191 protein-coding genes, 3 pseudogenes and 3 riboswitches (2 of these 197 running past the window's edge) are annotated in these 230,686 nt (G+C 65.2%); of the genes and pseudogenes, 70 read left to right on the top strand and 124 right to left on the bottom strand.

Features of this window, described 5'->3' with window-relative positions:
- From XH81_RS26185 to XH81_RS26150, 8 genes are all read right to left on the bottom strand, one after another.
- Positions 1–865 carry the 5' portion of an acetamidase/formamidase family protein gene (locus XH81_RS26185; RefSeq protein WP_028142508.1) on the bottom strand. Its footprint begins 125 nt before the window's first position, so the window shows 865 of its 990 coding nt (coding positions 1–865); its start codon is at positions 863–865; its stop codon lies beyond the left edge, outside the window.
- 31 nt (positions 866–896) lie between these two features.
- The gene (locus tag XH81_RS26180) at positions 897–1,625 is read right to left on the bottom strand and encodes an ABC transporter ATP-binding protein (RefSeq protein WP_038947972.1); all 729 of its coding nucleotides are present in this window, start codon (positions 1,623–1,625) and stop codon (positions 897–899) included.
- A complete protein-coding gene (locus tag XH81_RS26175; protein ID WP_028142506.1) occupies positions 1,618–2,334 on the bottom strand; it encodes an ABC transporter ATP-binding protein in 717 nt (238 codons plus the stop codon). Before XH81_RS26175 ends, XH81_RS26180 begins: the two co-directional genes overlap by 8 nt.
- On the bottom strand, positions 2,334–3,398 hold the full coding sequence (locus XH81_RS26170) for a branched-chain amino acid ABC transporter permease (protein WP_028142505.1): 1,065 nt from the start codon (positions 3,396–3,398) through the stop codon (positions 2,334–2,336). Before XH81_RS26170 ends, XH81_RS26175 begins: the two co-directional genes overlap by 1 nt.
- 14 nt (positions 3,399–3,412) lie before the next feature.
- Positions 3,413–4,285, bottom strand: coding sequence for an ABC transporter permease subunit (locus XH81_RS26165; protein ID WP_028142504.1), 873 nt, complete (start codon positions 4,283–4,285; stop codon positions 3,413–3,415).
- Positions 4,286–4,378: 93 nt separating this feature from the next.
- Positions 4,379–5,632 carry an urea ABC transporter substrate-binding protein gene (locus XH81_RS26160; RefSeq protein ID WP_028142503.1) on the bottom strand — a complete coding sequence of 418 codons (1,254 nt, stop codon included), beginning with the start codon at positions 5,630–5,632 and terminating at the stop codon, positions 4,379–4,381.
- An 11-nt stretch (positions 5,633–5,643) separates the two neighbouring features.
- The gene (locus tag XH81_RS26155; RefSeq protein WP_028142502.1) at positions 5,644–6,309 is read right to left on the bottom strand and encodes an ANTAR domain-containing response regulator; all 666 of its coding nucleotides are present in this window, start codon (positions 6,307–6,309) and stop codon (positions 5,644–5,646) included.
- The gene (locus XH81_RS26150) at positions 6,306–7,466 is read right to left on the bottom strand and encodes a transporter substrate-binding domain-containing protein (RefSeq protein ID WP_028142501.1); all 1,161 of its coding nucleotides are present in this window, start codon (positions 7,464–7,466) and stop codon (positions 6,306–6,308) included. Before XH81_RS26150 ends, XH81_RS26155 begins: the two co-directional genes overlap by 4 nt.
- A gap of 648 nt (positions 7,467–8,114) precedes the next feature.
- Here XH81_RS26150 and XH81_RS26145 point away from each other — a divergent pair.
- A complete protein-coding gene (locus XH81_RS26145; RefSeq protein ID WP_028142500.1) occupies positions 8,115–9,251 on the top strand; it encodes a GNAT family N-acetyltransferase in 1,137 nt (378 codons plus the stop codon).
- A gap of 27 nt (positions 9,252–9,278) precedes the next feature.
- Here the strand turns inward: XH81_RS26145 and XH81_RS26140 are convergent, their stop codons facing one another.
- Entirely contained in the window at positions 9,279–10,502 is a 1,224-nt protein-coding gene (locus tag XH81_RS26140; protein WP_028142499.1) for an FAD-dependent oxidoreductase, read from the bottom strand.
- Positions 10,503–10,969: 467 nt separating this feature from the next.
- Between XH81_RS26140 and XH81_RS26135 the strand changes: the two genes are divergently transcribed.
- From XH81_RS26135 to XH81_RS26125, 3 genes are all read left to right on the top strand, one after another.
- Positions 10,970–12,316, top strand: a complete 1,347-nt coding sequence (locus tag XH81_RS26135) for a lipopolysaccharide biosynthesis protein (protein WP_028142498.1) — start codon at positions 10,970–10,972, stop codon at positions 12,314–12,316.
- A 238-nt stretch (positions 12,317–12,554) separates the two neighbouring features.
- Complete coding sequence (locus XH81_RS26130; protein ID WP_028142497.1) at positions 12,555–13,730, top strand: glycosyltransferase family 4 protein; 1,176 nt, start codon at positions 12,555–12,557, stop codon at positions 13,728–13,730.
- A gap of 29 nt (positions 13,731–13,759) precedes the next feature.
- On the top strand, positions 13,760–15,295 hold the full coding sequence (locus XH81_RS26125; protein WP_028142496.1) for a glucosamine inositolphosphorylceramide transferase family protein: 1,536 nt from the start codon (positions 13,760–13,762) through the stop codon (positions 15,293–15,295).
- Here XH81_RS26125 and XH81_RS26120 read toward each other — a convergent pair.
- The 7 genes from XH81_RS26120 to XH81_RS26090 all read right to left on the bottom strand — a co-directional run bounded on the left by XH81_RS26120 (position 15,278) and on the right by XH81_RS26090 (position 23,806).
- Positions 15,278–16,999: an FAD-dependent oxidoreductase gene (locus XH81_RS26120; RefSeq protein WP_028142495.1), complete on the bottom strand. Its 1,722-nt coding sequence runs from the start codon at positions 16,997–16,999 to the stop codon at positions 15,278–15,280. The genes XH81_RS26125 and XH81_RS26120 overlap by 18 nt on opposite strands.
- A 46-nt stretch (positions 17,000–17,045) precedes the next feature.
- On the bottom strand, positions 17,046–17,513 hold the full coding sequence (locus XH81_RS26115) for a MarR family winged helix-turn-helix transcriptional regulator (RefSeq protein ID WP_370093376.1): 468 nt from the start codon (positions 17,511–17,513) through the stop codon (positions 17,046–17,048).
- A gap of 189 nt (positions 17,514–17,702) precedes the next feature.
- Complete coding sequence (locus XH81_RS26110; protein ID WP_028142493.1) at positions 17,703–18,650, bottom strand: ABC transporter substrate-binding protein; 948 nt, start codon at positions 18,648–18,650, stop codon at positions 17,703–17,705.
- A gap of 87 nt (positions 18,651–18,737) precedes the next feature.
- On the bottom strand, positions 18,738–19,778 hold the full coding sequence (locus tag XH81_RS26105; protein WP_028142492.1) for an ABC transporter permease subunit: 1,041 nt from the start codon (positions 19,776–19,778) through the stop codon (positions 18,738–18,740).
- Positions 19,771–21,294 (bottom strand): sugar ABC transporter ATP-binding protein, encoded by a 1,524-nt coding sequence (locus tag XH81_RS26100; protein WP_028142491.1) that lies wholly within the window; start codon positions 21,292–21,294, stop codon positions 19,771–19,773. Before XH81_RS26100 ends, XH81_RS26105 begins: the two co-directional genes overlap by 8 nt.
- A gap of 130 nt (positions 21,295–21,424) precedes the next feature.
- The gene (gene xylB / locus XH81_RS26095) at positions 21,425–22,870 is read right to left on the bottom strand and encodes a xylulokinase (protein ID WP_028142490.1); all 1,446 of its coding nucleotides are present in this window, start codon (positions 22,868–22,870) and stop codon (positions 21,425–21,427) included.
- Between the two features lie 12 nt (positions 22,871–22,882).
- Complete coding sequence (locus tag XH81_RS26090; protein WP_038947957.1) at positions 22,883–23,806, bottom strand: LysR family transcriptional regulator; 924 nt, start codon at positions 23,804–23,806, stop codon at positions 22,883–22,885.
- 108 nt (positions 23,807–23,914) lie between these two features.
- On the opposite strand from XH81_RS26090, the gene XH81_RS26085 reads away from it, so the two are divergent.
- The 11 genes from XH81_RS26085 to XH81_RS26035 all read left to right on the top strand — a co-directional run bounded on the left by XH81_RS26085 (position 23,915) and on the right by XH81_RS26035 (position 34,792).
- Positions 23,915–24,238, top strand: a complete 324-nt coding sequence (locus tag XH81_RS26085) for a Dabb family protein (protein ID WP_018316008.1) — start codon at positions 23,915–23,917, stop codon at positions 24,236–24,238.
- Positions 24,235–25,314, top strand: coding sequence for a maleylacetate reductase (locus XH81_RS26080; protein WP_028142488.1), 1,080 nt, complete (start codon positions 24,235–24,237; stop codon positions 25,312–25,314). Before XH81_RS26085 ends, XH81_RS26080 begins: the two co-directional genes overlap by 4 nt.
- Positions 25,315–25,318: 4 nt before the next feature.
- Positions 25,319–26,683 carry an amidohydrolase family protein gene (locus tag XH81_RS26075; protein WP_028142487.1) on the top strand — a complete coding sequence of 455 codons (1,365 nt, stop codon included), beginning with the start codon at positions 25,319–25,321 and terminating at the stop codon, positions 26,681–26,683.
- 20 nt (positions 26,684–26,703) lie between these two features.
- A complete protein-coding gene (locus XH81_RS26070) occupies positions 26,704–27,606 on the top strand; it encodes an NAD(P)-dependent oxidoreductase (RefSeq protein WP_028142486.1) in 903 nt (300 codons plus the stop codon).
- Between the two features lie 16 nt (positions 27,607–27,622).
- Entirely contained in the window at positions 27,623–28,507 is an 885-nt protein-coding gene (locus tag XH81_RS26065; RefSeq protein WP_028142485.1) for an intradiol ring-cleavage dioxygenase, read from the top strand.
- Positions 28,508–28,565: 58 nt separating this feature from the next.
- Positions 28,566–29,960, top strand: a complete 1,395-nt coding sequence (locus XH81_RS26060) for an FAD-linked oxidase C-terminal domain-containing protein (protein ID WP_271596415.1) — start codon at positions 28,566–28,568, stop codon at positions 29,958–29,960.
- Positions 29,961–29,970: 10 nt separating this feature from the next.
- Positions 29,971–31,494, top strand: coding sequence for a sugar ABC transporter ATP-binding protein (locus XH81_RS26055; RefSeq protein WP_028142483.1), 1,524 nt, complete (start codon positions 29,971–29,973; stop codon positions 31,492–31,494).
- On the top strand, positions 31,487–32,437 hold the full coding sequence (locus XH81_RS26050; protein ID WP_028142482.1) for an ABC transporter permease: 951 nt from the start codon (positions 31,487–31,489) through the stop codon (positions 32,435–32,437). The genes XH81_RS26055 and XH81_RS26050 overlap by 8 nt, the downstream gene beginning before the upstream one ends.
- Complete coding sequence (locus XH81_RS26045; RefSeq protein WP_028142481.1) at positions 32,434–33,411, top strand: ABC transporter permease; 978 nt, start codon at positions 32,434–32,436, stop codon at positions 33,409–33,411. The genes XH81_RS26050 and XH81_RS26045 overlap by 4 nt, the downstream gene beginning before the upstream one ends.
- A gap of 42 nt (positions 33,412–33,453) precedes the next feature.
- The gene (locus tag XH81_RS26040) at positions 33,454–34,431 is read left to right on the top strand and encodes a sugar ABC transporter substrate-binding protein (RefSeq protein WP_028142480.1); all 978 of its coding nucleotides are present in this window, start codon (positions 33,454–33,456) and stop codon (positions 34,429–34,431) included.
- Between the two features lie 73 nt (positions 34,432–34,504).
- The gene (locus tag XH81_RS26035; protein WP_028142479.1) at positions 34,505–34,792 is read left to right on the top strand and encodes a YciI family protein; all 288 of its coding nucleotides are present in this window, start codon (positions 34,505–34,507) and stop codon (positions 34,790–34,792) included.
- Positions 34,793–34,882: 90 nt separating this feature from the next.
- Here the strand turns inward: XH81_RS26035 and XH81_RS26030 are convergent, their stop codons facing one another.
- The 12 genes from XH81_RS26030 to hydA all read right to left on the bottom strand — a co-directional run bounded on the left by XH81_RS26030 (position 34,883) and on the right by hydA (position 49,761).
- Positions 34,883–35,875, bottom strand: coding sequence for an ABC transporter ATP-binding protein (locus tag XH81_RS26030; protein ID WP_028142478.1), 993 nt, complete (start codon positions 35,873–35,875; stop codon positions 34,883–34,885).
- The gene (locus tag XH81_RS26025) at positions 35,872–36,861 is read right to left on the bottom strand and encodes an ABC transporter ATP-binding protein (protein WP_028142477.1); all 990 of its coding nucleotides are present in this window, start codon (positions 36,859–36,861) and stop codon (positions 35,872–35,874) included. Before XH81_RS26025 ends, XH81_RS26030 begins: the two co-directional genes overlap by 4 nt.
- Before the next feature lie 15 nt (positions 36,862–36,876).
- Positions 36,877–37,800 (bottom strand): ABC transporter permease, encoded by a 924-nt coding sequence (locus tag XH81_RS26020; RefSeq protein ID WP_028142476.1) that lies wholly within the window; start codon positions 37,798–37,800, stop codon positions 36,877–36,879.
- Positions 37,797–38,738: an ABC transporter permease gene (locus tag XH81_RS26015; protein ID WP_028142475.1), complete on the bottom strand. Its 942-nt coding sequence runs from the start codon at positions 38,736–38,738 to the stop codon at positions 37,797–37,799. The genes XH81_RS26020 and XH81_RS26015 overlap by 4 nt, the downstream gene beginning before the upstream one ends.
- Before the next feature lie 17 nt (positions 38,739–38,755).
- Positions 38,756–40,357, bottom strand: a complete 1,602-nt coding sequence (locus XH81_RS26010) for an ABC transporter substrate-binding protein (RefSeq protein WP_028142474.1) — start codon at positions 40,355–40,357, stop codon at positions 38,756–38,758.
- Between the two features lie 142 nt (positions 40,358–40,499).
- Positions 40,500–42,170 (bottom strand): nickel ABC transporter ATP-binding protein NikE, encoded by a 1,671-nt coding sequence (nikE, locus tag XH81_RS26005; RefSeq protein WP_028142473.1) that lies wholly within the window; start codon positions 42,168–42,170, stop codon positions 40,500–40,502.
- A complete protein-coding gene (locus XH81_RS26000) occupies positions 42,167–43,015 on the bottom strand; it encodes an ABC transporter permease (RefSeq protein WP_018315991.1) in 849 nt (282 codons plus the stop codon). The genes nikE and XH81_RS26000 overlap by 4 nt, the downstream gene beginning before the upstream one ends.
- Positions 43,012–44,046: an ABC transporter permease gene (locus XH81_RS25995; RefSeq protein ID WP_028142472.1), complete on the bottom strand. Its 1,035-nt coding sequence runs from the start codon at positions 44,044–44,046 to the stop codon at positions 43,012–43,014. The genes XH81_RS26000 and XH81_RS25995 overlap by 4 nt, the downstream gene beginning before the upstream one ends.
- A gap of 28 nt (positions 44,047–44,074) precedes the next feature.
- Positions 44,075–45,694 (bottom strand): ABC transporter substrate-binding protein, encoded by a 1,620-nt coding sequence (locus XH81_RS25990; protein ID WP_028142471.1) that lies wholly within the window; start codon positions 45,692–45,694, stop codon positions 44,075–44,077.
- A gap of 118 nt (positions 45,695–45,812) precedes the next feature.
- Positions 45,813–47,249 carry an NAD(P)-binding domain-containing protein gene (locus XH81_RS25985; protein WP_028142470.1) on the bottom strand — a complete coding sequence of 479 codons (1,437 nt, stop codon included), beginning with the start codon at positions 47,247–47,249 and terminating at the stop codon, positions 45,813–45,815.
- A gap of 51 nt (positions 47,250–47,300) precedes the next feature.
- A complete protein-coding gene (locus XH81_RS25980; protein WP_028142469.1) occupies positions 47,301–48,275 on the bottom strand; it encodes an NAD-dependent epimerase/dehydratase family protein in 975 nt (324 codons plus the stop codon).
- A 16-nt stretch (positions 48,276–48,291) separates the two neighbouring features.
- A complete protein-coding gene (hydA, locus tag XH81_RS25975) occupies positions 48,292–49,761 on the bottom strand; it encodes a dihydropyrimidinase (protein ID WP_028142468.1) in 1,470 nt (489 codons plus the stop codon).
- 56 nt (positions 49,762–49,817) lie between these two features.
- On the opposite strand from hydA, the gene XH81_RS25970 reads away from it, so the two are divergent.
- Positions 49,818–50,480, top strand: coding sequence for an aspartate/glutamate racemase family protein (locus XH81_RS25970; protein WP_028142467.1), 663 nt, complete (start codon positions 49,818–49,820; stop codon positions 50,478–50,480).
- On the opposite strand, the gene XH81_RS25965 is transcribed toward XH81_RS25970, so the two are convergent.
- The 5 genes and pseudogenes from XH81_RS25965 to XH81_RS25945 all read right to left on the bottom strand — a co-directional run bounded on the left by XH81_RS25965 (position 50,477) and on the right by XH81_RS25945 (position 57,097).
- Positions 50,477–51,145: a flavin reductase family protein gene (locus XH81_RS25965; RefSeq protein WP_028142466.1), complete on the bottom strand. Its 669-nt coding sequence runs from the start codon at positions 51,143–51,145 to the stop codon at positions 50,477–50,479. The two genes, XH81_RS25970 and XH81_RS25965, sit on opposite strands and share 4 nt — an antisense overlap.
- Positions 51,142–52,074: pseudogene (locus XH81_RS25960) on the bottom strand (N-carbamoyl-D-amino-acid hydrolase). The gene XH81_RS25965 and the pseudogene XH81_RS25960 overlap by 4 nt, the downstream one beginning before the upstream one ends.
- 130 nt (positions 52,075–52,204) lie before the next feature.
- Entirely contained in the window at positions 52,205–53,500 is a 1,296-nt protein-coding gene (locus tag XH81_RS25955; RefSeq protein WP_097668703.1) for a class-III pyridoxal-phosphate-dependent aminotransferase, read from the bottom strand.
- Positions 53,501–53,510: 10 nt separating this feature from the next.
- Complete coding sequence (locus XH81_RS25950; protein ID WP_028142463.1) at positions 53,511–55,091, bottom strand: hydantoinase B/oxoprolinase family protein; 1,581 nt, start codon at positions 55,089–55,091, stop codon at positions 53,511–53,513.
- Entirely contained in the window at positions 55,088–57,097 is a 2,010-nt protein-coding gene (locus XH81_RS25945; RefSeq protein ID WP_271596414.1) for a hydantoinase/oxoprolinase family protein, read from the bottom strand. The genes XH81_RS25950 and XH81_RS25945 overlap by 4 nt, the downstream gene beginning before the upstream one ends.
- A 583-nt stretch (positions 57,098–57,680) precedes the next feature.
- Here XH81_RS25945 and XH81_RS25940 point away from each other — a divergent pair.
- From XH81_RS25940 to XH81_RS25930, 3 genes are all read left to right on the top strand, one after another.
- On the top strand, positions 57,681–58,529 hold the full coding sequence (locus XH81_RS25940; protein ID WP_249162500.1) for an AraC family transcriptional regulator: 849 nt from the start codon (positions 57,681–57,683) through the stop codon (positions 58,527–58,529).
- Positions 58,530–58,635: 106 nt separating this feature from the next.
- Entirely contained in the window at positions 58,636–59,328 is a 693-nt protein-coding gene (locus XH81_RS25935; protein ID WP_095426516.1) for an O-methyltransferase, read from the top strand.
- 122 nt (positions 59,329–59,450) lie between these two features.
- The gene (locus XH81_RS25930; RefSeq protein ID WP_244429107.1) at positions 59,451–60,119 is read left to right on the top strand and encodes a siderophore-interacting protein; all 669 of its coding nucleotides are present in this window, start codon (positions 59,451–59,453) and stop codon (positions 60,117–60,119) included.
- 49 nt (positions 60,120–60,168) lie between these two features.
- Here the strand turns inward: XH81_RS25930 and XH81_RS25925 are convergent, their stop codons facing one another.
- Positions 60,169–61,590 (bottom strand): PepSY domain-containing protein, encoded by a 1,422-nt coding sequence (locus XH81_RS25925; RefSeq protein WP_028142458.1) that lies wholly within the window; start codon positions 61,588–61,590, stop codon positions 60,169–60,171.
- A 12-nt stretch (positions 61,591–61,602) separates the two neighbouring features.
- Positions 61,603–63,951: a TonB-dependent receptor gene (locus XH81_RS25920; RefSeq protein ID WP_271596413.1), complete on the bottom strand. Its 2,349-nt coding sequence runs from the start codon at positions 63,949–63,951 to the stop codon at positions 61,603–61,605.
- A gap of 116 nt (positions 63,952–64,067) precedes the next feature.
- Positions 64,068–64,269: riboswitch (cobalamin riboswitch) on the bottom strand.
- 72 nt (positions 64,270–64,341) lie between these two features.
- On the opposite strand from XH81_RS25920, the gene XH81_RS25915 reads away from it, so the two are divergent.
- Positions 64,342–64,914, top strand: a complete 573-nt coding sequence (locus XH81_RS25915) for a histidine phosphatase family protein (protein ID WP_271596412.1) — start codon at positions 64,342–64,344, stop codon at positions 64,912–64,914.
- Here XH81_RS25915 and cobT read toward each other — a convergent pair.
- From cobT to XH81_RS25875, 8 genes are all read right to left on the bottom strand, one after another.
- On the bottom strand, positions 64,907–65,959 hold the full coding sequence (gene cobT / locus XH81_RS25910; protein WP_271596411.1) for a nicotinate-nucleotide--dimethylbenzimidazole phosphoribosyltransferase: 1,053 nt from the start codon (positions 65,957–65,959) through the stop codon (positions 64,907–64,909). The two genes, XH81_RS25915 and cobT, sit on opposite strands and share 8 nt — an antisense overlap.
- A 10-nt stretch (positions 65,960–65,969) precedes the next feature.
- Positions 65,970–66,719: a precorrin-6A synthase (deacetylating) gene (gene cobF / locus XH81_RS25905; protein ID WP_271596410.1), complete on the bottom strand. Its 750-nt coding sequence runs from the start codon at positions 66,717–66,719 to the stop codon at positions 65,970–65,972.
- Positions 66,720–66,765: 46 nt separating this feature from the next.
- Positions 66,766–67,443, bottom strand: coding sequence for an energy-coupling factor ABC transporter permease (locus XH81_RS25900; protein ID WP_212429403.1), 678 nt, complete (start codon positions 67,441–67,443; stop codon positions 66,766–66,768).
- Between the two features lie 38 nt (positions 67,444–67,481).
- Positions 67,482–67,700, bottom strand: a riboswitch (cobalamin riboswitch).
- Between the two features lie 45 nt (positions 67,701–67,745).
- The gene (cobA, locus tag XH81_RS25895) at positions 67,746–68,477 is read right to left on the bottom strand and encodes a uroporphyrinogen-III C-methyltransferase (protein WP_212429404.1); all 732 of its coding nucleotides are present in this window, start codon (positions 68,475–68,477) and stop codon (positions 67,746–67,748) included.
- Positions 68,474–69,784, bottom strand: a complete 1,311-nt coding sequence (locus XH81_RS25890; protein ID WP_095426512.1) for a cobyrinate a,c-diamide synthase — start codon at positions 69,782–69,784, stop codon at positions 68,474–68,476. Before XH81_RS25890 ends, cobA begins: the two co-directional genes overlap by 4 nt.
- Complete coding sequence (gene cobM / locus XH81_RS25885) at positions 69,784–70,566, bottom strand: precorrin-4 C(11)-methyltransferase (protein ID WP_038947924.1); 783 nt, start codon at positions 70,564–70,566, stop codon at positions 69,784–69,786. Before cobM ends, XH81_RS25890 begins: the two co-directional genes overlap by 1 nt.
- Positions 70,563–70,931 carry a cobalamin biosynthesis protein gene (locus XH81_RS25880; protein WP_271596409.1) on the bottom strand — a complete coding sequence of 123 codons (369 nt, stop codon included), beginning with the start codon at positions 70,929–70,931 and terminating at the stop codon, positions 70,563–70,565. Before XH81_RS25880 ends, cobM begins: the two co-directional genes overlap by 4 nt.
- Positions 70,928–72,109: a bifunctional cobalt-precorrin-7 (C(5))-methyltransferase/cobalt-precorrin-6B (C(15))-methyltransferase gene (locus tag XH81_RS25875; protein ID WP_028142448.1), complete on the bottom strand. Its 1,182-nt coding sequence runs from the start codon at positions 72,107–72,109 to the stop codon at positions 70,928–70,930. The genes XH81_RS25880 and XH81_RS25875 overlap by 4 nt, the downstream gene beginning before the upstream one ends.
- Before the next feature lie 10 nt (positions 72,110–72,119).
- Here XH81_RS25875 and XH81_RS25870 point away from each other — a divergent pair, with 10 nt between their 5' ends.
- Positions 72,120–72,866 (top strand): cobalt-precorrin-6A reductase, encoded by a 747-nt coding sequence (locus XH81_RS25870; protein WP_028142447.1) that lies wholly within the window; start codon positions 72,120–72,122, stop codon positions 72,864–72,866.
- On the opposite strand, the gene cobJ is transcribed toward XH81_RS25870, so the two are convergent.
- From cobJ to XH81_RS25835, 7 genes are read right to left on the bottom strand one after another with little or no spacing between them, the layout of a single operon-like run.
- On the bottom strand, positions 72,842–73,576 hold the full coding sequence (cobJ, locus tag XH81_RS25865) for a precorrin-3B C(17)-methyltransferase (protein WP_028142446.1): 735 nt from the start codon (positions 73,574–73,576) through the stop codon (positions 72,842–72,844). The two genes, XH81_RS25870 and cobJ, sit on opposite strands and share 25 nt — an antisense overlap.
- Positions 73,573–74,304, bottom strand: a complete 732-nt coding sequence (locus XH81_RS25860) for a precorrin-2 C(20)-methyltransferase (RefSeq protein ID WP_028142445.1) — start codon at positions 74,302–74,304, stop codon at positions 73,573–73,575. The genes cobJ and XH81_RS25860 overlap by 4 nt, the downstream gene beginning before the upstream one ends.
- Positions 74,305–74,306: 2 nt before the next feature.
- On the bottom strand, positions 74,307–74,936 hold the full coding sequence (locus XH81_RS25855; protein WP_028142444.1) for a precorrin-8X methylmutase: 630 nt from the start codon (positions 74,934–74,936) through the stop codon (positions 74,307–74,309).
- On the bottom strand, positions 74,936–76,099 hold the full coding sequence (gene cobG, locus XH81_RS25850; protein WP_028142443.1) for a precorrin-3B synthase: 1,164 nt from the start codon (positions 76,097–76,099) through the stop codon (positions 74,936–74,938). Before cobG ends, XH81_RS25855 begins: the two co-directional genes overlap by 1 nt.
- Complete coding sequence (gene cobN, locus XH81_RS25845) at positions 76,096–79,344, bottom strand: cobaltochelatase subunit CobN (protein WP_028142442.1); 3,249 nt, start codon at positions 79,342–79,344, stop codon at positions 76,096–76,098. The genes cobG and cobN overlap by 4 nt, the downstream gene beginning before the upstream one ends.
- The gene (gene cobW, locus XH81_RS25840; protein WP_028142441.1) at positions 79,344–80,378 is read right to left on the bottom strand and encodes a cobalamin biosynthesis protein CobW; all 1,035 of its coding nucleotides are present in this window, start codon (positions 80,376–80,378) and stop codon (positions 79,344–79,346) included. Before cobW ends, cobN begins: the two co-directional genes overlap by 1 nt.
- Positions 80,375–80,749, bottom strand: coding sequence for a DUF1636 family protein (locus tag XH81_RS25835; protein ID WP_028142440.1), 375 nt, complete (start codon positions 80,747–80,749; stop codon positions 80,375–80,377). Before XH81_RS25835 ends, cobW begins: the two co-directional genes overlap by 4 nt.
- A 94-nt stretch (positions 80,750–80,843) precedes the next feature.
- Positions 80,844–81,063, bottom strand: a riboswitch (cobalamin riboswitch).
- A gap of 40 nt (positions 81,064–81,103) precedes the next feature.
- Between XH81_RS25835 and cobO the strand changes: the two genes are divergently transcribed.
- Together cobO and XH81_RS25825 are read left to right on the top strand one after the other, a co-directional pair.
- Positions 81,104–81,739 (top strand): cob(I)yrinic acid a,c-diamide adenosyltransferase, encoded by a 636-nt coding sequence (cobO, locus tag XH81_RS25830; RefSeq protein WP_028142439.1) that lies wholly within the window; start codon positions 81,104–81,106, stop codon positions 81,737–81,739.
- Between the two features lie 5 nt (positions 81,740–81,744).
- Positions 81,745–83,193, top strand: coding sequence for a cobyric acid synthase (locus XH81_RS25825; RefSeq protein WP_028142438.1), 1,449 nt, complete (start codon positions 81,745–81,747; stop codon positions 83,191–83,193).
- Here XH81_RS25825 and cobD read toward each other — a convergent pair.
- Together cobD and cbiB are read right to left on the bottom strand one after the other, a co-directional pair.
- Positions 83,182–84,147, bottom strand: coding sequence for a threonine-phosphate decarboxylase CobD (cobD, locus tag XH81_RS25820; RefSeq protein ID WP_028142437.1), 966 nt, complete (start codon positions 84,145–84,147; stop codon positions 83,182–83,184). The genes XH81_RS25825 and cobD overlap by 12 nt on opposite strands.
- 11 nt (positions 84,148–84,158) lie before the next feature.
- Complete coding sequence (cbiB, locus tag XH81_RS25815) at positions 84,159–85,100, bottom strand: adenosylcobinamide-phosphate synthase CbiB (protein WP_028142436.1); 942 nt, start codon at positions 85,098–85,100, stop codon at positions 84,159–84,161.
- Positions 85,101–85,222: 122 nt separating this feature from the next.
- Between cbiB and cobU the strand changes: the two genes are divergently transcribed.
- The 3 genes from cobU to bluB are packed head-to-tail and all read left to right on the top strand — an operon-like array spanning position 85,223 to position 87,142.
- Complete coding sequence (gene cobU / locus XH81_RS25810) at positions 85,223–85,726, top strand: bifunctional adenosylcobinamide kinase/adenosylcobinamide-phosphate guanylyltransferase (RefSeq protein ID WP_028142435.1); 504 nt, start codon at positions 85,223–85,225, stop codon at positions 85,724–85,726.
- The gene (cobS, locus tag XH81_RS25805) at positions 85,723–86,505 is read left to right on the top strand and encodes an adenosylcobinamide-GDP ribazoletransferase (protein ID WP_028142434.1); all 783 of its coding nucleotides are present in this window, start codon (positions 85,723–85,725) and stop codon (positions 86,503–86,505) included. The genes cobU and cobS overlap by 4 nt, the downstream gene beginning before the upstream one ends.
- 4 nt (positions 86,506–86,509) lie before the next feature.
- A complete protein-coding gene (gene bluB, locus XH81_RS25800) occupies positions 86,510–87,142 on the top strand; it encodes a 5,6-dimethylbenzimidazole synthase (RefSeq protein WP_028142433.1) in 633 nt (210 codons plus the stop codon).
- 132 nt (positions 87,143–87,274) lie between these two features.
- Here the strand turns inward: bluB and XH81_RS25795 are convergent, their stop codons facing one another.
- The 3 genes from XH81_RS25795 to XH81_RS25785 all read right to left on the bottom strand — a co-directional run bounded on the left by XH81_RS25795 (position 87,275) and on the right by XH81_RS25785 (position 106,788).
- On the bottom strand, positions 87,275–88,963 hold the full coding sequence (locus XH81_RS25795; RefSeq protein WP_028142432.1) for a ShlB/FhaC/HecB family hemolysin secretion/activation protein: 1,689 nt from the start codon (positions 88,961–88,963) through the stop codon (positions 87,275–87,277).
- A gap of 11 nt (positions 88,964–88,974) precedes the next feature.
- The gene (locus XH81_RS25790) at positions 88,975–105,969 is read right to left on the bottom strand and encodes a leukotoxin LktA family filamentous adhesin (protein WP_271596408.1); all 16,995 of its coding nucleotides are present in this window, start codon (positions 105,967–105,969) and stop codon (positions 88,975–88,977) included.
- A 69-nt stretch (positions 105,970–106,038) separates the two neighbouring features.
- Positions 106,039–106,788, bottom strand: coding sequence for a hypothetical protein (locus XH81_RS25785; RefSeq protein WP_028142430.1), 750 nt, complete (start codon positions 106,786–106,788; stop codon positions 106,039–106,041).
- 293 nt (positions 106,789–107,081) lie between these two features.
- On the opposite strand from XH81_RS25785, the gene XH81_RS25780 reads away from it, so the two are divergent.
- From XH81_RS25780 to XH81_RS25770, 3 genes are all read left to right on the top strand, one after another.
- Positions 107,082–108,113 (top strand): ABC transporter substrate-binding protein, encoded by a 1,032-nt coding sequence (locus XH81_RS25780; protein ID WP_028142429.1) that lies wholly within the window; start codon positions 107,082–107,084, stop codon positions 108,111–108,113.
- Positions 108,110–110,803, top strand: a complete 2,694-nt coding sequence (locus XH81_RS25775) for a hybrid sensor histidine kinase/response regulator (RefSeq protein WP_028142428.1) — start codon at positions 108,110–108,112, stop codon at positions 110,801–110,803. The genes XH81_RS25780 and XH81_RS25775 overlap by 4 nt, the downstream gene beginning before the upstream one ends.
- 253 nt (positions 110,804–111,056) lie before the next feature.
- A complete protein-coding gene (locus XH81_RS25770; protein WP_246553967.1) occupies positions 111,057–111,983 on the top strand; it encodes a c-type cytochrome in 927 nt (308 codons plus the stop codon).
- Positions 111,984–112,247: 264 nt separating this feature from the next.
- Here XH81_RS25770 and XH81_RS25765 read toward each other — a convergent pair whose 3' ends face one another.
- Both XH81_RS25765 and XH81_RS25760 read right to left on the bottom strand, forming a co-directional pair.
- A complete protein-coding gene (locus tag XH81_RS25765; protein WP_028142426.1) occupies positions 112,248–112,724 on the bottom strand; it encodes a hypothetical protein in 477 nt (158 codons plus the stop codon).
- A 400-nt stretch (positions 112,725–113,124) separates the two neighbouring features.
- Positions 113,125–114,096: a LysR family transcriptional regulator gene (locus XH81_RS25760; RefSeq protein ID WP_049801707.1), complete on the bottom strand. Its 972-nt coding sequence runs from the start codon at positions 114,094–114,096 to the stop codon at positions 113,125–113,127.
- Between the two features lie 128 nt (positions 114,097–114,224).
- Between XH81_RS25760 and XH81_RS25755 the strand changes: the two genes are divergently transcribed.
- Together XH81_RS25755 and XH81_RS25750 are read left to right on the top strand one after the other, a co-directional pair.
- A complete protein-coding gene (locus tag XH81_RS25755; protein WP_028142425.1) occupies positions 114,225–115,163 on the top strand; it encodes a ring-cleaving dioxygenase in 939 nt (312 codons plus the stop codon).
- The gene (locus XH81_RS25750) at positions 115,160–115,786 is read left to right on the top strand and encodes an alpha/beta hydrolase (RefSeq protein WP_028142424.1); all 627 of its coding nucleotides are present in this window, start codon (positions 115,160–115,162) and stop codon (positions 115,784–115,786) included. Before XH81_RS25755 ends, XH81_RS25750 begins: the two co-directional genes overlap by 4 nt.
- A gap of 202 nt (positions 115,787–115,988) precedes the next feature.
- Here XH81_RS25750 and XH81_RS25745 read toward each other — a convergent pair.
- A pseudogene (locus tag XH81_RS25745) lies at positions 115,989–116,579 on the bottom strand (LysR substrate-binding domain-containing protein); the annotation flags it as partial.
- 11 nt (positions 116,580–116,590) lie between these two features.
- Here XH81_RS25745 and XH81_RS25740 point away from each other — a divergent pair.
- Positions 116,591–117,465 (top strand): annotated as a pseudogene (locus XH81_RS25740) (aldo/keto reductase family oxidoreductase).
- Between the two features lie 171 nt (positions 117,466–117,636).
- Here XH81_RS25740 and XH81_RS25735 read toward each other — a convergent pair.
- The 8 genes from XH81_RS25735 to XH81_RS25700 all read right to left on the bottom strand — a co-directional run bounded on the left by XH81_RS25735 (position 117,637) and on the right by XH81_RS25700 (position 126,347).
- Positions 117,637–118,842 (bottom strand): calcium-binding protein, encoded by a 1,206-nt coding sequence (locus XH81_RS25735; RefSeq protein ID WP_028142422.1) that lies wholly within the window; start codon positions 118,840–118,842, stop codon positions 117,637–117,639.
- Between the two features lie 256 nt (positions 118,843–119,098).
- Entirely contained in the window at positions 119,099–119,272 is a 174-nt protein-coding gene (locus tag XH81_RS25730; RefSeq protein ID WP_154694138.1) for a hypothetical protein, read from the bottom strand.
- A gap of 130 nt (positions 119,273–119,402) precedes the next feature.
- Positions 119,403–120,899 carry an ABC transporter substrate-binding protein gene (locus XH81_RS25725; RefSeq protein ID WP_028142421.1) on the bottom strand — a complete coding sequence of 499 codons (1,497 nt, stop codon included), beginning with the start codon at positions 120,897–120,899 and terminating at the stop codon, positions 119,403–119,405.
- 54 nt (positions 120,900–120,953) lie between these two features.
- Positions 120,954–121,958, bottom strand: coding sequence for an ABC transporter ATP-binding protein (locus XH81_RS25720; protein ID WP_028142420.1), 1,005 nt, complete (start codon positions 121,956–121,958; stop codon positions 120,954–120,956).
- Positions 121,955–122,968, bottom strand: a complete 1,014-nt coding sequence (locus XH81_RS25715) for an ABC transporter ATP-binding protein (protein WP_028142419.1) — start codon at positions 122,966–122,968, stop codon at positions 121,955–121,957. Before XH81_RS25715 ends, XH81_RS25720 begins: the two co-directional genes overlap by 4 nt.
- 2 nt (positions 122,969–122,970) lie before the next feature.
- Positions 122,971–123,864, bottom strand: a complete 894-nt coding sequence (locus tag XH81_RS25710; RefSeq protein ID WP_028142418.1) for an ABC transporter permease — start codon at positions 123,862–123,864, stop codon at positions 122,971–122,973.
- A complete protein-coding gene (locus XH81_RS25705) occupies positions 123,861–124,811 on the bottom strand; it encodes an ABC transporter permease (protein WP_028142417.1) in 951 nt (316 codons plus the stop codon). Before XH81_RS25705 ends, XH81_RS25710 begins: the two co-directional genes overlap by 4 nt.
- A 114-nt stretch (positions 124,812–124,925) precedes the next feature.
- The gene (locus tag XH81_RS25700) at positions 124,926–126,347 is read right to left on the bottom strand and encodes an amidase (RefSeq protein ID WP_028142416.1); all 1,422 of its coding nucleotides are present in this window, start codon (positions 126,345–126,347) and stop codon (positions 124,926–124,928) included.
- Between the two features lie 123 nt (positions 126,348–126,470).
- On the opposite strand from XH81_RS25700, the gene XH81_RS25695 reads away from it, so the two are divergent.
- Entirely contained in the window at positions 126,471–127,358 is an 888-nt protein-coding gene (locus XH81_RS25695; protein ID WP_028142415.1) for a LysR family transcriptional regulator, read from the top strand.
- Positions 127,359–127,365: 7 nt separating this feature from the next.
- Here XH81_RS25695 and XH81_RS25690 read toward each other — a convergent pair whose 3' ends face one another.
- The 15 genes from XH81_RS25690 to XH81_RS25620 form a co-directional block, all read right to left on the bottom strand.
- A complete protein-coding gene (locus tag XH81_RS25690) occupies positions 127,366–128,301 on the bottom strand; it encodes a carbohydrate kinase family protein (protein WP_028142414.1) in 936 nt (311 codons plus the stop codon).
- A gap of 5 nt (positions 128,302–128,306) precedes the next feature.
- The gene (locus tag XH81_RS25685) at positions 128,307–129,953 is read right to left on the bottom strand and encodes an FGGY-family carbohydrate kinase (protein WP_028142413.1); all 1,647 of its coding nucleotides are present in this window, start codon (positions 129,951–129,953) and stop codon (positions 128,307–128,309) included.
- A gap of 40 nt (positions 129,954–129,993) precedes the next feature.
- On the bottom strand, positions 129,994–130,767 hold the full coding sequence (locus XH81_RS25680; protein ID WP_028142412.1) for an SDR family NAD(P)-dependent oxidoreductase: 774 nt from the start codon (positions 130,765–130,767) through the stop codon (positions 129,994–129,996).
- A 31-nt stretch (positions 130,768–130,798) separates the two neighbouring features.
- The gene (locus XH81_RS25675; RefSeq protein ID WP_038947891.1) at positions 130,799–131,806 is read right to left on the bottom strand and encodes an ABC transporter ATP-binding protein; all 1,008 of its coding nucleotides are present in this window, start codon (positions 131,804–131,806) and stop codon (positions 130,799–130,801) included.
- Between the two features lie 15 nt (positions 131,807–131,821).
- The gene (locus tag XH81_RS25670) at positions 131,822–132,652 is read right to left on the bottom strand and encodes a carbohydrate ABC transporter permease (protein ID WP_028142410.1); all 831 of its coding nucleotides are present in this window, start codon (positions 132,650–132,652) and stop codon (positions 131,822–131,824) included.
- 3 nt (positions 132,653–132,655) lie between these two features.
- A complete protein-coding gene (locus XH81_RS25665) occupies positions 132,656–133,528 on the bottom strand; it encodes a carbohydrate ABC transporter permease (protein ID WP_028142409.1) in 873 nt (290 codons plus the stop codon).
- Between the two features lie 85 nt (positions 133,529–133,613).
- Entirely contained in the window at positions 133,614–134,867 is a 1,254-nt protein-coding gene (locus XH81_RS25660; RefSeq protein ID WP_244439128.1) for an ABC transporter substrate-binding protein, read from the bottom strand.
- Between the two features lie 308 nt (positions 134,868–135,175).
- Complete coding sequence (locus XH81_RS25655) at positions 135,176–136,126, bottom strand: sugar-binding transcriptional regulator (RefSeq protein WP_028142407.1); 951 nt, start codon at positions 136,124–136,126, stop codon at positions 135,176–135,178.
- A gap of 7 nt (positions 136,127–136,133) precedes the next feature.
- A complete protein-coding gene (locus tag XH81_RS25650; RefSeq protein WP_028142406.1) occupies positions 136,134–136,796 on the bottom strand; it encodes an HAD family hydrolase in 663 nt (220 codons plus the stop codon).
- 91 nt (positions 136,797–136,887) lie between these two features.
- Positions 136,888–138,807 (bottom strand): nitric oxide reductase activation protein NorD, encoded by a 1,920-nt coding sequence (locus XH81_RS25645; RefSeq protein ID WP_271596407.1) that lies wholly within the window; start codon positions 138,805–138,807, stop codon positions 136,888–136,890.
- A gap of 10 nt (positions 138,808–138,817) precedes the next feature.
- Complete coding sequence (locus tag XH81_RS25640; protein ID WP_095426495.1) at positions 138,818–139,627, bottom strand: CbbQ/NirQ/NorQ/GpvN family protein; 810 nt, start codon at positions 139,625–139,627, stop codon at positions 138,818–138,820.
- A 63-nt stretch (positions 139,628–139,690) separates the two neighbouring features.
- Positions 139,691–141,037, bottom strand: coding sequence for a cbb3-type cytochrome c oxidase subunit I (locus tag XH81_RS25635; RefSeq protein ID WP_038970565.1), 1,347 nt, complete (start codon positions 141,035–141,037; stop codon positions 139,691–139,693).
- Positions 141,038–141,074: 37 nt separating this feature from the next.
- Positions 141,075–141,527, bottom strand: coding sequence for a c-type cytochrome (locus tag XH81_RS25630; RefSeq protein WP_018315916.1), 453 nt, complete (start codon positions 141,525–141,527; stop codon positions 141,075–141,077).
- Between the two features lie 114 nt (positions 141,528–141,641).
- Positions 141,642–141,902, bottom strand: a complete 261-nt coding sequence (locus XH81_RS25625) for a cytochrome C oxidase subunit IV family protein (protein ID WP_028142402.1) — start codon at positions 141,900–141,902, stop codon at positions 141,642–141,644.
- A complete protein-coding gene (locus XH81_RS25620) occupies positions 141,902–142,480 on the bottom strand; it encodes a cytochrome c oxidase subunit 3 family protein (protein ID WP_028142401.1) in 579 nt (192 codons plus the stop codon). The genes XH81_RS25625 and XH81_RS25620 overlap by 1 nt, the downstream gene beginning before the upstream one ends.
- Positions 142,481–142,653: 173 nt before the next feature.
- Here XH81_RS25620 and XH81_RS25615 point away from each other — a divergent pair, with 173 nt between their 5' ends.
- Positions 142,654–142,821: a hypothetical protein gene (locus tag XH81_RS25615; RefSeq protein WP_085967637.1), complete on the top strand. Its 168-nt coding sequence runs from the start codon at positions 142,654–142,656 to the stop codon at positions 142,819–142,821.
- A 123-nt stretch (positions 142,822–142,944) separates the two neighbouring features.
- Here the strand turns inward: XH81_RS25615 and mmsB are convergent, their stop codons facing one another.
- The 19 genes from mmsB to XH81_RS25520 all read right to left on the bottom strand — a co-directional run bounded on the left by mmsB (position 142,945) and on the right by XH81_RS25520 (position 163,157).
- Positions 142,945–144,135, bottom strand: coding sequence for a multiple monosaccharide ABC transporter permease (mmsB, locus tag XH81_RS25610; protein WP_018315912.1), 1,191 nt, complete (start codon positions 144,133–144,135; stop codon positions 142,945–142,947).
- Entirely contained in the window at positions 144,132–145,709 is a 1,578-nt protein-coding gene (gene mmsA / locus XH81_RS25605) for a multiple monosaccharide ABC transporter ATP-binding protein (protein ID WP_271596406.1), read from the bottom strand. The genes mmsB and mmsA overlap by 4 nt, the downstream gene beginning before the upstream one ends.
- 129 nt (positions 145,710–145,838) lie before the next feature.
- Positions 145,839–146,912, bottom strand: a complete 1,074-nt coding sequence (gene chvE / locus XH81_RS25600) for a multiple monosaccharide ABC transporter substrate-binding protein (RefSeq protein WP_038970571.1) — start codon at positions 146,910–146,912, stop codon at positions 145,839–145,841.
- Positions 146,913–146,984: 72 nt separating this feature from the next.
- The gene (locus XH81_RS25595) at positions 146,985–147,863 is read right to left on the bottom strand and encodes an SMP-30/gluconolactonase/LRE family protein (protein ID WP_271596424.1); all 879 of its coding nucleotides are present in this window, start codon (positions 147,861–147,863) and stop codon (positions 146,985–146,987) included.
- Entirely contained in the window at positions 147,863–148,939 is a 1,077-nt protein-coding gene (locus tag XH81_RS25590; RefSeq protein ID WP_028142397.1) for an aldose epimerase family protein, read from the bottom strand. The genes XH81_RS25595 and XH81_RS25590 overlap by 1 nt, the downstream gene beginning before the upstream one ends.
- A gap of 2 nt (positions 148,940–148,941) precedes the next feature.
- Positions 148,942–149,868 carry a Gfo/Idh/MocA family protein gene (locus XH81_RS25585; protein WP_271596405.1) on the bottom strand — a complete coding sequence of 309 codons (927 nt, stop codon included), beginning with the start codon at positions 149,866–149,868 and terminating at the stop codon, positions 148,942–148,944.
- Positions 149,865–150,629, bottom strand: coding sequence for a FadR/GntR family transcriptional regulator (locus XH81_RS25580; protein WP_038947151.1), 765 nt, complete (start codon positions 150,627–150,629; stop codon positions 149,865–149,867). The genes XH81_RS25585 and XH81_RS25580 overlap by 4 nt, the downstream gene beginning before the upstream one ends.
- Positions 150,626–151,606 (bottom strand): galactofuranose ABC transporter, permease protein YjfF, encoded by a 981-nt coding sequence (gene yjfF / locus XH81_RS25575; RefSeq protein WP_038947150.1) that lies wholly within the window; start codon positions 151,604–151,606, stop codon positions 150,626–150,628. Before yjfF ends, XH81_RS25580 begins: the two co-directional genes overlap by 4 nt.
- A complete protein-coding gene (locus XH81_RS25570; RefSeq protein ID WP_038947149.1) occupies positions 151,603–152,595 on the bottom strand; it encodes an ABC transporter permease in 993 nt (330 codons plus the stop codon). Before XH81_RS25570 ends, yjfF begins: the two co-directional genes overlap by 4 nt.
- Positions 152,592–154,136, bottom strand: coding sequence for a sugar ABC transporter ATP-binding protein (locus XH81_RS25565; RefSeq protein WP_271596404.1), 1,545 nt, complete (start codon positions 154,134–154,136; stop codon positions 152,592–152,594). Before XH81_RS25565 ends, XH81_RS25570 begins: the two co-directional genes overlap by 4 nt.
- 117 nt (positions 154,137–154,253) lie before the next feature.
- Positions 154,254–155,219: a galactofuranose ABC transporter, galactofuranose-binding protein YtfQ gene (gene ytfQ / locus XH81_RS25560; protein ID WP_018315902.1), complete on the bottom strand. Its 966-nt coding sequence runs from the start codon at positions 155,217–155,219 to the stop codon at positions 154,254–154,256.
- A gap of 380 nt (positions 155,220–155,599) precedes the next feature.
- Positions 155,600–156,772 carry a fumarylacetoacetate hydrolase family protein gene (locus XH81_RS25555; RefSeq protein WP_028142391.1) on the bottom strand — a complete coding sequence of 391 codons (1,173 nt, stop codon included), beginning with the start codon at positions 156,770–156,772 and terminating at the stop codon, positions 155,600–155,602.
- Between the two features lie 95 nt (positions 156,773–156,867).
- Positions 156,868–157,926, bottom strand: a complete 1,059-nt coding sequence (locus tag XH81_RS25550) for a YeiH family protein (RefSeq protein ID WP_028142390.1) — start codon at positions 157,924–157,926, stop codon at positions 156,868–156,870.
- A 111-nt stretch (positions 157,927–158,037) separates the two neighbouring features.
- Entirely contained in the window at positions 158,038–158,379 is a 342-nt protein-coding gene (locus XH81_RS25545) for a hypothetical protein (RefSeq protein WP_244439127.1), read from the bottom strand.
- A 42-nt stretch (positions 158,380–158,421) separates the two neighbouring features.
- Positions 158,422–159,135 carry an ABC transporter ATP-binding protein gene (locus XH81_RS25540; RefSeq protein ID WP_028142389.1) on the bottom strand — a complete coding sequence of 238 codons (714 nt, stop codon included), beginning with the start codon at positions 159,133–159,135 and terminating at the stop codon, positions 158,422–158,424.
- The gene (locus tag XH81_RS25535) at positions 159,132–159,887 is read right to left on the bottom strand and encodes an ABC transporter ATP-binding protein (protein ID WP_028142388.1); all 756 of its coding nucleotides are present in this window, start codon (positions 159,885–159,887) and stop codon (positions 159,132–159,134) included. The genes XH81_RS25540 and XH81_RS25535 overlap by 4 nt, the downstream gene beginning before the upstream one ends.
- Before the next feature lie 2 nt (positions 159,888–159,889).
- On the bottom strand, positions 159,890–160,909 hold the full coding sequence (locus tag XH81_RS25530) for a branched-chain amino acid ABC transporter permease (RefSeq protein WP_028142387.1): 1,020 nt from the start codon (positions 160,907–160,909) through the stop codon (positions 159,890–159,892).
- Positions 160,906–161,808 carry a branched-chain amino acid ABC transporter permease gene (locus XH81_RS25525; protein WP_028142386.1) on the bottom strand — a complete coding sequence of 301 codons (903 nt, stop codon included), beginning with the start codon at positions 161,806–161,808 and terminating at the stop codon, positions 160,906–160,908. The genes XH81_RS25530 and XH81_RS25525 overlap by 4 nt, the downstream gene beginning before the upstream one ends.
- An 89-nt stretch (positions 161,809–161,897) precedes the next feature.
- Positions 161,898–163,157 carry an ABC transporter substrate-binding protein gene (locus XH81_RS25520; RefSeq protein ID WP_028142385.1) on the bottom strand — a complete coding sequence of 420 codons (1,260 nt, stop codon included), beginning with the start codon at positions 163,155–163,157 and terminating at the stop codon, positions 161,898–161,900.
- 172 nt (positions 163,158–163,329) lie between these two features.
- Here XH81_RS25520 and XH81_RS25515 point away from each other — a divergent pair, with 172 nt between their 5' ends.
- The 3 genes from XH81_RS25515 to XH81_RS25505 are packed head-to-tail and all read left to right on the top strand — an operon-like array spanning position 163,330 to position 167,374.
- Positions 163,330–164,823, top strand: a complete 1,494-nt coding sequence (locus tag XH81_RS25515; protein ID WP_028142384.1) for an AMP-binding protein — start codon at positions 163,330–163,332, stop codon at positions 164,821–164,823.
- Positions 164,820–165,467 (top strand): TetR/AcrR family transcriptional regulator, encoded by a 648-nt coding sequence (locus XH81_RS25510; RefSeq protein ID WP_028142383.1) that lies wholly within the window; start codon positions 164,820–164,822, stop codon positions 165,465–165,467. The genes XH81_RS25515 and XH81_RS25510 overlap by 4 nt, the downstream gene beginning before the upstream one ends.
- On the top strand, positions 165,464–167,374 hold the full coding sequence (locus tag XH81_RS25505; protein ID WP_028142382.1) for a flavin-containing monooxygenase: 1,911 nt from the start codon (positions 165,464–165,466) through the stop codon (positions 167,372–167,374). Before XH81_RS25510 ends, XH81_RS25505 begins: the two co-directional genes overlap by 4 nt.
- Positions 167,375–167,499: 125 nt before the next feature.
- Here the strand turns inward: XH81_RS25505 and ald are convergent, their stop codons facing one another.
- Positions 167,500–168,615: an alanine dehydrogenase gene (gene ald, locus XH81_RS25500; RefSeq protein ID WP_028142381.1), complete on the bottom strand. Its 1,116-nt coding sequence runs from the start codon at positions 168,613–168,615 to the stop codon at positions 167,500–167,502.
- A gap of 145 nt (positions 168,616–168,760) precedes the next feature.
- Between ald and XH81_RS25495 the strand changes: the two genes are divergently transcribed.
- The 3 genes from XH81_RS25495 (at position 168,761) to XH81_RS25485 (ending at position 172,258) form a co-directional block, all read left to right on the top strand.
- Entirely contained in the window at positions 168,761–169,240 is a 480-nt protein-coding gene (locus XH81_RS25495; RefSeq protein WP_028142380.1) for an Lrp/AsnC family transcriptional regulator, read from the top strand.
- Between the two features lie 81 nt (positions 169,241–169,321).
- On the top strand, positions 169,322–171,676 hold the full coding sequence (locus XH81_RS25490; RefSeq protein ID WP_028142379.1) for an Orn/Lys/Arg decarboxylase N-terminal domain-containing protein: 2,355 nt from the start codon (positions 169,322–169,324) through the stop codon (positions 171,674–171,676).
- A 6-nt stretch (positions 171,677–171,682) separates the two neighbouring features.
- A complete protein-coding gene (locus XH81_RS25485) occupies positions 171,683–172,258 on the top strand; it encodes a GNAT family N-acetyltransferase (RefSeq protein WP_028142378.1) in 576 nt (191 codons plus the stop codon).
- Between the two features lie 3 nt (positions 172,259–172,261).
- Here the strand turns inward: XH81_RS25485 and XH81_RS25480 are convergent, their stop codons facing one another.
- The 3 genes from XH81_RS25480 to XH81_RS25470 form a co-directional block, all read right to left on the bottom strand.
- Positions 172,262–172,474, bottom strand: a complete 213-nt coding sequence (locus tag XH81_RS25480) for a hypothetical protein (RefSeq protein WP_018315882.1) — start codon at positions 172,472–172,474, stop codon at positions 172,262–172,264.
- A gap of 122 nt (positions 172,475–172,596) precedes the next feature.
- Positions 172,597–173,046: a flagellar basal body rod protein FlgC gene (locus XH81_RS25475; RefSeq protein ID WP_028142377.1), complete on the bottom strand. Its 450-nt coding sequence runs from the start codon at positions 173,044–173,046 to the stop codon at positions 172,597–172,599.
- A gap of 113 nt (positions 173,047–173,159) precedes the next feature.
- Positions 173,160–174,209 carry a hydroxyacid dehydrogenase gene (locus tag XH81_RS25470; RefSeq protein WP_028142376.1) on the bottom strand — a complete coding sequence of 350 codons (1,050 nt, stop codon included), beginning with the start codon at positions 174,207–174,209 and terminating at the stop codon, positions 173,160–173,162.
- 252 nt (positions 174,210–174,461) lie between these two features.
- Between XH81_RS25470 and XH81_RS25465 the strand changes: the two genes are divergently transcribed.
- From XH81_RS25465 to XH81_RS25455, 3 genes are all read left to right on the top strand, one after another.
- Complete coding sequence (locus tag XH81_RS25465) at positions 174,462–175,022, top strand: thiamine pyrophosphate-binding protein (protein WP_028142375.1); 561 nt, start codon at positions 174,462–174,464, stop codon at positions 175,020–175,022.
- 8 nt (positions 175,023–175,030) lie between these two features.
- The gene (locus XH81_RS25460; RefSeq protein ID WP_028142374.1) at positions 175,031–175,627 is read left to right on the top strand and encodes a thiamine pyrophosphate-dependent enzyme; all 597 of its coding nucleotides are present in this window, start codon (positions 175,031–175,033) and stop codon (positions 175,625–175,627) included.
- A 77-nt stretch (positions 175,628–175,704) separates the two neighbouring features.
- On the top strand, positions 175,705–176,082 hold the full coding sequence (locus XH81_RS25455; protein ID WP_028142373.1) for a hypothetical protein: 378 nt from the start codon (positions 175,705–175,707) through the stop codon (positions 176,080–176,082).
- A gap of 45 nt (positions 176,083–176,127) precedes the next feature.
- On the opposite strand, the gene XH81_RS25450 is transcribed toward XH81_RS25455, so the two are convergent.
- From XH81_RS25450 to XH81_RS25400, 11 genes are all read right to left on the bottom strand, one after another.
- Positions 176,128–176,511, bottom strand: coding sequence for a DUF1236 domain-containing protein (locus XH81_RS25450; RefSeq protein WP_018315876.1), 384 nt, complete (start codon positions 176,509–176,511; stop codon positions 176,128–176,130).
- Between the two features lie 114 nt (positions 176,512–176,625).
- On the bottom strand, positions 176,626–177,513 hold the full coding sequence (locus tag XH81_RS25445) for a 2-hydroxy-3-oxopropionate reductase (protein ID WP_028142372.1): 888 nt from the start codon (positions 177,511–177,513) through the stop codon (positions 176,626–176,628).
- Between the two features lie 211 nt (positions 177,514–177,724).
- The gene (hyi, locus tag XH81_RS25440) at positions 177,725–178,510 is read right to left on the bottom strand and encodes a hydroxypyruvate isomerase (protein ID WP_097668726.1); all 786 of its coding nucleotides are present in this window, start codon (positions 178,508–178,510) and stop codon (positions 177,725–177,727) included.
- Positions 178,511–178,524: 14 nt separating this feature from the next.
- A complete protein-coding gene (gene gcl / locus XH81_RS25435) occupies positions 178,525–180,315 on the bottom strand; it encodes a glyoxylate carboligase (RefSeq protein ID WP_038974256.1) in 1,791 nt (596 codons plus the stop codon).
- Between the two features lie 152 nt (positions 180,316–180,467).
- Positions 180,468–182,270, bottom strand: coding sequence for an adenine deaminase (locus XH81_RS25430; protein ID WP_028143049.1), 1,803 nt, complete (start codon positions 182,268–182,270; stop codon positions 180,468–180,470).
- An 85-nt stretch (positions 182,271–182,355) separates the two neighbouring features.
- Positions 182,356–183,156, bottom strand: a complete 801-nt coding sequence (locus XH81_RS25425; RefSeq protein WP_028143048.1) for an NYN domain-containing protein — start codon at positions 183,154–183,156, stop codon at positions 182,356–182,358.
- Positions 183,157–183,209: 53 nt separating this feature from the next.
- Positions 183,210–184,709, bottom strand: a complete 1,500-nt coding sequence (locus tag XH81_RS25420) for a tripartite tricarboxylate transporter permease (protein ID WP_028143047.1) — start codon at positions 184,707–184,709, stop codon at positions 183,210–183,212.
- Entirely contained in the window at positions 184,709–185,194 is a 486-nt protein-coding gene (locus XH81_RS25415) for a tripartite tricarboxylate transporter TctB family protein (protein WP_028143046.1), read from the bottom strand. Before XH81_RS25415 ends, XH81_RS25420 begins: the two co-directional genes overlap by 1 nt.
- Complete coding sequence (locus XH81_RS25410; RefSeq protein ID WP_028143045.1) at positions 185,191–186,159, bottom strand: Bug family tripartite tricarboxylate transporter substrate binding protein; 969 nt, start codon at positions 186,157–186,159, stop codon at positions 185,191–185,193. The genes XH81_RS25415 and XH81_RS25410 overlap by 4 nt, the downstream gene beginning before the upstream one ends.
- A gap of 106 nt (positions 186,160–186,265) precedes the next feature.
- Positions 186,266–187,105 (bottom strand): IclR family transcriptional regulator, encoded by an 840-nt coding sequence (locus XH81_RS25405; RefSeq protein WP_028143044.1) that lies wholly within the window; start codon positions 187,103–187,105, stop codon positions 186,266–186,268.
- 56 nt (positions 187,106–187,161) lie between these two features.
- Positions 187,162–189,291 (bottom strand): acetate--CoA ligase family protein, encoded by a 2,130-nt coding sequence (locus tag XH81_RS25400; protein WP_028143043.1) that lies wholly within the window; start codon positions 189,289–189,291, stop codon positions 187,162–187,164.
- A 351-nt stretch (positions 189,292–189,642) separates the two neighbouring features.
- Between XH81_RS25400 and XH81_RS25395 the strand changes: the two genes are divergently transcribed.
- From XH81_RS25395 to XH81_RS25380, 4 genes are all read left to right on the top strand, one after another.
- A complete protein-coding gene (locus XH81_RS25395; RefSeq protein WP_161966556.1) occupies positions 189,643–190,338 on the top strand; it encodes a GntR family transcriptional regulator in 696 nt (231 codons plus the stop codon).
- Between the two features lie 66 nt (positions 190,339–190,404).
- Positions 190,405–192,138: an oxalyl-CoA decarboxylase gene (oxc, locus tag XH81_RS25390; protein ID WP_028143042.1), complete on the top strand. Its 1,734-nt coding sequence runs from the start codon at positions 190,405–190,407 to the stop codon at positions 192,136–192,138.
- 65 nt (positions 192,139–192,203) lie between these two features.
- Positions 192,204–193,481, top strand: coding sequence for a formyl-CoA transferase (frc, locus tag XH81_RS25385; protein ID WP_018315863.1), 1,278 nt, complete (start codon positions 192,204–192,206; stop codon positions 193,479–193,481).
- A 289-nt stretch (positions 193,482–193,770) separates the two neighbouring features.
- Complete coding sequence (locus tag XH81_RS25380; protein WP_028143041.1) at positions 193,771–193,983, top strand: hypothetical protein; 213 nt, start codon at positions 193,771–193,773, stop codon at positions 193,981–193,983.
- A 72-nt stretch (positions 193,984–194,055) separates the two neighbouring features.
- Here XH81_RS25380 and XH81_RS25375 read toward each other — a convergent pair whose 3' ends face one another.
- The 3 genes from XH81_RS25375 to XH81_RS25365 form a co-directional block, all read right to left on the bottom strand.
- Entirely contained in the window at positions 194,056–194,280 is a 225-nt protein-coding gene (locus tag XH81_RS25375; protein WP_028143040.1) for a hypothetical protein, read from the bottom strand.
- 56 nt (positions 194,281–194,336) lie between these two features.
- A complete protein-coding gene (locus XH81_RS25370) occupies positions 194,337–194,579 on the bottom strand; it encodes a hypothetical protein (protein ID WP_028143039.1) in 243 nt (80 codons plus the stop codon).
- A 100-nt stretch (positions 194,580–194,679) separates the two neighbouring features.
- Complete coding sequence (locus XH81_RS25365; protein ID WP_028143038.1) at positions 194,680–194,889, bottom strand: cold-shock protein; 210 nt, start codon at positions 194,887–194,889, stop codon at positions 194,680–194,682.
- A gap of 344 nt (positions 194,890–195,233) precedes the next feature.
- On the opposite strand from XH81_RS25365, the gene XH81_RS25360 reads away from it, so the two are divergent.
- Both XH81_RS25360 and XH81_RS25355 read left to right on the top strand, forming a co-directional pair.
- Complete coding sequence (locus tag XH81_RS25360) at positions 195,234–195,923, top strand: hypothetical protein (protein ID WP_028143037.1); 690 nt, start codon at positions 195,234–195,236, stop codon at positions 195,921–195,923.
- Between the two features lie 133 nt (positions 195,924–196,056).
- Positions 196,057–196,500 (top strand): SRPBCC family protein, encoded by a 444-nt coding sequence (locus tag XH81_RS25355; RefSeq protein WP_028143036.1) that lies wholly within the window; start codon positions 196,057–196,059, stop codon positions 196,498–196,500.
- A 193-nt stretch (positions 196,501–196,693) separates the two neighbouring features.
- Here the strand turns inward: XH81_RS25355 and XH81_RS25350 are convergent, their stop codons facing one another.
- Positions 196,694–198,025 carry an Hsp70 family protein gene (locus XH81_RS25350; RefSeq protein ID WP_028143035.1) on the bottom strand — a complete coding sequence of 444 codons (1,332 nt, stop codon included), beginning with the start codon at positions 198,023–198,025 and terminating at the stop codon, positions 196,694–196,696.
- A gap of 403 nt (positions 198,026–198,428) precedes the next feature.
- On the opposite strand from XH81_RS25350, the gene XH81_RS25345 reads away from it, so the two are divergent.
- From XH81_RS25345 to XH81_RS25270, 16 genes are all read left to right on the top strand, one after another.
- On the top strand, positions 198,429–198,566 hold the full coding sequence (locus tag XH81_RS25345) for a hypothetical protein (protein WP_162832240.1): 138 nt from the start codon (positions 198,429–198,431) through the stop codon (positions 198,564–198,566).
- A gap of 456 nt (positions 198,567–199,022) precedes the next feature.
- Positions 199,023–200,030, top strand: coding sequence for a Bug family tripartite tricarboxylate transporter substrate binding protein (locus XH81_RS25340; RefSeq protein ID WP_028143034.1), 1,008 nt, complete (start codon positions 199,023–199,025; stop codon positions 200,028–200,030).
- Between the two features lie 92 nt (positions 200,031–200,122).
- Positions 200,123–200,614 (top strand): tripartite tricarboxylate transporter TctB family protein, encoded by a 492-nt coding sequence (locus XH81_RS25335; RefSeq protein WP_028143033.1) that lies wholly within the window; start codon positions 200,123–200,125, stop codon positions 200,612–200,614.
- A gap of 42 nt (positions 200,615–200,656) precedes the next feature.
- Positions 200,657–202,156, top strand: coding sequence for a tripartite tricarboxylate transporter permease (locus tag XH81_RS25330; protein WP_028143032.1), 1,500 nt, complete (start codon positions 200,657–200,659; stop codon positions 202,154–202,156).
- 397 nt (positions 202,157–202,553) lie between these two features.
- Positions 202,554–203,843, top strand: a complete 1,290-nt coding sequence (gene oxlT / locus XH81_RS25325) for an oxalate/formate MFS antiporter (protein WP_028143031.1) — start codon at positions 202,554–202,556, stop codon at positions 203,841–203,843.
- Between the two features lie 260 nt (positions 203,844–204,103).
- On the top strand, positions 204,104–205,435 hold the full coding sequence (gene oxlT, locus XH81_RS25320) for an oxalate/formate MFS antiporter (RefSeq protein ID WP_271596403.1): 1,332 nt from the start codon (positions 204,104–204,106) through the stop codon (positions 205,433–205,435).
- Between the two features lie 175 nt (positions 205,436–205,610).
- The gene (locus XH81_RS25315; protein ID WP_028143029.1) at positions 205,611–206,039 is read left to right on the top strand and encodes a CBS domain-containing protein; all 429 of its coding nucleotides are present in this window, start codon (positions 205,611–205,613) and stop codon (positions 206,037–206,039) included.
- A 98-nt stretch (positions 206,040–206,137) separates the two neighbouring features.
- Positions 206,138–207,157: a 2-dehydropantoate 2-reductase gene (locus XH81_RS25310; protein ID WP_028143028.1), complete on the top strand. Its 1,020-nt coding sequence runs from the start codon at positions 206,138–206,140 to the stop codon at positions 207,155–207,157.
- Positions 207,157–207,942 carry a fumarylacetoacetate hydrolase family protein gene (locus XH81_RS25305; protein ID WP_080670197.1) on the top strand — a complete coding sequence of 262 codons (786 nt, stop codon included), beginning with the start codon at positions 207,157–207,159 and terminating at the stop codon, positions 207,940–207,942. Before XH81_RS25310 ends, XH81_RS25305 begins: the two co-directional genes overlap by 1 nt.
- 643 nt (positions 207,943–208,585) lie before the next feature.
- Positions 208,586–209,992, top strand: a complete 1,407-nt coding sequence (locus XH81_RS25300; RefSeq protein ID WP_028143026.1) for a hypothetical protein — start codon at positions 208,586–208,588, stop codon at positions 209,990–209,992.
- A 179-nt stretch (positions 209,993–210,171) separates the two neighbouring features.
- Positions 210,172–210,369, top strand: a complete 198-nt coding sequence (locus XH81_RS25295) for a hypothetical protein (RefSeq protein WP_018315845.1) — start codon at positions 210,172–210,174, stop codon at positions 210,367–210,369.
- Between the two features lie 57 nt (positions 210,370–210,426).
- Positions 210,427–211,077, top strand: a complete 651-nt coding sequence (locus XH81_RS25290) for a hypothetical protein (RefSeq protein WP_038947110.1) — start codon at positions 210,427–210,429, stop codon at positions 211,075–211,077.
- 1,020 nt (positions 211,078–212,097) lie between these two features.
- Positions 212,098–213,093, top strand: coding sequence for an NAD(P)H-dependent flavin oxidoreductase (locus tag XH81_RS25285; protein ID WP_028143024.1), 996 nt, complete (start codon positions 212,098–212,100; stop codon positions 213,091–213,093).
- A 25-nt stretch (positions 213,094–213,118) separates the two neighbouring features.
- On the top strand, positions 213,119–214,087 hold the full coding sequence (locus XH81_RS25280; RefSeq protein WP_028143023.1) for a quinone oxidoreductase family protein: 969 nt from the start codon (positions 213,119–213,121) through the stop codon (positions 214,085–214,087).
- Between the two features lie 203 nt (positions 214,088–214,290).
- Complete coding sequence (locus XH81_RS25275) at positions 214,291–215,664, top strand: cation-efflux pump (protein WP_028143022.1); 1,374 nt, start codon at positions 214,291–214,293, stop codon at positions 215,662–215,664.
- Between the two features lie 226 nt (positions 215,665–215,890).
- On the top strand, positions 215,891–218,221 hold the full coding sequence (locus XH81_RS25270) for a PAS domain-containing sensor histidine kinase (RefSeq protein WP_028143021.1): 2,331 nt from the start codon (positions 215,891–215,893) through the stop codon (positions 218,219–218,221).
- 3 nt (positions 218,222–218,224) lie between these two features.
- On the opposite strand, the gene XH81_RS25265 is transcribed toward XH81_RS25270, so the two are convergent.
- Positions 218,225–219,118, bottom strand: a complete 894-nt coding sequence (locus tag XH81_RS25265) for a LysR family transcriptional regulator (RefSeq protein ID WP_028143020.1) — start codon at positions 219,116–219,118, stop codon at positions 218,225–218,227.
- A gap of 224 nt (positions 219,119–219,342) precedes the next feature.
- On the opposite strand from XH81_RS25265, the gene XH81_RS25260 reads away from it, so the two are divergent.
- From XH81_RS25260 to XH81_RS25240, 5 genes are read left to right on the top strand one after another with little or no spacing between them, the layout of a single operon-like run.
- On the top strand, positions 219,343–219,819 hold the full coding sequence (locus XH81_RS25260) for a formate dehydrogenase subunit gamma (RefSeq protein ID WP_028143019.1): 477 nt from the start codon (positions 219,343–219,345) through the stop codon (positions 219,817–219,819).
- Positions 219,816–221,372, top strand: a complete 1,557-nt coding sequence (locus tag XH81_RS25255; RefSeq protein ID WP_028143018.1) for a formate dehydrogenase beta subunit — start codon at positions 219,816–219,818, stop codon at positions 221,370–221,372. The genes XH81_RS25260 and XH81_RS25255 overlap by 4 nt, the downstream gene beginning before the upstream one ends.
- Positions 221,373–221,382: 10 nt before the next feature.
- Positions 221,383–224,256, top strand: a complete 2,874-nt coding sequence (gene fdhF, locus XH81_RS25250; RefSeq protein ID WP_028143017.1) for a formate dehydrogenase subunit alpha — start codon at positions 221,383–221,385, stop codon at positions 224,254–224,256.
- Between the two features lie 4 nt (positions 224,257–224,260).
- A complete protein-coding gene (fdhD, locus tag XH81_RS25245) occupies positions 224,261–225,088 on the top strand; it encodes a formate dehydrogenase accessory sulfurtransferase FdhD (protein ID WP_028143016.1) in 828 nt (275 codons plus the stop codon).
- A complete protein-coding gene (locus XH81_RS25240; protein WP_028143015.1) occupies positions 225,078–225,308 on the top strand; it encodes a formate dehydrogenase subunit delta in 231 nt (76 codons plus the stop codon). Before fdhD ends, XH81_RS25240 begins: the two co-directional genes overlap by 11 nt.
- Here the strand turns inward: XH81_RS25240 and XH81_RS25235 are convergent.
- The 4 genes from XH81_RS25235 to XH81_RS25220 all read right to left on the bottom strand — a co-directional run.
- Positions 225,268–228,252 carry a bifunctional [glutamine synthetase] adenylyltransferase/[glutamine synthetase]-adenylyl-L-tyrosine phosphorylase gene (locus XH81_RS25235; RefSeq protein WP_028143014.1) on the bottom strand — a complete coding sequence of 995 codons (2,985 nt, stop codon included), beginning with the start codon at positions 228,250–228,252 and terminating at the stop codon, positions 225,268–225,270. The genes XH81_RS25240 and XH81_RS25235 overlap by 41 nt on opposite strands.
- Complete coding sequence (locus XH81_RS25230; RefSeq protein ID WP_028143013.1) at positions 228,249–229,709, bottom strand: sensor histidine kinase; 1,461 nt, start codon at positions 229,707–229,709, stop codon at positions 228,249–228,251. The genes XH81_RS25235 and XH81_RS25230 overlap by 4 nt, the downstream gene beginning before the upstream one ends.
- Entirely contained in the window at positions 229,693–230,373 is a 681-nt protein-coding gene (locus tag XH81_RS25225; RefSeq protein ID WP_038947105.1) for a response regulator transcription factor, read from the bottom strand. The genes XH81_RS25230 and XH81_RS25225 overlap by 17 nt, the downstream gene beginning before the upstream one ends.
- A 274-nt stretch (positions 230,374–230,647) precedes the next feature.
- A protein-coding gene (locus XH81_RS25220; protein WP_271596402.1) for a Do family serine endopeptidase crosses the window boundary here: on the bottom strand, positions 230,648–230,686 show its final stretch. It continues 1,539 nt past the right edge of the window; 39 of the gene's 1,578 nt are visible here — the last part of the coding sequence; its start codon lies beyond the right edge, outside the window; its stop codon occupies positions 230,648–230,650.

Raw genomic sequence — 230,686 nt, 5'->3', positions numbered from 1 at the left:
CCGCCGCCATCCAGCGGCACAGCTCGCGATAGGCAATGCGCGCGGCATCCTCCATCGGCCGGGCCGAGCCGATGGTCATGATGAAATCCTTGGTCTCGAGCCGTGGCCAGGCGATCGTCCAGCCTTTGATGAGATCGACCTGGACCGTGGTCACGGTCGGATGCTCGATCGCGACGCCGCAGAGTTCGCCGTCCCCCTGCGCGGCATGGCAGTCGCCGAGATAGAGCAGCGCGCCCTTGGTGTTGACCGGCAGATAGACGATGGCGCCGACGCCGACGTCCGGCAGGTCCATGTTGCCTCCGTAATAATCGGGGACGAGCGAGGAGATCGCCTCGATCTCCGGCGACGTTCCGATCGTGCCGATGAAAGGCTCATAGGGCAACGTGATCTTGTCGTTCCATTTGGTGCCGGTCTTGGCGTCGATCTCCAGCTTCTTGACCCGTTCTGGCAGCGCCGGGTTGAGCAGCGCGGTCTGCCCCGTGCTGACGAGGCCGCCGAAGTCCGGCATGACCACGGTGGTGCCGCACGGCTGCGGCCCGCGCGGCACGATGCTCTCGATATAGACCGCGAGCGTGTCGCCCTTCTCGGCGCCGTTGACGTGGATCGGTCCATTCTGCGGATTGAGGAACGGAAAATTGAGAATCTTCGACGGGCTGTCGGTTTCGTGCTTGATGGCGCCCTCGAAGGCGTCGTGGGTCTCGGCGGAGACGACCGCTCCAGGATCCACGGTCAGCACCGGATTCACGTAGGGGCCGTAGACATAGTGATACTTGCCCTGCTCGCTTTCGGTGATCGTATACGAGGTGCCGCGCTCTCCCTTGGCCACGCCCTTGCGAGCCATGATCGAATCTTTGTGCCAGGACATTTTCTTTTCTCCTTCTGTCGTAGGGCAGCGTTCAAACGGCGAGATGGCGCCGCATCTCCGCTTCGTCGTCGAGCGCTGCGCGATCGAGATTTGCGACGATGCGGCCCTTGTCCATGACGTAGCAGCGCTGCGCCATGGCGCGGATCATGTCGAGGTTCTGCTCGACCAGAATGATGGTCACGCCCGTGCTGCGGTTGAGCTCGACCATGTTGCGCGCGATATCCTGGACGATGTTGGGCTGGATACCTTCCGACGGTTCATCGAGCAGGATGAGATTGGGGTTCGCGATCAAGACTCGTCCTATCGCGAGTTGCTGCTGCTGGCCGCCGGACATGGTGCCGGCGCGCTGGTGCCAGCGTTCGGCGAGGATCGGAAACGCCGCGACAATCCTGCGTCGACCCGCTTCGGGAATGCCGCCGCCCTTGATCGCGGCGCCGACCGCGACGTTCTCGCCGACGGTCAGTCGTGGAAATACGTCGCGTCCCTGCGGCACATAGCCCATGCCAAGGCGCGCCCGCTTGTGCGCCGGCAGGGATTCCACCGCTTCGCCGCGATAGACGACCGAACCGCTCATCGCCGGCACGAGCCCGATCAGGCTCTTCATCAACGTGGATTTGCCGACGCCGTTGCGCCCGATGACAGCGACGATCTCGCCCTCCCGCACCTCGATCTCGAGGCCCTGGAGCACGGGCTTGCCGCCATAGCCGGCGCGCAAGGCCAGCGTCGAGAGGATGACCTCCTTGCGTGGCACATCAAGCATGGGCCTGCCCCAGATAAATCGCCGCCACGCGTTCATCCGCCACGATCTCGTCGATCGATCCCTGCGCGAAGACCTGGCCGAGATGCAGCACCGTGACACGCTGGGCGACCTGGCGGACGAAAGCCATGTCGTGCTCGATCGCGAGCACCGTCATGCCGTCCGCATTGAGCCGCTGCACCATTTCTCCGGTCAGATGGGTTTCCTCCGGCGACATGCCGGCTGTCGGCTCGTCCAGCAGCAGCAGGCGCGGCTTCAGGCTGATCGCCATGCCGATCTCGAGCCATTGCTTCTGGCCATGGCTGAGATTGCCGGCAGTCTGGGCCTGCTCGGACCCGAGCCCGAGGAAGGCGAGCAGCCGGTCGATCTCCGCTTCGAGCTCGGCGCCGCGATGACGGATCTGAAGTGCGATCTCGAGGTTCTGGCGGACCGACAGACCCTTGAATACGCCGGGCACCTGGAACTTGACCGAGAGGCCGCGATGAATTCGCGCAAAGGATTTCAGAGAGGTGATGTTCTCCCCGGCGAAGAGAATTTCGCCGCTGCCGGGATGATGCTCACCCAGAATCAGACGGAACAACGTGCTCTTGCCGGCGCCGTTCGGGCCGATCAGGCAATGGATTTCGCCGGTCTGAAGCGTGAGGTCGACCGCGTTGGTGACATGCAACCCGCCGAAATGCTTGTTCAGCTTGCGCAATTCGAGCAGCGACATCAGCCGGCCCTCTGCGTCAGGCGGGCGGCGAGCTTGCCGAGCCAGTTCATCGCACCGAGCACGAGGCCGTTCGGGGCGATCAGCACCGTGAGCACCAGCAACACGCCCATGAAGACCAGCGCATATTGGCTGCCATAGATCGTGAGCGCCTGGAACGCGGCCAGCACCATCAGCGTGCCGATCACGGTCGACGTCAGATCGCTGCGGCCCCCGACGGCGACCCAGATCAGCGGCAACGCCGCCGCCGTCATGCCCATGCTCGAGGGCGTGATGTACTGTCCCCACACCGTGTAGAGCACGCCGGAAAGCCCTGCGAGCGCCGCACCGATGACGAAGGTGATGAGCTGGTATTTGCGGACGTCGTAGCCGAGCATCTCCGCCCGTTCCGGGTTCTCCCGGATGGCGACAATGACGTTGCCGAACGACGAGTTCATCAGAATGCGCAGGCCCAGATAGACGAAGATCAGAAGACCGAGCACGAAGTAATAGAGGCCGACATCCGCGAACAGCACGATCGGCTCACCCGGCCAAGGGATGGTCAAAGGCGGCATCGCGCTCATGCCGTTGAAGCCGTTCAGTCGCGCACTGCCGATACGCCACTCCGGCCCTGCGGTCTGGGCCATGAATCGCTCCAGCATCAACGTCACGGCGAGCGTAACGATGCCGAGGAAGACACCGGCGATGCGGCCGAAGAACATGAAATAGCCGAGCAGGATCGCGAACAGCGCAGCGATCGCGACGGCTACCACCAGCGCCACCAGCGTGAAGCCATAGGCCGAGCCGAAATTGATGGTGAGGATGCCATAGCCGTAGCCCGCAATCCCGAAAAAGGCGGTCTGGCCGAAGGACAGCGAGCCGCCATACCCCCAGATCAGGCACAGGCTGAGAGCGATGAAGACCCAGACGAAGAAGTAAACCGTGTTGCCGACGGTGTAGCCGTCGCTCACCAGCGGATACGCCAGCGCGACAGCGAGCACGACGGCGAACAAGCCCCAGAAGGCCGGGCCGCGACCGACGGTCTGCGGTCCTTCGAGACGGCGAAACAACGAGAGAAAACCGGTCACGACGCCATCCCCCGTCAGGTGCGCTCGCGCAGCACGAAGCCGGAAATGCCCTTCGGCAGCACCCGGACGACGATGATCACCGCGACCAGGAGGCCGATCTGGCCGAACAGCTGCCCCTGCCAGGACGTCATCCCCGACTTAACGATCGCAAGCAGGCCGCCGGCAGGCGCCGTGCCGAGGAACACGTCGGCGCCGCCGATCACCACGGTGACGAACGCTTCCATGATGAAGGTTGCTCCCATGGTCGGCACCAGCGTCATGGTCGGCGCGTAAAGGCCGCCGGCAAGTCCGGCGAGCCCCGCGCCGCAGGCGAAGGTGAGGCTATAGATCAAACGCGTATCGACACCGAGCGCCGCGGCCATGTGCGGCACCTGGATGGTGGCACGCGCCAGCACGCCGAAGCGCGTCCAGTTGAACAGGGCATAAAGCCCCGCCAGCACACCGAGCGCGGCGCAAAACAGCACGATGCGATAGATCGAATAGGAGTAGTCGCCGACCTGAAAGCTGCCGAACGGGGTGCCGACGCCCGCCATGGTCGAACCGACCATGATCAGCGTGCCTTGCGTCGCGATCAGGCTGAGGCCCCAGGTGGCGACGATGGTGTCGAGCGGCCGGTCGTAGAGATGGCGGATGACCACCAGCTCCACCACGACGCCGACCAACGCCGACACGATGGTGCCGGCGAGGATTCCGAGCGGCAACGGCAGGCCGGCATGCACGGTGGCGGCCGTCACATAGGCGCCGCACATGATGAACTCGCCATGGGCGAGGTTGATCACGCCCATCATGCCGAAGATCACCGCGAGCCCACAGGCCGAGAGCACCAGGAACGCGAAAGCGTCGCCGAATTGATAAAGCGCAGAGAAGACGAGGGTCGCAAGGTCCATGAAACAACCAGAATGTGGGAAGGCGCGAGACTGCCGTCGCAGATGTTTGGGGTTGCCCCGGCGTTCCGGGAACGCCGGGGCAACCAGCCGCCGTCAGGGTTTCGGCGGGGGATTCGACGGCGTGTACTGGGCCATCGGATCCTTCTTGGTCAGATCGCAGCCGGCCTCACCCAGCCAGTACGGCTTGATGTCTTCCCAGACTTTCGGGAAAGAGATCGCGTGATCCGCACCGACCTTGGCGAGATAGATCGTGTGCGACATGTGCTGGCTCTTCGGGTCGATGCAGACCTTGCCCTCCGGCGCGTCCATGCAGACGTCGCCGAGCGCGATCACCTTGCGGATGTCCTCGCGCTTGGTCGACTTCGCGCGCTCCACCATCTGCTTGTAGAGATAGACGGCGAGATAGGAGTTCTCCGCCTCCTGGTTGACATAGGGCTCGCTCGGGAACTTCGCCTTGAACTTGGCGTAGAACTCCTTGCTCTTCGGCGAAGAGATCTCCTCGATGTAGTTGGTGGTGACGTACATGTCCTTCAGGCTCGGCGGCTTGAAACGCTTGTGCTCGTAGCCCTGGCCGACGTTGACCGAGGAAGCCATCGGCAGGTTGACGTTGGCGGAGGCCGCCTGCTCGTAATAGGAGGCCTGCGCGGTGCCGACCAGCAGGGTGACCACGAAGTCGGGCTTGGCCTTCTGGATGTTCTGGATGCTCTGGGAGAACTGCGACACGCCGAGCGGGATGAACTCCTCGCCGGCCATCTTGCCCCCATTCTCCTTGACGATCTTGCGCACCCATTCCGCCGAGATCTGGCCGAAATTGTAGTCGGCAGCGAGCGTGTAGACGTTCTTGCCGTACTTCTCCATCATGTAGGGGATGAGCGTGGAGAACTGCTGCTCGGGCACCGCGCCTGTCACGATCATGTGGCCGTCACAGACACCGCCTTCGTACTGGTTGTTGTAGAATGCGAAGCCATTGAACTGGTCGACGATCGGACGGTACGCCTCGCGCGAGGCCGACGAAAAGCCCGCGAACACAACGTCGACCTTGTCGCGCTGGAGGACGCGCCGCATGAACTCCTGGTAGCGAGTGTTGTCGGATTGCGTGTCGTAAGCGACGAGCTCGAGCGGCCGGCCCATGATGCCGCCGGCCTTGTTGATCTCGTCGGCGGCGAGCTGGATGGCGTGGACCTTGCCGATCGTCGCTGCGGCAAAATCGCCGGACTGATCTTCAAGCACGCCGAGCTTGATCGGATTTTCCGCCGCGAGTGCCATTTGTGGTCCAAGGGGTGATCCGAGGACAAGCGTCCCCGTGAGGGCTGCGGCACGCAGCCCCCGCAATACAGACTTGCTCATTTTTGCTTCTCCTAGATGGCCTGCTTATTGCCGCCTTGCAGCGTGATGCCGGTTGTGCGGCCGGACGTATCGGGCGGCTTCGCCCGCTTGCTCATAAACTCCTCGCAATAGAGTTCCATGTTCTGCCGCGCACGCATGCTGTCGCGCCGGAGCTGGGAATAGGCTCCCTCCTCGTCGAGGCCGTCTTGCTGCATCAGCAGGACGACCGCCCGGATCACCGCGCGCCGGCCGCGGCGGCGCTCCTCGAGGCCTTGAAGGCGCTCATACATCTCGGCGCGCAGCAGGAACTGGTTGATGCCCATGAACAGGGACGTGTAGACCGCGCCGCCATGCACGGGCTTACGCAGGAACGAGGTTGCACCGAGATTGACGAGCGCCTTGAGCCGGCTCGGCGCTTCGACGCCGACGAGGCCGATCACCGGCACCGGCGGCAAACGCGAGCCGGGATTGACCTCGATCGCTACCGCGCCTTCGAGATCGCCGTCGATGAACAGGATGTCCCGCTCGGCCTGAAGGCTTGCGACGTCAATCTGCGCACGACCGTCGATGATCTCCGGATATTCGGTGGAGACGCCAAGCTTGGCCAGCGTCGTTTCGAGCGCGCTCTCCCATCCGCCTCGCCGGGTGACGACGATGGCACGGCCGCCCTTGAAGTTCTGTAGCAGTCGGGAGCTCATGATTGCACCACCTTCAAAAGCGGAGAGCGCATTGCGCTGGCAAAGCGCGGCGACGACTGAACGAGATAGGGATCCGGTGCGATTGGCTCGCGCGATTCCAGCAGCACTTCGAACTGCCCGCTGACCGTCGACCGGCCGATCCGGGGCGTCAGCCAGGCATGGAAGGTCTGGCGGTCGATGCGGACCTCGCCTTGCGGAGCGCGCAGCCGCTGGTCTGCGACGGCGGCGCGTACCGTGCGGGCGTCGTCCGTGCCGGCTTGTGACAGGGCCGCGCCGAGCAGCTTGACGGCGATGTAGGACGCTTCGGCGTCTGCCGACGAGACCGGTCCGTCCGGAAAGGATGTGGTGTAGGCGCGAATGAAGGCGCCGTTTTCCGCCGAGTTCAGCGAGGAGAAGTAAACACTCGAGGACAGATGTCCGTCGACAGCATCCGGGCCGATTTCCGGCAATTCCGGCTCCGACAGCGTGCAGCTCGCGACCGGGATTTCAGCCGCCTGATCGATGCCACGCGCACGGCAGGCGGCCCGGAACGCCCGGAAGAAGGCGTAAGCGCTGGTGCCGATCAAATTGTTGAAGACGAAGTCGGGGCGCTGATCGATGATCGCCGCGATCACCTGGTCGACCTCGGTATCACCGACCGAGAGATACCGCTCGGCAAGCACGGTGCCACCGCGCGCGGCCAGCGCCTCCCGGAAGATGCGATTGTTTTCCCAGGCCCAGATGTAATTGGAGCCGACGCAGAAGGCGCGCGAGCCGACGCGGGATGCCAAATAATCGACGAGCGGCAGCACGTGCTGGTTCGGCGCCGCGCCGGTATAGATGACGTTGTCGGAGCTCTCGAATCCTTCGTAGTGAGACGGGTACCAAAGCAGTCCGTCGAACTTCTCGAAGCAGGGGATCACTTCCTTGCGGCTCGACGAGGTGTAGCAGCCGACCACATGCCGGACGCCGGAACCGAGCAGCTCGAGGCTGAACGAACGATAGCTCGCAAGGTCGCCGGCCGGGTTGACCACGACCGGCTCCAGCGCAATGTCGTCACGGCCCGCATTGATTTCGCGAAACGCGAGCAGCGCCCCGTTCAGCATCGAGCGCGCAACGACGCTGTAGGATCCCGTCGTCGACAGCATCACGCCGATCCGATAGTTCGTCCGCGCCATCACTCGTTCCAAAACAAAAAAGCGCCCACCGGCTGTTAAGCCGAGGGCGCCCTCGCCGCCAACTGAGCACGCCAAATCAGCGTGATGTTGGAAATGGTTGAAGCTCGTTGCGTTGACGGGCTGAACTGCCCAACGCTTGCATGATACGGTCGTTGAGATCAGTTACGAAGTCAAGCGCGTTATTGCAGCGAAAGCTGCCGCGATTCATATCGTGGTGCAGCAAAACTATGCAGCCGAGCCAAGGGCGCCGCTTCGATGCGGCGGAGACACCAGGGCACGCCTGGCGTCCGGTTTCCGGCGGGCTATTGAAAGCTGCGTGCCGAGCTGCCAGGAGGCCCACGCCCAGCCGAGAGCATCGTCGCTTGCCGCACGAACGACGGATGTCTCTGCCAGCTGTCGGTTTCGTTGGGGCGAGTGAACTTCAGCTGCCTTGGGGGCCCCGTCTGGTATCGAGCCGCCTCTGCACGATCTCATCCCGAGACCAAGCCCAAACGGCTCTGGGATTTAAGAATTTGGTAACGATACGAACGTGGTTGAGCGCGTTAATGCAAATCGCACGCCGCCGGTGTCTCGCCCGTAACGACCCTGCTATAAAGCGTAGCCACGGCTCGATCGACTTCGCGAATTATCCGGTTTCCCTGATTGCGCATGAACAAACTTAGCAACACGTTCGACATCGTCATCGAGCAGGCGTTCGACTTTCTGTCTCCGGAATATGCCGAGCTGTTTGATCGCTCGGCCGCCACTGCGTTCCAGCATCCGATCTGGCTGCACAGCCTCTACACCAGGCTCGCTTCGGATGCGGGTGCGACACCTCTGGTCGTCGTGGTCCGCCACCGCGCGACGGGCGCCCTTGCGATGGTGCTGCCCTTGCTCCGGATCCGGCGCGGCCCGATCCGAACCGTCGAGTTCGCCGACCTCCGCGTCTCCGACTATCTGGCGCCGGTTTGCAGCCCGAAAGTGTTCTCGCAACTGCTCGATGACGCGGACGCATGCGCGGAGATTCGGCGCCTCGTTCGCCCTTTCGATCTGCTCCGGATCACCAAGCTGCCCGACGGGCGGCTTCCGATCGAGAACCTCCTGGCCGCATCCCGCCGCGTATCGATGGACACCAACGCCTACGCGACGGTCCTGGTCGCGCCGTTCGAGCAATGGCGGGCCGGTGCGATCGATCGCTCCTATCAGAAGGAGCTCGCAAAGAAATATCGTCAGCTCCAGAAGAAGGGCGCGCTGAGCTTCTCATGCTGCAACGACAGCGCCTCCGTGCTCGAGGCGATGGACGTGATGAGGAAGTTTCGCGGTCCGCGCTTTCAGGCGCAAGGCGACGGAGATCTGCTCCAGCGTCCCGAATATTTCGGCTTCTATTCCGACGTGGCCCTTCGTGGGCTCGGCTCCTTTGTGCGTCTCTATGCCATGAAGATGGACGGCGAAGTGATCGCCGCCGTGCTCGGCCTCTGCCATCAGGGCAGCTTCCTCATCATCATGAGCGCCTTCGACATTGCCGGGTACAAGAGCCAGTCCCTGGGCGCGCTGATGTTCGAGCAGGTAGCGCGGGATTGCATCGAGCGCGGCGATCAGATGCTCGATTTCACCATCGGTGACGAGCCATACAAGAAACTGTTCGGCGGACAGCCCTCGCCGATGTGGGCGATCACGAAAGCCGGCAGCACCGCAGGTGCCATCGCCCTGTTCGCGCTAAAGCAGGCTCCCTGGCTCAAACTGGCGGCCAAGCGGCTCTCGGATTTGCGGCTCCTGCCCGCCCGCACCTCGACGCCCACGCGCTGAAAAACGGCAGGCGAAGGGCCGCGGAACTCAGGCGCGCAACGCCCCGCGAACACGCCCGAGCCAGCCGGGATGCATTTGATCGACGCGGTGTGTCAGGCTGCGCCGCAGGAAGTGCAGCCGGCGCCGGACATCCCAGCCGATATCGTTGCGGGATGTCAGGGCCTGGCGGAAGCGCGCCATCTTGAGGGACTGCTGATCCGCCGCGATCTTGTCGCGATCGGAATAGAACTGCGTAATCTTCTCCTGGTCCATGCCTGGGGTCGCGAGCCACTTCGGCGCATATTCGGTGCACAGACGATCGACGTCCACCAGCAGGCGCGCGACGCCCGTGCCGGCGGCGGGACAATTGGTCTGGAACGCATCGCCGATGAGCACGATGCCGGGCTGGAGATGTCCCTCGACGACGGTCAGATCCATGACCCAGTTCTGGACACGGTCGGTGACGCGGAAATCGCCGAGATAGGGCCGCAATCCCGGCAGCAGACGCAGAACGGTCGCTTCCGGTTCGCGACGCAGCTCGCGCATGATCGGATCGGTCGGGTCGCGGAACATGAAGAGATTGGCCCGCATGCCGGCGCGAACGGGAAACAGGCTGAGATAGTCGATGCCGTCGGCCGTGCGCTCGCCATAGCAGGTCAGTGCCTCGAAATCGAACGGCGCGCCATCGCGGCGGGCGATCGTGAAACCGAACGACACCGAATGGCGCTCGGCCAGAATCTGCCGCTTGATACCGAGTTTATAACCGAGAGCCGCCGCCATGCCCGTGGCGAGAACGACGAGACGCGCAGTCACGCGCCGTCCGGACGCCAGCTCGAGATGCTGGACGTCGTCGCTGCAGCTGATCGCGGTGACCTCGTCGACAATCAGATCGGATGGCTCGGGGATCCGGCTGCGCGCCATCGCAACGAGATCGGCATAGGGAAATCCGTAGGCTTGGCCGACGCTGACATCGACCACCTTGCCTTCCCGGATATTGAGCACCTGATCATATCGACAAGCGACATTTTCGAGCGCGTCGAGGAAGCCCAGCTTGCGGAGCATCGCCAACTGATGGCCGCCGATCTTTTCGACCCGGAACTCGTCCGGATAGACCGCCCGCTTGTCGATCAGGACGATGCGATGCCCTGCCCGCGCCAGCACGGCCGCCGCAAGCGATCCTGCAAGGCCACCACCGACGATCGCGATGTCCGCAACGATCGTCGAAGTGCCAGCTGCGCCGATCGGCTCGGTCACAGTTCTATCCGCCGTCATGATCCAGGCTCCCACGGTCAACCAAAGCCGCACGTGCAATTCTCCGGCCTGATGTCGCATCGCAGGACCAAACGCGATCATTTCTCGGTATCGAGGTTAATGAAGCGGGGGAGCCGGCCGCCCAGACGAAAGCCGGCACGCCTCTTGCTCGGGATTCTCCGTAAATTCCGGCTTCTGGCAGTTCTGCGGTCGATCCCGGCGAGGCATTCGGCATTCAAGCCGCTGATCTCGCCTTTCTCGGCCGTCGATGCGGCGCTATGCCGTCAGTCGGCCTGAGCTCGGCCCTGGTCTATTTGGGACAATGGGGACGGTGATGTTCCACAGTGAAGCAACCGGCATGACCGCGACATCGACGCCGCAGGCGAGATCCTGGATGCCCTGCATTAACACTCGCATTTCTTCGGTATGCTAGGTTGTCACCGGTATCGGAAGATGTCTCTTCAGGAGAGAGCAGCTCCTTAAACTTCATGATCAAATCCATCCTCCAGCTCATGCGGCGCGACGTCACGCGCGGTGTCGTCGGGACCATCCTGCTCAAGGTTGGTAGCGGCGCGCTCGCGTTTGCGCTGTTTTCGCTGGCGGCACGAACGATGTCGCCCGACGGCTTCGGTATCTTTGCGACCTGGCTTTCGGTTGCCCAGATCGCCGCCGTCGTGGGACTGGTCGGCCAGGAATCGTTGCTGGTGCGGTTCCTGAACGAGTATCAGGTCGGCGACAGGCCGGATCTCACCAAAGGTGTCCTCTTATCGAGCTTCAAGATTACCTCGATCGCAATGCTGATCGTGATCGCGGGGATCGCCATCGCGGCGAACATGAGAGGCGATGGGTGGCTGCTCATACTTGCGGTATCGGCCTACACGGCCGCGAATGCCGGCGTGATGCTCGGCAGCCAGATCGCACGCTCACTGGTCAGCATTCTCACGGGCGAAGGAAATCGCGAGTTCTTCTGGCGAGTCATCGTCGTCCTGTTTCTGCTCGCCATGCTGCTCGGTCATCGGCAACTCGATCCCGCCGAGTTGATGGCGGTGATGACAATTGCCATATCCGTGGGCCTGGTTGCGCAAATCGTTTCGATCGCGCGCGTGCTGCCGGATTTGCGCGGTACGCCGGCGCGCTCCGAAACGTCCCGCTGGCGCTCGAGCGCCCTGCACTTCTGGCTTGCATCCATTCTTGAAGCCGCAAACCAGTATTTCGACGTCATTCTGGTGTACTGGATGCTGGATCCAGTAACTGCCGGTATCTACTTTGCCGCATCGCGCCTTGCCAATATCTTCGCCATGCTGTCTGCGGCGCTATACACGTTCGGAGCCCGCCGGCTTCCCTCGCTGTATTTCAGCAAGAACCACCAGGAGTTCGAGCGAACCTTGCAGTTGATGGCGGAGGTGACCGCGCTATGCGTGGTCGCCGGGCTCGCCATGATCTGGATCGGCGGCCCCTATCTCCTCAACCTGTTCGGACCTCATTTCACCGCGCAGCACTCGGTCTTGATCGTGCTCGCAATCGGGACGGCCATCCAGGCCGCAGGCGGCCCATCTGCTGCGATCCTGCAGCTGACCGGCCACGAACGGATCTACGTTCCCGTCGTTGCCGCCAATGTCGCGCTGCGGCTCGTGGGATTTCTCATCCTCATTCCCTGGCTCGGCGTGCTTGGCGCGGCGATTTCGGCGACCGTGTCGCTGGCGCTCGCGACCATCGCCCTGAACGTCCTCTGCCGCCGGCGAACAGGGGTGGATCCTTCGATCCTCGTGCTGCTGCGCTTCTCCGCCTTGAAGCGCCGCAATTATGCAGTGCGCGGCGCCGACTCCAGCGACTAGGCCTCAATCACGCCGTCGCCCGATGGTCCGCAATCACGCGCTGGCCGCGCGCAAGATCGATTGGTTAACGCGCTCGCCGCGCAGCAGCCGGGAACCAGCGAAATGCCTGCGGGAACGATGTCGACTGCCAAGCCTGGCATTAACTCCGTTTGCTGCTAGTCGGTGTCCGCGCGATGCCCGCATGATAGGTACGGAGTTAAGAAGGTGAAGATTTCGTTTCTTTAGCGGGTCGGGATCGGTGCTCCACTATCAGCCGAATAAGGAATTGGGCGAGACGACCGCGACGGCACCCGCGCGGTCGAACGGCAGCGGACGAAAGCTGCACGTGCTTCTCGCGCAAACCCAGGCCGAGAACGCCGGAGCGCAGGAGATCTCCAGGCTTCTTGGCGCCGGGCTGACCGCGCGCGGCTACCGCGTCACCAATCTCTTCTTCTTCCGTAAATCGCATTCCTTCGATGAGCCGCCCGATACGCTCTACTGCGCGCCGAGCCGGCCGGGCAATCCGATGGCGTTGCTGCGGATGCTGTGGACACTCGGCCGCCATATCAGCACCATCAAACCCGACGCCGTCCTGACCTTCCAGCATTTCGGCAACGTGATCGGCGGCGGCGTGACGCGCCTCGTCAGCCGCGCACCTGTCATCGCCAATCAGGTTTCATCCGCGCTGTCGATGAGCTGGCCGGTCCGCACGGCTGACATCTTCATGGGTAGCCTTGGCTTCTTCGACCGCATCACGCTCAATTCGCAGGACATGCAGCGCGAATATTCGCGCTACCCCGCGGCCTACCGGTCGCGCATGGTGCATGTCCCGCACGGCTTCGACGACAAGGCCCTTACCCTGTCGAAGGAAGCCGCACGACAAAAATTCAGCCTGCCGCCGGATCGCATATTGCTCGGCTGCGCAGCGAGGCTGCATCCGCACAAGCGGCTCGATATGGCGATACGTCTGCTGCCGGATCAACCGTCCTGGCACCTTGCGCTTGCCGGCCAGGGAGCCGACGAGGGCCGGCTGAAGCTGCTGGCGAGTGAATTGAAGGTGTCGGACAGGCTGCATTTGCTTGGGGAAATCCCGCCCAGCCGGATGGCGGACTTTCTCGCCTGCCTGGACGTGTTCGTATTCCCGACACAGGCCGAGACCTTCGGTCTGGCCGCGGTCGAGGCTGCGAACGCCGGTGTTCCCTCCGTCGTCACCGATCTTCCCGTCCTGCGCGAAGTGTTGTCCTACGAAGGAAGACCGACGGCACTCTTCGTCGACGCTTCCGATCATGCGAAGCTCTCCGCGGCCGTCTCCAGGCTGCTGACGGACCAACATCTAAGCGACGAACTGCGACAAAACGCCAAAGGCTTGCGGTTGCGCTATTCGGTAGATGCCATGGTTGAGGAATACGTTCGGATTCTCGGCCAGGTCATTTGACCTGATACGTTGGAATAGATTGGCTCGACATGATCATCGAGTTTCGCTGTGAACGTGAGCATGCGCGGCGGTGGATGGGCCGCGAGACGCTGTTGATCGACGGCCGGCAGGTTCCGGTTCAAATCGCGTGGACGGCAACTGCAGAGCCGCGCCCCACAGGCCTCGACGCCCTGTTCGAGCTCGAACGCCTGGTGTTGCACAAGGGCAAACACAGCGGCGCCAACAGGCTGAACATCGTTGCGGAAGGGACCCAGGTTCGCACCGGGACGGCCGACGTGGTCGTCGACTTCACCGGCGCCGCGCGCGATCCGAACAGCTCGGCTGGGCTGTATCTCCGTCCGCTGTTCAATGGCGTTGCAGGCGAGAACGCCGCGCTCGCCGCCATTCTGGCTGGCGACCTGCCGGTGATCGACATCGTCAACGAGGTCGACGGTTCGGTCCTCGATCGCGGCCATCCATCCGGAGAAATTGCCGCCGGCCTGAGCGGCGCACTCGAAACCGTCATGGCGCGAACCCTGACCATGGTGGCGGCGATCCTATCGGGACGACCGCGGCTTGCGCCGCAAGTGGCGCGTCCGGCAGCGGATGGCCCGCGTCGTGGCCCCGTTGGCTATGTCGCGCGCGGCCTTGCCGTGTCGATCGCCAAGGAGATTTATCGCCTGTGCTGCTATGCCCCTCACTGGCATGTCGGGTGGCGCTTCAATGACGGCGCGGGCGTCTGGCAGACCGGAGATCTATCAGGTCCAAGCTGGAACGTTCTGGGAGATCCTGGAAACCACTTCTACGCCGATCCCTTTCCCATGACCTGGCAGGGACGAACATTCGTCTTCTTTGAAGATCTGGATCATCGGGTTGAAAAGGGCATCATTTCGGCGATCGAGTTCGGCGACAGCGGGCCGACCGGCGAGGTCGTGCCCGTGCTGGAGGAGCCTTGGCACCTCTCCTATCCCTTCCTGATCGAAGACGGCGGCGATTTGTGGATGATCCCGGAGAGCTCGATCCACGGCGACGTCGCCCTCTACAAATGCGTTCGGTTCCCGGACAAATGGGAGCGACACGCGACGCTCCTGTCAGGCCTTGAGCTGGCCGACGTCACGATCACGCGGCACAACGGCCTGCACTACCTATTCGGGGCCTGGCGCGACGGAACCGGCGGTTATTCGGACTCGCTGGCGATCTACTACGCCGAGCACCTGCTGGGCCCCTGGTTGCCCCATGCCAGCAATCCGGTCCTGATCGACCGCGCGAGCACGCGGCCGGCGGGGAATTTCGTGACCATCAATGATCAATTGTGGCGCCCGGTCCAGAACTGTGCCGACGGATACGGTGCGGCGCTCGCGCTGGCGGAAGTGATCGAGTTGTCGCCAACGGCCTTCAAGCAGGTCGTCCGCCATTCCTTGAAGCCCGGACCGGTGTGGCCTGGCAGAAAGCTGCACACCCTGAACCGCTGCGGCCGGCTCGAGGTGATCGACGGATCGCGTGTCCAACCCAAGACCCGCGCCTTCGCGGGCAGATTTCCGTCCGCCGTTCAGTCTCCGCGCACCAGTTCATACACCGCCGGCTGAAGCCGCCGGCGCGCTGTCGCTTGCGCTGCGTCCGAGCGCGCGGGCAAGGACGCTTCCGATCGTTCCAGCCTGCGACGCGCTGCCGCGCCAGGCCACGATCTGGTCGGGACGTATCAGAGCGAGGTCCGCCTCATAGAGGTCGCGCAAGGATGCAGGCAGCGTGACCAGCTTCAAATCGACCCCGAGCGCGCGGACGGCGTCGGTGACCGCAGCGGGCGCCGACGCGACCTCGCCGAACTGGAGCAGCGTCCATTCGAACCCGAAAAGGTCGTACAGGGACACGCCATCGTCCAGCCACGCATGCGGTGCGCGGCCACCGGGGCAGGCGCTGGGAACGTAGACGTTTGCGGCATCGGGCGGCGGCTGGCTGCCATCGGAGACGATGATCGGCGAGCCGTCGTACCGTCCGCCGAAGGTGACACCGGGGATGTTGAATTCGGCACGGGCGTGCTGTTCGAGATAAATGCCCGCCGTCCGCCGCGCCTCGCTGCCCTCGTCGGTGGCGTCCTCGATCTCAGGCGCCGGCGCGAACAGACCAAGGGAGTCCGCGAAGCGCCGCGCATAGTCGGTGTTGCGGAGCGCCACCGGACGCCGCTCGACCTCGTAGCTGTCGAGCAGCGTCGCCGGGCTCAGACTCTTGACGACGCTCGCGAGCTTCCAGCCGAGATTGACCGCATCCTCGATCGCGGTGTTGTATCCGAGCCCGCCGGTCGGCGTGAACAGATGCGCGGCGTCGCCGCCGAGGAACACCCTGCCCCGTTGCATGCCGTCCGCCACCAGCGCGTGACCGGCGGTCCAGGTCAGGAAGGACAGCACCTCGCAATCGATCGGCGCGCCGCACGCGCGCTGGAACGCGGCCTTGGCCTCGTTGATCGTGATCGCACTTTCGTCCTCGCCCGGCCGAAGCTGCGTGTGAAACGCGAATTCGTCACGCCCGTTCACCGAGGCCATGAAGGCGCGGCGATCCCCGTTGAAGCAATTGTACATCCACGCCTTGGCGTGCGGGATGCTCGCGTAGAACTCCGGCGAGCGGAGATAGACCGCCAGCATGCGGCCGCCCATGAAGTCACGCTGCGTTCCGGTCTCGCCGCCATAGACAATGCCGAGCGATTGCCGGACCGTCGAGCGCGGTCCGTCGGCGCCAACGAGGAAGTCGGCCTCCACCTGAAAGCGGCGGCCGTCAGCGAGACATTCGATCTCGCCGACGATGCCGTCATCGCTTCCGACGTAGCCGATCAGCCGGTGGCCATAGTTCAGCCTGATGCCGGCAAGCCGTTCGGCATGGCGACGCAGCACCGCCTCGACATATTTCTGCGAGACCCGGTGCGGCAGCTCCGCCGCGCTCCAGGAGCCCGACATGCCCTTGATCAGCTCGCCCGCGCGCGACGAGGACGGCAGGGCAAACCGCGCCAGCTCGTAGCCGGCATAACGGGTGAAGTACGCAACGTCGGTCGGGTAGTCCGCGGGCAGGCCTTCGCGCCTGATCTCGTCGGCAAAACCCAGCCGCCGGTAGTGCTCCATCGAGCGCGCCTGCGTTGCATTGGCCTGCGGATTGAACGCGGTCCCCGGCTTCTCGTCGACCAGCATCGCGGACACACCGCGACGGCCGAGCTCGTTGGCCAGCATCAGCCCGCAGGGCCCCCCGCCCACGATGAGCACCGCGGCCGTCAGACGTGTTTCCAAGACGCTTCTCCCTACCAGCATTATCTTGCATGGTAAGGAAGCCTGACGATATCGTCAAGTCGCCTGACTAATCGATATCCTCGAGCGTGTCGAACCTCTCGCCATAGACCGCCAGTCCCTTCAGGATCGCGTCCATCGTGGCCTTGCCGAGCTCGGCGCGCATCTCCTGCTCGGCGATGTCCACGGCATCGCGGAACGCATCCAGCCATTTGCGCCCGGCGGGCGTGAACATGACGATGCGCGCGCGCCGGTCGGTCGGATCGGCGATACGATTGACGAGGCCGAGCTCGGCGCATTGATCGACCAGCTCGCCCATCGCCTGCTTGCTCATGGAGGCGCGGCGGGCGAGCTCGGTGAGCCTCGTTCCCTCGACGTCGAGATTGCGGGTCAGGCTGACATGCGCGATGCGCGTCTCGTCGTGCCCCTTGTCGCTCATCAATTCGAGCACGCGGCCTTCGAAGCGCCGCACGGCGTTGTTGAGCAGGCGACCGATATTGGCATGCCGCCACGCGGTGCCGGATGTGGCGCCGGATATCCTGGATTTCACGAGAACTGCTTCCGATTCGGACTGATCGAGATTGCGCGAGGCTAACACATGAGGCAGGCCGCGCGCTCATACGGCAGATCAGCACGTGCATTGGCGGCTATCGCACCACGGGCGGCGTGGTTTCAAAACGCCGCCCGCCATCCCCCGTTTCAAGCGCTGCCGGTAAGGGACGGCATCTTACTGGGAACGATCCGAGGTCCAGCCCTTGTACTCGGCGACATTGTCTCTGGTCACCAGCTTGGACGGCAGCAGCTCGACGGTCGAGGCCGGCTTCTGGCCATTGAGAATGCCGACGCCCACCTGCACAGCCCGCCGCGCCATGAAGAACGGGTCCTGCGAAGCCGAGGCCTGGATCTGCGGCGACTGCGGATCCTTCAGCGCGGCCTCGATATCGGGCGCGCCGTCGACAGCGGTGATGACGATTCCGCTGCGGTTCTGCTGGCGCGCCGCAAGGTCGGTGCCGATCGCCTGCGGGTCGTTGATGGCGAAGATGGCGTCGATCTTGGGGAAGCGCGTCAGATAACCCTGCGCGACGGTGAGGCCGCCTTCGCGCGAGCCTTTGCCGTCCTGGTCGTTGGACAACACCTTGATGCCGGCATTCTTCGAGAAGACGTTCTTGCAGCCGACGACGCGATCGATCACGGCGGAGACCTGCGGCCCATTCTCGATGATGACGTCGCCCTTGCCGCCCAGCTTGTCGACGATGTACTGGCAGGAGATCTCACCGGCCTGCACGTTGTTCGTGGTCACGGTGGCGTCGGCGCCTTCGGCCGCGGTGTCGACCGCGACGACGACGATGCCTGCCGCCTGCGCCTTCTTGATCGCCGGCCCGATTGCCTTGGGATCGCCGGGGTTGAGCAAGATCAGGTCGACACCAGCGGCAATGAAATTGTCGATCTGGGTGACCTGCTTGCCGAGGTCGTATTCGAAGCCGACGGCGGTGATCTTCACATTGGGATTGGTCTTCTTCGCCTCGAACTCGGCGCCCTTCGACAGCGCGACGAAGAACGGATTGCCCATCGATCCCAGCGAGACCCCGATCGACTTGAGCTCCTTGGCGAAGGATGGCGCGGCGCTGAGGGCAAGCGCCGTCGCGGCGCCGGCGAGCATGATCGTCTTCAACATGGACTTCCTCCCTGGTCTGTCTTCGTCCCCGGCGCGGCAGACCAGTTGCCGCAACGGAACCTCGCATTCACGTTCTGGCAGAGCCCTTCAAGTTCTGGCGGAGCCCTGCAGCCGGTAGCGATCGAGCGCCACGGCGCCGATGATCACCAGGCCCTTGATGACATATTGCCAGATGTCGGAGACGCCGACGAGGATCAGGCCGTTCGACAGCACGGCGATGATCAACGCGCCGACCAGCGTGCCCCAGATCGAGCCGATGCCGCCGACGAAGGAGGTGCCGCCGAGGATCACGGCGGTGATCGCGTCGAGTTCGTAGGACTGGCCGAGCTGCAGGCCGTTGGCCGCATAGAGCCGCGCCGCCTGCATGGCGCCGCCGAGCCCGGCGAAAAGCCCGGAGACGCCGTAGACGAAGATCAGCACGCCCCAGACCTTGATGCCGGCAAGCCGCGCCGCGCTTTCATTGCCGCCCACCGCATAGATGTGCACGCCGAGTACGGTCCGGCGCAGCACCAGCCACGAGACGAGGATGACGAGCAAGGCGATCACCGAGAGCCACGGGATCGACGCGACGCCGGGGATGAGGGTCAGCGAGCCGTTGCCGATGAAGGCATAGGGAATGGACGGATTGAACACGGTGGTATCGGCCCCGAGCAGTCGCGCCAGGCCGCGTACCGCAGTGAGCGAGCCGAGCGTGACGATGAAGGGCGGCAATCGGAGCAGCGCGATCAGCGCGCCGTTGACGACACCGAAGCCAAGGCCGGTGAGCAGCGCGGCCGGCAGCCAAAGCATCCCGAGCTCCGGCATCTTGGAGAGCGTCAACCCGGCCATGGCGGAAGCCGCCAGGATCGAGCCGACCGAAAGGTCGATGCCGCCGGTGAGGATGACGAAGGTCATGCCCGCGGCGAGCACGGTGTTCACCGCGGCCTGCTGCAGCACGATGCCGAGATTTTGTCCGGTGAAGAAGCGGCCCTCGGACAGGAAGTGGAAGCCGATGCAGAGGATCAGGAGCACCGGCAACATACCGAGCGCGCTGATCAGCACCCTCACCCGCTGGCGCTTTGACTCTGCGGCAGCACCGTTGGTCGTCGCCGGTGCGGGCTTGGCCTGCGAGGCACCATTGTCAGGCATCGAGATGCTCCATCCCCGTGGCAAGCGCCATGATGTCTTCCTGGTTCAACGGCGCCGTCTCGGTTCGCCGGACCTCGCCTGCAACCAGTCCCGACCGCATCACGACGACGCGGTCACAGATACCGATGATCTCGGGCAGGTCGGACGAGATGACGAGGATCGCGGTGCCGGCTTTGGCAAGATTGTCGATGATCGAATAGATCTCGGATTTGGCGCCGACGTCGACGCCGCGTGTCGGCTCGTCGAGGATCAGCACCTTAGGCGCAATGGCAAGAAGCCGCGACAACAGCAGCTTCTGCTGATTGCCGCCGGACAGGCCGCCGGCGGGAACGCCGACATTGGCGGCGCGGATGCTGAGCCCTGCGAAGGCCCGATCGGCGCGCTCGCGTGCCTTATCGCGATCCAGGAACCAGCCGAGCTTCGCATCGCGGCTGAGGACCGCGAGGTTGATGTTGTCCAGACATGACATGTCGAGAAACAGGCCGAGCGCCTTGCGGTCCTCCGTCAGATAGGCGATGCCGGCCTCAAGCGCCTCACCCGGCGTGCGGATCTCGACCGGCCGTCCCTCCAGCTCGAGCCGGCCGGAGGTTTTTGGCAACGCGCCGATGATGAGATGCGCAAGCTCGGTACGCCCGGCGCCGATCAGGCCGGCGAGACCGACCACCTCACCCGCGTGCACGGTCAGCGAGCAGCCCTTGACGCGCAGGCCATCGGCCATGTCGATCGCGGCGAGCACGGGATGGCCGCGTCCCGCCTCCGGATCATGGTCCTTCTTGTAGAACGATGAGACGTCGCGCCCGACCATCAGCCGCACGATGGTGTCCGCACGGATCTCGGGCTTGTCGAGCGAGCCGACCAGCCGGCCGTCGCGCAGCACGGTGACGCGGTCGCCGAGCGCGTAGACCTCGTCCATGCGATGCGAGATGTAGATGATGGCGAGGCCCTCGGCGCGAAGCTGGCGGATCAGCGCGAACAGCCGTGCGCTCTCGCCGGCCGACAGCGCCGTGGTCGGCTCGTCCATGATCAGGATCCTTGATCTCGCGTGCAGCGCACGCGCGATCTCGACCAGTTGCCGCTGCCCCATGGACAGATGCGCCACCAGCGTCGACGGCAGGAAGTCCGCACCGAGCCGCTTCAGGATGGGACCGACGCCCTCGCGCATGGCGCCGCGCGCCAGCAAGCCTGTCCGCGATATCTCTCGCCCCAGATAGATATTCTCGGCAACGCTGAGATTGGGCGCGAGCGACAGCTCCTGATAGATGATGGAGATGCCTGCCGCGCGGCCGCCGAGCGGACCTTCGATCCGTACCGGCTGTCCTTCGATGCGGATCTCGCCGCCGGGATCCGGCCGATAGGCGCCGGACAGGATCTTCATCAGCGTCGACTTGCCGGCGCCGTTCTCACCCATCAGGGCATGAATTTCACCGGCATAGACAGTGAGATCGACGGCGCGCAGCGCCTTGATGCCGAAGAAGGACTTTGAGACCCCGCGCATCTCGAGGATCGGATCGTTCATCGTGCCTCCCGGCGCACAATGCGTTTCCCACCCGCGTCTCAATCATTCTGTCAGCGCGGCTTGCGCATTAAACAAAAGGCCGCGGCACAGGGCAATACCGAACAGACGGGAATGTAGCATCGAGGCGATGCTAGTGGCGCGGCCGATACAGTTCGCGCCAGGCGGGAAGCCGCTCGGCATAAGCATCAGTCAGCCCGGTGTCAGGTTTGTACGTCTCGATGCGCTGCGGCCGGGTGCAAACGGTGGCGATCGCCTCACCGGTGACAGCAAGTCGCCCCAATCTCGCCGCACCGAACGCTGCGCCGGTCTCACCTCCGGCGAAGCGGTGGATCGGAATATTCAGCACGTTCGCCAGCACCGAGAGCCAGAAGCCGGACCGTGAACCACCGCCAATGGCATCGGCTTCCGTAATCACAATGCCAGCATCGGCGAGCGCGTCGCGGCAATCGGCCAGCGCGAAGGCAACGCCCTCGAGCACCGCCTGCACGATCGCCGCGCGATCGGTGCCATGGCTCAAACCATCGAGCATGCCGCGCACGACGGGATCGTCGTGCGGGGTCCGCTCACCCGCGAGATAAGGCAGGAAGCTCACCGGCGACGGCGCCTGTGGATGCGATCCAAGCGGCGCCAGCAACTCGGCCTCGCTGACGCCGAACAGGCGCGCGGCCCAGGCGAGGCAGGAGGCGGCCGACAGCATCGCGCCAGCCTGAATCCACATGCCGGGAATGGCGTGGCAGAAGGTATGCACCGCACAGTCCGGGTTCGCAGCGATTGTGCTGGTCGGCGCCAGCAGGGCACCCGAGGTTCCCAAAGATACGAACGCGGTTCCCGGCTGGATCGCACCGATGCCGACGGCGCCCGCCGGATTGTCGCCAGCGCCGCCCGCGATCACCGGCTGCCTCACCATGCCCCAGCGCTGCGCGAGGTCGCTGCGCAATGTTGCTGCTGCCGCGCATCCCTCGACCAGGCGCGGCATGTGATCGCGCGACAGGCCGGTCGCGGCCAAGGCCTCGTCCGACCAGTCCCGGCGCGCGACGTCGAGCCATAGGGATCCCGACGCATCCGACACGTCCTCGACGGCCTCGCCTGACATCACCAGGCGCAGATAGGCCTTTGGCAGCAGCACCAATTTCGTCGCTGCAAAGACTTCAGGTTCGTGCGTCGCGACCCAGAGCAGTTTCGGCGCGGTAAAGCCTGGCATCGCCTTATTGCCCGTCACGGCACGCAAGGCAGGCCAGCGCTGCTCCAGGACGCGACACTCGGCGGCAGCGCGTCCGTCGTTCCACAGGATGCAAGGCCGCAGCGGCCTCGAGCTCGCATCGAGCAGCGTGGCGCCATGCATCTGGCCGGACAGCCCAATGCCCTGGACCGTCGCCAGCTCTTTTCCATGCGACGTCTTCAGGGCATCGAGCGTGGCGAAGGTCGCCTCGATCCATTGCGCGGGGTCCTGCTCGTAATAACCCGATTGCGTCGAGGTGATCATCAGCGGCCGGCTCTCGCTTGCAATCACGCGCTGGGCGCCGTCGACGAGAACGGTCTTGACTGCGGAGGTGCCGAGATCGATGCCGAGATACATGACTGCTTCCGCTCACTTCGCCGCGTCGATCCAGATCCCCGGCTCGGAATGCTCGCGGATGTGGCTGACCAGGAAGTCGGAAAACACCCTGATCTTGGCAGGCAGCCGGACGCGGTTTTGATAGGCGATGTTCATGGTGAGCAGCGGCAACTCCCAGCCCGTCAGGACAGGCACCAGCCGGCCGGCTGCGATATCGCTCTGCACGATGTAAAGCGGCTGGATCAGGATGCCGAGCCCCGCGCGTGCCGCACCGCAGATGATCTGGCCATCATTGCTGTCGAGCGTCGGCGCGATCCGCACCGTCTGCGTCGTGCTGCCCTGGCTGAGCCGCAGCGAATAGGGATCGTTGGCGAGATTGTAGATCAGCATGTTGTGGCGGGCGAGATCGGCAGGGTGCTCCGGCCGGCCGTGCTTCTCCAGATATGACGGCGCCGCCGCGAGCACGCGGTGCATCTGGCCGATGCGGCGGACGATGATGTTGGAATCCGGCTCGTGCTCGCGCGTGCGGATCGCCACGTCGATGCCGGCCTCGATGAAGTCCAGGTAGCGGTTTGCGCTGATGATCTGCACGCTGAGATCAGGATACAGCGCGCGGAAGGCGGGCAGCATCGGCGCGAGATAGATCATCGCAAAGGACAGCGAACTCGTCACGCGCAGCATGCCCTTCGGCGACAGCGCGCGGTCGGAGACGGCATCCTCGGCTTCGGCGAGCTCGTTCAACAACGTGCTGCAGCGCTGCAGAAGCTCCTGCCCTGCCTCCGTCAGCCATAGCCGGCGCGTGTTGCGTTCGATCAGCCGGACTGCGAGCCGTTCCTCCAGCGCGCTGAGGTGGCGGCTGGCGGCCGCGTTCGACATCCGCAGGATTTCGGCGGCCTTGGACAGGCTGCCGAGCTCGGCGGTTTTGGAGAAGACTTCGAGTTGGAGCAGCCGGTCCATTTTTGCTAAAAGAGGAAAAGAGACTTACAAATTTTGGCCTTTATTTCCGTTTTCCGCAAGGCAAAATAGCCACAACGAGACATAATCGCAGGCGAGGAAAATCAGGAAATGTCGGGCCCGATCAGGCACATCGTGATGTGGCGGTTGCGCGGGGAAAGCCCCGAGGAGCGCTCCGCCGCCCGGGTCAAGGTCAAGACCCTGTTCGAGGGCCTCAAGGGTAGGATCGACGGCCTCACCCATATCGAAGTCGGCGTGGACGTCAGTGCGGTCGACTACGCCTGCGACGTGGTGCTGTTCTCGGAATTTACCGACCAGGCCGCGCTCTCGGCCTATGCCAACCATCCCGAACATCTACGCGTGCGCGAGGCGCTTGGCGACTTGCGGATCGGACGCTTCCAGGTCGATTATCCCATCAAAGAGACCGGCGCATGATCGGTTCGTTCACCTTTGAAAACCTGCCCTGCCGCGTCGTCTTCGGTAGCGGAACGCTTGGCTCCGCCAAGGCCGAGGTGGAACGGCTCGGCGGCAAGCGCGCGCTTGTGCTGACGACGCCGCAGCAGGAGGCGCAGGGCAAGAGCCTCGGGGCGGCGCTCGGCCCGCTCTATGCCGGCATCTTTCCCGGCGCCACCATGCACACGCCGGTCGAGGTCACGGAGCGTGCGCTCGCGGCAATGAAGGCGTGCGAGGCCGACTGCGTCGTCTCGCTCGGCGGCGGCTCGACCACCGGCCTCGGCAAGGCGCTGGCGCTGCGAACCGGCGTCAACCAGCTCTGCATTCCCACCACCTATGCAGGCTCGGAGATGACGCCGATCGTCGGCCAGACCGAGAACGGCCTGAAGACCACCGTGCGCGATGCGGCTATCCTGCCGGAGACCGTGATCTACGATGTCGACCTCACTTTGACGCTGCCGGCGGGTCTCGCCGCGACATCAGGCATCAACGCGATCGCCCACGCGGTGGAAGCGCTTTACGCGCGCGACACCAATCCCGTGACGTCGCTGATGGCGGAAGAAGGCATCCGCGCACTGGCCCGCGCCCTGCCCGCCATCGCCGCCAAGAGCGACAACCGTGAGGCCCGCACAGAAGCGCTTTACGGCGCCTGGCTGTGCGGTGTTTGTCTGGGCACCGTCGGCATGGCGCTGCATCACAAGCTCTGCCACACGCTCGGCGGAACCTTCGACCTGCCGCACGCCGAGACCCACACCATCGTGCTGCCGCATGCGCTGGCCTACAATGCGCCGGCGGTGCCCGACGCCATCATGCGCATCTCGCGCGCGATTGGCGCTGCCGATGCATCGCAGGGACTTTTCGAACTTGCGAAGCGGCTGGGTGCGAAGACGGGGCTGCGCGATATCGGCATGCCCGAGGGCGGCATCGACAAGGCGGCTGATCTTGCCGTCACCAACGCCTACTGGAATCCGCGCCCGCTCGAGCGCGGCGCCATCCGCGACTTGATTGCGCGCGCCTGGGCCGGCGAGCCGCCGGCCCCAATCAAAGCGGCGGCTTGAGGCGATGCGGCGCACGCTGATCAGATCCGCGACCGTCATCAGCATGGATGACGCGATCGGCGACCTCGGCACCGGCGACGTGCTGGTCGAGGGCAACCGGATCGTCGAGGTGCGACCATCGATCGATGTCGCGACCGATACGGAGATCATCGACGGAAAGGGTCGCATCGTCATCCCCGGCCTGATCAACGCGCATATGCACACCTGGCAGACGGGCCTGCGCGGCTATGCCGCGAACTGGACACTGCTGGAATATTTCCGCCGCATGCATGCCGGGCTGGCCACCGTGTTCCGGCCCGACGACATCCATATCGCGACGCTGGTCGGCGCGCTGAACCAGATCAACTGCGGCACGACAACACTCGTCGACTGGTGTCACAACAATCCGACACCTGATCATACCGACGCTGCCGTGCGCGGCCTGATCGAGAGCGGCATTCGTGCCGCGTTCTTCCATGGCTCGCCAAAGCCGGAGCCAAAGCCCGGCGAGCCGCATTTCTCGGAAGTGCCGCATCCGCGCCGCGAGGTCGAGCGGCTGCTCACGGGTCCCCTCGCCGACCGCGACGGCCTTGTCACGCTGGGCCTTGCGATCCTCGGCCCGCATTATTCGACGCTCGAGGTCGCCATGCATGATTTACGCATGGCGCGCGAGCTCAAGCTGATCGCATCGATGCATCAGGGCGGCGGTCCGGCCAAGACGCCCGGCGGCTGGGAGAAGTTGATCGAAGCCGGCCTCGTCGGCACCGACATCAACATCGTCCATGGCAACGATTTGCCCGACAATCTCCTCGACATGATGGTCGATCTCGGCGTCTCCTTCTCGGTGACGCCCGAGAACGAGATGATCCAGGGCCATGGCTTTCCGATCACCGGACGGTTGCTCAGGCGTGGCGTGCGGCCGACCATCGGCATTGACCTCGAATCCATCCTGGCCGGCGACCTGTTCTCCGCCGCGCGCATTGCGCTCTCGATGCAGCGGTCGCTCGACAATGCGGAGTCCCGCAAGACCCGCGGCACCATCCCCGCGACGACCACGATCCCCGTGCGCGAGGCGCTGCGCTGGATCACGACGGAAGGCGCCCGCATGCTCGGCCGCGAGCGCCAGATCGGCTCGCTGACGCCAGGCAAGCTCGCCGATCTCGTCATCATCAACGTCTCCGATCTCAACCTCGTCCCGGTGCATGATCCCGTCGCCACAGTCGTGATGCAGACGAGCCTCGCCAATATCGAGGCCGTCATGATCGGCGGCGCCTGGAAGAAGCGGAACGGCCGACTGCTGGCTGAGGGGTTGGAGACCAAGAAAGAGCTGCTGGCGCAATCCGGCCGGCGGCTGGTGCAGGACATCGAACGACAGGGACGCGCCGCCTGAGGCGCCAACGGACAACAACAATGACAGATACCTCGAAAAACATCGCTTTCATCGGAATCGGCAAGATGGGGCTGCCGATGTCGGCGCTCGTCGCCAAGGCCGGTTTTGCCGTCACCGCGTTCGACCAGAGCGCGGCGCGGATCAACGAGGCACGCGCGCAAGGTATTGCGATTGCCGCATCGCCGGCCGAGGCCGTGAGCGACAAGGCGGCTGTCGTCACCTCCCTGCCCGACGACGTCGCGTTGCGCGGCGCCCTGCTCGGCCCCACCGGCGTCATCGCCGCGATGGCGCCGGGCGCCATTTTGATCGAAACCAGCACTGTCAGTGTCGAGGCTTCTACTGATGTCGCGGCCGCGGCACAGGCCCGCGGGATTGCCTATCTGCGCGCACCGGTCTCCGGCAATGCCAGCATCGTTCATACCGGCACCTTGACCTGCTTCGTCTCGGGGCCGAATGACGCCTTCGAAAACGCAAAGCCGCTGTTCGCCGCCTTCACCCGCGCACAGACCTATCTTGGACCAGCTGAGGAAGCCCGCTACGCAAAGCTCTCGGTCAATCTGATGATCGCGGTGTCGGCCGCGATGATGGCCGAGAGCCTGGCGCTGGCGCGCAAGGGCGGCATCGCCTGGCAGGATATCTTGAAGGTGCTCGACGACAGCGCGGTGGCCTCGCCGATGGTGAAATACAAGACCGCGCCGCTACGAACCCGCGATTTCGAGTCGACCTTCTCCTGCAAGCAGATGGCCAAGGATCTCGACCTGATCCTGGGTGCCGGCCATGCCGTCGGCGTGCCGTTGCAGCTGGCGGCCCAGGTGCGCGAGACCTACGGCTCGCTGGTCGCGCAAGGCGACGGCGACACCGACTTCATCGCGACGGTCAAGCACCTGGAACGGCTGTCCGGGCTCGGCGAGCCCAAACTCTGATCAGCGGAAGGCACATATGCGCAATTTCAACGAGAACACGATCACCGACGCCGTGCTGGAGCGGATCAAGGACGCAACCGATCCGCGCATCAAGCAGGTCAGCGAAGCGCTGGTGCGCCACCTTCATGCCTTCGTCCGCGAGGTGCGGCCGACCCAGAAGGAATGGGAATTCGGCATCGATTTCCTGACCCGCACCGGCCACATGTGCGACGACAAGCGCCAGGAGTTCATCCTGTTGTCGGACACGCTCGGCGTCTCCATGCTGGTCGACGCGATCAACCATCCGGTGCCGGAGGGCGCGACCGAAACCACGGTGCTCGGCCCGTTCTTCGTCCAGGCCGCACCGGAAAAGGACAGCGGCGCGGATATCTCCGGTCCGATGGAGGGCGATCCGATGCTGGTCACCGGCTCGGTGGCGACCGTCGACGGCAAGCCGCTCGTGGGTGCCGTCGTCGACGTCTGGCACTCCGACGATGATGGTTATTACGACGTGCAGCAGCTCGATGCCATTGGCGATCTCGCGATGCGCGCGCGCTTCCACACCGACGCCAACGGCAGATTCCATTTCTGGTCGATCAAGCCGGCCGCCTATCCCGTTCCGCATGACGGCCCGGTTGGCGAGATGCTCGAGGCGCAGGGTCGCCATCCCTGGCGCCCCGCGCATGTGCATTTCATGATTTCCGCGCCCGGCTTCGAGCAGCTCGTCACACACGTGTTCGTTGCCGGCGACCAGTATCTCGACTCGGACGTGGTGTTCGGCGTCAAAGACAGCCTGATCCGCGAATTCACCCGGCATCCGGCCGGCCGTGCGCCGGATGGTCGCATGGTGGACAGCGAGTATTTCCATCTCAACTATGATTTCGGCCTAAAGCAGGTCGCGAGCAACGCAAGAGCCGCTTAAGCTAGAGCGGCGACGGACCAGCAAGAGTCCGGCAACAGGGGGCAGACGGGAGCTGAGGATGGGACCGCGGGTCAGCACGAGCATCTTGGCCGAGCGCCTCACGGGCATGATCGGCCCGCGCGCGAGCGTTGCGCGCGGCGTGCTCGATCAGCACGGGCAGAGCGAGTCGCATTATCGCAATTTGCCGCCGGACATCGTCGTCTTCCCTGAGACCACGCAGGAGGTCGCGGAGATCGTCAAGCTGTGCGCGAGCGCGGGCATGCCGATCGTCCCGTACGGCGCCGGCACCTCGCTCGAAGGCAATGCGGCCTCGGTCGCGGGCGGCGTCTGCTTCGACTTCGCCCGCATGAACAGGGTGCTCAGCGTGCACGACAGCGACATGGATGTCGTGGTGCAGCCCGGCATTACCCGCAAGCAGCTCAATGCAGAGCTGCGCAACACCGGCCTGTTCTTCCCGATCGACCCCGGCGCCGACGCCTCGATTGGCGGCATGACCTCGACGCGCGCCTCCGGCACCATGGCGGTGCGCTACGGCACGATGAAGGACAATGTCATGGCGCTGGAGGTGGTGCTGGCCGACGGCCGCGTGATCCGGACCGCGAAGCGTGCGCGGAAGTCGGCAGCCGGCTACGACCTGACGCGCCTGTTCGTCGGCGCGGAGGGCACGCTCGGAATCATCACCGAGATCACGCTGAAGGTGCATCCCGTCCCACAGGCGATCTCGGCCGCGGTCTGCAGCTTCGGCACCCTGCACGACGCCGTCGATACCGCGATCTCCGTGATCCAGTCCGCGATCCCCGTGGCGCGCATCGAGCTGCTCGACGACGTCATGATGCGCGGCATCAATGCCTATGCCAAGCTCGGTTACCGCGAAGCGCCCACCCTGTTCTTCGAATTTCACGGATCCGAGACCTCGGTCGCGGAGCAGGCCGAGGCCGCGCAGGCGATCGCCGCCGACCATGGCGGCCATGGCTTTGCCTGGGCCAAGGCACAGGAAGACCGCAGCCGGCTCTGGCACGCCCGCGACAACACGCTCTATGCCGGCCTCGGCCTCCGGCCCGGCGCGCGCGCCGTGATCACCGATGTCTGCGTGCCCATCTCGCGGCTGGCCGAATGCCTGACCGAGACGCGGCGCGACGCTGACGAGCACGGCTTTACCGCGCCGATCGTTGGCCATGTCGGCGATGGCAATTTCCACATGCTGATCCTGATCGACCCGGCTCAGCCCGAGGAGGCCGAAGGCGCCAAGGCGCTTCAGGCCCGCATGGTCGCCCGCGCCATCGCCATGGACGGCACCTGTACCGGCGAGCATGGCATCGGGCTCGGCAAGATCGACTATCTCACCGACGAGCTTGGCGAAGCCGTCGATGTGATGCGATCCATCAAGGCCGCGCTCGATCCGAATGGTCTAATGAACCCCGGAAAGATCTTTGCGAGCGGAGCCAAGGCATGAGTGACAAGGCATGAGCGACGCGCTTCCGATCGAGGTCACCTCGCCCACCCCGCTGCTGGAGCTGCGCGGCATCAGCAAGGAGTTTCCCGGCGTCAAGGCGCTGGATGACGTGTCCTTTGCCGTCTACCCCGGCGAAGTCCACATGCTGCTCGGGGAGAATGGCGCCGGCAAGTCGAGCCTGATGAAGGTCCTGTGCGGCGCCTACCGCGCCGACGCTGGCGAGTTCTATTTTGAGGGCAAGAAGGTCGCGATCTCCTCGACCGCGGATGCGCAGAAGCTCGGCATTGCCGTAATCTTCCAGGAATTCTCGCTGGTCCCCTATCTCGATATCGCACAGAACATCTTCCTCGGCCGCGAGCCGAAAGGCCACATCCCCGGCGCCATCGACCGCCGCAAGATCCTGGCTGACGCAAAGCGCGTGCTCGACACCATCGGCTTCGACATCGATCCCTCCACCATCGTCGACAAGCTCGGCGTCGCGCAGCAGCAGATGGTCGAGATCGCCAAGGCGATCAGCCAGGACGCCCGCATCCTCGTGATGGACGAGCCGACCGCGGCGCTGTCCGACCGCGAGACCGAGCTGCTGTTTGCCCTTATCGCACGGCTGAAGGCCGACGGCGTGTCGATCGTCTACATCTCGCACCGCATGGCCGAAGTGTTCGCACTCGGTGATCGTATCACGGTACTGCGCGACGGCCGACGCATCGACGGAGTCCGGCCCGCCGACGTCACGCCGGACCAGCTCGTCCGCATGATGGTCGGCCGCAACGTCGACATGACCTATCCGCGCAATTTTGCCGACAAGCCTGGCGAGCTGCTGCTCGAGGTCAAGGGCCTGACCGCCTCGACCGGCATCTCCGACATCAACATCGAGGTGCGCCGCGGCGAGATCGTCGGCCTGTGCGGCCTGGTCGGCTCGGGCCGCAGCGAAGTCGCACGCGCCATCTTCGGCGCCGATCCCGTGACGTCGGGCGAGATCATCTTCGACGGCAAGGCCATCTCCGGCGAGCCGGACCTCGCCGCTCGCCGCGGCATCGCGCTGATCCCGGAGAGTCGCAAGAGCGAAGGTCTCGCGCTGCTGCGCTCGGTGAGCGACAATCTGGTGGTGTCGGCGCTGCGAAAGCTGTTCCCGAGCGGGCTGTTCGACCAGCGCGGTGCGCAGCGCACCTCCGATGCCCTGATCCGGCAATTGAGGATCGCGACACCGAGTGCGCGTCAGACCGTCGGCCTGCTCTCGGGCGGCAACCAGCAGAAGGTCGTGATCGGCAAATGGCTGGCGGCCGGCTCAAAGCTCTTCATCTTCGACGAGCCGACGCGCGGCATCGACATCGGCGCCAAGTCCGAGATCTTTGCGCTGATCGACCGCCTGGTCGCGGAAGGCGCGGCGGCGCTGATGATCTCGTCCGAACAGGTCGAGATCTGCCATGTCTGCGACCGCGCCTATGTGATGCGCGAGGGGCGCATCGCCGGCCACCTGAACCGCAACGAACTGACCGAGGAGAACATCGTGCGACTGGGGATGCATCATGCGTGAAGCCGCGGTCGTTTCACAGCCCAATCCGCTGCAACGCATTCCCGGCGTTGCCATCGTGCTCGTGCTCCTGGTCACGCTGTTCAGCGTGATCGCGCCGGGATTTCTGTCGGTCGCCAATCTCTCCAACGTGCTCGTGCAGTCGACCATCCTGACCATGCTCGCGCTGCCGATGACGCTGATCATCATGACCGAGGGGCTGGACCTGTCGATGGGCGCGGTGCTGACGCTGACCTCGCTCTGCGTCGCGATCGTGTCGCTCGCCACCAAATCGATGCTGCTCGGTTTAGGCGCCGGCCTGCTGGTCGGCGCGGCCTTCGGCGTCGCCAACGGCTGGCTGGTGGCGATCCTGGGCATTCCGCCCTTCGTCGCCACGCTCGGTACGCTCGGCATGGCGCAGGGCCTGTCGCTGATCGTCAGCGACGGCCAGAGCGTGGTCGGCATCCCCCACGGCGTCCGCGACATTTATTCAGCGACGCTGCTCGGCATTCCCGTGCCGATCGTGATGGCTCTCGTGACCTACGCGGCGTTCCACGGCCTGCTCTATCACACCCGCTTCGGCACCTACATTTTCGCACTCGGCGGCAATCGCGAGGCGCTGCGCTATGCCGGCCTCTCGCCGAACCGTCTGCTGATCGCGGTCTACGCGATCGGTGGCGCCATGGCGGGCATCGCGGGCCTGTTGATGACCGCGCGGATGAATTCCGGCCACCCCACCGCCGGCCTCGGACTTGAATTCGATGCCATCGCCGCCGTCGCGGTCGGCGGCACCTCGTTCGAGCGCGGCAATGGCTGGCTGCTCGGTACCCTGCTCGGCGTCCTCTCGGTCGGCGTGTTGCGCAACGGCTTGAACCTGATCTCGCTGCCCTCCTCCGTGCAGGTCGCAAGCGTCGGCGTGCTCGTCATCGTCGCGCTGTTCCTCGACGGTCTCAGGAGCCGGGCATGACCGACATCACCAAAGAGGCGATGATGCCGCCCCGTTCCTTCCTGTCGCAGGATGCGATCCAGGTGTTCTATCGCCTGCTCGCGGCCCTCTTGATCTGCGCGGTGCTCGCCGTGCTCAGCGATTCCTTCCTGAGCCTCGGCAACATCCTCAACGTGCTCCGGCAGGCGAGCCTGACCTTCTTCATCGCCTCCGGCCTGACGCTGGTGGTGCTGACGGCCGGCCTCGACCTCTCCGTCGGCGCCAATGTTGCGCTGTCGGCCTGCATCGCCGGGACCGTGATCCACAAGACCGGCTCGCCGGCGCTCGGCATCCTCACCGGGCTTGCCTGCGGCGGCATCGTTGGCCTGCTCAACGGCGTCATGGTCACCGCGCTGCGCATCCCCTCCTTCATCGCCACCTATGGCATGCTCTGGGTGCTGAACGGCCTCACCTATTGGTACATGGCCGGCGAGACGCTGCACGGCTTCCCGGCGGGCTTCCGACAGATCGGCAGCGGTTATCTGTTCGGCCTGCCCATCCCGGTCTATCTGCTGCTGGTGTTCCTCGGGATCGGGACGCTGTTTGCGCAACGGACGATCTGGGGCCAGGAGATCTATGCGATCGGCGCTAATCCGGTCGCCGCGCGCCTCTCCGGCATTCCGGTCCCGCGCCGCCTGCTGCTGGTCTATGCGGTCTCAGGCACCATGGCGGGACTTGCCTCGATCATCTTCCTGTCGCGGCTCAATTCGGCCGAGGCCGATATCGGCGAGAGCCTGACGCTGCCGGCGATCGCGGCCGTTCTGATCGGCGGCACCTCGCTGTTCGGCGGCGTCGGCACCGTGTTCGGCACCTTCATCGGCGCGCTGATCCTGACGCTGGTGCTGAACGGCATGAACCTGCTCTCGGTCAGCGCCAACTGGCAGCCGCTGGTGACAGGCATCATCGTCATTCTCGCGGTGTGGCTCGACATGAAGACCCGCCGCCGCGCGCAATGAGTTCATTGAGTTCCAACAAGCAAAATGAGGGATGGAGGCAACATGAGACAACAGAAACTGGCTTACCTCGCACTGCCGCTGCTGATGGCGGCCGCGTTCACCAGCGAGGCGCGCGCCGACGGCGAGACCATCGCCGTCTTCACCAAGAACCAGACCAACCCGTTCTTCCAGACGGTGCGGGTCGGCGCCGACAACATGGCGAAGACGCTGAACGCCAAGACGCTGCAATACATCCCGACCAAGCCCGACAGCATCCCGGAGCAGCTGAGCCAGATCGAGGACGTCGTCGTGAAGAAGCCGAGCGCGATCGTGTTCACGCCGGTTGACTACAAGGCGATGGTGCCCGGGGTCGAGAAGATCAACGAGGCCAAGATCCCCGTCGTCAACATCACCGACCGCTCCGCGGGCGGCAAGTTCCTCTCCTTCGTCGGCGCCGACGATTACAGCCTCGGGCTCGAGACCGCGCGCTTCCTGCTCAAGACGCTGGGCGGCAAGGGCAACATCGTCATCATCGAGGGCGTCAAGGGCTCGCTGACCAATGTCGATCGCGTCCGCGGCTTCAACGACGCGCTGAAGGAGACCCCCGGTGCGAAACTCCTGGCGTCGCAGCCGGGTAACTACCAGCGCCTCCAGGCGCTCCAGGTGATGGAGAACCTGATGCAGTCGAATTCGCAGATCGACGGCGTGCTGGCGGCCAACGACGCCATGGCGGTCGGCGCGATCGAGGCGCTCGACGGCGCCAACCGCAAGGCCCAGGTGATCGGCATCAACGGTACCAAGGAGGCGATCGACGCGATCAAGTCCGGCAAGCTGCTCGCGAGCGGCGACTACAACGGATTTGCCCAAGGCTGCCTCGGCACCATGATGGCGATCCGGTCCTTGCGCAACCAGCCCGTCATCGCCGAGATCGTGCTGAAGCCGACTGTCATCACCAAGGACAATTTTGGGCCGTTCGACGTGCCGCTGGAGCAGCGGACCTGCCCGACCTTCGAGGAGGCCGGCAAGCTCAGCGCGAAGTAAGCGCACTCACGACAATCTCGGACGGCCGTCGCGGCGGCCGTCCCAAGAACCGAGTCAAGAAACGGAGACCACCATGCTGTTCGCCATTCACGCCGTCGACCGCGCCGGCGCGCTGCCGACCCGGCTTGCCAATTACGATGCCCACAAGGCTTTCCTCAGCGACACCTCGCGCTTCGGCGTCAAGATCGTGATGTCGGGGCCGCTCGTCTCCGACGATGGTCAGACGATGATCGGCAGCCTGTTCCTGATCGAGGCACCGGGTCGTGGCGAAGTCGAAGCCTTCAATCGCGCCGACCCCTTTGCCGCCGCCGGCATCTGGGAAAAGGTCACGATCACGGGCTTCCTGCGCCGGCAGGGTTGAGGCCGGCCCCATCAAAAATGCGAAAACAACCCCATGCACAGTAGAATGGGGTTGTTTTTGCTGACGAATTTCCGGCGCGAATCTCACCCTTCAGCCGCTCGTCGCCACAGCTCCGTCTTCGAGATGACAGGCCACCCACTGCTCGGTCCCAACTGCGCGAAGCACCGGCTCTTCGACCCGGCAGCGATCGAAGACGAGCGGGCAGCGAGTGTGGAAGCGGCATCCCTTCGGCGGATTGATCGGGCTCGGCACGTCGCCCTTGAGGATGATGGGATTGCGCTGGGCGCCCGGCTCGGGGAGCGGCACCGCGGACAGCAGCGCTCTGGTGTAGGGATGCCTTGGCGCGGCAAAGATCTCTCGGCGCGGCGCTATCTCGACGATCTTGCCGAGATACATCACGGCGACGCGGTGGGTCATGTGCTCGACGATCGCGAGGTCGTGGCTGATGAACAGCAGCGCGAGCCCGAACTCGCTCTGGAGATCCTGCAGCAAATTGACGATCTGCGCCTTGACCGAGACGTCGAGCGCCGAGACCGCCTCGTCGCACACGATCAGCTCGGGTTCGGCCGCGAGCGCCCGCGCGATGCCGATGCGCTGGCGCTGGCCGCCGGAGAACTCGTGCGGCCGGCGGTTCAGCGCCTCGCGCGGCAGCCGCACCGTGTCCATCAGGGAGGTGACGCGGACCTCGAGATCTTCGGCGGATTTGGCGAGGCCGAAATTCCGGATTGGCTCGGCCAGAATGTCACGCACTCGCATGCGCGGATTGAGGCTGGAGAACGGATCCTGGAACACCACCTGCACGCGCCGGCGCATCTGGCGCATCGTGCCCGGATGTGCGTCGTCGATACGCTGGCCGTCGAGGATGACTTGGCCCGCGGTGATGTCGAACAGCCGCAAGATGGCGCGGCCGACCGTCGACTTGCCGCAGCCGGACTCACCGACGAGCGACAGCGTCTCGCCGCGCGCGATCTCGAAGGAGACGCCGTCGACCGCATAGACGAATTCGGACTTGCGGCCGAACAGGCCGGACTTGACCGGAAAGTGCTTCTTGAGGTCGTTGACCTGGAGCAGCGGAGGGCTCATGCCGCGACAGCTCCTTTGGCCGCATAGTGGCAGGCGGCGACGTGACGAGGGCCCTTCTCCTCGAGCCCCGGCGCATATTGGCGGCACAGATCGGTCGCGAGCGCACAGCGACCGGCAAAGACGCAGCCGGTGATCGGCTTTCTGAGATCGGGCACCTGCCCGGGAATTTCGGCGAGCCGTCTTGCCGTGCCCGTGAGCGACGAGCCGAGCCGCGGCACCGCACCTAACAGGCCTTGCGTATAGGGATGACGCGGCGAGCGGAACAGTTCCGCCACCGGCGCCTCCTCGACCTTGCGGCCCGCATACATCACCATGACGCGCTCGGCGATCTCGGCGACAACGCCGAGGTCGTGGGTGATCAGGATGATGGCCGCGCCGACACGGCGCTTGAGGTCCAGCATCAGCTTCAGGATCTGCGCCTGGATCGTCACGTCGAGCGCGGTGGTCGGCTCGTCGGCAATGAGAAGCTTGGGATTGCAGGCCAGCGCAATGGCGATCATCACGCGCTGGCGCATGCCGCCGGAGAGCTGGTGCGGATATTCGCGCACGCGCCGCTTCGGCTCGGGAATGCCGACCAGCGTCAACATCTCGATCGCGTGCGCCTCGGCCGCCTGCTTGTCCAGGCCCTGATGGATCATCAGCGTCTCGCGGATCTGCCGGCCGACGGTCAGAACCGGATTGAGGCTGGTCATCGGCTCCTGAAAGATCATCGAGATGTCGTTGCCACGGATCGCGCGCATCTCGCGATCGGAGAGTTGTAGCAGGTCTCTCCCGGCAAAGCGGATCGCACCTGCGATCCTGCCCGGCGGCTCCGGGATCAGCCGCATCAGCGACATCGATGTCACCGACTTGCCGCAGCCGGACTCCCCGACGATGGCCAGCGTCTCGCCCTCGTTGACATGGAAAGACACCCCGTCCACCGCGCGGTTGATGCCGCCGGGGGTGCGGAAATGAGTCTGGAGGTTATCGACTTCGAGCAGCGCCATCGCGATCAGCCCCGGTCAGAGACGCTTGGCCATGCGCGGATCGAGCGCATCGCGAAGGCCGTCGCCGAGCAGATTCACCGCAAGCACGGTGACGGACAAGAAGGCCGCCGGAAAGAACACGATGTAGGGCTTGACCTGCCACAGCGCGCGGCCCTCGGCCATGATGTTGCCCCAGGACGGAATGGTCGGCGGTGTTCCGGCGCCGATGAAGGACAGGATCGCCTCGGTGATCATGGCGCTGGCGCAGATGTAGGTCGCCTGCACCAGCATCGGCGCCAGCGTATTCGGCAGGATGTGACGGAGGATGATCATCGGCGTGCGCGTGCCGCAGGCGACCGCGGCATCCACATAGGGCTGCTCGCGCAGCGACAGCACCACGCTGCGCACGAGCCGCGAAACGCGCGGGATCTCGGCAACCGTGATGGCGAGGATGACGTTGCCGACGCTGCCGCGCGTCAGCGCCATCAGCGCAATCGCCAGCAGGATCGGCGGGATCGACATCAACCCGTCCATGAAGCGCATCAGGATGCCGTCGGCCCAGCGGATGAAGCCGGAGACCATGCCGATGGCCAGGCCGGCCACGGATGCGAAGATCGCGACCGACAGGCCGACCGTGAGCGAGACCCGCGCACCGAACAGCACGCGCGAGTAGATGTCGCGGCCGAGCACGTCGGTGCCGAACCAGAAATCGGCGGACGGCGCACGCGTGCGCTTGGCGGGGGCGAGCGCGGTCGGATCGACCGTTCCGAGATAAGGCGCGAAGACCGCGATAAGAACGAGCGTCAGCAGCAGCGCGCCACCAATGGCGACCGTCGGATGGCCGCGCAAAAACCCGACGAAGCCGCGCCGGATCGTGACCGGCCGCAGGATTTCCGGCAGTTGTGGCGCAAGAACGAGCCCGGCCGGGAGCGCCTGCGGATTGATGGTCGTGTCGGTCAATAGCGGATCCTCGGGTCAACGAGCGTATAAATGACGTCGATCATCAGATTGACGAGGACGTAGACGAAGCTGAACAGCAGGACGATGCCCTGAATCACCGGATAGTCGCGGCGCAGGATCGCGTCGATCGTGAGCCGACCGAGACCCGGAATCGCGAACACGCTTTCGGTGACGACCGCGCCGCCGATCAGGAGCGCGATGCCGATCCCGATCACGGTCACGATCGGCACCGCCGCGTTCTTCAGCGCGTGAATGAACAGGATGCCGCCCTGCCCGAGGCCCTTGGCGCGCGCGGTGCGGATATAGTCCTGCTGCAACACTTCGAGCATGGCGGCGCGCGTGATGCGCGCCACCAGAGCGATGTAGACGCAGCCGAGCGCGATCGCGGGCAGGATCAGGTTCTCGAGCCACGGCCAGAAGCCTTGCGTGAGCGGCGTATAGCCCTGCACCGGCAGCCATTCGAGCTCGAGCGCGAAGATGTAGGCGAGCATGTAGCCGACCACGAAGACGGGCAGCGAGAAGCCGAAAACGGCAAAGCCCATGATGACGCGGTCGATCAGGCTGCCGGCCTTCCAGGCCGCCACCACGCCGAGCGGCACTGCCACCACGATCGTGAGCAGCAGCGTGACGATCATCAGCGACAGCGTCGGCCCTAAGCGCTGTCCGATCATCGCCGAGACCGGCAGATTGGTGAAGATCGAGGTGCCGAGATCGCCGTGCAGGATGCGCCAGACCCAGCCTCCGAACTGGACCAGGAAGGGCCGATCGAGACCGAGGCTCTGGCGGATGCGCTCCACATCCTCCGGACTCGCCTGGTCGCCCGCGATCACCACCGCGGGATCACCCGGCGCAATGTAGAGCAGGCTGAACACAAACAGCGCGACGATTGCCATGACCGGCAGGGTCGCGACGATGCGACGGAGGATATAGGAGAGCATCTGGCCTCAACGCACGATCATGCAGACTTCGACACGCCCCAGAAGAACGGCAGCGGCCCCTTGGTGATGCCGGAGACGTTCTTGCGCCAGGCCGTGTAGGTCAGGAAGAAGCCGGTCGGCGCATAGACGACATCCTCGAGCGCCGCCTTGTTGACCCGCCCGATCGCCGCCTTCTCTTCCTCGATATTCTTGGCGTCGAACCAGGTCGTGATCTCCTTCTCGGTATTCGGACTATTGGGCCAGCCGAACCAGGCCTTTTCGCCATTGGCGCGGATGGCGGTATAGGCGGCGGGCGTGATGCAGTCGGCGCCGGCGTGCCAGCTGTGGAACATGTTCCAGCCACCCTGCCCGGGCGGCGTCTTCGCCGCGCGGCGCGAGCCGACCGTGCCCCAGTCCGTCGCGACGAAGTCGACATTCATGCCGAGCCGCTTCAGGAGATCCGCGGTCACGTCGCCTTGCGCCTTGGTGATCGGCTGGTCCTGCGCCACCAAGCAAGTCACCGGCTGGCCGGAATAGCCGCTTTCGGCCAGCAGCTTCTTGGCCGCATCGAGATCGCGCTTGCCCTTCAGGATCTCGCCGCCGAGCTCGCTGTAGAGCGGCGTATCCGGCGTGAAGAAGCCCGGCAACGCCTTCCACAATGCGTTGTCGTCGCCGACGATCGCGCGCATGTAGTCTTCCTGGCTCATCGCCATCAGCACCGCGCGCCGCGCCCGCACGTCGTTGAACGGCGCGAATAGATGGTTCATGCGGAACGAGCCGATATTGCCGAGGGGATCGCCGATGTCGACGCTGATGTTCTTGTTCTTCTTCAGCACGGGCACGAGATCGGCGATCGGATTCTCCCACCAGTCGACCTCGCCGTTCTGCAGGGCGGCGGCCGCGGTGGCCGGATCCGGCATCACGATCCATTCCACGCGATCGACCAGGATCTGCTTGCCGCCGGCAAGCCAGGAGGCTTTCTCCTGCCGCGGGACGTAGTCTGCGAATTTCTCGAACACGGCCTTGGCGCCGGGGACCCATTCGCCCTTGGCGAATTTCATCGGACCCGAGCCGACATACTCGGTGATCTGCTTGAACGGATCGGTCTTGGCAATGCGCTCAGGCATGACGAAGGAGCACGGCGCGTTGTTCTTGGCCAGCGCGTAGAGCATTTTCGGGAAGGGCTGCTTCAAGACCCATTTGAAGGTGCGGTCGTCGACGACGGTCAATTCCTGCTGGTTGGCGAGGATCATCAGCCCCATCGGATCGCGCGCAGCCCAGCGCGACAGGCTCGCGACGACATCCTTGCTCAGCACCGGCTCGCCGTCGTGAAACTTGAGACCGGGGCGCAATTTGAACGTCCAGGTCTTGCCGTCGTCCGAGGTCTCCTCGGACTCGACCATCTGGCGCTGCGGCTGCAACGAGGAATCGATGCCGTAAAGCGTGTCCCAGACCAGAGCGGCGGCATTGCGCACGACATATTGCGTGCCCCAGATCGGATCGAAATTGGCGAGATTGGCTTGCGGCACGAAGCGGAGGGTGCGGGCTGATGCGCCTTGCGCGATCGCGGGGGCCGAGAGGCCCGTCAATGCCAGACCGCCCGCGCCAGCCAGTCCCTTCAATACGGTCCTGCGATCCATGAAGTCCTCCCAATAATGCCGTGATGCCGGCCATCGTTGGCCAAGAGCAGGTGAAACCAGAACCCGTTGGCGTGCAAATGGTATGCCACTAACCGGACCTTCGCCAGCGGGATCTCAACGTCTTTTGGGGCGGGCCCAGGCCTCACAGAGCTGCCGCCAGCATCTCGCCGGTCTCGATATGCGGGATCGCCTCGACCAGCTTGCGCGTGTAATCGGTCTTCGGATTGTCGAACAGCGCGCGGCTTTCGCCCTGCTCGACGATTCCGCCATTGCGCAGCACGATGGTGCGGTCGCAGAGCATGCGCACCACGTTGAGATCGTGGCTGACGAACAGCAGCGCGATGTCGTTCTCGCGCCGCAAGCGGTCGAGCAGTTGCAGCACAACCGCCTGCACCGAGACATCGAGCGCGGCGGTCGGCTCGTCCAGCACCAGGAGCCGCGGCCGGCAGGCGATGGCGCGGGCGATGCCGACGCGGGCCTTCTGGCCGCCAGAGAGCTGGTGCGGAAACCGCGGCAACAGATCCAGCGGCAATCCCACCCGCACGGCGCATTCCTCCACCCGTTCGCGAAGCGCCTCACCCGGGCGCATGCCGCCAAGCCGCATCAGGGGGTGGGCGATACAATCGAAGGCCGTAAAGCGCGGATTGAGGCTCTCATTCGGATCCTGGAACACCATCTGGATGTCTTTGCGCAAGGGCGAGCGGTGAAAGTCGCGCGAGGCCACGTGTCCGATCGAATGCCCGTCGAACACGATGTCGCCTTCGCTTGGGTCGATCAGGCGGCAGATCATCCGCGACGTCGTGCTCTTGCCGGAGCCGGACTCCCCGACGAGACCGACGCTCTCGCCGCCGGCCATGGTCATCGAGAAGTCGGCCACCGCAGCAGAGCCCTGGTCGAAGCGTTTTGCCAGTTTTCGCACTTCCAGGAGCGGCGGCGTGCCGTGCGCTAGCTCCGTTCGGGGCTTGCCGACGACAGTCGCGTAACGCTCTCTCTCCTCTTCCGTCACGAGGTCTTCGATACGGGACGTCGCGGTCGGCGATGCCGCGACCAGGCGCCTGGTATAAGCGTGCTGCGGCGCGCCGAAGAGTGTCCTGGAACTTGCCTCCTCGACGATGCGGCCACGTTCCATCACGGCGATGCGGCGGCAATAACGCGCCGCGAGCCCGAGATCGTGCGTGATCAGGATCGTGGCCATGCCGCGCGCGGCGGCGATATCCGCCAGGAGATCCATCACCACTTTCTGGGTGGTGACGTCGAGGCCGGTGGTCGGCTCGTCCGCGATCAGCAGCGCGGGATTGCAGGAGATCGCGATCGCGATCATGACGCGCTGGCACATGCCGCCGGAGAGCTCGTGCGGATAGGCGTTCATCCGCGCCTCCGGTTCGCGGATCTGAACGGCGCGCAGCAGGTCCAGCGCCTCGGCGCGCGCGGCGTCCTTGGAGATCCGCTTGTGGGTGAGGATCGCGTCCGCGATCTGCAAGCCGATCGCCCGGATCGGATTGAGCGCCGCCCGCGGGTTCTGGAAGATCATCGACATCGCGGCGCCCTGGAGCTGACGAAGGTCGTCGCCCCTGAGCTTGGTCACGTCCTGTCCGCGAAACAGGATCCTGCCGCCGGTGACGCGCCCCGCTGCCTCGAGCAGCCGCGTCGTGGCAAAGCCGGTCACCGACTTGCCCGACCCGCTCTCGCCGACGAGGCCGAGCATCTCGCCCTTCTCGACCGTGAGCGTGACGCCGCGCACGGCCTCGACCATGCCGCGCCGCGTCGAGAACGCGACGTGGAGGTCGTCGATGATGAGCAGCGCCTCGCTCATGTGCGCATGCGGGGGTCGAGAATGTCCCGCATCCCGTCCCCGAGGAGATTGAAGCACAGCACGGCCATCATCAGTGCCAGACCCGGAAATGCGACCAGCCACCACCGCCCGGTCGAGATGAAGCGCGCGCCTTCCGCGACCATGATGCCCCATTCCGGCGTCGGCGGCTTGACGCCCAGACCGATGAAGGACAGGCCCGCGGCGTTGAGAATGGCCCAGCCGAGATTGAGCGAGATCTGCACCGCCATCGCCGGCAGGATGTTCGGCAGCAGGAAGCGCAGCACCACCGAGAAATGGCTCTCGCCGCAGGCCCGCGCCGCCTCCACCCAACCGACATTCCGGCGGACATTGACCTCGGCCCGCGCGAAGCGGATGTAGAAGGGAAGATTGATGATCGCGGTCGCGATCACGATGTTCTCGATCCGGTTGCCGAGGGCTGCGACCATGGCCATCGCCAGAACGAACAGCGGAAAGGCCATCATCACGTCGACGAAGCGGCCGACGCCGCGATCGAGCCGGCCACCGGCATAGCCACAGAACGAGCCGACCACGGCTCCGATCGCGAAGGAGATGCCGACGGCCGAGACCGCTATGGCAAGATCTAGACGCGCGGCGATGATGAGACGGCTGAACACGTCGCGCCCGAGCTGGTCGGTGCCGGCAATGTGCGCCGCGCTCGGCGGCAGCAACGCCTCCGAGACATTGGAGGCCACGGGATCGTAAGGCACGATCCACGGTCCGAAGATCGCGACCAGCACGAACAGGAGCACGCCGGTGGCGGCAACGGCGGTGAGCGGGTTTCCGCGCAGGATCCAGACCGAATGGCGGAGGGTTGCGCTGGTCATCCGATCGACACCCTGGGATCGGCGATGCCGTAGCAGATGTCCACGACCAGGTTGACCAGCACAAACAGGCTGGCCATCAGCAGCACAAAGCCTTGCACCGGCGCATAGTCGGAGGACAGCAGCGCATCGAGCGCATAGGAGGCAACGCCCGGCCAGGAGAACACTTTCTCCACCAGCACATTGGCGCCCAGCATGGTCGAGAATACGATGCCGGCGATGGTGATCACGGGGAGGATCGCATTGCGTAGCGCGTAGGTCACGACCACCTTGCGCCAGGACAGTCCGACCGAGCGCGCGGTGCGCACGAAGTCACTGCCGAGCGAGACCAGCATCGAGGCACGCGTGATCCGCGCCAGCGGCGCAATCACGAACAGCGCCATGCTCACCGCCGGCAGGATCAACTGCTTGCAGGCCGCCCACCAGCCCTCGAAATCGCCGGCGAGCAGGAAGTCGATCGAGAGAAACCCGGTGTGCTGCGGCGGCAGCGACGTGAAGACGTCAATCCGCCCTGTCGGATCGGGTGCAAGGCCGAGCAGATAGTAGAAGACGTAGATCAGCAGCAGGCCCGACACAAAGGTCGGCACGCAGACGCCGAGCGCGCAGAACAGCCGGACGCCGTGATCGACGACGGAGCCCGGCCTCAAGGCCGCGAGCACGCCGAGCGGCACCGCGGCGATCAGCGCGATCAGGAGCGCGGTGAAGGTGAGTTCGAGCGAGGCCGGCAGCCGCTCGCGCAGATCCTTCAGCACCGGCTGCCCGGTCATCATGGAGCGGCCGAGATTGCCGCGGCCGATGTCGGAGAGATAGAACACGAGCTGCTCCGGCACCGACTTGTCGAGCCCCATCTGCTTGCGGATCTGCTCGATCTCCTCCTTGCCGGCGTTGGGCCCGGAGGCGAAGAACACCGCGGGGTCGCCGGGCAGGACGCGCATCAGGAGGAAAGTGAAGACCAGCACACCGAACAGCGCCGGCAGCGACGACAGCAGCCGCCCGCCCGCCCGCACCATCGTTGCGCCAAGACCGGTCCTCACCTTCCAGAGCTCCTTTCGTCTGACGCTATCACTTGCGGCTGACATCGCGATAGTCGACCTGGCGGTGGAACTCGTAGGTGTAGCCCTCGATCGAGGACGCCATCACCGCATCCTGATTTGGCTGCCACAGCATGATTTGCGGCATCAGATCGAAATGCATCGCGTTGAGCTTGCGGCCTGCTTCCTCGTACTTCGCCTTGTCCGGCTCGAAGCGGGCTTCCTGCGCGATCGCGGCGAGCTCCGCGTTGTTGATCGAGCTGTAATTCCAGCGCTGATTGCCGGTGTAGAAGTTGCGGTAGAAGTAGTCCGTGGACGGCAGCCAGGCGACGATGCCTTCGGTGTAGAAGGGCAGCTTCTTCTCGTTGATCTGCGTCGACATCTGCGCATCCGGCAGCTTCTGGATGTCGACCTTGATCCCGATCTTGCCGAGCGATTCCTTCACCAGCGCCGCCATCGGCTCGGCGGTCGAGGCTTGGCCGACATTGAAGCTGAAGGTGGTCGAGAAGCCCTCGGGGAGCCCGGCGGCCTTGAGAAATTCCCTGGCCTTGTCGAGATCGATCTTGACGGGTTGCTGGAACGGATAGATGCCGTTCAGCGGCTTGCCGTCCGGCCAGCTCGCACCGAACAGCGGCGCGCCGCGGCCGAACAGGGCGGCCTTGAACATGTCGTCATAGGGCAGCGCGAAGGCGACGGCGCGGCGGACATTGACGTTGTCGAAGGGCGGGATCTGATTGTTCATCGAGACGAAGGTGATCGAATTGTATTGCGGCGTCGAGATCACCTTGAGCTTGCCCTTGGCCTCCAGCGACTGCACGTCGCTGGCCTGCAGATCAACGACGAGATCGGCATCGCCGCGCTCGACCAGATTCGCGCGCGTCGCCGGCTCCGGCACCGACTGAATGATCACGCGCTTGAAGAACGCCGGCTTATCGGGCGAGCCACGATTCCAGGCCTCGTTGCGCTTGACGATCACCTGCTCGCCCGGCTTGAACGTCTCGATCACATAGGCGCCGCTGCCGGCGGTGTGCTCCTTCAGCCAGGCGGTGGCCCAGGGATCATCCGCTGTCGCGTGCTCCTTCGCCACCTTCGAATTGATGATCATGGGATAGACGGTGGCCAAGTTCGGCAGCGCGAGCTTGTCGGGCTTCGGCAACGTCACCTCGATCGTGAGGGGATCGATGACCTTGAACTGGTCGGCCGACGTCAGGGAGCCGGTCAGCAGTTGCGCCTTGCCGAGGATCGGCGCGGTGACGCAGCGATCGAGCGACCATTTCACGTCCTCGGCCGTGACCGGCGAGCCGTCCTGGAATTTTGCATCCTTGCGCAGGCGGAAGGTGAGCTTCAACCCGTCGGGGCTGACGTCGTAGGATTCAGCGAGCTCGCCGGTGATCTTGTCGAGATCGAACACCCATTTGCCATTGAGCTGCTTGCGACCGAACGCCACCAGCCGGTCGTAGGTGCTCATGCTCAGCGCGAAGGATTCGCGGGTCGAACCGGGGATGTTGGGATCGAGCGTGTTGACGGATGCGCCGGTGACATAGCGCAGCGTCTCCGCCCGGGTTTGCGCCTGCGAAGGCGCGGTGGCGATGAGCAACAGCGCAGTGGCGGCGAGCACGGAGGACGCCGGCCTGAAGGACACAAAACGCATTCGTTTTCCCCAAGATTTCGACAACAACGCCAGCAAGGCAGGTTAAGAAAGAAGCAAGTTGCGCGCCAGTCTCATGATGCGCTTCTGCGGACGCTTCGTCGCGGCGGCGCATGGATGATCATCGCAATTCCCCGCTGCTTCGCGCTTGCCGCGTGACCACGGCCTGCGGCACGTCATAGGCGCTGAGCGAGGCCCAGTGCCGCGCAACATCGGCGCGGAACAGGCCACGCGTCAGGCCATGAACCAGCTTGGGCACCGCGGTCGTCATCGCGTTGATCGACGATCCCGACGGGCCGAAACTCATGGTCGAGGCGATGGCGAACAGATGGACGTCGGAAATCCAGGGCGTCTTTCCCGGCACGCGTTCAGTGAAGGCATAATCGTCGGCGAGATACGGGAAACGGCCGAGCCGCGCGTTGCGTTCGTTCGAAGGCGGCAGATAACGGTCGGTCCAGGTCGCGATATTGCCGGCAAAATTGGAGAGCTCACCGCGGCCGGCAAAGTTCATGTCGATGCCGGTGCCGCAGATGACGAAGTCCGCCGCGATGGTTCCGCGCGGCGTGTGCAATTCAATGCCTTTTCCGGTCGCGCACGCGGCTTCGATCGGCGCGCCCTCGTGCAATGTGAAATTGGCGTGGCGCGCGCAGCGGTCGTAGGTCGCTTGCGGAAATCCCTCGCGCATTTCCAGGATCGTGCGCATGAAACGCCAGCGCCAGGCATCATCGAGATCGCTGAGATGACGCAGGAAGCCGCGGAAGGTCAGCCAGCGATAGGGCTGGATCACCTGGATCTGCGCACGGCGACACAGTAGGTGCACTTCCGCAGCCCCCGCCTCCAGCGCCGTGGCCGCATTGTCGAACGCAGATGCGCCGGCACCGATCACGGCGACGCGCTTGCCGCGAAGGTTTTCGAAATCGATCTCGTCGGCGACAGTTGCGACCGACCCGGCCGGCAGATCGCGCAGCGGCTCGGGGATCATCCAGCCGCCCATGCCCTCCTGCCCCGTCGCCAGCACGATCTTGCGCGCATGGAGCGTCTCGACGCCGTCGGCACGTGTCACGAGGGCAGCCAGCAGGCCGTCGGCCGCTGGCGCAATCTTCAGTAGCTCGCAGCCATTGCGCACCGGCAACGCGATCGTGCGCCGCAGCCAGAGCAGATAGTCCGCCCAATGCTCGCGCTCGATCAGGCCAAGCCCCTGCCAGCTCTCCTTGCCGAAACGGGCTTCATGCCAGGACTGATAAGTCAGGCTGGGGATATCGAGGTCGGGCCCCGTATAATCCTTCGGGCTGCGCAGCGTCGGCATGCGGGCATAGGTCAGCCACGGGCCCTCCATCCCCTCCGCGGCCTTGTCGAGCAGCAGGATGTTGCTGACGCGGGAGCGCATCAGGCCGAAGCCGGTAGCCACGCCGGATTGGCCGGCGCCGACGATGAGCACGTCCAGCGCAGGCTTGCCGTCCGGGCCCGTCTTCGGCTCGAGCCAGGCGGCGCCGGGATGCGCGATCCTGGCGAGATCGGCGCGAATGCCCCCTTCGAGTTCTGTCAGCGCATCGCTCATGCCGCGAGCCAACCTCCGTCGATGATGGCCGAGCGCCCTTGCGGTGGCATGTCAAATCTCCTCCCGGTGCTGCATCCACCAGGTGCTCATCGCCGCCGCAGACTCTGCGCAGCCGAACCGCGCGTGCCAGCCGAATTCGTCCGCCATCCGTGTAACCGAGAGCGGAGCGCGTTCCGGCCCTTGCAGTCTGATGAAGGTGCTCTCTCCGGGTGCCGCCAGCCGGCATTGCAAACCGGGATGCAACGCCGCAAAGGCCTCGCCCCATTGCAGCGCAGACCACGCCGCACCGCTGGAGATGTTGTAGAGCCGGTGGCGTGGCCGCTCTGCCTCGATCAGCACAGCGACGGCTTCGGCGGCGTCTACGGCATAAATCCAGTCCTTCACTCCTGGACCTGGCATGAGCGCCAGCCCGCAGCGAGCGAACTCGGCAAGGATCTGGAACTGAAGGCTCGGCGTATCCCGCACCTTGCCGATCCGCTCCCAAGGACCGAACACCGCGCTCAAACGCACGCTCAGGAAATCACCGCCAAAGAGCTCGGCGTGCCGCGCCACCGATCGTTCCGAGGTGAATTTGCTGATCGCGTAGAAGGAAATGGGATCGCACGGCGTTTCCTCGTCGAGGACCGGGTAACGGTGCCCCGCGGCACCATAGGCGGACGCCGAGGACAGATTGATCACGCGCCGAACGCCACGGCGGATCGCCGCGCTCAGGATCGGCATCTGAGCCATCACATTAATTTCGAGGATGTTCGAGGTCGTGGATCGCTCGAGCTGATCACCGGCCGTTATCGCAGCGCCAAGGACAATCGCATCGAAACCCTGTTTCAGAAGTACGTCGATCCTCTCGACGTCCGTGATCTCGCCCTGAACAAGGGTAAGCCGCTCCCGGTAGTCGACAAGGGATCGCTCCGCTCCCACCGGCAATTGCTTGCGGTCATACAACGTCACCTCATGCCCGCGCGCGAGCAGCACCTCGGCGAGGTTGAGCCCGACAAAGCCGGTGCCGCCGAAGATGACGGTCCTCATCGCGCGCGATCCACCATCACAGCAGTTTTGCCCCGAAATTCCGTTCCGGGTCCATGTCGGCGACGAGACGGCCGGTGGGCTTGGCCGCGTCGCCGCCGCTGCGTGCCAGGAATTTTCCGCTGCCGGCATCGGCGAGGCACTTGTTGCCGTCGATGACCATCCGGCCGCGCGACAGCACCGACACCGGCCAGCCCTTCAGCTTGCGGCCCGCGAACGGCGTGTAGCCGGCGAGATCGTGCATCATCTCGTCCGCGATCACGGTCTCGCGGTTGGGATCCCAGATCGCGATATCGGCATCGGCGCCGATCGCAATCGAGCCCTTGCGGGGGTGCAGATTGTAGATCTTGGCAGGCGCCGTGGAAGTCAGCTCGACGAACTTTTCCAGCCCCAGCCGCCCCCTCGACACCATCGCGTCGAACAGCAGCGGCAGCCGCAGCTCCAGCCCCGGCAGGCCGTTCGCGACTTGCTTGAAATTCGGATTGGGACCGGCCCGCAGCTTGCCGGTCTCGTCGTAACGATACGGCGCATGATCGGAGGAAATCGTCTGGAGATCGCCGAGCGACAGCGCCTGCCACAGCGCCTCCTGGTCTGCATGCGTGCGCGGCGGCGGGCTGCACATCCACTTGGCGCCTTCCGCGCCGGGCTTGTCGAGATCGTTCGCGGTCAGGAACAGGTATTGCGGACAGGTCTCGGCGAAGACCTTCAGCCCCTGCCCGCGGGAGTCACGGATCACTCTGGCCCCTTCGGCGGTCGAGACGTGGAAGATCATGATCGGCTGATCGATCAGCGCGGCCATGCCGATCAGCCGCGTGAAGGCTTCGGCTTCGGAGACACGGGCATGACTGACGGCGTGGTATTTCGGCATCGTGTAGCCGCGCGCGAGCAGGCGCTTCACCATCCAGGCGATGATGCCGTGATTTTCGGCATGGGCGCACAGCATCGCGCCGGACTGGCGCGCGGCGAGCAGGATGTCGAGCAGTGGCTCGTCGTCGACCTTGAGGCGGTCATAGGTCATGAAGATCTTGATCGAGGCGTGGCCCTGCTTCACCAGCGCGGGAATGTGCTCCTCGACCGTCTCCTTGGTCGCGTCCGCGATGATCATGTGAAAGGCGTAGTCGATCACGGCGCCCTTCTTCGCCAGCGCATGATAATCCTCCACCACCTGCGGCAGCTTCATGCCGACATGTTGGGCGGCGAACGGGATCACCGTCGTGGTGCCGCCAAAAGCGGCAGAGACAGTCGCGCTCTCGAACGTATCGGCGTTCATGATGCCGGCAGCGGACAGCTGCTCGATATGGGCGTGGCTGTCGACGCCGCCGGGCAGCACCAACTTGCCGCGCGCGTCGATCTCGCGCTTGGCCGCCGGAAGCCCGCGGCCGATCGCAGCGATGGTCTCGCCGGAGATGGCAACGTCGGCCTCGAACACGTCGGTGGTGGTGGCGACGCGTCCGCCGCGGATGATCAGGTCGTAGGTGGGTTCAGTCATGAGGCACTCCGTGATAGGCTTGGGGCAAATGCTCTCCATTTCGCAGGAAGACCATCATGTCCCGGCCGCGCATTCTCGTCATCAATCCGAACTCCAACCCCGCGGTCACGCAAGGGCTGGAGGACGCCTTGAGGCCGCTCGGTTTCGAGGGTGGACCGGAACTGGTCTGCCAGACGCTGGCCGAAGGTCCGTTCGGCATTGAGAGCCAGGCCGATGTCGACGGCGTCGCGGTGCCGCTGCGACGGCTGGTGGAAGGTGACAACAGCTCGGCTGCCTTCGTCATCGCCTGCTACAGCGATCCCGGTCTTCAGGTCTGCCGCGAAGGCACCGAACGGCCCGTGTTCGGCATTGCCGAGTGCGGCGTGCTGACGGCGCTCGCCCGCGCCGAAACGTTCGGCGTCATCGCCATCGCGCAGCGCTCGATCCCGCGTCACATGCGCTATCTCAGGCAGATGGGACTGACCGATCGCCTCGCCGGCGAGCGGCCGCTCAATATGAGCGTTGCGGAGACCGCTTCGGGCGAAGGCACGCTGGCGAGGATGATCGACGTCGGCCGCGCACTGCGCGATCAGGACGGCGCCCGCGCCATCGTGATGGGCTGTGCCGGCATGGCACGGCACCGTCGCCCGCTCGAAGACGCGCTGGGCATCCCCGTGATCGACCCGACACAGGCGGCCGTCAGCATGGCGCTGGGTACGGTGCAGTTCTCGGCTCACTAGGCGTCCTTCAGCTCTTTGGCGTCCTGCCGCGCGCGCCATTGCGCGTGGCTCTCGCGCGTCAGCGAAAAAACATCCCGCTGGGTGGTGTAGAGATTGCCGAACATGCGGCCGATCGGGCGGTAGGCGTCGAGATCGACATACATGTTGGCCTCATTTACGAGGCCCTCGCGGGCGTGAACCCTGAGCACCTCACCGACCAAGAGTTCGCGATCCGGAGAGAAGTTCAGCACCACATGGCGGCGGCATTCCAGCGCAAAGGGCGCAGCAGCGAGCCGCGGCACTTTCACATCGACTGAGGGAAGAATCGCAAGCCCGGTCGCAGCGACCTCGCTGTCGCCGGAGGGGAAATCGACCGCGCAATCGTTCATCGCGACCGACAGCGCCTCGTCCACCATGTGCACGACGAACTCGCCGTCGCGATGGATGTTGCGGGTGGTATCCTTCGGGCTGTGATCCGGCTTGTGCTGAAGACCGAGCACGATCAGCGCGGGGCTCTCGGAGAACACATTGAAGAAGCTGAACGGGGCCGCATTGACCGCCCCGTTCTCGTCCAATGTCGTCACCAGCGCGATCGGCCGCGGCACGATTACGCCGCAGAGCAGCTTGTAGCGATCGCGCGGATCAAGCTCGCGCAAGGAAATGCCATGATCCGACATCGGCGTCATTTCTCCGGCGGCGGCACCGCGCCGGTTTGGCTGGTGATCAGGCCGTAATGCTCGATCCGGCGATGCTGCGCGAAATTGAAGATCGTGGTCTTGCCGAAATTTGTGGCGTCGAGATCTCAGGGATGGACCAGAAGCTCGTCGTCCTCCGTCCTCGCTTCCGCGACGATCTCGCCGTTGGGATCGACGATCAGGCTGCCGCCGAACAGCGGATGGCCATCCTCATTGCCGGCCTTGGCCACCGCGACGACCCAGGTCGAATTCTGATAGGCGCCGGCCTGCACGGAGAGGCGGTTGTGAAACAGGCGCTTCTCGACGCCCTCCTCGCTTCGCTCCGCATTGACGGAGGGCGTATTGTAGCCGATCAGCACCATCTCGACACCTTGCAGGCCCATGACGCGATAGGTCTCCGGCCAGCGCCGGTCGTTACAGATCGCCATGCCGATGATGCCACCCAGCTCGCGCCAGACGTTGAAGCCGAGATCGCCCGGCTCGAAATAGCGCTTCTCCAGATGCTGGTGCGAGCGCTTGGTGTCGTACTCCACATGGCCCGGCAGATGGACCTTGCGATATTTGCCAACGATCTTGCCAGACTTGTCTGTCAGGATCGCCGTGTTGAAGTGATGGCCGTCCGGCGTCAGCTCCGCATAGCCGAAGTTCATTGCCATCCGGTGCTGCGCCGCGCGCTCGAACAGCGGCTTCGTCGCCGCGTTCGGCATCTCGCGCTCGAACCAGATGTCGAACTCGGCGCGGTCCTCCGCGTACCAGCGCGGGAAGAACGTCGTCAGTGCCAGTTCCGGATAGACGATAAGGTCGGCGCCTTTGGCCTTGGCTTCGTCCATCAGCGCGATCATGCGCTTGACCACGGCCTCGCGGCTATCGGCCTTCTGGATCGGGCCCATCTGGGCGGCGGCAACATTGACGATACGCATCAGCGATTTCCCGGTGATCTCTTGGAGGAAGTGAAAGCTTCAACGAATTGCCGGCGCCTGCAACATAACGCGGCACCGCCGATGGTTTCCAGCCGGATGGGCTGGACGGCTTGCAAGCCGTGATCGGCGCTCATCGGTGCTCCTCGTCGGCAATATCGAGGCCATGGTCGAGCGCATCCAGAAGCTGGTCCGCCTCGCGGTCGGAAATGACGAGTGGCGGTGCCAGGAACAGCGAAACCTGCTCGCCGCTGGTTCCGATCACCGCGCCGGCTTCCAGCGCCCGCGTCGCGACGCGCGAGGCGATCGGATCTTCGGTAGTGTCGGCGCGCCAGGAGCGCCAGTCCGGTCCGTGCAGCTCCACCGTCCAGTGCAGCCCCTGCCCCGCCACGCGCTGCACGCTGGGGTGTTTCTGAGCGATCGCAAGCAAGCGGCGGCTGAACAGCTTCTCGAGGCTCTTCACATGCTCGAGAATATTGTCTTCGCTGACAACCTTCAGGTAGGCGCTGACCGCGGCCATGCTGATCGGATGGCCGCGCAAGGTGCCGTAATTCTGCCAGCTCGTGCCCTTCAATCGCTCGACGATCTCCTTCGATACCACGACCGCCGCCACCGCAGCCGCACCGCCGCCGAGTGACTTTCCGAGCGTCACGATATCAGGACGGCTTTGCGAGCCCTGAAACGCGAACCAGCGCCCCGCGCGCCCTGCACCGGTGACGACCTCGTCCGCGATCCAGTATGATCCAGCCTCTCGCGCGCAGCGGGCGACTTCGTCCTGATAGGCGCCGTCGTAATAGATGCCGCCCTGGGTGTAGTCGATGATCGTCGCCGCGGTATCCGACAACAGACGCCTGGCGTCGGCCAGATATTCGCTCGGTGGCTTGCTGTTGGCCGGTCCACCGTAGATTGCGCCATCCGGCGCCGGCAGGATTCGCACCGGCGCCATCGGCGCCGGCAGCTTCGAGCCGCCTGCATGCACCGCGAGTCCGCCGTGCCATTGCGGCTGCACCGTCATGCTGCGCGACAGACCCGTGATGCCGTGATAGGCGCGCTCGCGCGTCGCCAGCGCGGAGCGCTGCGTCATGGCCTGGCAGAGCGACAGCGCCATGTCGTTAGCCTCGCTGCCGCTGATGCAGAAGCGCACCGCGCCGACCCAATCGTCCTCGCCCTTGAACGCAATGGCCATCAGATCGTCGGCGGCCTGCTCGCGACCGACCCAGGTCCAGCCCTCGTTGACCACGGGCGTGTCCGCCGCCCGGCGGATCGCCTCCACCATCGCGGGATGACGGTGACCGAGACCGCCGCCGGTGTTGCTGCCGTCGATGAGCTTGCGGCCGTCCGCAAGATGAAAATAGGCGCCCTCGCCGCCGACCACGGCCATGGGCGCGCTGTCGCCCGCGTTCAGCCCGGTTCGCAACAATCTGCTCATCGCAATCCCTTCACTCCGCAGCATCAGCGCCGTAGCCACCGCCGCCGCAAGTCTCGACGGTGACAAGATCGCCTTGCTGCAGCACGAGGTTGGATTTGCCGTCGATCGCGACGTTGGCGCCCTGCCTGACAAGCGAGATGCGACAGGCCTTCCCGGGTTCGCCGCCCTGCATGCCGAATGGCGGGATCACCATGCGCTCGATGCAGGTGGTCAGATGCATCGAGGGCGCCAGAATGCGGTAAGCACGCACGACACCATCGCCGCCGCGGTGGGCGCCGGCGCCGCCGGATTGCCGGCGAATGGACTGCTGCTCGAGGCGGATCGCGTAGTTCGCCTCGATCACCTCGACCGGCGTGTTGGAGGTGTTGGACAGATGTACCCGGGTCGCCGAGATGCCGGCCCGATCGTGCCGCGCGCCTTCGCCGCCCCCGTGGACCTCGTAGAGCATCTTCCAGGAACCGTCCTGCCGCGGCTGCGCAAAGAACAGGACGCCCGCGGTGGTCGCGCCGCCCGCGGACAATCGTTCGGGGATGGTATCCTGCATGGCGCGGAAGATCGCATCGACGATGCGCATCGACGTCTCGTGGTTGCCCGCGGCGACGGAGGCCGACCAACCCGGCTCGAGGATCGAGCCCGGGCGGGTGACGATGGTCAGGGGGCGGAGCGCACCGGCATTCTGCTGCATGTCGCGCCCGCTCATGATGCGCGCGGCATAGGCGACGGCCGAGCGCGCCATGAACGGCGTCGTGTTGCAGAAATTCGAGACGCGGTCGCAGCTCCCCGAAAGGTCGAAGGTCGCCTCGTCGCCGGCAATGGTAATCCTGACGTGGATACGCGCGGGCGCGTCGTTCACGCTGCCGTCGTCGAGATGGTCTTCGCCCTCGTAGACCCCGTCCGGCAACGCGCGGATAGCCTCGCGCATCTCGATCTCGGAGAGGTCGTGCAGGCGCGACTGCGTCGCGGTGAACACCGCCTTGCCGTGCTCGCGGCAGAGGTCGACGATGCGCCGCTCGCCGGCCTTGGTCGCCGCGATCTGCGCGAGCAGATCGCCCTCGCAGGATTCGGCGTCCCGAACATTGGCCTTGAGCAATTGCACGATCGGCGCGTTGATTCCGGCTGAGGTTGCGATCAGCACCGGCGGAATGCGCATCGCCTCCTGGAACGTGTCGATCGCCTTGGCAAAATAGCTGCCGGGCCAGGTGCCGCCGATATCCGGCCAGTGCGCGAGGCTGACCGCGAACGCCACGATCTCGCCATCGACAAAGACAGGGCGGACGACCTTGACGTCGTTGAGATGATTGCCGCCGAGCGCGCCGACATTGTAGATCAGCACGTCACCGTCGTTCAGGCTGTCGCGCGGCACCACCTTCAGCAATTCGGGGACCGTGTAAGCCATCGCGCCCAGATGGATCGGGATGTCGCGGCCCTGCCCGACCAGGCCGCCATGGCCGTCCGTGATCGCCGACGACAAATCGCCGGCCTCGCGCAGCAGCGGCGAGCGCGCCGAGCGCGTCATCACCAGGCTCATCTCCTCGGCCGCAGCCGAGAGTCCGTGCCGGATGACTTCGACGACGAACGGATCGAGCTTCAAGTTGCCCTCCGCGTCAGGAACAGATTGCCTGAAACGTCCGGCCTCGCCTGCCAGCCCGGCGGCACCACCACCGTCGACCACGCGTCTTCGATGATGGCCGGGCCACTGACGGTGTCGGCCAGCGATGCGCGGTCGATAATCCCTGTCGCGATGTCGTGGAAGCCGTCGAACGAGCAGAGGCGCGTGCCTGATGACAGCGCCCTCGCCGCCGTCGCCGACCGGCCCACCACCGTTGTCGACGGCCGACGCGCCTGTACCCGCACGGATTCGATGACGCAGGGCTCGCTCGTCGCATAGCCGAAGAGTTCGTGATGCCGCGCCAGAAAATCGCTCTTGAGCCTGATCACGTCGAGCGGCAGTGCGAGCGGGACTGGAATGGCGTCGTTCTGCGCCGCGTAACGCATCAGCGCCACCAGCTCGACTTCGATCTCCGCCTTCGCGACACCGTTGGCGATCAGGGGCGCCGACGCATCGTCAATGAGCGCTCCAATGCGCTCCGATACGCGTACGAGATCGATGCCGTCGAGACCGGCGCGCAGGGTCTGCTGCTGCAGGAAGCTGAAATCGGCGGTGAGACAGCCCAGCGCCGAGAACGCGCTCGATGCGCTGGGCACGACGACCTGCGCAATCCCGTACAGATCGGCGAGGCCCGCAGCATGCATGGGGCCGCCGCCGCCGAAGGCGAGCAGCGTGCAGTCGCGCCCGTCGATGCCGCGCTCGACCGTGACGCGGCGCAGCGCGCGGGCCATCGTCGCGTTGGCGACCTTGATGATGCCGAGCGCCGTTTCGGTCAGGCTCAGCCCCAACGCCCGCGCGATCGGCGCGATGACGCGCTTGGCCGCATCGATGTCGATGCCGATGCGGTCGCCAAGCTTCGTTTCGGGATTGAGATAGCCGAGCACGGCATTGGCGTCGGTGATGGTTGGCTCGCTGCCGCCGCGGCCGTAGCAGGCCGGACCCGGCTCGGAACCGGCACTCTCCGGCCCGACCGTCAGGCCACCCGGGCCGTTGCGCACGATCGATCCGCCGCCCGCCCCGATGGAGTGAACCGCAAGCATCGGCTGGCGCAGCGGCTTGTCGCCGAGCATGCGGCCGTCGGTCATCTCGGCCTGGCCGTCGACGATCAGGCACACGTCCGTCGTGGTGCCGCCCATGTCGAAGGTGAGCATGCGCGGCGTGCCGAGCTGGCGCGCGATGCTGACCGACGCTGAGACGCCGGCGGCCGGGCCCGACATTGCCATCACAAGCGGGCGACGTTTCACCGCGGAGATCGGGATCATGGCGCCGGCGGAATGGAACACCTGCAGGCCGGGGCCAATCGGCAGGCGTTGCTCCAGCTCGCTCAGATACTCGACCGCAATCGGCATCGCGGCCGCGTTGAACACGGTCGCCGAGGTCCGCTCATACTCGCGTGCCTCGGGGTTGACCTCATGTGACAGCGAGACATGGGCGACGACGTCCTTGAGGCGCTCGCCGAGCATTTTTTCGTGCACGGGATTGGCATAGGCGTGAAGGAGAGCCACCGCGACGCTCTGAACGCCGGTCTCCTTCAGCCAGGCCACCAGGCGCTCGATCTCCGCTTGTTCCAGCGGCTTCAGCACCCGTCCCTCGTGATCGAGGCGCTCGGCGAGCCCGAAGCAGCGCTCAGGCGGCACGAGCGGCGGCGATTTCGGCGGAATGTCGAGACGGTAGAGATCGCGGCGGCGATAACGCGCGATCTCGAGCACATCGGCAAATCCCTCGGTCGCGACCAGCGCCACCTTCGGCAGTCGGCCCTCGACGATGGCGTTGGTCACGCGCGTGGTGCCGTGGACGAAGCGCCTGACCTCGCTTCTGCGCAGGCCCACCGCCTCGATCGCCTCCAGCATCGCCTGAACCGGAGCGTCGGGGCGCGACGGCACCTTTGCAATCCGCGCCTCCGATGAATCGCGCCGGATCGCGATGATATCGGTGAAGGTGCCGCCGATATCGGTGCCGACCTCCCAGTGATTTTCGGAGGAGCTCATGTGCGGGGGCAGCGACGGATGAGGTCCGAACCGGACGCCGGGCTGTTACCGTCCATCGCGACATCCAATGCCCAACCGAGAGCGCTCATCATGCATCCCTTGTCTTGCCATTGTCCGCGAGTGTGCGACAGAGCGGTCAGGTGGGGATAGAGCCAGGTTTGTCGCAAACCGCCGGGCCGGCGCCGCGAGCTGCAAGTTCGGTTGCACGTTTTGGTGCAGCAGTGCCCGCGCGGAGAGCATGCAGATGTCGACTGCTGGACACCAGCAGAGTGCATCGCACCACGGATTTTTCGGCGCAAACCGTCACGTCCGTTGCACTGCAATCCGAACATCCAAAATCACCTGTCTAATTTGCAGGCGATCGAGGGGCGCTGCGCGAGGTTCGGATGCCCATGAGCTATGCACGGCAGGCGGCTCAGCCTTTCTTTATTGTACGGTCAGTAAGCGAGGATATCGTCCGGTCCAATCGATGGGCGACAGCGCAGCCATCCGTTGGGACCAGCTCGTTAGAAACCATCGAGATTCGGACATCCTGCGTTGAAAGTCGCGATCGCGGGCCAGATATTGCCTGAACCCGCCAGTCATGTTCGGATCGACCATCGCCTGCATGCCCTTCTTCCGGCTCAACGACGACCATATGAACCCCGATGATCTCGGGGATTTCGATCCTGAAACCGTGCCGCGCACCGTCGCCGCGTTCGGGGGCCACATGGTCACCAAGGGCATGGAGCTGGCCATGCACGAGCATCGCAAGGACGAGCTCGTCCTGTCCGTGCGTGGCATCGTCAGGCTGGAGGCCGGACACGGCGTCTGGATCGTCCCGCCGCGCTGTGCGGTGTGGATTCCCGGCCATGTTCCGCACAGCGTCAGCGTCGCTGGCGACGTCGAGATGCATTGCCTGTTCGTCGAACCGGATGCGGTGCCGGCACTCCCGCGGCAATGTTGCACGCTGACGATCTCGCCCTTGCTCGAGCATTTGCTGGTGCACGCCACCCACATGCCGGTCATGTACGATCCCGACGGCGCCGACGGCAGGATCGCCGCGGTGCTACTCGACCAGCTGTCGCTGGCCCCCGCCGAAGAGCTGCGATTCCCCATGCCGGCCGATGCCAGGCTGCGCCGGATCGCCAGCGCGATGATGACCGATCCTTCCGATCGCGCGACGATCGAGGATTGGAGCCGGCGCATGGCCGTCGCCCCGCGCACCCTCACCCGCATCCTGCAACGCGAGACCGGCATGAGCTTCGGCCGCTGGCGCCAGCAGCTCCACATCCTGATCGCGCTTCAGCGCCTCGACCAGGGCGCATCGGTCCAGGCCGTGGCGCTCGATCTCGGCTATGAGGGGGCCAGCGCCTTCGTCACCATGTTCCGCAAGGCACTGGGCAAGCCACCGGCGCGATATCTGGCCGAACGACGCATCGGCGCACACTGACCGGAATTCGCAATCGATTGTCCCGTTCGCGGAATGCGGTCTGAGGGACCATTTCGTATCCAGGCTCCGAAGCGCCCGGCGGGCGCATCGCAAGGAGCCGACCGACATGGATTCACTCAGCAAGGGCGTCGTCGCCGACGTCCTCCATCGTCTTCATCAGGAAGCGGAGATCGCCGACGGCCAACTGATGCAAACCTTCGCGAACGAAGCGAAGAGCCGGGATGAGATCATCAGCAAGGCCATCGCGGCCGAGAGCCGCGATCTGAACGAAGTCTATCGCGGACTTGCGGACAATTTCCTGAGCGTCTCTCCGCGGTTCGGACGCTTCCTCTACATGTGCGTCCGCGCCTCCAAGGCACAGCGCATCGTCGAGTTCGGCTCCTCGATGGGGATTTCCGCGATCTACATGGCGGCGGGCTTGCGCGACATCGGTGGCGGCCGCCTGATCGGGACCGATCTCGAACCCGGCAAGATCGAGCGGGCGCGGGCGAATCTTGCCGCCGCGGGGCTCGCCGACCTCGTCGAGTTCAGGCACGGCGATGCGCGCGAAACGCTCAGCTCCGGCCTTGGCGACGAGATCGACATGGTGATGCTCGATGGCGCTTTCACTCTCTATCTTCCCATTCTCAGGCTGCTGGAGCCGCACTTGAAGCGCGGCGCGCTCATCGTCGGCGAGAACGCGCTCGAGGAAGCCTCGGGCTATATCGACTACGTGCGCGATCCCGAGAACGGTTACCTCTCACTGTCGCTGCCGTTCGAGCCGGGACGCGGCAACGAATTCACGATCAAGACCAGATGATCGGCATGGCGGTGAACCCTGCGATGGAGCCAAACTTGAACGAGCCCGCTCACGAGCCACAAACGTCCGAGCCATCGCGGGCACCGCAGGGACGGGTCACGCGGATGTTGCTGCGATGGCTGATGCGCCCTGCGCGCGTTGCCGGCATCAAGACGCTCTCGCCGCACTTCCGGCTCGTCGAGCTCGAAGGCGAAGCGCTCAGAAACGTCGCCTGGGCGGCCGGCGACAAGATCCAGGTCGCGATGGGCTCGGGCCTGAGCGCGCGCACCTATACGCCGATGTGGTGGGACGCCGGCAACGGCAGAACGCGGCTGCTGGCCTTTGCACATGGCGAAGGCCCCGGCAGCCGCTGGGCTAGCAGTTTGCGCGAAGGTGACAGTTGCCAGTTCTTTGGTCCACGCCGCTCGCTCGACCTTGCCGACCTCCAAGCGCCCATCGTTCTGTTCGGCGATGAAACCTCGTTCGGCCTTGCGGCGGCGTTGCGCGACAGCCTGCAGGCTGGCGGCGCGCTCCATCTGTCCGAAGCCGCTGATATCGCGGAGTCGAGACTTGTGCTGGACTCCATCGGCCTCGGCCACGCCAGGCTAATGGCACGCAGTGCCGATGACACCCATCTTGCAACCGCCGAATCCGAGTTGCTCCGCCTTGCCGCAAACGGCGCACAGTTCGTCCTGACCGGCAAGGCATCCTCGATCCAGCGCGTCGGCCGCGCCTTGAAGGCCGCCGGCGTCGCATCATCGCGGATCAGGGCAAAAGCCTATTGGGCAACGGGCAAGACCGGCCTGGACTAGAGAGGAGCCGATAGAACCGCCGGCCGTTGGTCAAGACACGCGGTCTCCGTCAGGACCGCAGACGCCGCCAGCCAATCGCGATCCCGGTGACGGAGAACGCCAGTCCCAACGCACACAGTCCAACGATAAGGGTATCGCGCAGACGTGGATGCGCCAGCAGGACCGGAAAATCGAGCGTGTGGAGCGCGCTGTAGAACCAGCGGTAGGCTCGCCGCGAGGCATCCAGCCTTTGCAGCACACTGCCATCGGCACCGTCGATATCGAACCAGAGGTCGCCGCAGCGCAAGCGGTAGAGGGGCGCACCGGGAATAGCTGATTGCGCGGGGTAGTCGTCGTTGCCAGCAAGAACGGACGGCGCGCCGCAGCCGGCGGCGAGGCGCGCCACCAGATTCTGGATCTCATGCACGTCCAGAAATTCCGTTGGTCCATCGCGGGGCGCGTCCCCTGCCTTGATCAAGACCTGACGGTCGAGGCCCACCCGGTCGCGCCGGTAGACAGTGCCGTTGAAGGCAAACCATTCGATCTCCCGGGCCGAGGGCGATATCGGCTGCCGATCGAGCCATGAGGCAGCCGCCCAATCAGGCAACGCGTTCATCACGCCGGATTCGGCCGCGGTCAATTGTCCGCGCGAGAACAGCCGGCCGTGATCCATGGAGAGCCAGCCGCTGAGGCTCCATGTCAGCACGAACATTGTTGCCGTGAGGCCAATGACGTGGTGCAACGCGTGCCAGCCACGATAGGGCGAGGACATCCGGCGCCCTCGCAGCTGCACCCGCGCGATCCCGAGCACCGCACCAAGCATCGCCGCGATCAAGGCCAGCAATGACAGCGTCCAGACGACGCGATCCCACAGCGACCAGTTGCTTCTCAGGACCGTCGGATAAATCCAGTGCAGCACACTGCCGGCCCAATTCCAGCCCCGCTCGCCCCGCCTCGTGTCCAGGACGACCTCGCCGGTGGACGAGGAAACATAGACTTCCGTCCCGGCAGCATCGCCGAGCGCCACACGAAACAGCGGCCGGTGGCGATCGAAGCCGTTCGGCACGCTCCACGGATCGTAGTCCGAACGCGCAACGACCGCGGCCCGCGCGGCATCGAGCCCGCGATTGCGCGCGTGCTCCCGCGCGCTGGCAAGCGCAGCATCGGCAATTGCGACCGACGCATCCGCTCCGTCGAAAGCGCGGACCGCGCGCACGCGCGACGATCCCGACACGATGTAGACCGCTGCATCGCTCCGCTGGATCAGCCGGACGCGCACGGCGCCCGCGACCCCGCTCGCAGCGACCGCCTCCACAACCGGGATCCTCGCCGCTCCACGATCCACCGGCGCAAGGCCGGCAAACCGTTCCGCTTCCGTCAGCGACGGAAACGGAACGAAGTGCATCACGATCCCCGTCGCAAACCACATCGCGAACAGCAGGCAGAACGCGATCCCGAGCCAGCGATGCGTAACGACGATCGCGCTCATCATCCGTTCAGCGCCCTACCATTTGAACGCGGCGGAGAGCTCATAGGTCCTGGGCGCGCCCAGCAGGATCTGGTCGGGATAGAATGGATCGCCCCAGATCGCATAGCGCTTGTCAGTGATGTTGCGCACGCGGAAGGTCAGGCGGGCCTGGTCGACCGCGTTGAATACCGTCTTGGGGATATCGACGAAGGCGTAGACGTCGGCGACGGTATACGCCTTCATCGTCACGACATTGGCATCGGTGTTGTAGCGGTCGCCGACATGGCGGCCGGTGATGCCGAGCTCCACCGGCCAGGGCGTGAAGAAGCGCCAGGATGCACCCGCATTCGCCACGATGCGCGGCACGTTCGGCGGCGTATTGCCGGAGAACGAGCCGCCGACGAAATTGTAGTCGGCATAGCGGGCGTCGACATAGGCGATGTTGCCCCACAGACGCAGTGGATCGATCGGACGGACCGAAGCGGCGAGCTCGACGCCCTTCGACTCCTGTCGCCCGGCGATGTTGAGCGCCATGCCGCCGGCCGCGGCATAGACGTTCTTGCGCACGATGTCGTAGGCCGAGAAAGACCACTCCGCCCTGTTGTCCCAGAACAGGTGCTTGACGCCGGTCTCGTAGGTACGCGAGGTCGTCAGGTCGAGCGGCTGGGTCGGCGACAACAGGAAGCTGGTGTTCGCGGAGACGTCGGCGCCGGTGGCGTACTGGCTGAAGAAAGTCATGCCGGGCACGACCTCCCACGTATAGCCGATGCGGCCCGTCACCGGCGCCCAGTCTTTCGTGAACGGGAAGCCGGCGTTCACCAGGCCGGCGGCATCCGTCGAGTTGCGATCGAGCCCGATGTGCTCGACGCGCAGGCCGCCGATCAGCGCGAAGGTCCGCGTCAGCTTCAGCCGGTCCTCGAACGACAGCGCCTCGTTGTCGATACGCGCGGTCTGCTGCTTGGTCGTGAGCAAACCGTAGAAGCCGCGGTTGGGATCGACCAGCGAAACATAATCGTTCGGGAAGTTTGCCGCGCCCGGCCTGACGAAATCGAGATAGCTCGACGACAGCGTCGTGACCAGCCGGTTGTCGAAGCCTGCGATATTCGTGTCCCAGATCAAATCGGTGATGTTGCCGACGAGGCGCTGGCTGTGCGCGACATAGAAGCGCTCGCGATACACCTGGTTGTTGGTGGAATCGAACGCTTCGACCTCGTTGTTGAACCAGGTGCGCTCGGCGCCGTAACCATAGGCCTGGCTCTTCAGCGTCAGGTCCGGCGCCAGCTTCAGCTCGAAACCGCCGCGCAGCCACACCTCCTGCGCGACATTGCGGTTGTCGAGGACATTGTAGTTGGTATTGAAGGTGCGGTCGTCGATCGTGACAGCCCCAAGATCAGTCCTGTTGAAGTAGTTGCCGGAGACGATCCCCGTCGTCGCGTGCGATCCACTGAAAGCGATCGGCACCAGCGGCGCGCCCCAATAGGCTTTCGAGCGATCCTCGCGATACTCGATCGCGCCCCAGATCTTGAGACTGTCCGAGATGCGATAGTTGAGCTGGCCCGACACATCGAGCATCTTGGTATTGGTGTCGTCGGCAAAGCCGTTGAGCGCCGAACGGCTGATGTCGAAGCGGTAGTCGAGGCCCTGCACATTGGTGCTGCCGCCCGAGCCGTAATGCGCGCGGAACGAGCTGAGCGAATCCCAGGAGAAATCAGCTTCGTTCCGGATCGCTCCCGTGTGCGGCTGCTTGGTCACAAAATTGATCGCCCCGCCGGCGGCGCCCTCGCCCGAGATCAGCGATGCCGGGCCCTTCAGGAATTCCACGGCTTCCAGATTGGCGGTGTCCATGATCCGCGAGGTCATGTTCTGCGGACCGATCTTGATGCCGTTGTAGAGCGTGTTGATCTGGCTGTTGGTGAAACCGCGCATCGAGAAGGCGGAAGGCTCGGCCGGATTATCGCCGGAGGTGACGCCGACCGCCCCCTGCGCCACGTCGGACACGGTGCGATAACCCTGCTCGCGCATGGTCTCCGCGGAGATCACCTCGACGGTCGCGGGCGTCTCGCGCACCGTCAGGCCGAGCCGCGAGGCGCTTTCGGCCACGGCATTGCTGTTGAGCGGCGTCGGGGGTGCCGCAGTCGGCACGGCAGGCTTCGGCATCGCTGCTGCGGTCGCCGGCCTGCGCGCTGCTGCGCGGCGCGTGCTCTGCGCCTCCCGGCCGGCAGGCTTGGCCTGCTTGCGGGATTGGGCCGGCGACACTTCGACCGGCGGCAGGGGCTCTCGGGCCTGCTGCGCCAGCGCAGCGGGCGGATCGAGAGCGGCAAAGGATGTGAGTGCCGCGGAGGCGAGCAGGAATTTTCGCGGTCGTACGATACGGATGGAAGACACGGTTTCGGGCCTCGGTATGACGTCAGTGGCACGTCACAGCGAACGAGGTCTCACCTTTTGGCCCTTCAGCCGTCCGATGAAGCCGAATGTCTGTACTCCCCGACCGACATCTTCGCGTGTGACCACGGCTGACGGCAGGTCTCCTGGCTCGCGGGTCATCACCACTTCGTCGCCTTCCCGGGACCGAGGACCCAGTGGCTTCTGACGAAGGATTATCCGCTCACAGTTGCGGGGGCAGCCACGGCGTTGGGGACAATGTCCCCGCACCGTATTCCCTTTTCATCCCCTCTCGGGGAAACCGTCGCGAGCATCTAGGATTACCATCACAACAGAGTCAATGTGCCAGTTGCGGCGTTATGGCCACAACGACCAACTTCCTTGGAGATGAGCATGGAAGGCGAGACCTTCCTCTGGTTGATACGGCACGCGCCCGTCGCGGGCGTCACAGGCACGATCCACGCGTCCGACGCGCCGGCCGATCTCAGCGATCGCGCGCAACTGGACGCTGTGCGACGGCACCTGCCACCGGATGCCGCCGGCTATGCCAGCCCGTCGCGGCGTACGGTCGAGACGGCGCGCGCGCTGGGCCTCGAGCCGGAGCCCGTCAGTGAATTCCGCGAGCAGGATTTTGGTGACTGGACCGGCCATCGCCATGACGAACTCGAGGCGACCCGCGGTGAGGCCTATGCGCAGTTCTGGAACGATCCAGCTGGCGGACGACCGCCGGGCGGCGAGAGCTTTGCGGATCAGGTCGCGCGTGTCCGGCTGGGCCTGTCGCGGATCGCAGCCGGATCGGCCACGCTCGTCGTGCATTCCGGCACCATCCGCGCCGCACTCTGCATCGCGCTGGACCTGACGCCGCAGGCGGCCTTGCGCTTCGTGGTCGATCCGCTGTCGCTGACCCGGATCGATCGCCTCCTGAGCGGCTGGCGCGTCGTCTCCGTCAATCACCGGATCAGCTAGGACGATCCGGCACATTGGCCTGCGCAAACGTCGCCATGCCATTGTGGAGGCTGCAGGCGAGGCGCACCAGCGGCAGCGCGATGGCGGCGCCCGATCCCTCGCCGAGCCGGAGATCGAGGCTGATCAACGGCTGCACGTTCAGCGCGCGCAGCACCAGCCGATGCCCTTGCTCCGCCGATTGATGCGACGGCAGCAGGAACGGCTGGCACGACGGATTGAGACGTGCCGCCGCCAGCGCCGCCACCGATACGATGAAGCCATCGATCAATACAGGGATGCGGCGCTGCGCGGCCGCGATGATCGCACCTGAGATCGCCGCGATCTCCAGGCCGCCAACGGCGCATAGGATTTTTTCCGGCGAAGCGCCGCCAACGCCGTGACGCGCGATCGCAGCATCGATGACACGGGCCTTATGTGCGCGGCCGGCCGCATCGACGCCGGTGCCGCTCCCCGCGATCTCCTCGGCGCTGATGCCGAGCAGGCTCGCCGCGATCGCCGCTGACGTCGTGGTGTTGCCGATCCCCATCTCGCCGAAGATCAGGAGATCAGGCTGATGGGCAGCCGCACGTGCGACGGCGCGCTGGCCGGCCTCGAAGGCAAACGCCAGCTCGGCGGGTGCGAGAGCGGCTTCGACGCTGAAATCGCGTGTGCCGTGGCGCGGCTTGTCGGTGACAATTCCTGCCATCTCGTCCTGTGCCAGCGTGCCGGCGTCGACCACCTCCAGGCTCGAGCCAAGCTCACGCGCCAGCACCGAGATCGCGGCACCGCCGGAGGCAAAATTCGCCATCATCGCGATGGTCACGGCTTGCGGATAGGCCGAGACGCCCTGCGCGACGATGCCGTGGTCGCCGGCGAAGATGATGATCGGCACCCGCGCGGCACGCGGCTGCTCGGTCGCCTGCAGGCCCGCAAGCTCGATTGCGAGCTGCTCCAGCCGGCCGAGTGCACCGGTCGGCTTTGTCAGTTGCGCCTGCCGCGCGATGGCCGCCTCGCGATGGACGGCGGAGACGTCGGGGCAGTTTCGGGTGACCCATTCGGGGAGCATGCTGCCTCGCTTACGGCCTGCGCTTGAGAACGTAGCTATCCATGATCCAGCCGTGCCGTTCGCGCGCCTCCTCACGCAACGCCACGATGCGCGGGCCGACCTCGGCGAGCACGCCTGACATGACGATCTGGTCGGGCATGCCGAGATAGGCGCCCCAATAGATTTGAATCCCGGCTTGATCAAGCGACTGGAACGCCGTGCCGCCGTCGAGCATCACCACCACGGTGTCGACACCTTGCGGCCAGCCGCCTTCGCGCAAGCGCCGCCCCGTCGTGACCAGAAAGGGCTCGCCGATATCGTTGAGCGGCAGCGCATGGGCCGCGCACAGCGCCTGGATCGAGGTGATACCGGGCACGACTTCGATCGTCGGCAACGGATTGAGCCGTCGTGCAATACGCAGCGAGGAGTCATAGAGCGAGGGATCGCCCCAGATCAGCAGCGCAACCTTGCCCTCACCCTCGAGATGGTTTGCGATCGCTTTCGACCAGGTCGCGGCAACCGCATCGTGCCAATCGTCCACGCCCTTGCGATAGTCAGCTTCACCAGCGTCGCGCACGGGAAGATCGAATTCGGCAATGATTGTCTCGTCGCTGGTGAGCACGTCCGCGCAGATCGTCCGCCTGAGATCGGCGAGATCGGACTTCGCCGTCCCCTTGCGCGGGATCAGGACGAGATCAGCGGCGTTGATCGCTCGAACAGCCGCGCGCGTGAGCTGGTTGGGATCGCCGCAACCGATGCCTATCAGGGAGAGCGTGAACATCGCGAACGCGACGGGCGGCCCTTGCGGCCGCCCGCTCGCTTGTCTCTCAGGCCGCGTTGTGCAGGCGCGGGGTGACGAGGCCGGGCGCGGTGACGCCGCGCAGCGACTTCGCCAGTGCCAGCACCGCGAGATCGGCGAGCGGCTCGATCACGATGACCAGCGCATAGGACGCCGCGAACGTCGCGATGTTGGCGAGATTGGTCATGGCAAAACCGGAGCCATAGAGCGCCCAGAACGCCACCCAGGCGATCACACCGGCCTGATAGGTCGTCGAAAGCGCCAGGGCCTGCCGATACTTCAAATCAACATAGGCGGTGTTGCGCGAAATGATCCGTGTGGCGATCGCCTGAATCGCGAACAGCGGCACCAGCAGCGTGGTGATGTTCATGCCGTATTGCGGGATGTCAGCGGGCTCGAAGAACACGCCCTGGAGCAGCAGACCGAACGCAAGGCCGAAGGCCGCAGGCGCCGCGCCGAACAGCAGGAACAGTGTCGAGCCGAGAATGAAGTGCACCTCGGAGACGCCGACCGGGAAGTGCGGCAGGATCTCGAAGAAGGTGAAGACGAGGACTGTGGTGGCGAGCGTCCGCGCCGCGAACGACGTGATGCCCTGCTCACGCACGGTCTCCACCGCGAGCTTCAGCGCAACGCCGCCTGCGGCGATGCCGGTTGCGTAACTCAACACGAGCTTGGCGCCCGTCACTATGCCGGGTTCGATATGCATGGCTCAATTTCCTTCCTGCCGTCACACCCGACGGCCTTGGCCTCAAAACGTGCAGGGCCGGTCTCCTGGCTCGCGGTTCCCCGGGATTTCCGGCCTTCCCGGACCTTGCGGCCCAGTGGCTGATCGGAGTCCCTCACCGCTTACAGTCGCGGGGGCGGCTGGGGTTTTGGGCGCCGCAACTGGGTCCGCCCATCCCCATTCCCGATTATGCTCCGGCGCTTTGCGCCGCGTCGAGCACCATGCCTCTCTTGTGTGCCCCTTTCGCTGAGCCTGCGTCAAGGGGCGAACGGCGGCCAGGGCCGTCATGACGGATAATCCCCCGCCAGCGCCCCAAACAGGATCACGGCGGCCGTCGAGGCGGCGCCGCCGCGCGCAAGCTGCTCGGCAAGCTCGGCGATGGTGGTGCGGACCAGCCGTTCGTCGGGGCGTCCGAGGGATTCGGCGAACAATGCCGGCGTGGTTGGGGCGAGGCCGTGCGCGATCAATTTTGCAGCAAGCGCTGGGAAGGTGCGCCGGCCCATATAGACCACGGTCGTCGCTTCCGGGTCGGCCAGTGCCCCCCAGTTCAGGTTAGGCGGCAACGCGCCGGTGACATCAGCCCCGGTCACGAACTGCACCCGGCGCGAGGTATGGCGCCGGGTCAGGGGAATGCCGGCTTGCGCCGCGGCAACGCAGGCCGATGTCACGCCGGGAACGATCTCGTAGCCGATGCCGGCCTCACGCAGCGTCTCAAGTTCTTCCTCGAGCCGGCCGAAAATGCCGGCGTCGCCCGACTTGAGCCGCACCACGCGTGCGCCTGTCGCCGCATAGTCGACCAGCAGGCGGTTGACGTGGTGCTGCTTGGTCGAGGGACGCCCTGCCCGTTTCCCCACCGCGACGAGATTGGCGCCTGGCCGGGCGAGATCGAGGATCGCGCCAGAGGCAAGATCGTCATAGAGCACGACGTCGGCTTCGCGCAGCCGCGCGGCGCCCTTGAGCGTGAGAAGCTCGGGGTCGCCGGGCCCGGCGGAGATGAAGGAGACGAATCCGCTCACCGGTCCTCCGCGATCAGATGAAAGAAGGTGCCGGTGGCGTGGCCGCGCTGCGAGCCGGTCTCGGCGATGACTGCGCCAGTCGCATCATGCACGACCGCCAGCGGCGTATCAGGCTGGGCAAGAATGGTCGAATAGTGGAATTCGTGGCCGCGCAGGCGCGCGCCGGAGCGATGTCCCGGCATCGGCGCGGCGAGTTCGGCCAGACGATAACCGAGATGCATGCGGCGTTTGGCAAAGCTCGTCTCCAGGCCAAGCAGGCCTGTCATCTCGTGGCGGATTCCGTCCGCATCGGTCAAAGCGGTTCCCAGCACCATATAGCCCCCGCATTCGCCGTGCACCGGCCGCGTTTCGGCGAAGGCGCGCAGGCCGCTGCGAAAACGCGCATTGGCCGCGATCTTGCCGGCATGCAACTCGGGATAACCGCCGGGCAGCCAGCACACATCGGCGCTCGCGTCAGGCGCTTCATCGGAGAGCGGCGAGAATGTCGAGATCTCCGCGCCCGCCCGGCGCCAGGCTTCCAGCATATGCGGATAGACGAAGGAGAACGCCGCATCGCGGGCCAGCGCGATGCGCTGCCCCGGCGGTGTCACGTTCAGCCCATTCGCGGCAGGTTGCGGCGACCAGCTGGCAGCCGATCGCAGCACCGCATCGAGATCGACATGCTCGGCGACGAAGCGCGCGGCCTCGTCGATCAGCTTGCCGATCTCGCCCTGCTCTTCGGCCTGCACCAGGCCGAGATGTCGCTTCGGCAGGCTGATCTCGGCATGACGCGGCAGCGCGCCGAACACGGCAATGCCGGAATCGTTGAGCGCACGCCGCACGAGGTCTTCGTGGCGCGGGCTGGCAACGCGGTTGAGCACGACGCCCGCAAGGCGCACACCGGGGCGATAATCGCGAAGTCCCGCGGCGATCGCCGCCGCGGTCTGCGCCTGACCGGAAGGATCGATCACCAGCACCACCGGCCAGCCCAGCATCTCCGCAATGTCGGCGGTGGCACCGGTGCCGGAGACACCGCGCGCGGCGACGCCGTCGAACAGGCCCATCGATCCCTCGGCGAGCACGACATCGGCGTCCGCGCCGCGGCTGACGAGATGGGCGATGCCCCCGCGGTCCATCGCCCAGCTATCGACGTTGACGGAAGCGCGCCCCGTGGCGGCGGCGTGGAAGGCGGGATCGATGTAATCGGGACCGCTCTTGAAGCACTGCACGTTCAATCCGCGATTGCGCCAGGCGCGCGCGAGCGCCAGCGTCAGCGTGGTCTTGCCGACGCCGGAAGCCGGCGCGGAGATGACGAAGCCTGCCGCCATCACGAGGCCTCCGGAAAGCGTGGCTCGGCACCGACAGGCCGATAGCGACGATCGTAGTCGGCGGCATAGAGGCGGCTCTCGTCGAAATCCGCAGCACCAAGCGTTCTGCCGACCAGAATGATCGCGGTGCGCTCCATCTCGGTGCCGACGGCAGCATCGAGCGTAGCAAGCGTGGCGCGGACGATGCGCTGGTCCGGCCAGCTCGCGCGCCAGACGATGGCGACCGGGCAATCCGCGCCATAATGCGGCGCGAGCTCGGCGACGACCTTGTCGAGCAGATGGATCGACAGATGGATCGCAAGCACCGCACCGGTCGCGGCGAATGCGGCGAGCTTCTCGCGCTCGGGCATCGCACTGGCGCGGCCGGGCGTGCGCGTCAGCACCACCGTCTGGGCGAGACCGGGCAGCGTCAGCTCAGCCTCCAGAGCGGCGGCGGCGGCGGAGAAGGACGGCACGCCAGGCGTCACGGTGAAAGGGATACCGAGTGCGCGCAGGCGGCGGAGCTGCTCGCCCATCGCCGACCAGACCGAGAGATCGCCGGAATGCAGGCGAGCGACGTCCTTGCCTTCGGCATGCGCGGCGGCGATCTCCGCGATGATCTCGTCGAGCGATAGCGGCGCGGTATTGACGATGCGCGCGCCCGGCGGGCAATGCGCCAGCACGCCTTCGGGGACCAGTGAGCCCGCATAGAGGCAGACCGGACAGGCCGCGATCAGGTCGCGGCCGCGCAACGTCAGCAAATCGGGCGCGCCCGGCCCTGCCCCGATGAAATGCACCGTCATGCGCCGTCTCCTTCCGCGATCGCGGCGGTCGCAGTGCGATCCCGCGAGACAACGCGTGCCGAGATCAGCCGTGCACGCGGCCCCGCCGCAGCGAGAGCTGCTGCTTCGGCAACCGATCCGATGCCGAACTTCTCCATCACGAGTTTGGACCGGGTCGGCGTGGCTATCCTGGCCAACATGTCGGCCGGAACAGCCTTGATCGGCACGCCGCACTCAAGCGCGAGCTGCTTCAACGGCTCCGCGTCGGCCTTGTCGCTGACAGTTGCCATCGCAGTGAGGCCTTCGGGATCACCCGCAGCCAGCAGCGCTTCGCGCAGCGAAGCGAGAGTGACATCTCTCCTGAACCCAAACCCGACCACCTTCATCGGACCGTACTCCACTGCACCACCGGCCGTGCCGCCTCCCAGGATCGGTAACGGCCGAGCGGGCCAGCATAAGCGATGTCGACCCGCATCAGCTCGCCGCCGTGGCGCTGGTGCAGATCAACGAGCAACGCTTCCGTCTCCAATGTCACTGAATGTGCAACCAGCCGTGTGCCCGGTGCAAGCCGCGACCAGATCGCATCGAACATCGCGATGTCGAGGCCGCCGCCGATGAAGACCGCATCCGGTGCTTCGAGTGCAGCAACAGCTTCAGGCGCCCTCCCCGTGACGACGGTTATCCGGTGCGAAAGTCCAAACGCCGCTGCATTGCTGCGGATGTTTGCGACGCGATCCTCGCGCGGCTCGATTGCGGTCGCCGTCCCGCCGCACAGCGCCCACTCGACCGAGATCGACCCCGAACCGGCGCCGATATCCCACAGCCGTTCGCCCGGACGCGGCGCCAGCGCCGAGAGCGCGAGCGCACGCACCGGCCGCTTGGTGATCTGGCCGTCATGGACGAACAGATCGTCAGGACGCCCCGAGGCGTGGGGCATACCATGCGTGCCCTTCGCCTCAACGGCGACGGTGATCAGGTTTCCAGCGGGATCACCGGCGAAACCGTCGGCGCGATGTTCTTGGATGCTATCGCGCGGACCACCGAGTGCGGCGAGCGTCCAGAAGGCCGAGGCGCCCCATCCGCGCTCGCTCAACCATTTTGCGAGATCGCTTGCCGCTTTCCCATCGCGCACGAGGCAGATGATGCGCGCCCCTCGCGCCAGATGCGGAACGAGACGTTCGAACGGTGCGGCGTGAAGCCCGAGGCAGACGGCGGATTCGAGCCGCCAGCCCAGCCGCGCGGCCGCAAGCGAGAAGGTCGACGGAGCGGAATGCGCGGTCCACTCGCCGGTCTGCAGCTTCTCGGCGAGACCTGCACCTGCGCCATGCCAGAACGGATCGCCGGAAGCGAGCACCACTGTCGGCCGGCCGCGGCTGCTCAGAACGACGTCGGCGTCGAACGGCACCGGCCACGGACGGCCGCGGCTGCCGACGCCGGCAAGCGCGAGATGCCGTGCACCACCGAAGACGGTTTCGGCCTCATTGAGCGCCTTTCGGCTTGCTTCGGACAGCCCGGCAAGGCCATCTTCGCCGATACCGATGATGGTCAGCCAGGGATCAGCCAAGGAATCAGCCATGACGCGCGCCCTCATTCTGGGCGGAACTGCCGATGCGAGCCTGCTCGCCGCGGCGATCGCGCGCGCAGGCATCGAGGCCATCTATTCCTATGGCGGCCGCACCCGCGCGCCTGCGGATCAGCCGCTGCCGACCCGCATCGGCGGCTTCGGCGGCGTGAGCGGGCTTGCCGACACCATCCGCAGCGAAGGCATTACGCATGTGATCGACGCGACGCATCCTTTCGCTGCGGAGATGAGCCGCAATGCGGTCGAGGCGTGCGCGGAAACCGATACGCCGCTGATCGCGCTGGAGCGCGCGCCTTGGACCGGGATGTCCGGCGACAATTGGATTGAGGTCGCAGATGTCAACGCTGCAGTCGCCGCACTGCCGGAGGCGCCCGCAAACGTGTTCCTCGCCATCGGCCGCCAGCACATCGCGCCGTTCGCAAGCAAGCCGCAGCACACCTACACGCTCCGCTTCGTCGATCCGCCCGAAGCGCCCCTGCCCTTTGCGGCCGAAATGATCGTATCGCGTGGACCGTTCAACCTTGACGGCGAACTGGAGATGATGCGGACGCGCGGCATCGCATGGATCGTCGCCCGCAATTCCGGCGGCGACGGCGCGCGCGCCAAGATCGACGCGGCGCGCCTGCTCGGCCTTCCCGTGGTCATGATCTCGCGGCCGGAGCTGCCCGAGCGCCGACGGGTTGAGAGCGTCACTGAGGTGATGCAGTGGCTCAGTCATTCGACCCGCCTCGGTGCATAGACCCAGCGGCCGACGCGGCGCGTCTGCGAATTGCCGACGATGACCAGCGTGCGCATATCGGCCATCTCGGGCCGGGCTTCGTGCAGCGTGACAGTTTCGATCCTCTCGTCAGCTGTGCTGACCGCGCGCGCAAAAATCACGAGGCGCTCGCCGCAACCGGCGTCCTTCAGCACCGCGAGCGCGCGGCCAAATCCTTCGGGCCGACTTGCGGAGCGCGGATTGTACATCGCAATCGAAAGATCAGCTTCGGCGGCAAGCCGCAGGCGCTTCTCGATGACTGCCCACGGCTTGAGATTGTCGGAGAGATTGATGGCGCAGAAATCATGGCCGAGCGGCGCGCCCGCGCGCGCGGCAGCTGCCAGCATCGCCGTGATGCCAGGCAGCACGCGAATCGAAAGATCCCGCCATTGCGGCGCCTGTTCAAGCGCCTCGAACACTGCAGAGGCCATCGCGAAGACGCCGGGATCGCCCGAGGACACGACAACGACCTGCCCGCCTTCGGACGCAAGCCGCAGCGCTTCGCTCGCGCGCTGCAGCTCCTCGCGGTTATCCGAGGGATGCAGCTTAAGCCCGGCACGCGGCGGCACGCGCGTGACATAGGGTGCGTAACCCAGAATGTCGGTTGCGGCGGCCAGCGCGGCCGTGACCTCGGGCGTTACCAGCGCATCGCTGCCCGGCCCCAGGCCCGCGATGGTCAACGTGCCCGTCATTCTGCAGCGTCCAGTTGCCGGCCCTTGCCGTGCACCAGCACGATCGCGAAATAGGGACAGTCCGCGCCGTCAATGTCGGCGAGCCGCACCACGCGCTCGCCCGCCATGGTGCCGCACTCGACCAGCCAGGCATCATCGAGCCGGCCGGCTGAGCTGAGCGCGCGGCGCACCTTTGCGAGATTGCGCCCGGTCTTCATGACGACAACCGCATCGGAATCGCGCATGCGCCGCTCGAGCTCGTCCTCGGCCAGCGTTCCCATCAGCACGGTCGTCACGTCATCGCCGAGCGCGATCGGCTGCCCGACGCCGTTCCAGCAGCCGACCATGCCGGGAATGCCCGCAATCACCTCGATCTCGACACGGCCCTGCAGGCGTATGTGCAGATGCATGAAGGAGCCGTAGAAATAAGGGTCGCCCTCGCAGAGCACGACGACGTCGACCGCGCGCGAAAGCCGCGCCAGACGCTCCGCCCACTCGTCGTAGAAGCCCGCCAGCAGCTGCACGTACTCGGCGCTGTCGAAGGCGATCTCGGTGGTGACCGGATATTCCATGGGATATTCGGTGACATCGGCCGCCAGCATGCCCTCGACGATCCGCCGCGCCTGGCCCGGCCGGCCCTTCTTGCGGAAGTAGGCGACGTGGCTTGCGGCGCGCACGGTGCGATTGGCGCGCACGCTCATCAGATCAGGATCGCCAGGGCCGAGACCGCAGCAGATGATGCGCCCCATCGCTATTCGCTCCGGCTCGCCAAGGCGTTCACGGCGGCAACGGTAATCGCGGAACCGCCGAGGCGGCCCTCGACCGTCAGCGCCGGCGCCGGCGGATCGGCCATCAGCGCGGCCTTGGATTCGGCAGCGCCGACGAATCCGACGGGACAGCCGATGATCGCCGCGGGCCGTGGGCAGTCACGGTTCTCCAGCATGTTGAGCAGATGAAACAGCGCGGTCGGCGCATTGCCGATCGCAACGATCGCACCATCGAGATGCGGCCGCCACAGCTCCAGCGCCGCGGCCGAGCGGGTGTTGCGCATGGATTGCGCCAGCGCTGGAACGGCCTCGTCGCCGAGCGTGCAGATGACGGCATTGGCTGCCGGCAACCTCGCGCGCGTAATCCCTTCAGAGACCATGCGCGCATCGCACAGGATCGGCGCGCCTCGTTGCAGGGCGGCGCGCGCAGCGGTCGCCATGCCCTGCGTGAAGCGGATATGCGCCTCCAGGCCGACCATGCCGGCGGCATGGATCATCCGCACCACGATTTGTTCTTCGTCCGGCGTGAAGCGGGCAAGATCGGCCTCGGCGCGGATGGTCGCAAAGGACTGCCGGTAGATGGCCGCGCCGTCGGTCTCGTAAGTGTGCGGCATCAATTCCCTCCCACGAGAATGGAGGGATCGCTGACGATGTCCGCGCCGTTCAGGCCGCGCAGCACCGGCTCGTCGCGGATCGAGCCGTCACGGACGAGATCGAAGCCGGCGCGGGTCGCCACCAGCGTGACCGCGGCCGTGCCGGAATGGGCACAGCCCTTGCCGCAGCCGGAGACGTGGAGCCGCGCATCGGCGGCGATGCGCGGGGCGAGCGCTGCTGCGAGCGCACGCGTATCGGCATGGGCTTCGCGGCAGCGCGGCGCGCCGCTGCAGGCGATGACGCGCAGCGCGGGATCAAAGGGCTCGGTGATCAGGCCCGGCGCGCTCGGCATCTCGCGCTTGCCTTCGCTCAGCACCATCCGCCAGGGCGTCATGCGCAGCGCATGTCCACAACCGGCGAACTGATGCAGCATCGTATGCAGCATCTGCCCGAACGCGACGCCGACCATCGCGCCTTGCGGATAGTGCCCGGGACGCGAGGCGGCCATCACGGGCGCGGGCTCGGTCTCGCCGCGCAGCGATTGAGGCAATGCCGCGCCGGACGCGATGTGGGCCGCCATGCGCCCTCGCCCGCCTGTCGCGCCGCCGGAGACCAGGAACCAGCTTGCGAGCGCGAGCGCCGTGCTCACGGCTTCTCCGCGTGCGACGGAGCGGCCCAGCTTTGCGCCATCGGCCCGCACCAGGAGACGGCCTGTGCGATCGCGCTCGATGCGGATGTCGGCGGAATCGCCGGCGAGCACGCGCGAGGTCCCGTCATCGATGGCGAAGCCGAATTTCGTTGGAAGCGCGAGCGCATTATCCTCGAGCGCTTCTTCCAGCTCGGCGGCAAGCGATTGTGTCGCGTCGCCAGCGCGCCAGAACGGCGTGACGAGGATGTTGCGACGGGCTTCCGTGGCCGGATCGGGATCGAGCAGCGCCAATCGTGCAAGGCCGTCGATCAACGGTCGATGGCCTGCTTCACTGACGCCCCTGATCTGCAGATTGGCGCGGCTCGTCACGTCGATCAGACCATTGCCGTGTCGCCCGGCGAGCTCGGCAAGTCCGGAAATTTGCGGTGCTTCCAGCCGTCCACCGAACGGACGCACGCGCACCACGAGCCCGTCGCCCGAGAGCATCGGGCGCAGCGCGCCGGGACACCAGCCCTTGACCGTGGCCGCGCTCATGAGGCCTCCCGCAGCGCCGCGGCGATCGAATTGCGGCGCGTTTGCCAAAGCGCCGCATCGTGCAGGCGCGCAAAACAGATTTCCATCGCGGCGAGCGCGGACGGATTTTCACGCGCCATGAAAGCGCGGACGTCATCATTGCCGAGCGTTGCATCGTAGTAGAGATCGAACAGATGCGGCGGCACGGCGCCGGCGAGATGCGCGAAAGCGGCCATGTGCTCCAGTGTCGCGGTGATTTCGGCGGCGCCGCGAAAGCCGTGACGCATCATGCCGGCGATCCAGGCCGGATTCGCGGCACGCGCACGGACGACACGCGCGATTTCCTCGGTCAGGGTGCGCGCATGCGGCTGCTCGGGACGCGTCGTGTCGAGATGATAGAGCGCCGGCCCTGCCGCGCCGAGATGCGCGGCCGCGGCCGCAACGCCGGCTTCATGCGCGGCATAGTCGGCCGCGAGCAGCAAATCGGTCTCCGGCAAGTCCTGGACATGGACAAAGCCATCGGCCGCAGCGAGGCGCTGTTCGATGCCGGCGCGATTCGGCTGCATCTCGCCGTCGGCCGAGAACGCCCAGGACGATGCCGCCAGCCAGGCTTCACCGGCTGCCTCGCGGGTCTCCGGCGTGAAGGCATCGGGGATCGCGGATAGGCCCACGCCGTATTGTCCGGGACGCGGCGCGAACACGCGGGAGGCGCGGTGGCGGTACGGATTCTCGTCGCCCTCGTCCTCGCGCGCCGCAAGCGCTTCGGAGGCGGCCTCGAACAATTGCGCAAGGCCTGAGAAGACGTCGCGGAACAGGCCGGACACGCGCAGCGTGACGTCGATGCGGGGGCGGCCGAGCTCGGCCGGCGCGACGATGTCGTAGCCGGTGACGCGGCCGGAGGCGTGATCCCAGCGCGGCGCAAGGCCGGCCAGATGCAGCGCCATCGCGAACTCTTCGCCCGCGGTGCGCATCGTTGCCGAACCCCAGAGATCGACGACGAGCCCCTTCGGCCAGTCGCCGTGATCCTGCAGATGGCGGCGCAGCAGCTCTTCGGCGAGTTTTATCCCCTGCGCATGTGCCGACGGCGTCGGCACGGCGCGCGGATCGACCGCAAAGAGATTGCGCCCGGTCGGCAGCACGTCTTGACGGCCGCGATAGGGCGAGCCCGACGGTCCCGGCGCAACGCGCTGGCCGGCAAGCGCGGCGCGCAGCGCTCCGCGCTCCGCCTCGCCGCAGGCGCCGCGGCCGAATACGTGCAGGCCGTCCCCGAATTGGCTTTCCTTGAGATCGCAGACGAAGCGATCAATCCGCGGAATGGCTTCGGCGGGCGCGGCCGAGGCATCCAAACCGAGATCGTCTTCGAGGCCTGCCACGCGCGCCTCGTCGCGGATCGCGGCAATCAGCCGTTGGCGGCGCGCGGGATCGAGACCATCAGCGGTCGAATATTCGTCGAGAAGTCGTTCGAGCCGGCGCAGGGCCTCGGGCACCGAGGATGTTTCCAGCGGCGGCGGCAAATGGCCGATGGTGACGGCGCCAATGCGCCGTTTCGCCTGCGCGGCCTCGCCGGGATCGTTGACGATGAAGGGATAGATGATCGGGAGATCGCCGATCAGGGCTTCCGGCCAGCAGTGCGATGACAGCGCCACGGATTTTCCGGGTAGCCATTCCAGCGTGCCATGTGCGCCCATATGCACGACGGCATCGCAGGCCTGCTGCCGGAGCCAGAGATAGAACGCGACATAGGCGTGGCGCGGCGTGCGGGCGAGATCGTGATAATCGATATCGCGCGTGGTCGCATCGCCGCGTTCCGGCTGAACCGCGACGATCGACTTGCCGCAAGCGATGGCCGCGAATTGAAACGCGCCGTCCTGGCAGCTCGGATCATCCTCCGGCGCGCCCCAGGCTTGCGCGAGATCATCCTGCAAGACTTGCGGCAGGCGCGAAAGCGCCGCGCGGTAATCGGCAACGTCCCAGGTCAGTTGCCGCTTGAGCAGCGTCTCGCCAAGGGTGTGGACCGGCGCAACATCGAAGCCGGCCTCCGCGAGATCCGACACCAGTGCCTCGACCGAAGCCAGCGCATCGAGACCGACCGCATGCGCGATCTGATGCGGCCGGCCCGGATAATTCGAGAGCACGATCGCAATGCGCTTCTCGGCAGCTGGCTTCTCCGCGAGGCCCCGCCAAGCCGCGACGCGCGCGGCGACGGCCGTCACGCGCCCTTCATCGGCGCCGTGCGCAAGACGCGAAAATTGCAGATCGGGGTCACGCATCCCCGCCGATTTGAAGCTCACCACGCCCGCGAACAGGCGGCCATCGACCTCGGGCAGCACCACATGCATCGCGAGATCGCCGGGCGACAGGCCGCGCAGCGAGTCCACCCAGTCCTCGCGCCGCGCGGTGGAGAGCGCGACCTGAAACACCGGACAGGATGCGGCGTCGAATGGTGTCGTGCCGTCGTCGCCCATGGCCGAGAACGCCGTCGCATTGACGATCGCCGCCGGAGGATTTTGCGCAAGATACGCGCGCAGCCAATCCGCAACGCCCGCAGCCTTCAGCGACGTGACGAACGCGCCACAAGTGTCAAATCCCTTCTGACGCAACGTCGCGATCAGGGCATCGACCGGGCCGGTGTCGGCAGCGGTGAGATAGGAGCGATAGAACGTCACCAGCGCGCGCGGCCTGCCCTCGCCGCCCACCGGCGCAGCAATGACACCACGCGCGGGATCGTAGAACCCCATCTCGGGCACGGTCGTCTCGCCGATAACTGGCCCGGCATAGAGGCCCGAGGCCAGCGCGAGCTGTGCAATCGCGGCCTGCGCCGCGACCGGGCCGCCGGTGTCGCAGAGCACCTTGAGCCGGCGCAGCGTCGAGACCGGCAAGGTCGAGTATGCATCGAGCCGCGTGTCGTCACGGCCATCGGCCGGCAGCACGGCCAGCACAATGCCACGGTCCTTCGCGAGCTGTTGCAGGGCCGCAAGCCCATACGGCCAGTAGGACTCCCCGCCGATCAGCCGCACCAGAATGCCGCGCGCCTGCGACAGCGTGCGCTCGATATAGGTGTCGACCGACAGCGGATGACGCAGCTCAGCAAGGTTCGCGAGCCGCAGCGTCGGCAGGTTCTCGCGACCACGCCGCCAGCCGGCTGCGAACGCCGCGAGATCCGAATCCGAATACGAGAGCACCACGAGATCGGCCGGGTCCTGGCCGATATCCCTTGGCATCGCGGTCTCCTCCAGACCGCGGCTCTCGCGGAAGACGACGTGCATCAGATACCTAGTCCTGCCTTGATGGCGGCCTCGTCGATATCGCCGTGCTCGCCGATCACGACGAGCTTCGACCGCCTGTGACCGGCGCCCCACGGCTTGTCGAACTGGTGGCGCACGCGCTCGCCGACGGCCTGCAGCAGCAGCCGCATCGGCTTGCCCGCGACCGCGATGTAACCCTTGGCCCGCAGCACGTTCTGCTCGCGTGCCAGCTTCTGGACGGATGCGACCAGCGCATCGACGTCGGCGACTTCAGGAAGGTCGACCACGACGGAGGCGAAGTCATCGTGCTCGTGCTCCTCCTCGCCGTCATGATGCGAGGGGCGCGCAGCGAGATCGTTCTCGGCGGCGGCGCCGAGACCGAGGATGACGCGCGCATCGATCGCGCCGTCGGTCACGGGGAGCATCGGCACGCGGCGCGGCATCTCGGCAATAATCGCCGCCTTGGCCGCTTCAAGCCCCGCCGCGCCCGCAAGATCGGCCTTGGTCAGCAGCACGATATCGGCGCAGGCGATCTGATCCTCGAACACCTCCGACAGCGGCGTCTCGTGATCGAGATTTTGGTCTGCCGCCCGCTGCGCTTCGACGGCATCAGGATCCGGTGCAAAGCGGCCGGCGGCGACAGCCTCGGCATCCGCGAGCGCGATCACGCCGTCGACGGTGATGCGCGAGCGGATCTCCGGCCAGTCGAATGCCTTCAGCAGCGGCTTCGGCAGCGCCAGGCCCGAGGTCTCGATCAGGATGTGATCGGGGCGCACGGGCCGCGCCAGCAGTTTCTCCATGGTCGGAATGAAATCGTCCGCGACCGTGCAGCAGATGCAGCCATTGGCGAGCTCGATGATGTTCTCCTCCGGGCAATTGGCATCGGCGCAGGATTTCAATATCTCGCCGTCGACGCCCTCACTGCCGAACTCGTTCACGAGCACCGCGAGCTTCTTGCCGCCGGCATTGCTGAGCAGATGCTGGATCAGCGTCGTCTTGCCGGAGCCGAGAAAACCGGTGACCACCGTCACAGGGACTTTTGCGAGCGAGTTCATTCGGCGGCCTCCGGCACGACGGCAATGGGGGGAATGCGGGCAAGCGATTGCTTGCGGAATATTTCCGGCCGGCTGCGCCAGGGCACGAGACCATCCGGCGCCGCCGCATAAGCCGCGGCGCCCGCGACCACATCCCGCGCATTCGCATCCGACAGGCGGCCATAGACATACGACCAGCGGCCGGGCGCGCTGAGCGCGACCGAGCAGCCCTGATTGCAGGCCGACAGGCATTCGACGGGAACCACATTGACGCCCTCGGGCACGCCGGCGTCGAGGATCGCCCCATGCAGGCGCTTGCCGGGCGTCGCCTCGCCCTCGCCAGGCGTCTCGCCGGCACGGCAGGTGATGCAGACGTGAAGTGTGACGGTCATCGCCTCTTCCAGATAACAGCGGGAGGCGATGAGGCACACGGACCATTCTTCAGAAGGCCCGTTTCCCCGTCGCGGAACACCCCGTCCGCCGGTCCAAAACTCGTCCGCGCTGGCAGGTCTCCCGGCTTGCGGAGCAGGGTTTTGCCCTTCGATCCCCGCCTTCCCGATTCCCGCGGGAATCAGTGGCTTCGGGCATCTCTCCGGTCACGGTCGCGGGGGCGGCTGCATTTTGGACCCAAATCTTGCCGATTCGGACCCTATCGCATTCCCTCTTCGCCTGTCATAGGACAGGAACCAACGCCGGGCCACCATTTGCCGGTGGCCGCCACTTGTCAAGCCGAAGGACCGGGACCGATGACGCCTGAACCGGATACAAAAACGGCCGAGGAAACCGACGCCCGCCACGCCACGAAAATGGCGAAGAAGAAGGCCGCCCGCGACAAGATCATGGCGACCAAGAGCGGCGAAAAGGGCCTCATCATCGTCCACACCGGCGCCGGCAAGGGCAAGTCCTCCTCGGCCTTCGGCATGATCGTCCGCTGCGTCGCCCATGGCTTCCCCTGTGCGGTCGTGCAGTTCATCAAGGGCGCCTGGGATACCGGCGAGCGACGCCTGCTCACCGGCCATTTCGGCGACCTCTGCCAGTTCCACGCCATGGGCGAAGGTTTTACCTGGGAGACGCAGGACCGCGCCCGCGACATCGCCGCCGCGCGCGCCGGCTGGGAGAAGGCCAAGGAGCTGATCCTCGATGAGAGCTTGCGCATGGTCGTGCTCGACGAGATCAACATCGCGCTGCGCTACGACTATCTCGACATCGCCGAGGTCGTCGAGTTTCTGACCACCTCGAAGCCGCCGATGACGCATGTCGTCCTCACCGGGCGCAACGCCAAGGACGAGCTGATCGAGATCGCCGATCTCGTCACCGAGATGACGCTGGTCAAGCATCCCTTCCGCTCCGGCATCAAGGCGCAGGCCGGCGTCGAGTTCTGAGTTCGATGGCGCGCGCATTGATGATCCAGGGGGCCGGCTCGGACGTGGGCAAGTCGCTCATCGTCGCAGGCCTTGCGCGTGCCTTCACGCGGCGCGGCCTGCGCGTGCTGCCGTTCAAGCCGCAGAACATGTCGAACAACGCCGCCGTCACCATCGATGGCGGCGAGATCGGCCGCGCCCAGGCGCTGCAGGCGCTGGCAGCAGGCGTCGAACCGCACACCGACATGAACCCCGTGCTGCTCAAGCCCGAGACCGATGTCGGCGCGCAGGTGATCGTCCACGGAAAGCGCATCGCGACTGCGCGCGCGCGTGACTACGCCGCGATGAAGCCCTCGCTGATGGGCGCGGTGCTGGAGAGCTTTGAGCGGCTGAAGGCACGCGCCGATCTAGTGCTGGTGGAAGGCGCCGGCAGTCCGGCCGAGGTGAATTTGCGTAAGGCCGACATCGCCAATATGGGTTTTGCGCGCAAGGCCGACGTGCCGGTCGTGCTGATCGGCGACATCGACCGCGGCGGCGTCATCGCCCAGCTCGTCGGCATCAAGACGGTGATCGACCCCGACGATGCCGCGATAATCCGGGGTTTTGTCATCAACAAGTTCCGCGGCGATCCCACCCTGTTCGACGACGGCTACAGGCTGATCGAGCAAAAGACCGCGTGGCGCGGCCTTGGCGTGCTGCCCTGGTTCGCCCGCGCCGGCGAGCTGCCGGCCGAGGATGCGCTGGGCCTCAGCGATGCGCGCAAGCCGGGCCAATGCAAGATCGCCTGCCTCGCGCTGTCGCGGATCGCCAATTTCGACGATCTCGATCCACTCAAGCTCGAGCCGGGCGTCGATCTCGTGATGGTACGCCCCGGCGAAGCCATCCCCGGCGATGTCCGCCTCGTCATCATCCCCGGCTCAAAGTCCACCCGCGGCGATCTCGCCTTCCTGCGCGCGCAAGGCTGGGACATCGATCTGCTCGCGCATCACCGCAGGGGTGGCTATGTGCTCGGCCTCTGCGGCGGCTATCAGATGCTGGGACGCAGCGTCGCGGACCCACAGGGAATTGAAGGTCCCGCGGGCGACACGGCGGGGCTCGGGCTGCTGGATGTGGACACGGTGATGAGTCCGCAGAAGACGCTGACGCGGGTTACGGCTGTGCATGCCGCTACGGATCAGCCGATCGAGGCGTACGAAATTCACATCGGCCGTACCGATGGGCCCGATCGTGCGCGCCCGTTTGCGACACTGAACGGCGAGACCGAAGGCGCGATCTCGCGCGATGGCCGCGTGCAGGGCAGCTACCTGCACGGCCTGTTCACGTCGGATGATTTCCGCAAGGCGTACCTCGCAAAGCTCGACATTCCCGCTGGCAACGAGCCCTACCACGCCCGGGTCGAGAGTGCGCTCGATGCGCTCGCCGACCACATCGAAAAGCATCTCGACGTCGAAGGTCTGCTTGCGCTAGCGCGCTAGCACCTCGGCAAGGCGCATCCATTCGGCTTCGCTGCCGGGAAGCCCGAGCCGAAGCCATGTCGGCTTTTGCGCGAAGACGCGCGACCAGATCTGGCTTTGTGCCAGTCTGTCTTGCGCGGCGAGCGCGTCGGGTGTCTCGTAGAGACGGAACAGCGGCGTCCCCCCAAGCAGCATCCAGCCTTGCGCTTGCGCTATGGCATCGAGGCGAACACAGTCCCGGGCAAGTCGCGCTGACGTGGTCTCAGCCCAGGCGTCGTCGCGCAGCGCGCGACAGCCGATCGCGATCGCCGCTCCCGAAACCGGCCATGGACCCGACATCGACGCAAGCTTGCCAATGTCGGCGGCATTGCCGATCGCGAAGCCGAGCCGCAGGCCGGCAAGGCCATAGAACTTTCCGAACGAGCGCAGGATCAGCAGTCCCGGTCGATCGGCTTCCGATGCAAGCGACAGCTGCGAAACGGCGTCGACGAAGCTCTCGTCGATGACGAGGCGGCCGACGCGCGGCAGCAGTGCGAGCAGATCCTTTGGTGCACGATGCTGTCCGCCGGGGTTGTTGGGATTGACGATCACGGCAAGATCCGCCCCCGCCAGCGCGTCGAGTTCCCTGACCTCCTGGACATCCCAGCCTGCGGCCGACAGAACCCCTGCGTATTCATTGTAGGTCGGTCCGAGGATGCGGGCGCGGCCGGTTCGTAACAGCTGCGGCAGCAATTGAATGGCAGCCTGCGCGCCGCCCATCGCAACGATCGGTGCGCTGGTGCGATAGGCATGCTGCGCCGCCTGATGCAGGGCGTTGATGTCGGATTGCGAGGGCAGCGCATTCCAATAGTGCGCATCGATCTCGCCGACGGGATAAGGCAGCCGGTTGATCCCTGTCGACAGATCGATCCAGTCTTCCGCGCGTCCGCCGAAACGCTGCTGTGCCAGATCCAGATTTCCACCGTGCTCGCGCATGTCCCGTTCTTTCATGCGAAAGCCAGGATCGCAAGGGTGCCAGCGAGCAGCACCATGGCGCGGCGGTAGACCGTCAGTGCCTCGGCGATATCAGCGGCGCGCGGATCGCGCGCGCCCTCGTTGAGCCAAGGCTCGTCGGTCGCGCTGCCGTGATAGATGCGGGGGCCGCTGAGCCGGACGCCAAGCGCCCCCGCCATGGCCGCCTCCGGCCAGCCGGCATTGGGCGAGCGGTGACGGCGTGCGTCGCGCGTCATGCACGACAACGCCTCCGATCGCCGCGGCGCTAGCAGCACGAACACGAATCCAGTCAGCCGCGCCGGAATGAAATTGGCGACATCGTCGATGCGGGCCGCCGCCCAGCCGAAGGCCTCGTGCCGCTCGTTGCGATGGCCGATCATGGAGTCCAGCGTGTTGATCGCCTTGTAGCCGAGGATGCCCGGCAGGCCGAACAACGCGCCCCAGAACACCGGCGCCACGATGCCGTCGGAGGCATTTTCCGCAAGGCTCTCGATCGCCGCGCGCGCGATGCCGGCTTCATCGAGCGCTGCGGGATCGCGGCCGACGATCCGCGAAACCGCGTCGCGCGCGGCGGCGATATCGCCAGCCAGCAATGGATTTGCGACGGCGGCCACGTGATCATGCAGCGAGCGCAGCGCAACCAGCGGCCAGGCCAGGATACCGACCAGCACGATTTGGATCCAACTCGAGGAAAGCAAGGCCTGAAGCGCGCAGCCGATCGCAACGGAAAATGCGATCACCAGGAGCGATCCGGCGACACCAGCAGCGCGGCGGAGCGCCGGCGGATCTGACCCGCGATTCCAGCCGCGATCAATTGCACCGATCAGCCGACCCAGCCAGGTCACGGGATGACCGATCCGCGCGAACAGCCAAGACGGCCAGCCCAGGAGGGCATCCACCGCCATCGCCACCACCATCGCGCCCGCAAAGCCCACACACGCCTCCTGTCCCGCCCCTGTTGCGCAAAGCGAAGGCAGAGTGCAAGCCCCCCGCCCGGCTGATTTCGGCTTTGTCTTTGGCCGCGTTTGGTGATTAGTCAGGCTTACAGGAGACCTTTATGGCCGTCATCTTGATCACGGGCGGAGCGCGATCGGGCAAGAGCAAGCGTGCGGAAATGCGCACGCGCGCCTTCCCCGGGCAGCCCGTCTATGTCGCGACGGCTGAGGCGCTTGACAGCGACATGGAAGCGCGGATCGCCAAGCACCGCGCGCGCCGCGGAACCGACTGGATCGAGCGCGAGGTGCCGCTCGATCTCGTCCCCGCGCTGATCGCGACCGACGGTGGCGGCGCAACGCTCGTGGACTGCCTGACGCTGTGGCTCTCCAACCTGATGCATGCCGAGCGCGACTGGGAGCGCGAAGTCGGAGAACTCGCCGCCGCCCTGCCCCGCCTGAAAAGCCCCGTCGTCTTCGTGACCAACGAAGTCGGTCTCGGCATCGTCCCCGACAACGCGCTGGCGCGCAGCTATCGCGACGCCGCCGGCATCATGAACCAGATCATCGCCGAAGCCGCCGACGAGGTCGAGTTCGTCGTCGCCGGTTTGCCCATGAAATTGAAATGATGCCGCGCTCCGAACTCTTCAAGGACATGGTCGCCGATCTCAGGATGGCGGCGTCGTTCGTCACGATCCTTCCCGTGGCATCGTCCAAGCCCGCGGCCGATGGCGCCGTCGCGCGTGCGACATGGGCGCTACCCGTGGCCGGACTGCTGGTCGGCCTTGCCGGCGCTTTCGTCTACAAGGTCGCCATCCGCTTCGGATTGACGCCGAACATTGCCGCCCTGCTCGCGCTGGCCACGACCGCCCTCATCACCGGCGCGCTGCACGAAGACGGTCTTGCCGATACGGCCGATGGGCTCGGCGGCGGCCGCACGCGCGAGCGCAAGCTCGAGATCATGCGCGACAGCCGGATCGGGACCTACGGCGTCTGCGCGCTGATCCTGTCGTTCGGCCTGCGCTGGAGCGCACTCGCGGCGATCGCCGATCCCTTGCTGGTGGCATTTGCGCTTTGCGCCGCGCACGCCGCCGCCCGCGCGGGCGTGCCGGCCTTCATGTCACTGGTACCGCCAGCGCGGCCTGACGGGCTGTCGGCGAGCGCGGGATCGCCGCCGGGCCGCAGCGTCGCCATCGCCTTCGCTCTTGGAACGCTCGCGCTCGCTCTCGCGTTGGGGCCGGGCAAGGCGCTGGTCGGCCTGATCCTGCTGTCGCTCGCCGGCCTGTTGCTGGCGCGGCTTGCCGTGCGCCAGATCGGCGGGCAGACCGGCGACATCCTCGGTGCGTTCGAGCAGATCGGCGAGATTCTCATTCTGCTGGTCGCGGCATCCTTCCGGATGGGAGGCTGATCTCATGGTCGAGTTCGACGACACCTTCCGTCAGCACTTGCGCGAGCTGTTCGTGTGGCGCCGCGATGTCCGCCGCTTTCGAGCTGACCCGCTGCCGGCCGGCGCCATCGATCGCCTGATCGAGACCGCCTGCCTGTCGCCCTCGGTCGGCCTCAGCCAGCCCTGGCGCTTCGTCACCGTCGATGATGCTGCACGACGTCGCGCCATCATCGATGATTTCACGGCGTGCAACGCCGACGCACTGAATTGCTATTCCGGCGAACGCGCAGCCCGCTACGCCACGCTGAAACTGTCGGGCCTTGAGCAGGCCCCCGGTCACCTCGCCGTGTTCGCCGACAAGGCCAGCGACATCGGCCACGGCCTCGGCCGTGCGACCATGCCGGAGACGACCGAGTATTCCGTGGTCGCCGCCGTCACCGCGATGTGGCTCGCCGCGCGCGCCGAGAGCATCGGCATCGGCTGGGTCTCGATCCTCAACCCGGATCGCATCCACGTCGTCCTCGACGTGCCCGATACCTGGAAGTTCATCGCCTATCTCTGCATCGGCTATCCGGAAGCCGAATGCGACCAGCCCGAGCTGGAGCAGGCGAAATGGGAGCACCGGCGCGGCGCGGACGAGTTTACGTTGCGGCGTTAAGCGGATCGCGCCCCAACTCGCCCGTCAGATACCAGCAGTCGATCCATCCTCTGTCATTGCGAGCGAAGCGAAGCAATCCAGGATCGCAAGGGCTCCTGGCAATGACGGCGGAGAGAGCGGCACAACCTTCCGTTACGACCTGCTCCTGCCGGCCACTGCCGCCACAGGCGCGGGTGGCTCCGGCTTCTGGAACATCAGCAGCGGGCGGAAGATGACGCGGCCATAGGCCTCGTAATGGTTCTGGGTCGAGACCGCCATCTTCAGTGGCGTCGCGTAATTTGCCTCGAAGGTCATGAACTGCGCATAGGTCCAGGAGAAACCGACGCCGACCGAGGCCATTTCGGTGACGCCGGGGAAGGTCGAATACACCGCACCCCAGTCGGTGAAGATGTAGGTGTCGAAACCCCTGAGCCATTGCGACCAGTTGTAGTGCAGCTCGGCGTTGAGATAATAGCCGCTGTCGCCGGAGGCCGCATTGGAGGGATAACCGCGTACGGTGGTGGGGCCGCCGATCGAGAAGATCTGATCGCCCGGCAGCAGCTTCTCCTGCGTGTACTGCCAGCTCGCCAGCACATTGGCGCTGAAGTTCTGGGGCCCTGCGGCGCTCGTCGCGATCAGCGAGCCGGTGTAGGTGTTGAACGCGCGGTTGTTGCCGAGCACATAGTCATGCCACGCGACGTAGTTCACTGCCGGCGAGACCGTGATCGAATAGGTGTTGCCGGACTTGGTCACCGAGATTCCAGCCGTGGTCTTGTCGTAGTGGTCGTCGGTGACGGCGACCGTGGCAAAGCGGCTGACGGTCTTGCCCTCGGTCAAGGCCGCGTTGAGCAGCACCAGCCAGTCCTGCGTCACCCAGACCGGCTGGCTGAAATTGACAGCGGCCTGGCTCGAGCGACCGGTGACGTCGAGCGCGACGAACGGCCCCTGGACGATCTTGATCTTGCCTTCGGTATAGCTGACGCCGGCGCGGCCGCCCCAGGGATTGACCGGGATGCTGTAGGCGACATTGCCGTTGAGATTGCCGTCGGAGCGGACGCCGTAGAAGGTCAGGCGGTCGTCGACGCCGAACAATCCGTGGCGCTTGTAGAAGGCACCGCCCTCCCAACGCCCGGTGTTTTCGGAACCCTGATTGTCGGTGAAGAGCTGCAAGGTGTCGACCGGCGGCTCGATCACCGCGAACTGGAGGTCGGTGAGGCCGAAGCTCGTGCCGGGCTGCAGCAGCGCCTTGATCTGCACGTCGTTGGTCCGGTTGAACCAGATCACGTCGCGGTTGAGTTTTGGAACGTCGAGGACCTCGCCTTCGGGCTCCTTCACGCGATCGAGGATGTAATCGGTGCGAGTCTGCTTGTTGCCCTCGACGGTCGTCTTCTGCAGCCGTCCCTCGGTCAGCTTGACGCGGACGACGCCGCCCTTGGCATCCTGCTCGGGCAGGGTCGCGATGCCCGTGACGATGCCGCGCGCGGCATAGACCGCATTGATGTCGGCAACGAGCTGCAACAGCGAGGCGATGTCGACGTCCTTGCCGACATATCTCTTCGCGATCTCATCCAGCTCCGCCGGCGTGATGAACTTGGACTCGTCGAACGTGACCTTGCGCAGGCGAAATTTCGGCCCGCCTGGCTTCAGGAGCTGGGACTTTTCCCGCTCGCCGCCGATCACCGCCGGCCCGGTGAGCTTGGGCGGCGCGCTCTGCTGCTCGAGCTGCCGCCGCTGCCGGTCGACGTCGTTCTGGATCACGCCGGGATTGATCGACTGGGCGCGCGCAGAGGCGATGCAGCAAGCTGCAAGCCCGATCGCCAACGACGCCCCCAGAATCCGCATCCCGAATCCAATTACCATGCCTGTGCGAGACGGCCAACGGCCGGCTTTTCCGTTTCAACCGCCGCATCCTTCCAGCCCGGACGTCCCGCACGCTGCCCCTTCTGGCGCAGCTTGCGCATGTCGCTGAGCCCTTCGACGTTAACGGCGGGGCCGGAGCCGACGGCCTCGACCGGCCGTGGCGTCAGCAGCGCGTCGAGCCGCGCCTGGCCGGAGAGACCGAGCAGGTAGAAGGTCCCCCCATCCTTCTTCGCGAGCCAGGTCTCGATGCTCTCTTTGCCCTCGCCGTCGACCGAGATGTTGCGCGCCATGCTGGCACCGGTGAAGACATTGCAGCAGCTGTGGGTCGGGCCGTAATTGGTGACGGTCGCCGAGACGTCGCCGGTGTAGAACACCACATAGGCATTGCCGACATTGGCGTTGCCGGTCTGGCTCATCGTGAACACGCCGCCCGGCTGGTAGAGCTGCAGCGACGGCCAGCTGGACGGCGCCGGCGTACGGTTGTTCAGGAGTATCTGCTGGGTCGCTGTGGTGAGCATGAGCTGGCCCGGCACGTAGCCGTTCAGGATCGAGACGGCCGGCGCATCGGTCCAGAAGTTTGCGTCCACCACCCTGAACTGGTTGACGATGATGTGGTCGGGGTCGATCGAGATGTTGGCGGACTTCGCAACGCCGCCGTTGTAGCCGGTGACGTTCAGGATCAGCGGGACCGCCGGGTTCGAACGGATCTGCTCGCCCTTGACGTTGATCGTGTCGGCCGCGAGGTCGAGCTCCCGCACGACGCTGACCCAGTTGATCGTCAAATCACCCGACGAGGTCATCTTGACGACGTCGCCGCTGATCCGGTCGAGCGAGACCGGTCCGACCACATCGAAATGCGTGTCGCCGTGGGCGGAGATCGATCCGCCGCGGAGCGAGCCCGTGTCGGACTTGATGTTGAGATCGCCGGCATCGCCCGGGATCCCCGTCGTGGTGAGCTGGCTGAAGACGACGTCGTTCACGGCATGCAGGGTCTGCGTGCCGCCGCTGATGGCGGTGCCGACGATGATCCCTCCGGTCGTCGCGGTGACGTCGAGTGCGCCGCCAACGTTGAGATTATCCCAATGAACGACCGTGCCGCTGAGGACTGCATTGCCGGCGGTGGCCGTGAGGTTATGCCCGGTGTTCGCACCCGCCGCGATCAGTCTCGCCGAGCCGTGGGCCGAGACCGAGCCCAGCGTCGGCACGCCGCCTGAAATCACGGTCTGCGCGAGGATGAAACCGGTGTCCGCGTTGACGTTGATGCTGCCGGCATCGCCGTTGATGCCCGTCGCCGTCAACGCGTTGAAGGTGACGTTGTCATGGGCGTGGATGGTCTGCGTGCCGCCGCTCTGCGCGGTCTGGAAGGTGATGCTGCCCTGCCCCGCGGTCGCGCCCAGCGTCGTCCCGACATTGAGGACGTTCCAGTTGATCGGGCCGGCGGCAGTCAGCAGGCCCGAGCCCGTCGAAGCCGAGAGCGTGTTGCCGCTGATGGTCGTGGCCGCAACGAGGCTCGCGGAGCCATGGGCCGAAACCGAGCCCATCGTGGTCGCACCGCCCGAGGTCACCGTCTGCGCCAGGATGAAGCCAGTGTCGGCGGTGACGTTGATGCTGCCGGCATCGCCGTTGATGCCGGTCGCCGTCAGCGCGTTGAAGGTGACGTTGTCATGGGCGTGGATGGTCTGCGTGCCGCCGCTCTGCGCGGTCTGGAAGGTGATGCCACCCTGGCTCGCCGTCGCACCCAGTGTCGTGCCGACGTTGAGGACGTTCCAGTTGATTGGGCCGGTTGCCGTCAGCAGCCCCGAGCCGGTCGTGGCGGCGAGCGTGTTGCCGCTGATGGTCGTGGCCGCAACGAGGCTCGCCGAGCCATGGGCCGAAACCGAGCCCAGCGTGGTCACACCGCCCGACGTCACCGTCTGGGCCAGGATGAAGCCGGTGTCGGCGGTGACGTTGATGTTGCCGACGTCGCCGCTATTGCCGGTGGCCGCGAGCGACTTGAACGTCACATTCTGGGTCGCGTGGACCGTCTGCGAACCGCTGCTGTCGGCGGTGCCGATGAGGATGCTGCCATTGTTCGCGACGGCGCGGAAAGATCCGCTCGCGCCGGTCGCCGTGCCCGCCAGCACCTGGTCGAGCCTCAGTCCGCCGGTGCCGATGATGTCCACACTGCCCTTCACCGCGGACAGCAGGCTCACCTCGGTGTCAGCGAGAACCTTGACGTAGATATCGCCGGCGCTCGCGCTCGCAGACAGCCGCGCGGCACTCAAGGTAAGCCGCCCGGTCGCACTGCCGATGCCGTTCGATGCGCTCAGCGAGAGCTCGGCGCCCGCGCCGGAGGCGATGAACTTGGTCTGGCCGTCGCCATTGTCGATGATCGCGCCGAGCGAGGCGACGCCGCCGGCGGTGACGATGATCGACGGGGCGTTCGAGGCGGCAGCGTAGGACTGCGAGGAATTCAGCTGGCCGATCGTCGCATCGCCCGTGGTGGTCACCGAGATCAACCCGGGCGCGTTGATGGCCGAATAGGCGCCCATCGATAGCGTCGCAGCAACCAGCGTCACGCCGCCCGTGCTGCTGGTCGCAACCACCGGCGCCGCACTGGTGCCGGCCGCGAAGGTCATGCCGCGATTGGCGAGCAGCTGCATCAGGCCGTCGCTGGTGATGCCAGTATTGATGGTGAGCGCGCCGCGCGCCACGTTCAGCGTCAACGCGCCGCCGGCCGTCAGCGCCCTATAGGGGCCGCTGGTGCCGACCGCGAGATCGCCGGTGACCGCGAGGATGCTGAGATCGCCGACCGCCGAGCCGGTCACCGCGCCGGAGATGTTCACCTGCAGCGGCTGGAAGGCCCCGCCGTTGAAGCCGATGCTGCCGCCGGCGCGCAGGTCGAGGTCGGTGCCAAGGATGTGGATCGCGGAGCGGTCCGTGAAATCGGCCTCGGCGTAGATGCTGCCGGTCGCGGCGAGCTGGATCGCATTGCCGGCGGCGATGTTGCCGAGGATGAGATCGCCGGTGGTCTGCTTCACATAGATGCCCTGCGCCGACGAGACCTGGTCGAGCTGGTCGTTGCCCGGATCGGCAAACGCGATCTGAAGCGCGTTGGCGTTGGTCGCGGGATTGCTTCCGGCAGCGCCCGGCGCGCCGACATTGCCATGCTCTGCGATCAGGGTCAGGTTGGCGATATCGCCCGAGATCACGGCCCCGCCCACATTGGCGGAGATGCTGGTCACGGCGTCGAGCTTGACGTCGCCGCGGCCGGTCACCTCGATGCCGTTGGTCTGCGCGGCCGTGACCGGGCCGTAATTGGCGGTGACGCCGCCGAGCGCGAGGCTGTTTTTGCTGCCGAGATAGACGTTGGTCAGTGCCTTGGCCGAGATCGCGATCGGGTTGTCGACGACGACGAGGTTCTGCTGCGACAGGCTGACCGTATAGGTCGTGACATGGGTCGTCGGATCCGTGACCGCGCCGACGGTGAGCTGGCCGGGGCCGGCGGTGGCCAGCAAGCCCCTCTGCTCCGGCGTCAGCGACGAGGAATCGACGCTGGTGAAGGCGAAGGTCTGGGGCGCCGCCGAATTGCCGACCGAGCCGCGCGGCGCGTAGAGCATGATCTGGTTGGCGCTGACATTGGCGATGACGTTCTCGTCGATCGGCGGCGGTGCCGCACCGACGGCCGACGACGACACCGTGTAGGCCAGCTGGCTCTGGGTCCACTGCGAGCCCGCGGTGATGATGCTGTAGACCCGCTCGGTCGATGCGAGCGTGTAGCTGTAGTTTGCATTGTAAGCGCCAAGCGCCGTTTGCAACGCCGTGTTGCTCGGCATCCGCTGGCTGGTGGTCGCCACGCCGTCGAACAGCTTGGTGAACAGGGTCGCCGACAGCGAGCTGCCGAACACGGTCCCCAGCGGATCCGCGGGAGCGGCACCGAGCAATGTCGTCAGCGAGGTCTTGAGCTCGTCGGTGGTGATCTTGCCGAGCAGGAACTGATCCCTCAGGAACCGCGTCGTGGCCTCGGTCTTCATCTGCGTCGCGGTGACGTCGGCAGGGTCGATGCCGAGCTTGGCCGCCACCTGCGCCCGCAGCACCGTCTGCCCCACCGAGGTCGGGTTGTAGGTGCTGCCGTTCGTAAAGGCGATGTTCTTGAGCTGGAAATAGTCGTTGTAGGCCGACGTCACCATCGACTGATAGCTGTTGACGGCGTTGGTGGCGGCGTTGCCACTGACAAGGTCGAGGCTGGCCTGGACGTCCTGAAGATGCTGGCTCTGTGCCTGGGTCAGGCCGACCGCCGCCCGGCCGTTCAGGATGTTGGCCTGGTTGCCGTCGGAGCCGGCGGCCTCCAGGAACACCGGGCCACCGGTCGACTGGATCGTGCCTAGGCGGAGGTCGCCCTTGGACTGAATGATGTAGGTGCCGGTGGCCGAGGCGCTGTCGAGCACGCAGCCATCCACGCTGCCGCCCGCCTGAACCGTCCCCGTCGCCTGGATCACCAGCGGATTGATGTTGGTCAGGGTGGACGCGCCGTTGACCACCGCGCTCGTCGCGCCGATGGCACCGGAGGCGGAGTTGATCTCGATGTTCTTGCCGATCACGACGGGATTGGCGGGGTTGTAGGCGGAGGCCGAGTTGATGTCGCCGGTCGCCGACAGGAACACGTTGCCCTGCGGCGTGGCGCCTGCCGAATTCACCTTCACCTGGTTGATCGACAGCGCGCCGATGGCCGAAATCGCGATGTCGCGGTCGATCGAGCTGGCGGTCAGGCTGCCACCATAGATCTGCACCTGGACGGGCGTCCTGTTGGCGCCGAGCGTGCCGATGCCGCCGTCACCCCGAAGCGTCACGCTCGTACCCGAGATCACCGGGTTGTTGGCATTGGCGCCGACCGTGATGGACGAGTTGGCGCCGGTGGCGGCCAGCGTCGTCGTTCCCTGCTGGTTGTTGATCGACCCGTTGATGACGATGCCTGAGGTCGAATTGACCACGACGTCGCTGCTACTGCCACCGGTGAACTTGATGTTGATCGGGTTCGACGCCTTGACCGTGTTGGTCAGCGAGAGCGTCAAATGATCATAGATCGCCTGGTACCAGTTGTACTGGGCATCTGCGCCGCAGCACGCGTTGGAGTGGGTGTTGAGTCCAACGGGGCTCCCGTCCGGGTTCGTGCCCCCCGCCCAGTGATAGCTGCCGGTGGCGGTCGTGACCTTCTGGTAGTTGGTGCTCTGCGTGCCTGAAACCAGGCTGGTCGAGCGGGTCCAGCTCTCGCCGGTGGTCTGATTGGGCGTGAAGCTCCAGCCGTAGTCGAACTGCGTGCTGGTGGGTAGACGATCCAGCGTCGCGGTGTCGACCCATTGATAGAGCATGTTCTCCTTCGTCGCGTACTGGATACCCGCCGTACCGGTCCTCGCTGCAAGCATCGACGGGTCGATCGCGGCCGCAGTGACACTGTTGGTCTCGTACCGCGACACCTGCTGGCTGCTTGCAGCCTTGGGATCGTAGACCCACCACGTCGTCTTCCCCTTGAGCTGGTCGACGATCTCGACCACGCTCTGGGCAGTGACGCTGGTATTGATGGTGTTGGTGACGAGCTGGAGCCCGCTGGTGTTGTTGACGGTGACCGTGCCGGCACCGCCTTTGATCTCGATGTTACCCTGGGTCTGGGTGCTGTCGGTCGAGGTCGAGATGATCTTGCCGTTGAGGTAGACGTAGCCGCCGGCGCCCTGCGCCACGCCATTCAGGATGAGCTGGTCGGTGAGAGCGTTGTACCTGACCCCGATCTTGGCGTCGCCGCTGGCCGACGCCGTCACGGAGCCCGAGATATCGTAATAGACGCCGTTGCGCGCATTGGCCTGGGCCGCGGCAAAGTCCGCGCCGCCGTTGCGGTTCTTGAGGCCGTTGCTGCCATAGATGGCATCGTACGCCGCGGCGCCGATGTCGACCGAGTAATTGCTGCTCGAGCCGGCCTGGATGGTGCCGTTGATGTTGATCACCGACGCCGAGATGATGACCGCCTGGCCGCTGATGGTCCGGGAGGCTGTCGCGGTGGCCGGCGAATTGGCGGTCTTCGGCGTGATCGCATCCGGCTGGATGTTGATCACCTGGAAGAAGCCCGAGCTGTCGCAGGCTGACGCACAGTTGAACGGCGTCTTGTACGGACCGCTATCGGTGTAAACGTTGCGGCCGTCATAAGTCGTTTTCTTCCACTGCGCGAGCACGACATTGGTCGAGTCCTGCGACTGCCCCTCGATGATCTTGAGGGTCGCGATGTCAGGCACGCTGCCGGCATCGGGAGTGCTGGTGTTCCCAGGCGTACCCCTGCCCACCGGCAGGAAGATCGATGAATAGAGCGAGGTGCCGTCGTAATACGTCATCAGCATGCGCGCGGTGAAGATCGTGCTGGCGTCGGCGTTGCCGACGGGTTGATACACGCCGTGGCTGCCGTCGGTGCAGCAGTAATAGAAATAGGGGTGATCGGTTCCCGAAGCGATATGCGGAGCGGTATAGTAGTCGCCGTAGGCGCCGAGATAGGTCGCCGCCGTCATCACCGCGGTCAGCGTGTCTTCCGGCCTGTTTTCAGTGGTGGCCCATTGCGAGGTGACCGCGCTGCCGCTGTCGTAGAAGCTCCCGATACCGCCGAGGAAGGTGAAGGTGCCTTTTGGCACCACGATCTGGACGGTCGCGGCACTGAGCGACTGCGATGCGACGACGCTGCCGAGATTGTTGATGATCTTGAGCAGGCCGTTCGCGTTGTTGACGGCGCCATTGAAATAGATGTCGGGCGTGCGGGTCAGCACGTTGCCGTTCTGGTCAATGCCTTGACCGGAGTCAGGATCCAGGCGGTTATAGGTGGCCGAGATGTCGATGACCGGTGTTGCGCTCGGCATCGCGGTGAAGGTCACATTGGAGTGCGAATCCGGGTCGACATGGTCGATCTGGCGGTAGGTGATGTTGCCTCCGCTCACGTCGGTGACCGTGAGGTTGCCGAGGCTCATGAAGTCGAGGCCCTTGTTCTCGATCTTGATCAAGGGCGAGCTGCGCGCAATCACCGCAGGCGCGGCCGGGTTCGTGCCGCTGTTTCCGGTCAGCTTCTGCGCCAGGATCGAGACGTTGCCGGCGGACACCATGATGTCGCTGAAAGCGAAGGCATTGCCGGGCGCGTCGGAGGTGAACGGCGCCTGCTTGATCAGCGTATCGATCTGGCGCTGGATGTCGCCGGTCGAATCGGTGCCGGATGGCAACATCGTCGCGGGCGCCGTCGGCGTCGCCGCCGCGAGCTGGGAGCGGACTTGCGCCTCGGTCAGGCCGGTCAGCGACGCCAGCTGATTGACCACCAGCTGGTAGGGATTGAAGTTGCCGACGACGGTGTACTGGACCGTCTGGTGGTTCCAGCTCATCACCGGGCTGAAGTGATTGACGTCGGAAACGGACTCGAGGGTCAGCGCAGAGTAAGGGCTGGTCGTGCTCAGGGTCGGCGTGCTCGCGCCGAGCTCGATCGTGATGGTCACATCGTTGTTGATGCCCGCCACCACCAGGCCATTGAGCGCGACATCGCCGGATCCGCTGGTGTGGCTGTGATTGTCGCTGTTCTTTGCGCTGAAGATGTCCAGATACGGATTGTAATTGCTGCCGTTGCCGGCCGCCGTGACCTGCCCCTGCGTTGCGCCCAGATAGATATTCCGCGCGCCGAGGATGCTCGAGGTCGGGGCCAGCGTCAGGCTCGTGCTGTCGTCGGCATTGGCCGTGCCGCGGTACAGCGTGGAGATCGGAATGGCGGTGTTGTTGTAGACGACCGTCGTCGCCGTCGCCTGCACGCTGCTGAAAACGAGGCCATCGCCGGACAGGCCGGCATACATGGTGATGTCACGCCAGGCCATGATCTTCGCGCCGGCGCCGACATTGACGGACTGGTTGGCGTGAACCCAGCTGTTGGCGCTGGCGCCGACGCCAGCGATCGCGCCATAGAGGCTGGCATTGGCGTTGGTCGCCGCCGCCATCTTCGCGGCCGTGCCAATATAGATCTTGCCGGCGCTGAACAGCTCGCGGGCGTTGATGTTGACCGCGAGCGTGGCGTTCGCCGTCATGTTGGATTCGGCGCCGCCGCCGGCGAAGAAGCTGGCGGTGGCGAGGCTCGCGGTGTCGTTGGTGTTCAGCGTGTTGTAGGCCTCGATGTTGATCACGGCCGTCGAGGTCCTGGGATCGTCGTTGAGGCTCAGCACCGTGCCGGCGCCGATATTGGTGGTGACGTTCTGCGTCACAAAGGACTCGCTGAGCGCGGCCGCCCCTGAGAACGAGCCGCCGGAACCCGAACGCGCGCCGCCGCCACCCTGGTTGACGATGTCGTTGGCGATCACGACCATGTCGCCGGCCGCCGAATTGATGATCAGATGCGTCCCGATCTCGGCCGTGGTGGTGGAGTCGACGTCGTTCCGCGCCTTGCCGGCGGACACACCGGCCGTGGACGCCTGATAGGCATCGCCGCTCGCCGCGTAATTCGTGGTGTGCTTGGCATTGATGCGGAGACCGCCGAAATAGAGCGTGTCATCAGCCGTGCCGCCGTCGAAGCGCGCGTTGGTCACGGCGGTCGAGCTGGTCGTGGCGACCGCGGCCGCGCCGGCATAGGTGCCGCCCGCGCCGACCGTCGCGTTGGAGACGTTGGCATCCGTGCCGGTGGCCGTGATCCGCAGGATACCGGTGTAATTGCTGTGATTCAGATTATCCATATCGGCAGGCGCACCCAGATAGGCGTAGGTATGCGCGCTGGACGAGGTCTGCGCGACGGTGGCGCCGAGCGCCAGGAATCCGGTCGAAAGGCCCGTCGCCTCGGCGTATTGGGCACTGTCGTTTTCGGCCGCGATGGTCACGTCGGCGTTAGGCAACGTAATCCCCGTCCCGCCATAGGCGCTCACGGTCGCGTTTTCCGACGCCTTGGCGTAGCTGCCCTGTGCCCCGATCAGCGAGCCGCCGCCGCCGGCGAGCGCCTTGGCCCATGTCGTCGTGCCGCTGGTCGGAACCAGCGCCATGGCGGTCACCGCAAGCGCACCACCCGAGAAGCTCGTGTTGTCGCCAACATCGGCAGTGACCGTGGCGCCGACCGTGGACTGGGCGATGGCGACGCCGACCGCGGCGCCGCCGACCGAAACGCCGATCGCCTCGCTCGATAGATTGGGCGTCATCGAGGCCGACACCAGTGTGCCGACGCCGGTCGCGGATGTCGTGATCGAGGCACTGCTGCCGATCTCCGCCAGCACGGACGAGTTCTCGTGCGCCTCCGCATCCGCACCGACGCCCGCGACGATACCGCCGCCGAGCGCGGTGGCCGTCGTCGTCAGCGTGCCGGCACCGCTTGCGCCAACTGCCAGAGTCGCGACGTTGACGGTGGAGCCGTTCAGAACCCTCGCGGCGACCGAACTCGCTCGGCTTGCCGTTGCGACCGAAGCACCGGCCGCCACGGCACCGCCGGTGACGCCGCCGGTGAAGACGACCTGGGTCGTCGAATCCTGCGCCATGACGGCGGCGCCATTGCCGGTGCCGCCCGTGCCGGTGATCTGGCCGCCGAGCATGGCCACCACGGAGTTGCTGACATTGCCGACCGCGACAGCCGCCTGGGCGCCAAAGTAAAGCGCCGCGCCGCCGGCGATGGCCTCGGTGTCGACGGTCTTGCCGGCATAAGGCCCGGTAGTCGCGTCCTTGACGACCGCCGCAACGGTGACAATCGGCGCCGAGACCGCCAAAGGCGTATCGGCGGCCACCAGCACGCCGGAGCCGTTGCGTCCGTAGTCACTCAGATTGGCGAGCACGGTGCTGTTGACGCTGGTGTAGCCGATGCCCGCACCGATGCCGACATTCTTGGCAAAGCCGGCGCCGAGCAGATACATCTTGGCCGCGTTGGCGCTGGTGGCGGCGACGTTGACCTGCGTGCCCGTGACGTTGCCGCCCGCGATCTGCGCGACGACGACGTCGTTGCCGCCGCTCAGCACGTTGCTGACGTCGTAGGTCGAGCTGACATTAGCACTGTTCGGATCGCCGGCCGTGCCGCTGGCGACGGCGTTGCTACCGTGGGTGTTGCTGGTGCCACTGTTGACCGACGCGATGGTGCCGGTGCCGCCCTGATTGAGCTGACCGGTCTGCTGGCCCTGGGTGTCGGCATCGGCGGTGTTGGTGCCGATGATGATGACGCCGACGGTCGCGCCGATGCCGACGCTGCCGCCGATGCCGGCGGTGACCGCGTAGGACAGCACCTCCTTGGTGCTGAGCGCATTGACGTTGATCGCGCCTGACGAGTTCAGATTGCTGTTCCAGCTCTCGGCAACGGTCCGGCTCTTGAACACGATGGCGTTGGCTGCGGCGCCGACGCCGACGCCTCCCCCGCTGGCGCCGACCGCAAGTGCGCCTGCGATCTCCTTGATCGCCACGTCTTCGTTGGCGTTGATCGTCACCGCGCCGGCCGTACCGCCCGTCACCCCATGCAGCGTGGTGTCGTAGACGCCGGCGATGGTGGTGTTGTTGGCGACCTCAATGTTGGCCATGCCGGCGATAGCCGCCGTCCCGGTCGAGAGCGCGCCGCCGATCGCATAGGCCTCGAAACGGTTCTTGGTCTTGGCCTCGACGTCGAGCGCGCCGCTCAGATTGAGCGCGGTGGTGTGTGCGGCACCATTGCCCTGATAGCGGAACTCGTCACCGACATAGGCCAGCGTCCGGTTCGAGGAGACCTGGACCAGGAACGCCGCGCCAATCGCGGCCTGGCTGCCATAGGCGCCGGAGCCGTTCGCGGAGAAGATACCGGTGTTGTTGTTGGCGTTCACCGTCAGTGACGAAGCCGTCAGCGCGCCGCCGTCAACATAGGCTTCCGTGGTTGCCTGGAAGACGTTGAGCCCGACCGAGCCGGTGTTGAAACCGATCGCGATCGACGACGCATCCTGCTCCGCATTGGCCTTCACAGTGACGGCGCCGACCGTCTCGCTCGACGACTGCACGCCGCCGACTGTGGCATTCGTGATATAGGCCAAGGTCTCGCGCGACATCGTCGTCGAGATGATCGTCGCGCCACCGCCGCCACTGCTGCCGTAAGCGATGCCGGCGCCGAACGCGCCGGAATAGGAGAAGCTCGACGCGGCGACCTCGATCTGCGGCTTGAGCGTCGAGGAGGTCAGGCGCGTGTCGATGGCCGCGCTGTCGATATAGGCTCGCGTCGCCCCGCTCATCACATTGGTGATGGGGTTGATCATGATCGCGATGCTGGAACTCGCGGCAAGCGAGGCGACGTTGGTCACGACGGCCTGGTGCGAGCTCGCGACCACGGCAAGGCCGCGCACGGTGTCCTGGTTCTCGGAGAGGTCGGGCGTGGTGTCGGTCGGCGCATGGGCGGTGCCGAGATCGAACGCGTGGACGAGCGTGCCGTTGTTGACCGACAGCGTATCGGACGAACTGGTTCCGAGCGCATCGACTTTGGTGTTGGCACCACTGATATAGGCTGCGGTGGTTCCGGTGATCTGGTTGGTCACCAGCGAACCCGCGCCGCCGGCCGCCCCCTTGCTGATCGACAAGGCACCGGCGAACACCGCCGCCTTGTCGTTGTTGCCGGCGATCACGCCGACATTGTTGGTGGCCGTGACGTCAGCGCCGTTGATGCCGTTGGTGCCGGCCGCGGTGATGCTGGCCGTGACATTGGTCCCCATCAGATTGGTGGCGACCGAACCGGCCAGACCGACCTGCGAGGACATCGCGACACCGACGGCGACCGTCGAGATGCTGGCATTCGAGTTCGCACCGGCGGCAACGCTGCCCGAGGCCGTCAGCTTGGAGCCGGTGACGCCGGCGCTGACGTTGTTGGCGATGCTGCTGTAGACCAGCGCCAGACCTGCGGCGCTGCCTTGCGACGCGGCGCTCGCGATCGCGGCGGTTCCGGTGATACTGGAATTGTCGGTCGCACTGACGGAGATGTTGCGGGCCGTGACGGACGATTGCGTCGTGCTGGACAGATTGTTGCCGATGGTCGCCGAGACGGTATTGGCGATCGAGCTGATCGTCGTGCCGCCGACGCCTGCAAACTGTCCGGTCGCCAGACCGAGGCCGATCGTGACCGATTGGATCTTCGAGGAATCGACCGCGCTCACGCTGACATTGCTGCTCGCCGTCATCAGGACGTTGGCGATATAGGCCGAATGCGTGGTTGCGATGGTGTCGTAGATGATCGAGGCGCCGACATTGTTCTTGCCGGCCTGGATGAGGCCCGCAACGGAGATGATGCTGGCGCCCGGACCATTCCCCGTGCCGTCGTTAAGCGCCGCCGCGCCGAAGTCGATGCAGTTCTGCCCGCCCGTGCCGCCGGCGACCGTGCAGGTGTCCGTGGCGAGATGATTGTTGTTCGACTTCTTGACGAGGTTGCCGAGCGCTGTGTCCAGCGCCGACACGGCGCCGCTGTCCGCCAGCACCGTCACGCGCCCGACGTTGATGCTCACCGTCGCGCCGCTGTTGATGTAGGCCGTCGTGGTGGGCGAGATCTCGCTGACGACGATCGCGCCGGCAAGCCCGTTGGACCCCGCCCCGCCCGAGGCCGCGCCGGCCGCGATCACGCTGGCGCTGTCGGCCAGCACCAGCAGGGTGTCGTAGTTCGAGATCGAGGTGCTGCGGATATGCGCATCGGTCGCGTTGCCGCCGGTGGGATCGGCGATCGAAGCATAGGTCAGCCCGATGCCGACGCCAGCCTGGCCACCCGAGATATAGAGCGAGCCGCCACCGATCGCGATGTTCGTGGTCTGGTAGGCGTCGACCTCGAGCGCGCGGTTGACGCCGGAGGATTGGCCCGTGATCGTCGAACTCTCGATGTAGGCGTTGGCGCTGTCGGTGATGATGCCGACCGAGGCCGACAGCGACGCCGCATTGGATTTAGAGCCCGCCACGCCGAGGGCGACGACGGTCTCCGAGCCGCCATTGAGCGCCTGCACCGTCACCGAACTCTGGTTGTTCATGGTGGTGCCGTAGATATAGGCGAGCGTCGCGTTGTTCGACATCGCCGCCGCGATCGCACCGCCGATCGCGGCCCCCGTGGCGGACCCTCCGGCCAGATTGAGCGCCGCAGAGCCGGAACCATTGTTGAGCATGGTGTCGTTGAGCGCCTGAACGATCGTGTTGGTCACCACCGCACCGGTCGTGGTGTACTTGTTGACCGTCGTGTTCCTGATATAGGCGCTGGTAACCAGCGAGACGTCGCTCACTGACGAGCTGCCGGCGAGATCGAGGCTGAAGCCGCTGGTGCTAGATCCCGAGGTCGAACCGATCTTGCCCGCCGCCGTCGTCACGCCGGCGGCGCCTCCGGTCGAGGCGGCGCCGGCAGCGCCTGCCTTGTCGGAGAAACTCGACGACGCCGGGTCGGAGACGGCTGCCGCGACGGCGGCAGCGGTGATGCGCCCCGAAGTGGTCGCGCTGAGTGTCAGATTGTCGACATTGACCGCCCCGCTTCCGCCGCTGGTGCCGGCGAACGGATCGTTGGCGCTGAACACGCCGGGCCGTATGTCGGAATGGTTGTCGCCGATATAGGCGGAGGTGTCGGTATTTGCGCCGAGATAGGCGACCGACAAGCCGACCGCCGAACCGCCGCTCCCGTTATAGCTCATCGCGCCGGACAGCGTCACGACCGACAAATCCTGCTGCGCCAGGATGCCGACGGTCGGTGCATAGACGGTCGCCTGGCTCGAGATCGACGCGTGCGTCGTGTTGTTCAGGAAACCGAGCGAAGTGATGCCGTTCAGCGCCAGCGTGCCGGCAGCCTTGCCGGACGACGGTGCGACGGCGACGAACTGGTCGGAAGTGATCGCGTTGACGGCGATGTCGTCCGCCGCACGCAGCGTCGCACGGTCCGAAACGCCGGCGATGGTATTGGTGTTGAACTGGACGAGATTGAGCGCTCCGCCGACCGAGGAGCCGCCCGAGGTGTTGCCGAACAGGAAGCCGAGCGTGCCGACATTGCCGGCGGCGTCGATCGACGCCGTGGTCGTGGTGGCCGCGATCTGGAGGCTGGCGTTGTAGGTATGGACGTCGCCATTGTCCATCCCGACCGACCAGCCGGTGCCACTGCCGCAGGCCGCGGTCGCGCAGGTTGCCGTCAGGCTCGCGCTGCCGGCCACCCACGCCGTGGTGTTGTTGTTCACGACGAAATGGTTCAGCGAGCCGGCGATGCCGATCGTGTCGCCGGCGTCCGCCGTGGCATTGGCGTAGCTGGTCAGGATGTTGCCGCCGACGCCGAGATTGCCGTTGAGGTGGCTCAGCACCGCGCCCAAACCATCCCACTTCAGCCAGGAAATGGTGATCGGCAGTTCGGTGGTGGCATCGACGGCGATGTTCGCCGCGTTGATCAGCGTGCCATTGCCGACATAGGCGTTCGAATTATGCGTGAAATTGCCCCAGGCGACGGCCGCGCTGATCGCGGTGCTCTCGCCGGACACCGGGTCCTTCGTGATCGCGCTGGACGTCGCATTGCTGCGAACGCCGCGATCAATGACATTGCTGGCAACGGCAACGTTGCCGCTGGCATAGATGCTCGGCGCGCCGCCGCTCGGATTCTGCGCGATCGCAGCGGTCGCGCTCTGGGTGCTGTTGGCCAGCGACAGCGCGCCTGCGACCTTGAAATCGAAGCTCAACGGCACCAGCGATCCCATGTGGTCCCTGATGATCGACGTCGGCGAGGTGACGGCGCGCAGTCCTCGTTCGATCGCCGCGATCAGTGCCGGCAGGCCGGCGATGGACGAAGCCATCGTGGAATTGAGCGTGGTGTCGGACGTCGCTTCGACCAGGACGGAGCCGTTCATCCGGTTGGCGGTATCGGTTCCGAGCGATGCGCCGAGCGTCGCGGTCGCGGACGTCGTGATGTCGCTGATGGCGAACGCGCCGCCGACAGCACCGCTCGCCCCCGTTCCGGGCGCCGCAACCGACGTTGCGCTGGTCGAGAACGAGTTGTTGTTGATCGCGCGCACCTTCAGGGTGCTGCCGCTCGTGTTCACCGTGCCGGCAGCAATATGCGCGCCGGTCTCGACGTTGGCGGTCGTCGTCACCGAGCCCTTGGAATAGGCCACCGTCGGGACGATCTGCGCGCTCGTCGATGCCGCGAGGGCAGAGACGGCGATGGTCGCATCGTTGAGCGCCTTGATCTCGAGGTTGCCGCCGGCGTTGATCGTCGCGCCCGAGGCGATGTTGGTGGGCACGTTGCCATCGATCTTACCGACGACCACACCGGCCGCGACCGGCGTGAGACTGCCGAGCAAGGTGGATGCGACCGCCGGATCCGACGCGGTCTCGGTGGCATGTGCGGAAATGGTGACGTCGCCGCGGCCGTTGATGTCGGCATGGCTGTTGATGTTGATCGTCGCGGTCGCGCTGGCCGCGACATAGCCGCCATTGAGCCCGAGCAGCGAGGCGGCGAGCGTCGAGCCGACGAGCGCGAGATCACCGACCGCAGAACCGTTCAGGAAACTCGACACGGCGGTCGAGGTCGCGGTGATCGAGACGGTACCACCGGTAATCTTGCCGTCGACCGTGATCGCCGTCGCGGCTGTGGCCTGACCGGACAGCTTGATGTCGCTCGCCGTTGCCCGCAACGTCACATTGCCGTCGGCGTAGGTGGTTCCGCCGAAATTGACCGACTGCGCCAGGATCTGCGCGCCATTCATGATCTCGATGTTCGGCGCGTCGATGATGACGTTGTTGGCGTTACCGGTCGAATGGCCGGAGCCATCGAGACGACGGGCGTCGATCATCGCATGCGCGGCGAGCGTGATGGAATGATCCGCCTGGATGAGGTAGTCGGCACCGGCGCTGAGCCCGGCGAGCGCAGCCGCGACGGAGCTGTTCGACAGCGTCACGCCGATATCGCCCTGGGCGGCATCGCCGACGACCAGGTCGGTCGGATCGATCAGCAGCGTGCCGGCCTTGCCGTTGGCCGCGCTGAGATTGACCTTGATGCCCTGGCCGATGTCGATGACGCCGTTCGCGCTGAAATCGACCAGACCTGCATTACCGGTCTTCGCGCTGGCGTTGAACCTGGCCCCGCCCGTCACGGTCAGATTCTGCGCTGCCTTCAGACGGATCTCGCCGGCATCGCCGGTCTTGCTGGCAATGTTCAGCCTGGCGTTCTTGCCGATATCGATGTTGTTGCCGGCCTGCACCGTGATGTTGCTCGGCGTCGAGGTCTTGCTGTGCGCGGTCAGGCGGCCGTTGACGCGAGCGTTGTTGACCGCGCCGATATGGATCGAACCGTTGCTGACGGTGATCGTGCTGGCGCTGCGCAGGCCCTTGGAATTGACGGATGCCGCGAACTTGGCGGCGTGATCGAGATTGGCGATGTCGCGCTGGGTCGCGCCGCCGACGAAGACGTTCTGCCCGGTCAGGCGCACGCCGTCCTGGGCATTGACCCGGCCGTAGATGCGGATGTTGCCGTCCGGCGAGACCGGGAACGAGCCCGCCATGAGATTGCCGACGGCCGTGCCGTTGATCGCGCCGCCGGGACCGATCAGGCTGTCGGTGAACTCCCGTGTCGGAGTCGAGACATTGAGGCTGCCGACATTGACCACGCCGCTGCGGCCGACCACGAACCCCTTGGGGTCGGCGAAATAGACGTTACCGCCGATTGAGCCGTTCATGTAGGAGTTCAGCGTGCCGTTGACGTAGACCGGCGCGTCGCGAACGATGTTGACGAGATTTCGCGTCCCCGTCGGCAGTTGCAGGTTGACCGTATTGCCCTGCCCGACCCTGAACTGCGAGAAGGAGTTGAAGGCGTTGTTGCCCGAGACCGTCGACGTCGTGACGTTGGTGACGCTGCCGGAGGTCTGAAGGCTGGTCCCGGTCCGGCCGTCGGGAACGATGACGTTCGCCGTCTGGGCCTGAAGGCGGACGCTGTACACCGGCAGGAAGACCATCTGCATCGCGCAGAGCAGCGACATCGAGCGGAACCGCGCCAGCCGGCGCAGCGTCGTCCGCTCGTCATCGTTTCGCGCCGCAGATGGTCCGCGCATGTCAGATCCTCGTCATCGGCATTGGCGCCGATCCACAACCGGGTGGGAGAATGTCGTGCGATCCCGACATTAGAACTGGCCGGGCGGCAGCTTGAAGATGTCGGGGCTCTTGGCGTCGGCCACGTAGAACAGCAGCAGGCTGGTCGGGGTCAGCACACGCTGGTTGTTCTCCTTGTTCTCGAACGTGCCCTGGAGGAGCAGGATCACCGAGCGATCCCTGGCGTCGCTGCCGCGGAACATCACGATGCCGCCGGCGACGGGCATGTTGACCGCGATGGAGTCGGGCTTGAAGCCTTCACCCATGAAATGGGCGCGCAGGATGTTGGCGTTGGAGAACAGCTTCTCCGGCGTGATCGCTGCGTCAGTCGCCTTCGACCAGACCGCGCCGACCTGAATCAGCGACTTCGACTTGTAGCCGAACACGTAGGAGAGCTCGGCGGTGCCGCCGTTCGGCAGCAACTCCGGAACGGACAGCAGAATGCTGTGCGTCAGCTCGGACGCGTTGTCCTGTGACTTGATGGCGTCGGGCTTGGCGTTGAAATCCTTCGTCATCGCCGCGCGCACATCGGCCTCGTTCATGCCGAACTTGGCGGAGCGGAAACCGTCAATCGCCTTGATCTTGTCGTCCGCGGCCGGTGTCTCGGCCGAATTCGCCCCGGCGGCGACGGGCGTGCCGGCTGCAGCGGGGGCGCCGGCCGCAGCCGCTCTGGGTGCCGGCGCAGCCTTCTGCTTCGGTACGGCGCCCTGGGCCGCGAGCGGTCCGGCAGCAATGACGGTGAGCAGGCCGACGACGGCCGGAATGAGATAGATTTTGCGCATCGAGAACCTTCGAAACAACTTGAAACAACGCTTCAAAAATCGGCAGCTGCGAAATCGCCTTCCGCGAACCGTCGTCGCAACCGAGACGGAAAATGTTGCAACGCGAAGGCGTTACAAGGCGTCACGAAGGAGACAACGCTCGAAGCAGCGACTCTTTGGCAGCGTAGGAATACGGTATCGGGCTGCCAAACGCTGCGAATGCGCATTCATAAGCGCATTTTTTCATCAATTGTGGATGCCGGCCGTTCGCGCTAAGCATCCGCTCCGGGGCAAGCCATCATGCGAAGAGTTTCATGACCGAACGGCCTTCCGCTCTCGCGGTCGATCGCCGCGGCTTCATTCGACTTGCGGGCGCAACCGCCGCGGGATGGGTCGCGCTCGGCGCAACGTCGGATCGCATGCGGATCGTCGGATCGCTGACCGCATTGCCGCTCGACGACGAGCTGACCCGGCGGAGCCTGATCGACAGCGCAACCTCCCGCCTCGGCGGCCTCGTCGCCGGCTTGAGGCAGCGCGGCTGGGTCGAAGGCGTCAACTTCCGCCTCGAGCTCCGTTCGACCTTCGGCACACCGGACCGGCTCAAGGCCGCGATTCAGGAATTGCTGGAGCTGAAGCCGGACGTGATCCTGACGGGGTCGACGGTCGAAACCGTGGCGGTCCTTGCCGCCACCAGGACCATCCCGATCGTCTTCGCGACCGCCAACGATCCCGTCGGCAACGGCTTCGTCGAAAGCCTTGCGCATCCCGGCGGCAACGTCACCGGCTTCACCAACAGCACCGCCGAGATGGGCGGCAAATGGCTGCAGCTGATCCGCGAGGCCGTGCCTGATCTTGCGCGCGTCGGTATCCTGTTCAACCCGGCGACCACCCCGCGCGGCGGGCGCTTCTTCCTCGACTCGATCGAGCAAGAGGCCGCCGAGTCCGGAGTGTCCGCAATCCCCGCCCCCGTCAACGCGCCGACGGACATCGACGAAGCCGTCAGGCGCTTCTCCGAGCCGCCGAAGGCGGCGATGATTGCGCTGGTCGACAGCTTCCTGGTCGTCAACCGGAAGGCCGTCGTGGCGGCGGCCGCCAAGTATCGCGTGCCCACGATCTATCCGTTTCATTACTTCATGGACGCCGGCGGGTTGATGAGCTACGGGCCGACGCTGGAAGTGCGCTCGGCCGACTATGTCGATCTCATCCTGCGCGGCACCAAGGCCGGCGACCTGCCGGTGCAATCGCCGCGCAAATACGAGCTCTTGATCAACCGCACCGTCGCCCGCACGCTGGGATTGACCATACCATTCACGCTGCTCGCGCGCGCCGACGAGATCCGCGAGTGAACGAAACGGTCGACCAGGGACATTTGCGAACGCCTCCCGGCCGGCTGTTCCGCAAATATCTCTACTCGATCGTCGCTCTCGCCTTTGCCGCGCTCGCCATCAACACGGGCTTCGACGTCTGGTTCTCCTATCGCGAGCAGAAGCAGCTTCTGGCGGCGACCCAGCGCGAGCAGGCGGCGTCCGCTGCGATTCAGATCGGCCAATTCATCGGCCAGATCGAAAACCAGATCAGATGGCTCTCGCGCCTGCCGCCGGAACTGTCGACCAACGAAGACGAACGCCTGAACGCCATCCGTCTCCTGCGCCTCTCCCCGGCGATCGCGGAAATCGCCGAGCTCGACTCGCACGGGCTTGAACAGATGCGTGTGTCCCGCCGTGTGGCAGACCGAATCGGCAGTAAAGCCGACCTCTCCGCCTCGCCCGCCTTTCGCGGAGCCAATGAAAGCCGGGCCTATTACGGGCCGGTCTACTTCTTCGGCGATACCGAACCCTTCATGACGCTCGCCACGCGGGGGATTGGCCGCAATCCCAATGTGATCGTCGCCGAGGTCAATTTGCGTTTCATTTGGGACCTCGTCGCCGGGATCAGGGTCGGCAACACCGGCAAGGCCTACGTGGTGGACCGCACGGGTGTCTTGATCGCGCATCCCGATTTGTGGCGAGCCCTGCAACGCAGCGATCTCTCCGGCCATGCCGACGTCCGCGCCGCGCTCGACGGCGTGGGGCCGCCCTCCGGCGGCCTGATCAAGGAGGATCTGTCCGGCCAGCGCGTGCTGTCGACCTATGCGACGGTCCCCTCGCTCGGCTTGCTGGTGTTCGTCGAGCTGCCGCTCAGCGAGGCCTATGCGCCGATCTATGCGTCGATTGGCCGTTCGACCTTTCTCCTCGTCGTCCTGCTGGCCGGTGCGGTGCTGGTCTCTCTCTTTCTCAGCCGGCGCATGACGGGGCCGATCCAGCTGCTGACGCAGGGCGCACGGCGGATCGGGAGCGGCGATCTCGGCCTGCGGCTCGCGATCAAGACCGGCGACGAGCTGGAAGCGCTCGGCGACCAGTTCAACCGGATGGCCGCGCAACTGCGCTATTCCTACGCGACGCTGGAGCGCAAGGTGATCGAGCGCACCTCGGAGCTGGAGAAAGCGCGCGATCAGGCCCTTGCCGAGCACGATGCCGCCGAGCGCGCGCGCAGCGCGGCGGTGGCGGCCAATGAGACCAAATCGCGCTTCCTTGCCGTCGTCAGCCACGAGCTGCGCACGCCGCTGAACGGCGTCATGGGCGTGCTGCAGCTGCTCGACGACGGCAAACTCGGCGAGGCGCAGCGGCGCCACCTCACGACCGCGGCGGCATCGGGGGAGACGCTGATCGCGCTGGTCGATGCCATCCTGGAATATGCGCGCCTGGAGGCCAGCGCCGAAGCCCTGGAGCCGCGTAATTTCCACCTCGACCAGCTGATCGAAACGGCCGCCGACCTGATGCGGCCCCAGGCCTTCGGCAAGGGACTGACCTTCGACCTTGCCTGCGATGCCTCGGTCAGGACCTCGGTGCACGGCGATCCCGTCAGGCTCAATCGCATCCTGCTCAATTTGATCGGCAACGCCATCAAGTTCACGCCATCAGGCGCGATCGCCGTCAACGCAGCCGCCGAGCGCCATGATGGTCATGTCCTGCTGCGCGTGACCGTTCGCGACACCGGCATCGGCATCGCCCCCGACATGCATGAGCGGATTTTTGAGGATTTCGTGCAGGCGGACGACAGCATCGCGCGGCGGTTCGGCGGCACCGGCCTCGGACTCGCGATCGCGCGGCGTCTCAGCCGTTTGATGCGCGGCGAGCTGACGGTGGAGAGCACGCCGGGCGCGGGTAGCACGTTCACACTCGAAGTGCCGCTCGATCCGGCCGTCAGCGGCATTGCCCAAGGTGCACTTCCGCCACCGTCGCGGCGCCTCCGCGTGCTGCTGGTCGACGACGACCCCATCAATTGCGAGGTCGGCGAAGCAATGCTGAATCGGCTCGGCCATCATGCCACGATCGCCAGAAACGGCGCCTCGGCCGTCGCACTCGCCCGCGATCACGCGTTCGACGTCATCCTGATGGACCTGCACATGCCCGACATGGACGGCGTCGAGGCGGCGTCGCGGATCGGCAAGCTCGGTCTGCCGAAAATGCCGCGCATCATCGCCGTCACCGCGGACGTGTCCTCCAGCGCACGCGAGCGGCTCGCCGACGCAGGCATTGTCCAGATCGTCAGCAAGCCGATCCTGATCAACGCGTTGCGCGAGGCGATCGAGGACGATCCGGAGGTCGCGCCGGCAGCCGTGCAACTCGCCGCGGGCGCCTTGATCGACCGGCACTATCTCGACGACCAGAAGGAGCTGCTCGGCGCCGCGCAAATCACAAAGCTCCACCACTTGCTGGAGGAGACCAGCGAAAAGCTGATCGACGACATCACCAAGGCTGCCGCGACCGGCGACCATAAACAGCTCGCCCGACACGCACATCAACTCGGCAGCGCCGCCGGCGCGCTCGGCCTCGTCCGCCTGTTCGAGCGCTGCCGCGAGATCGAGCTGGCGTCGCCTGCGATGTCGGCGCCTGAGTGCCAGAGTGCCGCGCGTGAGCTCGCTGCGCTGCGAGCAGCCTCGATGAGCGCGCTCGACGATCTGCTCCGGCCCGCCGAGCAGCGGTCGGTCAGCTAGATTTGCTCAGATCGAGCTCTTAGCGTTTTGCCCCCGAGCAGTCCAAGGCGGCTGAAATCGCACATTGACGTCTGAGAGTCCCCGGCGTTGAATGGAGTTTTCGATGTGGCGGAGGAGCTGCGGCGTCCCGTCGCCCGACAAGAGGTCGGTTAGCCGCTCCTGATCTTCGCCTTCGGGAAGTACAGTTTGGCTTCACCGACGCGCTGGGAGGTCGAGAGCCATGAGATTTCCAACTGCTCTATGCGTGGTCTCGTTGGCATTGCTCTCCGCGGCCGGGGCGCGAGCGCAAATCCAGGAGGGCCCGCCATCATGGGCCTACCCGGTCAACCCGCCCAATTTTCAACGCACGCCAGACGATGGCACGATCAGGCACGTTCCTGACAGCGCCGCCGGTTTTACGCTCACGCAAGTGCGCGATCTGTTCGCCGCGCCCGATTGGCATCCGGACGATCATCCACCAATGCCAGACATCGTGGCGAGGGGGAGAAAGCCGGAGGTGTTCGCGTGCGGCGTCTGCCACCGGGCAGACGGACCGGGCGGTCCTGAGAATGCCAGCCTATTTGGCCTCTCCGCGGAATACATCATTCAGCAAACGGCGGAGTTCAAGACGGGCCTGCGCACGAACTCGGTGCCTCGCGTCGCCACCGACCTGATGATCAAGTTGTCCAAAGCGGTGACCGATCAGGAACTCGCAGAGGCCGCAGCCTACTTCGCCTCCATCAAGCCCAGATCGAATATTGTCGTCGTAGAGGCCGAGGCGGTGCCAAAAACACAGGTGAGAGACCTGTTCCTGGCTCCGCTGGACGGCGCCGAGAAAGAGCCCATCGGCCAGCGCATCATCGAGATCCCGGAAAACGTTGAACACTTTGTCAGCCGGGACTCGCGCGCTCGTTTCATCGCCTACGTCCCGGTGGGCAGCGTCCAGAAAGGACGGACGCTGGCAACGAACAGCGATCCGCGCGTCCAGTGCGGGACCTGTCACGGTGCTGACCTCAGCGGGACTGCCATCGCGCCGGGGCTTGCGTCCCGTTCGCCCACCTACATGTTCCGGCAGCTCTATGACTTCAAATCGGGTGCGCGGAAGGGGGCCAATAGCGAACTCATGAAACCGGTTGTCGAGAATCTCGGCGTCGACGACATGATCGCGCTGGTCGCCTTTTCAGCGTCGCTCAAGCAATAACATTCTTCGGGGCTGTGCAGAGTGGGCCAGCCGGCGCGCTTCCTGCGCTCATGAGGGTCCGATTCTGGCCCAAAGCCACCCTAAGCGTTCGCTCCATGTCTGCGCGCGGACTTATTCCGGTTAACCGGCCAAGAAGGAGGTCAATCTCAACGACTCCGGTCGGTTCTTCAGCAGGTCGCCCGGCCGGCAATGTGCCGCCGGCCGAGCCAACACGCCACCCAAGGGATCAACTTCCTTCGTGTGGGACCTGTGACCATTGCGCTGTCACGAACCGGACGTTTTAACGACGAGCTTTATGTTCAGCAGGTTGACGCCCTTGAATGGGTTCGGCGCGCTTTCGATTGTTCCCGTACCCGTGGCGTTCGCATAGGCACCTGTGCCCGACAGGATGGTGTATTCGCCCGTCGATTTGCCGTCTTTGGCCGAACCGGTGTAGCGCGCGGTAATCGAGCCTTCCTCGAATGTGTACGTGCTGTAGCCGAAGAAGGGGCCCGACCCTTTGAGCAGGTCCGAAGTATTGACGAACTCTTTCACTCCGATACGGCCATCGTTGAAGACGGCGACCCCAAAGAATTTGCCAGACACAACCGTCTGTCCCTCGACGTTTGCGGCCTCTATGACCTTGAGGTCGATCGGCTTCGTAACCAGCTTGAACTCAAGCACCCGCTCACCGGCTACGGCTGTTGACGCCGCGACGGCCAATGCCACGCCAGAAAGGAAAAGGGTGAGAGACTTCCGCATAGCTTCCTCCTGCGCTTGTTGAAATCAAGTCGAGAAGTGTGAGCTACTCATCGTGCCCGGCTCTTCGCGGTGGCACGGAAGAGAGCCCTCGGAACGCCCCGACAGCGGTTGAACTCTTTCTGTCCTGAGGCGCGAAGTCGGGACGCTAATATGAGTCCCAAGGCACGGGAAGAAAGTTCAACTTTCCGGTGCGGTATAATCGTATCCAGCCACTGCGCGGACTCTCAGCAAAGGCACAATCATCATGGCCTTTGCTGGCAGCCGGACTTCATCCAGTCGTTCGCGGGGAGAGCAATTCCGAGGAATCACTGTCAGCAACGTTGACAATAGAAGAACCCTTGCCGCTCACCCTTTCAAAGGAAATCCCCCGACTGTCCGCCGTGTAGCTCGCCTTCTTGACTCATCGCGAGAGATCGCTGCGAGCCGTTGCCCGGGCAGAGTCATGGCTTCCCGACCCAGCCTCAGCCCCCTGCGCGCCGACTTCTTCATCGCGGCCAAACCGCTCAACGAGAAAGTCGATGAAGAGCCTGACCTTCACCGACAGGTGCCGCGTCGGCGGATAGACCGCATAGAGCGCGAGCGGCGGCGCAAAATAGTCTTCCAGGACGGCGCGCAGCTTGCCTGTCCGCAACGCGTCGGCAGCGATGAACTCCGGCAGCAGCGCGAGCCCCCTGCCCTTGATCGCGACGTCGCGCAGCACCTCGGCATTGTTCACGCACAGCGACCAGGCCGGCTGGATCCAGTGATCGCCGTCGGCGCCTGTAAGCTTCCACTGATTACCGGTGAGCAGGTAGCCGTAGGTCAGCGAGGCGTGCTCGCGCAGATCCTGCGGGTGCTTTGGCGTGCCGTGACGTGCGAGATAGTCCGGCGAAGCGCAGATCATGCGCGCCACCGGCATGATTTTTCGCGCGATCAAGCTCGACGATTCCAGTTCCGCGATCCGCAAGGTCACGTCAAAACCGTCCTGGACGGGATCGAGCAGGTCGTCACTGAGCACGATCTGGAGCTGGAGCTCGCCATAGCGCGCCATGAAATCGGCGAGCACGGGCCCGAGCCGCATCGTGCCGAACGACATCGGCGCGTTGACGCGCAACAATCCGCGCGGCGCCGACTGCGCCTGCGTCACCGCCTGGTCGGCCGCCTCGACCTCCGAGAGGATGACGAGCGCGCGTTCGAAATAGCGCTGGCCGTTCTCGGTCGGGCTGGCATGCCGTGTGGTCCGGTTCAACAGCTGGACGCCGAGGCTCTCCTCGAGGTCGGCGATGTACTTGCTGATCGCCGAGCGCGACAGCCGCAACTGCCGGCCAGCTTCCGCAAAGCTGCCGCTTTCCACCACCTTCACGAAGGCCCGGAGACTGCCGAGCTTATCCAAGGGCTGCTTCCGCCGATTGTTTCCAAATCATAGACATGGCCGTCATATTTGCATGGATTGTCTCCAATCCAAAGCGGAACGATATTTCCGGCCAGAGCAAGACGCTCCCCGAACTCTGGAGGACGACAATGTCTGGACTGCACCATGTCACCGCGATTGCCGGCGACCCCATCAGGAATTTCGGCTTCTACACCCGGGATCTCGGCCTGCGCTTCGTCAAGAAGACGGTCAATTTCGATGATCCCGGCACCTATCACTTCTATTATGGCGACGAGACCGGCCGCCCCGGCACCATCCTGACCTTCTTTCCGTGGGCGGGCGTTCCGGCCGGGCGCCGCGGCGTCGGCGAAACTCATCAGACCGCCTTCCGCGTGCCGCAGCGCTCGCTCGGCTACTGGACCCAGCGTTTCACCGAGAAGGGCATTGCCTACGAGGCGCTGGAGAAGCGCTTCGGCGAATCCGTGCTGCCGTTCACCGATCCCGATGGCATGGCGCTGGCGCTGGTCGGCATTCCCGGCGCCGAGAGCGAGCCCGGCTGGAGCAACGGCGACGTGCCGGCCGAGCACGCGATCCGCGGTTTCCACGGCGTGACCTTGCTGCTCGACAGCGCGGCGAAGACGGCCGCTGTCCTCACCGATGTGTTCGGCTTCAAGGAGACCGGCCGTGAAGGCTCGGTGATCCGCTTCAAGGCGCCCGGCGATGTCGAGGGCAGCGTTGTCGACATCTACGAGGCCAAGGGCTTTTTGCGCGGCCATCAGGGCGGCGGCTCGGTGCATCACATCGCGTTCCGCGCGGCTGACGATGCCGAGCAGGGCAAGATGGCGCAAAAGCTCGTGAGCAATCACGGCCTGCATCCGACTGAGCAGAGGGACCGCAACTACTTCCGCTCGATCTACTTCCGCGAGCCCGGCGGCGTGCTGTTCGAGATCGCGACCGACATCCCCGGCTTCGCCGTCGACGAACCCGTCGCGACGCTGGGACGTGACCTCAAGCTGCCTGTTTTCCTCGAAGCGCAGCGCAAGCAGATCGAGGGTGTTCTGCCGAATCTGGAAGAGACCGTGTCATGACCGAGACTGAATTCATCCATCGTTTCGAGCCCGCGGCCAGCGCGGGCTCTCCTCCGCTCCTCCTGTTGCACGGCACCGGCGGCGACGAGAACGACCTGCTCGGGCTCGGCAAGATGATCTCGCCGGGGTCCGCCCTGCTCTCGCCGCGCGGCCGCGTGCTCGAGCACGGCATGCCGCGCTTCTTCCGCCGTCTCGCCGAAGGTGTATTCGACGAGGACGACGTCCGCCGCCGCGCGAACGAGCTCGGCGAGTTCGTCAACGCGGCGCGGCAGCGCTACGGCATCGCCGCGCCGGTCGCCGTCGGCTTCTCCAATGGCGCCAACATCGCAGCCGCGCTGTTGCTGCTGAAGCCGGAGGTGCTTGCAGGCGCGATCCTGCTGCGCGCGATGGTGCCGCTGTCGGATCCGCCCAAGGCCGAGCTTGGTGGCAAGCCAGTCCTGCTGCTGTCCGGACAGGCTGATCCGATCGTGCCGGCCAGCAATTCGGCCAAGCTTGCGGCTCTGCTCTCGCAAGCAGGCGCGAGCGTGACCCACAGGGTCCTGCCGGCGGGCCATCAATTGTCGCAAGCCGATTTGACGCTCGCCCGCGACTGGATCGGCAACGTCGACGCCAAGGCAGCATGACCTGGCAGGCAGCGCATCGTTTCCAAACGGTGCGCCGCCGCCTTCACTCGAACCGCCCATCGTAGGTCGCACCCATACGGCCTTGATCGCGCCGAAGGGATGCTCGACTGTCTCACGTCGCGTCCGCATGGCGTCTGGAGTGGAATCCAGCCGCCTCTGAACTCTCAACAAGTGAGCATTTCGCTACTGGCAAACGCATTGCCTACGCGGTGGGCGTCGCGCCATGCGCTGAGTGCGATGGTACACCCCTTACGAAGTCTATGAATGCGCGCAACGGCGCCGGCACGAGACGTCGACCAGGATAGTAGAGAAAGGGCCCCGAAAAGCTCTGCCACCAGGGTTCGAGGACCGGCTCGAGCTGACCACTGGCGAGATGGGGACGAAGCCAGTCCTCGAAGAGGGTGACAATGCCGGTACCGGCGATGGCGGCGGCAACGGCGAGATCTGTCGCCGCCCCGACGCTGACCAGCAGCGGTCCTTTGGGTTCGACGCGAACGATTTCGCCCTCCCGTTCAAACTCCCACGGAGCCACCATCGCGCCGGACGAAAGACGACTGCCAAGGCAAGCGTGGTTGACGAGCTCGCGAGGATGATTGGGCCGGCCGTAGCGATCCAGGTAGCTTGGAGAGGCAGCGGTTGCAAAGCGCTGAACGCGAGGACCGATTGGAATCGCCATCATGTCCTGCTCCAGACGCTCGTCGTATCGGATGCCAGCATCACAACCAGCGGCCAGAACGTCGATAAAGCTATTCTCCGCAATCACTTCCAGCCGGATGTCAGGATAAGCGGCGAGGGAGATGACCTATGCCCAACACCGACCAAACTGCCAGCTTTGACCTCGGAGACCGCCGCGTGAAGCGGCTTGGCTACGGTGCCATGCAGCTTGCTGGCCCGCACGTGTTCGGTCCGCCCAGAGATCGCGCCGCCGCATTGGCTGTGCTGCGAGCGGCCATCGCGTCCGGCGTGAACCATATCGACACAGCCGACTTCTACGGCCCGCATGTCACAAACCAGTTGATCCGTGAGGCGCTGCACCCTACCCCAAGGATCTCGTCATCGACACCAAAATCGGGGCTCGGCGTGGCGCGGACGCCTCATGGAATCCGGCCTTCTCGCGCGAAGAGCTCACCCAGGCGGTCCACGACAATCTGAAAAATCTCGGGGTCGACGCACTCGATGTCGTCAACTTTCGCGTCATGATCGACCGGCATGGCCCGGCCGAGGGCTCGATCGAAGCGCCGCTGAACGTCTTGGCCGATCTCCAACGTCAGGGCCTGATAAGGCATATTGGGCTGAGCAACGTGACCGCCACGCAGGTCGCGGAAGGACGCAAGATTTGCAAGATCGTCTGCGTGCAGAACCAATACAATCTGGCCCACAGGTCTGACGACTCCTTGATCGACGACCTTGCCCGGGACGGCACTGCCTACGTGCCGTTCTTTCCGCTCGGCGGGTTCACCCCCCTGCAATCGTCCACTCTAACCGATGTCGCTGCTCGCCTCGGTGCAACGCCTATGCAGGTCGCGCTTGCTTGGCTACTTCGTCGCTCACCTAACATCCTCCTTATCCCCGGCACTTCGTCCGTCGCGCATCTGCGCGAGAATCTCGCCGCGGCCGAACTCGATTTGCCGGATGATGCGATCGATGAGCTGAATGGCCTTGCCGGGAGCCCCGGTTGAGACGGTTTCCGGGCGCAGCATGGTGACAGTCCTGCCTCGTGCCAAACTGGGGCCGACCGTATGAAACTGGAAACGCAAGCGGGAAGTGGTCCTGCTGCTGGGCGGAACGGTGCCACCCGCGTCTCCCCCCGCTGTGGGCGGGGGGAGGTCGTTGCTCCCAGCGCAGCTCGCTCAGATGAGGAAGTCGGTCTGGTGCAGGCTCGCCGCCTGCACGCCGTCGAGCGTGATGGTATCGCTCGCCGACAGATGAATCACGGCGTCGCCGGCGGCATTGTCGCTGATCAGGCTCGACAGCGCCGCCCAATCCGCGAACCCGTAATCGTGCACATTGATCAAATCATGTTCGGTCACGGTGCTGCCGACCGCCTTGTTGCCCTGGTCGAAATCAGTGATCAGGTCATTGCCGGAGCCGGCGTTGAAGACGAAGGTGTCGCTGTTTCCTCCGCCCGAAAGCTGGTCATCGCCGGTGCCGCCGTTGAGGATATCCCTGCCGCCGGTGATCGAGCCCGGCGTCGCGGGGGCATAGACCTTCGCATCACCATACAGGAAATCATTGGTTGTCCCGCCCATGAGAATATCGTTACCGCCATGGGCATTGCCGGACATGGTCGGCGCATCACCGTAGAGCGAAGGGTGCGTAAGGTGGAGGGTGTCGGGGCTATCGGCCTTGAGCGTGAGAATGTCATCGCCCCCCTCGGCATTGTCGGTCAGCGAGGTCGCGGAATCTCCGTAGCCAAATCCACCGGTCCAGACGATGTCGGTGCCGAAGGTGAAGGTGATATTGTCGTTGCCGCCATGCGCATCACCGCTGATGGCGCCGATGGCGTCGCCGCTGGCTACCGCTGAGCCCTCCCTGGTGATCACGCTGATGTCGAGCGTGTCATTGCCGCCCTTCGCCGTGCCGCTCATGGAACCACCGGCATCGCCAGCATACACATTGTCGTAGTCTCGCCAACCCACCGCGCCGGTGATGGTGTCACTGCCGCCGTGCGAATTGCCCGACATGTCGCCGGCGACGTCGCCGAAAGCATGCACGTTGGTGTACATCGAGTCGGCCAGGACATTGATGGTGTCGTTGCCGCCGCGGGCGTCGTCAGTCATCGCCTGGGCATCGCCGGCCACGAGGGCTTCGTTCCAGCCGTAGTTGAAGTTGACCGTGAGCGAGTCGTTGCCGCCGTGGGACTGGCCATGCAGCGTCGTGCTGTCGTCGCCAAAGATCGTGACGTCTGCTTCGGGCTGGCTGATGGTCGCCGTCACGGTGTCGTTGCCACCCCAGGCGTCCGCGGTGGTCGGGAAGTTCGGATCGCCGTAGATGGTTTCGATTTGACCAAACTGGTCCAGCGTGACGTCGTAGGTATCGTTCGGCAGATGCTGCATGGCGTAACTCCCATTTCATTGTCGGAAACGGGCCTGACGCGTGCAGAATTTTCTTGCAAGACGCGTTGTTGACCACGCTTCACCGGCAGCGAATCTACCTTTGGTAGATGGCAGAGATTTGCAGGAATTCGGGAGAGAGTTTGATTGGGCGCATGGAACCGCGCTGACACCGCGAGGAACCTCGCCGCAGGTTGCGCATCCGTGAAACTCTGATGACCTGCAAAAGCGCGCTGGCGCACGCGAGCATGTCCGCCTGCTACGGCACCAGGCGGAACTTGCCTCCGTCCACCGTGATCAGGAAGGCGGAGCGCTCGTCGTACCCGTTGTGGTCGGTCGGACTCGTCGTCGACAGGCGTTGTCGAGATCGTGGTTTGCCCGACGGGTCAATGTCCAGCGCATTGCGCCAACCATCGAAGCTCGCAACACGCAAGCTATTGAAATCCCCGGCTGTTGTGCACCGGGTTGTTTTTCGGGCTCTTGTTTTGGACGTGCAAACGATTGGCCTCTCCCAATGGGGAGAGGCCAGATTGAAACGACAGGCTCGACTCGATCGAGCGCTCCTACTCCCAAGACCACGTCGAGAAATCGTTCTCGTATTGCGGGACGTCCTTCCAGACGCCCTTCAACTTCTTGTTGGTGATGGTGATGAGCTGCGGCTGGTACAGGTAGGCGGAGACGGCGTCGGTCGCGAGCATACGCTGGGCGTCGCCGAGCAGTTTTGCGCGGGCGGCCTCGTCCGGCGTCGATACGATCTGTTTGTAAAGTGCGTTGAACGCCTCGTTGTTGTAGCCGAGATAGTAGTCCGCCTCGGTGATCTTGACGAGATCGAACGGCTCGACATGGCTGATGATGGTGAGATCGAAATTGTGCGGACCGTTGCCGGCGAACACCTGCGACAGCCATTGCGCCCATTCGACGTTCTCGATCTTGGCGACGATGCCGACCTTGGCGAGCTGGGCCGCGGCGATCTCGCCGCCCTGCCGCGCATAGGACGGCGGCGGCAGCTTGAGCGACAATTCGAGCGGCGTGGTAACGCCGGCTTCAGTGAGCAGCTTCTTGGCCTTCTCGGGGTCGTAGGGATTGATGCCGGTGGTGTCGACATAGCCGAGCGCCCCCGGCACATAGAAGCTGCCTATCGGCGTGCCGAAACCGTCGACGGCGCCGTCGATCATGGCCTTGCGGTCGATCGCGGCGAGGATGGCGCGGCGGACGCGGACGTCGTCCAGCGGCTTCTTGCGGTGGTTGATCGCGACGATGGTCTTGGCCCTGGAGCCGCCGACCAATACCGTGAAGCGCGGATCGGCCTTGAACTGGGCAATGGTGCGCTGGGCCGAGACGCGCGGGAACGCATCGACGTCGCCCGAAAGCAGCGCCGCGGTCTGCGCGGCCGGATCGGAGACGAAGCGGATCGTCACCTTGGAGAGCTTGACCGCGGCGGCGTTGCGGTAGTCTGCCCATTTGGTCAAGGTGATTGAGGAGCCCTTGGCCCAGGCACCGAGCTGATAGGGCCCGGTGCCGACCGGCTGCGTGACGTTGGTGGCAGCGCTCTTCGGCTCGACAATCGAGCCGCCCGCCTGACCCAGCAGGAACGGCAGGTTCGGCTCGCCGTATTTCAAGGTGATCACGACCGTGTCGGCATCGGGCGCCTCGACCTTCTCGAAGGCCTGGTAGAGGCTCTTGTCCTTGTTGGTGCTGTTCGGCGCGGCGTTGCGCTCGAACGAGAACTTCACCGCGGCGGAATCGAACGCCTCGCCGTTGTGGAATTTGACGCCCTTGCGCAGCTTGAACGTATAGGTCTTCAGATCAGGCGAAGCGGTCCAGCTCTCCGCCAGCAAGGGCGAAACGGAGCCGTCCTCGTTGATCTTGGTCAGGGTCTCGTAGATGTTGTAGAGCGTGACCTCTGCGATCGCGGCAGCGGCCGCATTGGTCGGATCGAGCCCCGGCGGCTCCAGCGCCATCGCCATGACGACGCTGTCCTTCTTGCTCTGCGCAAGCACCGGCAAAGGCGTTGCGACCAACGCGGCGGCAAATGCAACGATCGACAATTTCCTGAACATGCGTAACTCCCCGGCCAGTTCTGTTCTAAGCCTACGCCAATCCTGCTCCGGACACTAACCTTCCATGGCCGCCTGCGGCAACGCCATCACAGCCTCGGCCTTGTGGCAGGCGGCAAGGTGCCCCTCGCCCACCTTGCGTAACTCAGGCATGGCCTCGCGGCAATGCTGGTTGGCGAGCGGACAGCGCGCGACATAGGGGCATCCGGTCGCGGCCGCCGATTGCGAGGCGATCGCCTGGCCACCGCGCCGCCGCCGGCCGCCGCCGGCGCGCGCCCGCGGCACCGCCTCCAGCAGCGCCCGCGTATAGGGATGGGCGCAATGCTCGAACAGGTCTTCGGGCCGGCCCTGCTCGACGATGCGGCCGAGATACATCACCGCGACCTCGTCGCAAAGATAGTCGACGACGGCGAGGTCATGGCTGATCAGGATGTAGCTCAGGCCAAACTGCTCCTGCAGATCCTGCATCAGGTTCAGCACCTGCGCCTGCACGGAGACGTCGAGCGCGGAGACCGGCTCGTCGGCGACGATGAGCTTCGGCTGGGTGATCAGCGCACGTGCAATGGCGATGCGCTGCCGCTGGCCGCCGGAGAACTCGTGCGGATATTTCTCCATGTCGGCATCGCGCAAGCCGACCTGGCGCAGCACTGCGGCGACGCGCGCGCGAAAGGTGGTGCGGTCGGCGTCTTCCAGCACGGTGAGCGGCTCGGCGACGATGCGGGCGACGGTCTGGCGCGGATCGAGCGATCCATAGGGGTCCTGGAACACCATCTGGAAATCGCGCCGGGCGCGACGCAGTTCGTCGGCCGAGATGCGATTGAGATCACGGCCGAGCAGCGCGACCTGGCCCGACGTCGGCCGCTCCAGCGCCATCACCAGCCGCGCGAAGGTCGACTTGCCCGAGCCCGACTCGCCGACGACGCCGATGCTCTTGCCGGCGGCGACCTGCACGCTCACGCCATTGAGCGCGCGCACCTGCCCCGGCGGACGGAACAGGCTTTCCCTCGGCAGGGCGTAGCGCTGTTCGAGATCCTTCACGTCGAGAAGAGGCGCAGCGGTCATGCGGTCACCGCTCCAACGTTCTCAGCCATTGAGACATCCGTCCTGATGCAACGCACGAAGTGCCCGGGTCCGACGTCGACCATCCGCGGAAGCGCGGCGCGGCATTGATCGATCACGAACGGACATCGGTCGGAGAACGTGCACCCCGCCGCCAGATCTGCGAGCTCCGGCACGGTGCCCGATATCGTCTTCAGCCGCGTCCCCTTGCGCGCGCCGAGCTTCGGCCGGGCGCGAAACAGGCCCTGCGTATAGGGATGCCCCATCCGGCGGAACACCTCGTCGGTCGGCCCGCTCTCGACGACGGTGCCGCCATACATCACCATCATGCGCTGCACGTTCTCGGCGATGACGCCGAGATCGTGCGAGATCAGGATCATCGACATGCCGCGCTCCTCGACGAGATCGGCGATGAGGTCGAGGATCTGGCCCTGGATCGTAACGTCGAGCGCAGTGGTCGGCTCGTCCGCGATCAACAGATCCGGCTCGCAGGCGAGCGCCATGGCGATGGTGATGCGTTGGCGCTGGCCGCCGGAAAACTGGTGCGGATAGGCATCGACGCGCCGCGCGGGATCGGGCAGCCCGACGCGGTCGAGCAAGGCGATCGCCTCCTTGCGCGCCTGCGCCGCCGAGTGCTTCTTGTGACGTCGCAGCGGCTCGGCGACCTGATGCCCGATCGTGTGCATCGGATTGAGCGCAGTCATCGGCTCCTGGAAGATCATACTGATGCGGTTGCCGCGCAGACGGCAATAATCCGCATCCGGCAATCGCGCGAGTTCGTTGCCGTCGAGCTTGATGCTGCCCGAGACCACGGCGCTATCGGGCAGCAGCCCCATCAGGGACATCGCCGTGACCGATTTGCCGCAGCCGGACTCGCCGACCAGCCCCAGTGTCTCGCCGCGCTTCAGGGCAAAGCTGACGCCGCGCACGGCCTGCGCCGGCCCGCGGCTGGTATTGAGGCGGACGCCAAGATTTTCAACCTCGATCAGCGGCATGACGCGTTGCTCGCCCATCGTCATCGCTCCCGTGCCAGTCTGGGATCGAGCAGGTCGCGCAATCCGTCACCGAGAAGATTGAGGCCGAGCACCGCGATCGCGATCGCAGCGCCCGGATAGACCGCGAGCATCGCCGACTGGAACAGCAGCGTCTGCGCATCGTTCAGCATCCGTCCCCAGGACGGCTGCGGCGGCTGCGTGCCGAGGCCGAGATAGGACAAAGCGGCTTCGGCGAGGATCGCGAGCGCGAACTGGATGGTGACCTGCACGATCAGGATCGACAGAATATTCGGCAGCACGTGCTCGATGGTGATACGGAAGGCGCCCTTGCCTGCCGCGCGCGCGGCCAGCACAAATTCGCGCGCCCAGATCGCGTTGGCGGAGCCGCGCGTCAGCCGGGTCAGCGTCGGGATCTGGAAAATGCCGATCGCGACGATCGAGGTGACCATCCCCGGCCCCACCACCGCGGCGAGCATGATCGCGGAGAGCACGGCCGGAAAGGCGAAGGTGAAGTCGGAGAAGCGCATGATGATCTCTTCGGTCCAGCCGCGCCGGGCCGAGGCGATCAGGCCCAGCGTGACGCCGAAACTGAGACCGATGCTTACGGCGATGACGCCGACCATGATGGTGGAGCGGGCGCCGGCGAGCAGCAGCGAGACGATGTCGCGGCCGAAGGAATCGGTGCCGAGCCAGTGCGCCGCCGAGGGCGGCCGCAGCTTCGAGGCGATGTCGATCTCGTAGGGCGACCACGGCGTCCACACCAGCGAGAGCAGCGCCGAGGCAAGCACCAGCAGGCTCAGCGAACTACCGAGCACGAAACTGCGATGGCGCAGCGCGCGGCCCCAGAAGGTCCTGGCCGGCAGGCGGCGTGTTGCGACCGGCGCGTCAATCGGAGTGGTCAGGGGGGTGCTCACAGGTCGTGGACCTTGATGCGGGGATCGATGAAGGCATAGAGCACGTCGACCACGAAATTGACGATGACGACCATGGTCGCCAGCAGCATCACGCAATTGCGCACCACGATCAGGTCGCGGTTGGCGATCGACTGGAAGATCAGCCGGCCGAGGCCCGGCAGATAGAACACGTTCTCGATCACGATAGTGCCGGCGAGCAGATTGGCGAATTGCAACCCCATGACCGTCATGACGGGGATCATCGCATTGCGCAGCACGTGGCTCCAAAGCACCTCGCGCTTGCCGAGCCCCTTCGCGCGGGCGGTGCGGACGAAGTCCTCGCGCAGCACTTCGAGGACGGCCGAGCGCGTGACACGCGCGAGGATCGCAGCCTGCACCACCGCGAGCGAGATCGCCGGCAGCAGCAGCGACTTGACGCCGAGCCAGATGCCTTCCTCCCAGCCGGAGAATCCCCCCGCCGAGAGCCATTGCAGCCGTACCGAGAACAGGAGAACCAGCAGGATCGCGAACCAGAAATTCGGCAACGCGATGCCGACCTGCGTCAGCGACATCACGCCGACGTCGCCGAGCTTGTTGTGGTTGGCGGCGGTGTAGATGCCGGCCGAGAGCGCCAGCGTCACCGTGATCGTCATCGCCATGATCGCGAGCGGAACGGTCAGCACCAGCCGCTCCGCGATCAGGCTGGCGACCGACGTGCCGTAGACATAGGAGTTGCCGAGATCGCCGACGAGGAGGCCCTTGATCCATTGCAGATAGCGAACCGCCAGCGGCTGGTCGAGCCCGAGCTTGACGGTGAGCGCACGCACTGCGTCTGGCGAGGCATCGGCGCCCATCAGCATCTGCGCGGCATTGCCGGGGAGCGCATCGAGCACCAGGAAAATGATCAGGGATGCGCCGACCAGCGTCGCCAGCAAGGTCAACAGACGTCGGAGGACAAATACGCTCATGCGCGCTCGGCTTCAGGGCTCAGCTGCGGCACGATCAACATGTCCGGGCGGCTGAGGCAAGCCTTTTGCACACAAGTCCTTTGCACCCGAGCCCTTTGCTGCATGCCCCTCTCCTCAAGCCGGCCAGCGGGACAGGAGGTCGCTTGATGCCTCGAACAGTGCGCTGACGCGCAGCAATTCCGCATCGGCACGGAAGCGGCCGACGAGCTGAAGCCCGATCGGCAGGCCGTCGCGGCCGAAGCCAGAGGGCAGGCTGACGGCGGGATGGCCGGTCATGTTGAACGGCATGGTCCAGGGGAACCAATGCGGCCGGACGCTGTCGAAATGCGCTCCGTCGATCTCGATGGTGCCGAACAAATCCTGCTTGATCGGCAGCGCGGTGCGCGTGAGCGTCGGCATCGCCAGGAAGTGTCCGCGCGCAAGCAGCGATTGCACGCGCCGAAACAGCGCGGTGCGCGCGAACATCGCCTCCTGATAGTCGACGCCGCTGACTTCGGTCGCAAGCGCGAGCTGCTTGAGGAAGGCCTCGCTCAGCTCGTCCTTGTGCTCGGCTGCGAGTTTTGCAAAGCGCGTGCGCCAGACCGTGTGGTTGATGGCGCGCCAGATCGGCTCGATGTCGAAACCGTCGCCGGAAAATTCCTCGAGCTCGGCGCCGAGCCCCGCCAGCCGGTCGAGGCTCGCCTTGAAGCTGGCTGCGACCTCGGCGGACACCGGACGGCCCGGCGGCGTCAGGCAGTACAGGATCCGCTGCCCGCGCAAATCGCCGCGCGGGGCGGCCGTGCCGATGAAATCGGGCACGGGAACGCCGATCGACCAGGGGTCGCAGGCATCGTCGCCTACCATCGCCTGCATCATCAACGCGGTGTCGGCGACGGTCCGCGTGGTCGGCGTGACATAGGTCTGGTTGCCGAACACATCCAGCGCCTGGCTGTGCGGGATCACACCGTTGCTCTGCTTCAAGCCGACCACGCCATTGCAGGCGGCGGGAATTCGCGTCGAGCCGCCGCCGTCGGTCGCGATCGCGAGCGGCGCGATGCCGCTGGCCACCGCCACCGCCGCGCCGCCGCTGGAGCCGCCGGAGGAACGGCACGCGTCCCAGGCATTGCGGGTGCGACCGAACAAAGGCGAATCCGTCAGGCACTTGCTGCCGAATTCCGGCGTCGTGGTCTTGCCGATCAGAATCGCGCCTTCGCTGCGCAGCCGCGCCACCGCGACGGCATCCTCGGTCGGCACATTGTCCTTGTAGGGAACGGCGCCAAAGGTGGTCTTGACGCCCTTGGTGTTGACGATGTCCTTGACGGTGACGGGGATGCCGTGGAGCAGGCCGAGCGGCTCGCCGGCCATTATTTTGCGCTCGGCGACGCGCGCCTGCGCCATCGCCTCGTCGCCACACAGCGTGATGAAACAGTTCAGCTCGGGCTGGAGCGCCTCGGCGCGCGCGAGCACGGCACTGATGATGTCGACGGGGGAAATCCGCTTTTCGGCGATGAGGCCGCGCAGTTCGGTTGCGGACAGCAGACAGGGATCGCCGTTCATCGTCACATCACGCTCCGAAGCGGGCCGTCGTTGGCCCAAAGCATTGACAGCGAGAATGACAGTTTTGTTAACTCGCCGTCCAATACGATTTTGGTCGCCAACCCATACGTTTTCGGTATGCCAATGGATCTACGCCGCCTCCGCTATTTCGTCGCTGTCGCCGAGACACGCAGCGTCGGCAAGGCCGCCGAGCGGCTACGGATGGCTCAGCCTCCGCTGTCCGTCCAGATCCGCAAGCTCGAGGCCGAGATCGGCGCGCCGCTGTTCCGCCGCGGCACCCGCGGCATGGACCTGACCGAGGCCGGCCAGGCGCTGCTGGCGCGTGCGAGCGAAGCTCTGGCGCTGGCCGTCGACGGCGCCGAAGCCGCGCGCGCGGTCGCCGCCGGCAAGCGCGGGCGGCTCTCGGTCGGCTACATGTTCGTCCTGGCGAATGCGATGCTGCCGCGGCTCATCCCTGAGCTGCGCCGCTCGGTTCCGGGCGTCGATCTCGACTTTGCCGAGCTCAGTGCATCGACGCGCGAGGCCAGACTGCTCGACCGCAGCGTCACGGTTGCGCTGTGCATGCCGGCCATCAACCATCCTGAGATCCAGGTGGCTCGGATCGGTGCGCAGCCATTTATGCTGGCAGTGCCGATCCGCTCGCCGCTCGCACGTCTCGGCGCCGTGCCGATGGCGCGGTTGCAGGGCCGTCCGCTGATCGCGTTGCCGCCTCCGGAGCAAGATCCCGCCTCCTCGGCGGTCGCGGCCCTGCTGCGCCGACATCAGATCGTGATGCCGATCGCGAGCCGGGTGGAGACGGTGCATTCGGCGATGAGCCTGGTGCTCGCCGGCGAAGGTCTTGCGATCGTGCCGGCCTGCGCCCAGCTCGGCGCGCCACGCGGCATCGTGTTCAGGCCGCTGCGCGATGCGGCCGATTCCATCGACATCGCGGTGTGCTGGCGGAGGGACTCCCAGAGCCCGCTGATCTCCAGGTTCATAAAATGCGCCGAGAAGGCCGTTGCGCGGATGTGAGGCGGCGCTACCAGCTCCAATTGATCTCACGGCTCCAGGGCGGATCGGCGCCCGGGCGGGTGCAGGTCAGGCCGGCGCAATTGGCGGCAAAGGACAGCGCCCGGCGGAGCTCGTCGACATTGATGTCCTTCAGTGCTTTCCGGGCAATGCGCTCCTGCTTGTGCAGGGCAAAGAGCAGCGCCGCCTGAAAACTGTCGCCCGCGCCGATCGTGTCGGCGACTTCGACCTTGGGCGCGGCGACCTCGATCTGCCCTGCCCCCGCGTGCCACGCGATCGCGCCATTGTTGCCGCGGGTGATGACGACGAGGCTCGTGCCCTGCCCGAGCAGCGCATTCGCCCGCTGCTCGTAAGGCTCGTCGCCGAAGAGATAGGCGAAGTCGACGTCGGACATCTTGACGAGATCGGCGTGGCCAGCGAACTCGGCCATGCGCGCCAGGTAAGCCGGCTTGTCCTTGACCAGATTGGGCCGGCAATTCGGATCGAAGGAGACCGTCGATGACGCCCGCGCGTCCGCGATCAGGGCGCTGGTCTCCGCCGCGCCCTGGTCGTTGACGAGCGTGGTCGAGCCGACATGAACGGCTTCCACATTCGCGAACGGAATCGTCCCGCGCCGGTAAGTCCAGTTCCGCGTCGCGGTGCCCGCGTCGTAAAAGGCGTAATGCGACTCGCCCGCGACGATGCGGACGAAAGCCAGCGCGGTCTGGTGATCACTGCGGGTGGCGAGATTGAGGTCGACGTTGGAGGCCGCCGCATGATCTGCGATCATCCGCCCGAACATATCGGTCGAGATGCCGCCGACGAATCCGGTGGGTGCGCCCAGCCGGGCCATGCCGATGGCAACGTTGAGACAGGAGCCGCCGACGGCCGGCATCACTGCCTCGCGTCCTTGCGCATTTCGCGTCGGCACGAAATCGATCAGCGCGTCACCGCAGGCAATCAGCATGTCCGTCAACCTCTCGCGATGTCGGCCATCGCCGCGCGGCTGCCGCGATCGACGTCGCGCAGGAGCTTATAGACCTCCCGTTTGCGGGTGTGAAACGCGGCCATGTCGGGCGCGGTCGGCTCGCTCTTCCGTCCCAGCGCCGACATCTTTGCCATGGTCTCGCCGATCGAGGCATAGGCGCCGCCGGCCACCGCCCCCAGCATCGCAGCCCCCAGCAGCACCGGCTCCCTGGTCTGCGGCAGCGCGACGGTGAGGCCCGTCGTATCCGCCATGATCTGCCGCACCAGCGGGCTGCGGCTCGCACCGCCCCCCATGATCATGATGCTGGAGCGAACGCCATGCGCGGCAAAAGCCTCGATCACCTCGGCGAGCCCATAAGCGAGCCCGCACAGGCCGGCGACGAACAGCCGCTCCATCGCGGCGATGTCGGTGTCGAGATCGAGGCCCGCGATCACCGCGCGCGTATCAGGGTCGGCATAGGGCGAGCGGTTGCCGATGAATTCGGGGAGAACATGGATGTCGCGGGCGAGCAGCGCGGCACGGCTGGCGCTGCCTGCGCGCGCGATGATGCGGCGCTCGAGGAAGTCGATGAGGTCGAGGCCCTCGCTGCGCGCCGCCGCGCTCGCCTCGGTGTGGCCCGGATGCGACTTGAGCAGATGGTCGATCGCCGCCCCCGCGGCCGACTGGCCGCCCTCGTTGAGCCAGAAATCAGGAACCATGCCGGAATAATAAGGCCCCCACACGCCGGGAACGAAGCACGGCTCCGTCGTCGTCGCCATGATGCAGGCCGACGTTCCCATGATGTAGGCAAGCCGGTCATTGACATCGCTCGCCCCGCCCGATCCGTCGCGGCCGCCGATCGCGCCGATGCCGCCGGCATGGGCATCGATCAGCGAAGCGCCGACCGGTATGCCCGGCGACAGGCCGAGCTCGGCAGCAGCTATACGGGTGAGCCCCGCACCGAGCCGCGTGCCGGGGGCGACGATCTCGGTGCCGATGCGGGCGTATTTCTCGTTGACGAAATCAGACAGGCCGATGCGCTTGAAGAATTGCGCGCTCCAGCCGCCGCGATCATGGGCGAGATAGTTCCATTTGCAGGTGACGGTGCAGGTCGAGCGCTGGAGCGAGCCGGTCGCGCGCCAGGTCAGATAATCCGCGAGATCGAAGAAGTGGCCGGCGGCGTCGAAGCTCGCGCGCAGATGCCGCTTCAGCCATAGCAGCTTCGGCATCTCCATCTCTGGCGAGATCGAGCCACCGACATAGCGCAGCACGGCGTCCTCGGTCTCGTTGATCAGCCGCGCCTCGGCGATGGCGCGATGATCCATCCAGACGATGACATTGCGTTGCTTGTCGCCGGATGCGCTGACCGTGAGCGGCTCGCCCTGCCTGTCGAGGACAACCAGCGAACAGGTCGCGTCAAAGCCGATGCCGCCGACGCTGTCGGGCGCGATGGCGGCTTCCGCCATCGCGGCCCGCACCGATGTCGCGCAGGCGTCCCAGATGTCCTGGGACGATTGCTCGACGATATCGCCGGCCTCGTGCCAGATCCGGATCGGATGCCGGGCGGTGGCCAAAAGCGTGCCGGCCTCGTCAAACACTCCGGCACGCGTGCTCGTGGTCCCCACGTCGACGCCGATATACGCTCGCGGCATTGTCGCTCCCGGTCGCTTTCCGTCAGCTTTGACGGTGAGCCTACCAGCAAGTATAGCCGCCATCCACCAGCACGATGCTGCCGGTCATCAGGCTCGCGGCCTCCGACGAGAGGAACAGCACGACCGAGGCGATCTCCTCGACCTGCCCCATCCGCGCCATCGGGGTTCCGCCGATCCAGGCGTCGTACATTTTGGCGTTACTCTTCACGAAAGCGTTGAGCGGCGTCTCGATATAGGTCGGCGCCACCGCATTGACGCGGATGCCGCGCGCGCCCCATTCGGCGGCCAGCGATTTGGTCAAATGATGCACCCCCGCCTTGGAGGCATTGTAGAAGCACTGCTCCTGCGGCTTGTTGACGATGAAGCCGGACATCGAGCCGACATTGACGATGGCGCCGCTTTTCGCCTTCAGCATGTGCTTGCCGAACTCGCGGCAGCACCAGAAGGTGCCGTTGAGATTGACATCGATGACGTTGAGCCAGTGCTCGTCGGTCACGGTCTCCGCCGGGGTTTCGCTGCGGGCGATGCCGGCATTGTTGACGAGGATGTCGACCTTGCCATGGCGGGCGAAGAGGTCGTTCGCGACCTCCGCCACGCGCTTGGTGTCGGTCACGTCCATGATCGCGGTCTCCACGTCAAAGCCCTTCGCCTTCAGGGTGGCCTTGGCGCTGTCGGCGACCTTGCTGTCGCGGTCGCCGATGATGACCCTGGCGCCGGCTTCGGCCAGCGCTTCCGCGCAACCAAGGCCGATGCCCTGCCCGCCGCCGGTGATGAACGCGGTCTTGCCGTTCAGCTTGAATTTTTCCAGGTACATGGTGATCTTTCCGTTTCTTGCCGTTTTCTTGTCAGTTCCGAAGCGCGTTGCCGCTCGAGTCGAAGCGATGAATGCGCGCGGGGTCCGGCACCAGCGACACATGGTCGCCGGCATGCAGGCTCAATTCACCGATATAGCGTGCGGTCAGCATCCCGAGCGGGCCGGCATCGACATAGAGGAATGTGTCGCTGCCAAGATGTTCGGCCACCGCGATGGTCCCCTGCCAGCCTCCGGTGCCATCGCGGTCGATCTTGAGATGCTCCGGCCGGACGCCGATGGTGGCAGCACCACGTTGCAACGCGAGCTCGCCCGTGACGAAATTCATCTTGGGCGAACCTATGAAGCCGGCGACGAAGAGATTGGCCGGCCGCTCGTAGAGCTCCAGGGGCGAGCCATATTGCTCGATCTTGCCGCCGTTGAGCACGACGATCTTGTCGGCCATCGTCATGGCCTCGACCTGGTCGTGGGTGACGTAGATCGCGGTGGTGCCGAGCTGCTTCTGCAGCCGCGTCACCTCGATTCGCATCTGCACGCGCAGCGCCGCATCGAGGTTGGACAGGGGCTCGTCGAACAGGAACGCCTTGGGCTCGCGCACGATGGCGCGGCCAATCGCGACGCGCTGGCGCTGGCCGCCGGAGAGCTCGCGCGGCTTGCGATCGAGATAGGGCGTAAGGTTAAGCGTTGCGGCGGCGGCCTCGACCTTGCGGTTGATCTCGTCCTTGGCGAGGCCCGCCATCTTCAGGCCGAAACCGATATTGCCGCGCACGCTCATATGCGGATACAGCGCGTAGGACTGGAACACCATCGACAGCCCGCGCTTGGCGGGCGGCGTATCGACGACGTTCTTGCCGTCGATCAGGATCTTGCCGCCAGAGACGTCTTCGAGTCCGGCGATCAGCCGCAAGAGCGTGGTCTTGCCGCAGCCGGACGGACCGACAAACACCACGAAGGAGCCATCGGCAATCTCGAGATCGGCGCCCTTGATGATGTGCACGGGGCCGAAGGATTTCTGCACGTCCTGAAGTGTGATCTGACCCATGATCCGGCAGCCCCTCTACTTCACCGCGCCGAAGGTGAGCCCGCGCACGAGCTGCTTCTGGCTGAACCAACCGAGGACGAGAATGGGCGCGATCGCCAGCGTCGAGGCCGCCGACAGCTTTGCCCAGAACAGCCCTTCCGGGCTCGAATAGGAGGCGATGAACGTGGTGAGGGGCGCCGCGTTCGAGGTGGACAGGTTGAGCGTCCAGAACGCCTCGTTCCAGGCGAGGATCAGATTGAGCAGCATGGTGGAAGCCAGCCCCGGGATCGCCATCGGCGTCAGCACGTAGACGAGCTCGCGGCCGATGGTGGCGCCGTCCATGCGCGCGGCTTCAAGGATGTCGCGCGGGATCTCCTTGAAATAGGTGAACAGCATCCAGATCACGATCGGCAGATTGCCGAGGCACAGGATGAAGACGAGGCCGATGCGGGAATCGAGCAGGCCGAAGGTCTTGTAGATCAGGTAGATCGGCACCAGCACGCCGACCGGCGGCATCATCTTGGTCGAGAGCATCCAGAGCAGGATGTCCTTGGTGCGCTTGGTCGGCGAGAACGCCATCGACCAGGCCGCCGGGATCGCGATCAGAAGCGCAATGAGCGTCGAGCCGCCTGCGATGATGACCGAGTTCATGGCGTGGTGGAAATAGTCGCTGCGCTCCTGCACGGTCGCATAGTTTTCGGTAGTCCAGTGGAAGAACAGAAAGGATGGCGGGATGGCGAAGGCCTCCAGCTCGGTCTTGAAGCTCGCCAGCACCATCCAGAGAATCGGGAAGAAGATCAGGAAGCCGAACAGCCAGGCCACCGCTGTCGATACCACCACCCGCCGCGTCGTCGCCATCCGTGCCATGCTTCAAGCCTCCAGATTGCGGCCGACGATGCGGACGAGGAAGAAGGCGACGACGTTGGCGATCACCACCGCGACGAGGCCGCCCGCGGAGGCGCTGCCGACGTCGAACTGGATCAGCGCCTGCGAATAGATCAGGAAAGCGATGTTGGTGGTTGACAGTCCCGGGCCACCGCCCGTGGTGACATAAATTTCCGCAAAGACCGTGAGCAGGAAGATCGTCTCGATCAGGATCACCACGGTGATGGGCCGCGCCAAGTGCGGCAGCGTGATGTAGATGAAGGTCGAGACGGCGCTGGCGCCGTCCATCTCGGCGGCCTCCTTCTGCTCCTCGTCGAGCGACTGCAGCGCGGTGAGCAGGATCAGCGTCGCGAAGGGCAACCATTGCCACGTCACGATCAGGATGACGGCAACCAGCGGCAAATCGTTGAACCAGTCGATCGGCGTCAGATGGAACAGCGAGGCGAGCCAGGCGAACAGACCGGACACCGGATGCATCAGCAGGTTCTTCCAGACCAGCGCGCTCACCGTCGGCATCACGAAGAACGGCGCGATCACCATCAGCCGCACGAAATTGCGGCCGATGACCGGTTGGTCCATCAAAAGCGCCAGGGGAATGCCGAGCAGGATCGTCAACGCCAGCACCGAGCCGACCAGCACCAGCGTGTTCTGGAGCGAGGCCAGGAAGGCGGGATCGGTGAGGAAGTAGCGGAAGTTCTCCAGCCCGACGAATGATTCCGAGCCGGGATCGAGCAGGCTGTAATGCAGCGTCGAGAAATAGATCGTCAGCGCCAGCGGGACGATCATCCAGATGAACAGCAGCCCGACGGCCGGCGTCAGGAGCGAGCGCGCAAGAGTCTGCGTCTGCCGGGTTGCCATCAACGCTTCTCCGCTGGCGGGAAGAAGGCGGCCATCCATGACCCTGGATGGCCGCAAGTCTGAGCTCAGGAGGAAGAGCTCGGGTTCACTTGATGTAGCCGGCGCGCTTCATCTCGCGCTCGGTCGCGGACTGCGCGGCAGTCAGCGCGGCATCGACAGTCATCGAGCCCGCAAGCGCGGCGGAGAATTGCTGGCCGACCTGGGTGCCGATGCCCTGGAATTCGGGGATCGCAGCGTATTGCACGCCGACATAAGGCACCGGCTTCACCGTCGGCTTGTTCGGATCGGCCGCGTCGATCGAGGCCAGCGTCAGCTTGGCGAACGGGGCGACCTTCAGATATTCATCGTTCTTGTAAAGCGAGGTCCGCGTGCCCGGCGGCACGTTGGCCCAGCCCTCCTTCGATGCCACGAGCTTGGTGTAGTCCTTGCTCGTCGCCCAGGCGATGAACTTCTCGGCGGCTTCCATCTTCTTGGATCCGGCGGGGATCGCGAGATTCCAGGCCCACAGCCAGTTGGCGTTCTTGCCGAGCCCGGTGTTGGGCGCGAGCGCAAAGCCGACCTTGTCGGCGACCTTGGAATCCTTCGGATTGGTGACGAAGGACGCCGCCACCGTGGCGTCGATCCACATCGCGCATTTGCCGGCGTTGAACAGCGCCAGATTCTCGTTGAAGCCGTTGGAGCTTGCGCCGGGAGGGCCGGCTTCCTTCATCAGATTGACGTAGGTCGTGAGCGTCGTCTTCCATTCCGGCGTGTTGAACTGCGGCTCCCATTTCTCATCGAACCAGCGCGCACCGTAGGAATTGGCCATCGCGGAGAGGAACGCCATGTTCTCGCCCCAGCCGGCCTTGCCGCGCAGGCAAATGCCATAGGTGCCGGCGCTCTTGTCGGTGAGCTTCTTGGCGGCATCGACTACGAAATCCCAGGTCGGCTTCTCCGGCATCTTCAGGCCGGCCTTGTCGAACAGATCGGTGCGATACATCACCATCGAGCTCTCGCCGTAGAACGGCGCGGCATAGAGCTTGCCGTCGGCGGTGACCGCGTCCTTGATCCTGGGCAAGAGGTCGGCGACGTCGTAATCGGCGCCGAGATTGGCGAGCGGCACCAGCCAGCCCTTCTTGGCCCAGATCGGCACCTCATAGGTGCCGATGGTGAGCACGTCGAACTGACCGCCCTTGGTGGCGATGTCCGTGGTGACGCGCTGACGCAGCACGTTCTCCTCCAACGTCACCCACTTCACGGCGATATCCGGGTACTTCTTGGTGAACTCGGCCGTCAGCCCCTGCATGCGGATCATGTCGCCATTGTTGACGGTGGCGATCGTCAGGGTCGTTTCGGCCATCGCGGGGACGGCCAACAACAGAACAGACGCGCCGCAGACGGCGCCCAAGACATGTTTCACGGTGACCTCCCTCAAACTCGCGCTTTGAGCATATGCCCACGCGTTGAGCGTATGTTCAACGCAAGGGAGGAGGATTGTCAAGCAGGCGCGAAGCCGTTTGCGCAACTTATGAGTGCTGCGGTGCGGGAGGGGTGGGAGGTCGTGCGGTGCAGAAGCGACGGTAGTTGTTCGGATCGAGCGCCGCGGCTTGCTTCACCTCTCCCGTTTGCGAGAGCGGGAGCCGTGTCCCTTTGCCGTGCGAAGCCCGCCTACCGCTCCAAAATCGCCCTTGCCGTCGTCTCGTCGGTAATCAGCCCGTTGATCAGCCCGCCGTTCAGCGCCGCCGCGATCGCCGGCACCTTGGCGGCACCGACCGCGGCGGCGATGGTCGTGGTCTTCGCCGGCACTTCCGGCGGGATGCTGGTGAGGCGCTTGTTGGTGCCGGCCTTGAGCAGGCGGCCCTTGGAATCATAGGCCCAGCCGGTGATCTCGCCGATGGCACCCAGCCGCATCATCTCGAACAATTCGTCGCGAGTGACGAAACCGTCGACATGCACCTGCGCCTTCTGGTCCATCTGGCCGATGCCGACGAGGCGCAAGTCCGCCTTGGCCGCGACCGCCTTCACCTTGGCGATCGGCTCGATGCGGACCATCTTGTTGCGCTCGTCCTCGGACGACATCAGGAACGGCAGCGGCATCGGATAGTGCCGTGCGCCCGTGCGGTCGGCGAGTCGGCCGACGGTGTCGTAAAAGCTCGCCGAACCGTCCGCGGAGATGGTGCCGACCAGCGAGACGATCTGATGATTGGGCCGGTCGATCGGGGTGACGCGCTCGACCGCAGCGCGCACCGCCCGGCCGGTGCCGAGCGCGACGATCACCGGCGTCTCCGAACGCAGCGTCGCATCGAGCAGATTGGCGCAGCGTTCGGCGATGCCTGCAGTGGCCTGCGGCGCGGCGGGATCAGCGGGCACCACCTCGCAATGAGCAAGGTCGAAACGCTCCTTCAGGCGCGCCGCAAGCTCCATGCAGGCGGCGATGGGATGTTCGAGCCGGAAGGTGATGAGGCGCTCGGCAAGGCACAGCGACACCAGCCGCTGCGCCGAGGCGCGCGAGACCTGCAGCATCTTTGCGATCTCGTCCTGGGTGTGACCGGCGATGAAATACAGCCAGCCGGCGCGCGCGGCATCGTCGAGTCGCGACTTGTCGTTCTCGGCGGCCATGCGGGCCTCACGCCTCCCAGAAATCGCTCATGCGCGCGAAGACCCGATCGGCCCCCGCCTCGGACAATATAGCCCGCCCGTCGCGTCCGCGGTAATGGCTGCCGCCGACAAATCCCCAGACGGTCATGCCGGCCGCCTTGCCGGCCTTGACGCCGCTGACGCTGTCCTCGATCACCAGCGTGCGCGCAGGTTGCACTCTCATCTTTTCTGCCGCGAGGAGAAATAGGTCGGGCGCCGGCTTGCCATGCCGGACCATCTGCGCGGTGTAGAGCCGCTCGCCGAAATGCGCCCTCAGGCCTGTGACGTCGAGGGAGAGCGCGACGCGGTCGAGGTCGCTGGACGAGGCCACGCAAAACGGCACGGACAGGTCGGACATCACGCCGGCAATGCCGGGAATCGGCTCAAGCGAAGCTGCGAACGTCGACAGCACTTGCGACTTCAGGTGCGGCAGAAAGCCGTCGGGCACGATCTGCCCGAGATCGCGATAATGCTGCTCGATCGCCTTGGTGCTGCGCCCAAGAAAGAGCTCGAGCGCCTGCTCCTGGCTGAGCGCGATGCCGAACTCGGCCAGCACCTCGGACAGGCATCGGCAGCTCAACAGCTCGCTGTCGACGAGCACGCCGTCGCAATCGAAGATGATCAGATCGGGTCTTGGCTGGCCGCGGTCCATCCGGCCATACGATCATATACTCAAGCCATGAGCAATAGTTCACCGAAGGACCGGGCGCCGCGGGGGCGCGCCGGATGAGTGCGCGACCGGATTAGTGCGCGACCTGCCGGTAGATTGCCGGCAGCGCCGCGGGCAGCCGCTTGATGTTCCCGACGATGGCATAGCCGCCACGGCCGAACAGGGTCGGGAAATAGGATTGCGCGGTTGCGTCCACCGTGACGCCGAAGGCGGCGATGCCGAGCCGGCGCGCCTCCTGCACCGACTTGCGGGTGTCTTCGAGCGCGAAGCGGCCCTCGTAATGGTCGACATCGTTCGGCTTGCCATCGGTGAGGACGAGCAGCAGCTTCTTGCGCTGCGGCTGGCGGGCGAGCTCGGCCGCGGCGTGGCGCACCGCCGCGCCGATCCGCGTGTAATAGCCGGGCTTCAGCGCGCCGATGCGGCGCTCGACCGTCCCGCTCATCGGCTCGCCGAAGGCCTTGACCGTCTCGAGCCGCACCCAGGACCGCCGGCGCGAGGTGAAGGTGAGGATGCTGTGGTGATCGCCGCAGGCCGAAATCCCGTGGGCGAGCGCCAGCAGCGCCTCCTTCTCGACGTCGAGCACGCGATAGCCGTCGACCCAGGCATCCGTGGACAGCGAGACGTCGACGAGCAGCGTGACCGCGAGATCGTGCCCTTGCGGGCGCATCGCGACGTGGATGCGATCAAGACCGCTGCCGCCGCTGCCGGCGCGGAGGTCGCACCGCGCACGTACCAGCGCGTCGAGATCGAGGTCGTGTCCGTCGGCCTGAGCGCGCATCAATTCATGGCGCGGCCGCAACACCTCGAAGCGGCGGCGCACCTGGCGGATGTGCCGGCGCATGGCGTCGTCAGGCGTCCAGCTCTCACCGTGCTCGGAGGCCGCACCGGCCAGCACGCGGCAATGATCGGGCAGATAGGAGCCGCTGCGGTAATCCCATTCGGGATAGGTGAGGCCCGCGTTCAGCCGCGATGCATCGAGGGCTTCCGGCGGCAGGTCGAGGTCGAACTTGAACCGGCTCGCCGGCTTGCCGGTGCGGCGGCTGAGCGTGATCTCCTCGAGATCGTCGGCCGCTTTCTGCGCATCCTCGTCCTCACTGTCGTCGGCCGGACGGTCGACATTGACCATCTCGGCCATCGCGAGGATCTTCTCGAAGCGGTTAAGCACGAAAGGATCGCGGCGATTGGCATTGTCCTCGCGCTCGCGGACGGCAAAGCGCTTGCGATTGTCCTGGGCCTCGGGCTCGGCGCCCGGCGCATATTCGTCCTCGCCCGCATGCGCGGGCGAGAGCTCGCGCGTCCAGCAATCCCCCCAGAGCGGGCACGGCAGGATCGAATGATAGCCCGGCGGCGCCTTGTCCGGCAGCGGGCCCGTCCCCATCATCGCCGGCCACAGTCTGCCCGCAGGGGCCTTTCCGGCGCCGAGCAAGGCCAAGACGATCTGCTCGACCTCCTGCTCGATGCGTGGCAAGGGGCGACGAGGCCGGGCCTCGGCGGTTGCCGCGGCGAGCTGAGCGTAATCGGCGACAAGCCCGGGGAATTGCGTGAGCACCCAGACCGCCGTCTCACTTGCCCGGCGCAACACCAGAAGATCCCGCCGCAGCGGATCGGCTTCCGTGATCGTCTCGATCGGTGCGGCTGCGAACCATGCCGCAAGCCAGCGATAGAGCGCCGCGTTCAACGCGCGGTCGGGAAAGATCGAGATTCGATCGGGCAGGAAAATGGTCGCGGCATCGCGACCCGGCTGCTCGAGGCGCTCGTCACCGAGGCCGATGCGCTGTCGCCAGCCGAGACGGTGCCCCGATTTTCGCGCGCCCGCGCTTGCGATCTGAACCCCGGTCTCGCCGCCGAGCGCGCGGAACATCACCGCGAGCCGGCCTCTCACCTCGGTCAGTGCAACGGCGTGATCATCGTGAACCGGATAGCTCGCGGTGCCGCCGACCATCCTGTGCCAGGCGCGGCCGACCGTCTCCTCCAGTTCGAGGAAGTCGAGCATGGGCGCGGCCTCACCCGATGACGGCGCGTGCGACGTCCAGCAGGGCAGCCTTCACGTCGGAATCGTCGGTCAGCGGTTCGATCATGCCGGCCAGCACGGCATCGGCAATCGGCGTGCCCGCGGCAATCAGGGTCGCGCAATAGACCACGAGCCGGGTCGAGACGCCCTCTTCCAGATCGTGGCCCTTGAGCGCGCGCAGCCGGCCAGCCAGCCCCACCAGCGGCCGCACGCGCTCCGGCGACAGTCCGCTTTCGGCGGACACGACGGCGATCTCCTGCTCGGGCGGCAGGAAGCCGAATTCGATGGCGATGAAGCGCTGCCGCGTCGATGGCTTCAGCGCCTTCAGCAGCGTCTGGTAGCCGGGGTTGTAAGAGACCACGAGCATGAAGCTGTTCGGCGCCACCAGCTCCTCGCCGGTCCGCTCCAGGGGCAGGATACGGCGGTCGTCGGTCAGGGGATGCAGCACGACTGTGACGTCCTTGCGGGCTTCCACGACCTCGTCGAGATAGCAGATGCCGCCCTCGCGCACGGCGCGCGTCAGCGGACCATCGGTCCACACGGTGTCCCCGCCCCTGAGCAAATAGCGGCCGGTGAGATCGGCGGCGGTGAGATCGTCGTGACAGGCAACCGTGTGAAGCGGCAGGCCCAGCCGCGCCGCCATATGCGCGACGAAGCGGGTCTTGCCGCAGCCGGTCGGCCCCTTGAGCAGAACCGGCAGACGACGCCGCCAGGCATGCTCGAAAAGCTCGCATTCGTTTCCGGATGGAACATAGGCCGGCAGCTCGGGCGCCGAGGTTACCGTGTGAAGGGCAGCTTTCATGATGTCTCTCCGGATTTTCCAGGAAGCAGGCGGCCGCGGCGAACCGCGGCCGCCCTTTCTCGTTTACTCGGCCGGCTGCAGCACGGCGGGAATGATCGCCTGCTTCTCGCGGCCCGGCACCAGCACGGCCCACACGAACATCAGCGCGGAGATCGCGACGAACACGCCGGAGCCGAGCCGGACCCAGTAGAACATCGCGAGCTGGTCCTGCACGTCCATGTAGCCCTGGCCGAGCACGCGCTGGAGATGGACCTGGACCACGCCGGCGAAGGTCAGCGCGAAGGTCATGGTCATCATGGCCGTGCACATGATCCAGAAGCTCGTCATGGAGAGCCACTGATTGTAGGGCGCGCGTCCCTTGATCTGCGGGATCGCATAGGCCATCACCGACAGGTTCAGCATCACATAGGCGCCGAAGAAGGCGAGATGGCCGTGCGCGGCGGTGACCTGGGTGCCGTGGGTGTAGTAGTTCACCGAGGACAGCGTGTGCAGGAAGCCCCAGACGCCGGCCCCTAGGAACGCCATCACCGAGCAGCCGACCGACCACAACAGCGCAGCACGGTTCGGATGCTTGCGGCCGGCCTTCCAGGTCATCTGCACGGTGAAGATCACCATGGTGAAGAACGGCGCGACTTCGAGCGTGGAGAACAGCGAGCCGATCCACTGCCAGTAACCGGGCGCGCCGATCCAGTAGAAGTGATGGCCGGTGCCGAGAATGCCGGAGAACAGGGCAAGGCCGATGATGACGTAGAGCCACTTCTCGACGACCTCACGATCGATGCCGTTGAGCTTGATCATGAGATAGGCGAGCACGGAGGCCATGATCAGCTCCCAGACGCCCTCGACCCAGAGATGGACGACGTACCACCAGTACATCTTGTCGACGGCAAGGTTCGCCGGGTTGTAGAAGGCGAACAGGAAGAAGATCGCAACGCCCCACAAGCCGAACAACAGGATGTTGGTGACCGTGGTCTTGCGGCCCTTCAGCGCCGTCATCGTGACGTTGAACAGGAACATCAGGCAGACGACGACGATGCCGACCTTGATGATGAAGGGCTGTTCGAGGAACTCACGGCCCTCGTGGTAGTGGAAGAGATAGCCGACCACGGCGACGCCGGCTGCGCCGAAGAACATCCAGAACTGGATCTTCGCCAGCAGCGGGCTATAGAGCTCATTCTCGGTCTCTTCCGGGAGCAGATAGTAGGTCGCGCCCATGAAGCCGATCAGCGACCACACGATCAGCGCGTTGGTGTGGATCATCCTGACGATGTTGAACGGCAGCAGCGTCGACAGCGTATTGGGTAGGACGTAGATGGTCCCGGCGAGCAGGCCGAACACGACCTGGGCCAGGAACAGGGTCAGCGCGCCGTAGAAATACAGCATCGCGACTTTCTGGGTTTGGTACTTCATTTCGGGTTCTCTCTATCTTGAAAGAGGAAAGCTGTGCTCAGCCCGCCTTGTTCGGCGGCCAGCTCTGACGCTTGATCGTGCTGGTCCATTGCAGGAAGTCAGCGAGATCGTTGAGTTCCTGGTCGGTCAGGTTGAACTGCGGCATCTGCCGCCGGCCCTCCGCGCCCGAGGGCTGCGATTGCATCCAGGCCTTCAGCGTCTCGCGCGCGGCGGCCGGATCCTCGTTGCCGCCCCAGCGATCCCAGACGTTGCCGACCTCTGGGGCGAAATAGGCGCCCTCGCCCAGCAGCGTGTGGCAGTTGATGCAGGAGTTCTTCTCCCACACATGCTTGCCGCGGGCGACCGACGACGTCAGCGTCTTCGCGTCGGTCGAGGTCGTGGCCATGTAGTAATGGCTGTGCGCCGTCAGCCCTATGAAAATGGCGAAGAAGAAGGCCGAACCGCCGTAGAAGACATTTCGAGCGGCCGACTTGGTCAGGCGTTCAGCCATTGCCAATCCTTTCCGTTTGATTCCTGAGGAAGATGCGATCCTGCGCTTTATTGCCGATTGCCAGGGGGCACTCTTTGACGAAGCGCAAGCAGCGCGACGATGCGCAACCGCCAGTCAGATCAAGGCAACGACGGCCGATGCGAGCCAGGCAAACAGCACCACGATGAAGACCCAGGCGCTGACGATGCCGCGCCAAAGCGCCGGCGCTGAGCGAAGATCGAGGAAATCGAGCACGATACGGCGGCCCTTGAGGGCGGCGAACGTCAGCAGCAGGGCATTGGCGAACAAGGCACGCGACACCAGCGGCGGGACCAGAATGGTCGCGAGCGCAAGGCCGATCAACACGATCCAGGTGATGTCGAGACGATCCGGAATCACGGGTGCACCAGATAGATGATAGGAAACATGACGATCCAGAGCAGGTCGACCATGTGCCAGAAAGCCGTTCCGGTCTCGACGCCCGCCGCTCGGGCACCCCGGGACACTACGGCCAGAATCACGATGCCGAGGCCGACATGCAGGAGATGGAAGCCGGTGAGGAGGAAGTACAGCGTGAAGAACGGGCTGGTCTCCAAGCCGTTTCCTAACGCAATCTCGCCGGCATATTCGAACAGCTTGACCGCGATGAAGACGACGCCAAGCGCCATGGCGCCGAACAGCCAGCCGCGCGCACGCCGGCTTTCGCCCGCCCGTGCAGCAGCCGCCCCGCGCGCGGCAGCCCAGCCGCTGGTCACGAGCACGATGGTGTTGATTCCGGCCAGCTGCGCATCGAGACTGGCCTGACCGGCCGCGAAGACCGCCGGGTGAAGCGCGCGCGCGATGACGAAAGCGCCAAGGAACAGGCCGAAGGCGGCGAGTTCGCTGAAGATCAGCACCCAGATCATGGGATCACCGGGAAGATCTTCCAGGATTCCCCAACCGGTTCCCTGTTGTTCGCAATCCGTTGCCGACATCTGGCTTCCGCATCAAGACGCCGAACAGATATCCCCCCGGCGCGATTCCAACTTTGTCGCCGGACAAATAGTGCAACCGGCCAGAGGCGGGTTTGCGCTATCGCAACCTCCCGCCCGCCTCACCGTCATAGGGTGGATGCATCCGGCGGTTCCGCAAAATGGCGAGCGATGCAATGAGCGATGCACAAATCGGGCTGATAACCGCGACCCCCATCATCATCGTGTTCGCCATCGCGCTGCGGCGAATGGGGGTGCTGTCGACCGTGGCGACCGTATCGGCGGTGACCCTCTCCGTCGCGATCGCGACGGTCCTGTTCACGACGCAATCACCGCTGCCGTAGCGCCGTAGGGTGGGCAAAGCGACCGCCGCAGGCGGACGCGTGCCCACCACTTCCCTTGATCGGAGACGAATGGTGGGCACGGCGCGTTGCGCCTTTGCCCACCCTACGGCATCGCCGTTGCGGCTACCGCCGCTGGTTATACACGTCGATACACACCGCCCCGAGCAGCACCAGGCCCTTGATCACCTGCTGGTAGTCGATGCCGATGCCGAGGATGGACATGCCGTTGTTCATCACGCCCATGATCATGGCGCCGACCACGGCGCCGCCGACGCGCCCGACCCCGCCATAGGCCGAGGCGCCGCCGATGAAGCAGGCGGCGATGACGTCGAGCTCGAAACCCAATCCCGCCTTCGGCGTCGCGGTGTTGAGGCGCGCGGCGAAGACGAGGCCGGCGAGCGCGGCCAGCACGCCCATGTTGACGAAGGTGAGGAAGGTCAGCCGTTCGGTCTTGATGCCCGACAGTTTTGCCGCCTTCGCATTGCCGCCGACCGCGTAGACTTGCCGGCCGATCACGGTGCGCCGGGTGACGAAGCCATAGAGCGCGATCAACGCGGTCATGATGACCAGCACGTTCGGCAGGCCGCGATGCGAGGCGATCAGATAGGTGAAATAGAGCACGGCGCAGGCGAGCAGAACGCTCTTCCCCAGGAAGAACGCGTAGGGCTCGACCTCGATGCCATGCGATTGCTCGCGCGAACGGCCCTTGGCACTGGCATAGACGAGCCCGAGCGCGAGCACGGCACCGATCAGCATGGAGGTCGGATGCAGCGTGCCGGCTTCGGGCAGCAGTTCCGGAATGAAGCCCGACGACAGCTTCTGGAAGGTCGCCGGGAACGGGCCGAGCGACTGCCCCTGCAGCACCGCGAGCGCGAGGCCCTTGAACACCAGCATGCCCGCCAGGGTCACGATGAAGGATGGAATGCCAAAGAAGGCCACCCAATAGCCCTGCGCCGCGCCGATCGCCGCCCCCAGCAACAGGCAGGCGATGAAGGCGAGCGTGTAGTCGATCTTGTAGGTCACCATCAGCACGGCGGCCACCGCGCCGACGAAGCCGGCGACCGAGCCGACCGACAGGTCGATATGGCCGGTGACGATGACCAGCAGCATGCCGAGCGCCATGATGACGATGTAGCTGTTCTGCAGCACCAGGTTGGTCAGATTGAGCGGCTGCAGCAGCGTGCCGCCGGTCATGACCTGGAAGAACAGCATGATCGCGATCAACGACATCAACATGCCGTAGTTGCGCAAATTGTTCTTGATGAAGCTGCCGTGCCGGCGCTCCTCGGGCAGCGATACCGTCTTGTCGGTCATGGCTGCATTCCTCCCATTTCCGCGGCCGCGGGCGCGGCGTTCCCAATGTTTCGTTCGTTGCGCATGATGGCGCGCATGATCTTTTCCTGCGTCGCGTCCGCACCCTTGAACTCGCCGACGAAGGCGCCGTCGTTCATGACGCAAATCCGGTCGCAGATGCCGAGCAGCTCGGGCATCTCCGAGGAGATCACCACGACGCCGCGGCCGGCTTCCGCCAGCTCGTTGATGATACAGTAAATCTCGTATTTGGCACCGACGTCGATGCCCCTTGTCGGCTCGTCCAGGATCAGCACCTTTGGGTCGGTCATCAGCCATTTCGACAGCACAACCTTCTGCTGGTTGCCGCCGGAGAGCTGGCCGGTCTCCTGGTAGACGTCGGAGCAGCGGATGCGCATGCGGGTGCGATAGTCGCTGGCGATCTTCAGCTCGGCGATGTCGTCGATCACGCGTTTAGGTGCGACCTGATCGAGGCTGGCGAGCGTGATGTTCTTGCGGACGTCGTCGGCCAGGATCAGGCCGAGCTGCTTGCGGTCCTCGGTGACGTAGGCAAGGCCGGCGTCGATCGCCGCCGCGACGCTCGGCAGCACCATGTCTCTGCCTTCGAGCCGGATGCTGCCGCTGATATTGGTGCCCCAGGAACGGCCGAACAGGCTCATGGCGAATTCAGTGCGGCCGGCGCCCATCAGTCCAGCAATGCCGACGACCTCGCCGCGCCTGACGCCGAAACTGACGTTCTTGATCACCTGCCGCTCGGGATGGATGGGGTGATAGACCGACCAGTTCGCGACGTCGAGCACAGGCTCGCCGATCTTCACGCTACGCTCCGGGAAACGGTGAGCCATGTCGCGATTGACCATGCTGCGGATGATGCGGTCTTCCTGGATCGGCCCGGCGCGACAATCGATGCTGTCGACGGTGCGGCCGTCGCGGAGCACGGTGATGTGGTCGGCGACCTTGGCGACCTCGTTGAGCTTGTGCGAGATCAGGATCGAGCCGATGCCCTGCTCGCGGAACGCCATCAGGCGTTCGAGCAGCGCGGCGCTGTCGGCCTCGTTGAGGCTCGCGGTCGGCTCGTCCAGGATCAGCATCCGCACCCGCTTGGACAGCGCCTTCGCGATCTCGACAAGCTGCTGCTTGCCGACGCCGAGATCGGTGATCAGGGTGTCCGGGGATTCCTTCAGGCCGACCTGTGCCAGCAGATCACGTGTACGACGGTAGACCTTGTCGCGGTCGATGACGCCGAGCTTCGACGGCGGATGCGACAGGAAGATGTTCTCGGCGATCGACATCAGCGGGATCAGCGCCAGCTCCTGGTGGATGATGATGATGCCGAGCGCCTCGGAATCGTTGATGTCGCGGAAGCGCCGCTCCTCACCGTCGAAGACGATGGTGCCCTCGTAGCTGCCATGCGGGTAGACCCCGCTGAGCACCTTCATCAGCGTCGACTTTCCGGCGCCGTTCTCGCCGACGAGCGCGTGGATTTGCCCGGCGTGAACCGAGAAGTTGACGTCGCGCAGCGCCTGCACGCCGGCAAAGCTCTTGCTGACGTTGCGCATCTCCAGCATGGCGGTCATGGCGTCGTGTCCTTGGAAACTTTCGTGAATCCCTCCGCCGTCATTCCGGGGCGATGCGAAGCATCGAACCCGGAATCTCGAGGCTCCGGGGTCGCCCTTCGGGCGCCCCGGAACGACGGCACGAGAACTCTACTGGAACTGCGACTTCTTGTAGTAGCCGCTCTCAACCAGCACCTTCTCCCAATTGTCCTTGTAGACCACGACCGGCTTGAGCAGGTAGGACGGCACGGTCTTGACACCGTTCTCGTAGGTCTTGGTGTCGTTGACCGCGACCTGCTTGCCGGCCAGCGCGGCGTCGACCATGTCGGCGGTCACCTTGGCGAGGTCGCGGGTGTCCTTGAAGATGGTCGAGTACTGGTCGCCGCGCAGCATCGCCTTGATCGAGGGCACCTCGGCGTCCTGCCCCGAAATGATCGGCATCGGCTGATCGGCGCTGCCGTAGCCGACGCCCTTCAGCGAGGAGATGATGCCGATCGAGATGCCGTCATAGGGCGAGAGCACGGCGTTGATCTTCTTGTTGCCGTAGTAGGCGCTGAGCAGATTGTCCATGCGGGCCTGGGCAGTGGCGCCGTCCCAGCGGAGCGTCGCGACCTTGTCCATGCCCATCTGGCCCGAGGCGACGACGAGCTTGCCGCTGTCGATATAGGGCTTCAGCACGCTCATCGCCCCGTTGTAGAAGAAGTAGGCGTTGTTGTCGTCGGGCGAGCCGCCGAACAGCTCGATGTTGAACGGGCCCTTGCCGTCCTTCAGCCCGAGCCCCTGCTCGATCGACTGCGCCTGGAGCACGCCGACCTGGAAATTGTCGAAGGTCGCGTAATAGTCGACGTTCGGCGTGCCGCGGATCAGGCGGTCATAGGCGATCACGGTGATGCCTTTGGCCTTGGCCTGCTTGAGCACGTCGGACAGCGTGGTGCCGTCGATCGCGGCGATCACCAGGGCTTTCGCGCCCTTGGTCACCATGTTCTCGACCTGCGAGAGCTGGTTCGGGATATCGTCCTCGGCATATTGCAAGTCGGTGTTGTAGCCGCGCTCCTTCAGCACCTTGACCATGTTGTTGCCGTCGTCGATCCAGCGCGCCGACGATTTGGTCGGCATCGCGATGCCGACGGTCGCCTTGTCCTGGGCGGAGGCGGTGAGGCCTGTGGCCATCGTCGCAGCGCCGGCCAGCGCCAGTGCGAGGAATGTCGTCTTCAGTTTCAGCATGTTTTACTCCCTTGGGTGTCAGACTGTTTCTTTATTTCGTCGAGAACGTCGTCGTGGGCTGCCTCCGGTCTCCTATGCGAGCTTGACGTCGGGCTCCGCGCGACCGCGCGCGGACGCCTCCAATAGAAACGTGCAACCGGCTTGCGGATCGGCGGCGCGCCCTGCCGCGTCCATATCCTGCCACGCTGACGTGACAAGGAGGCGCGACAGATCGGAACCGACGAAGGCGGGACAACTCGCCTGCTTCGCCGGCACGCTCAGTGAGCGCAGAGGCTCGCCTTGCGGAGAATAGACATCGATACGGCTCGCGCCCCAGCAGGCATTCCAGATGTTTCCGTCGGCATCGCACACCGAGCCATCGAGGCCGCCGATGCCGGTGTGGCGCAGCAGCACCTCCGGCTCGCCGCGCGGCAGGCCGGTCGCGGGATTGAGCGGGACTGCGTAGAGCACGGCACGCGCAGTGTCGGTGAAATAGCCAATGGCGCCATCCGGCGAGAAGCAAATCGAATTGGGAATGCTGATGCCGGGAAACAGCGTCGAGATCTTGCCGCGATGGAGCGCGTAGATCGCCCCCGCCTTCGGCTCGGCCTTCTTGCCCATGGTGCCGATCCAGAACGTGCCGGACTGGTGCACACGGCAATCATTGGAGCGCGTGGCAGGATTGTCCGCCTCGAGCGGACAGAACAGCGTCATGGCGCCGTCGGCAAGCTTGCGGATATACAGACCGTCCTCGGCGACGATCAACTGGCGCTCGGCATCGATGCGCCCGAGCGCGCTGGCCATCCGGCCGAGCGCATGGACGCGGATGCTGCCGCTGCCGAGTTGCGCCTCGAACAGCCGTCCTTCGCGGATGTCGAACCACCACGCCGTATCGGTGGTCACGTCATAGGTCGGGCCCTCGCCGAGATGGCAGGGATCGTCCGAGAGAACTGATGTCGGCACCTGTTCCATCATGACGTCCTCACACCGAAGCGATAGACCGTGTGGTGCCGATAGGCTCCGCCGGGATCGAGGCGCGGGCTCGGGAAATCCGGCCGGTTCGGCGCGTCAGGCCAGATGTGCGGCTCCAGGCACATGGCATCCGATTGCCGGATCAGCTTGCCGCCCTTCCCCGAAATCGTGCCATCGAGATAGTTGCCGGAATAAACCTGAACGCCGGGCTGATCGGTGAACAGCTCCATGACGCGCCCCGAGCGCGGTGCCTCCAGCCGGGCAGCAAGTGCGAGCTTGCCGTCGCGCGCGAGGCAGTAGGTGTGGTCGTAACCCCTGCCGCTCTGCAATTGCTCATCGCTCTGCCGGATGCGCTCACCAACCTGCCGAGGCTCCCGGAAGTCGAACGGCGTGCCGGCCACCGCGCGCGGCGGTCCGGGCAGCGGAATGGCGGTGGGATCGATGGCGAGGAAATGTTCGGCGGCAACCGTCAGCCTGTGATCGAGAATGGGCGTGCCTGACGTTGCGCCTTCCAGATTGAAGAAGCTGTGGTTGGTCAGGTTGACGATGGTGGGACGGTCGGTCCGCGCCTCCATGCTCAACGACAATTCGGTCGGGCCGGTGACGCGATAGGTCAGGCGGACATCGAGCTGGCCGGGATAATTCTCCTCGCCATGCGGACTGACATAGGTCAGCGTCACCGCGGGCTCGGCGCCGTCGTCGATCTCCGCAATCTGCCAGAGCTTGCGGTCGAATCCATCGAGGCCGCCGTGCAGCGCGTTCGGCCCGTTGTTGACGGGAAGTTGCACCGTCTCGCCGTCGAGCGAGAACTGCCCCTTGGCAATGCGGTTGGCATAGCGGCCGACGGTGGCCCCAAGGAACTTTCGCTCCGCGAGATAGCCGGCGAACGCGTCATGGCCGAGCACGACGTCGTCATGACCGCCCTTCGCATCCGGCGCAATCAGCGCCTGGATCACCGCGCCGTGGGTGATGATGCGCGCCTCGAAGTCGCCCTCGCCGCGCAGCACGATGCGCTCGACCTTGCGACCGTCAGGCAGTGTGCCGAAGATGTCTTTTGTGATTTTTGATGCGGCCATGTCTAATCCACAAACGGTTCGACGACGGTGCGCCTGCCGAGCAGGAAGGCGTCGGCAACGAGGCGAAGCGGCGTCAGATCGACGTCGCTTGCGCCGGTCGCCGCGAGCTCGACGAAGCGCCGGTAGAGCCCGCGATATTCCTCATCGGGCGCCTCGGCAAGCACCTTGCAGTCGACCTCCAACCGTGCGCCACCGCTGGACAAAGTCATCCGGCCCTGGTCGGTATCGACGAGGATATCCCAGCTCTGCGGTCCGGTCTGGCGGAAATCGAACTCGGCGATCACAGCAAGGCCGTCGATGTCCGTCAGCGTCAGGTTCGCCGCAATCGGTGCCTGGCAATTGGCGGGAAACGCCAACTCGGCCGCGGTGACGAACACGGGCTTCGGCAGGATTTTGGTCAGGATCGACAGCGCGTTGATGCCGGGATCGAACACGCCGAGGCCGCCTGGTTCCCAGATCCAGCCCTGACCGGGATGCCAGACGCGAACATCCTCCTTCCAGCTGACGTGCACCGACTTGATGCGTCGCTCAGCGAGCCATTGCCGCGCGGGCTCGACCGCCGGCGCATGGCGCGAATGCCAGGTCGCAAACAGCGTGCGCTTTGCCTCCGCCGCCATCGCTACAAGCGGATCGAGCTCGGCGACACCGATGCCCGGCGGCTTCTCCAGCATGACATGCTTGCCGGCGGCGAGCGCCGCGGCAGCCTGCGCGCGACGCACCTGCGGCGGTGTGCAGAGCGAGACCGCATCGATCGGCGGTCCCTTTTCCAGCAGCTCCTCGATGGTCGCGAAATGCGGCAGTCCCGGCAGCGAGGCGTTACGGCTGGCAATCGCCGCCAGTGCCGCGCCCGGCACGGCGGCGATCGCGCCGACATGCTGGTCACGCGCGATCTTGCCGAAGCCGACGATGGCGATGCGGAGTTCCGTCACGATCCCTCTCCAGATTCCACGGAGGCCGGCGCGGTCTCGATGACCGTGCCCTCATGGCGATGCATGCCGTTGTGAATGACGAAAATCATCGCCTCAGAGGCGGCCTCCGCATCGCCGGCCGCAATGGCATCGACGATCTTCTGGTGCCAGAGCAGCACCGTGTCGCGGTCTTCCAATTCGACCGGCGCACTCAGCAGGAACGAGGCGCGAAGCGCGGCCTCGATGACGTGACCGATCGAGCGCATGAACAGGTTGCCGGAGGCGCGCGCCACGGCGACGTGGAGTGCGAGGTCGGCATCGGCAAAGCCGACCGAATCGGACGCTTCGAGCCGCATGCGGTCCATGCTGCGCCGAAGCTCGGCCAGGTCCTCCTCCGACCGCTGCGCGGCCGCCAGCATCGCCGCGCGCGGCTCGACCGCGAGACGGATCTCGGCGAGGTCGTTGAGGAAACGCTTGTCGATGCCGGCGTCCAGATGCCAGGCCAGGACGTCGGCGTCGAACATGTTCCAGGCGGCGCGTTCGCGTACGACGGTGCCGACGCGCGCCTTGGTGGTCAGCAGGCCCTTGGCGACCAGGGTCTTCACGCTCTCCCGCAGCACCGGCCGCGACACGCCGAACATCGCGATCATCTCGGCATCACCAGGCAGGCGAGTGCCCTCGGCGTAGCGGCCGGCGATGATGTCGATGCCGATCGAGCGGGCGACCTCCGCATGGTTGGAGTGAGCCCGCCGTGTCGGGATGACGACGATGCGCGATGTCATGTGGCGGCTCCTGCGCTCTTCGCCAGCGGCCGGCGCGCGAGCGCGACCAGTCCCTGCTGCAAGGCAATAAAGGCGAACAGCAAGATACCGGTCGCGATCTTGGTCCACCAGCTCGACAGCGTGCCGTCGAAATTGATGTAGGTTTGGATCAGGCCCTGGATCAGCACGCCGAGGAAAGTACCGATCACCGAGCCCTGCCCGCCCGTGAGCAGCGTGCCGCCGATCACGACGGCGGCGATGGTGTCGAGCTCGACGCCGACGGCGGAAAGCGAATAGCCGGCGCTGGTGTAGAACGAGAAGACAATGCCGGCGATGCCTGCGAGCAGGCTCGACAGCATGTAGATCTTCACGGTCATCTTGCCGACCGCAACGCCCATCAGGCTCGCGGTCGTCCGGCTGCCGCCGAGCGCATATACATTGGCGCCGAACCGGGTGAGATGCAGCAGAAAGGCTCCGCCGATCACGATCGCGAGCATGATGATCGCAATCGCCGTCAACCGCCCTCCACCCGGCAATCGCAAGGCGAAGTCCGACACGGTCGAATAAATAGGCGCGGTGATCGGTATGGATTCGGTGGAGAGCAGGAAGCTCGCTCCGCGCGCCAGGAACATGCCGGCGAGCGTCACGATGAAGGGTGGCAAATCAAAGACATGGATCACCGCGCCCATCGCCGCACCGAAGGCCGCCGAGAGTGCGAGGACGGCGACGAAAGCAACCAGCGGCGGCATGCCCCAGCGCTCGATCGCGAGCGCAACGAAGACCGTGGTGAAGCCGATCACCGAGCCGACCGAGAGATCGATGCCGCCGGAGATGATGACGAAGGTCATGCCGGCCGCGACGATGCCGAGGAAAGCGTTGTCGGTGAGGAGATTGCCGACGACGCGGGTCGAGGCGATGTTGGGAAACTGCACCGCGCAGGCTGCGAAGCCCGCGACCAGCACGATCGCCGTAATGAGGGCGGGCGGCAGACCTCTCATGCCTTCGTCCTCCGCAGCCGCGCAGAGATGCCGGCAAAGCCGGTCAGCTTCGGCGATTGCAACAACAGCACCGTGAGCACCACTACCGCCTTGACCAGCAGGTTGAACTCCGGCGGATAGCCGGACAAAAGGATGCCGGTGTTCATGGTCTGGATGATCAGCGCGCCGAGTACGGCCAGCACGAGGCTGAAGCGGCCGCCGAACAACGAGGTGCCGCCGATCACCACGGCCAGGATCGCATCGAGCTCGAGCCAGAGGCCGGCATTGTTCGCGTCTGCCCCCATGATGTCGGCCGCCGCGATCACGCCAGCCAGCGCGGCGCAGACGCCGCACCAGACATAGACCGACAGGATCATCGCACGGGTGCCGACGCCGGCAAGCTCGCTCGCCCGCGCGTTGCCGCCGGTCGCCTCGATCAGGAGCCCCAGCGCCGAGCCACGTACCACCGCGCCGGTGAGGATCAGCATGCCGAGCGCAATCACGACCGGTACCGGCAGGCCGAGCACCGAGCCATTGCCGAGCCAGACCAGATCCGGCGAGGAGAACGTCACGATGCGTCCCTCGGTGATGAGCTGGGCGATGCCGCGTCCCGCCACCATCAGGATCAACGTCGCCACGATCGGCTGCATGCCGAGTACCGCGACAAGGAAGCCATTCCACAGCCCGCAAATCAGGCCCGCGCCGAGCGCTGCCGCCAGCACGACGGCCAGACTGTGAGTGTCGGCGAGGCTCGCCGCGATCGCGCCCGCGATCGCCATGACGGCGCCAACCGACAGATCGATGCCGCGCGTCGCGATCACCAGAACCATGCCGAGTGACAGCAGCGCCACCGGCGTGCCGCGGTTGAGCACGTCGATCAGGCTGCCGAACAGACGGCCGTCCTGGAGGCGCAGGTCGAAGAATTGCGGCGACACAACACGGTCGACCGCGAGGATGACGATCAATGCGAGGATCTGGGCAAGGCCGCGGCGCGGCAACAGCGCTGTCATGTGTGGGCCTCAAGCGCAACAGCGGCGCTATCGGCGGCAATGGCCGCGAGAATGTTGCCGACGTCGACCGCGTCGCCCGCGAGCTCCTCGACATGGGCGCGGTCGCGCAGCACCACGACGCGGTCGGAATAGGTTACGATCTCATCGAGCTCGGAGGAGATCACGAGCAGCGACAAGCCGTCGTCGCAGAGCTCGCGGATCAGGCGGATGATCTCGGCATGCGCGCCGACGTCGATGCCGCGGGTCGGCTCGTCCAGCACCAGAAGCCGCGGCGAGGTCGCGAGCCAGCGCGCCAGCAGAACCTTCTGCTGATTGCCGCCGGACAACAGGCCGACGGGGCGCTCAGCATCGGGCGGACGGATGTCGAGCATCTTGACGTAGCGGCGCGCGATCTCGTCCTGCTCGCGGCGCGACAGCGGCCGATGCAGGCCGCGTTTGGCCTGGAGCGCGAGCACGATGTTCTCGCGCACCGTGAGCTCGGCAACGATGCCGTCGGTCTTGCGCTCCTCCGGACAATAGCCAAAGCCGTGGCGTACGCCGTCGCGAGGCGACTGCAGCCGCACCGGCACACCTTCCACCCTCGCCTTCCCGCCATCGGCGCGCTCGGCGCCGAACACCAGCCGCGCCGTCTCGGTCCGGCCCGAGCCGAGCAGGCCGGCGAGACCGACGACCTCGCCATGGCGCAGCTCGAGATTGAACGGCGCGACATAGCCGGCCTTGCCGTAATTCTCGAAACTCGCGCAGATTTCGCGCACCTTGTGCTCGCCCGCTGATGCGCGTGCGCTGGTGGTCTCGGCCAACTCGCGGCCGAGCATCAGCCGGATCAGCTCGAGGCGCGGCAGCGAGGCGGTCTCGCGCTCGCCGACGAGGCGACCGTTGCGCAGCACGGTGATGCGATCGGAGATCTCGTAGACCTGGTCGAGGAAGTGACTGACGAAGACGATGCCGATGCCGCGTTTCGCGAGCTGGCGCATGATGCCGAACAGGATCTCGACCTCGTGACGGTCGAGACTCGCGGTGGGCTCGTCCAGGATCAACACCCGCGCGGAGAGATCGACGGCGCGCGCGATCGCGGTGACGTGCTGCACGGCGACCGAATAGTTGCCGAGCGGCGCGGCGACGTCGATGTCGAGGCCAAACTCCGCAAGCAGCGCCTTGGCGCGGCGGCGCATCTCGCCCTCACGCACGATGCCGAAGCGCATTGGCTGGCGATCGAGGAACAGATTCTGCGTCACCGACAGGTTCGGCAGCAGATTGACCTCCTGGTAGACGGTGGCAATGCCCGCGGCCAGCGCTGCCTTGGCCGAGCGCGGCGCGACCTCTTCACCGCCGATCCTGACGATGCCGGCGTCGCGTGGGAATACGCCGGTGACGACCTTGATCAGCGTGGACTTGCCGGCGCCGTTCTCGCCGAGCAACGCATGGATCTCGCCGGCGCGCAGCGTGAAGTCGACCTCCTGCAGCGCGCGCACAGCGCCGAAGCTCTTGCTGATCCCGCGCACCTCAAGAAGGGGCAGAGCAGGATCGGGGCTGTTCTGCATGGCAAATTCGCTCCCACGGGTGCCCGCCATTGAAGCGGACACCCAGCCTAGTCGTTCGTGCAGCGGTTTCGAAGGGGGGCGACGGACCACCGGAAGCGGTCCGGCGCGGCGCCCGCCTCAGTAACCGAGGCCCTTCTTGCTGTCGTAGATCTTCTGCGGATCATCGGCGGCAGTATAGAGCTTGGACTCGGTCTGAATCCACTTCGGCGGTACCGTGCCCTTGCCCTTGAAGGCTGCGACGGCATCCAGTGCTGGGCCGGCCATGTTCGGCGTCAGCTCCACCGTGGCGTTCGCTTCGCCGGCAACCATCGCCTTGAAGATATCGGGGACCGCGTCGATCGAAACGGTGAGGATATCCTTGCCGGGCTTGAGGCCGGCTTCCTTCATCGCCTGAATCGCGCCCACCATCATGTCGTCGTTGTGGGCGTAGACCGCGCAGATGTTCTTGCCGCCGCCTTCGGCCTTGATGAAGCTTTCCATCACCTCCTTGCCCTTGGCGCGGGTGAAGTCGCCGGTCTGGCTGCGCACCACCTTCAGGTTCGCGTGCTTGGCGATGGCGGTGTCGAAGCCTTTCTTGCGGTTGGTGGCGACGCTGGCGCCGACGGTGCCCTGCAGCTCGACGATGTTGCAGGCCTTGGCGCCGACTGTCTTGGCCAGCCAGTCGCCGGCGACCTCGCCCTCATGCACGCTGTCCGAGGTGACCGCGGTGAGATAGAGCTCCTTGCCGGACGGATCGATGTCGCGGTCGAGCAGCACGACCGGGATCTTGGCTTCCTTGGCCTCCTTCAGCACCGAGTCCCAGCCGGTCGAGACCACGGGCGCGAGGAAGATCGCATCGACGTTCTGCGCGATGAAGGAGCGGATCGCCTTGATCTGGTTCTCCTGCTTCTGCTGCGCGTCGGCGATCTTGAGATTGACCTTGCGCTTGGCGGCCTCCTGCTTGGAGACCGACGTCTCGGCCGCGCGCCAGCCGGATTCCGATCCGATCTGCGAGAAGCCGATGGTGAGCTCGGCGGCATTCGCCGGCAGCGCGAGCAGCAAGGCGGCCGTGGCGCTGGCCGCAAAGAGGGCTTTGAGGATCATCAGGCGAGTCTCCCAAGATGTTATCCGGGGCGCCTATTGGTAACATGGCACCCGCAGGCCGGCCTTCGAGGCGGCGGGAGGGACTATTTCACGGAAGAAGAGTTCCGACTAGTCATATTATTTGACTATTTAGAGGAAATCGCGCCGAGCGGCGGCAGGCGATTCTAAGACACGCCAAGCGCGATTTTGTTCCCCCGATGCAACGGGAAGATGAAGGAGGTTTGTAGGTGAGTCCAGCCACGGACAACCGTCATGGCCGGGCCTGTCCCGGCCATCCACGCCTTACTTCGCCTGACAAAGAACGTGGATGCCCGGGACAAGCCCGGGCATGACGGCCTCATAGACGTTCGCGTGGGAGGTCAGCTGCGAGACGTGAAGCGCTAAATCAGCTTCCGCTGCGCCAGGTTCTTCATCAACGCACCGATGCCGAAGGTCCAGGGCTCGCACTCGTCGCTGGTGCGCATGCGGTTGACGAGCTTGCCGAGCTGGGGCGCTGCGATCGTGACGATGTCGTCGCGCTTGTGGGTGAACCCCTGCCCCGGCGCATCGCGATCCTTGACCGGCGCGAACATCGTGCCGAGGAACAGCACAAAGCCATCAGGATATTGATGCACCTTGCCGATGGTCTGCTCGACCAGATCGGTCGGATCACGGCTGATCTTGCTGATCGAGGAATGGCCGTCGAGAACGAAGCCGTCCGCCCCCTTCACGTTCAGGCTGATGTCGAGCTTGCGCGCATCGTCGAGCGTAAAACTGTCGTCGAACAGGCGCAGCAGCGGTCCTATCGCGCAGGAGGCGTTGTTGTCCTTGGCCTTCGACAGCAGCAGCGCCGAGCGTCCTTCGAAGTCGCGCAGATTGACGTCGTTGCCGAGCGCGCCGCCGACGATCTTGCCGCGGCTCGACACGAACAGCACGAGCTCCGGCTCCGGATTGTTCCAGGTCGATTTCGGATGCAGGCCGGCATCCATGCCGGTGCCGACCGAGGACATGGTCGGCGCCTTGGTGAACACTTCGGCATCGGGACCGATGCCAACCTCGAGATATTGGCTCCAGGCGTTCTGGTCGATCAGCACCTGCTTCAGATGCATCGCCTGGTCGGAGCCAGGCTTGAGCTTCGACAAATCATCGCCGATCAGCCGCGTCACTTCCTTGCGGATCGCTTCGGCCGAGGCCGGATTGCCCTTTGCGCGCTCCTCAATCACGCGCTCCAGCATCGAGATGGCAAAAGTGACGCCGGCAGCCTTCAGCGTCTGCAGGTCCACGGGCGCAAGCAGCCAAGGTTTTTGGCGATCGCGCTGGTCCGGCGCCGTGTTGGCCACGATGGCGTCGAGATCGCCGATGCGCTCGCCCTTGGTCAAGCTCAGCGCCTTGGCCGGGTTGTCCTCTTCGCAGAGCGCGCTGATGGTCGGAAATCTTGCGGTGACGTCGAACACGCCGTCGCCACGGACGGCGACCACGGCCGGACCGTTCGCCTGCGGCAGCCAGACGCGGCCGGCGAGTGTGCCGCGTGTTCCGTCCTCAGGGAGAAGGTCTTTCACCGTCAATGTCGTCATGGCCGCGCCCTCGTTGTTTATCGGATCAGCCGCAGCCGATCACATTGGCGAAAACCAATAAACGTCTGGCGGGGGAAGTCCAGAGAGCGCGCCGCTCACTTGAACCAATGCACCAGTGCGATGCTGATGCCGAGCAGCAGCATCAGCGACAGCGTTACCGCGGCCGTCACCCGCCCGCCGACATTGGCGAGCACGCGTACGTCGACGCCGAGACCGAGAGCCGCCATCGACACCACGGTGAGAAAGCTCGTGATCTTGGTCACCGGACCAACCACCGTCCCCGGCACGATTTCGAGGGAACGCAAGGTCGCCAGCGCCAGAAAGCCGAGGATGAACCAGGGCACCAGGCGGAAGAAGCCAACATGGGTCTTCTTGGCATCGCTCTGCCAGCGCGAGGCGGCGAGCGACAGGCCGACCACGACCGGCCCGAGCATCAGCACACGCATCAGCTTCACGAGCGTGCCGATCTGTGTCGAGACGAGCCCGGCCGGGACCGTCGCGGCCAGCACCTGCGGCACCGCATAGACCGTGAGGCCCGCGAGGATGCCGTATTGCGTGGCAGACAATTGCAACAGCGGAATCAGCAGCGGCAGGCCGAGCACCATCATCACGCCAAGGATCGCGGTGAAGGAGATCGAGGACGCGATCTCGTCATTGCTGGCACCGATGATCGGCGCCACGGCAGCAATGGCCGAATTGCCGCAGATCGAGTTGCCGCAGGCGATCAGAATCGACAGCCGCGTCGACAGGCCCAGCATCCGGCTGAGACCAAAGGAGACGCAGAGCGCAATCACAACGACGGCAGCGATCGACGCCAGCAGCGCGACGCCGGAGGCCGCGATGGCGGCGAAGCTGATCGAGGCTCCCAGCAGCATGACCGCGACTTCGAGGAGCTGCTTGGCGCTGAAGGCGATGCCGGCCTGCCAGCGCGGCGCGGGTTTCCAGAAGCTGCGCAGGGCCATCCCGAGGAGGATCGCCATCACCAGCGCCTCGACATAGGGATGTTCGAAGACGCCGAGCTCCGCCCTTTCGAGCAGGGCCGAGACACCGGCGACGGCGACACAGAGGAGGATGCCTGGAATCAGCGCGAAAATACGGCTCGCGGCGGTGGCCGGCTTGGCATCGGCCGGGCTGGATGCTTGATTCTGCGACACAAATCTCTCCCAGAGGAGAAAGATTTATACGCAGCGCCAGATCAATGGGGAATAAGTTTTCGACATATCAGGGCCGAGGGAAGTTCTGTCCTCAACCCGGAATAAACGGCCTCAGAAGATCAGGCTCTTGGCGAGCGAGGCCACACGGCTGAACCCGTCGTAAACGCCGGGTTCGAAGAACGCTGCACGCGCGAGCACGATTCCGGCCACGAGCGACCAGAACAGCCCGGTGCCGACCCGCAACAGGAGCTTTGACGCGCGCGACTTCGGCTGGGCATCCGTCGCGGATACCAACTGCTCGCCAAAGGGCTCAAATCCAGTGCGTTCCATAGCAGGCCAATCCATCAATTCGTGGCTGAAATGTCGTCTTTTCGACCCCAAACAGCAATGGAAGCGATTGGCTTTTTTGGTCCCCCGCGGGGAAACTCCTTCCGCCGGAATGACCTCGGACAACCGCTTTCTTCTTCGGGCCTATTCGGACACCGCCCGCCCGGCTCAGAGGGCCAGATAACGCCGGCGGATCGCCTCATTGGCTTTCAGCTCGTCAATTCCTGCGGCGTAGACGATCTGGCCCTTGTCGATGATCGTGGCGTGGCTTGCGAGCCCCAGGCAGAAATGCATGTTCTGCTCGGCGATCAGCACGGTCGATCCGATGCTTCGAAGCTGCCGCAACAGCTCGCCGATCCGCTGCACGATGATCGGCGCGAGCCCCTCGCTCGGCTCGTCCAGCAGCAACAGCGCCGGATTGCCCATCAGCGTGCGCGCGATCGCCAGCATCTGCTGCTCGCCGCCTGAGAGACGCCCGGCAATGCGATGGCGCAGCGGTTCCAGCAGCGGGAAGACCTCATAGATGCGCTTGATCGGCCATTCGTCCTGGCCCTCCGGCCCCCTCTTCTTCCCGATGACGAGATTGTCCTCGACCGTATGCTCCGGAAAGATCTGGCGGTCCTCCGGCACGAAGCCAAGACCGGCGCGCGCAATATGATGCGGCTTCCGGCCCGAGATCAGAGCACCGCGCAGGCTCACTTTGCCCCGTCGCGGCGGCGCCAGCCCCATGATCGCCTTCATGGTCGTCGATTTGCCCGCCCCGTTGCGGCCCAGGAGTGCCATGGTCTCGCCTTGCCGCACCGAGAGGCCGACACCGAACAGGATCTGGCTGGTGCCATAATAGACGTCGAGATCGGCGACCTCGATGACGACGGAACTCATCCGGCCGCTCCTGCATGTTCGGTGCCGAGATAGGCTTCGATCACGGCGCTGTCGTTGCGGATCTCGTCGGGCGTGCCGGTCGCAAGAATGCGGCCATAGCAGAGCACGACGATTTTGGGCGCGATCTTGAACACGATGTCCATGTCGTGCTCGATGAAGACGACGGTGATCTTCTGGGTTTCCCAGAGCTCGCGCACCTTGTCGATCATGCGCCAGCGCTCTTCGGGCCCCATGCCGGCGGTCGGCTCGTCCAGCAGCAGCACCTTTGGTTCGAGCACCAGCGCAAGGGCAATATCGAGGAGTTTCTGATCGCCATGCGACAATGTCGCGGCGGTGCGATGGCGTTTGCCCGCAAGGCCGAGCAGCTCCATCACGTGTTCGGCGCGGTCGCGCGTCTCCGCCAACGGAAAGCGCTTGTGCAGCACCGCGGACGAACGCTGGTCGGCGCTGACGGCAGCCAGCATGGTCTCCTGCACCGTCAGCGATTTAAAGATGCTCGCCACCTGGAAGGCGCGACCGATGCCATGACGGACGATCTCCGGCGGCGAGCGGCCGGCGAGGTCGACACCGTCGAGCAGCACCTGGCCGGTGTCAGGCTTCAACGCGCCGGTGATCAAATTGAAGAAGGTGCTCTTGCCCGCGCCGTTCGGACCGATCACCGCAGTGAGCGAACCGTCGGGGAAATCCAGCGAGACGTCGTTGGTCGCCTTCACGCCACCAAAGGATTTTGCGAGGTTGCGGATCTCCAGCATCGCTAGCGGCCCTCGCCTGCGTCACGCCGCTGCGAGAACCACTCGGCGACGAAATCCAGCAGGCCCTTGCGCAGGCCCAGCGCGAAGAACAGGATGACCACGCCGAGCACGATGCCGTGATACTCGGTGAACCGCGTCACGGTGTCGTTGAGCAGCAGCAGCAGCACGGTGCCGACCATCGGCCCCAAAAAGGTTGAAACGCCGCCGAGCATGTTGATGAAGATGCCTTCACCCGAGATGGTCCAATAGGCGAATTCCGGATAGGCGCCGGAAACGAACAGCGCCATCACCATGCCGCCCATCGCCGCGAACAGCGCCGCCAGCACGAACACGGTCAGCTTGGCGCGCCAGACATCGATACCGAGAAAGCTCGCGCGCGCGGCATTGTCGCGGATCATCCGCAACGTGTAGCCGAACGGCGATTGCGCGATCTGGCGCATCGCGAGCAGGCCGAGGATCAACAGCGCGCAGCTCGCGATGTAGAGATGGACGTGGTTGGAAAGATCGATGCCGAGAAAGACGGGTCGGGGAATGCCGCCGCGCAAGCCCTGGTCGCCGCCGGTGAACGAAGCCCAGGACAGGATGGTCGAATGGATCAGCATCTGGAAGGCGAGCGTGACGAAGGCGAAATAGATTTCCTTCAGCCGCACGCAGATTGCGCCGATGACGGCCGCGATGAGCGCCGTGATCGCCAGCGTCGCAACGAAGGCGACCGGAATGGGCACGCCGAGCTTCTGCATGATCAGGCCGAAACTGTAGGCGCCAAGGCCGAAGAACATGCCGTGGCCGAACGAGGTCAGGCCGGTGTAGCCGACCAGGAGGTTGAGCGAGGTCGCGAACAGGCCGTAGGCGGAACAGCGGATGACGAAATCGAGCAGCGCCTTGCTGCCCGTCAAGAGCGGCAGGCTCGCCAGCACGGCAAAGGCGACCAGCGCGATCAGGACGTCGCGATAGCGTTGCAGTACCGAGCCACCGCGCACGGGTGCCAGCCCTTGCGCGTGTCCGGCCTCCAGCTCGGTCATGCCGCCTCCTTGCCGAACAGGCCGGTGGGTTTCGAGACCAGCACGATCACCATGAACAGATACATCAGGCCTTCGGTAAACAGGGGAAAGCCGAGCGAGCCGAACGAGCGGATCAGGCCGAGCAGCAGCGCGCCGATCAGGGCGCCCAGGATCGAGCCCATGCCGCCGATCACGGTGACGATGAAGGATTCGATCAGCACCGAGAATCCCATCCCGGGCGTGAGCGAGCGCACCGGCGCGGCAAGCGCACCCGCGAGGCCCGCCAGCATGCCGCCGAGCGCGAACACGCCGCCATAGATCAGGCCGGTGTTGATGCCGAGCGCGGACACCATGCCGGGATTTTGCGCGGCGGCGCGGATCACCTTGCCGATGCGGCTGCGCGACAACCCGATGCCGAGCACGACGGCCGCAACGAGCGCAACGCCGATCAGCAGCAGATAATAAGGCGGCACTACGCCGCCGGCGATGAACAGCGGCATCACCTGGAACGCGGAAGGCATGCCCATCGACTTGAATTCCGGCCCCCAGATCAGGCGCACGACATCGTCGAAGATCAGCACGAAGGCGTAGCAGACGAGGAGCTGCATCAAGACGTCCGCGCCATAGACGCGGCTCATGAAGACGCGCTCGAAGATCAATCCGAGAATGGCGGTGCCGGCCGCGCCCGCCAGCATCGCGAGCGCGAAGCTCCCGGTGAGCTGATAGGCGGTCATCGCGAAATAGGCGCCGAACATGTAGAAGGCGCCGTGGCTGAAATTGACCACCTTGAGCACGCCGAAGATCAGCGTCAGCCCGACCGCAACCAGGAACAGCAGCATGCCGATGATGAGGCCGCTGGTGGTCTGCGTCACCAGGCAGGCGGAGCTGGAGAGGCAGCCGGCAAGCGCGTCGAGATCCACGGGAGCACTTTCATTGCGGCGCGCCTGACACGGCGCGAAAATCAAACGAAAACGGCGAAGACGGTCGCCCGTCTCCGCCGCACATCAGATCAGGTGTAACCCTTGCTTTTCTTCCACTCGGCCTCCAACTCGAAGATCGTCTTCCAGTCGCCGGCCTTGACCTCCGGCACATACGGCTCCTGCGGGATCGTGGTGCCCCAGCCGATGGCGTAGCCGACCAGCGTGTGGTCGTCGCCGCGCATCGTCACGGTGCCGTCGGCACCGAACGGGCACTTGATGGTGAGGCCCTTCAATGCCTCCGCGATCTTCTTGCCGTCGGCGGAGTTCGCCTTCCTGGCGGCCTCGGCCAGGAACATCACGGCGGTCGCGTTCTGCCACGACCAGTTGGTCGGATACTCGTTATACTTCGCCTTGTAGGCATCGCCCCAGGCCGCGTTCTCCGGCGTGGTCGGAAAGGTCTTGATGTAGCGGTTGCCGGAGTGGATGCCCTTGGGCAGGTTCTTCACGACGGTGAGCGCGGTGTAGTCGGCCATGTTGACCGCGAACACCTCCATCTGGCTGAACATCGCGTAGATGTTGGCCTGGTCGATGTAGGAGGTGAGATCGCCGCCCCAGAGGCAGGAATAAAGCGCCTGCGGCTTGGCTTGGAGGATCTTCGTCACCACCTCGGTGTAGTCGGGCTGGAACAGCTTTGGCCAGGACTCGCTGATGATCTCCACATCAGGCGCGAAACGTTTCAGGTACAGCGTGAATTCGCCGGTGGTGTCGCGGCCGTAGGCATAGTCGGGCGAACAGGTCGCCCATTTCTTCAGGCCCTTGGCCTTGGCGATCGCGGCGGCGTAGCTGCCGCCGACGATGGAATCGTGGATGCCCTGGCGCACGCAGCGGAACGCGTTCGGGATGTGCTGCTTCGGATCAGCGGTCAGCGAAGAGGCTTCCGAGCAGGTATGGACGCAGAGCACGCCGAGATCGCGCGCGACCTCATGCACCGCGAACGATCCGGAGGACGCCTCGCCGTCGAGCAGCAATTCGCAGCCGTCGGTGTTGACGAGCTCGCGCGCGACGCGGGCGGCTTCCTGCGGCTGGCCCTTGGAATCGCGGATCACCATTTCGATCTGCCGGCCGGCCAAGCCGCCGGCGGCGTTGACCTTCTCGACCTCGAGCATCACCGCATTGCGCGAGGACGTGCCGAGTTGCGCCACGCGGCCCGACAGGATCGTCGGCATGCCGATCTTGATGGTCTTGGCTTGCGCACGCGCCACCCAAGGCGCGGCAACACTCATCGCACCGGCGCCCATCAGCGCCAGCGTTGAACGGCGGCTGATGCCCGGCGTGCGGGTCCTCGTCATTTTTCCCTCCCTCTGTCGGGTCGGCGTGTCCTGATCCCTGTCGGAGATCGTCTCGTCTCCGTGCTCCCAAGGATTTCAGAGGGTGGGGGGTGACGTCAAGCCGAAGATGAATTACGAGTCAGAATTCATCGAGGGAGGAAGCGAGGCCGATGACCGGCCCAAGATCCGCAAAATGATCAATCTTTCGAGCTTCATCGCCTTTCATGCCCGGCGCACGCCGGACCGGCCCGCGCTGAAATATCGCGGCGAGGAGATCTCCTACGCGGCGCTCGATGCGCGTGTCCGAATGGTGGCAGGCTGGCTCGCCGCGCAGGGCATCAGCGCCGGCGACATCGTGGCGGTGCTGATGAAGAACAGCGCGGCGTTCCTGGAGCTGGTCTTCGCCACCAGCCATCTCGGCGCGGTGTTCTTGCCGATCAACTTCCGTCTCTCCCGCGACGAGGTCGGCTACATCACCGGCAATGCCGGCGCACGGCTTCTGATCGTCGACGAGGAATTGGCTGCGAATGCCGCGGGCACCGGGATTGTCGTGCTCGACGACGCCGCGCAGCAGAGCATGACACATCTCGCGGGCGATGTGCCGCCCGCGCCGATGCATGGTCGCGCGCCATCCGACCTGATGCGGCTGATGTATACCTCAGGCACGACCGATCGTCCTAAGGGCGTGATGCTCTCTTACGATAATTTCTACTGGAAGTCGGCGGACCAGACGATCGCGCTGGGGCTCAGCGCCGAGACGCGACTGCTCGTCGTCGGCCCGCTCTATCACGTCGGCGCGCTCGACCTGCCCGGCCTCGCCGTGCTCTGGCATGGCGGCTTCATCCGCATCGAACGCAATTTCGAGCCGGAGACAACGCTCGCGGCGATCGCCGAGGACAAGCTCAACGCGGCATGGTTCGCGCCCGTGATGACCAGCGCGATGCTCACCTGCCCGACGCGTGAGCGCTACGACGTCTCCAGCCTGCGATGGGCCATCGGCGGCGGCGAGAAGACGCCGGAGCTGCGCATCCGCGCCTTCTCGCAACTCTTCCGCAATGCGCGCTACATCGATGCCTATGGCCTCACCGAGACCGTCGGCGGCGACACCTTCATGGAGGCCGGCCGCGAGATCGAGAAGATCGGCTCGACGGGGCGTGCGATTGCCCACGTCGAAATCGAGATCCGCGACGAGGACGGCAAGGTCGTGCCGGCGAACGTCAACGGCGAGATCTGCTTGCGCGGACCGAAGATCACGCGCGGCTACTGGAAGGATCCGGAGAAGACGGCGTCCGCCTTCTTCGGCGACTGGTTCCGCAGCGGCGACGTCGGCTATCTCGATGAGGATGGCTTCCTGTTTCTGACCGACCGCAAGAAGGACATGATCATCTCCGGCGGCGAGAACATCGCCTCTTCCGAGGTCGAGCGCGTCATCTATGAATTGCCCGAGGTGCGCGAAGTCGCGGTGATCGGCCTGCGCGATGGGCGCTGGGGCGAACGGCCGGTCGCGATCGTCGTGCTGACCGAGGGCGCCAGGCTCGAGCTCCCTGCCCTCACCGAGCATTGTCGCGCGCGGCTCGCGAGCTTCAAGGTGCCGAAGGAGCTGATCATTCGCGACAGCCTCCCGCGCAACCCGTCTGGAAAGATTCTCAAGCGCGTGCTGCGCGCCGAACTGGAGACCGTGGCATGACGCAAGGCCCCGCCACCGCGAAGATCACAAAGCTCAACCGCGTCGAGCGCAACGCCTGGACCAAGCAGAAGATCTTCGAGGCCGCCACCAAGGTCGTCGGCAAGCATGGCTATGCCGAAGCCTCCGTCGCCCGCATCACCGAACAGGCCGGCGTCGCGCAGGGCACCTTCTACAATCATTTCGAGAACCGCCAGGAGCTGCTCGACCAGCTGCTGCCGAAGATCGGCCTCGACATGGTCGAGTTCATCCGCGCTCGCACCGGGACGGCGGATGCGGCGCGGCAGGAGATCGAGCGCTTCGCCGCCTTCTTCGACTTCATCCGCGAGGTGCCGGAGTTTTTGCGCATCCTCAACGAGGCCGAATTCTTCGCACCCATCGGATACCAGAAACATCTCGACAACATCTCGGTCGCCTATGTCCGCATCCTCCGCCGTGCGCGCCTTGCCGGCGGCATCGAGGATTTCAGCGACGACGAGTTCGAGGCGATCGTCCACATGCTGATGGGCGCGCGCGGCTATCTCAGCCGCCGCTACTCCTACTCGGCCGGCGGCGTCACCGCCGTGCCCGAGCACGTCATCTCCGCCTATCGCAAGCTGATGACGCGCGGCCTCTTCACCGCCTCCGGAGACCAGGACACGCCATGAACATCGAATCTCCGCACAGGCCGCTCGACCTCGCCTCGACCATCGCGGAAGGCGACATCCGCTGCCTCCTGATGGTGCTGGTGCATATGACCGGCGACGAGAAATGGCTCGCGGCGCCGTACTTGCCCAAGCGCGACATCCGCCTCATCCCCGATCCCGAGGCCGGCGTGCCCAAGGAGATCCAGGACGAAATCCGCGCCGCCGTGGTGAAGCTCTTCGCCGATGGTACGCCGAAGCCTGTCATCGCCGACCCTGGCGACGAGCTACTGCTGAAGATGATGCGCGCCTGTCTCGGCGAGAATGTCGCGCCGGAATATGCCCCTCTGATGCGCGAGGAAATGGGCTTCGTATCGCGCGAGGCACGTTGGACCAAACGTCCTGCCGACGACAAGCTTGCCGACCAGCACGTGCTGATCGTCGGCGCTGGCGTCTGCGCCATTGCGCTCGGCGTGGCGCTCGGCCATCTCGGCATTCCCTACACCATCGTCGAGAAGAACGCCGAGCTCGGCGGCACCTGGTGGATCAACCGCTATCCCGGCTGCGGCGTCGACACGCCGAACCACTCCTATTCTTATTCCTTCGGCTCGGGGAATGCGTGGACGCGCTATTTCTGCCAGCGCGAGGAGCTGCTCGGATATCTCCAGAAAGTCGCCGACGAATACGGCATTCGCAAGCATCTGCGCGTCAACACCGAGCTGACCTCCTCGCGCTGGGACGAAGGCAAGCGGCGCTGGATCTCGACGCTCAAGACCGAGACCGGCGAGGAGACCTTCGAATCCACCGCGCTGGTCTCCGCCATCGGCCAGCTCAACGATCCCTCCCGCGCCCGCTTCAAAGGCGAGGAGGACTTCAAGGGAACGATCCTGCATTCGGCGCTGTGGTCGAGCGATATCAATCTCGACGGCAAGCATGTCGCCGTGATCGGCACCGGCGCAACCTCGATGCAGCTGGTGCCGTCGATCGCCGGCCGCGTCGCCTCGGTCGCCGTCTATCAGCGCAGCGCGCAATGGGCGCGGCCGGTGAAGGGTTATGCCGATCCGATCAGCGAGGGCGCGCGCTGGCTGCTGGCGCATCTGCCGTTCTATGTGCAGTGGTACCGCTTCAACATGTTCTGGCGCTATGGCGACGGCCTCTTGCCGTTCCTGCGCAAGGACCCGGCCTGGCCGCATCCGGAGCGCGCCGTCAACAAGGGCAACGACCGGCACCGCCAGGAGTTGACCGACTTCATCCTGTCGGAATTGCAGGGGCGGCCGGACCTGATCGAAAAATGCGTGCCGACCTATCCGCCCTACGGCAAGCGTATCCTGCTCGACAACAACTGGTTCAAGACGTTGACGCGGTCGAACGTGGAGCTCGTCACCGACGCGATCGACCATTTCGATCGGGGCGGCATCGTCACCGCCGACGGCAGGCACCGCCCGGCCGATGTCATCGTGGTCGCGACCGGGTTCAAGGTGACGGAGATGGCGGCCCGCCTCAACATCAGCGGCCGCGACGGCAAGAATTTGCGCCAGGCATGGGCCAACGACAATCCGACGGCGTTTCTCGGCCTCACCGTGCCCGATTTCCCCAACTTCTTCTGCATGCTCGGCCCCAACTCCGGCCCCGCGCATGGCGGCAGCGTGATCTTCCAGTCGGAATGCCAGAGCCGCTACATCGCCGCCTGCCTAGCCGAAATGATCGAGCACGACGTCGCTGCCATCGACGTCCGCCCTGATGTGCTCGACGACTACGTCCGAAAGGTCGACACCGAGCACGAGACAATGATCTGGACCCATCCGGGCATGAGTACCTACTACCGCAATTCGAGTGGCCGCGTGTTTTCCGCGATGCCGTGGCGGTTCGTCGACTATTGGCGCATGACGCATGATCCGGATCTGGGGCAGTACAGGCTGACGAAAGCTTGAGGTCATTCGTCGGGACGAACTCGGGCTGAAGCTTGTCCCACATCGTCATTGCGAGCGCAGCGAAGCAATCCAGACCCGCGGAGGGATTCTGGATTGCTTCGCTTGCGCTCGCAATGACGGCCTATTCAGGCCGCGAGCCCAGTCTCCACCGGCGCAAACTCCAGCCCGAGGCTCTCCGCCACCGCCTTGTTGGTGATGCGGCCGCGATGGACGTTCAGCCCGTTGCGCAAATGCGGGTTTTCCAGCACCGCGGCAAAGCCCTTGTTCGCGAGCATCAGGCCGAACGGCAGCGTCGCATTGTTCAGCGCCTGGCTCGACGTCACCGGTACCGCGCCCGGCATATTGGCGACGCAATAGTGCACGACGCCGTCGACCTCGTAGGTCGGGTCGCTGTGCGTGGTTGCGTGCGAAGTCTCGAAGCAGCCGCCCTGGTCGATCGCGACGTCGACCAGCACGGCGCCCGGCCGCATCGATTTCAGCATCGTGCGCGTGACCAGCTTGGGGGCGCTGGCGCCCGGCACCAGCACCGCGCCGATCACCACGTCGGCGGCGAACACCTCGTCCTCGACCGATTCGATGGTCGAGAAGCGGGTACGCACGCGTCCGGCAAAAAGATCGTCCAATTGGCGCAAGCGCGGGATCGAGCGGTCGATCACGGTGACTTCGGCACCGAGGCCCGCGGCCATGCGCGCCGCCTGCGTTCCGACCACGCCGCCGCCAAGCACGACGACGCGCGCCGGCTGCACGCCGGGCACGCCGCCCAGCAGCAGGCCGCGGCCGCCTGCCGAGCGCTTGAGCGCGGCGCCGGCGGCCTCGATGGCGAGGCGGCCGGCGACTTCGCTCATCGGGGCGAGCAGCGGGAGGTGACCGTTCGCGTCCGTGACGGTTTCATAGGCGATCGCGGTACAGCCGGAGGCAAGCAGGCCCTTGGCCTGCTCCGGATCCGGCGCAAGATGAAGATAAGTGAACAGGATCTGGCCTTCTCGGAGCTGGACCCACTCGCTCTTCTGCGGTTCCTTCACCTTCACGATCATGTCGGACTTGGCAAAGATATCGCGGGCGCTCTCGGCGATGGTGGCCCCTGCCCGCCGATACACCTCGTCGGGCGCGCCGATGCCGCCGCCGGCGCTGGTCTCGACCGTGACCTGGTGTCCGGCCGCGACATATTCGCGGACCGCGCCCGGGGTGAGCCCGACGCGATATTCCTGCACCTTGATCTCCTTGGGCACACCGACGCGCATCTTTTGGGCTCCTTTGCCAACGCCTTGATTCGGTTCCTCATCGTAGCGACGGGGCCGGTTTGGTTTCGTGCAAATATCCGCTAGTTTCGGCAGGCCCGCGCCGGTTTTCGGCGCCAAGCCGCCCTTTCACGCTGGAAACGAAACATTGGCCCTCGACCGGAAAGACCTCGCGATCCTCGCGGAACTCACGACCAATGCACGTGCCAGCCACACCGAGCTTGCCAACAAGGTAGGGCTCTCCAGCACGGCGCTGGCCCGGCGGCAGAAGGCACTGGAGGACGAGGGCTACATCCAGGCCTACCAGGCCGCACTCGATCTGGCCCAGTTCGGCCTCACCACCACCGTGCTGGTTCGCATCGCGCTGGAGAGCCAGAGCGACGACGCATTGAAGGCGTTCGAGGCCGAGGTGGTGAAATGCCCTTCCGTCGTGCGCTGCTTCCTGATGTCGGGAACCGACGACTACATCCTGATCGTGCTCGCACGCGACATTCAGGATTTCGAGCGCATCCACCGCACCGAGCTGTCCCGCCTGCCGCGCGTCGCACGCGTGCAATCGAGCTTTGCCCTACGCGACATCGTCAACCGTGCGGTGCCGACCGTGGTGTTCGGCGAAGCGAAGCGGTAGCCGGGGCCATCCCGCTCCACTGTCATAGAACTGTCATCGAATGTGCCGAGAGCTGTGCTTCTCGCACATTCGGGACAGACCATGGATTATTTCAAGCGCTTCAACTTCCTGTTCGCCGCACCAGTATTCGACGCCGACGATCTCGAAGGCGTCCGCTTCAACCAGATCATCGAGGAGATCCAGCGCTCCGGCTTCGAGGTGGTCCGGGCGCGCAAACTAGAAGATGCCGAGATGGCGGTGCAGACCGATGCCGCGATCGGGTGCATGGTGGTGGACTGGGGCAAGAAGGGCCTGGAGGGCAAGACCTCGGCGCTGATCAACCTGATGCGCCGCCGCGGCCTCGATTTCCCGATTATCCTGCTGATCCGGCGCAAGCGCTTCGAGGACCTGCCGGTCGAGGTGCTCGATTTCATCGACGGCTACGTCTTCCTGTCCGAGGAGACGCCGACCTTCATCGCCAAGAATCTGATCAGCCGGCTCAAACAATATGCCGAAACGCTGAAGACGCCGTTCTTCGGCGCCCTGGTCGACTATGCCGAGGAAGGCAACCAGCTCTGGACCTGCCCGGGGCATAATGGCGGCGTATTCTACAACCGCAGCCCGATCGGCCGGGTCTTCGTCGAGCATCTCGGCGAATCCGTGTTCCGCGACGACCTCGACAATTCCGTGCTCGATCTCGGCGACCTCCTCACCCATGAAGGGCCGGCGCTGAAGGCGCAGAAGGAAGCCGCGCAGATTTTTGGCGCGGAGAAGACCTATTTCGTGCTCAACGGCACCTCGACCTCGAACAAGGTCGCGCTCGGCGCCCTCGTTACCGACGGCGACCTCGTGCTGTTCGACCGCAACAATCACAAGGCCGCCCATCACGGCGCGCTGATGATCAACGGCGGCGTCCCGGTTTACGTGCCGACCATCCGCAACGCCTGGGGCCTGATCGGACCGATGCGCTGGGACGTGCTGGACGAGAAAACCTTGCGCGAGGCGATCCGCAATCACCCGCTGGTCACGGACAAGGAGGCTTGGCGCAAGGAGCGGCCGTTCCGCGTCGCCGTGGTCGAACAGTGCACCTATGATGGGACGATCCACAGCGCCGAGATGATCCTGAAGCGCATCGGCCATCTCTGCGAGTACATCCTGTTCGACGAGGCCTGGGCCGGATTCATGAAATTCCACCCGCTCTATGCCGGCCGTTTCGCCATGGGGCTGGCGAACCTTCCGCCGGAAGCACCGGGCATCATCGCGACGCAATCGACCCACAAGCAGCTTGCCAGCTTCTCGCAGGCCTCACAGATCCACATCAAGGACCGCCACATCCGCGGTCAGAAGCGGCGCGTCGAGCACCGCCGCTTCAACGAGAGCTTCATGCAGCACGCCTCCACGTCACCCTTCTATCCGCTGTTCGCCTCGCTCGACGTCGGCGCCCAGATGATGAAGGGCCGCTCAGGCGAAGTGCTGTGGGACGACACCATCCGCCTCGGCATCGAGCTGCGCAAGAAGATCCGCGCGATGCGCAGGGAGTTCGAAGAGAAGGAGCAGAACGCCGATCGGCGCTGGTTCTTCGAACCCTTCGTTCCCGACCGCGTCGCCATTCCCGATGTCGGCCGCCCCGGCGCCGTCCACAACGTCGCCTGGGAAACCCTCTCGACCGATGAACTCGCCACCAATCCCGCGCTGTGGCAGCTCTCTCCCGATACCAACTGGCACGGCTTCCCCGGCATGGCCGAGGGGTTTGCCATGACAGATCCGAACAAGCTGACGCTGCTCACCCCCGGCTTCGACCGCTCAGGTGCCTATGCCGAGCACGGCATCCCCGCCCCCGTTGTGGCGCAATATCTGCGCGAGAACCGCATCGTCCCCGAGAAGAACGACCTCAACTCCCTGCTCTTCCTGCTCACCCCCGGCGTCGAGGCGAGCAAGGCCGGCACGCTGATCTCCGGCCTGGTCGCCTTCAAGAAGCTGCACGATGACAATGCGCTGCTGTCCGACGTCATTCCGGAGTTCTACCAGCGGCGGCAGGCGCGCTATGCCGGCGTGCGCTTACGCGATCTCTGCGGCGAGATGCACCGGTTCTTCCGCACCGCCGACGTCAGCGCGCTTCAGGCGAAGCAGTTCATGCCCGAGCACATGCCTGAGATCGCGATGTCGCCTCGCGATGCTGCCCGCTATCTGTTCAAGAACGATGTCGACTACCTGCCGATCGAGGCCATCGCTGGCCGCATCGCGACCACGCCCTTCGTGGTCTATCCGCCAGGCATCGCCACCATCGTGCCCGGCGAGCGGTTGACCGAGCGGGCCAAGCCCATGGTGGATTATCTCAAGATGTTCGAAACCTGCTTCAACACGTTTCCGGGCTTCGACGTCGAGATCCAGGGCGTCTACAAGGAGATCGATGCCCAGGGGCGCATCGGGCTCTATACTTACGTCGTTGCCGAGTAGGTGCGAATGAACGAAACAGCTGCGCGCGCGAGCGACGAAGCCGTCCTGGTCAGGCCGTCACGCGACAGCGATGTCGAGGCAATGTTGGCGATCTACCGCCATCACGTCCGCAACGGCGTGGCGCGCGACATCGAGGGAACCGGCGCGCCCGAGCCGGACGATCTGCGCGACCGGCGCAAGAACCTCAAGCAGACCCGCCTGCCGCATCTGGTCGCAACGTTTCGCGGCGAGGTGGTCGGCTATGCCTATGCGGTGCTGTTCCGCAAGCGCCCGGCCTATCGCTACACGGCCAAGCATTCGATCTACGTCCACCACGAGCAACTCGGCCGCGGCGTCGGACGGTTGCTGCTGCAGGAATTGATCGATGCTTGTGCGGCGGCCGGCTTCCGCCAGATGATCGGCTATATCGACGCCGACAACGCGCCTTCGCTGGCGCTGCACGAGAAGTTCGGCTTCGCGCGCGCCGGCCTGCTTTGCGGCGTGGCCTATCGCCACGGCCGCTGGTCTGACACTGTCATGGTGCAGCGATCGCTCGGCGCGGGGACCACGGCGCCCCCGCCCGTCACGGCGCCGGGCCGGTAGACCTCAAGACGGAAAGTCGGCCGCTCGCACATGGATGCGGTCGGCATGCAGCGACCAGTGATGCAGGGCCTGGTCCTTGCAGAACCTGGCCTTCGCCCGCTCCCTGGCCTCGTCCTCGTCGGAGGCGTCGATTTCCAGCGTACCCTGGCAAATCTCGCTCTGCCGGCCGTACTCGCCGAGCACATCCTTCATGAACTTGACGACATAGGTTGACATGGGACCTCCCTGCTGCCCCGGCCGCACTCTAGTCCCATTTAAGCCGGACCGGGGAAGGAGATTTTGACGCGGATCAAAAGGCCGGCAAGGTTCCCGCCGCCCATTCCGGCGGCAGTCCGCCCTCATGTGGTTATATCGAGGAGCGACTCTGTCGTTTCCGCGTAAGCCTGAATGACTTTCGCATTGGCAATGAAGCTGTACTTGGCGGCCGCCAGCTGAACGAATTCGCTGGCGATATCGACATTCGGCGCTGCGACCAGCCCATCCTGGTTTGCGAAGGAAGCGCTTGGGTCTGATTGCGCGGTATAGCTCGGCGATACCGTCGACACCTTTGCGGTCGTGCCGCCCGGCGTCGAGCCGCTCGATTGGTCGACCTGATCGACGCGCAATGGCACGTAAGCCGCGGGAAACGTCGGAGCAATGCCCGGACTGCCTGTAACGGCCGACGGGCTCGACCCGCCCGAGGTCGGCAGCGGGCCGGTCGTTCGAACATTGGCGATGTTGCTCGCGGCCACGTTCACGCGCAAACTCGCCGCGGAAAGTCCGGATGTCGCAATCGAGAAGATGCTCATGGGCTTTGAACTACAGGACAAGTGATACGCGTTCACTTACCCGCTCGATAAGATGCGACGCTTTGCCTTTCCGTCGTGGTAACCAATGATCGGAGCGCTGACCCTTCGCGCCCCTACCCCGGCGTCACGCCAAAAGCCTGCTTAAAGCGCTCCGCATAACGCGGCCAGACCTCGGGATTGATGATGCGTGGCGGGCGCTTGCCGTCGAGCGTGTCCAGCACCTGCTCGGCCGCGATCCGGCCCATGTTCTGGCGCGCCTCGATCGTGACGCCCGCGGTATGAGGGCTTGCCAACACGTTGTCGAACTGGAGCAGCGGATGCTCCGGCGGCGGCGGCTCCTTGGACCAGACGTCGAGGCCGGCACCGGCGATGCGCTTGTCGCGCAGGGCCTGGAGCAGCGCATCCTCGTCATGTATGAAGCCGCGCGCCGTGGTGATGAAATACGCATGCGGCTGCATCAGCCCGAACTCGCGCGTGCTGATCATGTTGCGGCTGCCCTTGTCGAGCGGACAGGAGATCGAAACGAAATCGGCGCGGCGCAACAGCTCGTCGAGTTCGACCTTCTCCCCGCCCCGCTCCGCCATCACTTCGGCCGACAAATACGGGTCGTAGGCCAGCACCTTCATGCCGAGCAGGCCCTTGCACAGCGCGGCGATGCGACGGCCGACATTGCCGAGGCCGATGATGCCGACGGTCTTGTGCTCAACCTCGTTGCCGACGAGGTCGTTGCGGTTGACGTCGCGCTCGCGGCGCAGGCGGCGGTCGGACTGGATGATGCGCTTGGACAAGGTCAGCATCATCGCCAGCGCGTGCTCGGCGACCGAATGGGCATTGCCGCCGGACTGGTTGACGACGAGCACGCCCGCATCCGTGCAGGCCTCGACGTCGACAGGATCGAAGCCCGCGCCATTGCTGGAGACCAGCAGCAGGTTCGGCGTGCGCTTCAGGAAGGTGGCATCGACATGGAAATGAGGGGCGAGCTCGTCGCGGGCGGCGCCGATCTGGTAAACGTGCGCTGCATTCAGGATCGGCGCGTAGACATCTTCGGGGCTCCCGTTCTCGATGCGATCGAGCCGGACGTCGGGCCGCGCCTTCAGGATGTCGACATAGATCGGATTGGCCAAATAATTGGAGTAGAAGACGCGCTTGCTGTTGACGGACATCAGGACCCTTCCGGCTCTCCAGGGAGATCCGCAAGGTCGGCGCGATGCGCGCCCGTCCGTGCCCCCTCCCGTTTTCTCGTTGCCGCCGCTTATGACATGGCGGTGCCGACTACGACAGGCCGTTCAGCGCAGATCACGGTGCGGCCCGGACATGTTGACAATCCCGCCCGCTCCGTCAAGTTCGGCCGGTCGCGCGACGGAAAGAACCAAGAAGCATGCGCGGCCCAAGAAAATACGCCAAGGGAGAACGCAATGGCGATTGCGGAACAGCAGACGCAGGCGGGACAGGCGTCCAGCGACGGGAGCTGGCACGGCATCGTCCTGCAAACCCTGAAGCGGAACGAGATCAGCCTCATCCCTTACGTGCCCGACCGGGTGCTGACGCCCCTGATCAAGAACCTGCACGCCGATCCCTTCTTCACCACCTTCGCCACCGCCCGCGAGGAGGAAGCCGTCGGCATCGTCTCAGGCGCCTGGATGGGTGGGCGGCGCGGCGCAGTCCTGATGCAGACCTCCGGCTTTGCCACGCTCGCCAACGTGCTCGCCTCGCTCGCAGTGCCCTACCAGATCCCGCTGATCATGTTCGTGTCCGAGCGCGGCACGCTCGGCGAGTTCAATTACGGGCAATCGCTGGTTTGCCGCACCATGCGCCCGGTGCTGGATTCGCTGGCGCTGGAGCACCACACCATCACCCGGCTCGACGAGCTCGAATTCATCACCGACCGCTCGATCAAGCAGGCCGTCACGACACAGGCGCCGGTGGCGCTGATCCTCAACCCGCTGCTGACAGGCGGCAAGGTTTTCGACAAGTGAGCGGCACCATGAACACTGGCAACACCAAGGTGATGAACCGGTTCGATGTGACCTCGCGCCTGATCGGAAAGCTCGAGCACGAGGAAGCCGTGATCGGCGGCATCGGCAACACCAATTTCGACCTCTGGGCCGCCGGCCATCGTCCGCAGAATTTCTACATGCTGGGCAGCATGGGCCTCGCCTTCCCGATCGCGCTCGGCGTGGCGCTCGCGCAGCCCGACCGCCGCGTCTTCGCGCTCGAAGGCGACGGCTCGCTGTTGATGCAGCTCGGCGCGCTCTCGACGATCGCGACGTTGAAGCCGAAGAACCTCATCATGATCGTGATGGACAACGGCATCTATCAGATTACCGGCGCACAGCCGACGCCAGCGGCAAGCGTCGCGGACATCGTTGCCATCGCCGCAGGCTCCGGCCTCGCCAACAGCGCCTGGGCTGCGGACGAGGAGGATTTCGAGCGCCTGGTCGATGCGGCGATGTCCGCCGCCGAGCCGAGCCTGATCGCCGTCCGCATCGACGACAAGCCCGGCGTCGGCACCACAAGGCGCGATCCCGTACAAATCCGGGAGCGCTTCATGCACGGGCTTGGCGTGCGCGAGCCGCTTTAACATTTTGTCATTAACTACACAGCGATCTGATGGAGGGACTGTACCGGTCCGCTGCCAATCTGTGCTAAGCGAACCGGATGTCCATTTTGATACGTTCATTTGCCTGGCTGCTCGCGGCCGCCGTTACTTTCGCCACCCTCGGTCCCCCCGGCCTGCGGCCCCATTCCGACCTCGGCCAAGACGGCGAACATGCGCTCGCCTTCATCTTGGTGGGACTGGCCTTCGGCCTCGCCTATCCGCGGCGGCGCCTGCCGGGCGCAGGAGCCGCGGTCGTCCTGATTGGCGTGCTCGAGCTGATGCAATTTTGGGCACCCGGACGCCACGCCCGGCTGGAGGACTTTCTGGTCGACGCGCTCACGGCCTGCTTCGGCTTTGCGCTCGCGGCGGTCACCGATTGGGCTATGACACGCTTTCGCGCAAGCGCCTCTGCAGCAAGCGAAGGCCCCGCGGAGTAGAACTCCGCAGGGCCCTTTCCCCTCCACGCCTGTGGCCGGCTTGGATCAGTCGATGATCTTGACCACCCGACGCGTGCGCGGCTCGACGATCACGCGGCGATCGTTCACGACCGCATAGCGATACTCGGTGTAGTTCGGTACGGGGCGGAGCACCACGGTCGGCGGCAGCGGCTCGCCTACCACGACGCGCTCCTCAACCACGACGGAATCGCTGCGAGGAATTCCGCCGAGGACCGCGTTCGGAATCTCGAGGCCAGCGCCGACGGCCGCACCAACGGTGCCGCCAACCATGGCGCCGATCGGTCCGCCAATATCGCCGCCCGCACGCGCGCCGTCCCTGGCGCCTTGTTCGGTCGTCGACTGGGCAAAGGCTGCGCTCGACGCCAGCAGCGACGCTGCAGCCAACGTAATCGCAAGACGGGTTTTCATGTTGATTTGTCTCCAGTGATTGTCCTGCGCCTTCAACCGCGGGGCCGGAGCATTGTTCCGGTTCCCCCGAAGCGAAGACGCCTCAAAAACTGGAGACTGTTACCGCGTAACAGTTCAGGCTGCGGCGATCTCGTGACCTGCCATCAGTTCCAGTGCCCGCACCATCGCGGAATGATCCCAGCCCTTGCCGCCATGCGCGGTACAGGCCGAGAACAATTGCTGCGCCACTGCCGTGCTCGGCAACGACAGGCCGAGCGTGCGCGCGCCTTCGAGCGCAAGATTGAGATCCTTCTGGTGCAGCTCGATGCGGAAGCCGGGATCGAAATTGCGCTTCACCATGCGCTCGCCATGCACTTCGAGGATGCGCGAAGAGGCAAAGCCGCCCATCAGCGCCTGCCGCACCAGCGCCGGATCGGCCCCGGCTTTCGATGCGAACAACAACGCCTCGCTCACCGCTTCGATCGTGAGCGCGACGATGATCTGGTTGGCGACCTTCGTCGTCTGCCCGTCGCCATTGGCGCCGACGCGGGTGACATTCTTGCCCATCTTGTCGAACACCGGCTTCATGGTGCCAAAGGCCCGCTCCGGCCCGCCGACCATGATGGTGAGGCTCGCGGCCTTGGCGCCGACCTCCCCGCCTGAGACCGGCGCGTCGAGATAGTCCGCCCCGAGCGCCTCGATCTTCTTCGCGAACTCCTTCGTCGCCAGCGGCGAGATCGAGCTCATGTCGACGACGATCTTGCCTTTGGAGATGCCGCTCGCAACACCATCCTTGCCGAACAGCACCGCTTCCACATGCGGCGTATCCGGCACCATGATGATGACCGCATCGGCCTCCTCGGCGACCTGCTTGCTCGTCTTGCAGGCGATGCCGCCGGCCGCAATCAGCTCCGGCGCGACGGGCGCGACATCATGCAGGAGAACACGATGGCCCGCGGCCATGAGATGGCCGGCCATTGGCCGGCCCATGGTGCCAAGTCCGATGAAGCCGATGTTGGTCATGTCTCATTCCTCCAGATTTGGGCCAAGTCGATCCACAAGCTCGGTGCACCTCTCCCGCTTGCGGGGGAGGTCGGCGCGTAGCGCCGGGTGGGGGCTCTATCCGCTTGGGGGCTTTCACCGCATCTCGATCGAATCTTTTCGCGGAGATACCCCCACCCCAGCCCTCCCCCGCAAGCGGGAGAGGGAGCGCACCGTCGCTGTGGGTGCATTCTCAGGTCTCGAAGGTCTGCGCGGCGTGCCAGGACAGACCCTTGAGCGTCGTGGTGCGCGGCTTGTATTCGCAGCCGATCCAGCCGCGATAGCCGATCGCATCGAGGTGGCGGAACAGGAAGGGATAATTGATCTCGCCGGTGCCGGGCTCGTGGCGGCCCGGATTGTCGGCGAGCTGGATGTGGGCGATCTGGGGCAGATATTCCTGCATGGTGCGGGCGAGATCGCCCTCCATGATCTGCATGTGATAGATGTCGTACTGGACGAACAGATTGTTCGACCGCACCTCGGAGATCAGCTGTATCGCCTGCTCGGTGCCGTTGAGGAAGAAGCCGGGAATGTCGAGCGTGTTGATCGGCTCGACCAGCAGCTTGATGTTCTCGCGTGCCAGCGTGGAGGCGGCGAAGCGCAAATTTCCCACCAGCGTCTCGTTGAGTTCGCGCGGATCGGCATCGGCAGGCGCAATACCCACGAGGCAGTTGAGCTGCTCGCAATCGAGCGCCTTGGCATAGTCGATGGCGCGAAACACGCCGTCGCGGAATTCGGCGGTGCGATCGGGCAGGATCGCAATGCCGCGCTCGCCCCCGGCCCAGTTTCCGGCCGGCAGATTGTGCAGCACCTGGGTCAGGCCGTGGGCTTCCAGCTGCTCGCGCAGCTGCGCCTTGTCGAAATCATAGGGGAAGAGATACTCGACCCCGGAAAAGCCCGCCGCCTTCGCCGCTGCGAAGCGGTCCAGGAACGGCATCTCGTTGAAGAGCATGGTGAGGTTGGCAGCGAATTTCGGCATGATGAGGTCCTCTCCTATTCCGCCGGCTGCAGCACGCCTGGGCGCGCCCGCTCGACCTCGTCGAGCGGCAGGTCCAGCACCTCCTCGAACTCGACGATGTTGTCGATCTCCGTGCCCATCGCGATGTTGGTGACGCGTTCGAGGATGAACTCGACCACCACGGGCACGCGGTGCTTGGCCATCAATTCGCGCGCGGTCGCGAACGCGGCCTGCGCGTCCTTCGGATCGGTGACGCGGATCGCCTTGCAGCCGAGGCCTTCGGCGACCGCGACGTGGTCGACGCCGTAGACGCCGATCTCGGGCGCGTTGATGTTCTCGAAGGAGAGCTGAACGTGATAGTCCATCTCGAAGCCGCGCTGGGCCTGGCGGATCAAGCCGAGATAGGAATTGTTCACGACGACGTGGATATAGGGCAGATTGAACTGCGCCCCGACCGCGAGCTCCTCGATCAGGAACTGGAAGTCGTAATCGCCGGAGAGCGCGACGATGTCGCGATCCGGGCACGCGGCACGCACGCCGAGCGCGGCGGGCAGTGTCCAGCCGAGCGGCCCCGCCTGACCGGCATTGATCCAGTTGCGTGGGCGATAGACGCCGAGGAACTGCGCGCCGGCGATCTGCGACAGGCCGATCACGGTGACGTAGCAGGTGTCGCGACCAAACGCCTTGGTCATCTCCTCATAGACGCGCTGCGGCTTGATCGGGACGTTGTCGAAATGGCTCTTGCGCAGCATCGTCTTCTTGCGATCGCGGCAGGCCGCGGGCCACGCCTGGCGCTCGCGCAGCTTGCCTGACCGGCGCCACTCCCTGGCGACGGTGACGAACAGCTCGAGCGCAGCCTTCGCGTCCGAGACGATGCCGAGATCGGGATTGAACACGCGCCCGATCTGCGTCGGCTCGATGTCGACATGCACGAAGGTGCGGCCCTTGGTGTAGGTCTCGACCGAGCCGGTGTGGCGGTTGGCCCAGCGGTTGCCGATGCCGAGCACGAAGTCGGATTCGAGCATGGTGGCATTGCCGTAGCGGTGGCTGGTCTGAAGGCCGACCATGCCCGCCATCAGCACGTGATCGTCGGGGATCGCGCCCCACCCCATCAGCGTCGGGACAACAGGCACGTTGGCGATCTCGGCGAATTCGACCAGGAGATCGGAAGCGTCGGCATTGATGATGCCGCCGCCCGCGACGATCAGCGGCCGCTCGGCGGCGTTGAGCATCTCCAGCGCTTTCTCGACCTGCTTGCGCGTCGCTGTGGGCTTGTAAACCGGCAGCGGCTCATAGGTCTCGTCGTCGAACTCGATCTCGGCGAGCTGCACGTCGAGCGGCATGTCGATCAGCACCGGCCCCGGCCGGCCCGAGCGCATGACATGAAACGCCTGGCTGAACACGCGCGGCACCAGCGCCGGCTCGCGCACGGTCACCGCCCATTTCGTCACGGGCTTTGCGATCGACTCGATGTCGACGGCCTGAAAGTCTTCCTTGTAGAGCCGCGCGCGCGGCGCCTGCCCGGTGATGCAGAGGATCGGAATGGAATCGGCGATCGCCGAATAGAGCCCGGTGATCATGTCGGTGCCGGCCGGCCCCGAGGTTCCAATGCAGACCCCGATATTGCCGGCCTTCGCCCGCGTATAGCCCTCGGCCATATGCGAGGCGCCCTCGACATGCCGCGCCAGGATGTGCCGGATCGTGCCGCGCTTCTTCAGCGCCGAGTAAAGCGGATTGATCGCGGCCCCGGGAACGCCGAAGGCGGTGGAGATGCCTTCCTTCTCCAGAATTCGCACGGCAGCATCGATAGCTCGCATCTTCGCCATATCGGACCTCGCTCAAGTTGCGTCAGCGAGCGAGATCATCGGGTGCGCAGAAGCCGATCTCAACGAGATCGATTTTATTTTCCACGATGCGGCAGCCGCGGAAAAATAGCGGCGGTCTCAAACGGTTAGATCGAGAGTTGCATGAAAGCGGATCACTCGAACAGCGGCGCCAGTTCCATCTGCGGCACCAGCACCAGGCCCTTGTCGGTGATGCGAATTTCCGGAATGACCGATAGGGGAATCAAATTGAAGCCCATATAGGGGATGGTGCAGCCGGCCTCGGCCCATTCCTTCTTCAGCGCCTTGACCTCTTCGGCCACCTCCGTGACGCGCTTGTCCGAGAGAAGCCCCGCGATCGGCAGCGGAACCAGTGCCTTTACCTTGCCGTCGGCGACGACGCAGACGCCGCCCTGCTGGTCCTTGATGGCCGCGATCGCGACCTGCATATCGGGCTCGTTGGTACCGGCGACGATGATGTTGTGGCTGTCGTGTCCGACGCTGGAGGCGACCGCGCCGCGCTTCAGGCCAAAATCCTTCAGCAGTCCGTAAGCGACATTGCCGGCCGACTTGCCGTGGCGCTCGATGACTGTGACGAAGCACAGGCCGTAACGCGCGAACAGCGACGGCCAGTCCTTTGCTGGCTCGATCGCGACTTTGTCATGGATCAGCGTGATGCCCGGCAAGGCTGTCTTGATGGCATTGACGGTGCAGGCCTTCGCCGGCAGATCCGGCGTCAGCTTGACCTTCTCCGGCAGCTTCACGGTCGCGTAGGCTGCCTTTGGATATTGATAGCGGTGAGACAGCGCCTGATCGAGCAGCCCGGTGATCTCGCCGTTCTCGACCACGAGCTCGCCGCCATACCAGGTGCATTGTGGCTTGAGCTGGTCGTCCATCAGCACGAGATCGGCGCGGCGGCCGCCGCCGAGGCCACCGATGTCGCCATCCATGCCGAAGCGCGTGGCGCCGTGCAGCGAGCCCATCGACCAGGCCTGCTCCGGTGACATCCCGGCCTTCACGGCTTCGCGCACCACCCAGTCGAGACCGAACATCAGGAGATCGTCGGCGTCGCGGTCGTCGGTGCACACCGCCGTGCGCTTGTGCGAGGCGCCGAGCTCGGTGATGGTGCGGATCGCCTGCGGCAGCGAATGCCATGGCGTGGTCGGCGGACCGCCGCGCAGGAATATCCAGACGCCGGCATCGAGCAGGTCGTCGGCGATGTCGCGGTCGATCGCCTCATGGGTATCCGTTACGCCGCTGGCCGCATAGGCCGCAACGAATTCGCGGCCGTAGACATGGCCGGACACCGGACGTCCCCGCTTCAAGGCGGCCGCGAGGATCGCGTGGCTGCGCTCGTCGCCCATCGTGACCGGGACAAAATCCATCTTCTCGCCGAGCCCCACGGCTTCGGGCCAGCGGTCGAACAGGCCGGCGATCTTGTCCGGTGTAAGGTCTCCTCCCGCCGTTTCGAGCTCGGCCGAAGTCGCAGGGACAGTCGACGGCACCGTCAAAAAGATCGAGAGCGGCGCCTCGCGCGCGTCTTCCAGCATCGCCTCCACGCCGGCGACATCCATGACGTTGCCGATCTCGTGGCTGTCGCAGAAGATCGTGGTGGTGCCGTTGAGCAGCGCGGCCTCCGCATAGGCGCAGGCCGTCACCATCGAGGATTCGATGTGGATGTGCGGATCGACCAGCCCGGGTGCGATGACGCCGCCAGCGGCATCGTAGATGGCCACGTTGGGCCAGATCTTCTTTGCCGCGCCTGATGGCTTCACCGCCGCGATGCGCCCGCCGGTGATCCAGACCTCCCGACCGGGATGGATGCGTTCCGAATAGGTCGAGAGCACCCGCGCGCCGGTAATGACCAGATCTGGCGCGAGACGCGCGGACGCGACATCGGCGAGGCGCCGGGTCATCGCATGCAGCGGGGCGACGGTGAAGCGGGTGAGTTTGGTCATCGGGACCCTCGCGCGGCGTTACGGCCCGGCGATGGTTACGCCCTGCACCAAACCGGGCAAGTGCAAATATGACGGCACGCCCTGCTTACGCCTTGGGCGCCGCACCGCCTGCCGTTCCCGACCTGGCAGATCGGCGCGGGTTCCGCGTTCTCGCCGGCGGCGCCGCAGCGGGTTTGACCCGGATCCGCATCGACCGGCCCTTTGGCTCATCGATCTCGAACGAATTCGTCTTCCGCACCAGGTCGCTCAGCTTGCGGAAGCCGTAGGTCCTCGGATCAAAATCGGAAGCGAGATTGGCGAGCTGCCGTCCGACTTCACCGAGCGCGACCCAGCCGTCCTCGCTCTCCATCTGGGTGATGACCTTCTTGATGATGGGCGTGGCGGCATCGGGCGGCTGAAGCGGCGCTGAGCGTGAAGATGCGTCCTGGGCGGTCGCCGTGCCGGCAAGCAGGTTCTCCGTATAGACGAACCGTCGGCAGGCCTGCCTGAAGCTTTCGGGCGTCTTCTGCTCGCCGAACCCAAAGACATCGATGCCCTGCTCCCGGATGCGGGCCGCCAGACGGGTAAAGTCGCTGTCGGATGACACCAGGCAGAAGCCGTCGAACCGGCCGCTGTGAAGCAGGTCCATGGCGTCGATGACCAGCGTGATGTCGGATGCATTCTTGCCCGTCGTATAGGCGAACTGCTGCTGCGGGATGATGGCGTGCTTCGACAGAATGTCGGCCCACCCCCTGGACCGCGCGTTGGAGAAGTCGCCGTAGATACGGCGGACGCTGGCCTCGCCGATCTTGGCGATCTCCTCGAACAGTCCGTCCGCGATTTTTGCCGACGCATTGTCGGCATCGATCAGGACGGCGAGACGGGGCGAACGAAGTTCTGACGGCATGGAATGTCCCCACGAGATGGACGCAGCATCACAAGATGCCAGCGCCGGGATGACTAATCTTCGGTCGCCTTGAACCGGCCCAGCCCCTTCAACACGAAGGGCGCCAGCAGCGCGATCAGTGCCAGCGCCAGCAGCGTCGCCGAGATCGGGCTCTGCAGCAGCGTCATGGGATCGCCGAGGCTGATCGCGAGCGCCCTGCGCAACTGGCTCTCGGCGATCGGGCCGAGGATCAGGCCGACCACGACGGGGGCGATCGGAAAATCGAACCGGCGCATCAAAAAGCCGAGCACGCCGAAACCGGCGAGCATGGACAACTCGACCACCGACGGTTTTGCGGCGATGGTGCCCATGGTCGCGAATACGAGGATGCCGGCATAGAGCCATGGCTGCGGGATCGCAAGCAGCCGCACCCACAGGCCGACCAGCGGCAGATTGAGCACCAATAGCATCACGTTGGCGATGAACAGGCTCGCGATCAGGCCCCACACGAGATCAGGCCGCTCGGCGAACAGCAGCGGTCCCGGGTTGAGGCCGTATTGCTGGAAGCCCGCCAGCATCATCGCGGCCGTCGCCGAGGTCGGCAGTCCCAGCGTCAAGAGCGGCACCAGCGTGCCGGCGGCGGAGGCGTTGTTGGCGGCTTCCGGCCCCGCGACGCCTTCGATCGCGCCCTTGCCGAACTCTTCGGGGTGTTTCGTCAGCCGCTTCTCGGTCGAATAGGACAGGAAGGTCGGGATCTCAGCGCCGCCCGCCGGCAGCGCGCCGATCGGAAAGCCGAACATGGTGCCGCGCAGCCACGGCTTCCACGAACGCTTCCAGTCTTCCTTTGTCATCCAGAGCGAGCCGCGCACCGGCTCGAGCTTCTCCTCGCTGTGGTGGCGGCGCGAGGCGACATAGAGCGCCTCACCCACCGCGAACAGGCCGACCGCGAGCGTCGTCACCTCGACGCCGTCGAGCAGTTCAGGAACGCCGAACGCAAGCCGCGCCTGACCAGTCAACTTGTCGATGCCGACGAGGCCAAGCGTCAGGCCGATGAACAGGCTGGTCAGGCCGCGGATCGGGGAATCGCCGAAGGTCGCCGACACCGTGACGAAGGCGACGCACATCAGCGCGAAGTAATCCTCAGGACCGAAGCGCACGGCGAAATCGACCAGCCACGGCGCGAGGAAGGCCAGGCCGATGGTGGCGATGGTTCCGGCGACAAAGGAGCCGATCGCGGATGTCGCAAGCGCCGGCCCGCCGCGGCCGGCCTTGGCCATCTTGTTGCCTTCGAGCGCGGTCGCCATCGAGGCGCTCTCGCCGGGCGTGTTGATCAGGATCGCGGTGGTGGAGCCGCCATACATGCCGCCATAATAGATGCCGGCGAACATGATCAGCGAGCCGCCGGGATCTAGCTTGTAGGTGACCGGCAACAGCAGCGCGACCGTCAGCGCCGGGCCGATGCCGGGCAGCACGCCCACGGCGGTGCCGAGGAATACACCGATCAGGGCATAGAGTAGGTTCATCGGCTGAATGGCGACGGCCATGCCGTGCGCCAGCGCCGCAAAAGTGTCCATCACAGCAGTCGCTCCAGCGGGCCGGTCGGAAGGCTCAGCGTCAACAACCGGTCGAACGCGAGATAGATCAGGATCGACATCACGAGGGCGATGATGCTGTCGACGAGGATGGCACGGCGGCCGAAGGCGGCCGATGTCGTCACGAACAGCGCCGACGTCGCCAGGATGAAGCCGCCGCCAAAGCCGATGATGGCGATCAGCAGCACAAGACCGATGAGGATCAGAACCACAGGCACGGGATCGGCGCTCTCGCGCGCCGGCAAATTGCCGCGCAGCGCGTCGATGAAATTGCCGATCGCAAGCAGCGCAAGGCCGCTGGCGATCACGACAGGCATCGCCTCCGGCCCCATGCCGTACATCGCGGTGGATGACAGGCCGCGCGCGTCGAAGACCAGCACCGCGGCGAGGCCTCCGAGCAGTGCAGCGATGACGATACCGGCGCGATCGACGCGCCGCGGCGGCTGGGCCGGATCGCCCGAGGTCATGACTTGACCAGGCCGACCGATTTCAGCACGTCGGTGACCCGCACGGTTTCCTTCTTCAGGAAGTCGGCGAAGGCGTCACCGCCGAGATAGGCGTCTTCCCAGCCCTTCTGCTTGAGGATTTCCTTCCAGGCGTCCGACTTCACCATCTTCTCGACCGCATCGCTCAGGGTTTTGCGCTGCTCCGGCGTGATGCCGGGAGGCGCCACCACCGAGCGCCAGTTGGCGATCACGAGGTCGATGCCTTGCTCCCTAAAGGTCGGGATGTCGCTGCCCTGGATGCGCTTCTCCGAGGTCACGCCGATCGCGCGCAGCTTGCCGGACTTGATCTGCCCTTCATATTCGCTGAGGCCCGAAATGCCCGCGGTGACCTTGCCGCCGAGGATCGCCGCCAGCGACTCGCCGCCGCCGGAGAACGGGATGTAGTTGATCTTCTTGGCATCGGCACCGACCGCGCCGGCGAATAACGCCGCCATCACATGGTCGACGCCGCCGGCCGAGCCGCCGGCGAAAGTCACCTTTGCGATATCGGCCTTCACCGCGGCGGCCAGATCCTGCGCAGTCTTGATCGGCGAATTCGCGGGAACCACGATCACCTGAATTTCCTCGGTGAGGCGAGCGATCGGCGTGACCTGCTCCAGCGTCACCGGCGACTTGTTCATGGCGAGCGCGCCCACCATGACGAAGCCGTTGACCATCATCTGGTTGCCGTCGCCCTTGGCGCCGTTGACGAATTGCGCGATGCCGACGCTGCCGCCGGCGCCGGGAACGTTGGTGACCTGCACGCTGCGCGCGACGCCCGCGGCGACCAGCGCCTGCTGCATGGAGCGCGCGGTCTGGTCCCAGCCGCCGCCCGGGGCCGCCGGCGCCATCAGCTTGAGCTCGAGCTGCTGGGCAAGGGACGGCGCCGCTGCCGCAAGGGTCAGCGCGACGGCTGCGCCGGCAAGGCGCGCGGAAAATTGAAACATGAGGACGCTCTCCAGGCTCATGCGGACGTTTGCCGCATTGTGTCGTTTGGTCGCATATCAGCCAAAACGGCCGATGCTGTCCAGCGACAGTGCCCGGGTTCCCCAGTTAGCGCGGCGCCGGCATCACCCCGCCGAGCGCGATAGTCAGCTCGCCGGCGACCTCGCGCACGATTTGGCCGATTTCCGGCAGCCTGTCGTCGGTCAGGCGGCTGGTCATGCCCGAGACTGAAATCGCCGCGAGCGGCTCGGCACAGTCGTTGTAGACCACTGCGGCAATACAGCGCAGCCCCATGCTGGCTTCTTCATCGTCGAGGGCAAAACCCTGCTTGCGGATCTTTTCGAGCTCCTTGAACAGGTCGCTCGGCCGCACGATGGACTTCTCGGTCAGCCGGGGCATGCCGTGATGGCGGATGACGGCGCCGACGTCCTCATCGGAATAGGTTGCGAGCACGGCCTTGCCGACGCCCGACGTCACCATGGGGACGCGGCCGCCGACCAGGGTCAGCGAGCGCATGATCTCGCGGCTCTCCATGCGGGTCAGCACGATGATGAACTCGTCGTCGACCACGGCGAGATTGGCGGTCTCGCGGGTGAGATCGCGCAGCTTGCGCAAGTAAGGAATCGCCTGCGCGGAAAAATTGCGCCGCCGCGCAAAGCTCGCACCCACCGTGAAGGCGCGCGAGCCGACATGCCATTTTGATTGCGTGCGGTCGAACTGCACGAAGCGGCGGCTCTCCAGCGTCGCCAGCAGGCGGTGCACCGTGGAAGCCGACAGGCCGGTCCGCACCGCGAGATCGCTGAGGCGATAGCCTTCGTCGTCCTCGGCCAGCGTTTCGAGGATCGACAGCGCGCGATCGACGGACTGCACGCCGCCGTCGCGCGTGTCGTTGTCGGCCTCCGATGATCGAGGCTCGAGCGATTTGCGCCGGATCACGTTCTTGCTCATCGCGACCTGACAGTTGTCACCTCTCCCCGCGAGCGAGGAGAGGTGAAGTCTTCGTCTCAGAGCAGCCCTGCCCCGCGCGCCCATTTGTACTTGGCGCCGAGGACCTCGACCGGAAGCTCGGTCGAGTAGGCGTAGGCCGGGATGCCGTTCTGGTAGAGATATTCGGCGGCTTCCTCGACCTCGACGTCGCCCGCGAGCGAGGCGACGATCGGCTTCACGAAGCCCTTGGCCTCCATCTCCTTCTTCACCTCGACCATGTTGCGGGCGAACACCATCGGCGGCGTGACGATGGTGTGCCAGTAGCCGAGGATCAGCGAGTGGATGCGCTCATCGGAGAGGCCGAGCTTCACCGTGTTGACGTAGGTGATCGGAGGCTCGCCGCCGGTGATATCCACAGGATTTCCGGCAGCCCCGAACGGCGGGATGAACTTGCGGAAGGCCGCATCCAGATCCGCCGGCATCGACATCAGCGACAGGCCATTGTCGACGCAGGAGTCCGACAGCAGCACGCCCGAGCCGCCGGCACCGGTGATGATCAGCACGTTCTCGCCCTTCGGCGTCGGCAGCACCGGCACGCCGCGGGCGAATTCGAGCAGTTGCCGCAGCGAACGAGCGCGGATCACGCCGGACTGGGCCAGGACGTCCTCGTAGATCTTGTCGTTACCGGCGAGCGCGCCGGTATGCGACGAGGCCGCCTTGGCGCCCGCCGAGGTCCGGCCGGCCTTGAGCACGACGACAGGCTTCTTCTTGGAGACGCGCTTGGCGGCTTCCGCGAAGGCGCGGCCGTCCTTGAGGTCCTCGCAATGCTGCGCGATCAAATTGGTGTTCGGGTCCTGCTCGAAGAAGGCGAGCAGATCGTCCTCGTCGATATCGGACTTGTTGCCGAGGCCCACGATCGCCGACACACCCATTTTCGCCGAGCGCGAAAAACCGATGATGGCCATGCCGATGCCGCCCGACTGCGACGACAGCGCCGCGTGGCCCTTGACGTCGTAGGCGGTGCAGAAGGTCGCGCAGAGATTGGCGGGCGTATAGTAGAACCCGTAGATGTTCGGCCCCATCAGGCGGATGTCGTATTTCTTGCCGACCTCGACGATCTCGGCCTGCAGCTCCGGCGCGCCGGCCTCCGCAAAGCCCGACGGAATCAGCACCGCACCGGGGATTTTCTTCTCGCCGCATTCGGTGAGCGCGGCCGCCACGAACTTCGCGGGGATCGCGAACACGGCCGTGTCGATCACGCCCGGCACGTCCTTGACGCTCTTATAGGCCTTGTAGCCGAGGATCTCGGTGGCCTTGGGATGAATCGGATAGATGTCGCCCTTGTAGCCGCCGTTGATGAGGTTCTTCATCACGGAGTTGCCGATCTTGCCGTCCTCGGCGGAGGCACCGACCACGGCGACCGCCTTCGGCTGCATGATGCGGCTCATCGCCGCGACGATCTCCTCGGTCGGGCGCGGCTTCGGCTTCGGCACATAGGCGAAGTCGACGACGATGCGCACGTCGGCGGCGGTCGCGCCCTTCGCCGTCGCGAACACCGGATTGAGGTCGAGCTCGACGATTTCAGGGAAATCGGTCACGAGCTGCGAGACCTTGACGATGACATCGGCGAGGGCGTTGCGGTTCACCGGCTCGCCGCCGCGCACACCCTTGAGGATCTCATGCGCCTGGATGCCGTCGAGCATCGAGAGCGCGTCTTCCTTGGTCGCGGGCGCGAGGCGGAAGGTGATGTCCTTGAGGACTTCGACCAGCACGCCGCCGAGGCCGAAGGCGACCAGCTTGCCGAACGAGCCGTCGGTGATCGAGCCGACGATGACCTCGGTGCCGCCGGCCAGCATCTGCTGCACCTGGACGCCGTCGATCTTGGCGTCGGCCTTGTACTTCCTGGCGTTGCCGAGAATGGTCTCATAGGCCTTTTCGGCATCTTCGGCGGTCTTGAGGCCGACGATGACGCCGCCGGCTTCGGTCTTGTGGAGAATATCCGGCGAGACGATCTTCATCACGACCGGGAAGCCCATCGACGAGGCCATCTTGCCGGCCTCGCCCGCCGACTTCGCCACGCCCTCCTTCGGCACCGGAATGCCATAGGCGTCGCAGACCAGCTTGCCTTCCGGGGCCGTCAGGCTGGTGCGGTTGTCCGCCTTGACCTGGTCAAGCACCTTGCGGACGGCTTCTTTGGAATTGGACATGTGGCTTCTCCCTTGACCTCAGTTCGTTCTTTTCAAAGCGCGCGCGTGGTTTTGCGGCTGCCCGTGATGCTTGCCATTCGCCGCGCTCTGTTCCATTCCGCGGAACGGAGCGGCATAAGCGCCAGATTACTCCGCCGCCATGGATCAAAAATGGCTGGCGATGGCATTTGGTATGCCAGAAGCCAACTTGTCAAGCTGCGGCATCGCTTAGAACGCCGCAAAAAATAGCCAGCTTGACATTCTGGCATGTGGTATGCCAAAAACTTTCCCGTTAATAATCCTGTAAAAGACGACTCCCACTGGAGGAGATTCGTCGTGTCACTGCGGAAACCAACCAAGGCGTTGCCGAACATGGCCGAGGCAGATATCGCAATCGTTCGTATTGCCCCGGAGAGCAGCTTCAAGAACAAGGCGTATGACGCCTTGAAGGAAGCCATCCTCAGGATGGACATCTATTCGACGCCCGAGCCGGTGATGCTCGACGAGCGCGCGCTGTCCGAACGTCTGGGTGTCAGCCGCACCCCGATCCGCGAAGCGATCGCGATGCTCGAGCAGGACGGTTTCGTGAAGACGGTGCCGCGCCGCGGCATCATGGTGGTGCGCCGGACCAAGAGCGAGATCGTCGACATGATCCGCGCCTGGGCGGCGCTGGAGAGCATGGCTGCGCGCCTCATCACCACCACTGCGCGCAAGAAGGACATCACGGCGCTGCGTGACTACTTCAAGGATTTCGGCAAGGATCGCCTGCCCGAGGATCACGTCGAGGAATATTCGCGCGCCAACATCGCCTTCCATCAGGCGCTGATCTCGCTGTCGGAATCGCCGGTGCTGGTCGATCTCACCAACGACCTGCTGCTGCACGTGCGCGGCTATCGCCAGCTGACCATCGGACGCAAGGACCGCACTGCGACCTCGCTGCCCGAGCATCTCGGCATGATCGAAGCACTGGAGGCACGCGACACCGAGCTCGCCGAGAAGCGTGCCCGCGACCACACTCTCGGCCTTGCCGCTTACGTCGAAGCGCACGGCCAGGAACTGTTTACGTAACCTAGCAACGTTCACCAGAAGGGCGAACAATTCGCCCCACTATCTGAGACCAGGGAGACAAGGCCCATGCTGAATACCGCGACCAAGTCCGAGGCACCGGGCACCGAGCAGGAGCTGACGGATGGCTTTCATCTCGTCATCGACGCGCTCAAGCTGAACGGCATCAACACCATCTATAATGTGCCGGGCATCCCGATCACGGATTTGGGCCGCATGGCACAGGCCGAGGGCATCCGCGTGATCTCGTTCCGCCACGAGCAGAACGCCGGTTACGCCGCAGGCATCGCCGGCTACCTCACCAAGAAGCCCGGCGTCTGCCTCACGGTCTCCGCGCCCGGCTTCCTCAACGGTCTCACCGCACTCGCCCACGCCACCACCAACTGCTACCCGATGATCCTGGTCTCGGGCTCTTCGGAGCGCGAGATCGTCGACCTGCAGCAGGGCGACTACGAAGAGATGGACCAGCTCGCGATTGCCAAGCCCCTGTGCAAGGCGGCCTATCGCGTGCTGCACGCCCAGGACATCGGCATCGGCCTGGCCCGTGCCATCCGCGCCGCGGTCTCGGGCCGTCCGGGCGGCGTCTACCTCGACCTGCCGGCCAAGCTGTTCGGCCAGGTGATGAGCGCCGATGCCGGCCAGAAGTCGCTGGTCAAGGTGATTGATGCTGCGCCCGCGCAGATCCCCTCGCCCGCTTCGGTCAAGCGTGCGCTCGACGTGCTCAAGGGTGCCAAGCGTCCGCTCATCATCCTCGGCAAGGGCGCGGCCTACGCGCAGGCCGACGAAGAGATCAAATCCTTCGTCGAGAAGAGCGGCGTGCCCTTCCTGCCGATGAGCATGGCCAAGGGCCTCCTGCCCGACACTCATCCGCAATGCGCCGGTGCGGCCCGCTCGACCGTGCTGAAGGAATCGGACGTCGTCATGCTGATCGGCGCGCGGCTGAACTGGCTGCTCTCGCACGGCAAGGGCAAGAGCTGGGGCGAAGCGCCCAAGAAGTTCATCCAGGTCGACATCGAGCCGCGCGAGATGGACTCCAACGTCGAGATCGTCGCGCCCGTCGTCGGCGACATCGGCTCGGTCGTCTCCGCCTTCAACCAGGCGATGGCTTCCGGCTGGACCGCCCCGCCCGCCGAATGGACCAAGGCGATTTCGTCCAAGCGCGAAGAGAACGTCGCCAAGATGGCGCCGAAGCTCATGAACAACAAATCGCCGATGGACTACCACGGCGCGCTCGGCGTGCTGAAGAACGTCATCAAGGAGTACCCCGAGGCGATCCTCGTCAACGAAGGCGCCAACACGCTCGACCTCGCCCGCGGCGTCATCGACATGTACCGGCCGCGCAAGCGTCTCGACGTCGGCACCTGGGGCGTGATGGGCATCGGCATGGGCCAGGCGATTGCCGCCGCGCTCGAGACCGGTCACCCCGTGCTCGCAGTGGAAGGCGACTCGGCGTTCGGCTTCTCCGGCATGGAGGTCGAGACCATCTGCCGCTACAACCTGCCGATCTGCGTCGTCATCTTCAACAATGACGGCATCTATCGCGGCACCGACGTCAACGGCGCCAACGCCGATCCGGCGACGACGGTGTTCGTCAAGGGCGCGCGCTACGACAAGATGATGGAAGCCTTCGGCGGCGTCGGCGTGAATGCGACCTCGCCGGACGAGCTCAAGCGCGCCGTCAACGAAGCCATGAAGTCCGGCAAGCCGACGCTCATCAACGCGGTGATCGATCCGGCCGCGGGCTCGGAGAGCGGCCGCATAGGCAACCTCAATCCGCAGAGCGTTCTGCAGAAGAAGAAGTAAGTCCACCCCTCAACCCTTAATTCCCTGCGGTTGGCGGGGGCAGACACAGAGTACGGAGCAACACGATGACCAAAGCGCTTACGGGCGTTCGCATTCTCGACTTCACCCACGTTCAATCAGGACCGACCTGCACGCAGCTGCTCGCCTGGTTCGGCGCTGACGTGATCAAGGTGGAACGTCCGGGCGTGGGTGACATCACCCGCGGCCAGCTGCAGGACATCCCGAACGTGGACAGCCTGTATTTCACCATGCTCAATCACAACAAGCGCTCGATCACGCTCGACACCAAGAACCCCAAGGGCAAGGAAGTCCTCACCGAGCTGATCAAGAAGTGCGACGTGCTGGTGGAAAACTTCGGCCCCGGCGTGCTCGACCGCATGGGCTTCCCCTGGGAGAAGATCCAGGCGATCAACCCGAAGATGATCGTCGCCTCTATCAAGGGCTTCGGCCCCGGACCGTACGAAGACTGCAAGGTCTATGAGAACGTCGCGCAGTGCACCGGCGGCGCCGCCTCCACCACCGGCTTCCGCGACGGCCTGCCGCTCGTGACCGGCGCGCAGATCGGCGACAGCGGCACCGGCCTCCACCTCGCGCTCGGCATCGTCACCGCGCTCTACCAGCGCACCGTCACCGGCAAGGGCCAGAAGGTTACGGCTGCGATGCAGGACGGCGTACTCAACCTCGCCCGCGTCAAGCTGCGCGACCAGCAGCGCCTCGCCCATGGCCCGCTGAAGGAATACAGCCAGTACGGCGAAGGCATTCCGTTCGGCGACGCCGTGCCGCGCGCCGGCAATGATTCCGGCGGCGGCCAGCCCGGCCGCATCGTCAAGTGCAAAGGCTGGGAGACCGATCCCAACGCCTACCTCTATTTCATCACCCAGGCGCCGGTCTGGGAGAAGATCTGCGACGTGATCGGCGAACCCGGCTGGAAGACCCATCCCGACTACGCCAAGCCGCCGGCCCGGCTGTCGCGCCTCAACGAGATTTTTGCGCGCATCGAGCAGTGGACGATGACCAAGACCAAGTTCGAGGCGATGGAAATCCTCAACAAGGACGACATCCCCTGCGGCCCGATCCTGTCGATGAAGGAGATCATCGAGGACCAGTCGCTGCGCGCCACCGGTACCTTGGTCGAAGTCGACCACCCCACCCGCGGCAAGTACATTTCGGTCGGCAACCCGATCAAGCTGTCGGATAGCCCGAGCGACGTCGAGCGCTCCCCGCTGCTCGGCGAGCACACCGACGAGATCCTGCGCTCCGTGCTCGGCTTCAGCGACCACCAGGTCGCCGACATCCACAAGTCCGGCGCGCTCGACCCGCCGCAGAAGCAGGCCGCGGAGTAAGCAAGCTCGCTGCAAGCGCGAAAGGCCGCCGGTTTCGGCGGCCTTTTTGTTCGCGCCAAAGGAACCGAACCGCACACCGGCCGTTACTTCTTCGACCGGCATGCTCTCAGAAATGCGAACGTGCCGCCTCCACGGCGAGTGACCGAACCTCGCGCCAGACCCGCCCAACACTGAAGGATGATCCACCCTCCCGTTCGGAGGGTGACCAATCAATCCATATCGGCTTGCAGGCGGGAGGCGTCGCGTCAGGCGCTCCCGGGCTACGCCCATTGATCGAAGTGAGGTCGAAATGTTGAGAGATCAATCCTCTGATCGGGCCAAGCGCGAAGCCAACAAGGCGTTCAAGCCAGTCAAGACGCAGAAGCCGATGAACGACTATGCCAAGGACCAGCACTCCCTCAACGAGAACCGCGAGCGGCTCAAAGCGGAGCGATTGGCCCGCGAGGCGAAGTCGAAAGAGCAGCTTGAAAAAGAGCTGCTTGAAAAAGGCTTGCCCGAATAGGAAGCGTCTTGTCGCTGGTTACGATCTGCATCCGGCCGGCTGAAAACCGCCGTACGTTTTCCGGATCATGCTCTAGAGCATCGAGAGAAGGACGACGCCGTCCTCGAGCTCCCCGGACGCCAGCCGGGTCCGCGCGATGCGCTCAAACTCGGTGCGGTGCTTCTGAAGATAGCTGAAGGCCTGTTTCTGCGTTTGGAACGTGGTCGCGAGCCGGCACATCTGTCGGCCAGCGCCAAGCGCCAGAAAAAAGGTGATTGTGCCACCGCCGTCCGACTTGGCTCTAGGCACGACCCGCACTCTTCGGCATGTGACCGGTCCTCTCCAGATTTCGTCGGTGGCGCTGCTGAAGTCGATTATTGCGGCGGCTTCCTCTTGCGCTTCGTCGGGGGCGATGCCGGCAACGATGCTCGAAGGGTCGCGTCGGCCGCTTCCTTGGCTTCGCGCAGTTCGCGCAGCCGCGCCATGTTCTTGCGAACGTCGACCGCCTGTTTTACGGCATCCGCCATGGCGCGCGCTCCTTCTTCAGCCGCCAATCGTTGGCGGTTGGAACGCGCGATACCTTCGGGTGACGGTTCTGCCGATTTCCTGGCGCTCATCCCTCACCCTGCTCCGAAAACAGACAAAACCCGCTCAATCCCTAGGATCGAGCGGGCAGCGTGGCCGTTTCAGTACATCCGTGAAACGGCACCAGGGAGCTCAGGCCAGCGAGAGATTCTCTGCGCTGACTTTGCCCCGCATCTTGTCGGTCTTGGCCTCGAAGTTGACCTTTTGGCCTTCAGCGAGACCCGCAAGACCAGCCCGCTCGACCGCGCTGATGTGAACGAACACATCTTGGCCGCCGTCGTCGGGCTGAATGAATCCAAAGCCTTTCTGGCCGTTGAACCACTTCACGGTACCTGTCGTCATTTTCTTCTCCAAAGCGCGCAAGCGCACATTCCGCGTGACGCTCACGCAGAACCAATTCAATTCGTCGATGTCTCTGGAAAAGGAGCCCGCGGGCGCATTCAACAAGGCACAGCGGCTGAACGAACAGCTTTTAAGGTATACCTCACCGTCTCTACTTGCAAGGCTTGTCCAAGCTTAATTGCACCAGGACCTCGGCGGAACATTCCCAGGTTTGAGACGACTACGCGGGGCCTCCCTCTGGCGAAACGCTGAGGAGTTGAACGAGGAACGCTGCGGAATTGTGGCTTCCGCTGACGAGGCGTAGACATTGGGGCCGATCTTGCTGCGCAGGATGGGAGGTCACCATGTCACTACTGGGCAAGGCCGCCGTCGCGATGTGGTGGAGAGTTCGCCCCGAACAGCGCAGCGAGTTCGGCGACTGGCATTCGCATGAGCACTTTCCGGAGCGGATGAGCATTCCCGGTTTCCGGCGCGGCTCGCGCTGGACCAGCACGACGGACGCAGAGGGCTTCTTCGTGCTCTACGAGCTCGAACAGTATGAGGTGCTCACGTCGAGCGGATATCTCGACCGGCTCAATGCGCCGACGCCGTGGTCGGCGAAGATGATGCCGCATCATCTCGGCATGGTCCGCAGCCAGTGCCGGGTGGCGTCGAGCTTCGGCGGCGGTGTGGCGACATCGCTGGCAACCATCAGGCTGTCGCCCCAGGCCGGACGGGAGACGGAGCTTCAAACGCGCCTCTCGGAAACGCTCAACGCATTGGCGCTGCAGCCGGGGCTGACAGGCGCCCACCTCCTCTTCACCGACACGCCTCGCACGAGCGCGCCCACCACAGAGCAGCAGATCCGCGGCAGGGACGGCGCTGCCGACTGGATCGTCCTGCTGTCGGGTTACGATGCCGATGTGGTTGACGCCGGGATCGCCGGCCAATTCTCGCCGTCGTCGCTTCACGCGGCGGGTGCTCGCGAGGATATCAAGATCGGCCGCTACAGGCTGGCATTCACGATGACGCCACAGGATGTCGCAGCGATCTAGCAACCCGGCCAGAAGGACCGCCGACAAAAAAAACGAGATGCCATGTCGGATCGGCGGCTTCCCGGTCGTCCTCGTGACATGAATGGGCCATAGACGCCAATCTCGGGCCCATCAAACACTGAGGATAACAACTATGCCCAGCACGATCCGCCTGCACCGCGTTCTCGCCACCAGCCCGCAAAAAGTCTATCGGGCTTTCCTGGAGGCCGATGCGATGGCGAAATGGCTGCCGCCGAACGGCTTTACCTGCACCGTGCATCATTTCGAGCCCAAGGTCGGGGGCACGTTCAAGATGTCATTCCGGAATTTCACGACGGGCAACAGCCATTCGTTCGGCGGCGAATATGTCGAGCTCGTGCCCGGCGAACGTCTCCGCTACACCGACAGGTTCGACGACCCCAACCTGCCCGGCGAGATCGAGGTCACCGTGATCCTGAAGAAGGTCTCGGTCGGCACCGAGATCGACATCACGCAGGCCGGCATCCCCGACGTGATCCCGCCGGAGGCCTGCTATCTCGGCTGGCAGGAATCGCTGCGCAATCTGGCGAAGCTCGTCGAGCCCGAGATCAATCAGTAGCGGTGACGAAAGTATCGTAGTTGGTGTCGTAGGGTGGGCAACGGCGCACTTGCGCCGTGCCCACGATCTTTCTCGTACGGCGACAGACGCGTGGGCACGCTTCGCTCTGCCCACCCTACGGCACTGTTCGATCTGATGCGCCGCTCTACCCACGCGGTCATTCCGAGCGCAGCGAAGCAATGACGGACAATCGTCAAGCGCCCGCCTTCGCCTCCAGCCCGCCACCTGCCGTCCAGCGGTCCGGGTCGGGACTGTGCCCGATCAGCGCGAGGCCATAGGCGATCGACTCGAACTGATCGCCCGACATCAGCCGTTCGTTGCCGAACCGCTCGGCGAACAGTTTTCGGACGGCCGGCACGAAGGACGTGCCGCCGGTCAGGAACACCTTCTCCACCTCGCGCGCGGTGACGCCGGCTTGGGCCAGCACCTTGTCGACGGTGGCCCCCAGCCGGGCGATGTCATCTGCAATCCAGGATTCGAAATTTTTCCGCGTGATGGTCGATCCGATATCGACCCCGCCGCCCTTGAAGCGGAAATCCACCTCGTCCTGCGCCGACAGCGCAACCTTGGCATTTGACACTGCACGGTACAGCGAAAAGCCGAGGTCGAGATCGACGATGGTGATGAAATCCTCGAGCAGCTTCGGCTTCAGCGCGGTGCGTGCAAGCTCCCGCAGCTCACGCAGATCGCCGTTGCTCTTCATCATCGCGAGCTGATGCCAGCGCGCGAGGTTGGTGTAATGGCCGCTGGGGATCGGCAGCACCTTGTCGAACGAGCGGAAGCTGGAGCCCTTGCCGAGCCGCGGCGAGACGACGTGGTCGACGATGCGGTAGTCGAACGTGTCGCCGGCGATGCCGATGCCGGCGTGGCCGAGTGGCTCGGCGCGAAGGCTGCCGCCCGCGCGCGAGAAACGCATCACGGAGAAATCGCTGGTGCCGCCGCCGAAATCCGCGACCAGCACGGTGGCATCGCGCTCCAGCCTCCGGGCAAAGGAGAACGCCGCGCCCACGGGCTCGTAGACGTAGCGCGCATGGCCGGCGCCCAGGCGCTCGAACGCGGCGCGGTAGCGCTGCATCGCCAACGCCTCGTCGGGATTGCCGCCGGCAAAGCGCACGGGACGGCCGACCGTGATGGTCGAGGTCTCGAAGCCGAACCTGTCGCCGCCATGGCGCGCCAGTGTCCGCAGGAACGCCGCCAGAATATCCTCGAACTTGAAGCGCTGCCGGAACACTTGCGTGGTGTTGAAGCTGCTGCTCGCCGCGAACGTCTTGAACGACTGCAGGAAGCGGTAGACGTGGCGTCCTTCGAGGAACGTCTCGATCGCCCAGGGGCCGCCTTCGGCCTGGGCACCGGCGCCCGGCCGATCCTCCCAGAAGCACAAAGCCGACACGTAGACGCTGTGGCGCTGTCCGCCGTGATCGAAGCGGATGGCCTCGACCCGGCGGTCGTCCGCCGCAAGGGCGACGACCGTATTGCTGGTCCCAAAATCGATGCCGATCGAGACGGCGGGCGAGGCGCTCGACATGAACCACTCTGACAGATGATTGGAAGGGGGCAGACCACTAGCGGCTTTGACTTGCCCTGCCAAGCCTTGCCCTGCCAAGCCTTGCCCCGCAAAGCCTTGCCCTGCAAAGCCCTCGGCCATTGCGGCTCGCTTCAGGTCGCGCGGTGGGCCCCGGTTTCCCCTTCAAGCGTATGGACATGCCTCTGGCAGGTACGCTTCGGCGTCCGGAGACGGCGTCTAAGCCGGAAAGCCCCGTTTGGAGGCCATTTAAGCCCGAACCGGCCTCATTAACCCCGCATTATGCTGCAATGCGGGATTTTGTATGCTGCTATGCAAACAAGCGCGTAGACAGTGGCATCTGGTATACATAGTTTCATCCCCAGACGAGACGCCAAGACTGATCGTCTCAAGAAAGGGAATTCCAATGTCCAAGACCGCTTCCGTCGCTTTCGCCCCGTCCTCCTCGCTGTTCAGCCGCTTCATGGCTGCGGTCGACCGTTTCCTGATGGCGAGCGCCGAGATCTCGAACCACAATGGCGACCTGCCGCGTTTCGGCCTGTAAGAAGGCCTTTCCCGCGCAGCCGAAACGGCGCGCGGCAGGCAACCGCAGACGCTAGGTTTGATCAATGGCCCCCTCGTCGGGGCCATTTCCTTTTGGTCCCCGCTTCGCCCGCGAACACAACTGCGACGATTGGTCCGCCGATTTGGCCAGCCGTCCAATTGTGAGCCAGCTGGCATCTCGCATACCATTCGACAACCAAAACGATTGCACGACCAAGGTGCTAGATGGGGATGCAGAGCGCGGGACAGGAACGGCCAAGGAAATGGCACGTTTGCCAATCAGGGCGGAGCCTTAGCCCAAAGGAGCGGATGTCGCGCCTTGTCCCCGCTCATAAACTTCTGGTTGGTGAGGCTGCAATGGGAGATCGACCGCAAAGGTGACCCCAAGCGTGTGAATCCAGATGGGCTGACGCGAGCTGGCAAAGAACGGCCGCGTTTCGACAGGGAGAGAAACGAGATGAAGTCATTCGTTCTGAATGTCGCTTTGGCGGCAATGGCGATGTCGTGCGCCGGCAGCACTGCAAGTTTTGCGGCCTGGGAGCCGGTTCGTCCGGTCGAGTTCATCGTGCCCGCGGGCACCGGCGGCGGCGCTGATCAGATGGCACGAACCATCCAGGGCATCGTCACCAAGCATAATCTCATGAAGCAGCCGCTGGTCGTCATCAACAAGGCCGGCGGTGCAGGCGGTGAAGGCTTTCTCGACGTGAAGACGTCGTCGGGCAATCCGCACAAGATCATCATCACGCTCTCGAACTTGTTCACGACGCCGCTGGCAACGGGGATTCCGTTCAACTGGAAGGATTTGACTCCGGTCGCGATGCTGGCGCTGGATGAATTCGTGCTCTGGGTGAATGCCGAAAAGCCGTACACCAGCGTCAAGGATTACGTCGACGCCGCAAAGAAGGCCCCAAGCGGCTCATTCAAGATGGGCGGCACCGGCTCGAAGCAGGAAGACCAGATCATTACGGTCGGCATCGAGAAGGCGATCGACGCGAAGTTCACCTACATCCCCTACAAGGGCGGCGGCGAGGTCGCGGTTCAGCTCGTCGGCAATCACGTCGATTCCACCGTCAACAATCCGATCGAGGCGGTCGCGCAATGGCGCGGCGGCAAGCTCCGTCCGCTCTGCGTCTTCGACGCCCAGCCGATGGCCTATGACGAGCCGATCGCAGAGGGCAAGGCCTGGAAGGATATTCCGACCTGCAAGTCGCAGGGCCTCGCGATGGAATATCTCATGCTGCGCGGCATCTTCATGTCGCCCAAGGCCACCAAGGATCAGGTCGAGTATTACGTCGAGCTGTTCAAGAAGGTTCGCGCCACGCCGGAATGGCAGGATTTCATGAAGAGCGGCGCCTTCAACACGACCTTCCTGACCGGGGCCGACTACGCCAAGTGGGTCGAGGCGGAGGAGAAGCGGCACGAGGGCTTGATGAAGGAAGCCGGTTTCCTCGCGCCGGGCAATTGATCCCGGGATTGACCCGCGACACCGATGACGGATGAGGACGCCGGTCGTCCTCCCGTCTGCTGCGAAACAGTCCGATTCCGCCTGGAGCTCCCATGACTGAACAATCCGAATCCGGCCCGACCCACAAGACGCTGGAGATCGGCATGGCGCTGTTGATCGGCGCCTTTGGTCTCGTCGTGATCTTCGGCAGCATCAAGGCCGGCATCAACTGGGGCGCGGAAGGCCCGCGTGCCGGATTCTTCCCGTTCTATGTCGGCGCCGCCATCGTCGGCGCCAGCGCAATCAATCTCTGGAGCGCGCAACGCGACGACGACGGCCGCCTGTTCGCGGCATGGGGACAGCTTCGCCAGGTCATGAGCGTCGTCGTGCCCACCGCGATCTATGTCGGCTCGATGCCGTTCATCGGCCTCTACATCGCCTCGATGGTCTTCATCGCCTGGTTCATGCGCTGGCTCGGCGGCTATCGCTGGCTGACGGTCATCGCGGTGGCGGTCGGCATGCCGGTGGTGACCTATCTCGTTTTCGAGCGCTGGTTCCTGGTCCCGCTTCCCAAGGGGCCGTTCGAGGAGTGGCTCGGTCTGTAAGGGCCACGCATTCATTCAATTGCTGCTGCAGGACGTATCGATATGGAAGAGTTGGCCAATCTATTTCACGGCTTCGCGGTCGCCCTGCAGCCCTACAACATCATGCTGATGATCATCGGCATCACGCTCGGCGTCATCATCGGCGTGCTGCCGGGGCTCGGGGGCGCCAACGGCGTGGCGATCCTGCTTCCCCTGACCTTCAGCATGCCGCCGACGTCGGCGATCATCATGCTGTCATGCATCTATTGGGGCGCCTTGTTCGGCGGCGCCATCACCTCGATCCTGTTCAACATCCCCGGCGAGCCCTGGTCCGTGGCGACCACCTTCGACGGCTATCCCATGGCGCAGCAGGGCAAGCCCGGCGAAGCCCTGACGGCCGCCTTCACCTCCTCCTTCGTCGGCGCGCTGTTCGCCGTCATCATGATCACGCTGGTCGCGCCGCTGGTCGCGGGCTTTGCGCTGCGATTTGGTCCGGCGGAGAAGTTCGCGGTGTACTTCCTCGCCTTCTGCAGCTTCGTCGGCCTCAGCAAGGAGCCGCCGTTCAAGACCATCGCGGCGATGATGATGGGCTTCGCGCTCGCCGCGGTCGGCCTCGATTCGATCACCGGGCAACTGCGGCTGACCTTCGGCGTCACCGAGCTGCTCAACGGATTCGACTTCCTGATCGCCGTGATCGGCCTGTTCGGGATCGGCGAGATCCTGCTGACCATGGAGGAAGGGCTCGCCTTCCGCGGCGGCAATGCCAGCATCAACCTTCGCGTCGTGCTTCAGACCTGGCGCGAGCTGCCGACCTACTGGATGACCTCGCTGCGCTCCTGCCTGATCGGCTGCTGGATGGGCGTCACGCCCGCCGGAGCGACGCCGGCATCCTTCATGAGCTACGGCATCGCCAAGCGGCTGGCGCGGCGCGGCAACAATTTCGGCAAGGGCGAGATCGAAGGGGTGATCGCGCCGGAGACGGCCGCGCATGCGGCAGGCACCTCGGCGCTGCTGCCGATGCTGTCGCTCGGCGTGCCCGGCTCGCCGACGGCTGCCGTGCTGCTCGGCGGCCTCCTGATCTGGGGCCTGCAGCCAGGTCCGATGCTGTTCGTCGAGCAGAAGGAATTCGTCTGGGGCCTGATCGCCTCGATGTATCTCGGCAATCTCGCCGGCCTCATCGTCGTGCTCACCTGCGTGCCGCTGTTCGCCGCGATCCTTCGCGTGCCGTTCGGCATCATCGCCCCGCTCATCCTGGTGCTGTGCGCGATCGGCGCCTATTCGGTGCACAACAGCACCTTCGACGTCATGCTGATGCTGGTGTTCGGCGTGCTCGGCTATCTCCTGAAGAAGTGCAACTACCCGCTCGCACCTCTCGTGCTCGCCATCGTGCTCGGCGACAAGGCCGAGGAAGCCTTCCGCCAATCGCTGCTGGGATCGCAGGGCTCGCTCGGCGTGTTCTTCTCCAACGGCCTCGTCAGCACCATCATGGCGCTCGGTCTGGTCGCCCTGTTCTGGTCCGCGATCCAGGAAGGCTACAGCCGGCTGCGCATGTCGATGGCGTGAGGCGCGCGCGCCGGCGCAATCGGCGCCAGCGGCCGCCGCCGAAACCCGCCGCGCGGCCGAACTTCTGGAATACAGAATTCCAGGACTGAGCAGCCGCGCACCGATGTGCGAGGGGGCAGCGCGCTCCACCGACGCAGAAGCTGAAAATTGCGGATGCGCAGGTTCCCGCAGCCGCTTGCGGCTTCGCCGAAACGGGGAAGACTTCTCACGAAATCAACGGGTTGATCGCAGGCCGGAAGCCGATTGAGCTTTACAATCGAGCAGCCATGGTGCATGTGAAGAATCCGCGATATTTCGCCGCACCCTCCAGTCCTTCGCTTGAATCTTGGCATAATGAATACCAGGATGCGAACCAGCGCACGCATAAAAATGATCGGCGCCTTCGGGAGGGTTTTTTATGACAGACATGGTGCAGTCAACAGCGGCCCCAAGCGTCGCGCGCGTCAGCGATGCCTATCGCTGGACGCAGTTGGCGGTTGGCGTCGCCGCGATGGTGATGATTGCCAATTATCAATACGGCTGGACGTTCTTCGTCCCTGACATCCAGAAGAAGTTCGGCTGGGATCGCGCGTCGATCCAGTGGGCCTTTACGCTCTTTGTCCTGTTCGAGACCTGGCTGGTCCCGGTCGAAGGATGGTTCGTCGACAAATACGGTCCGCGCATCGTCGTGCTGGTCGGCGGCGTGCTCTGCGCCATCGGCTGGGCGATCAACGCCCAGGCCACCACGCTCAACGGCTACTATCTCGGCATGATCATCGCCGGCATCGGCGCCGGCGGCGTCTACGGCACCTGCGTCGGCAACGCGCTGAAGTGGTTTCCGGACAAGCGCGGTCTTGCCGCGGGCATCACGGCCGCGGGCTTCGGTGCGGGCTCCGCGCTCACCGTCGCGCCGATCCAGGCCATGATCAAGGACAGTGGATTCCAGACCACCTTCCTCTATTTCGGCCTCGGACAGGGCATCATCATCTGCATCCTCGCCTTCTTCCTGCTCGCGCCGAAAGCGGGTCAGGTGCCGAACGTCGTGGCCAATGCCAATCTGCTGCAGACCCGGCGCAATTACCAGCCGACCGAGGTGCTGCGTCAGCCGATCTTCTGGCTGATGTACTTCATGTTCGTGATCGTCGGCGCCGGCGGCTTGATGGTGACGGCCAACCTGAAGCCCATCGCGGCCGACTGGAAGGTCGACAACGTGCCCGTCACGCTGATGGCGGTGACGATGACGGCGGTGACCTTCGCGGCCACGATCGACCGCGTGCTCAACGGCCTGACGCGTCCGTTCTTCGGGTGGATCTCCGACATGATCGGCCGCGAGAACACGATGTTCATCGCCTTCGGCATGGAAGGTTTCGGCATCTGGATGCTCTACCTCTGGGGCCACGATCCGATCTGGTTCGTGCTGCTCTCGGGCTTCGTGTTCTTCGCCTGGGGTGAGATCTACTCGCTATTCCCCTCGACCTGCACCGACACGTTCGGCGCCAAGTTCGCGACCACCAATGCCGGCCTGCTCTACACTGCGAAGGGCACCGCCGCACTGCTGGTCCCGATCGGCAACTATATGCAGCAATCGTCGGGCACGTGGGACAGCGTGTTCATCATCGCGGCCGGCGCCAACATCCTGGCTTCGCTGCTGGCGATCGCGGTGCTCAAGCCCTGGCGCAAGGTCGTGGTCGCCAAATCGACCGTCTGACACGCTCCATCAAGCTCTTCATCGAGCGGACGCCCGGCCTCACGGCCGGGCGTTTTCGCTTTGGCGACATCTTGCAGCGCCGTTCCCGCTCCAAATGGAACCGCAGATTTGTGACAATCCGCCGCAGATAGGGCTTGCATTCTGGAATATGGTATACCAAGCTCCGCGCCGCGCTTGCGACGATAAGCCACAACATTTGCGACACTGGGTCATCTTGCAATCCAAAGTCGTGATCAATCAGGCGCGTTGGGAGGTTCTTGATGATTTCCAGCACGGACGGCGCCGTCACGGCCGCGCCTCTTCGCACCGGTTTCCGTTGGCTCCAGCTCGTCATGGGCATCGTCTGCATGGCGATGATCGCCAACCTGCAATATGGCTGGACGCTGTTCGTCGATCCGATCGATGCGGCCCATCACTGGGGACGCGCCGCGATCCAGCTCGCCTTCACCGTCTTCGTCGTCACCGAGACCTGGCTGGTGCCGATCGAGGCCTGGTTCGTCGACAAATACGGCCCGCGCATCGTCGTCATGTTCGGCGGCGTGATGATCGCGCTGTCCTGGATTCTCAACTCCTATGCCGACAGTCTCACCTTGCTCTACGCGGCCGCGATCATCGGCGGCATGGGTGCGGGCGCGGTGTACGGCACCTGCGTCGGCAACGCGCTGAAATGGTTTCCCGACCGCCGGGGCCTTGCCGCCGGCGCGACCGCCGCGGGCTTCGGCGCGGGCGCCGCGCTCACCATCGTACCGATCGCGACCATGATCGCATCGAGCGGCTATCAGCACGCCTTCTTCACCTTCGGCATCGGCCAGGGTGTGATCGTGTTCGTGCTCGCCTTCTTCATCCAGCCGCCGCGGCTCTCGATCCCGCCGAAGAAGAAGCAGCTCAACCTGCCGCAGACCAAGATCGACTTCACCCCGCCGCAGGTGCTGCGCAGCCCTATTTTCTGGGTGATGTATCTCGTTTTCGTCATGGTCGCATCCGGCGGCCTGATGACCGCGGCGCAGATCGGCCCGATCGCGCACGACTTCGAGATCGCCGATACCCCGGTCACGCTGGCCGGCTTCCAGATGGCGGCACTGACGTTCGCGATCTCGCTCGACCGCATCCTCGACGGTTTCGGACGCCCCTTCTCCTGGGTCTCCGACACGATCGGCCGCGAGCACACCATGTTCATCGCCTTCGGCACCGCGGCGCTGATGCTGCTGACGCTGTCGGCTTACGGTCATGTCCCGGTCGTGTTCGTGCTCGCGACCGCCGTGTATTTCGGCGTGTTCGGCGAGATCTACTCGCTGTTCCCGGCGACCTGCGGCGACACCTTCGGCTCGAAATTCGCGACCACCAACAACGGCATGCTCTACACCGCGAAGGGCACCGCCTCCCTGCTCGTCCCGCTCGCCAGCGTGATCTCGGCGACCTACGGCTGGAAGGCCGTGTTCGTGGTCGCGGTCGCCCTGAACGCGACGGCGGCGCTGACGGCGCTGTTCGTGATCAAGCCGATGCGCCGTTCCTTCATCCTCGGCAAGGAAGCCGAGAGCGCGAGCACAGCAACCGGCAGGGCCGAGACCACTGCAAAGACCGAGACGGCGTAGCCGCCACTGACATTGCAGGGATCAACAAGGGGCGCAGGGATGCGCCCCTTTCTTTTTCGCACCAAGCAAACGTCAGTATTGCTGTCGCAAGATTTTTCGGATCGCCCAAACCAGCGCTTGACGATTGGCATTATGTATACCACACTTCCCGCAACATTCACCCAGGGAGGTTGCAATGCTGGTCGGAGACATTCTGCGCAAGAAGACGCCGCGCGTTGTCACGGTGCGAATGAACGAGACGGTGGGTATCGCCGCCAAGCTGATGCGCGCCAACAACATCAGCGCTCTCGTGGTCAAGGACGTGGTCCGCTCCGAGGGCAACACCGCCGTCGGCATGTTCACCGAGCGTGACGTGGTGCGCGCCGTCGCCGAGCACGGCGCGAATGCCGTCAACGTCAAGGTCTCGCAGCTCGTCTCGGTGCAGCAGCTGGTGTCCTGCACCTCCAGCGATACGATCGAGCAGGTCCGGCATCTGATGAACCGGCATCACATCCGCCATTTGCCCGTCATCGACGATTACAGCCTCGTCTCCGTCATCAGCATGCGCGACATCGCAGCTGCCATGGACGAGGCCATCAACGGCACGCCGCAAGCGGCCGCCTGAAGCGACGCACACTTCCCCTGTGACTACCGGCCGGCTCGGACACGTTCGAGCCGGACCGGATCTTTCGTCCCAAAATTCCGGTCTCCCGCGAGGATTTCATGAAGATCTGCATCTACGGCGCCGGCGCAATCGGCGGATATCTCGGGGTTCAGCTTGCACGCGCAGGCGCCGATGTCAGCCTCATCGCGCGCGGCGCGCACCTTGCCGCAATGCGCGAGCGCGGCCTGACGCTGCTCGCGGGCGAGGAGAGGCACACCGTGCATCCGCGCTGCACCGACGATCCCGCCGAGCTCGGCGTGCAGGACTACATCATCATCACGCTGAAGGCGCATTCCATCACCGGCGTGATCGAGAAGATGCAGCCGCTGCTCGGGCAGCACACCCGCATCGTCACCGCCGTCAACGGCATCCCCTATTGGTACTTCTACAAGCATGGCGGTCAGTACGAGAATTCGACGCTGGAGAGCATCGACCCCGGCGGGCGGCAGTGGCGCGAGATCGGCGCCGAGCGCGCCATCGGCTGCATCGTCTATCCCGCCACCGAGATCGAGGCGCCAGGCGTGATCCGCCACGTCTACGGCAACAACTTCCCGCTCGGTGAGCCCTCCGGCGAGATCACGAGCGACGTGCAGCGCCTTGCCGATCTGTTCGTCGCGGCCGGGCTGAAGGCGCCGGTGCTCGACCGCATCCGCGACGAGATCTGGCTCAAGCTGTGGGGCAATGTCTGCTTCAACCCGATCAGCGCGCTGACCCATGCAACGCTCGACGTGATCTGCACCGATCCGTCCACGCGTGCGCTGTCACGCGCGATCATGGTGGAGACGCAAGCGATCGCCGAGACGTTTGGGGTCAAATTCCGCGTCGACGTCGAGCGCCGCATCGAGGGCGCCCGCAAGGTCGGCGCGCACAAGACCTCGATGCTGCAGGATCTCGAGCGCGGCCGCCCGATGGAGATCGACCCGCTCGTCACCGTGGTGCAGGAGATGGGCCGCATCACCGGCATCGCGACGCCCGCGCTCGATTCGGTGCTGGCGATGGTGACCCAGCGCGCTCGCATCGCCGGGCTCTATGACGGCGTCTCGACACCTTCAGATCCCCGCGCACTGGCGGTGGCCTGATGGCGGGCGAGATGAAGCAGTGGCTGCGCTTCCGGAATAATGGCGCGACCGGTTTCGGCACGCTGACGCCATCGGGCATCAGCGTGCACGAGGGCGAGATGTTCGGCCGCAACGCCGCGACCGGCAAGATTCTGGCGCTGTCGGAGGTCGAGCTGCTGGCGCCTTGCGCGCCCAGCAAGATCGTCGCGCTCTGGAATAATTTCCACGCGCTCGCCGCCAAGCTCAACCAGCCCGAGCCGCCGGAGCCGCTGTATCTGCTCAAGGCCACCACCACCATCACGACGCCCGGCGCCGTGATCCGCCGTCCCTCCTATTACGACGGCAAGACCACCTATGAAGGCGAGCTCGGCATCGTCATCGGCAAGACCTGCGCACGTGTCTCCCCCAGCGAAGCCAACAGCTGCATCTTCGGCTATACCTGCGTCAACGACATCACCGCCAACGACATCCTGACCAGCGACCCCACCTTCCCGCAATGGGCCCGCGCCAAGGGCATCGACGATTACGGCCCGTTCGGCCCGGTCATCGCAACCGGCCTCGATCCGGCCAAGCTGATCGTCCGCACCATCCTCAACGGCGCGGAGCGGCAGAACTACCCGATCTCCGACATGATCTTCTCGGCGCAGGAGCTGGTCAGCAGGATCTCCCACGACATGACCCTGCTCCCCGGCGACCTCATCGCCGTCGGCACCTCGGTCGGCGTCGGCGTGATGAAGGAGCCGGTGAACACGGTCACCGTCGCGATCGACGGCATCGGCGAGCTCACCAACGAGTTTCGGCTGTAGCTGCAAACACCGTCCCGAAGCCCGGATGAGCGAAGCGATATCCGGGACGGCTCTTCGCTGTGGTCCCGCATGTCGCTGCGCTCATGCGGGCTACTCACTTATTCTCGCTGCAGCGCGGCAAAATTGATCCGGCGCAAATCGCGCCGGCACGGCCGCCTTATCCTTCCCGGCAATCAGTTTCTGACGCCAGGGAGGACGCCATGACGAATGCAAGTAATGCACTTTTGTGGACGGCTCTGTACTTTGCTCTCGCGTTCGGTGCGATCTTCGCGGTCTGGTTCGCCGACAAGATGCGCTCGAACTTCCTCGAGAAATGATAGCGCGCACGGCGCCGCAGTCCGGATAAGCCAAGCGACATCCGGGACGACTCTTCGCATGGTCCCGCATGTCGCTCCGCTCGCGCGGGCTTCTAACGCTGCTCGATCCGTCATGGCCGGCCTTGTCCCGGCAAGCCGGGCATGACGCGTGTGCGGAACGTCTGTCCGGGAAAACCCGGCACCTTCCGCGCCGCCCCGCCCATCGGCCAACGCAACCAGCCGTGGATCACGGCGCCCGAAACAGCCCACAAGCCTGCCCGCCCCTTGCGCTCGGTTCCGCTCTTGGCAATCATGGCGAAAATGTGCGCCGGCGTGTGGAATTCACGATGTGGCTGTTTTTCCTGATTGCCTGGTTCGGCCTGTTGGCCATCGTCGCGGTCGTCGCCCAGCAGGCGTTCGGTCACGACATCAGTCACCTGCCCGCCTGGTTCGCGGGCCTGCCGGTGCCGCAGCGCATCGCGACCGGAATATTCCCCGCCCTCGCGCTGACCCTGATCGGCGCTTCAGCCTGGCGGCTGTCGCGCCAGGACCGCAGCCTGAAGACGCTGCGTGACCGGCTGAAGAAAACCCGCGAGGACGTCGTCGTTGCCCACGCTCTGCAAAACCACTTGGATGCCACCGTCCAGCATTTGATCGAGAGCGACCCGAGGGAGGCGGTCTCTGCGCTGCACGACAAGCTGGGCGAGACCGAGCAGCGCGCCCTGCTCCAGCAGGGCCGCAACCAATCCACCGACATGCACGACCAGCTCGCCGAAATCCGCAGTCGCCAGCAGCACCTGCGCGACATGGTCGGCAAGGTCGCCGAGCAGCGCCGCGCGGTCGAGCCGGTCTTCACCGAGATCCGCGACCGCCAGAACCAGCTCGAACGCTCCCTGCACGATCTCGAGACCGACGACCGCAAGAACAACCTCGCCGATCGGCAGAGGGACATCGCACGCGACGTGGCAGCGCTTCTAGGACGGGTGAACTGCGTCCAGGAGACATTTGCGACACTCAACCAGTACAAGGAAGATCTGGCGAAATCCCATGCCGAGCTGGTGCCGCTGCGTGCCTCGGACGCCGGCATCAACGCCCTGATCGGCGAGCTCAGCCTCGGCCACGAGCGCCTTGCCAAGACCATCGACGAGCTCGAGACCGGCGGCGAGACGTCGCTTGCCAGCCGCGTCGAGACGTTGTCGAAGAACAGGATCGAGATCGAGCAGCGCCTCGCCCGCATCGACGACAGCTTCAACATTCTCAAAAGCATCCGGCTCGACTTCGAGGAGCTCGGCCAGCGCCAGGCCCAGCTCGAACGCTCGCTCGCCGATGTCGAGACGGACGCCGACGGCAAGACCCTTGCCGACCGCCAGAACGCGCTGAACGATTTCGTCCTGCAGTCGCGCCAGCGCCTCGGCGCCCTGCAGGAGACGCTGGCGACGCTGAACGCCTTCAAGACGGAGCTGTCGAAGTCGCAGGCCGACCTCGTCCCGTTGAAGGCCCCAGTGTTCGGCATCGAGGCCTTGATCGCGGAGGTCGGTGCCACCCGCGATCTCCTCGCCAGGACCGTCGGCGAGATCGAGACGAATGGCGACGTCACCCTCGCCTCGCGTGTCGATGCGCTGACCCAAAGCAAGCGCGAGGTCGAAGACCGCCTCGCCCGCATCTTCGACAATTTCAACGCGCTCGATGCCTTGCGCAAGGACATCGGCGGCATCTTCTCGACGATCAGGAACGGTCTGAACCGGATCGGGTGAGAAGCCTGATAGCAGCACTCCGAAACATCCAGACACATCACATCTGCGCGCGTCAGAGATATGCCGCCAACATGTCGCGGGGGTGCCGCAACTTGGTCGCATTCGGACGTCCATCTCTGAGGCGTGTCTGGGGGGCACGGCACTGCCGTGTTTGGACCAAACCTTCTAGGGGATCAGCTGTGAAGAAGATTGTAATTGCTCTGGGTGCCACGCTTGCTCTGGTGACGGCTGCGAACGCTGCGGATCTGCCGCGCCGCCAGCCGGTACCTGTCTATCCGGCGGAGCAGGCGCCGATCGGCAAGATGCCGATTGGCAAGAGCCCGGTTGGAAAGGCCCCTATCGGCAAGGCGCCCGGCCCGGTCGCTGCGCGCTACTGACGCGCAACAGACCAAGCGCAAAACTGGCGTAAGCGGCCGACAGTCGAGGGGCACAGCGTGACGAACAAACCTGATCGATCGGGACCCTGCATCCTTGCGGGGTTCGCCCTCGCGGCCATGATCGCGTGTACGACGCCCTCGGCCTCCGCCCACGAAGCGAACAAGCGCGTTGCCGACGCCAACGCGCTTGCCACGAGCGACTCCACATCGCGGCCTCAGCCGCAGTCGACGCGGCGCTCCGTCGCGCGCGCGGAGAAAGGTCCCTACTACGTCGACTTCCGTGCGCGAACCGCCGCGAGCTGGGGCCACGCCTTCGTCTGGTACGGCAAGACCAGCGAGAAGGCGGTCGAGGTCGCCGGGCTCACGCCGGCCGGCGACACGCTCGCCTACGTGCTCGGCCACGTCACCTTCGTGCCGTCGGAAACCGGTGCGAGCTACGGCGATCTCGATCCGGAATATCTGACCGCGAGCTATCGCGTCTACCTGAACGAAGCCGACGCCAAGCGCGTGTTCGCCTACATCAAGAAGAAGCAGGCGAACTCGCCGGTCTGGAACGCCGAGACCATGAACTGCACCGGCTTCATCGGCGACATCGCCGAGTACATGGGCCTGGAAGTTCCCAATCGCTGGCAACGCCCGGAAAACTTCGTCAACCGCCTCAAGGAAATAAACGGCGGCCGCCAGATGGTGCGGCTGTCGGCAGAGTAGCCCGGCAGCCTGCACCACACGACGCCGTCATTGCGAGCGCAGCCCCTGCCCGTCGGGTAAAACACCCCGCCAAATCCTCCCTCTCGCCTGTCAAGCCCAGCCGCGTCAAATATTCCACTTTACCGAAATTCTGATTTGCCGTACAAGCAAGTCACCCTGGCCCGAGACAAGGGGCGGATCGCGATCGTCACGAACCGCGGACCGGGGTGCGATGGACGCGACGGCGTCGGGCGCGAGCAGCATTGCAGGGCGGGAAACCGTGAGCAAAGCGCTTTCCGCGCATACGACCCGGCGCCGACAGCGTCTTCGCATGGCTTCGGGCGTGAGCACACGCCAGCACTCGAAGTCCCAGCGAAGACGTGCGCGGACGGTCAAGTCGTGTGGTCCTGACGCCCGGGGTCTGTGCGTCAAGTCCTGCGGTGATGTGGCGGCCAACCGGCGCGCGCATCAATCACCCGCAAGGCGACGGGGGCAATAGTGCATCGCTCCCCGAGGAGAGCACGAAGTACGCCGTAAGCCATCGCGCAGGGAAGGCCGGGCGTTCGGCTCACCTGTGGTCCACCCCGTGTGCATCTTCGTAGCGCACGGACTTACGGGTGCCAGCCGGCGCCCGGCCTTCCCTGCGCCCTTGTCTTTCATGAGGGCAACGCGACGACGCAAAACTCGGGCGGAGATGCCGCGAGAGGGCGAAGGTGTGTCTAGTGTTTGAAGAACCGGATCGAGGTTATCCGTGCCCCGGACGCAGCGCAGCGTCCCTTCGACGGTGCGCTGCAGAGCCGGGGCCCATCTTTCAGAGCCCTCGCTGAGCATGGGTCCCGCTCTGCGCCGCAACGTGAAGGACGTTGCAGCACATCCGGGACACGAGCCCCAGGATTATCCGCGCCACGGAATCCTCCCTCTCCCTGCATGCTCGCCCCGCCCCCACCGCACGCCCCGCTGATAGACTTTTACCACCCCCGGCGGCATCCTTCCGCCATCACCGACAACAGAGCCTGCGGGCCATCCAGGGGGAAACACAGCATGTTGCAGACACGGTTCACGAAACTCGTCGGCGTCGAGCACCCGATCGTCCAGGGCGGCATGCAATGGGTCGGCCGCGCCGAGCTGGTCGCCGCCGTTGCCAATGCCGGCGCGCTCGGCTTCATCACGGCGCTGACCCAGCCGACGCCGGAGGACCTGACCAAGGAGATCGCGCGCTGCCGCGACCTCACCGACAAGCCGTTCGGCGTCAACCTCACCATCCTGCCCGCGATCAAGCCGCCGCCTTATGCCGAATACCGCGCGGCCATCATCGAGAGCGGCATCAAGGTGGTCGAGACCGCCGGCAACAAGCCCCAGGAGCATGTCGATGAGTTCAGGAAGCACGGCGTCAAGGTCGTGCACAAATGCACCAGCGTCCGCCACGCGCTCTCGGCCGAACGCATGGGCGTCGACGCCATCTCGATCGACGGCTTCGAATGCGCCGGCCATCCCGGCGAGGACGACACGCCCGGCCTGATCCTGATCCCCGCCGCCGCCAACAAGATCAAGATCCCGATGATCGCCTCGGGCGGCTTTGCCGATGCCCGGGGCCTCGTCGCAGCGCTGGCGCTGGGCGCCGACGGCATCAACATGGGCACGCGCTTCATGGCGACCAGGGAGAGCCCGATCCACCAGCTCATCAAGGAGAAGATCGTCGCCAATGACGAGCGCGAGACCGAGCTGATCTTCCGCACCATGCGCAACACCTCGCGCGTCGCCAGGAACGAGATCTCGACCAAGGTCGTCGCGATGGAAAAGGAAGGCGCCAAGTTCGAGGACATCCGCGAGCTGGTCGCGGGTGCCCGCGGCAAGATGGTCTATGCGACCGGGAACTCCGACGAAGGCATCTGGTCGGCCGGCCAGGTGCAGGGCCTGATCCAGGACATCCCGACCTGCGCCGAACTCATCTCCCGCATCGTGCGCGAAGCGGAAGCGATCATCCGCAGCCGGCTCGAAGGCATGATCGTTCAGCCGCAACGCGAAGCCGCCGAATAATCACCGCAAGAAGCGAGAGCAATCCATGAAGGCTTACGTCTACGGCCCTGAGGGCGCTAGGATTTCCGACGTCGCTCAACCAAAACCGAAGGGCACGCAGGTGCTGGTGCGCGTCCGCGCCTGCGGGCTCAACCGCGCCGACACCGGCATGCGCAAGGGGCACGCCCACGGCGCGGCCGGCGGCGCCGGCACCGTGCTCGGCATGGAATGGGCCGGCGAGGTCGCCGAGCTCGGACCGGATGCCCAGGGCGTGAAGATCGGCGACCGCATCATGGGCTCGGGCGGCGCTGCGTTTGCCGAGTACACCCTCGCCGATCACGGCCGGCTGTTCCGCGCGCCCTCGAACATGAACTTCGAGGAAGCCGCCACCCTCCCCGTCGCGCTCGCGACCATGCACAACGCCGTCGTCACCGTCGGCGGCGTGCAGGCGGGCCAGAGCGTGCTGATCCAGGGCGCCAGCTCTGGTGTCGGCCTGATGGCGATGCAGATTGCAAAACTCAAGGGCGCAAAGCTCGTGATCGGCTCCTCGACCGATGCCACGCGCCGCGGCCGGCTGAAGGAGTACGGCGCCGACCTCGCCGTCGACAGCTCCGATCCGAAATGGGTCGAGGAGGTCCTGAAGGCGACGAACGGTGAAGGCGTCGACCTCATCGTCGACCAGGTCTCGGGCAAGGTGGCGAGCCAGAACCTCGCCGCGACCAAGGTGAAGGGCCGCATCGTCAATGTCGGCCGGCTCGGCGGCACCCATGCCGATTTCAACTTCGACCTGCATGCCGCGCGCCGCATCGACTATGTCGGCGTCACCTTCCGCACCCGCACCATCGAAGAGGTCCGCGAGATCTTCGAGGAGGTCAGGAAGGACATCTGGGGCGCGGTGGAATCGCGAAAACTGCAGCTGCCGATCGACAAGGTGTTCGCGTTCGACGACATCGACAAGGCGTTCGACCACATGGAGGCGAACAAGCACCTGGGGAAGATCGTGGTGACGGTGTGAGGGATACCGCGGTCCCGTAGGGTGGGCAAAGCGAAGCGTGCCCACGATCTGTATCCATCACTGACGAATGGTGGGCACGGCGCTTTGCGCCTTTGCCCACCCTACGAGACTAGGCACGACGCGGATTGCTCCTGCAAATCACTAGCGACTACTCCTGTGGATCATCACTTGATGTCCCGCGCTAGGCTGCTAAATCCCCCGCCATGACCTCCCAGCACAGCAAAACCTCGGTCGCCGCGATCTCCATCTTCGCCAGCGGCGGCATGGCGGCGGCCAAGTTCGCGGTCGGCATCGCGATCGGCTCGCTCGCGCTGATCTCCGAGGCCCTGCACTCCTCGATCGACCTGGTCGCGACCATCATCACCTGGGCTGTGGTGCGGGTGTCCGACAAGCCGGCCGACGAGGAGCACCATTACGGCCACGGCAAGCTGGAGAGCGTCTCGGCGCTCGGTGTGACCGCCCTGCTCTACGTGCTTGCCGGCGGCATCCTGGTCGAGGCCTACAGCCGGCTGCGCGAGGGAACCCCGCCGCCGACCATTTCGGCCGTGCCGTTCGTCGTGCTGGTGATCGACATCGTCGTCAATCTCTGGCGCGCCCGCGCCCTGCACCGCGCCGCGCGCGAGACCAGGAGCCAGGCGCTCGCCGCCGACGCGCTGCATTTCGCCTCCGACGTGATGGGCTCGTTCGCCGTGATCATCGGCCTGATCCTCGCCGCCCTCGGCTTCTGGTGGGGCGACGCGGCCGCTGCCGCCGCGGTTGCCGTGATGATCGCCCTGCTCGGCCTGCGCATGGCCGGCTCGACCGTGCAGACGCTGGTCGACCGCGCCCCGCAGGGTGCGCAGGAGAAGGCCACGGCCGCGATCCGCAGCGTCCCGGGCGTGATCGACGTCGAGCGGCTGCGCGTGCGCATGGTCGGCGCGACCACGTTCATCGACACCATCGCCAAGGTGCCGCGGACCTATCCGATCGACCGCGTCGAGGAGATCAAGCGCAGCGCGCAGGCCGCCGTGGACAAGGCATTCGGCGATGCCGACCTCACCTTCACCGCCGTCCCCGTCGCCCGCGACAACGAGACCGTGCGCGACCGCATCATGGTGATCGCGCACAATTCGGGCCTCGCCGTCCACCACGTCACGGTGCACGATCTCGGCGGCAAGCTGATCGTCAGCATCGACCTCGAGGTCGACGCCGCCATGCAGTTAGAGGCAGCCCATGACGTCGCCAACACGCTGGAGCGCAACATCCAGGAGGAGTTCGGCGCCGACGTCGAGGTCGACGTCCATATCGAGCCGCTGGAGCCGGAACTGCCGTTCGGGGTCGATGCCGCGCCGGAACGCGTCCAGGCCATCGCCGCCGCGCTGACTGAATACGCCGCCGGCAGCGAGATCCATGACATCCATAATGTGCGCGTCCGCAACACCGACGCCGGCGAGATCGTCAATTTCCACTGCCGCGCCGCGCCGTCGATGAGCGTGATCAAGGTGCACGAGCACGTCGACGCCATCGAGCGCGCGCTGCGGCGCGCGTTCCCGAGCGTGAAGCGCGTGATCAGCCACGCCGAACCGCCGCGTGCGTGACTGGGAGCGCGCGAGGAGTCGCACGTTCTCGTTTCGGACTCCTCGCGCCCGTGCGTTTGCGGACGCGCGCTACGCAAACTGAGCATTGGATAAGAATAATTACGCGTTAACGATTCATTGACTCTCGACACCCCGCGAAAACTGGATTCAAATCGCTGTGATTCGGAAGCGATGTGGGGCTGCCTCCGAACTTCAGTTGCAAGCAGGTTTTTAGGGGGCCAAAGGCATGTCGCGTGCAGACGCCGCGAACGCGTGCGTCCAATCCGATTCGATCAAGGGATTGGCGCAATCGATCGCGAAACCTGCCTATCATCGGCTCTTGATTGCAGAGCCGGCGCTTCGTCGCGCCGTGCCGACGCTCATCATCGCGTTCCTGATCACGATCTGCCTCGGCGCGTTCGTGCAGGTCGTCGATCAGACGCGTCAGAAGCGGCTGGTGATCCGGCACGACATCTCGGCGCTGGCCGACCTGCTCGCCGAACGCATCGACCGCCTCACCTCGGCGCGACAGGAGCGGCTCAAGAACATCGAGAGCCTGCCGGCGCTGTTGCCGGATATGATCCCGTCCTGGGGCACGGCCTCGGGCCGCCACGTCATCGTCACCTCGGCCGGCGTCGATCGCCGTCTCCTCGCCCGCGTCCCGGTCGACAGTGACCCTTCCGGCAACGACCGCCTGCTCGATGCCATCACGACCGCACAATTGCTCGCGGCGCCGACGCGCGACGGCAACGTCTCCGACATGACGCTGCCGAGCGGCAACGCCGCGATGGCGACCTCGCGGCAGATCAAGTCGCTGCCCGGCTTCATCACCGTGATCCAGGAGCGCAACGAGCCGATCTGGGGCTCGGACGCCGCGCTCTCGGTGACGCTGTCGGCGACGACCGGATTCGTCGTCCTGATCCTGGGCTTCGCCTTCCACTGGCAGTCCACCCGCGCCCGCGAAGGCGACCTCATCAACGACGCCGTGCGCGGCCGGATCGACACCGCCCTCAACCGCGGCCGTTGCGGGCTGTGGGACTGGGACCTGTCGCGCGGCCGGATATTCTGGTCGCAATCGATGTTCTCGATGCTGGGCCTCGACGGCCGCAACGAGCTCCTCACCTTCGGCGAGGTCAACGCGCTGGTGAAATCCGACGACATCGACCTGTTCGCGATCGCCGACCAGCTCATCTCCGAGAAGATCGACCACATCGACCAGACCTTCCGCATGCAGCATGTCGACGGCCACTGGATCTGGCTCCGCGTCCGCTGCGAGAAGACGCGCGGGGCGACCGATTCCAGCGTGCACCTGATCGGGATCGCCGTCGACATCACCGAGCAGAAGAGCCTCGCCGAGAGGACGGTGGAAGCCGACCTCCGCCTGCGCGACGCGATCGAGACAATTCCGGAGGCCTTCGTGCTGTGGGACGCGAGCGACCGCCTCGTGCTCTGCAACTCGCACTTCCAGCGCCTGCACAAGCTGCCCGACACCGCCGTGATCCCCGGCACCTCCTACGAGACCGTGCTCGAAGTCGGCCGCATGCCGGAGGTGCGCACCCGCCACAACGAGACCGCCGCCCAAGGCCCCGGCGCGCGCACCTTCGAGGCGCAGCTCGACGACGGCAGCTGGCTGCACATCAGCGAGCGCCGCACCAAGGACGGCGGCTACGTCTCGGTCGGCACCGACATCACCCGCATCAAGGAGCACGAGCAGAAGCTGGTCGACAACGATCTGCGCCTGCGCGCCACCGTCATCGACCTGAAGCGCTCGCAGGCCGCGCTGGAGCGCCAGGCGGTCGAGCTTGCCGACCTCGCCGAGAAGTACCAGCGCGAGAAGACCCGCGCCGAGGAAGCCAACCAGACCAAGTCGAAATTCCTCGCCAATATGAGCCATGAGCTGCGCACGCCGCTGAATGCCATCATCGGCTTCTCCGAGATCATGGGCTCCGGCATGTTCGGCGAGCTCGGCAGCGAGAAGTACCAGGAATATTGCCAGGACATCCTGACCAGCGGCCACTATCTGCTCGAGGTCATCAACGACATCCTCGACATGTCCAAGATCGAGGCAGGCCGCATGAAGCTCGACATGGAAGAGCTCGACCTGGCGCAGACGCTGGCGGAATCCTTGCGGGTCGTCACCGGCCGGGCCCAGGACAAGCACCTGACGCTCGACGCCGACATCGCAAAATCCATCTCCGTCGTTGCCGACCGCCGCGCCACCAAGCAGATCATCGTCAACCTGCTCTCCAACGCGGTGAAGTTCACGCCGGACGGCGGACGCATCGTGGTGCGCAGCCGGCAGCTCGACGACCGGATCGTGCTGATGATCGCCGACACCGGCATCGGTATCGCGCCGCATTCGCTGGCGCGGCTCGGCCGCCCGTTCGAGCAGGTGGAGAGCCAGCTCACCAAGACCTATCACGGCTCGGGCCTCGGCCTCGCGATCGCCCGCTCGCTGGCGCAGCTCCATGGCGGCTCGATGCGGCTGCGCTCCAAGCTCGAGGTCGGCACCGTCGTGCGCGTGACCTTGCCACGCGACGCGATCAAGGCGGCGTCCGGGATATCGGCGGCAGCGTGATCCCTACAGCTGCAGCGACGGCGCGACTTCCCTCGCGACATTGACCAGCGCCGCGATCAGCGGCGTCATCGGATCGCGTTGCGGGATCACCATGCCGATGCTGTAATTGACATCGGGATCGGTGATCGGGATCGAGCGCACCGTGTCGGACAGACCGAGCGTCTCGGCAAGCTTGGCCGGCATCACGCTCGCCCAGCGTCCCGTCTTCACATGCGTGAACAGCACCAGCAGCGAATTCGAGGTCAGCGTCGGCGTCGCCTCCGCGCCGACGGAACGTAAGGCGCGATCGATGATGCGGCGGTTCTGCATGTCCGGCGTCAGCAGGCACAGCGGAACCTGCCCGACCTCGGTCCATGTCACCGTCTCGCGGTCACCGAACATGCCGTCCGGCGCAGTCAGAAGACGGTAGCTCTCATTGTAGAGCGGAATGGTGCGCACCTTGCCGATTGGCTCGTTCTCGATATAGGTCAGCCCCGCATCGACCTCGAGATTTTCGAGCAGCCCCAGCACCTCGGACGAGGTGGTGGACTGGATACGGAAGCGCACCTCGGGATGCCGGGCGCGAAACGGCGTCGTCAGCGCTGCGACCATGCCGAGCACGGTCGGGATCGCGGCGATGCGGATCTCGCCGGAGAGCTGATGCTTCAACCCGTTGATCTCGTCGCGCATCGCGCGGGCATCGCCGACGATCCGCCGCGCCCAGTCCAGCGCCCGCTCACCTTCGGGAGTGAACCCCTGGAAACGGGACCCGCGCTGCACCAGCATCACGCCGAGGATCTCCTCGAGCTGCTTGAGCCCCGTCGACATAGTCGGTTGCGTCACGCCGCAGACCTCCGCCGCGCGTCCGAAATGCCGCTCCTTCGCCAGCGCCAGCAATAGTTCAAGCTTGTCGATCAACCGGTCGTCCCCTCGGATTCCATCGTGGCATGCAAGCTAGCACGCCGGGCCTGCAGCAACACGCAAAAACCGGCAGCCGATACAACTTTCATTACCAATTCGCATCGGTCGATTGCGGTTGCAAATCGATCCGAATTCGCAATCGCAGCACGGGACAGCTTTATTGATCTGCGAATGATTCCAACTAGTTTGCACCGAGGAAACGCTCAGGTTGAGAACGAAGAATGACAGCGGTTTTTGAGCCTTGGAACGAGACGCGCGGCGCCGAGATCATCGCCGAACACGCCAACCGGGAGGGCGCGACGCTGGTCATCCTGCACGCGCTGCAAGAGGCGTTCGGCTACGTGCCGGAGGCGGCCATTCCCATGGTGGCGCAAGCGCTCAACCTGTCGCGCGCCGAGGTCCACGGCGTATTCACGTTCTATCATGATTTCCGCCACAAGCCGGCCGGCCGCCACGTGCTGAAGCTCTGCCGCGCGGAAGCCTGCCAGGCCGCGGGCGGCGATGCATTGGCGGCGCGCGCAGAAGCAAAGCTCGGCGTGTCACTCGGCAATACCACGGCCGACGATCGCGTCACGCTGGAGCCGATCTACTGCCTCGGCCTGTGTGCGACCGCACCGTCCGCCATGCTCGACGGCCGCCTCATCGGCAGGCTCGATCAGAAGCGCCTCGATGCGTTGATTGTGGAGGCACAGCGATGAGCTTGCGTCTGTTCGTCTCACGCGACGCCGGCGCGATTGCCGTCGGTGCCGACGAAGTTGCTCTGGCGCTGGAGCAGGCTGCAGCCAGGCGCGGCGTGGCGATCGAGATCGTCAGGACCGGCTCGCGCGGTATGTACTGGCTGGAGCCGCTGGTCGAGGTAGCGACGCCGCAAGGCCGCATCGCGTTCGGCCCGGTCACTGAAGCCGATGTGCCGTCCCTGCTCGACGCGCTCGCGAGCAACACGCCGCATCTGTTGCGGCTGGGTGCGACCGAAGAGCTCCCCTGGCTGAAGCGTCAGACCCGCCTCACCTTCGCCCGCTGCGGCGTGATCGATCCGCGCTCGCTCGACGACTACCGCGCCCATGGTGGCTACAAGGGGCTGGAGCGGGCACTGTCGCTCGGCACGGATGCGATCCTCAACGAAGTCACGGCGTCGGGCTTGCGCGGCCGCGGCGGGGCCGGCTTTCCGACCGGCATCAAATGGAAGACGGTCACGCAGGCCAAGGCCGACCGCAAGTTCATCGTCTGCAACGCCGACGAGGGCGACAGCGGCACCTTCGCCGACCGCATGATCATGGAAGGTGATCCCTTCCTGGTGATCGAGGGCATGACCATCGCCGGCATCACCGTCGGCGCGACAAAGGGCTACATCTACATCCGCAGCGAATATCCGCATGCGGTGGAAGCGATGAACGCTGCGATCCGGACTGCCAAGCGAGGCGGTTATCTCGGCGACAAGATCGGCGGATCCATCCACAGCTTCGACCTCGAAGTGCGGGTCGGCGCTGGCGCCTATGTCTGCGGCGAGGAAACTTCGCTGCTGGAGAGCCTCGAAGGCCGCCGCGGCATCGTGCGTGCAAAACCTCCGCTGCCGGCGCATCACGGCCTGTTCGGCAAGCCGACCGTCATCAACAACGTGTTGTCGTTCGCGGCCGTCCCCTTCATCCTCGCCGAAGGCGCCAAGGCCTACGCGGATTACGGCATGGGCCGTTCGCGCGGCACGATGCCGATCCAGCTTGCCGGCAACATCCGCCAGGGCGGGCTGTTCGAGACCGCCTTCGGCGTGACGCTCGGCGAGCTCGTCGACGACATCGGCGGCGGCACGTTCACGGGCCGGCCGGTCCGCGCCGTGCAGGTCGGCGGTCCGCTCGGCGCCTATTTCCCTCGTGCCCTGTTCGACACGCCATTCGACTACGAGGCCTTCGCCGCGCGCGATGGCCTGATCGGCCATGGCGGCATCGTCGTGTTCGACGACAGCGTCGACATGCGCAGGCAAGCGCGCTTCGCGATGGAGTTCTGCGCCGTCGAATCCTGCGGCAAGTGCACGCCGTGCCGGATCGGCTCGACCCGCGGCGTCGAGACCATCGAGAAGATCATCAACGGCGAGCGCGTCAACGAAAACCTCGCGCTGGTCGAAGACCTCTGCAACACCATGAAATTCGGCTCGCTCTGCGCGCTCGGCGGCTTCACGCCCTACCCCGTGCTCAGCGCATTGAAGCACTTCCGGGAAGATTTCGCACCCGCACCGACCACGCTTGAAGCCGCGGAATAGGAGAACGACAATGTCTCTGATCGAAGAAATCGACTTCGGCACGCCGGCTTCCAAATCGGAAACGATGGTGACGCTGACCATCGACGGCAATGAGGTCACGGTGCCCGAGGGCACCTCGATCATGCGGGCCGCGATGGACGCGGGCCACCAGATCCCAAAGCTCTGTGCCACCGACATGGTCGACGCGTTCGGCTCCTGCCGTCTCTGTCTCGTCGAGATCGAGGGCCGCGCCGGAACGCCGGCCTCCTGCACCACGCCAGTGATGCCCGGCCTCGTCGTGCACACCCAGAGCGAGCGGCTGAAGAAGCTGCGCAAGGGTGTGATGGAGCTCTACATCTCCGACCATCCGCTCGACTGCCTCACCTGCGGCGCCAACGGCGACTGCGAGTTGCAGGATATGGCGGGCGCCGTGGGCCTGCGCGACGTGCGCTACGGCTATGACGGCGAGAACCACGTCTTCGCCAAATCGGGCGGCTGCTCCAACGACAATTGGATGCCGAAGGACGAGTCCAACCCCTATTTCACCTACGATCCCTCCAAGTGCATCGTCTGCTCGCGCTGCGTCCGCGCCTGCGAGGAGGTGCAAGGCACCTTCGCACTGACCATCTCCGGCCGCGGCTTCGACAGCCGCGTCTCGCCGGGCATGAGCGAGAGCTTCCTAGGCTCCGAATGCGTCTCCTGCGGCGCCTGCGTGCAGGCCTGCCCGACTGCAACGCTGACCGAAAAGTCGGTGATCGAGATCGGCCAGCCCGAGCACTCCGTCGTCACCACCTGCGCCTATTGCGGCGTCGGCTGCACCTTCAAGGCCGAGATGCGCGGCGAGGAAGTCGTGCGCATGGTGCCCTACAAGGACGGCAAGGCCAATCGCGGCCATTCCTGCGTCAAGGGCCGCTTCGCCTGGGGCTACACCAACCACGGCGAACGCATCCTCAATCCGATGATCCGCGAACGGATCGAGGATCCCTGGCGCGAAGTATCCTGGGACGAGGCGTTCTCGTTCGCGGCCGCCAAGATGCGCGGCATCCAGAAGACATACGGCCGCGATGCCATCGGCGGGATCACCTCGTCCCGCTGCACCAACGAAGAGACCTATCTGGTGCAGAAGCTGATCCGCGCCGGCTTCGGCAACAACAATGTCGACACCTGCGCCCGCGTCTGCCACTCGCCGACCGGCTACGGCCTCGCCACCACCTTCGGCACCTCCGCCGGCACGCAGGATTTCGACTCGGTCGAGGACACCGACGTCGTCCTCGTGATCGGTGCCAATCCGGCCTCCGCTCATCCCGTGTTCGCGTCCCGCCTGAAGAAGCGGTTGCGCCAGGGTGCCAAGCTGATCGTGATCGATCCGCGCCGCACCGAGATGGTGGAATCGCCGCATGTGAAGGCGCTGCACCTGCCCCTGATGCCGGGCACCAACGTCGCGGTCATGACCGCGCTGGCGCATGTCATCGTCACCGAAGGCCTCGTCAACGAAGCCTTCGTGCGCGAACGTTGCGACTGGAGCGAGTTCGAGGAGTGGGCGGCGTTCGTCGCGCAGCCCAAGAACAGCCCGGAAGCCACCGCGATCCTTACCGGCGTCAACCCGAAGGATCTGCGCGAAGCCGCGCGCACCTACGCCACCGGCGGCAACGGAGCGATCTATTACGGCCTCGGCGTCACCGAGCACAGCCAGGGCTCGACCACCGTGATCGCGATCGCGAATCTTGCGATGGTCACTGGCAATATCGGCCGTCCCGGCGTCGGCGTGAACCCGCTGCGCGGCCAGAACAACGTGCAGGGCTCCTGCGACATGGGCTCGTTCCCGCACGAGCTGCCCGGCTACCGCCACATCTCCGGTGACGCGGTGCGCGACCAGTTCGAGGCGCTGTGGAACGTCAAGCTCAACCCCGAGCCGGGCCTGCGCATTCCCAACATGTTCGATGCCGCGGTCGAAGGCACGTTCATGGGGATCTACGTGCAGGGCGAGGACATCCTCCAGTCCGATCCCAACACCAAGCACGTTGTGGCTGCACTGTCCGCGATGGAATGCGTCATCGTCCACGACCTCTTCCTCAACGAGACCGCGAACTACGCCCACGTCTTCCTGCCCGGCTCGAGCTTCCTCGAGAAGGACGGCACCTTCACCAACGCCGAGCGCCGCATCCAGCGCGTGCGCAAGGTGATGACGCCGAAGAACGGCATGGCCGACTGGGAGGTCACCATCGGCCTTGCCAGGGCGATGGGCTTCGAGATGAACTACAGCCACCCATCCGAGATCATGGACGAGATCGCGGCGCTGACGCCGACCTTCGCTGGCGTCTCCTACGCCAAGCTCGACGAGCTTGGTTCGGTGCAGTGGCCTTGCAACGAGAAGGCGCCGGAGGGTACGCCGGTGATGCATATCGACGGCTTCGTCCGCGGCAAGGGCAAGTTCGTCGTCACCGAATATGTGGCCACCGACGAGCGTACCGGCCCGCGCTATCCGCTGCTGCTCACCACGGGCCGCATCCTCAGCCAGTACAATGTCGGCGCGCAGACGCGGCGGACCGAGAACGTGGTCTGGCACGCCGAGGATCGTCTCGAGATCCATCCGCACGATGCCGAACAGCGCGGCGTGCGCGACGGCGACTGGGTGCGGCTGAAGAGCCGTGCCGGCGAGACCACGCTGCGTGCGGAGATCACCGACCGCGTCGCGCCCGGCGTCGTCTACACCACCTTCCATCACCCGGACACGCAGGCCAACGTCATCACGACCGACTATTCCGACTGGGCCACCAACTGCCCCGAATACAAGGTCACGGCGGTCGAGGTCTCGCCCTCGAACGGCCCGTCCGACTGGCAGAAGGCCTATGACGCGCAGGCGCGGCAGTCCCGCCGCATTGCGCCAGCCGAGGCAGCGGAGTAACCGCATGCATGTAGCTGTCCAGGCGATTGATCGCGGAATCTGGCGCAACGGCGTCGCGTCCGAAGGAACGCGGTTCATTCCGGAGGAGACGCCCCTGGCGCTGACCTATAATGGCGGCACCTATGCCGTCATGATGGGGACGCCGCAGAACCTGGAAGATTTTGCCGTCGGCTTCAGCCTGAGCGAAGGCATCATCAAGTCGGTCGATGACATCAAATCGCTCGACGTCGTTCGCCTCGACGACGGCATCGAGCTCAGGATGTGGCTAACGTCGGAAGATGCGGCACTCATCAGCGAGCGCCGTCGCCACGTCGCGGGGCCCACCGGCTGCGGCATCTGCGGTATCGAGTCCATCGCTGAAGCCGTGCGCCCGGCGGCGGTCGTGCCGCAGGGGCAGAGCTTCACGCCCGAGCAGATCATGGCGGCGATGCAGGCCGTCGCGCCGCTGCAATCGATCAATCTGCAGACCCGCGCCGTTCACGCCGCCGCGTTCTGGTCTACTACCGGCCACATCGTCGCGCTGCGCGAGGATGTCGGCCGCCACAATGCGCTGGACAAGCTCGCGGGCGCGCTGGCGCGCAGCCGGACGGATACGCGCGGCGGCATGGTGCTGCTGACGAGCCGCGTCTCGGTCGAGATGGTGCAGAAGGCCGCCGCGATCGGCGCGCCGGTGATGGTCGCGGTGTCCGCGCCCACCGCACTCGCAGTACGCACTGCGGAGGCTGCAGGCATCACGCTGATCGCCATCGCCCGCCAGGACGGGTTCGAAGTGTTTTCGCATGGTGACCGGGTCGCCGCTCGCCATGCCACGGAGGTTGCCGATGTCGCCTGACCGCCTGATCTACATGGCCAACCAGATCGGCAAGTTCTTCGAGAGCCAGGGCCACGGCAAGGCCGTGCCGGGGATTGCCGAGCACATCAAGAAGTTCTGGGATCCTCGGATGAAGCGCGCGATCTTCGCCCATCTCGACGCCGGCGGCGCGGGCCTGGAGCCTGACGTCCGCCAGGCGCTCAGCTCGTTGAAGGCGACGTCCCTTCCAGCAGCGCCCTGAACACGCGCCGCACCTCGCTCTGGGTCTCCTTCACACGCGCCTCCAGCGACGAGAAATCCGGCGCGTCGCCGGCGCGCGCCATCACACGCTGCAGATCGGTGCCGGCGGTTTCAGGCTTGAAGCGGTCGCTGACGCAAAGCCGCAGGATCTGCGTCAGGTCGTGATAGAGCCGCACCGCGGCGCGCAAGATCTCGGTCTCCGATTGCGGAAGGACGCCGAGCCTGCATGCATTGTCCAGCACCTGCATCGTGCTGACGTCGAGGATCTCCGGCTTGTCGTGAGCGTGCACGAGCTGCAGATATTGCGCGATGAAGTCGATGTCGACCATGCCGCCGGCGGCATGTTTGAGGTCCCAGCAATCGGCCTCGCCCTTCTCCTGGGCGATGGCGCGCCGCATGTCGGCGACGTCGTTGGCGGTGATGGCGGAATCGCGGCGACGGGTCAGGACGTCGCGAATGACCCGCTCGATCCGTTCCCGGAATTCGGGCGAAGCCGACACCACGCGCGCCCGCGTCAGCGCCATGTGCTCCCAGGTCCAGGCCTCGTTGGCCTGGTAATCCGCGAATGAGACCAGGCTCGAGGCGACGGGACCGGCGCGGCCTGAAGGACGCAGCCGCATGTCGATCTCGTAGAGCACGCCGTAATTGGTGCGCGTCGTGAACGCGCTGATCAGCCGCTGCGTGAAGCGCGCGAAGTAGTGCGCGCCCTGCAGCGATTTCGGTCCGTCCGAGTCCGGATTGTCGCTGTCGAAATCGTAGAGCAGGATCAGGTCGAGATCGGACGAGGCCGTCATCTCGCGGCTGCCGAGCCGGCCCATCGCGATGATCGCGGTCTCCTGTCCCTTGATCCGGCCGTGCTGGGCCGCGAAGCGGTCGGCAACGAGGCCGTGCACGGTGTGGACGATGCCTTCGGCGACATCGGCAAAGGCCGTGCTGGCCTGCTGCGCCGACACGGTGCCGGAGAGGATGCGCGTGCCGATCAGGAACAGGCTCTCCTGCCCGAACAGGCGCAGGCGATCGAGGAACTCTTCGTATGAGCCAGCATCAAGCACGGTCGCAGCTAACCGTCCCGACAATTCCTGCCTGTCCGGCATGGCGCCGAAGAAGCGCGGATCGATCAGGCCATCCATGAGCTGCGGCTGCCGCGCCAGCATCTCGCCGAGCCGCGGCGCAGCGCCGAGCACCAGCGCCACCAGCGCGACGAGCTCGCGGTTCTGGCCGAGCAGCGTGATCAGCCGGCCACCGCGCTGGAGCGCCCCAAGGAATTGATCGAACGCCACGACGGCGCGATCCGGCTCCTCGGCATGGGCGAGGCCGTCGATCAGGGCCGGCACGAACTCGACGAAGGCGCTGCGCGTCGCCTCATTGCGGAACACGCGGTAGTCGCCGGTGATCCAGTCGCGCACCGTCTGCGCGACGGCGGCCGGCTTCTTGAACCCGAGCGTCGCCAGATGCTGGAGCAGGCGCGGATCGTCGGGGCCTGCGCTGTAGTCGAGCGCGGGCAGCCTGGCCGTGCCGGTCGGATCGTCGCCTTCGAACAGCTTTTCGTAGTGCCCCTGCACGATCTTGAGCTGCCGCAGCAGCTCGCCCGCGAAGGCCTCGCGATCCGTATAGCCGAAGAAGCGCGCAAAACGCTCGACCGCGTCCTTGTCTTCGGGCAGCGCGTGGGTCTGCTCGTCGGCGATCATCTGGAGGCGATGCTCGACCCGGCGCAGGAATTCATACGCAATGGTCAACTCGTCGCGCGCAGCAGGGGTGATCCAGTTCCTGGACGCGAGAATGTCGAGCGCCCTGAGCGTCGGCCGCACCCGCAATTCCGGATGGCGGCCGCCGGCGATCAATTGCTGGGTCTGCGCGAAGAACTCGATCTCGCGGATGCCGCCGCGACCGACCTTGACATTATGCCCTTCCACCGCGACCTCGCTCTGGCCGCGATAGGTCTGCATCTGCCGCTTCATGTCGTGGACGTCGGCGAGCGCGGCGAAGTCGAGATGCTTGCGCCAGACGAAAGGCGCGATCTCGGCCAGCAATGCTTCACCCGCTTTGGCATCGCCGGCGCAGGCGCGCGCCTTGATCATCGCGGCGCGCTCCCAGGTGCGCCCTTCCCGCTCATAATAGTTCAGCGCGGCGTCCCTGGAGATCGCGACCTGCGTCGAGGATGGATCGGGACGCAGGCGCAGATCGACGCGGAACACATAGCCGTCATAGGTGCGCTGCTGCAGGATGCGCGCCATCCCCTGCGTGACCCGGACGAAGAACGGCTGCGGCTCGATATCGGGCGCGAGCGTCGTGGCATCAGGATCGAAGAACACGATGAGATCGATGTCGCTGGAATAGTTCAGCTCGCCCGCGCCCATCTTGCCCATGGCGAGCACGATCAGCCCGCAGCCTTCCTCGGGCGCCTCGGGATTGGGCGGCGTGAGCTTGCCACGTGCGGCTTCCTGCCGCAGCAGGTACTGGAGCGCCGCCTGCACCGAGGACACCGCGACATCGGTCAGCGCCGCCGTCACCCGCATCACCGGCCAGACCCCGCCAATGTCGCACAAGGCGGTCAGGAGCGCGGCCTCGGCCTTCATGCGGCGAAGCAGCCGCATCACCTCGGCCTCGTCAGGGGCCGCGAGCACCGCGCCCCTCGCCTCCGCGATCAGGGCCGTCAAATGCGCATCCGGATTGCACTCCAGCAGCCGGATCAGGCGCAAGGCATCGGCGCGCACCAGATCGAACAGATAGGGCGAGAATTCCGCGATACCTGCCAGGATATCCTGCGCAAAGGGATGCGCCAACAGCGTTTCGAGACGCGCCGATTGGGCCGGCTCGAGCTCGGACAGCCAGCTTTCAAGACGTCGTTCGTCGGTTGTGGAAGCGGCAATATGGGGAGCCTCCGCGAAGCGCGCGGCCAGCCTCTCACCATGCTTGTCCGCGTTTCCCGGCGCGGAGTGGTTCATGCCACCTTCTGTGGCACATCCGGTATTGGCGGAGCAACCCTGTCGCCGGCCCCGGCGCGCGCGGGCAGCACCAGCGTGGCGACGAGACCGGGCTGGGCATCGCCCAATTTCAACTCACCCCCGTGCAATGTCGCAACAGCAGAGGCGAGGCTGAGACCAAGGCCCGAGCCCGGCAGCGTGCGGCTCGCTTCTAGGCGAACGAATCGTTCGACAGCATGCGCGCGGTCGGCTTCGGGGATGCCGGGACCGCGATCGGTGACGCTGAGCAGCACCTTGTCGCCGTCGCGTTTGGCCTCGATCGTGATCGGCCTCGCATCCATGCTGACCACGGTTCCACCGGTCTGTGCGACCGGCTTGCCGTATTTGATCGCATTCTCGACAAGATTGGCGAGCGCCTGGCTGATCAACTCGCGATTGGCGTGAACCGGTGTCGGCTCGCACCTGACCTTCAAGGTCATGCCGTCGTCCTCGGCCAGTGGCTCGTAGAGCTCGTGGATGCCGTTTGCGACATCGGCCGCATCGAAATCATCCATGTTGCCGCGCGCCTGCCCGGACTCCGCGCGCGCGATCATCAGCAGCGCGTTGAAGGTGCGGATCAGACCGTCTGATTCCTCGATGGTCCGCTCCAGCGCCGCGCGGTAATCGGCTTCGCAGCCCGATTTCGCCAGCGCCTCCTCGGCGCGGTTGCGCAAGCGCGTCAGCGGCGTCTTGAGGTCGTGGGCGATGTTGTCGGAGACCTCCTTCAAGCCAGCCATCAGCGCCTCGATCCGCTCCAGCATGGCATTGAGGTTTTCCGCGAGGCGGTCGAGCTCGTCGCCGCTACGCCCCACTGGAAGACGCCCGCTGAGGTCCCCGGTCATGATGCGCTGCGCGGTCCCGGTCATCGCGTCGATGCGCCGGAGCACGCGGCGCGCGACGAAGATGCCGCCGCCGAGACCGAGCACGACGACGATCAGGATCGACCATTGCGCCGCCTTGGCGACGATGCCGAACAGGCGACGCCGCTCGGCGAGGTCGCGGCCGATCAGAAGCCGGAAGCCGTTCTCGAGTTCGGTGACGCGCACGAGCGCACGATGGTCGCGATCATCGGCGTCCTCGATGCGCCGGTAGGCCGTCTCCGACCAGCCGCGGGTCGCCATCACACCGGGTGCCAGCGAGCCGACATTGCCGGCGATCGCCTGCCCGGTCGGCGTGGTCACGAGATAGAGGTTGGCGCCCGGGCGCAGCGCCCGATACTCGATCGCGAGCACGAGGCCGCGCAGCCCCCGGCGGCCGTAGATCTCGGAGATCTCCGAGGTCTCGGCATTGACCGTCTGCGTGATCTCCTCGGTGATCAACCGCCGCGTATTCCAGGCGAAATAGGCCAGCAGCGAGGCCGCGAACATCGCGAACAGCAGCAGATAGACCAGCGTCAGCCGGAACGCCGTGGTGCGGACGAGTTTACCGAATGCCGTCACGGATCATGTACCCGGCGCCGCGGATCGTGTGCAGCAGCGGCCGCTCGAAGCCCTTGTCGATCTTGGAGCGCAGCCGCGAAATGTGCACGTCGATCACGTTGGTCTGCGGATCGAAATGATAGTCCCAGACGTTCTCGAGCAGCATGGTGCGCGTCACCACCTGGCCGGCATGCTTCATCAGATATTCGAGCAGGCGGAATTCGCGCGGCTGCAGCGTCAGCTCGTCCTTGCCGCGGGCGACGCGGTGGGAGAGCCGGTCGAGCTCGAGATCGCCGACGCGGTAGAGCGTGTCCTCGGCAGGTCCCCCGCGGCGGCGCGACAGCACCTCGACCCGGGCCAGCAGCTCGGCGAAGGAATAGGGCTTTGGCAGATAGTCGTCGCCGCCGGCGCGCAGGCCCTTGATGCGGTCGTCGACCTGTCCGAGCGCGGACAAAATCAGCACCGGCGTGGTGTTGTCCTGGTCGCGCAGCGCACCGATCAGCGACAGGCCGTCGCGCTTGGGCAGCATGCGGTCGACCACCAGCACGTCGTAATCGCCGTTCTCGGCCATGGCGAGGCCTTCCTCGCCGTCGGCGGCGTGGTCGGCAATGTGTCCGACCTCGCGAAACGCCTTCACGAGGTAGTCGGCGGATTCGCGGTCGTCTTCAATGATGAGGAGGCGCATCGTGCGTTCGGCGGCGGTCAAGGAGGTCAACCTTCTCTAAACATGGCGCGAGCGGCAATCGCATGCAAGCCGAGTGGGAGACTCTGGCATCGAGAAAAAGGCGGGCGGTGAAGCTGGGGGGACCTCACCGCCCTAGGCCTTCCGACGGAGGGGGGCGTAATTCCACCGGAAGGTAGAGAGGGGAAGCGAACGTTGCGCTGCTTCCCCGAAGGGCGCCGTCGGCGGGGGCGACTGATGCCGGCGACACCCTTCATCTCGTAGGCCTCCTGAAGCCTCAGCCCTTGGCGAGGGGCACCGCGACGAAGCGCGACTG

The organism is Bradyrhizobium sp. CCBAU 25360, from assembly GCF_028128695.1.
Classification (GTDB): domain Bacteria; phylum Pseudomonadota; class Alphaproteobacteria; order Rhizobiales; family Xanthobacteraceae; genus Bradyrhizobium; species Bradyrhizobium ottawaense.
Note: the sequence above shows the minus strand (reverse complement) of the source record. Positions and strands in the feature narration are given on the sequence as shown.

What these genes read in the sequence shown, in the direction of transcription:
- XH81_RS25935 (WP_095426516.1), top strand. Translation starts at nt 58,636, where the DNA reads ATGGATTCACTCAGCAAGGGCGTCGTCGCCGACGTCCTCCATCGTCTT.
- XH81_RS25520 (WP_028142385.1), bottom strand. Translation starts at nt 163,157, where the DNA reads ATGACGAGGACCCGCACGCCGGGCATCAGCCGCCGTTCAACGCTGGCG.
- XH81_RS25360 (WP_028143037.1), top strand. Translation starts at nt 195,234, where the DNA reads ATGTCACTACTGGGCAAGGCCGCCGTCGCGATGTGGTGGAGAGTTCGC.
- XH81_RS25555 (WP_028142391.1), bottom strand. Translation starts at nt 156,772, where the DNA reads ATGACGACATTGACGGTGAAAGACCTTCTCCCTGAGGACGGAACACGC.
- XH81_RS26045 (WP_028142481.1), top strand. Translation starts at nt 32,434, where the DNA reads ATGACCGACATCACCAAAGAGGCGATGATGCCGCCCCGTTCCTTCCTG.
- XH81_RS25270 (WP_028143021.1), top strand. Translation starts at nt 215,891, where the DNA reads ATGTCGCGTGCAGACGCCGCGAACGCGTGCGTCCAATCCGATTCGATC.
- XH81_RS26030 (WP_028142478.1), bottom strand. Translation starts at nt 35,875, where the DNA reads ATGAGCCCTCCGCTGCTCCAGGTCAACGACCTCAAGAAGCACTTTCCG.
- XH81_RS25240 (WP_028143015.1), top strand. Translation starts at nt 225,078, where the DNA reads ATGTCGCCTGACCGCCTGATCTACATGGCCAACCAGATCGGCAAGTTC.
- XH81_RS25310 (WP_028143028.1), top strand. Translation starts at nt 206,138, where the DNA reads ATGAAGATCTGCATCTACGGCGCCGGCGCAATCGGCGGATATCTCGGG.
- XH81_RS25490 (WP_028142379.1), top strand. Translation starts at nt 169,322, where the DNA reads ATGGATTATTTCAAGCGCTTCAACTTCCTGTTCGCCGCACCAGTATTC.
- XH81_RS25505 (WP_028142382.1), top strand. Translation starts at nt 165,464, where the DNA reads ATGAACATCGAATCTCCGCACAGGCCGCTCGACCTCGCCTCGACCATC.
- XH81_RS25330 (WP_028143032.1), top strand. Translation starts at nt 200,657, where the DNA reads ATGGAAGAGTTGGCCAATCTATTTCACGGCTTCGCGGTCGCCCTGCAG.
- XH81_RS25675 (WP_038947891.1), bottom strand. Translation starts at nt 131,806, where the DNA reads ATGGGTCAGATCACACTTCAGGACGTGCAGAAATCCTTCGGCCCCGTG.
- XH81_RS25645 (WP_271596407.1), bottom strand. Translation starts at nt 138,807, where the DNA reads ATGCTCGACTTCCTCGAACTGGAGGAGACGGTCGGCCGCGCCTGGCAC.
- XH81_RS25635 (WP_038970565.1), bottom strand. Translation starts at nt 141,037, where the DNA reads ATGAAGTACCAAACCCAGAAAGTCGCGATGCTGTATTTCTACGGCGCG.
- XH81_RS26120 (WP_028142495.1), bottom strand. Translation starts at nt 16,999, where the DNA reads ATGCTGGTAGGGAGAAGCGTCTTGGAAACACGTCTGACGGCCGCGGTG.
- XH81_RS25705 (WP_028142417.1), bottom strand. Translation starts at nt 124,811, where the DNA reads ATGAGCGTATTTGTCCTCCGACGTCTGTTGACCTTGCTGGCGACGCTG.
- cobU (WP_028142435.1), top strand. Translation starts at nt 85,223, where the DNA reads ATGGCCGTCATCTTGATCACGGGCGGAGCGCGATCGGGCAAGAGCAAG.
- XH81_RS25755 (WP_028142425.1), top strand. Translation starts at nt 114,225, where the DNA reads ATGTCTGGACTGCACCATGTCACCGCGATTGCCGGCGACCCCATCAGG.
- XH81_RS25720 (WP_028142420.1), bottom strand. Translation starts at nt 121,958, where the DNA reads ATGACCGCTGCGCCTCTTCTCGACGTGAAGGATCTCGAACAGCGCTAC.
- XH81_RS25965 (WP_028142466.1), bottom strand. Translation starts at nt 51,145, where the DNA reads ATGACGCCGATGTCGGATCATGGCATTTCCTTGCGCGAGCTTGATCCG.
- XH81_RS25480 (WP_018315882.1), bottom strand. Translation starts at nt 172,474, where the DNA reads ATGTCAACCTATGTCGTCAAGTTCATGAAGGATGTGCTCGGCGAGTAC.
- XH81_RS25410 (WP_028143045.1), bottom strand. Translation starts at nt 186,159, where the DNA reads ATGTTTCAATTTTCCGCGCGCCTTGCCGGCGCAGCCGTCGCGCTGACC.
- XH81_RS25475 (WP_028142377.1), bottom strand. Translation starts at nt 173,046, where the DNA reads ATGAGCATCTTCTCGATTGCGACATCCGGACTTTCCGCGGCGAGTTTG.
- XH81_RS26000 (WP_018315991.1), bottom strand. Translation starts at nt 43,015, where the DNA reads ATGACCAGCGCAACCCTCCGCCATTCGGTCTGGATCCTGCGCGGAAAC.
- XH81_RS25460 (WP_028142374.1), top strand. Translation starts at nt 175,031, where the DNA reads ATGAACACTGGCAACACCAAGGTGATGAACCGGTTCGATGTGACCTCG.
- xylB (WP_028142490.1), bottom strand. Translation starts at nt 22,870, where the DNA reads ATGTATCTCGGCATCGATCTCGGCACCTCCGCAGTCAAGACCGTTCTC.
- ytfQ (WP_018315902.1), bottom strand. Translation starts at nt 155,219, where the DNA reads ATGATCCTCAAAGCCCTCTTTGCGGCCAGCGCCACGGCCGCCTTGCTG.
- yjfF (WP_038947150.1), bottom strand. Translation starts at nt 151,606, where the DNA reads ATGAGAGGTCTGCCGCCCGCCCTCATTACGGCGATCGTGCTGGTCGCG.
- hyi (WP_097668726.1), bottom strand. Translation starts at nt 178,510, where the DNA reads ATGCCGAAATTCGCTGCCAACCTCACCATGCTCTTCAACGAGATGCCG.
- XH81_RS26050 (WP_028142482.1), top strand. Translation starts at nt 31,487, where the DNA reads ATGCGTGAAGCCGCGGTCGTTTCACAGCCCAATCCGCTGCAACGCATT.
- XH81_RS25515 (WP_028142384.1), top strand. Translation starts at nt 163,330, where the DNA reads ATGATCAATCTTTCGAGCTTCATCGCCTTTCATGCCCGGCGCACGCCG.
- XH81_RS26075 (WP_028142487.1), top strand. Translation starts at nt 25,319, where the DNA reads ATGCGGCGCACGCTGATCAGATCCGCGACCGTCATCAGCATGGATGAC.
- XH81_RS25450 (WP_018315876.1), bottom strand. Translation starts at nt 176,511, where the DNA reads ATGAAAACCCGTCTTGCGATTACGTTGGCTGCAGCGTCGCTGCTGGCG.
- XH81_RS25455 (WP_028142373.1), top strand. Translation starts at nt 175,705, where the DNA reads ATGTCCATTTTGATACGTTCATTTGCCTGGCTGCTCGCGGCCGCCGTT.
- XH81_RS26105 (WP_028142492.1), bottom strand. Translation starts at nt 19,778, where the DNA reads ATGCCTGACAATGGTGCCTCGCAGGCCAAGCCCGCACCGGCGACGACC.
- XH81_RS25420 (WP_028143047.1), bottom strand. Translation starts at nt 184,709, where the DNA reads ATGGACACTTTTGCGGCGCTGGCGCACGGCATGGCCGTCGCCATTCAG.
- XH81_RS25925 (WP_028142458.1), bottom strand. Translation starts at nt 61,590, where the DNA reads ATGATGAGCGCGATCGTCGTTACGCATCGCTGGCTCGGGATCGCGTTC.
- oxlT (WP_271596403.1), top strand. Translation starts at nt 204,104, where the DNA reads ATGATTTCCAGCACGGACGGCGCCGTCACGGCCGCGCCTCTTCGCACC.
- XH81_RS25930 (WP_244429107.1), top strand. Translation starts at nt 59,451, where the DNA reads ATGCGCCCTGCGCGCGTTGCCGGCATCAAGACGCTCTCGCCGCACTTC.
- XH81_RS25225 (WP_038947105.1), bottom strand. Translation starts at nt 230,373, where the DNA reads ATGCGCCTCCTCATCATTGAAGACGACCGCGAATCCGCCGACTACCTC.
- cobF (WP_271596410.1), bottom strand. Translation starts at nt 66,719, where the DNA reads ATGTTCACGCTCTCCCTGATAGGCATCGGTTGCGGCGATCCCAACCAG.
- cobM (WP_038947924.1), bottom strand. Translation starts at nt 70,566, where the DNA reads ATGACGGTGCATTTCATCGGGGCAGGGCCGGGCGCGCCCGATTTGCTG.
- XH81_RS25315 (WP_028143029.1), top strand. Translation starts at nt 205,611, where the DNA reads ATGCTGGTCGGAGACATTCTGCGCAAGAAGACGCCGCGCGTTGTCACG.
- XH81_RS25665 (WP_028142409.1), bottom strand. Translation starts at nt 133,528, where the DNA reads ATGGCAACCCGGCAGACGCAGACTCTTGCGCGCTCGCTCCTGACGCCG.
- XH81_RS25725 (WP_028142421.1), bottom strand. Translation starts at nt 120,899, where the DNA reads ATGTTCAGGAAATTGTCGATCGTTGCATTTGCCGCCGCGTTGGTCGCA.
- XH81_RS25785 (WP_028142430.1), bottom strand. Translation starts at nt 106,788, where the DNA reads ATGCGCAAAATCTATCTCATTCCGGCCGTCGTCGGCCTGCTCACCGTC.
- XH81_RS26055 (WP_028142483.1), top strand. Translation starts at nt 29,971, where the DNA reads ATGAGCGACGCGCTTCCGATCGAGGTCACCTCGCCCACCCCGCTGCTG.
- XH81_RS25380 (WP_028143041.1), top strand. Translation starts at nt 193,771, where the DNA reads ATGTTGAGAGATCAATCCTCTGATCGGGCCAAGCGCGAAGCCAACAAG.
- XH81_RS25470 (WP_028142376.1), bottom strand. Translation starts at nt 174,209, where the DNA reads ATGTCCGTCAACAGCAAGCGCGTCTTCTACTCCAATTATTTGGCCAAT.
- XH81_RS26155 (WP_028142502.1), bottom strand. Translation starts at nt 6,309, where the DNA reads ATGAGCTCCCGACTGCTACAGAACTTCAAGGGCGGCCGTGCCATCGTC.
- XH81_RS25275 (WP_028143022.1), top strand. Translation starts at nt 214,291, where the DNA reads ATGACCTCCCAGCACAGCAAAACCTCGGTCGCCGCGATCTCCATCTTC.
- XH81_RS26100 (WP_028142491.1), bottom strand. Translation starts at nt 21,294, where the DNA reads ATGAACGATCCGATCCTCGAGATGCGCGGGGTCTCAAAGTCCTTCTTC.
- XH81_RS26150 (WP_028142501.1), bottom strand. Translation starts at nt 7,466, where the DNA reads ATGGCGCGGACGAACTATCGGATCGGCGTGATGCTGTCGACGACGGGA.
- XH81_RS25670 (WP_028142410.1), bottom strand. Translation starts at nt 132,652, where the DNA reads ATGGCACGGATGGCGACGACGCGGCGGGTGGTGGTATCGACAGCGGTG.
- XH81_RS25695 (WP_028142415.1), top strand. Translation starts at nt 126,471, where the DNA reads ATGGATCTACGCCGCCTCCGCTATTTCGTCGCTGTCGCCGAGACACGC.
- hydA (WP_028142468.1), bottom strand. Translation starts at nt 49,761, where the DNA reads ATGACTGAACCCACCTACGACCTGATCATCCGCGGCGGACGCGTCGCC.
- XH81_RS25570 (WP_038947149.1), bottom strand. Translation starts at nt 152,595, where the DNA reads ATGACAGCGCTGTTGCCGCGCCGCGGCCTTGCCCAGATCCTCGCATTG.
- XH81_RS26140 (WP_028142499.1), bottom strand. Translation starts at nt 10,502, where the DNA reads ATGACGGCGGATAGAACTGTGACCGAGCCGATCGGCGCAGCTGGCACT.
- XH81_RS26090 (WP_038947957.1), bottom strand. Translation starts at nt 23,806, where the DNA reads ATGGACCGGCTGCTCCAACTCGAAGTCTTCTCCAAAACCGCCGAGCTC.
- ald (WP_028142381.1), bottom strand. Translation starts at nt 168,615, where the DNA reads ATGCGCGTCGGTGTGCCCAAGGAGATCAAGGTGCAGGAATATCGCGTC.
- XH81_RS25615 (WP_085967637.1), top strand. Translation starts at nt 142,654, where the DNA reads ATGAGCGATGCACAAATCGGGCTGATAACCGCGACCCCCATCATCATC.
- XH81_RS26060 (WP_271596415.1), top strand. Translation starts at nt 28,566, where the DNA reads ATGGGACCGCGGGTCAGCACGAGCATCTTGGCCGAGCGCCTCACGGGC.
- XH81_RS25395 (WP_161966556.1), top strand. Translation starts at nt 189,643, where the DNA reads ATGGCCGAGGCAGATATCGCAATCGTTCGTATTGCCCCGGAGAGCAGC.
- XH81_RS25335 (WP_028143033.1), top strand. Translation starts at nt 200,123, where the DNA reads ATGACTGAACAATCCGAATCCGGCCCGACCCACAAGACGCTGGAGATC.
- XH81_RS25790 (WP_271596408.1), bottom strand. Translation starts at nt 105,969, where the DNA reads ATGCGCGGACCATCTGCGGCGCGAAACGATGACGAGCGGACGACGCTG.
- XH81_RS26080 (WP_028142488.1), top strand. Translation starts at nt 24,235, where the DNA reads ATGATCGGTTCGTTCACCTTTGAAAACCTGCCCTGCCGCGTCGTCTTC.
- XH81_RS25970 (WP_028142467.1), top strand. Translation starts at nt 49,818, where the DNA reads ATGTCCCGGCCGCGCATTCTCGTCATCAATCCGAACTCCAACCCCGCG.
- XH81_RS25540 (WP_028142389.1), bottom strand. Translation starts at nt 159,135, where the DNA reads ATGAGTTCCGTCGTCATCGAGGTCGCCGATCTCGACGTCTATTATGGC.
- gcl (WP_038974256.1), bottom strand. Translation starts at nt 180,315, where the DNA reads ATGGCGAAGATGCGAGCTATCGATGCTGCCGTGCGAATTCTGGAGAAG.
- XH81_RS25880 (WP_271596409.1), bottom strand. Translation starts at nt 70,931, where the DNA reads ATGAAGGTGGTCGGGTTTGGGTTCAGGAGAGATGTCACTCTCGCTTCG.
- frc (WP_018315863.1), top strand. Translation starts at nt 192,204, where the DNA reads ATGACCAAAGCGCTTACGGGCGTTCGCATTCTCGACTTCACCCACGTT.
- cobT (WP_271596411.1), bottom strand. Translation starts at nt 65,959, where the DNA reads ATGCTCCCCGAATGGGTCACCCGAAACTGCCCCGACGTCTCCGCCGTC.
- XH81_RS25365 (WP_028143038.1), bottom strand. Translation starts at nt 194,889, where the DNA reads ATGACGACAGGTACCGTGAAGTGGTTCAACGGCCAGAAAGGCTTTGGA.
- XH81_RS25980 (WP_028142469.1), bottom strand. Translation starts at nt 48,275, where the DNA reads ATGAGGACCGTCATCTTCGGCGGCACCGGCTTTGTCGGGCTCAACCTC.
- XH81_RS26110 (WP_028142493.1), bottom strand. Translation starts at nt 18,650, where the DNA reads ATGTTGAAGACGATCATGCTCGCCGGCGCCGCGACGGCGCTTGCCCTC.
- cobN (WP_028142442.1), bottom strand. Translation starts at nt 79,344, where the DNA reads ATGCACGTCGTCTTCCGCGAGAGCCGCGGTCTGGAGGAGACCGCGATG.
- XH81_RS25825 (WP_028142438.1), top strand. Translation starts at nt 81,745, where the DNA reads ATGGCGCGCGCATTGATGATCCAGGGGGCCGGCTCGGACGTGGGCAAG.
- cobS (WP_028142434.1), top strand. Translation starts at nt 85,723, where the DNA reads ATGATGCCGCGCTCCGAACTCTTCAAGGACATGGTCGCCGATCTCAGG.
- XH81_RS25465 (WP_028142375.1), top strand. Translation starts at nt 174,462, where the DNA reads ATGGCGATTGCGGAACAGCAGACGCAGGCGGGACAGGCGTCCAGCGAC.
- fdhF (WP_028143017.1), top strand. Translation starts at nt 221,383, where the DNA reads ATGTCTCTGATCGAAGAAATCGACTTCGGCACGCCGGCTTCCAAATCG.
- fdhD (WP_028143016.1), top strand. Translation starts at nt 224,261, where the DNA reads ATGCATGTAGCTGTCCAGGCGATTGATCGCGGAATCTGGCGCAACGGC.
- cobJ (WP_028142446.1), bottom strand. Translation starts at nt 73,576, where the DNA reads ATGACGGGCACGTTGACCATCGCGGGCCTGGGGCCGGGCAGCGATGCG.
- cobG (WP_028142443.1), bottom strand. Translation starts at nt 76,099, where the DNA reads ATGAGCGCGGCCACGGTCAAGGGCTGGTGTCCCGGCGCGCTGCGCCCG.
- XH81_RS25870 (WP_028142447.1), top strand. Translation starts at nt 72,120, where the DNA reads ATGACGCGCGCCCTCATTCTGGGCGGAACTGCCGATGCGAGCCTGCTC.
- XH81_RS26040 (WP_028142480.1), top strand. Translation starts at nt 33,454, where the DNA reads ATGAGACAACAGAAACTGGCTTACCTCGCACTGCCGCTGCTGATGGCG.
- mmsA (WP_271596406.1), bottom strand. Translation starts at nt 145,709, where the DNA reads ATGACCGCCATGCTGGAGATGCGCAACGTCAGCAAGAGCTTTGCCGGC.
- XH81_RS25595 (WP_271596424.1), bottom strand. Translation starts at nt 147,863, where the DNA reads ATGGAACAGGTGCCGACATCAGTTCTCTCGGACGATCCCTGCCATCTC.
- XH81_RS25990 (WP_028142471.1), bottom strand. Translation starts at nt 45,694, where the DNA reads ATGCGTTTTGTGTCCTTCAGGCCGGCGTCCTCCGTGCTCGCCGCCACT.
- XH81_RS25530 (WP_028142387.1), bottom strand. Translation starts at nt 160,909, where the DNA reads ATGACCGAGCTGGAGGCCGGACACGCGCAAGGGCTGGCACCCGTGCGC.
- XH81_RS26175 (WP_028142506.1), bottom strand. Translation starts at nt 2,334, where the DNA reads ATGTCGCTGCTCGAATTGCGCAAGCTGAACAAGCATTTCGGCGGGTTG.
- XH81_RS25915 (WP_271596412.1), top strand. Translation starts at nt 64,342, where the DNA reads ATGGAAGGCGAGACCTTCCTCTGGTTGATACGGCACGCGCCCGTCGCG.
- XH81_RS25300 (WP_028143026.1), top strand. Translation starts at nt 208,586, where the DNA reads ATGTGGCTGTTTTTCCTGATTGCCTGGTTCGGCCTGTTGGCCATCGTC.
- XH81_RS26125 (WP_028142496.1), top strand. Translation starts at nt 13,760, where the DNA reads ATGATCATCGAGTTTCGCTGTGAACGTGAGCATGCGCGGCGGTGGATG.
- XH81_RS25370 (WP_028143039.1), bottom strand. Translation starts at nt 194,579, where the DNA reads ATGAGCGCCAGGAAATCGGCAGAACCGTCACCCGAAGGTATCGCGCGT.
- XH81_RS26015 (WP_028142475.1), bottom strand. Translation starts at nt 38,738, where the DNA reads ATGCTCTCCTATATCCTCCGTCGCATCGTCGCGACCCTGCCGGTCATG.
- XH81_RS26160 (WP_028142503.1), bottom strand. Translation starts at nt 5,632, where the DNA reads ATGAGCAAGTCTGTATTGCGGGGGCTGCGTGCCGCAGCCCTCACGGGG.
- cobO (WP_028142439.1), top strand. Translation starts at nt 81,104, where the DNA reads ATGACGCCTGAACCGGATACAAAAACGGCCGAGGAAACCGACGCCCGC.
- XH81_RS25535 (WP_028142388.1), bottom strand. Translation starts at nt 159,887, where the DNA reads ATGCTGGAGATCCGCAACCTCGCAAAATCCTTTGGTGGCGTGAAGGCG.
- XH81_RS25355 (WP_028143036.1), top strand. Translation starts at nt 196,057, where the DNA reads ATGCCCAGCACGATCCGCCTGCACCGCGTTCTCGCCACCAGCCCGCAA.
- XH81_RS25735 (WP_028142422.1), bottom strand. Translation starts at nt 118,842, where the DNA reads ATGCAGCATCTGCCGAACGATACCTACGACGTCACGCTGGACCAGTTT.
- XH81_RS26070 (WP_028142486.1), top strand. Translation starts at nt 26,704, where the DNA reads ATGACAGATACCTCGAAAAACATCGCTTTCATCGGAATCGGCAAGATG.
- XH81_RS26065 (WP_028142485.1), top strand. Translation starts at nt 27,623, where the DNA reads ATGCGCAATTTCAACGAGAACACGATCACCGACGCCGTGCTGGAGCGG.
- XH81_RS25405 (WP_028143044.1), bottom strand. Translation starts at nt 187,105, where the DNA reads ATGAGCAAGAACGTGATCCGGCGCAAATCGCTCGAGCCTCGATCATCG.
- chvE (WP_038970571.1), bottom strand. Translation starts at nt 146,912, where the DNA reads ATGCTGAAACTGAAGACGACATTCCTCGCACTGGCGCTGGCCGGCGCT.
- XH81_RS25415 (WP_028143046.1), bottom strand. Translation starts at nt 185,194, where the DNA reads ATGACCTCGGGCGATCCGGCCCAGCCGCCGCGGCGCGTCGATCGCGCC.
- XH81_RS25235 (WP_028143014.1), bottom strand. Translation starts at nt 228,252, where the DNA reads ATGAACCACTCCGCGCCGGGAAACGCGGACAAGCATGGTGAGAGGCTG.
- XH81_RS25855 (WP_028142444.1), bottom strand. Translation starts at nt 74,936, where the DNA reads ATGCCGCACACTTACGAGACCGACGGCGCGGCCATCTACCGGCAGTCC.
- XH81_RS26165 (WP_028142504.1), bottom strand. Translation starts at nt 4,285, where the DNA reads ATGGACCTTGCGACCCTCGTCTTCTCTGCGCTTTATCAATTCGGCGAC.
- XH81_RS26145 (WP_028142500.1), top strand. Translation starts at nt 8,115, where the DNA reads ATGAACAAACTTAGCAACACGTTCGACATCGTCATCGAGCAGGCGTTC.
- XH81_RS26035 (WP_028142479.1), top strand. Translation starts at nt 34,505, where the DNA reads ATGCTGTTCGCCATTCACGCCGTCGACCGCGCCGGCGCGCTGCCGACC.
- XH81_RS25795 (WP_028142432.1), bottom strand. Translation starts at nt 88,963, where the DNA reads ATGCGGATTCTGGGGGCGTCGTTGGCGATCGGGCTTGCAGCTTGCTGC.
- cobD (WP_028142437.1), bottom strand. Translation starts at nt 84,147, where the DNA reads ATGCGCGAGCACGGTGGAAATCTGGATCTGGCACAGCAGCGTTTCGGC.
- XH81_RS25780 (WP_028142429.1), top strand. Translation starts at nt 107,082, where the DNA reads ATGACCGAACGGCCTTCCGCTCTCGCGGTCGATCGCCGCGGCTTCATT.
- XH81_RS25890 (WP_095426512.1), bottom strand. Translation starts at nt 69,784, where the DNA reads ATGGCGGCAGGCTTCGTCATCTCCGCGCCGGCTTCCGGCGTCGGCAAG.
- XH81_RS25835 (WP_028142440.1), bottom strand. Translation starts at nt 80,749, where the DNA reads ATGACCGTCACACTTCACGTCTGCATCACCTGCCGTGCCGGCGAGACG.
- XH81_RS25715 (WP_028142419.1), bottom strand. Translation starts at nt 122,968, where the DNA reads ATGGGCGAGCAACGCGTCATGCCGCTGATCGAGGTTGAAAATCTTGGC.
- XH81_RS25430 (WP_028143049.1), bottom strand. Translation starts at nt 182,270, where the DNA reads ATGACCAAACTCACCCGCTTCACCGTCGCCCCGCTGCATGCGATGACC.
- cobW (WP_028142441.1), bottom strand. Translation starts at nt 80,378, where the DNA reads ATGAACTCGCTCGCAAAAGTCCCTGTGACGGTGGTCACCGGTTTTCTC.
- XH81_RS25680 (WP_028142412.1), bottom strand. Translation starts at nt 130,767, where the DNA reads ATGTACCTGGAAAAATTCAAGCTGAACGGCAAGACCGCGTTCATCACC.
- XH81_RS25445 (WP_028142372.1), bottom strand. Translation starts at nt 177,513, where the DNA reads ATGACCAACATCGGCTTCATCGGACTTGGCACCATGGGCCGGCCAATG.
- XH81_RS25700 (WP_028142416.1), bottom strand. Translation starts at nt 126,347, where the DNA reads ATGAACGGCGATCCCTGTCTGCTGTCCGCAACCGAACTGCGCGGCCTC.
- mmsB (WP_018315912.1), bottom strand. Translation starts at nt 144,135, where the DNA reads ATGACCGACAAGACGGTATCGCTGCCCGAGGAGCGCCGGCACGGCAGC.
- XH81_RS26010 (WP_028142474.1), bottom strand. Translation starts at nt 40,357, where the DNA reads ATGGATCGCAGGACCGTATTGAAGGGACTGGCTGGCGCGGGCGGTCTG.
- XH81_RS25345 (WP_162832240.1), top strand. Translation starts at nt 198,429, where the DNA reads ATGTCCAAGACCGCTTCCGTCGCTTTCGCCCCGTCCTCCTCGCTGTTC.
- nikE (WP_028142473.1), bottom strand. Translation starts at nt 42,170, where the DNA reads ATGAGCGAGGCGCTGCTCATCATCGACGACCTCCACGTCGCGTTCTCG.
- XH81_RS25565 (WP_271596404.1), bottom strand. Translation starts at nt 154,136, where the DNA reads ATGCAGAACAGCCCCGATCCTGCTCTGCCCCTTCTTGAGGTGCGCGGG.
- XH81_RS25285 (WP_028143024.1), top strand. Translation starts at nt 212,098, where the DNA reads ATGTTGCAGACACGGTTCACGAAACTCGTCGGCGTCGAGCACCCGATC.
- XH81_RS25685 (WP_028142413.1), bottom strand. Translation starts at nt 129,953, where the DNA reads ATGCCGCGAGCGTATATCGGCGTCGACGTGGGGACCACGAGCACGCGT.
- XH81_RS25580 (WP_038947151.1), bottom strand. Translation starts at nt 150,629, where the DNA reads ATGACATCGCGCATCGTCGTCATCCCGACACGGCGGGCTCACTCCAAC.
- oxlT (WP_028143031.1), top strand. Translation starts at nt 202,554, where the DNA reads ATGACAGACATGGTGCAGTCAACAGCGGCCCCAAGCGTCGCGCGCGTC.
- bluB (WP_028142433.1), top strand. Translation starts at nt 86,510, where the DNA reads ATGGTCGAGTTCGACGACACCTTCCGTCAGCACTTGCGCGAGCTGTTC.
- XH81_RS25945 (WP_271596414.1), bottom strand. Translation starts at nt 57,097, where the DNA reads ATGAGCTCCTCCGAAAATCACTGGGAGGTCGGCACCGATATCGGCGGC.
- XH81_RS25940 (WP_249162500.1), top strand. Translation starts at nt 57,681, where the DNA reads ATGTTCGGATCGACCATCGCCTGCATGCCCTTCTTCCGGCTCAACGAC.
- XH81_RS25750 (WP_028142424.1), top strand. Translation starts at nt 115,160, where the DNA reads ATGACCGAGACTGAATTCATCCATCGTTTCGAGCCCGCGGCCAGCGCG.
- XH81_RS25650 (WP_028142406.1), bottom strand. Translation starts at nt 136,796, where the DNA reads ATGGACCGCGGCCAGCCAAGACCCGATCTGATCATCTTCGATTGCGAC.
- XH81_RS25900 (WP_212429403.1), bottom strand. Translation starts at nt 67,443, where the DNA reads ATGCATATCGAACCCGGCATAGTGACGGGCGCCAAGCTCGTGTTGAGT.
- XH81_RS26025 (WP_028142477.1), bottom strand. Translation starts at nt 36,861, where the DNA reads ATGGCGCTGCTCGAAGTCGATAACCTCCAGACTCATTTCCGCACCCCC.
- XH81_RS25590 (WP_028142397.1), bottom strand. Translation starts at nt 148,939, where the DNA reads ATGGCCGCATCAAAAATCACAAAAGACATCTTCGGCACACTGCCTGAC.
- XH81_RS25400 (WP_028143043.1), bottom strand. Translation starts at nt 189,291, where the DNA reads ATGTCCAATTCCAAAGAAGCCGTCCGCAAGGTGCTTGACCAGGTCAAG.
- XH81_RS25640 (WP_095426495.1), bottom strand. Translation starts at nt 139,627, where the DNA reads ATGAAAGCTGCCCTTCACACGGTAACCTCGGCGCCCGAGCTGCCGGCC.
- XH81_RS26180 (WP_038947972.1), bottom strand. Translation starts at nt 1,625, where the DNA reads ATGCTTGATGTGCCACGCAAGGAGGTCATCCTCTCGACGCTGGCCTTG.
- XH81_RS25485 (WP_028142378.1), top strand. Translation starts at nt 171,683, where the DNA reads ATGAACGAAACAGCTGCGCGCGCGAGCGACGAAGCCGTCCTGGTCAGG.
- XH81_RS25620 (WP_028142401.1), bottom strand. Translation starts at nt 142,480, where the DNA reads ATGTCGGCAACGGATTGCGAACAACAGGGAACCGGTTGGGGAATCCTG.
- XH81_RS25255 (WP_028143018.1), top strand. Translation starts at nt 219,816, where the DNA reads ATGAGCTTGCGTCTGTTCGTCTCACGCGACGCCGGCGCGATTGCCGTC.
- XH81_RS25630 (WP_018315916.1), bottom strand. Translation starts at nt 141,527, where the DNA reads ATGGCTGAACGCCTGACCAAGTCGGCCGCTCGAAATGTCTTCTACGGC.
- XH81_RS25305 (WP_080670197.1), top strand. Translation starts at nt 207,157, where the DNA reads ATGGCGGGCGAGATGAAGCAGTGGCTGCGCTTCCGGAATAATGGCGCG.
- XH81_RS25260 (WP_028143019.1), top strand. Translation starts at nt 219,343, where the DNA reads ATGACAGCGGTTTTTGAGCCTTGGAACGAGACGCGCGGCGCCGAGATC.
- XH81_RS25690 (WP_028142414.1), bottom strand. Translation starts at nt 128,301, where the DNA reads ATGCTGATTGCCTGCGGTGACGCGCTGATCGATTTCGTGCCGACGCGA.
- XH81_RS25280 (WP_028143023.1), top strand. Translation starts at nt 213,119, where the DNA reads ATGAAGGCTTACGTCTACGGCCCTGAGGGCGCTAGGATTTCCGACGTC.
- XH81_RS26135 (WP_028142498.1), top strand. Translation starts at nt 10,970, where the DNA reads ATGATCAAATCCATCCTCCAGCTCATGCGGCGCGACGTCACGCGCGGT.
- XH81_RS25340 (WP_028143034.1), top strand. Translation starts at nt 199,023, where the DNA reads ATGAAGTCATTCGTTCTGAATGTCGCTTTGGCGGCAATGGCGATGTCG.
- XH81_RS25955 (WP_097668703.1), bottom strand. Translation starts at nt 53,500, where the DNA reads ATGAGCAGATTGTTGCGAACCGGGCTGAACGCGGGCGACAGCGCGCCC.
- XH81_RS25655 (WP_028142407.1), bottom strand. Translation starts at nt 136,126, where the DNA reads ATGGCCGCCGAGAACGACAAGTCGCGACTCGACGATGCCGCGCGCGCC.
- XH81_RS25985 (WP_028142470.1), bottom strand. Translation starts at nt 47,249, where the DNA reads ATGAGCGATGCGCTGACAGAACTCGAAGGGGGCATTCGCGCCGATCTC.
- XH81_RS25350 (WP_028143035.1), bottom strand. Translation starts at nt 198,025, where the DNA reads ATGTCGAGCGCCTCGCCCGCCGTCTCGATCGGCATCGATTTTGGGACC.
- XH81_RS25860 (WP_028142445.1), bottom strand. Translation starts at nt 74,304, where the DNA reads ATGGGGCGCATCATCTGCTGCGGTCTCGGCCCTGGCGATCCTGATCTG.
- XH81_RS26085 (WP_018316008.1), top strand. Translation starts at nt 23,915, where the DNA reads ATGTCGGGCCCGATCAGGCACATCGTGATGTGGCGGTTGCGCGGGGAA.
- XH81_RS25425 (WP_028143048.1), bottom strand. Translation starts at nt 183,156, where the DNA reads ATGCCGTCAGAACTTCGTTCGCCCCGTCTCGCCGTCCTGATCGATGCC.
- XH81_RS25510 (WP_028142383.1), top strand. Translation starts at nt 164,820, where the DNA reads ATGACGCAAGGCCCCGCCACCGCGAAGATCACAAAGCTCAACCGCGTC.
- XH81_RS25765 (WP_028142426.1), bottom strand. Translation starts at nt 112,724, where the DNA reads ATGCGGAAGTCTCTCACCCTTTTCCTTTCTGGCGTGGCATTGGCCGTC.
- oxc (WP_028143042.1), top strand. Translation starts at nt 190,405, where the DNA reads ATGCTGAATACCGCGACCAAGTCCGAGGCACCGGGCACCGAGCAGGAG.
- XH81_RS25660 (WP_244439128.1), bottom strand. Translation starts at nt 134,867, where the DNA reads ATGGCCGAAACGACCCTGACGATCGCCACCGTCAACAATGGCGACATG.